General features: G+C 42.0%; 211 protein-coding genes and 1 pseudogene (2 of these 212 running past the window's edge). 181 read left to right on the top strand and 31 right to left on the bottom strand.

The features are described from left to right. The 6 genes from pstB (IGJ01_RS10070) to IGJ01_RS10045 all read left to right on the top strand — a co-directional run. Positions 1-622 carry the 3' portion of a phosphate ABC transporter ATP-binding protein PstB gene (gene pstB / locus IGJ01_RS10070; RefSeq protein WP_005225783.1) on the top strand. Its footprint begins 185 nt before the window's first position, so the window shows 622 of its 807 coding nt (coding positions 186-807); its start codon lies beyond the left edge, outside the window; it ends in the stop codon at positions 620-622. 31 nt (positions 623-653) lie between these two features. Then, complete coding sequence (pstB, locus tag IGJ01_RS10065; RefSeq protein ID WP_430601037.1) at positions 654-1,412, top strand: phosphate ABC transporter ATP-binding protein PstB; 759 nt, start codon at positions 654-656, stop codon at positions 1,410-1,412. Positions 1,413-1,423: 11 nt separating this feature from the next. Next, on the top strand, positions 1,424-2,101 hold the full coding sequence (gene phoU / locus IGJ01_RS10060; protein WP_008378477.1) for a phosphate signaling complex protein PhoU: 678 nt from the start codon (positions 1,424-1,426) through the stop codon (positions 2,099-2,101). A 525-nt stretch (positions 2,102-2,626) separates the two neighbouring features. Beyond that, the gene (gene liaX / locus IGJ01_RS10055) at positions 2,627-4,189 is read left to right on the top strand and encodes a daptomycin-sensing surface protein LiaX (RefSeq protein WP_016612240.1); all 1,563 of its coding nucleotides are present in this window, start codon (positions 2,627-2,629) and stop codon (positions 4,187-4,189) included. A 49-nt stretch (positions 4,190-4,238) separates the two neighbouring features. Beyond that, a complete protein-coding gene (locus IGJ01_RS10050) occupies positions 4,239-4,547 on the top strand; it encodes a PspC domain-containing protein (protein WP_005235384.1) in 309 nt (102 codons plus the stop codon). Further along, positions 4,547-4,906, top strand: coding sequence for a phage holin family protein (locus tag IGJ01_RS10045; RefSeq protein WP_005225788.1), 360 nt, complete (start codon positions 4,547-4,549; stop codon positions 4,904-4,906). Before IGJ01_RS10050 ends, IGJ01_RS10045 begins: the two co-directional genes overlap by 1 nt. 63 nt (positions 4,907-4,969) lie before the next feature. Here IGJ01_RS10045 and IGJ01_RS10040 read toward each other — a convergent pair whose 3' ends face one another. Continuing rightward, the gene (locus IGJ01_RS10040) at positions 4,970-6,670 is read right to left on the bottom strand and encodes a M3 family oligoendopeptidase (RefSeq protein ID WP_429961318.1); all 1,701 of its coding nucleotides are present in this window, start codon (positions 6,668-6,670) and stop codon (positions 4,970-4,972) included. A 157-nt stretch (positions 6,671-6,827) separates the two neighbouring features. Between IGJ01_RS10040 and hprK the strand changes: the two genes are divergently transcribed. The 6 genes from hprK to IGJ01_RS10010 all read left to right on the top strand — a co-directional run bounded on the left by hprK (position 6,828) and on the right by IGJ01_RS10010 (position 11,928). Continuing rightward, positions 6,828-7,763: an HPr(Ser) kinase/phosphatase gene (gene hprK / locus IGJ01_RS10035; RefSeq protein ID WP_005235388.1), complete on the top strand. Its 936-nt coding sequence runs from the start codon at positions 6,828-6,830 to the stop codon at positions 7,761-7,763. A gap of 14 nt (positions 7,764-7,777) precedes the next feature. Then, entirely contained in the window at positions 7,778-8,608 is an 831-nt protein-coding gene (gene lgt, locus IGJ01_RS10030) for a prolipoprotein diacylglyceryl transferase (protein ID WP_005235390.1), read from the top strand. 75 nt (positions 8,609-8,683) lie between these two features. Then, positions 8,684-9,712 carry an NAD(P)H-dependent glycerol-3-phosphate dehydrogenase gene (locus IGJ01_RS10025; RefSeq protein ID WP_008378474.1) on the top strand — a complete coding sequence of 343 codons (1,029 nt, stop codon included), beginning with the start codon at positions 8,684-8,686 and terminating at the stop codon, positions 9,710-9,712. A 17-nt stretch (positions 9,713-9,729) separates the two neighbouring features. Then, positions 9,730-10,647 carry a UTP--glucose-1-phosphate uridylyltransferase GalU gene (gene galU, locus IGJ01_RS10020; protein WP_008378473.1) on the top strand — a complete coding sequence of 306 codons (918 nt, stop codon included), beginning with the start codon at positions 9,730-9,732 and terminating at the stop codon, positions 10,645-10,647. 160 nt (positions 10,648-10,807) lie between these two features. After that, complete coding sequence (locus tag IGJ01_RS10015) at positions 10,808-11,233, top strand: DUF948 domain-containing protein (RefSeq protein WP_005235398.1); 426 nt, start codon at positions 10,808-10,810, stop codon at positions 11,231-11,233. Between the two features lie 14 nt (positions 11,234-11,247). Beyond that, a complete protein-coding gene (locus tag IGJ01_RS10010; RefSeq protein ID WP_430601036.1) occupies positions 11,248-11,928 on the top strand; it encodes a YtxH domain-containing protein in 681 nt (226 codons plus the stop codon). 82 nt (positions 11,929-12,010) lie between these two features. Here IGJ01_RS10010 and IGJ01_RS10005 read toward each other — a convergent pair whose 3' ends face one another. Next, positions 12,011-12,889 (bottom strand): NAD-dependent epimerase/dehydratase family protein, encoded by an 879-nt coding sequence (locus tag IGJ01_RS10005; RefSeq protein ID WP_244731891.1) that lies wholly within the window; start codon positions 12,887-12,889, stop codon positions 12,011-12,013. 53 nt (positions 12,890-12,942) lie between these two features. Further along, positions 12,943-14,043 carry a M24 family metallopeptidase gene (locus IGJ01_RS10000; protein WP_430601035.1) on the bottom strand — a complete coding sequence of 367 codons (1,101 nt, stop codon included), beginning with the start codon at positions 14,041-14,043 and terminating at the stop codon, positions 12,943-12,945. A 194-nt stretch (positions 14,044-14,237) separates the two neighbouring features. Here IGJ01_RS10000 and ccpA point away from each other — a divergent pair, with 194 nt between their 5' ends. Next, a complete protein-coding gene (ccpA, locus tag IGJ01_RS09995) occupies positions 14,238-15,236 on the top strand; it encodes a catabolite control protein A (RefSeq protein WP_008378470.1) in 999 nt (332 codons plus the stop codon). Positions 15,237-15,378: 142 nt separating this feature from the next. Here the strand turns inward: ccpA and IGJ01_RS09990 are convergent, their stop codons facing one another. Continuing rightward, entirely contained in the window at positions 15,379-17,817 is a 2,439-nt protein-coding gene (locus tag IGJ01_RS09990) for a transglycosylase domain-containing protein (RefSeq protein ID WP_016612234.1), read from the bottom strand. A gap of 262 nt (positions 17,818-18,079) precedes the next feature. Between IGJ01_RS09990 and tyrS the strand changes: the two genes are divergently transcribed. The 4 genes from tyrS (at position 18,080) to IGJ01_RS09970 (ending at position 21,737) form a co-directional block, all read left to right on the top strand. Beyond that, positions 18,080-19,342: a tyrosine--tRNA ligase gene (gene tyrS, locus IGJ01_RS09985; protein ID WP_008378466.1), complete on the top strand. Its 1,263-nt coding sequence runs from the start codon at positions 18,080-18,082 to the stop codon at positions 19,340-19,342. 70 nt (positions 19,343-19,412) lie between these two features. After that, complete coding sequence (locus tag IGJ01_RS09980; protein ID WP_016612232.1) at positions 19,413-20,324, top strand: AEC family transporter; 912 nt, start codon at positions 19,413-19,415, stop codon at positions 20,322-20,324. A gap of 88 nt (positions 20,325-20,412) precedes the next feature. Next, the gene (locus tag IGJ01_RS09975; RefSeq protein WP_430601033.1) at positions 20,413-21,306 is read left to right on the top strand and encodes a deoxyribonuclease IV; all 894 of its coding nucleotides are present in this window, start codon (positions 20,413-20,415) and stop codon (positions 21,304-21,306) included. Positions 21,307-21,350: 44 nt separating this feature from the next. Beyond that, the gene (locus IGJ01_RS09970; protein WP_008378460.1) at positions 21,351-21,737 is read left to right on the top strand and encodes a cytidine deaminase family protein; all 387 of its coding nucleotides are present in this window, start codon (positions 21,351-21,353) and stop codon (positions 21,735-21,737) included. Positions 21,738-21,877: 140 nt separating this feature from the next. On the opposite strand, the gene IGJ01_RS09965 is transcribed toward IGJ01_RS09970, so the two are convergent. Then, a complete protein-coding gene (locus IGJ01_RS09965; protein ID WP_005225804.1) occupies positions 21,878-22,495 on the bottom strand; it encodes an FMN-dependent NADH-azoreductase in 618 nt (205 codons plus the stop codon). Positions 22,496-22,657: 162 nt separating this feature from the next. Here IGJ01_RS09965 and IGJ01_RS09960 point away from each other — a divergent pair, with 162 nt between their 5' ends. The 14 genes from IGJ01_RS09960 to IGJ01_RS09895 all read left to right on the top strand — a co-directional run bounded on the left by IGJ01_RS09960 (position 22,658) and on the right by IGJ01_RS09895 (position 41,449). Continuing rightward, positions 22,658-23,353, top strand: coding sequence for a response regulator (locus IGJ01_RS09960; protein ID WP_430601031.1), 696 nt, complete (start codon positions 22,658-22,660; stop codon positions 23,351-23,353). Further along, positions 23,350-24,297: a sensor histidine kinase gene (locus IGJ01_RS09955; protein WP_315039920.1), complete on the top strand. Its 948-nt coding sequence runs from the start codon at positions 23,350-23,352 to the stop codon at positions 24,295-24,297. The genes IGJ01_RS09960 and IGJ01_RS09955 overlap by 4 nt, the downstream gene beginning before the upstream one ends. A gap of 89 nt (positions 24,298-24,386) precedes the next feature. Beyond that, complete coding sequence (locus IGJ01_RS09950) at positions 24,387-25,163, top strand: ABC transporter ATP-binding protein (RefSeq protein WP_008378452.1); 777 nt, start codon at positions 24,387-24,389, stop codon at positions 25,161-25,163. Then, positions 25,135-27,225, top strand: coding sequence for an ABC transporter permease (locus IGJ01_RS09945; RefSeq protein ID WP_430601028.1), 2,091 nt, complete (start codon positions 25,135-25,137; stop codon positions 27,223-27,225). Before IGJ01_RS09950 ends, IGJ01_RS09945 begins: the two co-directional genes overlap by 29 nt. 265 nt (positions 27,226-27,490) lie before the next feature. Continuing rightward, positions 27,491-29,113 carry an Ig-like domain-containing protein gene (locus tag IGJ01_RS09940; protein WP_430601026.1) on the top strand — a complete coding sequence of 541 codons (1,623 nt, stop codon included), beginning with the start codon at positions 27,491-27,493 and terminating at the stop codon, positions 29,111-29,113. A gap of 182 nt (positions 29,114-29,295) precedes the next feature. Continuing rightward, a complete protein-coding gene (locus IGJ01_RS09935; protein WP_008378446.1) occupies positions 29,296-30,345 on the top strand; it encodes an LPXTG cell wall anchor domain-containing protein in 1,050 nt (349 codons plus the stop codon). 298 nt (positions 30,346-30,643) lie between these two features. Further along, positions 30,644-32,167 carry a helix-turn-helix domain-containing protein gene (locus IGJ01_RS09930; protein ID WP_400450644.1) on the top strand — a complete coding sequence of 508 codons (1,524 nt, stop codon included), beginning with the start codon at positions 30,644-30,646 and terminating at the stop codon, positions 32,165-32,167. Between the two features lie 252 nt (positions 32,168-32,419). Next, positions 32,420-33,328: an ABC transporter ATP-binding protein gene (locus IGJ01_RS09925; protein WP_005235429.1), complete on the top strand. Its 909-nt coding sequence runs from the start codon at positions 32,420-32,422 to the stop codon at positions 33,326-33,328. Between the two features lie 2 nt (positions 33,329-33,330). Next, positions 33,331-34,134: an ABC transporter permease gene (locus IGJ01_RS09920; RefSeq protein ID WP_008378441.1), complete on the top strand. Its 804-nt coding sequence runs from the start codon at positions 33,331-33,333 to the stop codon at positions 34,132-34,134. A 107-nt stretch (positions 34,135-34,241) separates the two neighbouring features. Then, positions 34,242-34,460 carry a YneF family protein gene (locus tag IGJ01_RS09915; RefSeq protein ID WP_005235432.1) on the top strand — a complete coding sequence of 73 codons (219 nt, stop codon included), beginning with the start codon at positions 34,242-34,244 and terminating at the stop codon, positions 34,458-34,460. A 198-nt stretch (positions 34,461-34,658) separates the two neighbouring features. Beyond that, positions 34,659-36,407: an ABC transporter ATP-binding protein gene (locus tag IGJ01_RS09910; RefSeq protein WP_086332450.1), complete on the top strand. Its 1,749-nt coding sequence runs from the start codon at positions 34,659-34,661 to the stop codon at positions 36,405-36,407. Beyond that, complete coding sequence (locus IGJ01_RS09905; RefSeq protein ID WP_005235438.1) at positions 36,407-38,182, top strand: ABC transporter ATP-binding protein; 1,776 nt, start codon at positions 36,407-36,409, stop codon at positions 38,180-38,182. Before IGJ01_RS09910 ends, IGJ01_RS09905 begins: the two co-directional genes overlap by 1 nt. A gap of 307 nt (positions 38,183-38,489) precedes the next feature. After that, entirely contained in the window at positions 38,490-39,332 is an 843-nt protein-coding gene (gene licT, locus IGJ01_RS09900) for a BglG family transcription antiterminator LicT (RefSeq protein WP_005235451.1), read from the top strand. A gap of 197 nt (positions 39,333-39,529) precedes the next feature. Beyond that, positions 39,530-41,449 carry a beta-glucoside-specific PTS transporter subunit IIABC gene (locus IGJ01_RS09895; protein WP_005235453.1) on the top strand — a complete coding sequence of 640 codons (1,920 nt, stop codon included), beginning with the start codon at positions 39,530-39,532 and terminating at the stop codon, positions 41,447-41,449. 76 nt (positions 41,450-41,525) lie between these two features. On the opposite strand, the gene IGJ01_RS09890 is transcribed toward IGJ01_RS09895, so the two are convergent. Further along, a complete protein-coding gene (locus tag IGJ01_RS09890) occupies positions 41,526-42,446 on the bottom strand; it encodes a MurR/RpiR family transcriptional regulator (protein ID WP_005235454.1) in 921 nt (306 codons plus the stop codon). Positions 42,447-42,706: 260 nt separating this feature from the next. On the opposite strand from IGJ01_RS09890, the gene IGJ01_RS09885 reads away from it, so the two are divergent. Both IGJ01_RS09885 and IGJ01_RS09880 read left to right on the top strand, forming a co-directional pair. Further along, positions 42,707-44,098 carry a 6-phospho-beta-glucosidase gene (locus IGJ01_RS09885; protein WP_008378426.1) on the top strand — a complete coding sequence of 464 codons (1,392 nt, stop codon included), beginning with the start codon at positions 42,707-42,709 and terminating at the stop codon, positions 44,096-44,098. Positions 44,099-44,118: 20 nt separating this feature from the next. After that, the gene (locus tag IGJ01_RS09880) at positions 44,119-45,552 is read left to right on the top strand and encodes a 6-phospho-beta-glucosidase (RefSeq protein WP_008378424.1); all 1,434 of its coding nucleotides are present in this window, start codon (positions 44,119-44,121) and stop codon (positions 45,550-45,552) included. Positions 45,553-45,783: 231 nt separating this feature from the next. On the opposite strand, the gene IGJ01_RS09875 is transcribed toward IGJ01_RS09880, so the two are convergent. Continuing rightward, positions 45,784-46,254 carry a glutathione peroxidase gene (locus IGJ01_RS09875; RefSeq protein WP_008378422.1) on the bottom strand — a complete coding sequence of 157 codons (471 nt, stop codon included), beginning with the start codon at positions 46,252-46,254 and terminating at the stop codon, positions 45,784-45,786. A 153-nt stretch (positions 46,255-46,407) separates the two neighbouring features. Then, a complete protein-coding gene (locus IGJ01_RS09870) occupies positions 46,408-47,793 on the bottom strand; it encodes an MATE family efflux transporter (RefSeq protein WP_008378420.1) in 1,386 nt (461 codons plus the stop codon). A gap of 185 nt (positions 47,794-47,978) precedes the next feature. Between IGJ01_RS09870 and trxB the strand changes: the two genes are divergently transcribed. The 6 genes from trxB to thrB all read left to right on the top strand — a co-directional run bounded on the left by trxB (position 47,979) and on the right by thrB (position 54,620). Then, on the top strand, positions 47,979-48,911 hold the full coding sequence (gene trxB, locus IGJ01_RS09865; RefSeq protein WP_430601020.1) for a thioredoxin-disulfide reductase: 933 nt from the start codon (positions 47,979-47,981) through the stop codon (positions 48,909-48,911). A gap of 147 nt (positions 48,912-49,058) precedes the next feature. Next, positions 49,059-50,786, top strand: a complete 1,728-nt coding sequence (locus IGJ01_RS09860) for a phospho-sugar mutase (RefSeq protein WP_005235471.1) — start codon at positions 49,059-49,061, stop codon at positions 50,784-50,786. A 246-nt stretch (positions 50,787-51,032) separates the two neighbouring features. After that, on the top strand, positions 51,033-51,326 hold the full coding sequence (locus IGJ01_RS09855; RefSeq protein WP_005235473.1) for an ArsR/SmtB family transcription factor: 294 nt from the start codon (positions 51,033-51,035) through the stop codon (positions 51,324-51,326). 116 nt (positions 51,327-51,442) lie between these two features. Then, complete coding sequence (locus IGJ01_RS09850; protein WP_430601018.1) at positions 51,443-52,693, top strand: homoserine dehydrogenase; 1,251 nt, start codon at positions 51,443-51,445, stop codon at positions 52,691-52,693. Between the two features lie 2 nt (positions 52,694-52,695). Then, on the top strand, positions 52,696-53,754 hold the full coding sequence (thrC, locus tag IGJ01_RS09845; protein ID WP_005235476.1) for a threonine synthase: 1,059 nt from the start codon (positions 52,696-52,698) through the stop codon (positions 53,752-53,754). Next, entirely contained in the window at positions 53,751-54,620 is an 870-nt protein-coding gene (thrB, locus tag IGJ01_RS09840) for a homoserine kinase (RefSeq protein ID WP_005235477.1), read from the top strand. Before thrC ends, thrB begins: the two co-directional genes overlap by 4 nt. 79 nt (positions 54,621-54,699) lie before the next feature. Here the strand turns inward: thrB and IGJ01_RS09835 are convergent, their stop codons facing one another. After that, entirely contained in the window at positions 54,700-55,587 is an 888-nt protein-coding gene (locus tag IGJ01_RS09835; protein WP_008378409.1) for a pyruvate, water dikinase regulatory protein, read from the bottom strand. 95 nt (positions 55,588-55,682) lie between these two features. On the opposite strand from IGJ01_RS09835, the gene IGJ01_RS09830 reads away from it, so the two are divergent. The 9 genes from IGJ01_RS09830 to recO all read left to right on the top strand — a co-directional run bounded on the left by IGJ01_RS09830 (position 55,683) and on the right by recO (position 62,954). Further along, positions 55,683-56,114: a Fur family transcriptional regulator gene (locus IGJ01_RS09830; protein ID WP_008378408.1), complete on the top strand. Its 432-nt coding sequence runs from the start codon at positions 55,683-55,685 to the stop codon at positions 56,112-56,114. Between the two features lie 160 nt (positions 56,115-56,274). Further along, positions 56,275-56,451: a 30S ribosomal protein S21 gene (gene rpsU / locus IGJ01_RS09825; RefSeq protein ID WP_002356740.1), complete on the top strand. Its 177-nt coding sequence runs from the start codon at positions 56,275-56,277 to the stop codon at positions 56,449-56,451. 33 nt (positions 56,452-56,484) lie between these two features. Continuing rightward, positions 56,485-56,934 carry a GatB/YqeY domain-containing protein gene (locus tag IGJ01_RS09820; protein WP_005235483.1) on the top strand — a complete coding sequence of 150 codons (450 nt, stop codon included), beginning with the start codon at positions 56,485-56,487 and terminating at the stop codon, positions 56,932-56,934. A 186-nt stretch (positions 56,935-57,120) separates the two neighbouring features. Next, positions 57,121-58,080: a PhoH family protein gene (locus tag IGJ01_RS09815; protein WP_016612213.1), complete on the top strand. Its 960-nt coding sequence runs from the start codon at positions 57,121-57,123 to the stop codon at positions 58,078-58,080. A gap of 21 nt (positions 58,081-58,101) precedes the next feature. Then, positions 58,102-60,303 carry an HD family phosphohydrolase gene (locus IGJ01_RS09810; protein WP_008378271.1) on the top strand — a complete coding sequence of 734 codons (2,202 nt, stop codon included), beginning with the start codon at positions 58,102-58,104 and terminating at the stop codon, positions 60,301-60,303. Beyond that, the gene (gene ybeY / locus IGJ01_RS09805) at positions 60,303-60,779 is read left to right on the top strand and encodes an rRNA maturation RNase YbeY (protein ID WP_430601016.1); all 477 of its coding nucleotides are present in this window, start codon (positions 60,303-60,305) and stop codon (positions 60,777-60,779) included. The genes IGJ01_RS09810 and ybeY overlap by 1 nt, the downstream gene beginning before the upstream one ends. Beyond that, a complete protein-coding gene (locus tag IGJ01_RS09800; protein ID WP_016612211.1) occupies positions 60,763-61,152 on the top strand; it encodes a diacylglycerol kinase family protein in 390 nt (129 codons plus the stop codon). The genes ybeY and IGJ01_RS09800 overlap by 17 nt, the downstream gene beginning before the upstream one ends. A 35-nt stretch (positions 61,153-61,187) precedes the next feature. Continuing rightward, positions 61,188-62,087 carry a GTPase Era gene (era, locus tag IGJ01_RS09795; RefSeq protein WP_008378264.1) on the top strand — a complete coding sequence of 300 codons (900 nt, stop codon included), beginning with the start codon at positions 61,188-61,190 and terminating at the stop codon, positions 62,085-62,087. A gap of 93 nt (positions 62,088-62,180) precedes the next feature. Continuing rightward, positions 62,181-62,954: a DNA repair protein RecO gene (gene recO, locus IGJ01_RS09790; RefSeq protein ID WP_430601015.1), complete on the top strand. Its 774-nt coding sequence runs from the start codon at positions 62,181-62,183 to the stop codon at positions 62,952-62,954. Here the strand turns inward: recO and IGJ01_RS09785 are convergent. Continuing rightward, positions 62,948-63,754, bottom strand: a complete 807-nt coding sequence (locus tag IGJ01_RS09785; protein ID WP_430601014.1) for an AraC family transcriptional regulator — start codon at positions 63,752-63,754, stop codon at positions 62,948-62,950. The two genes, recO and IGJ01_RS09785, sit on opposite strands and share 7 nt — an antisense overlap. Before the next feature lie 121 nt (positions 63,755-63,875). Here IGJ01_RS09785 and IGJ01_RS09780 point away from each other — a divergent pair, with 121 nt between their 5' ends. From IGJ01_RS09780 to glyS, 5 genes are all read left to right on the top strand, one after another. Next, positions 63,876-65,888 carry a beta-galactosidase gene (locus IGJ01_RS09780; RefSeq protein ID WP_430601013.1) on the top strand — a complete coding sequence of 671 codons (2,013 nt, stop codon included), beginning with the start codon at positions 63,876-63,878 and terminating at the stop codon, positions 65,886-65,888. Then, positions 65,888-67,645: a glycoside hydrolase family 35 protein gene (locus IGJ01_RS09775; RefSeq protein ID WP_008378257.1), complete on the top strand. Its 1,758-nt coding sequence runs from the start codon at positions 65,888-65,890 to the stop codon at positions 67,643-67,645. The genes IGJ01_RS09780 and IGJ01_RS09775 overlap by 1 nt, the downstream gene beginning before the upstream one ends. Positions 67,646-67,943: 298 nt before the next feature. After that, the gene (locus IGJ01_RS09770; RefSeq protein WP_008378255.1) at positions 67,944-68,183 is read left to right on the top strand and encodes a hypothetical protein; all 240 of its coding nucleotides are present in this window, start codon (positions 67,944-67,946) and stop codon (positions 68,181-68,183) included. Positions 68,184-68,198: 15 nt separating this feature from the next. Beyond that, entirely contained in the window at positions 68,199-69,110 is a 912-nt protein-coding gene (gene glyQ, locus IGJ01_RS09765) for a glycine--tRNA ligase subunit alpha (protein ID WP_005225852.1), read from the top strand. Position 69,111: 1 nt separating this feature from the next. Next, positions 69,112-71,184, top strand: a complete 2,073-nt coding sequence (gene glyS, locus IGJ01_RS09760) for a glycine--tRNA ligase subunit beta (RefSeq protein WP_430601012.1) — start codon at positions 69,112-69,114, stop codon at positions 71,182-71,184. A 330-nt stretch (positions 71,185-71,514) separates the two neighbouring features. Here glyS and rlmD read toward each other — a convergent pair whose 3' ends face one another. Next, on the bottom strand, positions 71,515-72,891 hold the full coding sequence (gene rlmD, locus IGJ01_RS09755) for a 23S rRNA (uracil(1939)-C(5))-methyltransferase RlmD (protein ID WP_008378249.1): 1,377 nt from the start codon (positions 72,889-72,891) through the stop codon (positions 71,515-71,517). A gap of 114 nt (positions 72,892-73,005) precedes the next feature. Between rlmD and recX the strand changes: the two genes are divergently transcribed. The 4 genes from recX (at position 73,006) to IGJ01_RS09735 (ending at position 76,695) form a co-directional block, all read left to right on the top strand. After that, complete coding sequence (recX, locus tag IGJ01_RS09750; RefSeq protein WP_430601011.1) at positions 73,006-73,800, top strand: recombination regulator RecX; 795 nt, start codon at positions 73,006-73,008, stop codon at positions 73,798-73,800. Continuing rightward, positions 73,793-74,944, top strand: coding sequence for an A/G-specific adenine glycosylase (gene mutY / locus IGJ01_RS09745; protein WP_016610228.1), 1,152 nt, complete (start codon positions 73,793-73,795; stop codon positions 74,942-74,944). Before recX ends, mutY begins: the two co-directional genes overlap by 8 nt. 93 nt (positions 74,945-75,037) lie before the next feature. Next, positions 75,038-75,571, top strand: a complete 534-nt coding sequence (gene ntdP / locus IGJ01_RS09740) for a nucleoside tri-diphosphate phosphatase (protein ID WP_005225863.1) — start codon at positions 75,038-75,040, stop codon at positions 75,569-75,571. Between the two features lie 161 nt (positions 75,572-75,732). After that, entirely contained in the window at positions 75,733-76,695 is a 963-nt protein-coding gene (locus IGJ01_RS09735; RefSeq protein WP_016612206.1) for an N-acetylmuramoyl-L-alanine amidase, read from the top strand. Between the two features lie 57 nt (positions 76,696-76,752). Here the strand turns inward: IGJ01_RS09735 and IGJ01_RS09730 are convergent, their stop codons facing one another. Then, positions 76,753-77,196: a GNAT family N-acetyltransferase gene (locus IGJ01_RS09730; protein WP_005235519.1), complete on the bottom strand. Its 444-nt coding sequence runs from the start codon at positions 77,194-77,196 to the stop codon at positions 76,753-76,755. 142 nt (positions 77,197-77,338) lie between these two features. Between IGJ01_RS09730 and IGJ01_RS09725 the strand changes: the two genes are divergently transcribed. The 8 genes from IGJ01_RS09725 (at position 77,339) to IGJ01_RS09690 (ending at position 86,619) form a co-directional block, all read left to right on the top strand. Further along, on the top strand, positions 77,339-78,454 hold the full coding sequence (locus IGJ01_RS09725; protein WP_008378242.1) for an AI-2E family transporter: 1,116 nt from the start codon (positions 77,339-77,341) through the stop codon (positions 78,452-78,454). A 112-nt stretch (positions 78,455-78,566) separates the two neighbouring features. Then, the gene (locus tag IGJ01_RS09720; protein WP_005235523.1) at positions 78,567-79,943 is read left to right on the top strand and encodes a hemolysin family protein; all 1,377 of its coding nucleotides are present in this window, start codon (positions 78,567-78,569) and stop codon (positions 79,941-79,943) included. A gap of 238 nt (positions 79,944-80,181) precedes the next feature. After that, a complete protein-coding gene (locus IGJ01_RS09715) occupies positions 80,182-81,198 on the top strand; it encodes a lipoate--protein ligase (RefSeq protein ID WP_005235525.1) in 1,017 nt (338 codons plus the stop codon). Between the two features lie 10 nt (positions 81,199-81,208). Next, positions 81,209-81,934, top strand: coding sequence for a methionine ABC transporter ATP-binding protein (locus tag IGJ01_RS09710; RefSeq protein ID WP_101699142.1), 726 nt, complete (start codon positions 81,209-81,211; stop codon positions 81,932-81,934). Next, positions 81,921-82,589: a methionine ABC transporter permease gene (locus IGJ01_RS09705; RefSeq protein WP_005235530.1), complete on the top strand. Its 669-nt coding sequence runs from the start codon at positions 81,921-81,923 to the stop codon at positions 82,587-82,589. The genes IGJ01_RS09710 and IGJ01_RS09705 overlap by 14 nt, the downstream gene beginning before the upstream one ends. A 5-nt stretch (positions 82,590-82,594) precedes the next feature. Further along, the gene (locus tag IGJ01_RS09700) at positions 82,595-83,410 is read left to right on the top strand and encodes a MetQ/NlpA family ABC transporter substrate-binding protein (protein ID WP_430601010.1); all 816 of its coding nucleotides are present in this window, start codon (positions 82,595-82,597) and stop codon (positions 83,408-83,410) included. A gap of 192 nt (positions 83,411-83,602) precedes the next feature. Next, positions 83,603-85,183 carry a peptide chain release factor 3 gene (locus tag IGJ01_RS09695; RefSeq protein WP_430601009.1) on the top strand — a complete coding sequence of 527 codons (1,581 nt, stop codon included), beginning with the start codon at positions 83,603-83,605 and terminating at the stop codon, positions 85,181-85,183. Positions 85,184-85,848: 665 nt separating this feature from the next. Beyond that, positions 85,849-86,619 carry a hypothetical protein gene (locus IGJ01_RS09690; RefSeq protein ID WP_061054249.1) on the top strand — a complete coding sequence of 257 codons (771 nt, stop codon included), beginning with the start codon at positions 85,849-85,851 and terminating at the stop codon, positions 86,617-86,619. A gap of 140 nt (positions 86,620-86,759) precedes the next feature. Here the strand turns inward: IGJ01_RS09690 and IGJ01_RS09685 are convergent, their stop codons facing one another. Both IGJ01_RS09685 and IGJ01_RS09680 read right to left on the bottom strand, forming a co-directional pair. After that, positions 86,760-87,818, bottom strand: coding sequence for a WxL protein peptidoglycan domain-containing protein (locus IGJ01_RS09685; protein WP_430601008.1), 1,059 nt, complete (start codon positions 87,816-87,818; stop codon positions 86,760-86,762). A gap of 19 nt (positions 87,819-87,837) precedes the next feature. Continuing rightward, positions 87,838-88,320: a hypothetical protein gene (locus IGJ01_RS09680; RefSeq protein WP_005235554.1), complete on the bottom strand. Its 483-nt coding sequence runs from the start codon at positions 88,318-88,320 to the stop codon at positions 87,838-87,840. Positions 88,321-89,351: 1,031 nt separating this feature from the next. Here IGJ01_RS09680 and IGJ01_RS09675 point away from each other — a divergent pair. Both IGJ01_RS09675 and IGJ01_RS09670 read left to right on the top strand, forming a co-directional pair. After that, positions 89,352-89,819 (top strand): hypothetical protein, encoded by a 468-nt coding sequence (locus IGJ01_RS09675; RefSeq protein ID WP_430601007.1) that lies wholly within the window; start codon positions 89,352-89,354, stop codon positions 89,817-89,819. A 566-nt stretch (positions 89,820-90,385) separates the two neighbouring features. Further along, positions 90,386-91,612, top strand: a complete 1,227-nt coding sequence (locus tag IGJ01_RS09670) for a helix-turn-helix domain-containing protein (protein ID WP_429961299.1) — start codon at positions 90,386-90,388, stop codon at positions 91,610-91,612. Between the two features lie 161 nt (positions 91,613-91,773). Here IGJ01_RS09670 and IGJ01_RS09665 read toward each other — a convergent pair whose 3' ends face one another. Further along, complete coding sequence (locus IGJ01_RS09665; protein WP_008378223.1) at positions 91,774-92,085, bottom strand: DUF1827 family protein; 312 nt, start codon at positions 92,083-92,085, stop codon at positions 91,774-91,776. Between the two features lie 151 nt (positions 92,086-92,236). After that, on the bottom strand, positions 92,237-94,498 hold the full coding sequence (locus tag IGJ01_RS09660) for an AAA family ATPase (protein WP_430601626.1): 2,262 nt from the start codon (positions 94,496-94,498) through the stop codon (positions 92,237-92,239). A 271-nt stretch (positions 94,499-94,769) separates the two neighbouring features. On the opposite strand from IGJ01_RS09660, the gene IGJ01_RS09655 reads away from it, so the two are divergent. The 7 genes from IGJ01_RS09655 (at position 94,770) to IGJ01_RS09625 (ending at position 100,919) form a co-directional block, all read left to right on the top strand. Beyond that, positions 94,770-94,961, top strand: coding sequence for a hypothetical protein (locus IGJ01_RS09655; protein ID WP_005235564.1), 192 nt, complete (start codon positions 94,770-94,772; stop codon positions 94,959-94,961). Between the two features lie 160 nt (positions 94,962-95,121). Then, positions 95,122-95,388, top strand: coding sequence for a phosphocarrier protein HPr (locus tag IGJ01_RS09650; RefSeq protein WP_003126335.1), 267 nt, complete (start codon positions 95,122-95,124; stop codon positions 95,386-95,388). Continuing rightward, positions 95,388-97,115, top strand: a complete 1,728-nt coding sequence (gene ptsP, locus IGJ01_RS09645) for a phosphoenolpyruvate--protein phosphotransferase (protein ID WP_008378209.1) — start codon at positions 95,388-95,390, stop codon at positions 97,113-97,115. The genes IGJ01_RS09650 and ptsP overlap by 1 nt, the downstream gene beginning before the upstream one ends. A gap of 265 nt (positions 97,116-97,380) precedes the next feature. After that, positions 97,381-98,391 carry a glycosyltransferase gene (locus tag IGJ01_RS09640; protein WP_005235568.1) on the top strand — a complete coding sequence of 337 codons (1,011 nt, stop codon included), beginning with the start codon at positions 97,381-97,383 and terminating at the stop codon, positions 98,389-98,391. Positions 98,392-98,422: 31 nt separating this feature from the next. Then, complete coding sequence (locus tag IGJ01_RS09635; protein ID WP_430601006.1) at positions 98,423-99,655, top strand: glycosyltransferase family 4 protein; 1,233 nt, start codon at positions 98,423-98,425, stop codon at positions 99,653-99,655. Between the two features lie 74 nt (positions 99,656-99,729). After that, complete coding sequence (locus IGJ01_RS09630) at positions 99,730-100,605, top strand: NAD(P)-dependent oxidoreductase (protein ID WP_430601005.1); 876 nt, start codon at positions 99,730-99,732, stop codon at positions 100,603-100,605. Between the two features lie 83 nt (positions 100,606-100,688). Next, the gene (locus tag IGJ01_RS09625) at positions 100,689-100,919 is read left to right on the top strand and encodes a YkuJ family protein (protein ID WP_005225886.1); all 231 of its coding nucleotides are present in this window, start codon (positions 100,689-100,691) and stop codon (positions 100,917-100,919) included. 68 nt (positions 100,920-100,987) lie between these two features. On the opposite strand, the gene IGJ01_RS09620 is transcribed toward IGJ01_RS09625, so the two are convergent. Then, positions 100,988-101,929: a GIY-YIG nuclease family protein gene (locus IGJ01_RS09620; protein ID WP_430601004.1), complete on the bottom strand. Its 942-nt coding sequence runs from the start codon at positions 101,927-101,929 to the stop codon at positions 100,988-100,990. Between the two features lie 320 nt (positions 101,930-102,249). Here IGJ01_RS09620 and fabT point away from each other — a divergent pair, with 320 nt between their 5' ends. From fabT to IGJ01_RS09500, 24 genes are all read left to right on the top strand, one after another. Continuing rightward, on the top strand, positions 102,250-102,690 hold the full coding sequence (gene fabT, locus IGJ01_RS09615) for a fatty acid biosynthesis transcriptional regulator FabT (protein WP_008378199.1): 441 nt from the start codon (positions 102,250-102,252) through the stop codon (positions 102,688-102,690). 9 nt (positions 102,691-102,699) lie between these two features. Next, positions 102,700-103,662: a beta-ketoacyl-ACP synthase III gene (locus tag IGJ01_RS09610; RefSeq protein WP_430601003.1), complete on the top strand. Its 963-nt coding sequence runs from the start codon at positions 102,700-102,702 to the stop codon at positions 103,660-103,662. A gap of 52 nt (positions 103,663-103,714) precedes the next feature. Next, positions 103,715-103,939 carry an acyl carrier protein gene (locus tag IGJ01_RS09605; protein ID WP_005225890.1) on the top strand — a complete coding sequence of 75 codons (225 nt, stop codon included), beginning with the start codon at positions 103,715-103,717 and terminating at the stop codon, positions 103,937-103,939. Positions 103,940-104,062: 123 nt separating this feature from the next. Beyond that, positions 104,063-104,986, top strand: coding sequence for an ACP S-malonyltransferase (gene fabD / locus IGJ01_RS09600; RefSeq protein WP_144330612.1), 924 nt, complete (start codon positions 104,063-104,065; stop codon positions 104,984-104,986). A gap of 9 nt (positions 104,987-104,995) precedes the next feature. Continuing rightward, on the top strand, positions 104,996-105,733 hold the full coding sequence (gene fabG / locus IGJ01_RS09595) for a 3-oxoacyl-[acyl-carrier-protein] reductase (protein WP_016620362.1): 738 nt from the start codon (positions 104,996-104,998) through the stop codon (positions 105,731-105,733). Between the two features lie 12 nt (positions 105,734-105,745). Further along, positions 105,746-106,984, top strand: a complete 1,239-nt coding sequence (fabF, locus tag IGJ01_RS09590) for a beta-ketoacyl-ACP synthase II (RefSeq protein WP_016610185.1) — start codon at positions 105,746-105,748, stop codon at positions 106,982-106,984. Next, entirely contained in the window at positions 106,985-107,467 is a 483-nt protein-coding gene (gene accB, locus IGJ01_RS09585; RefSeq protein WP_016612188.1) for an acetyl-CoA carboxylase biotin carboxyl carrier protein, read from the top strand. It abuts the gene before it with no gap. A gap of 4 nt (positions 107,468-107,471) precedes the next feature. Next, on the top strand, positions 107,472-107,900 hold the full coding sequence (gene fabZ / locus IGJ01_RS09580; RefSeq protein ID WP_005225895.1) for a 3-hydroxyacyl-ACP dehydratase FabZ: 429 nt from the start codon (positions 107,472-107,474) through the stop codon (positions 107,898-107,900). Between the two features lie 7 nt (positions 107,901-107,907). After that, positions 107,908-109,272 (top strand): acetyl-CoA carboxylase biotin carboxylase subunit, encoded by a 1,365-nt coding sequence (locus tag IGJ01_RS09575; RefSeq protein ID WP_005235585.1) that lies wholly within the window; start codon positions 107,908-107,910, stop codon positions 109,270-109,272. Positions 109,273-109,284: 12 nt separating this feature from the next. Further along, a complete protein-coding gene (accD, locus tag IGJ01_RS09570) occupies positions 109,285-110,154 on the top strand; it encodes an acetyl-CoA carboxylase, carboxyltransferase subunit beta (protein WP_005235586.1) in 870 nt (289 codons plus the stop codon). Next, positions 110,147-110,932 carry an acetyl-CoA carboxylase carboxyl transferase subunit alpha gene (locus IGJ01_RS09565; protein WP_430601002.1) on the top strand — a complete coding sequence of 262 codons (786 nt, stop codon included), beginning with the start codon at positions 110,147-110,149 and terminating at the stop codon, positions 110,930-110,932. Before accD ends, IGJ01_RS09565 begins: the two co-directional genes overlap by 8 nt. A gap of 190 nt (positions 110,933-111,122) precedes the next feature. Continuing rightward, entirely contained in the window at positions 111,123-111,968 is an 846-nt protein-coding gene (locus IGJ01_RS09560; RefSeq protein WP_430601001.1) for a transporter substrate-binding domain-containing protein, read from the top strand. 22 nt (positions 111,969-111,990) lie between these two features. Then, positions 111,991-112,680, top strand: coding sequence for an amino acid ABC transporter permease (locus tag IGJ01_RS09555; RefSeq protein ID WP_005225900.1), 690 nt, complete (start codon positions 111,991-111,993; stop codon positions 112,678-112,680). Between the two features lie 16 nt (positions 112,681-112,696). Continuing rightward, a complete protein-coding gene (locus IGJ01_RS09550; RefSeq protein ID WP_430601000.1) occupies positions 112,697-113,422 on the top strand; it encodes an amino acid ABC transporter ATP-binding protein in 726 nt (241 codons plus the stop codon). A 360-nt stretch (positions 113,423-113,782) separates the two neighbouring features. Further along, positions 113,783-114,307, top strand: a complete 525-nt coding sequence (locus IGJ01_RS09545) for a YqeG family HAD IIIA-type phosphatase (RefSeq protein ID WP_008378174.1) — start codon at positions 113,783-113,785, stop codon at positions 114,305-114,307. Position 114,308: 1 nt separating this feature from the next. Next, a complete protein-coding gene (yqeH, locus tag IGJ01_RS09540; protein ID WP_430600999.1) occupies positions 114,309-115,427 on the top strand; it encodes a ribosome biogenesis GTPase YqeH in 1,119 nt (372 codons plus the stop codon). A gap of 15 nt (positions 115,428-115,442) precedes the next feature. Continuing rightward, positions 115,443-115,754 carry a ribosome assembly RNA-binding protein YhbY gene (yhbY, locus tag IGJ01_RS09535; RefSeq protein WP_005225905.1) on the top strand — a complete coding sequence of 104 codons (312 nt, stop codon included), beginning with the start codon at positions 115,443-115,445 and terminating at the stop codon, positions 115,752-115,754. Positions 115,755-115,766: 12 nt separating this feature from the next. After that, on the top strand, positions 115,767-116,408 hold the full coding sequence (locus IGJ01_RS09530; RefSeq protein WP_005235597.1) for a nicotinate-nucleotide adenylyltransferase: 642 nt from the start codon (positions 115,767-115,769) through the stop codon (positions 116,406-116,408). Further along, complete coding sequence (yqeK, locus tag IGJ01_RS09525) at positions 116,398-116,997, top strand: bis(5'-nucleosyl)-tetraphosphatase (symmetrical) YqeK (protein ID WP_008378167.1); 600 nt, start codon at positions 116,398-116,400, stop codon at positions 116,995-116,997. The genes IGJ01_RS09530 and yqeK overlap by 11 nt, the downstream gene beginning before the upstream one ends. Positions 116,998-117,008: 11 nt before the next feature. Beyond that, the gene (gene rsfS / locus IGJ01_RS09520; protein WP_034878521.1) at positions 117,009-117,350 is read left to right on the top strand and encodes a ribosome silencing factor; all 342 of its coding nucleotides are present in this window, start codon (positions 117,009-117,011) and stop codon (positions 117,348-117,350) included. Continuing rightward, positions 117,350-118,078 carry a class I SAM-dependent DNA methyltransferase gene (locus IGJ01_RS09515; RefSeq protein WP_016612181.1) on the top strand — a complete coding sequence of 243 codons (729 nt, stop codon included), beginning with the start codon at positions 117,350-117,352 and terminating at the stop codon, positions 118,076-118,078. Before rsfS ends, IGJ01_RS09515 begins: the two co-directional genes overlap by 1 nt. Positions 118,079-118,105: 27 nt before the next feature. Further along, positions 118,106-119,272 (top strand): nucleotidyltransferase, encoded by a 1,167-nt coding sequence (locus IGJ01_RS09510; RefSeq protein ID WP_430600998.1) that lies wholly within the window; start codon positions 118,106-118,108, stop codon positions 119,270-119,272. A gap of 79 nt (positions 119,273-119,351) precedes the next feature. Then, a complete protein-coding gene (locus tag IGJ01_RS09505; protein ID WP_005225911.1) occupies positions 119,352-120,074 on the top strand; it encodes a YebC/PmpR family DNA-binding transcriptional regulator in 723 nt (240 codons plus the stop codon). Between the two features lie 210 nt (positions 120,075-120,284). Continuing rightward, positions 120,285-120,944: a hypothetical protein gene (locus IGJ01_RS09500; protein ID WP_008378159.1), complete on the top strand. Its 660-nt coding sequence runs from the start codon at positions 120,285-120,287 to the stop codon at positions 120,942-120,944. A gap of 62 nt (positions 120,945-121,006) precedes the next feature. Here the strand turns inward: IGJ01_RS09500 and helD are convergent, their stop codons facing one another. Next, a complete protein-coding gene (gene helD / locus IGJ01_RS09495; protein ID WP_430600997.1) occupies positions 121,007-123,289 on the bottom strand; it encodes an RNA polymerase recycling motor HelD in 2,283 nt (760 codons plus the stop codon). A 140-nt stretch (positions 123,290-123,429) separates the two neighbouring features. Between helD and IGJ01_RS09490 the strand changes: the two genes are divergently transcribed. The 12 genes from IGJ01_RS09490 (at position 123,430) to rbfA (ending at position 133,912) form a co-directional block, all read left to right on the top strand. Then, a complete protein-coding gene (locus IGJ01_RS09490; RefSeq protein ID WP_034872541.1) occupies positions 123,430-124,302 on the top strand; it encodes an aminoglycoside 6-adenylyltransferase in 873 nt (290 codons plus the stop codon). Continuing rightward, entirely contained in the window at positions 124,272-124,769 is a 498-nt protein-coding gene (locus IGJ01_RS09485) for an ASCH domain-containing protein (protein WP_005235615.1), read from the top strand. The genes IGJ01_RS09490 and IGJ01_RS09485 overlap by 31 nt, the downstream gene beginning before the upstream one ends. A gap of 88 nt (positions 124,770-124,857) precedes the next feature. Next, positions 124,858-125,034, top strand: a complete 177-nt coding sequence (locus IGJ01_RS09480; RefSeq protein WP_005225916.1) for a 2-hydroxymuconate tautomerase — start codon at positions 124,858-124,860, stop codon at positions 125,032-125,034. A gap of 310 nt (positions 125,035-125,344) precedes the next feature. Next, the gene (gene thrS / locus IGJ01_RS09475) at positions 125,345-127,285 is read left to right on the top strand and encodes a threonine--tRNA ligase (protein ID WP_430600996.1); all 1,941 of its coding nucleotides are present in this window, start codon (positions 125,345-125,347) and stop codon (positions 127,283-127,285) included. Positions 127,286-127,459: 174 nt separating this feature from the next. Beyond that, complete coding sequence (locus IGJ01_RS09470; protein WP_008378150.1) at positions 127,460-127,894, top strand: DUF4234 domain-containing protein; 435 nt, start codon at positions 127,460-127,462, stop codon at positions 127,892-127,894. Further along, on the top strand, positions 127,879-128,232 hold the full coding sequence (locus IGJ01_RS09465; RefSeq protein WP_034695542.1) for a DUF2752 domain-containing protein: 354 nt from the start codon (positions 127,879-127,881) through the stop codon (positions 128,230-128,232). The genes IGJ01_RS09470 and IGJ01_RS09465 overlap by 16 nt, the downstream gene beginning before the upstream one ends. 207 nt (positions 128,233-128,439) lie before the next feature. Continuing rightward, positions 128,440-128,913, top strand: coding sequence for a ribosome maturation factor RimP (rimP, locus tag IGJ01_RS09460; RefSeq protein ID WP_008378146.1), 474 nt, complete (start codon positions 128,440-128,442; stop codon positions 128,911-128,913). A 21-nt stretch (positions 128,914-128,934) separates the two neighbouring features. Next, positions 128,935-130,149, top strand: a complete 1,215-nt coding sequence (nusA, locus tag IGJ01_RS09455; protein WP_008378144.1) for a transcription termination factor NusA — start codon at positions 128,935-128,937, stop codon at positions 130,147-130,149. A gap of 16 nt (positions 130,150-130,165) precedes the next feature. Continuing rightward, complete coding sequence (gene rnpM, locus IGJ01_RS09450; protein ID WP_005225922.1) at positions 130,166-130,462, top strand: RNase P modulator RnpM; 297 nt, start codon at positions 130,166-130,168, stop codon at positions 130,460-130,462. After that, positions 130,455-130,757, top strand: coding sequence for a YlxQ-related RNA-binding protein (locus IGJ01_RS09445; RefSeq protein ID WP_005235626.1), 303 nt, complete (start codon positions 130,455-130,457; stop codon positions 130,755-130,757). Before rnpM ends, IGJ01_RS09445 begins: the two co-directional genes overlap by 8 nt. A 12-nt stretch (positions 130,758-130,769) precedes the next feature. Further along, complete coding sequence (gene infB / locus IGJ01_RS09440; RefSeq protein ID WP_061054241.1) at positions 130,770-133,529, top strand: translation initiation factor IF-2; 2,760 nt, start codon at positions 130,770-130,772, stop codon at positions 133,527-133,529. 32 nt (positions 133,530-133,561) lie between these two features. Beyond that, complete coding sequence (gene rbfA, locus IGJ01_RS09435; RefSeq protein ID WP_005225925.1) at positions 133,562-133,912, top strand: 30S ribosome-binding factor RbfA; 351 nt, start codon at positions 133,562-133,564, stop codon at positions 133,910-133,912. Between the two features lie 51 nt (positions 133,913-133,963). Here rbfA and IGJ01_RS09430 read toward each other — a convergent pair whose 3' ends face one another. Further along, entirely contained in the window at positions 133,964-134,542 is a 579-nt protein-coding gene (locus IGJ01_RS09430; protein ID WP_005235629.1) for a phosphatase PAP2 family protein, read from the bottom strand. A gap of 122 nt (positions 134,543-134,664) precedes the next feature. Between IGJ01_RS09430 and truB the strand changes: the two genes are divergently transcribed. The 4 genes from truB to iadA all read left to right on the top strand — a co-directional run bounded on the left by truB (position 134,665) and on the right by iadA (position 139,693). Continuing rightward, a complete protein-coding gene (gene truB, locus IGJ01_RS09425) occupies positions 134,665-135,591 on the top strand; it encodes a tRNA pseudouridine(55) synthase TruB (RefSeq protein WP_087664078.1) in 927 nt (308 codons plus the stop codon). A gap of 2 nt (positions 135,592-135,593) precedes the next feature. Further along, entirely contained in the window at positions 135,594-136,547 is a 954-nt protein-coding gene (ribF, locus tag IGJ01_RS09420) for a riboflavin biosynthesis protein RibF (protein WP_008378129.1), read from the top strand. Between the two features lie 239 nt (positions 136,548-136,786). Beyond that, complete coding sequence (gene yfcC / locus IGJ01_RS09415; RefSeq protein ID WP_430601625.1) at positions 136,787-138,478, top strand: putative basic amino acid antiporter YfcC; 1,692 nt, start codon at positions 136,787-136,789, stop codon at positions 138,476-138,478. A gap of 30 nt (positions 138,479-138,508) precedes the next feature. After that, positions 138,509-139,693, top strand: coding sequence for a beta-aspartyl-peptidase (iadA, locus tag IGJ01_RS09410; protein ID WP_016620344.1), 1,185 nt, complete (start codon positions 138,509-138,511; stop codon positions 139,691-139,693). 136 nt (positions 139,694-139,829) lie between these two features. Here the strand turns inward: iadA and IGJ01_RS09405 are convergent, their stop codons facing one another. After that, on the bottom strand, positions 139,830-140,651 hold the full coding sequence (locus IGJ01_RS09405; protein ID WP_034872694.1) for an aldo/keto reductase: 822 nt from the start codon (positions 140,649-140,651) through the stop codon (positions 139,830-139,832). A gap of 161 nt (positions 140,652-140,812) precedes the next feature. Here IGJ01_RS09405 and IGJ01_RS09400 point away from each other — a divergent pair, with 161 nt between their 5' ends. The 11 genes from IGJ01_RS09400 to IGJ01_RS09350 all read left to right on the top strand — a co-directional run bounded on the left by IGJ01_RS09400 (position 140,813) and on the right by IGJ01_RS09350 (position 153,035). Continuing rightward, the gene (locus IGJ01_RS09400) at positions 140,813-141,460 is read left to right on the top strand and encodes a hypothetical protein (protein WP_005235640.1); all 648 of its coding nucleotides are present in this window, start codon (positions 140,813-140,815) and stop codon (positions 141,458-141,460) included. 443 nt (positions 141,461-141,903) lie between these two features. Next, positions 141,904-143,094, top strand: a complete 1,191-nt coding sequence (hemW, locus tag IGJ01_RS09395) for a radical SAM family heme chaperone HemW (protein WP_087664080.1) — start codon at positions 141,904-141,906, stop codon at positions 143,092-143,094. A 182-nt stretch (positions 143,095-143,276) separates the two neighbouring features. After that, entirely contained in the window at positions 143,277-144,320 is a 1,044-nt protein-coding gene (gene hrcA / locus IGJ01_RS09390) for a heat-inducible transcriptional repressor HrcA (RefSeq protein WP_005225934.1), read from the top strand. A gap of 38 nt (positions 144,321-144,358) precedes the next feature. Beyond that, entirely contained in the window at positions 144,359-144,946 is a 588-nt protein-coding gene (gene grpE / locus IGJ01_RS09385) for a nucleotide exchange factor GrpE (protein WP_005235647.1), read from the top strand. 52 nt (positions 144,947-144,998) lie between these two features. After that, positions 144,999-146,828, top strand: a complete 1,830-nt coding sequence (gene dnaK, locus IGJ01_RS09380; protein ID WP_005235649.1) for a molecular chaperone DnaK — start codon at positions 144,999-145,001, stop codon at positions 146,826-146,828. A 126-nt stretch (positions 146,829-146,954) separates the two neighbouring features. Next, entirely contained in the window at positions 146,955-148,124 is a 1,170-nt protein-coding gene (dnaJ, locus tag IGJ01_RS09375; RefSeq protein ID WP_005235650.1) for a molecular chaperone DnaJ, read from the top strand. Positions 148,125-148,311: 187 nt separating this feature from the next. Beyond that, a complete protein-coding gene (locus tag IGJ01_RS09370) occupies positions 148,312-149,412 on the top strand; it encodes a glycerol dehydrogenase (RefSeq protein ID WP_430600995.1) in 1,101 nt (366 codons plus the stop codon). Positions 149,413-149,819: 407 nt separating this feature from the next. Continuing rightward, entirely contained in the window at positions 149,820-150,785 is a 966-nt protein-coding gene (locus IGJ01_RS09365) for a PLP-dependent cysteine synthase family protein (RefSeq protein ID WP_430600994.1), read from the top strand. Next, on the top strand, positions 150,775-151,920 hold the full coding sequence (locus IGJ01_RS09360) for a cystathionine gamma-synthase (protein WP_430600993.1): 1,146 nt from the start codon (positions 150,775-150,777) through the stop codon (positions 151,918-151,920). Before IGJ01_RS09365 ends, IGJ01_RS09360 begins: the two co-directional genes overlap by 11 nt. Before the next feature lie 2 nt (positions 151,921-151,922). Next, the gene (locus IGJ01_RS09355) at positions 151,923-152,567 is read left to right on the top strand and encodes a class I SAM-dependent methyltransferase (protein WP_218193077.1); all 645 of its coding nucleotides are present in this window, start codon (positions 151,923-151,925) and stop codon (positions 152,565-152,567) included. Positions 152,568-152,579: 12 nt separating this feature from the next. Continuing rightward, positions 152,580-153,035 carry an S-ribosylhomocysteine lyase gene (locus tag IGJ01_RS09350; protein WP_430600991.1) on the top strand — a complete coding sequence of 152 codons (456 nt, stop codon included), beginning with the start codon at positions 152,580-152,582 and terminating at the stop codon, positions 153,033-153,035. A gap of 95 nt (positions 153,036-153,130) precedes the next feature. Here the strand turns inward: IGJ01_RS09350 and IGJ01_RS09345 are convergent, their stop codons facing one another. Both IGJ01_RS09345 and IGJ01_RS09340 read right to left on the bottom strand, forming a co-directional pair. Next, complete coding sequence (locus IGJ01_RS09345) at positions 153,131-153,886, bottom strand: Tat pathway signal sequence domain protein (RefSeq protein WP_430600990.1); 756 nt, start codon at positions 153,884-153,886, stop codon at positions 153,131-153,133. Between the two features lie 105 nt (positions 153,887-153,991). Further along, positions 153,992-154,534 carry a hypothetical protein gene (locus IGJ01_RS09340; RefSeq protein ID WP_430600989.1) on the bottom strand — a complete coding sequence of 181 codons (543 nt, stop codon included), beginning with the start codon at positions 154,532-154,534 and terminating at the stop codon, positions 153,992-153,994. Positions 154,535-154,925: 391 nt separating this feature from the next. On the opposite strand from IGJ01_RS09340, the gene IGJ01_RS09335 reads away from it, so the two are divergent. Next, positions 154,926-155,165 carry a hypothetical protein gene (locus tag IGJ01_RS09335; RefSeq protein WP_008382185.1) on the top strand — a complete coding sequence of 80 codons (240 nt, stop codon included), beginning with the start codon at positions 154,926-154,928 and terminating at the stop codon, positions 155,163-155,165. 52 nt (positions 155,166-155,217) lie between these two features. On the opposite strand, the gene IGJ01_RS09330 is transcribed toward IGJ01_RS09335, so the two are convergent. Both IGJ01_RS09330 and IGJ01_RS09325 read right to left on the bottom strand, forming a co-directional pair. Beyond that, complete coding sequence (locus IGJ01_RS09330; RefSeq protein WP_005235668.1) at positions 155,218-155,955, bottom strand: amino acid ABC transporter ATP-binding protein; 738 nt, start codon at positions 155,953-155,955, stop codon at positions 155,218-155,220. A gap of 1 nt (position 155,956) precedes the next feature. Next, positions 155,957-158,110, bottom strand: coding sequence for an amino acid ABC transporter substrate-binding protein/permease (locus tag IGJ01_RS09325; RefSeq protein ID WP_196044288.1), 2,154 nt, complete (start codon positions 158,108-158,110; stop codon positions 155,957-155,959). 270 nt (positions 158,111-158,380) lie between these two features. Here IGJ01_RS09325 and uvrB point away from each other — a divergent pair, with 270 nt between their 5' ends. The 7 genes from uvrB to whiA all read left to right on the top strand — a co-directional run bounded on the left by uvrB (position 158,381) and on the right by whiA (position 168,434). Continuing rightward, positions 158,381-160,372 (top strand): excinuclease ABC subunit UvrB, encoded by a 1,992-nt coding sequence (gene uvrB, locus IGJ01_RS09320; protein WP_430600988.1) that lies wholly within the window; start codon positions 158,381-158,383, stop codon positions 160,370-160,372. A gap of 13 nt (positions 160,373-160,385) precedes the next feature. Then, a complete protein-coding gene (gene uvrA, locus IGJ01_RS09315; protein WP_430600987.1) occupies positions 160,386-163,202 on the top strand; it encodes an excinuclease ABC subunit UvrA in 2,817 nt (938 codons plus the stop codon). 308 nt (positions 163,203-163,510) lie between these two features. Further along, the gene (locus IGJ01_RS09310) at positions 163,511-164,764 is read left to right on the top strand and encodes a carboxylate--amine ligase (protein WP_035007337.1); all 1,254 of its coding nucleotides are present in this window, start codon (positions 163,511-163,513) and stop codon (positions 164,762-164,764) included. 3 nt (positions 164,765-164,767) lie between these two features. Beyond that, the gene (locus tag IGJ01_RS09305) at positions 164,768-165,478 is read left to right on the top strand and encodes an amino acid racemase (RefSeq protein WP_430600986.1); all 711 of its coding nucleotides are present in this window, start codon (positions 164,768-164,770) and stop codon (positions 165,476-165,478) included. Between the two features lie 113 nt (positions 165,479-165,591). Continuing rightward, entirely contained in the window at positions 165,592-166,482 is an 891-nt protein-coding gene (gene rapZ, locus IGJ01_RS09300; protein WP_005235675.1) for an RNase adapter RapZ, read from the top strand. Beyond that, entirely contained in the window at positions 166,479-167,480 is a 1,002-nt protein-coding gene (locus IGJ01_RS09295) for a gluconeogenesis factor YvcK family protein (protein WP_005235677.1), read from the top strand. Before rapZ ends, IGJ01_RS09295 begins: the two co-directional genes overlap by 4 nt. A gap of 18 nt (positions 167,481-167,498) precedes the next feature. Next, on the top strand, positions 167,499-168,434 hold the full coding sequence (gene whiA / locus IGJ01_RS09290; RefSeq protein WP_005235679.1) for a DNA-binding protein WhiA: 936 nt from the start codon (positions 167,499-167,501) through the stop codon (positions 168,432-168,434). An 88-nt stretch (positions 168,435-168,522) separates the two neighbouring features. Here the strand turns inward: whiA and IGJ01_RS09285 are convergent, their stop codons facing one another. Beyond that, positions 168,523-169,038 (bottom strand): DsbA family protein, encoded by a 516-nt coding sequence (locus IGJ01_RS09285; protein WP_005235682.1) that lies wholly within the window; start codon positions 169,036-169,038, stop codon positions 168,523-168,525. 227 nt (positions 169,039-169,265) lie between these two features. Between IGJ01_RS09285 and nifJ the strand changes: the two genes are divergently transcribed. From nifJ to glmM, 5 genes and pseudogenes are all read left to right on the top strand, one after another. Further along, positions 169,266-172,949: a pyruvate:ferredoxin (flavodoxin) oxidoreductase gene (nifJ, locus tag IGJ01_RS09280; protein ID WP_430600985.1), complete on the top strand. Its 3,684-nt coding sequence runs from the start codon at positions 169,266-169,268 to the stop codon at positions 172,947-172,949. Positions 172,950-173,095: 146 nt separating this feature from the next. Next, positions 173,096-173,536, top strand: a pseudogene (gene tnpA, locus IGJ01_RS09275) (IS200/IS605 family transposase); the annotation flags it as partial. 330 nt (positions 173,537-173,866) lie between these two features. Then, positions 173,867-174,748, top strand: a complete 882-nt coding sequence (gene cdaA / locus IGJ01_RS09270) for a diadenylate cyclase CdaA (protein WP_005235688.1) — start codon at positions 173,867-173,869, stop codon at positions 174,746-174,748. Then, a complete protein-coding gene (locus IGJ01_RS09265) occupies positions 174,745-175,836 on the top strand; it encodes a CdaR family protein (protein WP_315041964.1) in 1,092 nt (363 codons plus the stop codon). The genes cdaA and IGJ01_RS09265 overlap by 4 nt, the downstream gene beginning before the upstream one ends. 39 nt (positions 175,837-175,875) lie before the next feature. Next, positions 175,876-177,231: a phosphoglucosamine mutase gene (gene glmM / locus IGJ01_RS09260; RefSeq protein WP_008382200.1), complete on the top strand. Its 1,356-nt coding sequence runs from the start codon at positions 175,876-175,878 to the stop codon at positions 177,229-177,231. A gap of 289 nt (positions 177,232-177,520) precedes the next feature. Here glmM and glmS read toward each other — a convergent pair whose 3' ends face one another. Then, entirely contained in the window at positions 177,521-179,332 is a 1,812-nt protein-coding gene (gene glmS / locus IGJ01_RS09255) for a glutamine--fructose-6-phosphate transaminase (isomerizing) (RefSeq protein WP_430600984.1), read from the bottom strand. Between the two features lie 445 nt (positions 179,333-179,777). On the opposite strand from glmS, the gene IGJ01_RS09250 reads away from it, so the two are divergent. The 8 genes from IGJ01_RS09250 to IGJ01_RS09215 all read left to right on the top strand — a co-directional run bounded on the left by IGJ01_RS09250 (position 179,778) and on the right by IGJ01_RS09215 (position 187,530). Further along, a complete protein-coding gene (locus IGJ01_RS09250) occupies positions 179,778-180,068 on the top strand; it encodes a hypothetical protein (RefSeq protein WP_005235701.1) in 291 nt (96 codons plus the stop codon). Between the two features lie 32 nt (positions 180,069-180,100). After that, positions 180,101-181,132 (top strand): signal peptide peptidase SppA, encoded by a 1,032-nt coding sequence (gene sppA, locus IGJ01_RS09245; protein WP_005235703.1) that lies wholly within the window; start codon positions 180,101-180,103, stop codon positions 181,130-181,132. 2 nt (positions 181,133-181,134) lie between these two features. Next, on the top strand, positions 181,135-181,965 hold the full coding sequence (locus tag IGJ01_RS09240) for an RDD family protein (protein ID WP_194188489.1): 831 nt from the start codon (positions 181,135-181,137) through the stop codon (positions 181,963-181,965). Positions 181,966-182,002: 37 nt separating this feature from the next. Continuing rightward, positions 182,003-182,950, top strand: coding sequence for a hypothetical protein (locus IGJ01_RS09235; RefSeq protein WP_086316178.1), 948 nt, complete (start codon positions 182,003-182,005; stop codon positions 182,948-182,950). A 119-nt stretch (positions 182,951-183,069) separates the two neighbouring features. Continuing rightward, a complete protein-coding gene (gene tig / locus IGJ01_RS09230; protein ID WP_005235710.1) occupies positions 183,070-184,353 on the top strand; it encodes a trigger factor in 1,284 nt (427 codons plus the stop codon). Positions 184,354-184,578: 225 nt separating this feature from the next. Next, complete coding sequence (gene clpX, locus IGJ01_RS09225) at positions 184,579-185,823, top strand: ATP-dependent Clp protease ATP-binding subunit ClpX (RefSeq protein ID WP_005235713.1); 1,245 nt, start codon at positions 184,579-184,581, stop codon at positions 185,821-185,823. A gap of 70 nt (positions 185,824-185,893) precedes the next feature. Next, on the top strand, positions 185,894-186,478 hold the full coding sequence (yihA, locus tag IGJ01_RS09220) for a ribosome biogenesis GTP-binding protein YihA/YsxC (protein WP_400451310.1): 585 nt from the start codon (positions 185,894-185,896) through the stop codon (positions 186,476-186,478). 170 nt (positions 186,479-186,648) lie between these two features. Then, on the top strand, positions 186,649-187,530 hold the full coding sequence (locus IGJ01_RS09215) for a helix-turn-helix transcriptional regulator (protein ID WP_016620052.1): 882 nt from the start codon (positions 186,649-186,651) through the stop codon (positions 187,528-187,530). Between the two features lie 111 nt (positions 187,531-187,641). On the opposite strand, the gene IGJ01_RS09210 is transcribed toward IGJ01_RS09215, so the two are convergent. After that, on the bottom strand, positions 187,642-187,818 hold the full coding sequence (locus IGJ01_RS09210; RefSeq protein WP_005235717.1) for an SPJ_0845 family protein: 177 nt from the start codon (positions 187,816-187,818) through the stop codon (positions 187,642-187,644). 130 nt (positions 187,819-187,948) lie between these two features. Between IGJ01_RS09210 and IGJ01_RS09205 the strand changes: the two genes are divergently transcribed. Then, positions 187,949-189,280 (top strand): hypothetical protein, encoded by a 1,332-nt coding sequence (locus IGJ01_RS09205; RefSeq protein ID WP_016611865.1) that lies wholly within the window; start codon positions 187,949-187,951, stop codon positions 189,278-189,280. Positions 189,281-189,322: 42 nt separating this feature from the next. On the opposite strand, the gene IGJ01_RS09200 is transcribed toward IGJ01_RS09205, so the two are convergent. The 3 genes from IGJ01_RS09200 to IGJ01_RS09190 are packed head-to-tail and all read right to left on the bottom strand — an operon-like array spanning position 189,323 to position 192,931. Continuing rightward, positions 189,323-191,248, bottom strand: coding sequence for a PTS fructose transporter subunit IIABC (locus IGJ01_RS09200; protein WP_430600982.1), 1,926 nt, complete (start codon positions 191,246-191,248; stop codon positions 189,323-189,325). Between the two features lie 13 nt (positions 191,249-191,261). After that, positions 191,262-192,179 carry a 1-phosphofructokinase gene (pfkB, locus tag IGJ01_RS09195; protein WP_008380122.1) on the bottom strand — a complete coding sequence of 306 codons (918 nt, stop codon included), beginning with the start codon at positions 192,177-192,179 and terminating at the stop codon, positions 191,262-191,264. Next, complete coding sequence (locus tag IGJ01_RS09190) at positions 192,176-192,931, bottom strand: DeoR/GlpR family DNA-binding transcription regulator (RefSeq protein WP_420657524.1); 756 nt, start codon at positions 192,929-192,931, stop codon at positions 192,176-192,178. Before IGJ01_RS09190 ends, pfkB begins: the two co-directional genes overlap by 4 nt. Positions 192,932-193,136: 205 nt before the next feature. Between IGJ01_RS09190 and IGJ01_RS09185 the strand changes: the two genes are divergently transcribed. The 27 genes from IGJ01_RS09185 (at position 193,137) to coaE (ending at position 224,495) form a co-directional block, all read left to right on the top strand. Beyond that, complete coding sequence (locus IGJ01_RS09185; RefSeq protein WP_420657525.1) at positions 193,137-194,603, top strand: alpha-amylase; 1,467 nt, start codon at positions 193,137-193,139, stop codon at positions 194,601-194,603. 214 nt (positions 194,604-194,817) lie between these two features. After that, positions 194,818-197,061: a DNA helicase PcrA gene (pcrA, locus tag IGJ01_RS09180; protein ID WP_430600980.1), complete on the top strand. Its 2,244-nt coding sequence runs from the start codon at positions 194,818-194,820 to the stop codon at positions 197,059-197,061. A gap of 13 nt (positions 197,062-197,074) precedes the next feature. After that, the gene (ligA, locus tag IGJ01_RS09175) at positions 197,075-199,105 is read left to right on the top strand and encodes an NAD-dependent DNA ligase LigA (RefSeq protein ID WP_301389198.1); all 2,031 of its coding nucleotides are present in this window, start codon (positions 197,075-197,077) and stop codon (positions 199,103-199,105) included. A gap of 215 nt (positions 199,106-199,320) precedes the next feature. Then, positions 199,321-199,626, top strand: coding sequence for an Asp-tRNA(Asn)/Glu-tRNA(Gln) amidotransferase subunit GatC (gene gatC, locus IGJ01_RS09170; protein WP_005225977.1), 306 nt, complete (start codon positions 199,321-199,323; stop codon positions 199,624-199,626). Then, entirely contained in the window at positions 199,626-201,098 is a 1,473-nt protein-coding gene (gene gatA / locus IGJ01_RS09165) for an Asp-tRNA(Asn)/Glu-tRNA(Gln) amidotransferase subunit GatA (RefSeq protein ID WP_315041923.1), read from the top strand. The genes gatC and gatA overlap by 1 nt, the downstream gene beginning before the upstream one ends. After that, positions 201,095-202,525, top strand: a complete 1,431-nt coding sequence (gene gatB, locus IGJ01_RS09160) for an Asp-tRNA(Asn)/Glu-tRNA(Gln) amidotransferase subunit GatB (RefSeq protein ID WP_005225979.1) — start codon at positions 201,095-201,097, stop codon at positions 202,523-202,525. Before gatA ends, gatB begins: the two co-directional genes overlap by 4 nt. A gap of 10 nt (positions 202,526-202,535) precedes the next feature. Continuing rightward, positions 202,536-203,570: a diacylglycerol kinase gene (locus IGJ01_RS09155; RefSeq protein WP_430600979.1), complete on the top strand. Its 1,035-nt coding sequence runs from the start codon at positions 202,536-202,538 to the stop codon at positions 203,568-203,570. Between the two features lie 372 nt (positions 203,571-203,942). Then, positions 203,943-204,242: a YlaN family protein gene (locus IGJ01_RS09150; protein ID WP_008380108.1), complete on the top strand. Its 300-nt coding sequence runs from the start codon at positions 203,943-203,945 to the stop codon at positions 204,240-204,242. Positions 204,243-204,244: 2 nt separating this feature from the next. Then, positions 204,245-205,408: an FtsW/RodA/SpoVE family cell cycle protein gene (locus tag IGJ01_RS09145; RefSeq protein ID WP_005235746.1), complete on the top strand. Its 1,164-nt coding sequence runs from the start codon at positions 204,245-204,247 to the stop codon at positions 205,406-205,408. A gap of 22 nt (positions 205,409-205,430) precedes the next feature. Beyond that, on the top strand, positions 205,431-208,859 hold the full coding sequence (locus IGJ01_RS09140) for a pyruvate carboxylase (protein ID WP_005235747.1): 3,429 nt from the start codon (positions 205,431-205,433) through the stop codon (positions 208,857-208,859). A gap of 15 nt (positions 208,860-208,874) precedes the next feature. Continuing rightward, positions 208,875-210,005: a CAP-associated domain-containing protein gene (locus tag IGJ01_RS09135; RefSeq protein ID WP_430600978.1), complete on the top strand. Its 1,131-nt coding sequence runs from the start codon at positions 208,875-208,877 to the stop codon at positions 210,003-210,005. Then, positions 209,992-210,420: a YlbF family regulator gene (locus tag IGJ01_RS09130; RefSeq protein ID WP_430600977.1), complete on the top strand. Its 429-nt coding sequence runs from the start codon at positions 209,992-209,994 to the stop codon at positions 210,418-210,420. Before IGJ01_RS09135 ends, IGJ01_RS09130 begins: the two co-directional genes overlap by 14 nt. Then, positions 210,407-210,751: a YlbG family protein gene (locus IGJ01_RS09125; protein ID WP_005235753.1), complete on the top strand. Its 345-nt coding sequence runs from the start codon at positions 210,407-210,409 to the stop codon at positions 210,749-210,751. Before IGJ01_RS09130 ends, IGJ01_RS09125 begins: the two co-directional genes overlap by 14 nt. Before the next feature lie 100 nt (positions 210,752-210,851). Further along, positions 210,852-211,406, top strand: a complete 555-nt coding sequence (gene rsmD / locus IGJ01_RS09120; protein ID WP_430600976.1) for a 16S rRNA (guanine(966)-N(2))-methyltransferase RsmD — start codon at positions 210,852-210,854, stop codon at positions 211,404-211,406. 1 nt (position 211,407) lies between these two features. Continuing rightward, positions 211,408-211,902, top strand: a complete 495-nt coding sequence (gene coaD / locus IGJ01_RS09115; protein WP_005231326.1) for a pantetheine-phosphate adenylyltransferase — start codon at positions 211,408-211,410, stop codon at positions 211,900-211,902. Continuing rightward, a complete protein-coding gene (locus IGJ01_RS09110; RefSeq protein ID WP_005235759.1) occupies positions 211,892-212,944 on the top strand; it encodes a SepM family pheromone-processing serine protease in 1,053 nt (350 codons plus the stop codon). Before coaD ends, IGJ01_RS09110 begins: the two co-directional genes overlap by 11 nt. 93 nt (positions 212,945-213,037) lie before the next feature. Continuing rightward, positions 213,038-213,451: a DUF1149 family protein gene (locus tag IGJ01_RS09105; protein WP_008380094.1), complete on the top strand. Its 414-nt coding sequence runs from the start codon at positions 213,038-213,040 to the stop codon at positions 213,449-213,451. Positions 213,452-213,473: 22 nt separating this feature from the next. Next, a complete protein-coding gene (locus tag IGJ01_RS09100; protein WP_005235761.1) occupies positions 213,474-213,845 on the top strand; it encodes a VOC family protein in 372 nt (123 codons plus the stop codon). A gap of 164 nt (positions 213,846-214,009) precedes the next feature. After that, positions 214,010-214,744, top strand: a complete 735-nt coding sequence (locus tag IGJ01_RS09095) for a metallophosphoesterase family protein (RefSeq protein ID WP_034878541.1) — start codon at positions 214,010-214,012, stop codon at positions 214,742-214,744. Between the two features lie 135 nt (positions 214,745-214,879). Continuing rightward, positions 214,880-217,066, top strand: coding sequence for a Tex family protein (locus tag IGJ01_RS09090; protein ID WP_430600975.1), 2,187 nt, complete (start codon positions 214,880-214,882; stop codon positions 217,064-217,066). Further along, the gene (locus tag IGJ01_RS09085) at positions 217,063-217,527 is read left to right on the top strand and encodes a SprT family protein (RefSeq protein WP_008380085.1); all 465 of its coding nucleotides are present in this window, start codon (positions 217,063-217,065) and stop codon (positions 217,525-217,527) included. Before IGJ01_RS09090 ends, IGJ01_RS09085 begins: the two co-directional genes overlap by 4 nt. A gap of 114 nt (positions 217,528-217,641) precedes the next feature. After that, positions 217,642-218,976, top strand: coding sequence for a UDP-N-acetylmuramate--L-alanine ligase (gene murC, locus IGJ01_RS09080; protein WP_005235767.1), 1,335 nt, complete (start codon positions 217,642-217,644; stop codon positions 218,974-218,976). Between the two features lie 141 nt (positions 218,977-219,117). Continuing rightward, positions 219,118-219,591, top strand: a complete 474-nt coding sequence (locus IGJ01_RS09075) for a MaoC family dehydratase (protein ID WP_005235769.1) — start codon at positions 219,118-219,120, stop codon at positions 219,589-219,591. Beyond that, the gene (locus IGJ01_RS09070) at positions 219,584-220,276 is read left to right on the top strand and encodes a Bax inhibitor-1/YccA family protein (RefSeq protein WP_005235771.1); all 693 of its coding nucleotides are present in this window, start codon (positions 219,584-219,586) and stop codon (positions 220,274-220,276) included. The genes IGJ01_RS09075 and IGJ01_RS09070 overlap by 8 nt, the downstream gene beginning before the upstream one ends. A gap of 125 nt (positions 220,277-220,401) precedes the next feature. Further along, positions 220,402-223,047, top strand: a complete 2,646-nt coding sequence (gene polA / locus IGJ01_RS09065; protein ID WP_005235779.1) for a DNA polymerase I — start codon at positions 220,402-220,404, stop codon at positions 223,045-223,047. Between the two features lie 15 nt (positions 223,048-223,062). Beyond that, entirely contained in the window at positions 223,063-223,905 is an 843-nt protein-coding gene (gene mutM, locus IGJ01_RS09060; protein ID WP_008380077.1) for a DNA-formamidopyrimidine glycosylase, read from the top strand. Beyond that, positions 223,902-224,495, top strand: a complete 594-nt coding sequence (gene coaE / locus IGJ01_RS09055; protein ID WP_430600974.1) for a dephospho-CoA kinase — start codon at positions 223,902-223,904, stop codon at positions 224,493-224,495. Before mutM ends, coaE begins: the two co-directional genes overlap by 4 nt. 175 nt (positions 224,496-224,670) lie before the next feature. On the opposite strand, the gene IGJ01_RS09050 is transcribed toward coaE, so the two are convergent. Continuing rightward, positions 224,671-225,450: an ABC transporter ATP-binding protein gene (locus tag IGJ01_RS09050; protein WP_016620074.1), complete on the bottom strand. Its 780-nt coding sequence runs from the start codon at positions 225,448-225,450 to the stop codon at positions 224,671-224,673. 177 nt (positions 225,451-225,627) lie between these two features. On the opposite strand from IGJ01_RS09050, the gene IGJ01_RS09045 reads away from it, so the two are divergent. The 7 genes from IGJ01_RS09045 to IGJ01_RS09015 form a co-directional block, all read left to right on the top strand. Continuing rightward, positions 225,628-225,957, top strand: a complete 330-nt coding sequence (locus tag IGJ01_RS09045) for a hypothetical protein (RefSeq protein ID WP_008380072.1) — start codon at positions 225,628-225,630, stop codon at positions 225,955-225,957. Between the two features lie 246 nt (positions 225,958-226,203). Beyond that, positions 226,204-226,845, top strand: coding sequence for a FusB/FusC family EF-G-binding protein (locus tag IGJ01_RS09040; RefSeq protein WP_301389205.1), 642 nt, complete (start codon positions 226,204-226,206; stop codon positions 226,843-226,845). A gap of 203 nt (positions 226,846-227,048) precedes the next feature. Further along, positions 227,049-227,519: a transcriptional regulator NrdR gene (gene nrdR, locus IGJ01_RS09035; protein ID WP_005226004.1), complete on the top strand. Its 471-nt coding sequence runs from the start codon at positions 227,049-227,051 to the stop codon at positions 227,517-227,519. A gap of 13 nt (positions 227,520-227,532) precedes the next feature. Next, positions 227,533-228,909 carry a replication initiation and membrane attachment family protein gene (locus IGJ01_RS09030; protein WP_301389206.1) on the top strand — a complete coding sequence of 459 codons (1,377 nt, stop codon included), beginning with the start codon at positions 227,533-227,535 and terminating at the stop codon, positions 228,907-228,909. Next, positions 228,909-229,841 (top strand): primosomal protein DnaI, encoded by a 933-nt coding sequence (dnaI, locus tag IGJ01_RS09025; protein ID WP_008380067.1) that lies wholly within the window; start codon positions 228,909-228,911, stop codon positions 229,839-229,841. The genes IGJ01_RS09030 and dnaI overlap by 1 nt, the downstream gene beginning before the upstream one ends. A gap of 23 nt (positions 229,842-229,864) precedes the next feature. Next, positions 229,865-230,323 carry a hypothetical protein gene (locus IGJ01_RS09020; RefSeq protein WP_008380064.1) on the top strand — a complete coding sequence of 153 codons (459 nt, stop codon included), beginning with the start codon at positions 229,865-229,867 and terminating at the stop codon, positions 230,321-230,323. 95 nt (positions 230,324-230,418) lie between these two features. Further along, positions 230,419-230,686: the 5' end (the start) of a tRNA (adenine(22)-N(1))-methyltransferase gene (locus IGJ01_RS09015; RefSeq protein WP_008380063.1), read on the top strand. 428 nt of this gene lie beyond the right edge of the window; only the first 268 of its 696 coding nucleotides appear in the window; its start codon is at positions 230,419-230,421; the stop codon falls past the right edge of the window.

Here is a 230,686-nt window from a genome sequence, read left to right as displayed (position 1 = left end):
GTATCTGCGTTCCTTGAATCGAATGAATGACGGAATCGCAAATACGAGAGTCACAGGAAACATCATGTACAAAGGGGTCGACGTGAACACGAAAGAAGTCGATGTCTTCGAAATGCGTAAGCGGATCGGCATGGTTTTCCAACGACCAAACCCTTTCAGTAAATCGATCTATGACAACATCGCCTTTGCTTTGCGACGTCATGGAGAAAGAAACAAAAAGAAATTGGATGAAGCAGTCGAAACCAGCTTGAAACAAGCCGCACTTTGGGATCAAGTAAAGGACAGCTTAGACAAAAGTGCTTTGGCATTGTCCGGTGGACAGCAGCAACGTCTGTGTATCGCTCGAGCAATTGCGATGAAACCAGATATTTTGCTTCTAGATGAACCAGCTAGTGCCCTTGACCCCATCTCAACCGGGACAGTGGAAGAAACTCTTATCAACTTGAAAAACGACTATTCAATCATCATCGTGACCCACAACATGCAGCAAGCTGCTCGGATCAGCGATTATACCGCCTTTTTCTACTTAGGAAATGCGATCGAGTACGATGAGACCCGTAAGATATTTACTCGTCCAAAAATTAAAGCAACAGAAGATTACGTATCCGGTCATTTTGGCTGAGCCGATTCGATCAGTAAACGGAGGCAAAACAATGGCAGAAGAAATTATTACATCGAAAGATCTGCATTTATACTACGGAAAAAAAGAAGCATTAAAAGGAATCGACCTTTCCATCAAAAAAGGCGAGATCACTGCGATGATCGGTCCTTCAGGTTGTGGGAAATCGACCTACTTGCGTTCTCTTAATCGAATGAATGATTTGATCCCTGGTGTGACAATTACAGGAAGTGTTGTCTATAAAGGGAAAGACATTTATAGTCCGAAGCAAGACATCGTTGATTTGCGTAAAGAAATCGGGATGGTTTTTCAACAACCGAATCCATTTCCCTTTTCAATTTACGAAAATGTGATTTATGGGTTAAAATTAAAAGGAGTCACGGACAAGGCGATTCTTGATAAGACGGTAGAGGAAAGCTTGAAAGCAGCGTCTGTCTGGGAAGATGTCAAAGACAAACTTCACCAAAGTGCGCTATCTTTATCCGGTGGACAACAGCAGCGGGTATGCATCGCTCGGGTATTGGCTGTCGATCCAGAAATCATTTTGCTGGATGAACCAACCAGTGCGTTAGACCCAATTTCATCTGGGAAAATCGAGAATACCCTTTTGGCACTGAAAGAACGCTATACCATGATCATCGTGACTCACAACATGTCACAAGCTTCAAGAATCTCAGATAAAACCGCGTTCTTTTTGGACGGCAACTTGATCGAGTTCAATGACACGAAAAAAGTGTTCCTAAGTCCAAGGAAAAAAGAAACAGAAGATTATATCTCAGGAAGATTTGGTTAGGAGGAAAAGGGATGTTGCGTACACAGTTTGAAGAAGAATTATTAAATCTACACAATCAATTTTATGAGATGGGGATGCTAGTCAGCAGCGCGATCCACAAATCCGTACGAGCATATGTCAGACATGATAAAGCAATTGCTCAAGAAGTGATTGAAAATGATTTGGCGATCAACAATATGGAAGTTCGTTTGGAGAAAAAGAGCTTTGAAATGATTGCTTTGCAACAACCAGTAACCACCGATCTGCGAATGATCATTACTGTAATGAAAGCCAGCTCTGACTTGGAACGAATGGGAGACCATGCAGTATCGATCGCGAAGTCAACGATTCGGGTCAAAGGTGAAACACGGATCGCCGAAATCGAAAAAGAAATTTCTGATATGTCGGATTATGTGAAGAAAATGGTCGATAATGTTTTAGTTGCCTATGTAAAAACTGACCAAGAAGATGCCCGTATGATTGCCCAAATGGATGATCGGGTCAATGAGTATTACAAAGACATCTATTACAAAACGATCGAGAGTATGAAAGAAAATCCGGAAACCGTTGTTAGTGGAACCGATTATTTATCTGTTGCACAGTACTTAGAACGTATCGGTGACTACGTAACGAATATTTGTGAATGGATCGTGTATCTTGCTACTGGGAAAATCAGTGAATTGAATACAAACCGTACGGAAATGATTTAAGAAACCAGCTTAGGTTCTTGATCACTTATCTCTTTTAAAAGAGATGGGACAGACCGCCGAAAGAAGTTGACCTTTAAGGAGTAACTTCTCTCGGCGGTCTTTTTGATTTGGAAGAATCACCGAAATAGATGACGTGAACAAGATAGACAAATTATAAAATGGCTTCCCTAAAGATGGACAATGGAAATCGATTCTATCGTACCCGAATTTTTCAAGTTGAACCTTCTGCTCTTTTCATCCCCGACCCGCAGTGAAATGAACAATAGATCATTTACTCTAGCAGGCCTATTCCTCAAGGCTGCTATTAGCTGAAACTTTTGTTTCCAATGGTTTTTCGTGGTACTGTTAAGATAAGGAAGATCGTTTTGTGCCTAAAGTAATGAAGAAAAGTGCCGGTTCTGCTTGCCAATCTGCAGATTGAGAAAAACTTGGTACTTAAGACCTATGACACTTTTGCAAAAACAAGGCATAATAGGTTCGTAAGCTAAACTTGCAATCACACATTTGCTGAAGGAGGCAATTTCCATGAACGAAAGAGAACGTATATTGGATCTAGTAAAAAAAGGTGTGCTTTCTACAGAAGAAGCCTTAGATTTACTAGAAGGTATGGCAAAAGCCAAAGACGAAAAACAAATTAACAAAGCTGCTGCTGAGGTAACCGCGGATAAGAATGCGACAAGCCCATTTGATGATACTGAAAATGACGATGAGATGTTCACGTTTGACGGCGAAGAAAAACTTCGTCAAAACGAAGCGCAAGACAAAGAAAATCTTGAAAAGATTCTTGATGGCTTAGCAACGGAAGCCAACCAAGCATCTGCTGAGTTGGACGAAATCAATGCTGAAATTCTTGGCGTCAAAGAAGAATTAAAAGAAGCGCAAGAAACTCTGATGCAATTGAATACCAAAGAAGAATTGGATCAATTGTCAGAAGAGGAATTGGCAACACGTCATGAAACAGAAGCGACCATTACTGGCTTAGAAGAAACGTTAGATGGCTTAACCGAAGAAAAAGCAGAATTGGAAGCAAAACTAAAAAATATTCGCAAAGACCAATGGTCTCAAACGAAAGAGAAAATCTCTCAAAAATTAGATATTCCAGAAGATTGGAAAGAGCAAGCGACCGATACTATCAATCAAGTAAGTGAAAAAATGGTCGATGCCAGCACCCACTTCGGACACTTCTTGAAGAAAACGGTTCGAGCAGTAACGGATTCTGTTAACGACAACATGGAATGGAAAGATATCAACTTGAAAGTTCCCGGTGTTGCAGCGACGAAATTTGAACACACATTCAGCTATGACGAAACGGCAGCGACATTGATCGATGTGAAGTTAGCCAACGGCAATGTTTCCTTCCAATTATGGGATGAACCAGGTGTCAAAGTAGATGCCAAAATCAAACTATATGGTAAAATGGATGCGGCGGAGCCTTTCGATGCTTTTGAAGCAAGAAGCCAAATCAATGTCGATGATGAACGCATCTCCTTCCAAATTCCAAACAAACGCATTCGTGCCGATCTGGTTTTCTATTTACCAAAACGTACCTATGATCATGTAGCAGTAAAACTATTGAACGGAAATGTTACATTCAATGAATTGGATGCAAAAGATGTTTATACAAAATCAACAAATGGCAATATCGATTTCCGCAAAGTAAACGCATCGATGTTAGAGATTGAAGGCGTGAATGGAACGATCACTGTTCAAGAGGGTGAGATTTTAGATGCCATCATCGAAACAGTGAATGGCGACGTGACGTTGACAGCCACACCACAAAACACCGGTATTTCTTTAGTAAACGGCAATATCCGTGTGACCTACAAAGAAGAAACGGTCCAAAAATTAAACGCCAGCTCTGTAAATGGCAATGTTAAAGTAGCATTACCTGCAGGGATCGGTTTTGAAGGGATCGCCAAAACAAGTTTAGGTAGCATTAACAATCGCTTAAGTGAGATGGAAGTTGTACGGGAGAAAAAAGAACGCCTAAACCAACTATTGCAATTCCGTCGGGTTGCCGATAAAGTCGCACAAATCGATCTATCCACAACAACAGGAAATGTCTTTATCAAAGATACAGATAAATAAGAATAGTTGAGTATACACTCATTAAAGAAAAGAAGGAAGGTGTAGATAAATGAACAAAAAATTAACAAAATCAGCCAATAACGTCGTCATTACAGGGACTCTAGGGGGTCTGGCAGAATACTTGCGAATCGATCCAACTATCGTTCGCGTGATCTATGTCTTTCTATCTTTAGTGACTGCTGGGTTCCCTGGAATCACTTTATATATCATCATGGCGGTCTTGATTCCTTCAGGACGCAAGAGCACCTCAGGATATGGTCATGACAATCGATATTACAAACAAAACAAATACAATGAAGCAAATCGTCCCCGTAAAGAAGCGGAAAAGGTAGAGGATGAGGACTGGAGTGACTTCTAGTGTCTTATTTTCAACGGCTTATCATGAATACACTGACGTTTGTCACATTGGCGGTTCTATTACCAAATATGATCCACGTTCAAAGCATTATGACTGCAGTGATCGCCAGTTTTGTACTGTCGATCCTGAATGCTTTGATTAAACCAATTCTGATCGTCATTTCATTTCCATTGACTTTACTGACGCTTGGGTTTTTCACCTTTGTGATCAATGCGCTCATGCTGAATTTGACTTCGTATTTTGTTGGGTCAGCCAACTTCGGCTTTTCCTCGTTTGGGGCTGCTTTATTAGTGGCACTGATCATGTCAGTGATCAATATGATCGTGACCGAACACCATATCGAAAAATATTCACGTTAAAAAGACGTTTCACGTTTTCTCCTACTAGCTACGAAGCTAGTGGAGAAACGGAAACGTCTTTTTTTAGTTTAACTGTTCTTCTTTGATGGCTGACAGATACGTATCTACTGCCTGTAACGTTTCATCAAGCGCTCCTTTTTCAAAAGGTGAACGTAGATGAGCCAGAGCCAGGATCTCAAGAAATGTTTTCGTGCCGCCGACTTCGCAAATGGCCAAATAATCTTGCCAAGCGGTTTCGTCTTTTGCCACGATGAATCGATACCAAAATTGGAACGCACACACTTGTGCCAATGTGTAATCGATATAGTAGAAAGGTGATTCAAAAATATGCCCCTGTCTGAACCAATACAAGCCACGATCAAGGTCAGGATATTCTGAATAATCCCGTTCTGGGCAATACTGGCGCTCTAATTCCCGCCAACGGGCTTTGCGCTGTGCTGGTGACCACTCAGGATGCTCATAAACCTCTTGTTGGAAGTGATCCACTAAAACGCCATAAGGCAGAAATTGCAGGCTGCTAGCAAGATGCGCAAATTTGTATTTTTCTGTTTCTTCTTCGAAAAAGGCATCCATCCATGGCCAGGCGATAAACTCCATCGACATTGAATGGATCTCGCAAGATTCATAATTGGGAAAGAGAATTTCCGGTTCTTTGATCCAACGAGAGCGAAAGGCTTGAAAGGCGTGGCCAGCTTCGTGGGTCAAAACATCGACATCGCCCGAAGTACCGTTAAAGTTGGCAAAGATAAATGGCGATTGATAGTCTTGGATAAACGTACAGTAGCCGCCAGATTGTTTGCCTTTTTTGCTTAGTAGATCAAGTAGGTCATGCTCGACCATAAAATCAAAAAATTCGCCAGTTTCAGGGGATAGTTCCTGATACATCACACGGGCTTTTTCTACTAGTTCTTCAGGAGTTCCTTTAGGCTCTGCGTTACCACTAGGATAAAAAAGTGGCAAGTCGGTAAAGGTTGCCTGAGTCAATTGATTACGCTGCGCCTGTCTTTGGTACAGCTTTTGGGTAATTGGGACGACTTTTTCTAAAATTTCCCGACGATAGGTCTCGATCATTGAACGATCATAGTCCCAACGATTCATTTGGGTATCCGCAAAGGCAACATAATTTTCAAAGCCGAGCTTGTGGGCGATCTCGGTACGAACCTTGACCATCTCGTCATAAATTTGATCAAAACGGTCTTCATTTTCCGTGAAGAAAGCCGTTTGTTTTTCAAACGCTTCTTTTCGAACACCGCGATCTTTGTTTTCGGTAAATGGTCGCAGTTGTGCGAGGGTATAGGTTTCTCCTTGGAAGTCGATTTGGGCAGAAGCGACCAATTTGCTGTAATCAGAAGCCAATTGGTTTTCTTTTTGAAACAATTCGATCAAGGCCTCATCAAAAAGCTTCACACGGCTTTCGGCATATAAAAAAAGTGTTTCTGGATATTCGGCTTTTAATTCATCTAAGACAGGTGAAGCCAGGAGTGCTTGATAGAATTGAAAATCCAGAGCTTCAAAATGAGGCTGGTATTCATTCCAAAAGGTGTCTTCTGCTTCATAAAAGGCATCGTTGGTATCGATCGAATAGCGGATCGAAGCCAAGTTCATTGCGGTATCGATCGTTCCTCTTAGTTCGTTCAAAGCATCAAGGGCTTGCTTCGCCTCCGAGAAGGTATCGGCTGACTGAAGGTTTGCTAATGCTTTTTTGAATGTTTCTTGATAAACTGGAAAATCAGGGCGTTGATACTTGTATGCTGAAAATTTCATTAAAAATCCCTCCTTAGTAAAATAATAACACAAACGAAAAAGAATGAGGACTTCTATTGGCGAAGGTAGTAACTTTACTGATAGAATGATAAAATAGAACCAGAGTGTCGTTTACAAGAAGCAGCGGCAAGAATCATTGAGAAAAGAGGGAAAACCTATGGCAGAAACCGTCAAAGTCAGCGAGCTGGCGGAGGCTTTAAATTTAGAGATAGTTGAAGGAACTGAAAACAGTTTAGAAAGAGAAATCATTACCGGTGATATTTCCCGACCTGGTTTGGAATTGACGGGTTATTTTAATTACTATTCCCATGATCGTCTGCAATTATTCGGCAGCAAAGAGATCACCTTTGCGGAACGAATGATGCCAGAAGAACGCTTGATGGTGATGCGCAAAATGTGTGCCGATGATACACCGGGATTTATTGTTTCTCGCGGCTTGGAAGTACCAGCAGAAATGATTCAAGCCTGCAAAGAACATGAGATTACGATTCTACGTTCGCCCATCTCAACCTCACGTCTGCAAGGGGAGCTTTCTAGTTTCCTCGATGGACGCTTAGCCACAAGAACCAGTGTCCATGGGGTATTAGTGGATGTCTATGGCTTAGGCGTTTTGATCCAAGGCGATAGCGGAATTGGTAAAAGCGAAACAGCATTAGAGTTGATCAAACGTGGGCATCGGTTGATCGCTGACGACCGTGTGGATGTGTATAAGCAAGATGAATTGACTTTGGTGGGGGAACCGCCGAAAATCTTGCAACACTTGATCGAGATCCGGGGAATCGGGATCATCGATGTCATGAATCTTTTTGGTGCCAGTGCCGTAAGAGGGTATATGCAGGTTCAAGTAGCGGTGTATTTAGAAGCTTGGGCGAAAGACAAAAAGTATGATCGACTAGGAACCGATGATACGACGGTTGAAATTGGTGGCGTTGATGTACCACAAATCAAAATCCCCGTAAAAACTGGTCGAAATGTTGCAATCATTATCGAAGTTGCTGCCATGAATTTCCGGGCGAAAACGATGGGTTATGATGCAACGAAGACCTTTGAAAATCGATTGACGCAATTGATCGAAGAAAATTCTGGAAACTAGAGAGGATAAGATAGATGTTAGGTTTAGTAAATCGAGTCGCATTTGAACTATTTGGTTTGCCGATTTATTGGTATGCGATCATTATCGTATCAGGCGTGATCATTGCTATGTGGTTAAGCACGAGAGAGGCGGTTCGTGTCGGGCTCAAGCCAGATGATGTGACTGATTTTATGTTGATTGGATTGCCAGTATCGATCATTGGTGCACGGCTTTATTATATTCTATTTGACTTGCAATACTATATTGATGACCCAAGTCAAATTTTCAATATTCGGTCTGGTGGGATCGCTATCTATGGTGCATTGATCGCCGGGGGGATTTGGCTGTACTTTTTCTGCCAACGAAATTTTATTTCTCCCTGGACCTTTTTAGATATCGCCGCACCAAGTGTCCTATTGGCACAAGGCATCGGGCGTTGGGGCAACTTTATGAACCATGAAGCATTTGGAGCAGAAGTCAGCCGCTCCTTCTTAGAAAGTTTGTATATACCGAAATTTATTATCGATAATATGTATATCGACGAAGCGTATCGGCAGCCGACGTTTCTTTATGAATCGGTTTGGAATGTGATCGGATTTATCGTTTTGATTTTCTTGCGCAAGAAAACTGGGTTATTAAAAGAAGGCGAAGTTTTCTTGAGCTACTTAATTTGGTATGGGTTCGGACGCTTCTTTATTGAAGGAATGCGCACCGATAGTTTATACTTATTTGGGGATATCCGTGTGTCACAAGCACTTTCCGCTTTATTATTCTTTGGAGCGATTGGGCTATTGATCTGGCGTCGGAAAAACCAAACTTTAAAAGACTACAATCGCAGCTTTGGCAAAAACCAAACGATTATCTAAACAGTTATTTTATCGAAATTATGGTAAAATGATAAAGTGCATGAATTTGCGAAAAGGATAGAGGAGGTTTCCATAGTGAAACAGAAAATCGCCGTTTTAGGTCCCGGATCATGGGGGACTGCTTTGGCACAAGTCTTGTCTGAAAACGGACATGAAGTGACTATTTGGGGCAACAATCCCGCCCAAATCGATGAAATCAATACGTATCATACCAATCGGCATTATTTGCCTGATTTGAAATTACCTGAAAATATTTTAGGCTGCAAAAATCTAGAAGAGGCGATCCAAGGGGCAGATGCTGTCTTGTTTGTAGTACCAACCAAAGCGATTCGTGCCGTGGCACAAGAATTCACTAAGAAGACAACCGGTAAACCAGTCATCATCCATGCCTCAAAAGGATTAGAACAAGGCAGTCATAAACGAATCTCAGAAGTACTTGCCGAAGAGATCCCAGCCGATAAACGGCAAGAAATCGTTGTCCTGTCAGGACCATCACATGCCGAAGAAGTCGCTGTCCATGATATTACCACGATCACGGCAGCTTCAGAAAATGAATCGGCTGCTAAATATGTACAAGAGCTATTTATGAATGATTACTTTAGAATCTACACCAATAACGATGTGATCGGTGTCGAAACTGGCGCCGCGCTGAAAAACATCATCGCTATTGGTGCCGGAGCGATTGCTGGACTGGGCTTTGGGGATGATGCGAAGGCTGCGATCATGACCCGTGGGTTAGCAGAAATCAGTCGTCTCGGTGTGGCAATGGGTGCAAATCCATTAACCTTTATCGGATTGAGTGGTGTTGGCGATTTGATCGTCACGTGTACCAGTGTCCATTCGCGGAATTGGCGTGCCGGAAACCTATTAGGAAAAGGCCATAGCTTAGACGAAGTGTTAGACAATATGGGCATGATCGTTGAAGGAGTTTCAACCACCAAAGCTGCCCGCGAATTAGCAGAAGCTTTGTCAGTGGAAATGCCAATCACAGAAACGATTTATTCAGTCTTGTATGAAGGCAAAGACATCAAGCAAGCAGCGAAAGATATTATGCTGCGAGACGGCAAAGAAGAAAACGAATTTACGGTAGATCAATCATTATGATTAAAGGAGCGAGTCACATGAATGTCAAAAAAGCAGTTATCCCAGCAGCCGGTCTAGGTACCCGATTTTTACCAGCTACAAAGGCAATGGCAAAGGAAATGTTGCCGATCGTTGACAAACCAACGATCCAATTTATCGTGGAAGAAGCTTTACAATCAGGGATCGAAGATATTTTGATCGTAACAGGAAAAGCAAAGCGTCCGATCGAAGACCATTTCGATGCCAATTTAGAATTAGAGATGAATCTAAAAGAAAAAGGCAAGACAGAGCTTTTGAAATTAGTGGAAGAAACAACTGACGTAAATCTGCATTTCATTCGCCAATCTCATCCGAAAGGATTAGGCCATGCCGTATTACAGGCTCGGGCATTTGTCGGAAATGAACCGTTTGTAGTCATGCTAGGTGATGACTTGATGGAAGATCAAGTGCCATTGACGAAACAGCTGATCGATAATTATGAAAAAACGCATGCATCAACGATCGCTGTCATGGATGTTCCTCATGAAGATACATCAAAATACGGAATCATTGATCCTGGTATGGAAGTTGAAAAAGGCTTGTTCAATGTCAAAAACTTTGTTGAAAAACCAGCGCCAGAAAATGCGCCAAGTGATTTAGCAATTATTGGTCGCTACTTGCTGACCCCTGAAATTTTTGATATTTTAGCCAATCAGGAACCTGGTGCTGGCGGCGAGATCCAATTGACGGATGCCATCGACACATTAAACAAAACCCAACGCGTGTTTGCTCATCAATTTACCGGCAAACGTTACGATGTAGGAGACAAATTCGGTTTCTTAAAAACAAGTATTGAGTATGGTCTAGTGCACCCTGAAGTCAAAGACAACCTGAAAGAGTATTTGATCGAGTTAGGAAAAGAACTAGCTCCGGCTCAAAAAGAAGTCAAAGAAGCACCGAAAGAGTCAAAAAAATAACAAAAACTCCTAAACAAGGCAATTTCTGATGAAATTGCTTTGTTTTTTTATTATTTCCTGTTGAAAGCGGATAATTTTCTTAAAAATGCAGTCTTTTATTTGTAGAAAGTGCAGTGAAATGCTATTCTTAATATAAGTAAATGGGGAAAGGAGCCATTCTATGTCAGGAGGAGAACTAGCTGCATTGATTGCTGCGATCGCATTTGTCGTATTGGTCATTTTCGTCGTTCGTTTGTTGATGCAAGTCAGCAAGACAATGACCAAAGTAGACAAAACGGTCGAAGAAGCAAACACAACCATCCGTGTCATTACCAAAGATGTTGATATTCTTTCAAAAGAGGTTGAAGGTCTATTGGTAAAAACGAATGAGCTTTTACAAGATGTGAACGGAAAAGTCGCAACCATCGATCCTTTGTTCACAGCAGTTGCAGATCTAAGTACCAGTGTTTCAGAACTAAATGTTTCTGGAAAAAATTTAATTACGCGCGTGGGTAGTCTTGGCCGGACCACTGCCAAAGCAACGGTAGCTGGAAAAGTCGGTCAAACAGCCATGAAATTTTTCAAAGACAAAAATAACCAAAAATAAAAGGAGGACTTTCAATGAGTAAAAAAGGCGGATTTTTATTAGGAGCAATCATCGGAGGAACAGCGGCAGCAGCAGCAGCACTTTTGTTGGCGCCAGAATCTGGTAAAACATTAAGAAATAAATTAGCAAAACAAGCAGACGATTTATTAGATAAAGCATCTGATTATGGTGATTTAGCCAAAGAAAGAAGTACGGATCTTGTCGATATCGCTAAAGATAAAGCAGCAAAATTAAGCGAGCAAGCATCTGACTTTACCGGTTCTTTAACAGCGAAAGTCGATGACTTAAAAGAAACAGCAGCTGGTTCATCAGAAGAAACCGTTGAAGAGTTAAAGAAACAAGCAGGTGACCTATCAGAACGCTTCAAAAAATCAGCAAGCGATGTGAAAGAAACAGCGAAAGATGCCAAAGAAGATGCAGATGATACAGTCCAAGATATCGTCATTGATGCAAAATCTTCTGCAGCGGATATGAAACAAACCGTCAAAGAAGGGGCACAAGAAGCAAAACCTGTAGTTGAAGAAGCCAAAAAAGACGGTCAAGCAGCCGCAGCTGATTTGAAAAAAGAAGCTGGAAAAGCAGCGGATGATGCCAAAAAAACAGCGAAAGCAGAAACAAAAGAAGCTAAAGCTGACTTGGAAGATGCAAAAGAAGAATTAAAAGATAGATTAGAAAAAAACAATCCTGAAGCATAAGCAAGGATACAAAATTTGATTGCTTTAAAAGATAAAAACGTTCGCCAGTTAAATCGGCGAACGTTTTTTGTGACTTCAGTAGCTATTCGTTTGATGCTTGGGTGATTTCCCAATCACAAAGTTGATAGATCCAATCCCGCAGTTGACTGAATGGAAACCCAATTCCCTCAGCGAGAGCAACATTGAGCGAATAAACAGGTGTACCATTGTAAGGGCCTTGATCACCTGTTTCTGAAAAGAGAGGGGAAAGACCGGTTTTTTCCGTTACGTATTGCAGCACTTCTTCTAAAGAAATCGTGCCTTTTGACGCACCGTTGATGGGTCCTGTGAAAGAGCTGGTACCTAAAAACGCTAAAAATTGGCCAGCTTCTTGGGCATCCACAAAGCCCATTTGATGCGTTAGATTATCGACAGCCATTGGCTTTTGCTTTATCAGATGGTCGATGTAAAAGGCAAAACGTTTTGTATAATCATCTGCACCGATCACGTAAGGAAAGCGGACAAAAACGGAGGGGATCTGACTGTAGTTTTGGGTAAGAATCTCTTCAACGGTTCGTTTGCCTTCAGCATAATTGACTTCCTCAGAGCAGACAATTTTGACCGCTTCTTTGGCAGGGTCAAAATCCGCTTCTTTCAAATCGAAGTGCAGTTCATGATAGGCAGACATCGAACTAGTGACAATGTAGCGTTTGGGTGTTACATGACGCAACAGAATCTCAATATCATTTGAAGTATAAGCAATATTGTCGTAAATAACATCATAGGTTTCTTGTGTCAACGTCGTTTTGATACTTTGTTCATCCGTGCGATCAAAGACAAGTCGGTTGACTTGATCCCCAAAAGAATCAGTCGTCTTACCTCTGGTAGCGATCGTGACATCATAGCCTTGATCCACTAAAGATTGAACCAAATATTTACCGAAAAAACGCGTGCCGCCTAAAACCAACACTTTTTTACTCATAAGAACACTCCTTTTCATGTAATTCCAACATGTTGTGCCGATTCATTAGAAAATCAAGATAAAACCAGCAATTCTTTTGCAGTTTTGGTAAAAGGTATACAGCCATCTGCTGTGACATACACACAGTCTTCAATGCGGACACCGACCTGAGCTGGTAAATAAATGCCCGGTTCGATAGAGAAGCACATGCCTTCTTCGATCACTAAATCATTGCCAGTGATCAAAGAGGGGAACTCATGAACCGTGGTCCCGATGCCGTGACCTAAACGATGGTTGAAGTAGTCGCCATAGCCATAACCCGTAATCACATCACGAGCGATCTTATCTAATTCTCCTGCAGTGATCCCAGGTTTAACTGCTGCTTGAGCGGCCAATTCCGCCTCTAAGACGATGTCATAAATTTTTCTTTGTAATGCAGTCGGTTCTTTATAGGCAACCGTTCTGGTTGCATCGCTGCAATACCCTTTCCAGATGACTCCTAAATCAAATAAGACGAGTTCATTGGCAGTCACTTTGCGATCCCCAGGTACGCCATGAGGACTTGCTGCATTGGCACCAGCTAATACGGTCGTATCGAAGGACATATGGGAAACCCCACGTTTTTTCAACTCGTACTCAATTTCTGCCACGATTGCCATTTCGCTAACGCCTTCTTTGATGGCAGCAAACCCAACCTCAAAAGCAACATCTGCCCAGTTGCCAGCTTCTAGTAAGGTGTCAATCTCAGACGCGGTTTTTGTTAATTGCATTTTTTGAATCACCGGGGTCACATCTAAAGAAAAATCGGTTTTTGGCAAGAACCGTTTCAATGCTTCATAGCGCTCGACGGAAAGGTCATTTTTTTCTAATGCCAAGGAAGAAACCTCGTAACGAGAGGTCAATTCTTGGCAGATTTTCGCCCAAGGGTCTTCACTATCGAGATAGCCGATAATGTCAAAGGGCCAGCCGCTATTTTTTGCTTCTTCTACTTCCAGAGCTGGTGTGAAAAGAAAGGGATCTTTTCCAGGTGCGACGAACAAAGCAAGGACCCGTTCATGAGGTTCACTTTTAAAACCGGAAAAATAAGCGATCGTTGCTGGATTAGAAATATAGGCAACATCGGCGCCATTGGTTTTCAACCAGGCATTTAACTCATTGATTTTTTTATCATTCATTTGATAAAACCTTCTTTCAAGTATTCTTTTTCTATTTTATCATGCTTTCGAAGAGAATAGGGGAGGGGAAAGTAGGAAATTGCTAAGTTTTCATGAAAACAAAATTAAAACGGTTGCAAATCCAGAAAAAATTTGCTATCCTAACAAAGAAATGTAAATAAGATTTTCTGAAAATAGAATAAGGGAGATATATCATGGAAAAACAAACAATTACGATTTATGATGTTGCACGGGAAGCGAATGTATCGATGGCAACTGTTTCACGGGTAGTCAACGGAAATCCAAATGTAAAACCAGCAACTCGTAAGAAAGTGCTGGAAGTGATCGACCGCTTGGATTATCGTCCAAACGCAGTTGCTCGAGGGTTGGCAAGTAAAAAGACCACAACTGTTGGTGTTATCATTCCTGATGTCAGCAATATGTTCTTCTCATCACTTGCTCGTGGGATCGATGATGTAGCGACCATGTATAAATACAATATCATCTTAGCCAACTCTGATGGCGATACGATGAAAGAAGTCAACGTATTGAACAACTTGTTAGCAAAACAAGTGGACGGCGTTATCTTCATGGGTCATCGCATCACGGATGAAATTCGCGGGGAATTCTCTCGCTCAAAAACACCAGTCGTTTTAGCTGGTTCGATCGATCCTGATGAACAAGTAGGAAGTGTCAATATCGATTACACAGCAGCTGCCAAAGATGCTGTTTCATTATTGGCGAAAAACAATCAAAAAATCGCTTTTGTCAGCGGTGCTTTGATCGATCCAATCAATGGCCAAAACCGCTTGAAAGGCTATAAAGAAGCCTTGAAAGAAAACAACCTTGACTATTCTGAAGGGTTGATCTTTGAATCACCATACAGCTTTAAAGAAGGCTTAGCATTAGTTGATCGCATCATCAACAGTGGTGCAACAGCAGCTTATGTTACAGACGATGAGTTAGCGATCGGCGTCTTAGATGGTTTGTTAGACAAAGGCGTTAAAGTTCCTGAGGATTTCGAGATCATCACCAGCAACAACTCATTATTGGCTGAAGCAGCTCGTCCACGCTTATCAAGTGTGACGCAACCATTGTATGATATGGGTGCCGTTGCGATGCGTCTATTAACTAAAATGATGAACAAAGAAGATGTAGAACAAAAAACGATCGTCTTGCCTTACGGTATTTCAGAAAAAAGCTCTACGAAATAAGCAGCGATTTAATAAAAAGACTAGTGGAGCAACGCTTTGTTGTTCCACTTTTTGCTTCAACGATCGTTCGTGTGGGTAGAAAATCTATGGATTTTCTACCCACACTTTTTTTGTATAAAAAAACTGATCAGCACAAGGCTGATCAGTCATCATCATCATTTGTATTAGGTTGGTTATTTTCTTGCTCGTCCTCGTCGTCATCATTTGCAGTAGGTGTAACATTGTTGGATGCGTTATTCGATGATGTATTCGACGAACGATTTGTTGAACGGCTAGAAGATGCTTTTTTCCAATAGTCAGCATAGTTTGCATCTGAACCACCGAGTCCAAATTTGAAATCGACCGTATCTGGTCCGCCAGTTGCCCAATAAGAAGTAACGGTACTACTTGGATTCGTATAGGTTCGATTATCGACTCGCACGGTTCCTCCTGGTTGGGTACCAGTAAACTTGGAAACTTGAGCTTTTTTGACATCACTAGAAAGTTCAAACTTCTGATTTACACCAAAGACTTCTTGGTTTGTTTGATAGATACGATTGATCAAGTAAGCCATGTAATTGGCTGTCCGAGTTCCTGCTGCACTATCGGTAGCTTTATTGTCATCCCGCCCTGACCAGCTGCTGATTGTGATCGATGGGGTGGAAACGACTAGCCAAGAGTCAGACCAATTATTGGTAGACCCAGTTTTACCGACCCAATCGGCATTCCCGAGGTTCCAATCTAATCCGCTGATAACCGATTTAAAGGAACTGGTTTTTTGCTCATCGATAACACTACGCATCATGTCGGTCATGATGGAAGCTGTCGCTTCAGAAAAGACTTGGACCGGTTTGGCTTCATGCTGATAAAGCACTTCGCCTTCATTATCCTTGATTGATTCGATGATGTAGCCTTGCTGATAGACACCGTTATTGGCAAATGTTTGGAAGCCATTTGTTTGATTCAACACTGTGACATCGGTAACCCCTAATGGCGCTGATTCATATGCCCAGCTGTTATCTTCAGGATAGCCCATTTTGCTCAAATAATTTGAATAGGCATAAAAATGATCGCCTTCTTTTTCCCACAGATCTTGGAAAATATTTGTCGCTGCGATATTACTGGAAACTTCCAATGATTCGCGAATCGACATAAAAGTATTGGTTCCACGGTTTGTGGCATTGACGATCGGCTCACCGGCGTTTTCTCCTGTCCGCCATTTTGCGGCATAATCAGAAACCATTGATTCAGAGCCCATCAAGCCACTTTCGATCGCCGGTCCGTAAACCAGCATTGGTTTGATACTTGAACCTGCTTGGCGTTTAGCATCAAAGGCATGGTTGAATTGATTGTCAGCATAGTTACGACCGCCAATAAAGCCTAATACTTTCCCGGTGGCATTGTCCATCATGACATTGCCGACTTCGATGGTGGAGTCGCCCCAGTTGTCTAACATATAGCCGTATTTATCGACGGCATCTTGCATCGCATTATAAATATCTTTATCGATCGTTGATGTGACGGTATAGCCACCATTAACTAGTTTTTGCTGCGCCAATTCGAAGTATTTTTGGTAGGTTTCGTCTTTGGCATATTCTTCGTCACTGACATCATCTTCATCTGCCAGCTGTTTGGCAATAATGTCTTTTGCTTCATTTAACACTGTGTAATAAAGGAAGCTTTGATCCGTTTGTTCAATGGCTTCTTGTTTTTTGAAGTCTTGCTTCAAGTCATAATTAAGCGCCTCTTCGTATTCTTCTTTCGTAATATCGTGGTTACGATACATACTGAAGAGCACGAAGTCTTTCCGCTCTAAGCCAGCGGTCAAGTTTTCCTTGATCTCGCCCGTATTTGTATAAGGACTGTAGACGATCGGGCTTTGTGGCAGACCCGCAATAAAGGCTGCTTGCGGTAAAGACAGGTCAGCTGCGTTAACGCCAAAAATTCCTTGCGCCGCTTCTTGCACACCTGCGATATTTTGCCCTTTATTGTTCCGGCCGAAAGGGGAGATGTTTAGATACATGGTGACGATCTCATCTTTATCGAAAAATTTCTCCACTTCCATGGCTAATAAAATCTCATTGGCTTTGCGTTTGAAGGTCGTTTCACTGGAAAGGATTTGTTGTTTCACCAGCTGCTGGGTCAAAGTGGAACCCCCGCTGCCGCCAAAGCCTGTCGCTTCGGATAATAATGCCCGCACGACTGCTTTTGGTACGACGCCATTATGAATATTAAAATATTCGTCCTCTGTTGCGATGATCGCTTTTTTCAAGTAGTCTGAAATTTGATCGGAATTAACCGACGTTCGCATCAGATCTGAGCGAATCGTTGCGATTTTACTGCCATCAGCGTATGCGAGTTGAGAAGTCTCTGTGATGTCGGTCAGTTCTTTCTGCAACTCATCTTTAGAAGGAGCTGCGGTATCTTCCACAAGAAAAGCAAAGTAGCCGGCACCGATCCCCAAAGCTAAAGAACCGCCTAGCACCAGTAAAGAAATAGCCACTAAGAACAAGGCATGTAAAACCCTAAGACTGATATTGAAATAGAACCAGCCTCTATTTTTGTTTTCTGTATTCTTTTGATTTTTCGTTTTCTGGGACAAAAAGAGTCACCTCAATAAATTAGAATAGATTCCGTGTAATTATAGCAAAAAACAAGGCGCTTGGGTAGCACCCTATCTGTTATCGAAAGAAGTGTGCGAGAAAATGCCAGTTGGTATTTGTATTGAACCAGCGATAATAAGGGAAAACGAACAGATTTGCCTAAAAGTTTCTTTTTTGGTAAAGGACTTTGAGAGAAAGACTTTTCATTGCCCTCTTTTTCAGTTAAGATGAACAATGAAGCAATTATTAGGAGGAGAAAGAATGAGTACAGACTTTTTTGAAGAACTAAAGCAACGCGGATTAGTTCATCAGACCACAGACGAAGCAGCCTTGACCAAACAATTAAATGAAGAGTCTGTGAAACTATATATCGGCTTTGATCCTACCGCAGATAGCCTGCATATTGGTCATTTATTGCCTATTTTGATGTTGCGCCGTTTCCAACAAAACGGACATGTGCCGATCGCATTAGTTGGTGGCGGTACAGGAATGATCGGTGACCCATCCTTTAAAGATCAAGAACGTCAATTAAACACATTAGATACCGTTTTGGAATGGTCACAAAGTATCAAAAGCCAATTATCTCGCTTTATTGATTTTGATGACCAAGAAAATCCTGCCATCATTGCCAATAACTATGAATGGTTAGGGGAATTGAAACTGATCGATTTCTTACGGGACACGGGGAAAAACTTTACCATCAACTACATGATGAGCAAAGAAAGTGTCAAACGTCGGATCGAAACAGGAATTTCCTACACGGAATTTGCATACCAGCTTTTACAAGCCTATGACTTTTTGAACCTTTACGACAACCACGGTTGCTTGTTGCAATTAGGTGGTAGCGATCAATGGGGGAATATCACTTCTGGAATCGAATTATTGCGTCGTGAGCGTGAAGTCCAAGGGTTCGGTTTGACTATGCCATTGATCACAAAAGCAGATGGAACGAAATTTGGGAAAACAGAAGGCAATGCGGTTTGGCTAGATGCCAAGAAAACAACGCCTTACGAGTTCTACCAATTCTGGATCAATACGGATGATCGTGATGCAGTCAAATTCTTGAAATATTTCACCTTCTTATCATTAGAAGAAATCGCTGCGATCGAAGCTGAATTTAACGCTGCACCAGAATCTCGAGCAGCACAAAAAGCTTTGGCAAAAGAAGTCACTACTTTGGTTCATGGGGCAGAGGCTTATGAACAAGCCGTACGCATCTCAGCAAGTTTATTCAGCGGCAATATCAAAGAATTGAACGCTGAAGAGATCGAACAAGGCTTTAAAGGGGTTCCTAGTCATCAGGTAACAGCGGATGATTCTTTGAACATCGTTGAAGTGTTGACGACTGCTAAAATCGAACCATCAAAACGTCAAGCAAGAGAAGACGTACAAAATGGGGCCATCTACATCAATGGGGAACGCGTCCAAGACCTAACGTACGAGATCCAAGCAAGTGATCGGATCGGTGGAAAATACGTCGTGATTCGTCGTGGCAAGAAAAAATATTTCTTATTAACATTTTAATCGCAAAAAGCGAACCGACCTGTTGGTTCGCTTTTTTTCAAATTTTTGTAGAGGAAGGGTCTTTGTTGGAATGGGAAATATAGTGTTGAATGCCGCCGGTTTATTTGCCATGATCTTCTTAGGGTATTTTCTTAAACGGCTAAATGTCCTTTCAAAAGCGGATGGCTCGATCTTATCCAAAATTATTTTGAATGTGACGTTACCGGCAGCAATCATTTTGAATTTAGCTTCAATGCAAGTACAAGTCAGTGCGCTTAGTTTGATTGTGATCGCTTTGATCATTACGATCGTCCAGATCCTCTTCGCATTTTTCTTGACCAAAAAAGAATCGAACACGCTGCAACAGTTTGCTATGTACTGCGGGTCAGGATTTAATATCGGCAATTTTGCAATTCCTTTTGCCCAAAGTTTTTATCCTTTAGGGATTCCACTGATTTCGCTGTTTGATATGGGGAACAGTATCATGTTGGCAGGGGGAACGACGATTTTCATCGAGTTCTTGATTGGAAAGCGGACGACGTTTGAACCAGGAAAAATCTTTTTGAATCTCCTGCGCTCGCCAACATTTACCATTTATCTAGTGATGCTGATTATCCGCAGTGCGGATTGGAGGATTCCCGAGTCAGCCTTGGCGCTCGTTCAGCCAATCGGGATCGCAAATACGTTTCTGTCCATGTTTATGATTGGCTTATTTTTGGATTTCCGCTTACCGAAGCACACTACGCCAACGGTAATCAAAATTTTAAGCTTACGCTACGGACTGGCTTTCGTGCTGTTCGCGGCTTTCTATGTTTTACCGATCCCAGTTTTATTAAAACCAGTACTTTGTTTGTTAGTGTTTGCTCCGATCCCTTTATTTGGGGTCATTAATTCCGTGATTGCTGGGATGGAGGAAGAGGCGGTGGGATTTGTTTCTTCCATTAGCTTTTTGATAAGTATGCCGCTAATGACGGGTGTCCTGATGTTATTTGGACTCGCTTGATAAAAAAATACGGCAATGAGCAAAATAATCGCTTTACAAGGTGCTTTTATCGATAATAGAGAAGACTAGATTTAGGAGGAAAAGAAAAATGTTGATTGGTTCACACGTTTCAATGAGCGGCAAAAAAATGCTTTTAGGAGCATCAGAAGAGGCGGCTAGCTATCAAGCTACTACGTTTATGATCTATACCGGAGCTCCGCAAAACACGCGGCGCAAACCGATCGAAGAGATGCAGATCGCAGCTGGACAAGATTTTATGACGGAAAAGGGAATTTCGAATATCGTTGTCCATGCCCCTTACATCATTAATTTAGGTAATACCATCAAACCAGAAAACTTTGGCTTTGCCGTTTCGTTCTTACAAGAAGAAATCCAACGAGCCCAAGCTTTAGGTGCAACTCAAATCACGTTGCACCCCGGTGCCCATGTCGGTGCAGGACCCGAAGCTGGGATCAAGCAGATCATTAAAGGCTTGAACGAGGTCCTTGAAAAAAATCAAACCGCCCAGATCGCATTAGAAACAATGGCAGGTAAAGGCACCGAGATTGGTCGCAGCTTTGAAGAATTGGCAGCAATTATCGATGGCGTTACCTTAAATGAAAAATTATCCGTTACACTAGATACTTGTCACACGAATGATGCCGGCTACAATGTCAAAGAAGACTTTGACGGCGTCTTAAACGAGTTTGACAAAATCATCGGATTGGATCGCTTGAAGGTCATCCATGTCAATGATTCAAAAAATCCACAGGGCAGCCACAAAGACCGACATGCGAACATTGGTTTTGGCACGATCGGCTTTGAAGCCTTGAATAAGATCGTTCATCATGAGCAATTATCAGCGTTACCGAAAATTTTGGAAACACCGTATGTCGGCGAAGACAAAAAGAACAAAAAAGCCCCTTATGGCTATGAAATCGCGATGCTGCGGGAAAAGAACTTTGATCCTGAGCTATTAACAAAAATCATGGCGGGTGCTTAAACGGTTCATTTAACTATGAACCAGCTTATTTTGGAGGAAGAAAAATGGACTTTCAGTTGCTGATCGATGCCGCGAAACAAAAACTGGGATTCAGACAGCTCTCTCAATTTGCAGAAGCAGGGAGTGTCGCGGCAGCTCTGGCTACTGCAGATGGACAGATTTATACAGGGATCTGTATCGATACCAGCTGTTCCATGGGTTTTTGCGCCGAACAAGCTGCGGCTGCGCAAATGATCACCGATGGGCAGCAGCGGGTGTTACAGATGGTTGCAATCAATTCGGCAGGTGAGCCGATCCCACCTTGTGGTCGTTGCCGTGAATTCATCAGCCAGCTGGATCCCGCCAACCACAACACGCAGGTCATGATCGCAGCAGGAAAAATCATGACGCTAGAAGAGCTGTTGCCTTTTGATTGGAAAGCATCAAAATAAAAAGAGATTTAGCCCCTTAGACCGCTCTGTTCTAAGGGGCATCTTTGTTTTATCGATCCAATGGACGATCAACATGTTTAGATAAAAAAACTCCTCAACCAGCAATAGTGCTTTGTTGAGGAGTTGATCGATAGCAATGATTAGAATTTTTTCGCAGCTGCTGCTACGCGTTCTAAACCTTCAGCAATGATTTCTGCTGTTTTAGAAGGATCTGCATTGTGACCTTCGATGATTACTTCTTCTGTGATGTTCATGCCGAACATACCACCGAAAACTTTTTCCATAAAGGTTACAGCGTTTTCCATTGCGCTCATTTCGCCTGAGTAAACACCACCACGGGCATTCAGTAGAACGATTTCTTTGTCTTTCAACAATTGGTTCATTGAACCATCTTCGTTATAAGAGAAAGTAAAGCCAGCTTGGAAGATGTAGTCGATGAATGTGTGCAAGGCAGCAGGAATCGTTAAGTTCCACATTGGGAAAGCGAAAACGATGGTATCCGCTGCTGCGAATTTGTTCATCACGTCTTGACGGACAGTCATCAATTCTTGTTCTTCTTGGTTTAATTCTTGTTCTTGTGAAAGTTTGCCAAATGCTTCAAATAACGTTTGACCGATATAAGGCATTGGTTGTGCGTACACATCAAAGGTTACAACGTCCACATTGTTCGTATCAAGATTTTCAACGAACGTATCAAACATTTTTGCAGATACTCCATCAGGACGGTTATTGGCCTTAACAACTAAAATATTTTTCATTTTTTTCCACCTTTACTTTAAGTAAGTTTTAATCACAAAACGTAGTATACTATAAAATAATTTTGCTTACAATAAATAAGTGTACTTTTTTTAAAAAAGCTGGAATTTTGCAGTATTTTTCACGTAGTTTTGGTAAACTTTAGAGAAAACAGGAGGGGTTCTATGAAAATATTCGTGGTCGAAGATGACAAATCGTTAGTCAAAATGATGGAAAATCAATTATCCCGCTATGCGTATCAAACCTTTGTTCCGGAAAATTTCGCTGCGGTTTTAGCTGAATTCTTGATGATCCAACCTGATTTGGTTTTGTTAGATGTCAATCTGCCTTATTATGATGGGTTTTATTGGTGCCAAAAAATCAGGGAACATTCATTGGTTCCAATTCTCTTCATCTCCGCACGTGACGGCAATATGGACCAAGTGATGGCATTAGAATACGGTGCTGATGATTATCTGATCAAACCTTTTTCTTATGACTTGCTGCTGGCTAAAGTGAAGAGCCATATTCGCAGAGTCTATGGGGATTATGCACAGTCTGATCGGGCGAGAAGCTTGAAGGCTGGCGAATTGACCTATTATCCGGAAGCGTTGAAGATGGTCTATCGTGAAGCCAGTGAATGGCTGACTGTTCGAGAAGGAGAATTATTGACCCTGTTAATGTCGGCACACCCAGAGATGGTCAAACGGGAACGGATTTTAAATCTATTATGGGATGATGAGCGCTTCGTTGATGACAATACGCTTTCTGTCAATGTCGGCCGTTTGCGAAAAAAATTGGCGGCAATGGGCATCAATGATCCGATCCAAACGATTCGCGGCAAGGGTTACGCCTTATCGGTAGTAGGTACAGAAGAATGAGAGCATATGTAAGTGTTCATTTACCTAAACTACTCGTTACCTTCCTAGCCATTTCATTTTTCGTTTTAGTGATTTGGTTGGATGGCTATCGAAATAACCTCGTGATTGGTTATGGTCTGCTTCTATTCGGGCTATTCATTGTTCTTGTTTATTTGGCAGATTACCTTTCCAATACTGCGTTTTATCATTATATCAAGCATGGAAGAGCGACACACCGAAGCAATGGCTACCTTTCCAGGCAATGGCGCAAGCAGTTCGATGCACAAGAGCAGCATGAGCAAGAGCGGCTGACAGAATTAGATCAGCACCATCAAAATCATATTCGTTTCATGAATATCTGGGTTCATCAAATGAAAACACCTGTCTCAGTGTTGGCGCTAATGGCTGAAAGTGAAGAAGTCGATAGCTATGATCTTTTGGCTGAAACAGATCGCTTAAAAAGTGGCTTGGCGACTGCGCTGAATTTTGTGCGCTTGGAAGATTTCACGGAGGACTTCGTTATCGAGTCAGCCTCACTGTTGGAATTGTTAAAACACAGTATCGGTGACCAGAAGCGGAATTTCATTCGCAGTGAAGTCTATCCGAAGCTGATGAGTGAAGCAGATATCACGGTGACAACAGACAAAAAATGGCTAGGTATTCTGCTCTTTCAACTCATTAGCAACGCCATTAAGTACTCAACAGCAGAGAGCAAAGTCTATTTTGAAATTGATCCGTTTTCTAGAAGCTTGACGATCGCAGATGAAGGATGCGGGATTGCAGCAGCGGATCTCCCGCGGGTTTTTCGCCCCTTTTATACAGGGCAGAATGGGCGGCAAACAGGAGAGGCAACTGGGATCGGTCTTTATTTAGTTGAAACGATCAGTACGCAATTAGATATCGATGTGTCGCTTGCCTCTATGGAGAATCAAGGCACGACGGTTACCCTAACATTTCGGAGGTGAAGGCTTTCTTACAATTTTGTAAGCTTTCTATCATGAAATCGATAACTGATTGCGGTGCCGCCTGCTAAACTGGTAGCAAAGGAGTGAAGATGATGGCTTTACTAGAATTGAAAAATGTATCGAAAACCTATACAGGGGAAGTGTCTGTTGAGGTTTTACAGCAAATCGATCTCAAAGTGCCAGAAGGAGAATTTATCAGCATTATGGGTCCATCTGGCAGTGGCAAGACCACCATGCTGAATTTGGTGGCAACATTGGATAAACCGACTTCAGGTTCGGTGATCATCAAGGGCGAGCAGCCCCTAGAATTATCTAAGCAAAAACTCGCGGAGTTTCGTCGTCGGCAACTAGGTTTTGTTTTTCAAAACTACAATTTACTTTCGCCATTGAGCGTGCTTGAGAATGTGATTTTACCACTGACATTGGATCGGGTGCCGGTTCTTGAGATGAAAGAACGTTCGGAACAGCTATTACGTGAGCTTGGGATCTATGAGAAAAAAGACAAACGCATCTATCAGCTTTCCGGTGGAGAGCAGCAGAGAGTTGCGATTGCTAGAGCTTTGATCCATCAACCGGAATTGCTTTTAGCAGATGAACCGACGGGCAATCTTGATTCAAAGGCAGCACGAGATGTCATGGAAATACTAAGTCAGATGAACAAGCAACTTAAGGTCACCACCATGATGGTCACCCATGATCCTTATTCTGCCAGCTTTTCTGATCGGGTCGTTTTCATCAAAGATGGAAAGCTGTATAACGAAGTCTATCGCGGGGCTGATCAACAGCAATTTTATCAAAAAATTCTTGAAGTCCTAGCACATTTAGGAGGTCGCCGTCATGAATTTCAGACAGTTGATCATTCGTAATCTGCGGGGGAATTTTCGAACCTATGCGGCCTACTTCGTCAGTAGCGCCTTTGCGGCGATGGTGTTTTATATCTTTAGTCTTTTGCTCTTTCATCCGCAATTGGAAGAAAATTTGTCCAATAGCGGTACACTTTCAGAATTGGCGAAGGTCGGTCTATCCGTCGCACTTGTGGTGATCGCTTTACTGTCGCTGTTGTTTTTATGGTATACATTTGTGGTCTTTTTAAAACGACGCAAACGTGATCTGGCAATCTACTTGATTTTGGGGATCGAAGAAAAAGATCTGCGAAAGATTTTGTTTGTCGAAAATGCCCTTTTAGGAACCTGTGCCACAGTGACCGGTATTGGGTTAGGGATTTTATTGACGAAATTATTGCTGCTGATTGCGCAAAATGTCATGTATCTAACAGAAGGACTGAAATTTATGGTTCCTATGGAAGGTTTAGGATTGACCTTTGGGATTTATGTTTTTATTTTTCTCTTGATCTCCTTTTTCAGTACTCGGGCTTTGCAAGGAGAGCAGATCATCTCCTTGATCAAGGAAAATGAAAAACCGCGTCCTGAGCCAAAAAGTCATTGGGCATTGGCATTTTCAGGAATTGTGCTGTTGCTAGTTGGCTATGGATTGGTCTTTTATTTTAGCTACCAAACGTACTCAATGCTGCCACTTATGCTAGGGGTCTTGTTGACTGTTGCAGGCACGATTTTGTCATTCCATCAGTTCAGCGTATTTCTGTTGAAACGATTAAAGAAACGGTCGACCTTCTTACGGGGCACTCGGATGTTGACTATCAGCGAATGGATCTTTCGCATGCGAGACAATGCGGCGATGTATAGTCTGATCGCTATTAGTACCTCCGTGGCATTCGTTGGGATTTCCGTGATGTTGGCAATCGGCAGCTCTTCTTTTTCTTCGATCCAAGGAATCAGTGTAGCCTATGTGTTTCCGTGGTCTGGGCCAGAAGACCTCGATCATACCGAGGGAAAAGTAAACGAAATTAAAACTGCTATAGAAGAAAAAGGGTATGCGCCTGTAACGGATAGTGTTTCCTTACTATGGGCCTATGCGAATCTTGATGAATCTGCAGTTACGAATGATTCATTCTATACGACGAATGGCTTTTCAATTATGCGAGAAAGCGACTATCAGAAAATGATGAAACAAATTGGTGAGGAAGCTGATTCTGTTGCAGATAATCAAATAATGACACTTAGTGCTAATTATTCACGTCGAAAACAGCTTCTAGAAGTCCCTGAGAACGAACGTACAGGTATCTATCCAATCGAATTGGGATCAGAGACCGGTATAAAAAAAGATGTTACGATTGTCCACAGTCCCTCAATGCTTTCTCTGGATTACTTTGGACTGTCAGTTGTGACAGATAAAACCTTTGAGGAGTGGCAAGCCCTCTTGCAAAAATCCACCGACGATATGGAATCTGGTTTTATTTGGTTAGACTATCCAGAATGGGTTGAAACACCTGAATTGGTATCTGATTTCAATGGGAATTTAGATAAAGAAAATGCCTTGATCGATCAGCAATACGAAGAGCTCAGTCAGGAGTTTGAAGCCAAAGGTGACTATACGGATGAAGAGTGGGCAGAAGCAGCAAAAGACATTCCGATGCGTACGTCTTATACCTCGAAATACCAAGTTTTCCAAGAAAATCGTCAAGGAAATGGCATCATTTTAATGATCACGGTATTACTGGGTTCGGTTTTCTTTATTTTCTCCGCTTCAATTATCTATTTCCGTTTATTTGCAGATTTAGATAAAGATGGGGCGTACCACCGTTCCTTGCATATCTTAGGTGTGTCGCCGAAGGAGCGTCACAAAGTTCTGCGACGCCAACTGCAAGTGATGTACTTCTTGCCAACAGTCGTGGCAATGATCCATTTTGCGGTGGCAATGACCGCTTTGCGTATTTTAGTAGAATTGCCTGTATGGCAATACTATGGTGTGATCGTTAGTCTCTTTTTGATTTTCCAAATCGTTTTTTACTTTGTTTGTCAGTATCGGTACTTGCAGCAAATTGATAGGATCGCCGATCCTACAGAGTAATTTATTCTTCAAGCCAAATCTCTTTCAGTTTGTACTGATTGGGATTTGGCTTTTTATTAGCTAGTTTGTCTAAATTTCTATCCATGAAGCCTTTTAATTGTGCAAATCATTGAAAAGCAGATAAAATTAAGTAACGCTCATTTTGTCAAACAAACGAAGAGACACTGTTAGAACCCGACAACTGTCAGATGCAAAATTCATTTCGAGTACAGTGAAGGCTGCGGTCGATGGATTTAGGGAAGCACTTATTTGAGGGAGGAGACCAATGATCACACGACTTGGAAAAGCATTTGCAGTCTTACTGTTGCTGATTCCTTTATTTGCTGGTATCCGGATTGTTTATGGGGAAACCGATGTGGGTGCCAACCTGATCACAAATGTATCGATCGTTAATAGCCGCAACGAGGTCATCACAAGTATTGAAAAGGATGATTCCTTCAAAATAGATATGACCTGGAGTTTGGAGGATTTAGGAGATTTAAAAGCCGGTGACAAAGCGACTGTCACCTTGCCAGTTGAGATTGAAGGCGTCAATAATACGTATGCTTTATACGATGAAAATAACAACTTAGTGGTCAATGTTACCCAAGTTGGCAATCAGCTGACCTTTGTTTTCACGGAATTTGTCGAACAAAATACCAATGTACACGGGGACTTTTATTTTTGGACAAAGTTCAGCGATGAAGTGACAGAGAACCAAATCAACAACATCAACTTCGAAACAGTAAATGGAACGCAATCGGTGCCTATCTTTATTCAAGCAGTGGATGATACAGGGGAGGGAGCCTTACTCACCAAACAAGGACTGTATTTAGGTACGCAAGAACCCAAACGGATTATTGATTGGCGTGTGTACATCAACTCGTTTGATACAAATCAAGTGACGATCAAAGATGGAACGTTTATTGATATTTTAGGTCCCCATCAGACACTCATCAGTACGACTGCCCGAGTGGTTTACGGCCCCAGCGTTTCCAACCCAACGTATGTTGAGCAAGTACCGATCGTTTTAAATAGTGATGGCTCCTTTGAAATTCCTTTGCGGGATACGGAGGAACGGATCTACATTACCTACAAAACAGAAACGGATGGAACATTGGAACAATATACCAATCGGGGCATCCTTGATGCCGTGGTCAATGATGTGCCAAGAACAAGCAGTATTACTGGCTATACGCCACGCTATGGTGGCGGTGGTGGCGGAACCGGTGAACCAGGGGAGTCCAGCAGCACGGAACCAAGTAGTGAAAGCAGCACCAGTAGCAGCACGGAACCAAGCAGCGAAAGCAGCACCAGTAGCAGCACGGAACCAAGTAGCGAAAGCAGTACAAGTAGTAGCACGGAACCAAGTAGTGAAAGCAGCACCAGTAGCAGCACGGAACCAAGTAGCGAAAGCAGTACAAGTAGTAGCACGGAACCAAGTAGTGAAAGCAGCACCAGCAGTAGCACAGAACCAAGTAGTGAGAGCAGCACTAGTAGTACTACCGAACCAAGTAGTGAAAGTAGTACTACTAGTAGCACAGAACCAAGTAGTGAAAGCAGTACAAGTAGTAACACGGAACCAAGTAGTGAAAGCAGCACCAGCAGTAGCACAGAACCAAGTAGTGAAAGCCGCACTAGTAGTAGCACGGAACCAAGTAGCGACAGTAGCACCAGTGAATCCACCGAATCAACTAACAGGAGTAGTTCTAGTAATACTGGGGCGGTGTCACCTGAAAATTCATCCTCTGGGATCAATAAGTCATCCAAAACAAATAATTTGCATAATCAATCAGAAAAACAGCACTTTCCTCAAACGAATGAAGTGTCTAATCATTTATGGATTGCAATAGGAATGGTTTTAGCAGGATGCGCATTGAAGTTAGGTTGGAGTAAATTTATCAGGTAGATAGAAACTGAAATTTTGGAGGCAGTTTTATTACTTGGAAGAAAAATTAATAAAGACTTATTTAAAGGAAAGATGCCATTTTATGGCCACTTTCCTTTTTTTTTCGGCGCATGTTTTCTCTGAGATTTTATTATAATTTCTTTATCAAGTTATCTTGAAATATACATTTAGGAAGTGAGGAAATGAGAAAACTGGTTGGTGTATTAATCACAATACTGCTAATAGGGTTATTGATTCTTGTGTTTGGTTTCGATCATACTTCAGCAAAAGAACGTTCCAGAGGAAATCTGTCGTTTTCTGTACAAACGAACCGAGTGATTTATGACGAAGCCTTGAAAATGATCACGGTTCCGGTACGTCCGAACAAAACACTGACTTCACAAAAGGTTCGTGTCTTACTAACTTATGGTTGGGATGGGAACGGACACAGTGAAAAAGTGATCGGCGAAACAGTTTTAACGAAAGTCGATTGGTTTTCAGGTGTTGAAAACTACTTAAGGATCCATGCGGAGATGGCTATTGATGAGATAAAAAGTATGGATAAAGTTGATTTAGTTGTTATATATGATGGTGAAACAACAATAACTGAAAACCTGAAGCCCGGTCATTGGCAAGTAACCGCGCCGCCAAGCAGTAATGAGAGTACGACAGCTGAGACAAGTAAAAGCTCAAACGAAACGGTAGCAACAAGCGCTTCCTCTAGTAGTATCGAGCCGAAATTTAGCGAGTCTCAATCGACGAATCCAACGACTTCTGAGGCTGAAATTACCAGTGAAGACATCCAAAGCACACAAAGCACTATCGATATCAGTGATTCGGAAACCGTCAGCACCCAACCAGTCACTAAAAGCGAGCCAAGTCAGACAGAGAGCTGTCAAGAAAACGCAGCGACAGCCATAACGTCTACCGAGAAGGAATCTGCTTCGACAAAGCATTCAGATTCACAAAAGAAAACCAAAGGATTGCCAGCCAATCAATCCCAGAAAAGTCAGGCGAGCGTTTCATCTAGTGTCCGTACAGAAGAGCACCAAGCGACAACATCTTCTCAAGACAAAAAGGAACAACTTCAACCCACGGAGATAAGCAGTGGCAAGGAGGTCAATGCAGCCGTACTACCGAAAACCGGCAGCAAAACTACCAATCTTCGCTATCTACTCTTTGGTCTAGTAGTGGTTCTGACTGTGTTTCTTTACTGGCTGAAGCGAAAGTTATTTTATGATGAGAAGCTGTAACGAACATACCCAAAAATCATGAGAAAATTGATAACCCACGATTGGAAATTTCTTCCCCAGAATGCACAATCACGTGTTGTTTTGCCGTAATTCATAATTAGTCTGACGATCGTTTTGAGGCGTCAGACTTTTTTTATGAAAATATACAGATAACAAAAGGAAAATTTGTTAAAAGTAATTTGACAGAAAAGAGGGCACAGTGGTACGATCACCAAACATTCACAGCTTACAATTTTGTAAGGTGATAGATTCAAAGCAAAAAACAGCTTTGGCTGACCATACAAGCGAGGGAATTTTCATGTTACACGCACTTTTGGATACCACAGAAAAACAAATTTTTCAGTTTCTAAGTTATTGTTACGAAACGAACAAACCAAAATATACAATTAAAGAGCTTTCTGATGTTTTCAATAGGAGAACGAATAAAATGCAGTCGATCGTGCAACAAGTCGAATGGTTTTGTGCCCGCTATCCTCAGTTTACGCTGATTTATGATGAACAAGAAAAAGAAGTGGTGATTGCTTTTTCTCCACGATTTTTATTGAGTCAAGCATATAATGTATTGTTACAGGGAACCGTTGGGTTTATCTTACTCGATGCACTCTTTCATGGGGACTATCACTCCCTTGAACAACTCAGCCTCAAAACCTTCAGCAGTCTCCGAACGGTCCAACGAAAATTGAAAGAACTAAATCACATTTTGGCGAACTATCATTTGTCCTATAGTCTGAAGAAAGGAGATCCCTTGACAGGTGAGGAATACGCAATCCGCTATTTTTATCATTTAACCTATTGGCAGATTTTCGATGAGAAGCACTCACAGGTCGTGGCATCGATCAAGGATAAAGAAAGCGTTATGGCTTTGTTTGAAACTAATGCTTCTTATATGAGAAAAATCGATATCGATAAGTTTCTTAATCTATTCGCTATCTCCCTGCAAAGAATTCATCAAAAGCATCCAATCACTTTTTTACCAGAGGAAGTAAGTACCTTTGAACATCCACTGATTGAAAGGAATCAGTTTTTTGAGGTCTTTTTAAAGCCATTATTCAACGGCAATCACCTTTCTCTATCTGAAATCTCGGAGCCTGAATGCAGCTTCTTGTATTTTATGTTTGGCGTAATGAACACCTATCTTGAAGAGGATCTTTGCGAGGCGGAACTCTCGTGGTTGACCCAACCCAAGTATCAGCCAGAAGTATTACTTGTTGAACAACTAGCCCAGTGTTTTCGTCTGAGGTTTACCGATGCTGAAAAAAACTATTTACTAGTTAATTTCGTAATGATCCATTCTGCTTCCAACCTTTTTGGTACCCGACAAAAAAGTGATAGTTTTGGTAAACCGACCGACAAGCAAGAGCTACAAGCGGCTTTCCCAGTGCTTTATCCGACCGTGAAACGATTTTTTGAGGAAGCGACTGTTTCTTTACCTGATTTGCGTGCATTGCTGCAAAAGAATGACCGATTGATTTTCCAATACTGTATGTTATTGAGAGTTATTTTTATCAAATATGAACAGCCAGTCACTTTCTCGATCCATTCGAAATACGGAAAAACGCAAGAACTTTGGATGAAGAACCGACTATTGAATGCAACGCATCGAGCGATGGCGCATCTTTCACTTACTCAAAAACCAGATTTGGTCATCAGTGATTATCCGATTCATCAAGAATTTTCTGAGGAAGAACAGCCCTATATCTTTTATTGGAACGGTCAACCAAGCGCAAAGGAGTGGAAACAACTTAAACAAACGATCAAACAGATCAGAAGTGCCAAGAACAAGGCAGCTTTTGAAAAGCTCGTTTTTGCCCAATCGATTTGATCGTACCATGTAAATAATCAGCCGCGTGGGTTGGCTGAGCAGACAGAACTTATAATTTCGTAAGTTTCGGCAGTAAGGCGAAAGTGAAAAGCGACTTTGATAAACACAGGTGTCAAGAAGCAAAAACAGGAACATCGTCGTTCCTTTTTCGCTTCTTGACTTTTTTTTACAGAGATGGCATGGTATACATATTATCATAACGTTTTTTATTTAAAATCGTTGCAGAAAAGGTGTTAGGAAGAAGGGGTAACTTTGACAGAAGTATTAGCACTGCAAAATGTTTCCAAATTGATTGGAACCAAACGAATCATTGAGGATGTTTCCTTTGTGGTGGACCAAGGACAAGTCGTTGGTTTATTAGGGCCTAATGGGGCTGGGAAGACGACGATCATTCGGATGATTGTTGGGTTGATGAAGCACAACACAGGATCGATTGCCATTATGGGGAATTTACTGGATTCTTCTTTTAAAACCGCGATTGCCTCAGTCGGTGCGATCGTTGAAAATCCTGAGTTTTATAATTATATGACAGGCTATGAAAATTTGATGCAGTATCAGCGCATGGCGAAGAAAAAAAGTACGACAGCAGAATTAGAAGCTCTTATTCGTCAGGTACATTTAGAAGGACACATCCATCAAAAAGTCAAAACCTATTCATTAGGGATGCGTCAGCGTTTAGGTGTTGCCCAGGCATTGGTCCATCAACCAGACTTATTAGTTTTAGATGAACCGATGAATGGCCTGGATCCTAAAGGCATGCGGGAGTTTCGAGAAATGATTCTTTCTTTGAGAGAAAAAGGCGTTTCTGTCTTAGTTTCCAGTCATCAATTAAGCGATATCGAACAAATTGCCGATCATTTGATCGTGGTGCAAAAAGGAAAAGTCACTCATCAAGTAGCAATGGCAGAGTTGAAAGCAGAGAAAAATGTACTGATTATTAAAACTGATGATAATGCGGAAACAGAAGCACTGTTAAAAGCTTCCTTTGAGGTCGAGGTCTTGCAGGTTGCAGATGAATTGCAAGTCACTCTAGCAACAGATCAGCGTTCGGCAATCGCTGCAGCGATCGTGACGGCTGGGATCGGCTTGAAAGAACTACGGACAAAGCAATCTTCTCTAGAAGATACATTCTTGGCTTGGACCGAAGAAGGAGGTTTGTAAGCATGCTGACATTGATTAAAAATGAATGGATCAAATTAACCAAAAAACGTTCTACTTGGATCATGCTGCTTTTATTGGTTCTAATGACTTTTGGGTTGACCTATGTGGTTCGCTTAGGTAGTCCCGAGATTGGTGCCAATGATTTATTCGCTTCTTTGAGCGACATGACTTCCTTTTTAAACTTATTTGTGGTGATTGTGGCAGCTTCTTCAGTGGCGGAAGAGTTCAGTCGTGGAACAATCAAGTTCTTATTGATTCGGCCTTTTTCCAGAAGCCAAATCTTAGCAGCAAAAGCCATCAACACGTTTTTATTTGCGCTTTTAGGGACTGCTGTTTTACTAATCAGTAGTTTAGCAGCCGCCAATTTATTTTTAGCAGCTGAATCACCTTTTGCTGCTACTGGCTACAACGGGCTAGCGGCGATTCTCGTTGCCTTTGTTTTTGCGGGAACCAACTTGCTATTGATTGTCTTTTATATTGCATTGACCATCTTTATCTCAGCCGTCATTCGCTCTCAAAGCCTGGCGGTTGGCTTAGGCTTGGGTATGTTGTTTGGAAGCAGCATCATCAACTCGATCATGCTTTTTGCTCAAGAAAAATACCCATGGCTGAAGTGGAACCCGTTTAATTTTATGAATATCAAAGAGCAGATACCGAGTTTATTAAATAGTCCTGACATGCAGATGACTGCCTTTGATCCGGGATTGGGCTATTGGGAAATGGCGATCGGGATCCTTGTTTATAGTGTTTTAATCTACCTTTTAACAAATTGGTTATTCAATAAAAGAGATGTCGCATTAAGTTGAGGAAACGAGTGAAAGTTTTTGGATAAATCCAACTTTCACTCTTTCTTTTTGTGTTTTTTTCTAGTAAAATGATTCATTGAGAGTACAAGAGAAAGGAGAGTTTTCAAATGGTTAGTGTAGGAATCGTAATCGTGATCGCTGTTGTTGCAGCATTACTAGGCGCTGTCGGCGGCTTCTTTTTGGCGCGTAAATATATGCAAGATTATCTAAAGAAAAATCCTCCCGTTAATGAGGATATGCTTCGCTCGATGATGATGTCAATGGGTCAAAAACCTTCTGAGAAAAAGATTCGTCAGATGATGCAGCAAATGAAAAACCAAAAGTAGGTTTTTTTCTAAGAAGCGGGCTGATTTTATCAGCTCGCTTTTTATTGCGGCAAAATGCAGAAACTAAAAGAATGTCCCCAGGCTGCTTTTTCTATTTACGTTCTGTGAATAGCGGGGTAGCAATCGAATCTGAATCTAATAAATATTCGGAAAAATCGCAAAATTTAGGCAACAGGTCACAAAGAAATGGAGAGTGTTATGTCAATATTTAGGAAGTTAGGTTGGTTTTTTAAACAAGAAAAGAAACATTATTTGTTAGGCGTAGGCTCTTTAGTCCTAGTCGCCTTGGTACAGTTGGCCCCTCCCAAAGTTATCGGGATCATCATCGATGAAATTGCGGAAAAAGAGATCTCGATGCAGACGATCTTTTTTTGGGTCATGATCTTGATTGCTTCAGCTATCGCTCAATATGTGTTTCGTTTTGTCTGGCGAACGCATATCTGGGGCAGTGCCGCTCGGCTAGAAAAAACGTTACGCAGACAGTTATTTGCACATTTTACAAGGATGGATCAGTTGTTTTATCAAAAGCATCGGACAGGTGATTTGATGGCCCATGCCACCAATGACTTGAATGCCATCCAGAATGTGGCAGGGGCGGGGATCTTGACCTTTGCTGATTCCTTCATCTCTGGTGGAGCTACCATCATTGCGATGGTTCTCTTTATCGATTGGCGGTTAACGATCATTGCTCTATTGCCGCTGCCTTTCTTAGCAGTCATGGCACGGGTTCTTGGTAGCAAATTGCATGATGCGTTTCGTGACTCGCAAGAAGCATTTTCTTCCATCAACGACAAAGCCCAAGAAAGTATTACTGGGATGAAAGTCATCAAAACCTTTGGACAGGAAAAAGAGGACATCGCTGATTTTCAAACCAAAATCGACCATGCCATCATCAAAAACCGCAAAGTCAATTTTCTGGATGCCTTATTTGATCCGTTTATTACGATCATCATTGGAATCTCCTATGTGCTGACGATCATCGTTGGCGGCAATTATGTCATGGACGGTACCATCTCGATCGGTCAATTGGTATCTTTCATCAGTTATATCGGTATGTTAGTTTGGCCAATGTTTGCCATCGGACGCCTGTTCAATGTGCTGGAACGAGGCAATGCAAGTTATGATCGGGTTGCCGAATTATTGGCGGCAAAGACCCATATCATTGAAGCCAAAGATGCGGTCGATACCCCAGCCCAAGGAACGGTGAACGTTCAAATCAATGATTTTCACTATCAAGGAGATGATTTTGCCCTGCAAGACATCCACTTTACTTTGCCTGCCGGGCAAACACTTGGTGTGGTCGGGAAAACTGGTGCAGGAAAAACCTCTTTGATGAAGCTCTTGTTGCGAGAGTATGATTCATTTGATGGGGCGATCACCTTCGGGGGCATCGACAGCAAGCAATACTCTTTGAATGCTCTTTTGGGTTCGATCGGTTATGTTCCGCAAGATCATTTCTTATTTTCCATGACGATTCGAGACAATATCCGCTTCGCGCAACCACGGTCTTCTCAAGCAGAAGTTGAAGCGGCTGCTAGATTAGCAGTGATCCACGAGGATATCAGTCAGTTTCCTGAAGGGTACGAAACGATGGTGGGGGAACGTGGTGTTTCTCTTTCCGGCGGACAAAAACAGCGTTTATCCATTGCCCGTGCCTTGATCACTGACCCAGAATTATTGATTTTAGATGACGCCCTTTCAGCAGTAGATGCCAAAACGGAAGAAGCTATTTTACAACAATTACGGACATTCCGTCAGAATAAAACAACGATCATTGCTGCCCACCGCCTAAGCAGTGTCAAGCATGCAGAAGAAATTCTCGTGATCGACAATGGGAAAATCAGTGAACGTGGGACCCATGAACAATTATTGGCTGCAAATGGCTGGTATAAAAAAATGTGGGACAAGCAGCAACTAGAAGCCAAAATCGAAGGGAGTGAAGCCTAATGCAAGAATCAGAATGGAGCAAATCGATTCCCTTTAAAGAGCAAAAAAACATCATCAAACGAATGTTTCTTTTTGCCAAACCGTTTCGAAAAACCTTCTATGCAGCGATCTTTTTTGCTTTTGTGCTATCGATCATCAATATCTTGTTGCCTTTGATCATTCAAACCTTTATGGATAATTATTTGACCAATCAGACGGCGACCCAGCAAGTCATTTATTTCTTTGCTGCGTTGTATTTCTTTGGGGTGTTGGTAAAAGCCGTGATTTGGTTTTTCCAATGGTTCCTTTATTCAATGGGTTCTTTAAAAACCTATCAATATATTCGAGCAAAATTATTTGAAAAATTGCATAGTCTTGGGATGCGCTATTTCGATCAGACGCCAGCGGGTTCGATCGTTTCACGGGTCAGCAACGACACAGAAACATTGTATGAATTTTGGTATGTCTTCTTGATGGTATTGACAGGAATTTTTGCGGTGGTTTCTTCTTTTGCCGCCATGTTCCGCATCAACGTCAAAATTGCCTTACTAAACTTGATTTTTCTGCCAATCCTAATGGTAGTCATCTGGTATTATCAAAAATTCAGCTCTCGTATCTATCGTCAAATGCGGGAAAAACTGAGTCAGCTGAATACGAAATTGAATGAATCGATTTCTGGCATGCAGATCATTCAGCAATTCCGCCAAGAGGCGCGGCTGAATGAAGAATTCGAAGCGACCAACGATGATTATTTGAAAACTAGATACGCCATGATCCGCACGAATGCGCTGCTACTATCACCAATCATTAGTTTGTTGTATGCCTTAGCGATTGCCTTGTCATTGACGCTCTTTGGGTTTGATGCCTTAGAATCGCCCATTGAAGTTGGGTTGATTTTCGCCTTTACGACCTATATTCAAGGATTCTTTAATCCCATGACACAGATGATGGATTTTCTCAGCGTCTTTACTGATGGGATGGTAGCCGGCAGCCGGATTTTGAAGATTATGGATAACGAAGAATATACGCCGCAGCAAAACTCCGATGCCAGTCAAACCATCACCAAAGGAAAAATTGAATTTCGTGATGTCAGTTTTTCCTATGATGGAAAAAACAACGTATTGAATCATATTTCTTTCATCGCCTATCCAGGTGAGACCGTGGCTCTAGTCGGTCACACAGGAAGTGGCAAGAGCTCGATCATCAATGTGTTGATGCGTTTTTACGAATTTGGGGAAGGGCAAATTTTGATCGATGATCAAGATATCCGCGACTTCACGATGGAAGAGCTTCGGAAAAAAGTTGGACTCGTATTGCAAGATGCTTTCATGTTTTATGGGGACATCGCTGACAATATCCGCTTATTGAATCAGGACATTCGTGAAGAACAGATCGAAGCAGCAGCAAAATTTGTTCAAGCAGATGCCTTTATTCAAAAACTACCTGGTAAATACCACGCCAAAGTGATTGAACGGGGTGCCAGTTATTCAAGCGGGCAACGGCAATTGATTTCCTTTGCCCGAACGATGGTGACCGATCCGAAAGTGCTGGTCTTGGATGAGGCGACTGCCAATATCGATACTGAAACAGAAGGACTGATCCAAGAAGGCTTGGCAAATATGCGTCAAGGGCGAACCACGATCGCGATCGCCCATCGATTGTCTACCATTCGCGATGCTGAGTTGATTTTGGTGCTTGATAAAGGCTCGATCGTCGAACGAGGCACCCATGATGAACTTTTGGCTCAAAAAGGGTTGTATGCCGATATGTACCGTTTGCAGGCAAGTGAAGTTTAATAGCTTTGATAGTAATGCTAACCTTAAAGACTCTCGTTTTTAAGGTTTTTTTGTACGAAAAAAAGAAGGAAGGGATGAAAAATAAAAATAACGAACAACGATTGACAGCGCTTTCTACCTTTGCTATGATAAAGATAATAGAACTGGTTCTAATGGATAGTGATTGTTGATTTTTAACAAGCTAAACCTGATGAAGCTGCGGTATTTGCGCTGCTTTCATGAGGTTTTTTCTGTGTTGACTGTTGGCTAAACAATAAAGACAAGCAATGAACCATATCCGCAATGATAAAGTAAGTGGGGGTAGGACATGAAAATCAGTAAAGTGTTAAACAATAATGTTGTGATCACTACCGATCAAAGTCAAAACGAGATTATTGTTATGGGGCGGGGGATTGCCTTTAAGAAAAAAGTGGGAGATGACATTTCTTCAGAAACGGTCGATAAAGTATATCGCTTAGAAAATCAGACGATCTTATCTCAATTTCAAGAGCTGCTTGCTGACTTACCACTGGAATATCTTGAATTATCCAATGAGATCATTGAGTATGCTCGGCGAGAATTGTCATCCCCCATCAATGATTCCATCTACATCTCGCTGACAGATCATATGCACTGTGCCATTGAACGATCGAAAAAAGGAATGACGGTCAAAAATGTCTTATTGTGGGATATCAAGCGTTTTTTCCCCGATGAGTACCAAATAGGCTGCAAAACAGTAGAAAAAATCAAAGAACATTACGGGATTCAGCTGCCAGATGATGAAGCTGGCTTTATTGCTCTGCATCTGGTCAATGCGCAAACCGAAAATGGTGACCAAGGCAATATTGCTGAGCTAACCCAAACGATGCAAGACATTATTAACATTGTTAAATATTTTTTCAAAACCACCTTTGATGAAGAGTCCGTTTATTTTTATCGCTTCACTACGCATTTGAAATTTTTTGTCTCAAGAATGCAAAACCATACCCCTCATACGGATGAAACCGATGAAGATCTTTTGGCTATGGTCAAAGTGAAGTACCGAAATGCGTATCAATGCGTACAAAAAATCGCTGAACTATTAGAAAATCAGTATCAGTATCAAATGTCCAGTGACGAAAGTTTGTATTTAACGATTCATATTGCCAGACTTGTGCAAAAAAATCGTTGATTGAAATAAAGAAGAAAGGAGAAAGAGTTTTACTCAGTGCAAGATATAGAAGAAAGAATAATTTTTTGGCAATGATTTTTATTAAAACGTATTTTTAGGACCGCTAGTTAAGAAGCAGCATATCAAAGACGAAACATTTTGGATAGTGACATTCAGTTGGCTAAACCTTCAATACAAAAAAATTGGAGGAATCAAAAATGGGAAAATACCGTGAATTAGCAGAAAAAATCGTCGCAAATGTCGGTGGGAAAGAGAACATCAATAGCTTGACGCATTGTATCACACGCCTGCGTTTTAAATTAAAGGATGAAGGCGTCGCAAATGATGAAGTCTTAAAGAACATGGAAGGTGTCGTGACGGTCATGAAGAGTGGCGGTCAATACCAGGTGGTTATCGGAAACCATGTGCCAGATGTCTATGCAGAAGTGATCGATGTTGCAGGAATCAGTGGTGATGCTGAAGAAACAGCCTCAGGTGGCAACTTGTTTGATCGTTTGATCGATATTTTGAGCGGCTGCTTCCAACCCTTCTTAGGTGCTTTGTGTGCGGCTGGGATGATCAAAGGACTAAACGCACTGTTGCTTTTTATTGGTACAACAGGTTTGATCGATTATACAACAACGACTGGTACCTATGTGATGTTCAATGCGATCGGTGATTCGATCTTCATGTTTATGCCGGTGATTTTAGGGTATACGTCAGCAAAAAAATTCCGCTTAAATCCAATGGTGGGAATCGTGATCGGGTCGGCGCTTTGCTATCCGACGATTCAAGGATCAGCCTTGCAAGCGGCATTTGTTGCCGGAGCTGGCGAGGGAGCTGCTGCACCTTATAGCTTATTAGGCTTGCCAGCGTATGAAACCTTCTTAGGGATTCCGTGGGTTGGTGCGACATATACTAGTAGTGTGGTTCCAGTAATCTTTATCATCGCATTCGCTGCACAAGTTCAAAAATTGGCGAAGAAAATCATTCCGTCTGTTGTCCAAACATTTTTAGTGCCTTTCTTGGTTTTATTGATTGCATTGCCAATTGGCTTTTTGGTGATTGGACCTGTGATCAGTATGTTGACGGATCTTTTAAGCTCAGGATTTGAAGCATTGATGGACTTCTCTCCAGCGATTTATGGTTTGTTATTAGGCTTCTTCTGGCAAGTCTTGGTTATTTTCGGCTTGCATTGGTCAGTTGTGCCACTACACATTATGCAAGTGACACAGCTCGGCTACAGTCAAATTTTGGTAGCATCATTTGGTGCCAGCTTTGCCCAAACAGCGGTAGTGATGGCTATGTACTTTAAACTTAAAGACAAAAAACTAAAAGCTCTATGTCCACCAGCCATTATCTCAGGACTTTTTGGTGTAACAGAACCAGCAATTTATGGGATCACGTTACCGAAAAAAATGCCGTTTTTCTTCTCAATGATTGGTGGGGCGGTCGCAGGTGCCTTCTTAATGATCAATGGCACAACGAGCTATACCTCTGGTGGTTTAGGCGTCTTTGGAATCTTTAACTATATCACTCCAGAAGGCGATGCCAGTGGCATGTGGTTCTCGGTCATCGGGATCTTGATCGCTGCAGCGATTGGTTTTGGTTTGACGATGGCTTTCTGGAAAGATGATGCGGTGGAAGAAGAAATCGCAGAAGGACAACCAGCGATGACTGTTCGGAAAGAAGTAATCACTTCCCCTGTTGAAGGAACGATCGCACCACTAAGCAGTGCAAAAGATGAAGCCTTCGCACAAGGGATTCTAGGAAAAGGCATCTTGATCCATCCCTCAAAAGGCGAAGTTGTGGCTCCTTTTGACGGAACAGTAATGACCTTGTTCCCAACCAAACATGCCATTGGGTTGATCTCTGAGAACGGCTTAGAGCTTTTGATCCATATTGGTTTAGATACTGTTCAATTAAACGGTGAATACTTTGAAGCCCATGTGAAGCAAGGAGACACGGTGACTCGCGGACAAAAATTGATCACCTTTGATAAGGATGCATTGATCAAAGCTGGATTTAATATTGAGACCCCAGTGTTAGTCACCAACTCCGCCGATTATTTGGATATCATCGAGTCAGACAAACGTGAGGTAGGCTGTTCCGATGATTTGATCACGGCTTTAGTTTAGCCAAAAACTTTCTAACAAGTTCTACGTAAGGTTAAAAGCGATCGCCCATGTGAAGCGATCGCTTTTTGTCAGTCATTTAATTGGGAAACAGTGAGTCTTTATAATGAAGATTTTTATCGTAGGTTGGCTCAGCGATTATCGTCGATGATGTAGGGCGCTTGTCATAAGCCATGCCAATATCGATCAAATGCTGCAAGTTTTTTTCATAATGCTCCGAAAAGACGACTGCGTACAACAAATCCAGCAAGTAGCAAACGGACGTATTGATCGTAAAGTTGGCGATCTTTGAGTAGAGCCGTTCTCTTGTCGTGATATTCAAAACACAATTACTTAATTTCGCCAAGGAGTTCTCCCCGATACTCGTCATGCCAATGATGGAAACCTGCCGCTCGGCAAGGATCTTACCGATTTCTTTGACCATTTTGTTTTCACCGGTGTAAGAAATCAAGATCGCGGTCGTATCGGAGGTACAGTTAGATGCCTCGTAAGCACTCTCGCCGAAGGTGTCGCAGACGTGAATGTTTTTTCCTAAACGCCGCATCTTCAAAACAAAGTCTTGAGAAATCAAGGTATTGGCATTACTGGCGAAGATCTTGATATGGTTGGCGTTGAGCAACGATTGTTTCGCTTTTTGTAATTCATCATGATGGATCAAGGAAAGCGTATCTTCAATCGTTGTTTGTTCAAGCTTTGCCAACTTTTTGGCGATGGTCATAATGCCGTCATGGGAGGAAAAAGGGAAGTTCGCATCTACATCTGTAAAATGGCTGCTCATATAAGTTTGCTCTTCCACAAAGGCCGTTTTTAAGTCGAGCCAACCATTGAAGCCTAATTTTTTGGCAATCCGAATAAAAGTAGAAGGATGAACGTAGGTCTTTTCTGACAATTCCTTAATGGTTTGATCCGCCATCGCAGTCGGGTTGGCTAATAAATAATCGATCAACGATCGTTCCGCTGGTGCTAGTTTGATTTGGCGCATTTTTTCTTGTAACAACATGGTATATATGCTCCTTTTTACATTTTTTTATGATTATTTGTAAATGGTTTTTACAAAAATTCGTTTTTATTCAGTACCTAGCGAATCGTTTACATCCTAATTATTCCTTATTTGATGCTCTTTGTAAATCTTTTTTACAAAACATCTGCAAGAAGAAGCGAGATTTGCAAACGCTTTTTCTAAATATGCTATTTACATTGAATCAAATGTTTTTATGAATGATAATAAGAATGTAAATAAAATAGCAAAGGAGCAATACAATGACAAAAGGAATTAAAATTGCAACCATTGGTGGCGGCAGCAGCTATACCCCGGAGTTAATGGAAGGCTTTATCAAACGCTATGAAGAATTGCCGATTCGTGAAATTTGGCTAGTAGATATCGAAGCAGGAAAAGAAAAATTAGCAATCGTTGGTGCGATGGCACAACGGATGTGGGATGCGTCACCCTACGATGTAAAAATCCACATGACATTGGATCGAGAAGAAGCGCTAAAAGATGCTGATTTCGTTACGACCCAATTTCGAGTAGGGTTGCTGAATGCCCGCATTAAAGATGAACGAATTCCTGCTTATTATGGCATGATTGGTCAAGAAACCAACGGCCCTGGCGGAATGTTCAAAGCGTTCCGTACGGTTCCAATCATTCTTGAAATTGTTGAAGACATGAAACGTTTATGTCCGGATGCTTGGTTGATCAATTTTGCGAATCCAAGCGGCATGGTGACTGAAGCAATCGTGCGTTACGGAAAATGGGACAAAGTGATCGGGTTGTGTAATGTGCCAGTCATGGCAACCATGATTGAGCCAGCCTTGATCGGTAAAGAACCGGACGAATTGATCTACAAATTTGCAGGATTGAATCACTTCCATTGGCACAAAGTTGCTGATTCACACGGCAACGATGTAACGATGGATATTATTGATAAAATGTATGAAGAAGACAATGGCTTACCGAAGAATATCTTTGATATTCCATTTTACAAAGAACAGCTAGAACAAATGAAGATGATCCCTTGCGGTTATCATCGTTACTACTATCGTCAAGAAGAAATGCTGAATCATGCGATCGAAGAATACAAGACTGTTGGGACCCGTGCACAGCAAGTGAAACAAACCGAAGCCGAATTGTTTGAGTTGTACAAAGACCCTGAATTGGATCATAAACCTGAACAGCTGCAAAAACGTGGTGGTGCGTATTACTCAGATGCAGCGTGTGAAACGATTGCTTCCATTTATGCCAATAAAAATACCCAAATCGTTGTTTCAACAAAAAATGAAGGCGCCGTTCCAGATCTTCCTGCCGATTGCGTAGTTGAAGTAACAGCTTACGTTGGCGGACAAGGTGCTAGAAATGTTGCCTTTGGTGAGTTACCGACAGCTGAAAAAGGTTGGTTACAGGTAATGAAAGCAATGGAATTATTAACGATCGAAGCAGCAGTGACTGGGGATTACAATATCGCATTACAAGCCTTCACCATCAACCCATTGGTTCCATCAGGTGATACGGCAAAACGTGTCATGGACGAACTGTTTATTGCCCACAAAGATCACTTGCCTAAATTTAAGGAAACGATCGCACGTCTTGAAAAAGAAGGCGTAGAAGTACAAGATGAAGTAGCCCGCGAACTTGATCGCGAACTAGTTAAATAAAGAGAAAGTAGGAAAGAAACATGGCATTTAGAAAAGACTTTTTATGGGGCGGCGCAACAGCTGCCAATCAATGTGAAGGAGGCTACCAAGAAGGAGGACGCGGCTTGGCAAACGTTGACGTGGTACCGATCGGCAAAGATCGTTTTCCAGTCATTACTGGTCAAATGAAAATGTTCGATTTTGATGACGAACATTTCTACCCAGCAAAAGAAGCGATCGATATGTATCATCGCTACAAAGAAGACATCGCGCTATTTGGCGAAATGGGCTTTAAAACCTACCGTTTGTCGATCGCTTGGAGTCGGATTTTCCCTAAAGGGGATGAAACAGAACCAAATGAAGACGGCTTGAAGTTCTATGAAGATCTTTTCAAAGAATGCCACAAATATGGGATCGAACCATTAGTAACGATCACTCACTTTGATTGCCCAATGCATTTAGTTGAAAAATACGGAGCATGGCGTTCTCGTGAATTAGTCGGATTCTATGAAAACTTGTGTAACGTGATTTTCAACCGCTACAAAGGATTAGTAAAATACTGGTTGACCTTCAACGAAATCAACATGATTCTACATGCGCCATTTATGGGAGCGGGACTTTATTTTGAAGAAGGCGATAACGTTGAGCAAGTGAAATATCAAGCGGCTCATCACGAGTTGTTGGCATCCGCAATCGCAACGAAAATCGCTCACGAAGTTGATCCTGAAAACAAAGTAGGTTGTATGCTGGCTGCTGGCGCGTACTATCCATATACAAGCAAACCAGAAGATGTCTGGGAATCACGCAAAGCAGATCGCGAAAACTATTTCTTTATTGATGTTCAATCACGTGGGGAATATCCACAATATGCGCTGAAAGAAATGGAACGCAATGGGATCGAAATCAAAATGGAAGAAGGCGACCTTGAGCTGTTGAAAGCTCACACCGTAGACTTTATTTCTTTCTCTTACTATTCTTCACGCGTATCAACAACGGACGCTGAATTGTTAGAACAAACGGCTGGCAATATTTTTGCCTCTGTGAAAAACCCATACTTGGAAGCAAGTGAGTGGGGTTGGCAAATTGATCCACTTGGTTTGCGGATTACAATGAATGACATTTATGACCGTTACCAAAAACCATTGTTTATCGTTGAAAATGGTCTAGGCGCTGTGGATACACCAGATGCAGATGGCTATGTGGAAGATGATTACCGCATCCAATATTTGGCAGAGCATATCCAAGCAATGAAAGATGCGGTTGAACAAGATGGTGTCGACTTATTGGGTTACACGACTTGGGGTTGTATCGATTTAGTTTCAGCTGGAACAGGTGAAATGAAAAAACGCTATGGTTTCATTTATGTGGACCGTGACAATGAAGGAAACGGCACCTTGAAACGAACAAAGAAAAAATCATTTGATTGGTACAAACAAGTGATTGCTTCAAATGGTGAAGATTTATCGAATAACTAATCAAAAGAAGCTGCAGTTGATCCCGTTGAGAAATCAAAGGGGATCAACTGCAGTTTTTTTAAAGTCTTTTTGAAATCTTTGTAACGAATGGTTTCTTTAAGAAGAAATAGACATTCAGATATTTTGACAAGCGCCAATGTGATTGTTGTATAATGTTTATGTTGTAGCAATCACAAAAAGGTGACCTTAAGGATGACATGTTTTGTCCTCAAAATCGCCTTTCTCTGTTTTTTAAAGAACTTTTTCAATTTCTGGAATCATTTTTTGAGGATTTGTCTGGGGAGCGAAACGCTCAACGACTTTACCTTGGCGATCCACCAAGAATTTCGTGAAATTCCATTTAATGGCTTTTCCTAGCGTGCCAGGTGCTTCTTCTTCCAAATAGCGAAACAAGGGATCCGCGTCTTTTCCATTGATCACTGTTAACTTGTGCATCGGAAAGTCGACACCATAGGTGGTTCGGCAAGAGGCTGCGGCTTCTTCGGCTGACCCGACTTCTTGTTTGAACTGATCAGAAGGAAACCCTAAAACGACCAATCCTTGGTCTTTATAAGTTTCATAAAGACCTTGTAATTCTTTGAACTGCGGGCTCAAACCACACTTCGTAGCTGTATTGACGATCACTAGCGGTTGACCTTCGTATTTTGCTAGCGAATAAGTTTCGCCATTTTCCAATGTTGCTTGGTAGTCATAGATTGACATAGCAAACGCTCCTTTTAATGTAAATCGTAGTCGATAGCTTCTGAGACAAGTATAGAGCAAAGTCTTCAAAAAAACCAAGCAAACTTCTTGGCGCATTTTATTTTTTATGGAAAACAAAAAAGTCCAGCAGTCACCGAGACCGCTGGACTTTAATTATGCTTCTGGCAATACTTCGGGTTCTGTTTCTTGTGGATGAACGACAGATTTAGTTTTCCATACACCGGAGTGCCAACGATAAATCATTAAGACGCTGCGCAATGCTTCGTCAATGGCATAAGCGATCCAAACGCCGATCAAGCCGAATTTAAAGACGATCGCCAGTGAATAGGAAAACGGTAAGCTGATGACCCATAGAACAACTAGACTACAGATCAATGGGAACTTCACATCGCCACTTGCATTTAAGGAACCCACAAGGATCATATTGACTGCACGCGCCGTTTCTAAAACGATCTCTACCAAAAAGACACCTTTGGCAATCTCGATCACTTCCGCGTTGGTGGTAAAGATTCCCATGATTGGCTCAATAAACAAGTAAGTCAATAAACAGATCGTTACCGAGGCAATGATCCCGATCACCATCGTGCGCATGCCTCGCTGATGCGCGCGATCGTATTCTCCAGCACCGACATTGCGGCCAATCATGATTTGATTCCCTTGACTCAATGCGGAGGCAATCAAATAAACAAATTGGGTGATAGCTGTTACGTAAGATTTTGCAATCAAGACGCTGGCACCAAGTTGAGCCACGATCATCGTCACTACGACTTGCGCTCCTTGATAGGAAAGAGACTCGCCAGAAGAAGGCAATCCGTAAGTCAAAATGTTTTTCATCACACCCCAAGAGACATTCGAGAAACGGGCAGATAAAACAGAAAAATTCACATGCTTCTTCAGCAACATTGCGGCAATTATTAAACCAATCGAATTACCAAAGACGCTAGAAAATGCCAATCCGGTCACACCAAAATTCGGTAAACCAAAGGGGCTATATAAGACAAAGTAATTCCCAATGACGGCTAGGATACTAGCAAACATCGGCACCAATAACGCAGGTTTTGTGAAACTGTGGCTACGCATGACAGCAATTATGACCGCCGTGATCGATGAAAGGAACAGACTTCCCCCATACACTTGTAAGTACCCATGACCTAAAGCAACTAATTCAGCATCCAATCCCATGAAACGAAGGAGATAGGTTGAGCCGAAAAGGAACATTAAGCTGATCAAAATACCGATGAACAATGAGCCAAAGAGAGCGGTATTGATGACTTTCGGTATCTGGTCGCGTTTTTTCGCACCAATCAGTTGTGCGATAATGATCTGAGTACCCACGGTGATGAAACCGTATATAAAGACCGTTAAATTCAATAGTTGATTGGCAGCACTGACGGCCGCTACTGCTGGCTCGGAGTAATGAGAAATCATCCAAACGTTGACATTCCCAATAACGACCCGCAAAAATAGCTCAACAAAAATCGGCCAGCTGAGGAAAAGCAGTTCACGGTCTGATTTTCCTAAAAGTTTTTTCTTATTCAATTGTAAGGACTCCTTATTTTCTATATAATAGACGTATCGTGAAAATTTTACAAAAATTGAAAAGAAAGTCAATGTAATTTTCAAAAGTAAAAGCAGGAATATCTTATTATTTTTTGTAAGCAGATGAGTTGAAAGAATTTGCTTTTGAAAGTAAAGTATGGGTAGTCCAAATTGGAGGGAAATATATGTATGATGTAATTATCATCGGCGCAGGCCCTGCGGGGATGACAGCAGCGCTTTATGCGTCAAGATCGAATTTATCAGTACTAATGATTGAACGAGGCGCACCTGGCGGTCAAATGAACAATACGGCTGAAGTTGAAAACTACCCAGGATACGAATCAATCTTAGGCCCTGAATTAGCATTTAAAATGTATGAAGGTGCCATTAAATTTGGTGTTGAAAATGCCTATGGGATCGTTCAGAGCATCACGGATCAAGGTGAATTCAAAGAAGTTACCACCGAAGACAAAACTTATCAAGGGAAAACAATCATCATTGCCACAGGATGCGTACATAGAAAGTTAGGCGTCAAAGGCGAAGAAGAATTCGCGGGACGCGGTGTTTCATACTGTGCGGTTTGTGACGGTGCCTTTTTCCGTAACAAACGCTTGATTGTTGTTGGCGGAGGCGACTCGGCAGTCGAAGAAGCTATCTACTTAACACAATTTGCTTCCGAAGTAACGATCGTTCACCGTCGTGACGAATTACGAGCACAAAAAATCATTCAAGACCGCGCATTTGCCAACGAGAAAATCTCTTTTATTTGGGATTCTGTTGTTGAAGAAATCAAAGGCAATGAGATGGTCGTGACTGGCGTGCAAATCAGAAACGTAAAAACGGATGAAGTGACAGAAGAAGCTGCTGGCGGTGTCTTTATCTATGTTGGTTTAGATCCGTTGACAGAACCATTCAAAGCCAGCGGTATCACGAATGATGCTGGCTGGATTTTAACCAATGAGCAGATGGAAACTTCAATTCCTGGTGTTTACGCGGTTGGCGATGTTCGTGAAAAAGGCTTGCGTCAAATCACGACGGCAGTCGGCGATGGCAGTATTGCTGGTCAACAAGTGTTTGATTTTATTGAAACACAAAAGGATGCTCAATTAACGAAATAGTTTAATGGAATCAGCTGTTATTTTTAAAGTGTCAATCACTTTTGATAGCAGCTGTTTTTATTTTTCATTTGGTTATTCTTTGAGAAATCTGTAAGTAGTGTTATACTAATTTTAGAGCATTTTAACGGAAAAAGGAGAGGTTATTTTATGGCATGGGAACAAACATTTAATCAATGGAAAAACAGTGAACACTTAGATCCACAATTAAAAGAACAATTGACCGCATTAGAAGCAGATCCTGCGATGTTAGAAGACGCTTTTTATATGCCTTTGGAATTTGGGACTGCCGGTATGCGAGGAATTTTAGGACCTGGTATCAATCGGATGAACATTTATACGATTCGTCAAGCAACCGAAGGATTGGCTCGCTTTATGGATACACAAGATCCTGAAACAAGACGTCGTGGCGTAGCGATCGCCTATGATTCCCGTCATTTTTCACCTGAGTTCGCGATGGAAGCGGCAAAAACATTGGCAAAACACGATATTCCAGCCTTCGTCTTTGAAAGCTTACGTCCGACGCCAGAATTATCTTTTGCTGTGCGTTACTTAAAAACCTTTACTGGAATCATGATCACAGCTTCTCACAATCCAGCCGAATACAATGGCTACAAAGTATATGGGGAAGATGGTGGACAAATGCCACCAGCAGATGCGGATGCATTGACAAAATTCGTTCGGGAAATTGAAAATCCGTTAGAGATCCCTGTTTTAAGTGAAGAAGAAGCCAAAAACAGCGGCTTGATCTCTATTATTGGCGAAGAAATCGATACTGCCTATCTGAAAGAGATCAAAGAAGTCACGATCGATCAAGAATTGATCGATACGGTGGGCAAAGATTTGAAACTTGTCTATACACCACTTCACGGAACAGGGCGGATGCTTGGGGAGAAAGCGTTGAAACAAGCTGGTTTCCAACAATTCATTATTGAACCTTCTCAAGCGGTTGCTGATCCAAATTTCAGTACAGTAAAATCACCGAATCCAGAAGAGCACTCTGCCTTTGAATATGCGATTGCTTTAGGAGAAAAAGAAGGTGCTGACCTGTTGATCGCAACAGATCCAGATGCCGATCGCTTAGGAGCTGCAGTAAGAATGCCAGATGGCAACTACCAAGTGTTGACAGGTAACCAGTTAGGCGCATTGATGATCCGTTACATTTTAGAAGCCCATAAAACAGCTGGGACATTGCCAGAAAATGCAGCAGTCTTAAAATCGATCGTTTCTAGTGAATTGCCAACAGCGATCGCTAAATCCTACGATGTGGATATGATCAACGTATTGACCGGCTTTAAATTTATTGCCGAAAAAATCCAAAAATTTGAAAAAGACCATTCTCAAACCTTTATGTTTGGCTTTGAAGAAAGCTATGGCTACTTAGTAAAACCATTCGTACGGGACAAGGACGCGATCCAAGCGCTCGTTTTATTAGCAGAAGTGGCTGCTTTTTACAAACAATCAAACAAAACATTGTATGACGGTCTGCAAGATATTTTTGAAGAGTACGGTTATTATGCAGAAAAAACGATTTCTGTAACGATGAGCGGCATGGAAGGGGCAACTAAGATTGCTGCCTTGATGAAGACTTTCCGTGAAAAAGCACCTTCTGTCTTCGCAGGAACCCCTGTCGTACAAACAGAAGACTTTAAACTGTTGACTCGTGTGGGCTTAGATGGTCACCAACAAAAAATGACCACACCGCCTTCTGATGTTTTGAAATACACCTTGGAAGATGAAAGCTGGATTGCGGTTCGTCCTTCTGGGACCGAACCGAAAATCAAGTTTTATATTGGTGTAAAAGGCGAAACGGCAGAAGCAGCAGAACAAAAAATTGCTGATCTGCAAGCAGCGATTGAAGAAATCACAGGTGAATAAAGTCATCTGCTGCCTTCATAATCAAAAAATTGCAATTTGACTGAATGATCCGAGTGGTAGAAAAAGAAGCATTTGTTTCGCCAACGAACAGTTGTTGAGGGACCTAAGCTTCTAAAGGGAATTTTCTGACACTTGGATCTATTCTTGTCTTTTATCTAATTACTTCTCCTTGTTTGGCGGCCGCTGATTGACAAGCCGTCTATCAAGGGCTAAAATGCAAAAGGAAATAAGAGAGGATGTGGCGCGATGACTCCGCCTAAATTAGAGGAAATTCAGCAAGTAACGCAGATTTTTAAGATGCTTAGTGATCCGACCAGATTAAAAATTTTGTTGTCCCTTCAAGAGGGTGAACGCAATGTCACTTCAATCGCGGAACAAGTACATATGGAACAATCAGCAGTCTCTCATCAGTTGAAACTATTGAAAGATAATCGGATCGTAAAGTCGGAAAGACAAGGAAAAACCATCCTTTATAGTCTTGATGACAAACATGTTGTGGATATTTTGCAAAAAACATTCGAACATATCCATCACCGTTAAAACTAGGGCGAGAATTTCTCAAAAGTCCTAGTTTTTTCTTATTGTTTTTGGTATGCTAGTGGAAATATTAAAATTGGATGAACGGTTTTTAATAACGTTTTCAGTTAGGGGGCATTATGGGTAAGCAATTGAACATTGGATTATTAGGAATGGGTGTTGTCGGCACCGGGGTATGCCAAGTGTTGGCAGAGCAAAAAGAAGCCATCCTGGCACGCACAGGAGTCAGTGTGCAAATCACGAAAGCATTAGCTTCGCCTTATGAGGATAAGTCTGCGTTAGCAGCTCAGTATGGGTTTGCTTTGACGAATGAGGCAAATGAGTTGTTTGAAGATGAGACCATCGACGTAATTGTGGAATTGATCGGGAAGATCGATCCGGCAAAAGCGTTTATTTCAGCTGCTTTAGAAAATAAAAAGCATGTTGTGACGGCAAATAAAGATCTGATTGCCACCCATGGACCTGAACTGCTGGCAATTGCTGAAAAAGCCGGTGTTTCTCTTTATTATGAAGCCAGTGTGGGGGGAGGAATTCCGATTTTGCGCACATTGAGCACCCACTATCTACCTGATACGATCACAGGGATTTTTGGCATCGTCAATGGGACGACCAATTATATGCTGACGAAAATGACGGAAGATGGCCTGACCTATGAAGATGCGTTGTCGCAAGCTCAAGTAAAAGGTTTTGCCGAATCAGATCCTTCCAATGATGTTGACGGTATCGATGCGGCTTATAAAATGGTGATCCTGACCAAATTTGCTTTTGGGAAAACAATCGACGTTGCTGATGTTGCAACAAAAGGTATTCGCGGATTAGCTGTAGAAGATATTAAGCAGGCACAAGCTTTTGGCTATGAAGTGAAATTGATTGGCGCAGCTCAAAAGACTGATGACGGTTCCCTTACTGTATCGGTTGGGCCGGTGTTAGTGCCAAAAAACCACGCCTTGGCGACGATCCAAAATGAGTTCAATGGTATTTTTATCAAAAGCGACGGAATTGATCAGTCGATGGTTTATGGACCAGGGGCTGGATCGCGTCCGACAGCCACTAGTGTGGTTGCCGATTTGACGGTATTGGCTAAAAACAAAACATTCGGGATCGTTGAACCTTTTTTAACCTTTGAAAAAGAAACAGCATTGGCTTCGGTACAAGAAGTTCCTGTGCAACACTATGTTTCCTTTTCAAGTAAAGACCTTAATGCAGCTTCTTTCCCAGAATGGTTTGAATCAAAGCACACAGCATTTGATGAAGCAAGCCAACGAATAGCTGGAATCACGAAGCCAATCAGTGAAAAGGACCTAACAGTAGCACTCAAGGCATACGCGAATACGCAAAACGTGCAAATAATGAAAGTGATGGAGGAATAAACATGTATCAAGGATTATTGCATCAATACAAGGAATATCTCCCAGTTAATGAAAATACCCCAGCATTGTCGCTGGCTGAAGGAAATACACCTCTGATTCCATTACCAAGTCTTTCAAATGAATTAGGGATCCAATTGTATGGAAAATACGAAGGCCTGAATCCGACAGGCTCATTTAAAGACCGCGGCATGGTGATGGCGGTGGCAAAAGCGGTGGAAGAAGGCGCGAAAGCGATCGTTTGTGCCTCGACAGGAAATACTAGTGCAGCCGCAGCCGCTTATGCGACCAGAGCAGGAATCAAAGCTTATGTCGTCATTCCAGAAGGCAAGATCGCTATGGGGAAACTGGCGCAAGCGATCGTTTATGGAGCGGACATCATTTCGATTCCAGGAAACTTTGATGAAGCGTTAAAAGCAGTCCGGGATATTGCGAAAACAGAAGCTGTGGCATTAGTGAACTCTGTCAATCCTTATCGTTTAGAAGGACAAAAAACAGCTGCCTTTGAAGTATGCGAACAGCTAGGACAGGCGCCTGATGTTCTTGCAATTCCAGTTGGTAATGCTGGGAATATCTCGGCTTATTGGAAAGGATTCAAAGAATGGCATGAGAAAAAAGGCACCACGTTGCCAAGAATGCATGGGTTTGAAGCTGAAGGTGCTGCTGCGATCGTCCGTGGGGAAGTCATCGAACAGCCAGAAACGATCGCTACAGCGATTCGGATCGGCAATCCAGCCAGCTGGCAGTTGGCAGAAGCCGCTCGTGATGAATCAAATGGACACATCGATGCAGTAACCGATGAGGAAATTTTGAATGCTTACCGTAAAATTGCTGCGCAAGATGGTGTGTTTATTGAACCAGGCTCAGCTGCATCGCTGGCTGGTGTCATCCAGCACGTGAAAGCAGGGAAAATCAAACCAGGTGAGACTGTCGTTGCCGTCTTTACTGGAAATGGTCTGAAGGATCCTGATACAGCTATCAAAGCGACAGAAGTAACCATCAATAAGATGAGTGATTTAGAAGAAATGCGCCAGCATCTTCGTGAAGGAGTTGCCAAGTTATGAAGATCCGCGTTCCTGCAACCAGTGCGAATTTAGGGCCTGGTTTTGATTCCTGCGGGATTGCCCTGTCAAAGTATTTGTTCATCGAAGTTTTAAAAGAAAACGATACATGGGAGATCATCCATGAGCTAGGCTCAGAGATCCCAAACGATGAAACTAACTTACTTTTGCGTGTGGCACTAAAATTAGCACCAGACATGAAACCCCTGAAGATCCGTATGAGTTCGGATATTCCTTTGGCACGAGGCTTAGGCAGTAGTTCCTCGGTGATCGTCGCTGGTATTGAACTAGCCAACCGAATGGCACACATGAATCTGAGTGCAGCACAAAAGCTTGAGATCGCAACTGCCATTGAAGGGCATCCTGACAATGTTGGACCAGCGATCTATGGAGATTTTGCAGTTGCTGCTTATGACCATCAGCACAAGCATACGTATTTAGTAAAGCATCATTTTCCAGAGTGCGAGATCATTGCGTATATTCCTCATGAAGAACTTTTGACTGAAGAAAGTCGTCAAGTCTTGCCGCAAACACTTTCTCACGAGCAAGCAGTTGAGGCCAGTGCGATCGCCAACGTGATGATCGCAGCGGTCATCAATGGCAATCTGCCTCTTGCAGGGAAATTGATGCAGCAGGATCGCTTTCATGAAGCCTATCGGGAAAAGCTTGTGCCACACTTGTCGACCATTCGCCAGATTTGCGAAGAAGAAGGCGGCTATGGCTGTTTCTTAAGCGGCGCTGGACCAACGGTCTTAGCGATCGTCCCAGAGGAACGGGCAGAACGAATCTCAAAACTTTTACATGCCTTGGAGAGCAATGCGTATATCGAACAATTACAAATCGATCGTGAAGGGCTGCAAGTTTTTTAAAAAACTTTGAAATGATAGATATTCTAAAAAAGATGAGCAGACGGCAGTCTGTTCATCTTTTTTTATTGCGTTATCGTTATCAGTCTTTTGTCTCTGAAGTGTAATAGCTATGGTCTTCTAAGTTTAATGCATTTAAAATCATTGAGGCGGTTTCTTCGATGGAAAGGGAAGCGACATTGATCACGACACAACCTAATTTCTCATAAAGATCATTAGCAAACGTCAGCTCCGCTTTGATTTTTTCAATATCGGAATATGCAGAGTCAGGGTTCAGGCCGTAAGAACGCATCCGTTCTTTGCGGATACTGTTTAACACATTCGGATCGTTTGTTAACCCGACGATTTTTTTCGGATCGATTTCCCAGAGCTGTTTCGGGATGTGGGCTTGTGGAACCAAAGGCAAATTAGCGACTTTTAAGTTTTTGTTCGCTAAAAATAGACTCAACGGTGTTTTTGAGGTTCGAGAAACCCCTAGTAACACGACATCTGCTTCCAAGAAGCCACGAGGGTCTTTTCCGTCATCGTACATGACCGCAAATTCCATGGCTTTGATGCGTTTGAAATAATTTTCGTTCAGGTGGTGCAAAGCCCCTGGCTCTCGTGAAGGTGCTACTCCAGTGCGGCGTGCCACTTCACTGACAGGCGGTGTTAATACGTCGAAATGATAGAGATCCGCTTCTTCACAAAAATGATTCGTCAAATCCACGAGTTCTTCTTTGATCAAAGTGTGAAGAATAATGGCATTGTGTTTCTTAGCATCTGATAATGCTTTGATCAAGTGCTCTTTCGTGTGGATAAACGTGCGTCTAAAAAGGTTAAATTCGACGCTGGGGTACTGTGCCATTGTCGCTTGGGCAAGCTTCGATGCTGTTTCACCGGCAGAGTCCGACAAAACGAACATCGTCACTGCAGCACTGGTTTGCAATTTTTCTTGCAAGTCTAGTTGTTCTGGTTCATTTGGCTTCATAAGAAAAATCCTCTCTTGCTTTTTTATTGATTTCATTATACCATACTTAAGATTGATAGAATCGGAATGATTTTGATTTATCAGGAGGGTCTACGATGAAAAATCAAACGCTCATAGAGCATGCCATGACAACGTTGAAAGAAAATGGCTTTAAAAATACGAAAAAAAGAGAAGCGATCATTACCTATTTAGTGAAACGCAATCGCTATTTACCGGCAAAAGAAATTCACGAATACATGTCGGAAAAGTACCCTGGCTTGAGTTATGATACGATTTACCGGAATTTGCACGATTTTTCTGAGATCGGTATTTTAGAAGAAACAGAACTGAACGGTGAGATGAAGTTTCGCTATAACTGTTGTGCAGAATTAGAAGACCATCATCACCATCACTTTATTTGCACGGTTTGTGGCAAAACAAAAGAACTGCATATTTGCCCAATGGACTTCTTTCAAGAACAGCTTCCCGGTTGTTTGATCGAGGGTCATCGCTTCGAGATTTTGGGTCGTTGTGAAGAATGTCAATGAAAACCCAAACAAACTTGACAGTATCGAAGACTTTTTTAACAGAATGCCTTGACACTTTTTCAGGGGTTAGCTATAATTTTTAAAGGACAGTCGTGTTTTTTGGGATTTTATTTCAATAACAACTACGGTTACTTTTTAAGCTCGGAGGGAGGGAATTTACATGTCAAAAACAGTCGTTCGCAAAAACGAATCACTTGACGATGCTCTTCGTCGCTTCAAACGTTCCGTGTCAAAAGCGGGTACTTTACAGGAATCTCGTAAACGTGAATTTTACGAAAAACCTAGCGTAAAGCGTAAGAAAAAATCTGAAGCAGCTAGAAAACGCAAAAAATTCTAATTTTCTACTGTTTTGAGAATTGGAGCTGGTAGTGTGACACTACTAAGTACACTGAATGATGACATGAAGACAGCGATGAAAGCCAAAGACAAGGAAACCTTGCAGGTGATCCGCATGTTGAAAGCATCAATTCAAAATGAGCAGATCAAAAAAGGTTCTGACTTGAATGAAGAAGAAGAGTTGACCGTTTTATCTCGTGAGATGAAGCAACGTCGGGACTCTTTACATGAGTTTGAGAAAGCTGACCGAAATGATCTAGCTGAGAAAGTCAAAGTTGAAATTGCAGTTGTTGAAAAATATTTGCCAGCACAACTTGATGAAGCGGAAATCCGCCAAATCGTTGCTGGAGCGATTGAAAAGACTGGTGCTTCTTCTTCCAAAGAATTTGGAAAAGTGATGGGTGCTGTAATGCCGCAAGTCAAAGGCAAAGCAGACGGCAATCAAGTCAATGCGATCGTTAAAGAATTATTGGATCAAATGTAAGCTCACGCCGCGAGTATGGATGACATGCTCGCGGCTTTTTTTCTGATTTCAAAAACTTAAAAAAAGCATAAGGACAAAAAGGAAACTACCCTTGGACTTTATAAGTAATTTTTCTTTTTTCCATCTTATGTTATTATTAATAAGAACGCCAAAAAAGGAGCTGTAACATATTTGACAGACAAAACTATGACGATCGAGATAACACTTAGTGAGAACGATGACGTTCGTTTACTCTTAGGTGCTCACGATAAGAACATTAAAATCATTGAAGACTCGACGGGGACGGTCATTCACACTCGTGGGGAGCTGATCCAAATCGTCGGCGAAGCGGAAGCTACAGAAAAAGCACAATCCGTGATCCGAGCGTTGCAAGAGTTGATCAAACGAGGCATCAATATCAGTACTCCTGATGTGATCACAGCTTTGAACATGGTAAACAAAGGCAGTCTTGATTATTTCAAAGATATGTATGAAGAAGAAATCATCAAGGACCGTAATGGGAAACCGATTCGGGCAAAAAATGCCGGTCAAAAGAAATATATCGAAGCTGTCCGTAAACATGATGTGGTCTTTGGGGTCGGACCAGCCGGAACCGGAAAAACCTTTCTGGCCGTCGTAATGGCGATCGCTGCTTTAAAGAAAGGTCAAGTGCAAAAGATTATTTTGACACGGCCCGCGGTTGAAGCAGGAGAGAACCTTGGCTTTCTGCCAGGCGATTTGAAAGAAAAAGTCGATCCTTACTTACGCCCCGTTTATGATGCGTTGTATCAAATTTTTGGGATGGATCATACGAACCGTCTGATGGAACGAGGCGTCATTGAGATCGCACCATTGGCATATATGCGTGGACGTACGCTAGAAGATGCCTTTGTCATTTTAGATGAAGCGCAAAATACGACGATCGCTCAAATGAAAATGTTTCTGACGCGTTTAGGATTCAACTCCAAAATGATCGTCAATGGTGATACGAGTCAGATCGACTTGCCAAAAGGGACTTTAAGCGGTTTGATCCATGCGGAGCGAACGTTGCAGGAGATCCCTAAAATTGCTTTTGCTAATTTTGAAGCAGGAGATGTGGTGCGGCACCCAGTTGTGGCCGATATCATTCGAGCTTATGAAGAAGCAGATCTTAAAGACAAGCGCTGATCGTCTTTCAGGAGGAGAACTATGATCATTCAACCACTACGGAAACTTAGAGAAAGACTCGGGAAGTTTTATTTACCAGTTTTGATGTTTCTCTTCTTTCTTTTTTCGATTGGTATCATGTACACCAGTGTCAAACAGAATAATGTCGATTATAGTGAAGGCCAGGTGGCGGAAGAAAACATTCGTGCCAATAAAACGATCGAAAACACTACTGCAACGGAACAAAAACGCAAATTGGCAGCAGAAGCGGTTCCGCCAGAGTACACCTATCAGGATACTCTAGCGCAGACACAGCACGATCGCATCGACCACCTTTTTGACTTAGTTGATTCAGTCAAAAAATCAACGGATGAGGCACATGCAAAAGAAGTTGCTGAGGCGGATGAGGATGAAAATATCCCTAAACCGAGTACGGATGAATACATCGCAGCCTTAAAAAAAGAGTTTGAAAAAATGAGTGATGATGAACTTGATTTCTATCAGTCATTGACGAATAATTTTTTGTCGACATTGTTTTCATTAAGTACCGATGAATTGAATACGGTACGAACCTATGCGTTGCAGCTAGTAGACGAGCAAATGGCCAAACAGATCCGTCAAACAGAACTCAGTACTTTCCGCTCAGAGGCGGAAGACAAGATCCAATTTCTAGATGTTACTTCGGATATGGCGTCCGTTTTACGCTTCATTGTCAATCAAGGAATCGTCGTCAATGATATTCCCAATGAAAAGCGGACGGAAGAAGCGAGACAAACCGCCATGGATGCTGTTCCACCGGTAATGATCTATCAAGGGGAGATCATTGTTCGTGAAGGATCACAGATCGATGCCAACGCATTGGAAAAGCTGCAGCTTTTAGGAATGACCAATCAGACCTTCTCAGTTTTTCCATTAATCGCCTTAGTTTTAGCGACCTGCTTACAAATGCTCATGCTGTTTTATTATACAAGACAGACAAAAGATGTTGAAAAGCGAATGAACGCCGTCACTTTTTATATTTTGGCGATGGCATTCAGTATCTTGATCATGAAATTTTTCCAACTGTTCCAATCAGAATTAGTGACCTTTATCCCGCTCTTTTTCCCAGCAGCCTTTACACCGCTGATTCTAAGCATTTTCTCCAGCAGACGTTTAGGGATATTAGCCGCGATTTTCCAAGTGGTCAGTGCACTCTTCATTTACTTTGATTCCAGTGGGACCAACTTGTTGACGACTGTTTTAGTGACCTATCTCTTCTCTGGGTTGATGGGAACGATGATCAAACGAGCACGTATCGCCAGTCAAGGGAAAATCGCAGTCATGTGGGTGATCGTTTTCCCATTACTCTTAAGCATCATGTTGGTCATTTTCCAAGGAATGGATTTGGCCCGCGGCAATACGTGGACAACACTCGTCTGTGGATTGGCCGGCTCGCTTCTTAGCTATTTGCTGACGATGGGGCTGCATCCATATATCGAATTATTGGTAACGGATGAAAGTATGATCGTGTTGAATGAATTGAGTAACCCGAACCACCCGTTATTGAAGCAGTTGCTGGAAGAAGCACCAGGGACCTATCATCACAGTATGATGGTTGCTAATCTTAGCGCCAATGCCGTCGCCGAGATCGGTGGGCAAAGCTTACTGACCCGCGTGGCTTGTTATTACCATGATATTGGCAAAGTCAAACATGCCAATTTCTTCGTAGAAAATTTACCTGCTGGTGCCGAAAACCCGCATAATTTTTTGCTGCCGGAAGACAGCAAACAAATCATCTTCGGTCACGTGATCGACGGAGCGGAAATTCTCGAAGAAGCCAAAATGCCGCGGATGGTGATCGATATTTGCCGTCAACACCATGGCACAACTCTGATGCGTTATTTCTATGTAAAAGCTCAAGAGCGTAATCCCGAGGTGACGGAAGAAGATTTCCGTTATCCTGGGCCAAAACCGCAGACACGAGAAGCGGGTGTCGTGAGTATCGCTGACAGTTGTGAAGCAGCTGTTCGAGCGATGGAAAATCCGACCAATCAAAAAATTCAAGAATTTGTTGCGAATCTCATCAATGATCGGATCTTAGACGGTCAATTGGATGAAACGGGACTAACGTTGAAAGAAATCCGGATGATTGAAAAATCACTGGTCAACGGACTATGCAGTACCTTCCATTCACGGATCAAATACCCAAAAATGAAATCGGAAGCAGAGAAAATGAAAGAAGAACAAGAAAGAAGAGAGCGCTAATGGAGATTACCTTTTTAGATGAGACAAATTCAGTGGGGGAAACGAAGATCAAAGAGATCGAAGGACTTCTGCAATTTGCTGCAGGACATTTAGACCTTCCAGAGGATACGGAAATGTCCGTCACGTTTATGGACAATGCAGCCATCCAAGAAATCAATCGGGAGTATCGCGGCAAAGATATGCCGACAGATGTCATCAGTTTTGCCTTCGAAGAAGAAACGGCGGAGGAGATGCCGATTATTTTTGACGAAGTCCTTGAAGAGCTGCCGCGTGATCTAGGAGACATTATGATCTCCATTGAACGGGCAAAGGAACAAGCTGCTGAATATGGGCATACCTATGATCGGGAACTTGGTTTCTTGGCGCTGCATGGTTTCTTGCATATCAACGGCTATGATCATATGACACCAGAAGATGAAAAGGAAATGTTTGGATTGCAAAAGGAAATACTGGATGCCTATGGACTCAAAAGATAAGAATATTGGGAAAAATAAACAGTTTATCTCGTCAATCGAATTTGCTTTCACCGGTATAAAAACCGTCTTTAAAGAGGAACGTAATATGCGTAAACATGTTGGGTTAGGCATCGTTGCGATCATTGCAGGCTTTATTTTCCGATTGAATCAAATGGAATGGCTTTGGCTGCTGTTAGCCGTTTTCTTGGTCTGGATCGTGGAGATCATCAATACAGTCTTTGAGAATGTCGTTGACATGTTTACGGACTTTCATTTCCATCCAATCGGGAAAAAAATCAAAGATATGGCAGCTGGTGCTGTGCTGATGACCGCAGTTTTTGCATTAGTGGTCGCAGCGATCATCTTCTTGCCAAAATTACTGCAGCTCTTCTGATACGCACTAAAACCACAAGATAAAGGGGAACAACAATGACAACACACAAATCAGGCTTCGTTGCGATCGTCGGACGGCCAAATGTTGGGAAATCCACACTACTAAATCGAGTTGTAGGACAAAAAATCGCTATCATGAGTGACAAGGCGCAAACGACTCGTAATAAAATCCAAGGGGTCTATACGACAGATGACGCACAGCTCATCTTTATCGATACACCAGGGATCCATAAACCCAAACACCGTCTAGGCGATTTTATGGTGGAAACCGCCTATAGCGCACTTCGTGAAGTTGACGTGACACTATTTATGATCAGTGCCGATCAAAAGCGCGGCAAGGGTGATGATTTTATCATCGAACGGTTGCGTCAAAGCCAGACGCCGGTTTTCCTAGTGATCAATAAAATTGATAAAGTCCATCCGGATGCTTTATTGGCAATCATTGAAGATTACTCCTCACAAATGGACTTTGCCGAGATCGTACCGATTTCTGCAACGGAAGGCAATAATTTCGAAACGCTAATGAAACTATTGGTCGATGAAATGCCTGAAGGTCCTCAGTATTTCCCAGAAGATCAAATCACTGACCATCCGGAATACTTTATCGTTTCCGAGTTGGTACGGGAAAAAGTCTTGCTGCTGACCAGAGATGAAGTGCCTCACTCGGTAGCGGTCGTCGTTGACTCCATGAAACGAGATCATAATGATAAGGTGCATATTCAAGCGACGATCATTGTCGAACGTGACAGCCAAAAAGGCATTATCATCGGTAAAGGCGGTAAAATGCTGAAGCAGATCGGGACGAAAGCCCGTCTAGATATTGAACACTTACTAGATGACAAAGTCTTCTTGGAATTATGGGTGAAAGTTCAAAAAGATTGGCGCGACAAGCAAACCTTCTTAACGGATTACGGCTATCGTAAAGATGAGTATTAAGGAAAGGCAGATCCATCACGGTCTGCTTTAAAGAGGAAAAACTGATGCAGTTAGCGAACTGGATCATTTTTTTTCAAGAAATGAGGTGCGACGATGAATCTTGTTGAAACAAAAGGAATTTTGCTTTTTTCAAAGGACCATAAAGAAAAAGACAAGCTAGTCAAAATCTTTACGGAATCTGCCGGGAAGCAAATGTTTTATGTCAAGGGTGCTCATCGGAAAAATAATCCCTTGGCACCAGCGTTGCTCTCTTATACTGAAGCCACCTACATGGGAACCATCAAAACGGAAGGCTTGTCCTTTTTAAACAATGCCAAAGACATCCATCCTTTTCGTACGATCCAAAGTGATATTTTTATTGCTGGTTATGCGACCTACTTGTTGAATTTGGCTGATTCTGCTATCGATGATCGGGTCTATGACCCACATCTATACCAATTTTTACATGAGGCATTGCACTTAATGGATCAAGGGAACGACGCAGAGATCATCACCAATATCTTTGAGATCCAGATTTTGCATCGTTTCGGGATCACCCCGAATTGGACCCATTGTGCCATCTGCGGAAAAACCGACGGTCGGTTTGACTATTCCTCAAAGTTTAGCGGTATTTTATGCGAACAACACTGGGGGATGGACGAACGTCGCTATCATGCGGATTCTCGTGCGATCCATTTTATTCGCTTATTTTCGCAAATATCCTACGAGCAGATTGCTTCGATCAAATTAAAGCCAGAAACGAAAGCAGCGATTCGACAAGTGATCGATCTATTGTATGATGAATATGTGGGCATTCATTTAAAAAGTAAGAAGTTTATCGATCAGATGGGGCAATGGCAAGACGTCTTAAAACCGAAAAATCAATGATAGAGTTGGCGAAACTTCAATGGAGTTAAGCCGACTCTTTTTTTGAATAATGCGGTAAAGTGACTCGCATCCTGAAACCCTACAGCAAAAGCGGCTTGCTGAATGGGCAGATCCGGCTGTGCCACCAAAAGCTCTTTGGCACGGGTCATGCGATAGTTTAATAAGTATTGGGCGGTGGATTGTCCTAAAAAACGCTGGAACAACCGAGAGAGATATTGAGGCGAAACATAGACTAAACCAGCCAAGTTTTTGATCGTGATCGCCTGATCATAATTGGTTTCGATTTCTTGTATAACAGGGACCAGATATTGTTGAAACAAGGGGTGTTTTTCGGTTGGATTCCCAGAGCGCTCTTGCATGATCGCCAGCAAAAAACGATAACACTCACTAGAAGCCCGTAACGGATCCCAGCTTATTTTTTGGTCTTCTTTAATGCGTTGTTTGATCCAAGTCATATAGGAAAAAGTTTTAGACTCTTCAACTAAAAGATAAGGTTGACTTGTAAATTGTTTTAATATCTCAGCTGCCAAAGGTCCTTGAAAGGTAGCGAAGGAGGTTTTCCAATCTGATAAGGGATAGTAGCGATGAGGAGTGAAAGGGAAAATCAAGATGCCTTCACTGGGACGTAAAATAAAGGATTCTTGACCAAAGGTGACGCGACCTTCTCCTTGTTCTGTCTGCAGCCAATGAAAGTAAGGGTAGCCATCGGGACGAACAACGTCATCTTGTGGCCAATCGTTTCCGATACTTTCAAGCGACAAAGGCAACTGCTGGTTTGTTTGATAAAAATAAATAGGCATGTTCAACCTCCATGTTTCGAAAAGTTATAAAATAGTGTTTCATGTATTATACTACAACAAAATGAAAAGCCTTACAATAAGAGAGTAGAAATCATTTTATTTTAAAGGAGCGTTCACTTATATGACAAAATTTTTTGATCGAATTCTATTCGGCGGCGATTATAATCCAAATCAGTGGCCGAAAGAGATTTGGGAAGAAGACATTCGGATCTTTAAAAAAGCAAGTATCAATAGCGCGACCGTCAATGTTTTTTCATGGGCAAAGATCCAACCCTCTGAAAATTGTTATGATTTTGAGGAATTGGATCAAATCATCGAAAAATTAAGTACGGAAGGCTTCGACATCGTCTTAGCCACTTCCACAGCCGCTTTGCCAGCTTGGATGTTTAAGAAGTATCCGGAAGTCGCTCGCACCGATTATGATGGACGCCATCATAAGTTTGGGCAACGGCATAATGCCTGTCCCAATAGTTTGGTTTATCAAAAATACGCAGAACGTCTGGCAACGAAATTAGCCGAACGTTACGGCGAAAATCCACAAGTGACTTGTTGGCACATCAATAATGAATACGGCGGCGAATGTTATTGCGACAACTGTGAAAAAGCGTTTCGTGTTTGGCTAAAGGATAAATATCAAACGATCGAAGCACTGAATAAAGCCTGGAATATGGAATTTTGGGGTCATACTGTATATGAATGGGATGAAATCGTTCTGCCAAATGCGCTGTCAGAAGGAATCGGCTATGACAAGACGGCATTTGCAGGAATTTCTATTGACTACCGACGCTTCAACTCGGATAGCCTTTTAAAAAACTATATGATGGAGCGGGACGCTATTCGGAAAATCGATCCCACGACACCGATTACAACGAATTTGATGGGAACCTTTAAAGGACTGGATTATTTCAAGTGGGCGAAGGAAATGGACCTTATTTCGTGGGATAATTATCCAGCGTATAATACGCCATGGAGTTTAGTAGCCATGACACATGATCTAATGCGCGGCTTGAAACAACAGCCCTTTATGCTGATGGAACAAACACCCTCTCAACAAAACTGGCAACCCTATAACTCATTAAAAAAACCGGGACAAATGCGGGCGCAAAGCTACCAAACGATCGCTCATGGGGCGGACACGATCCAATATTTCCAATTGCGACGTTCCATCGGTGCTTGTGAGAAATTCCATGGAGCTGTTATCGAACATGTCGGTCATGAAGACACGCGAGTTTTCCGAGAAACGGCAGCTCTTGGTGCTGAATTAGCGCAGCTTTCAGACATTATTGGGACGCAAACTCAAGCACAGGTTGCCGTGATTTTCGATTGGGACAATTATTGGGCATTAGAATATACGAGTGGTCCGACCGTTGATCTGAAGTATGTAGAACAGATCCATCGCTACTATCGTTATTTTCATGAACAAAATATTGCCGTCGACTTGGTTCCCGTGGATGCTGACTTATCAAAATACAAATTAGTCGCAGCACCTGTTCTCTACATGATCAAAGAAGGAATGCAAGAGCGGCTCACTGATTTCGTCAAACAAGGTGGTTCTTTACTTACCACGTATATGAGCGGTATCGTTGATCAATCTGACAACGTTCACTTAGGGGGCTATCCTGGGCCATTGCGGGAGTTAGCTGGCATCTGGGTGGAAGAAATCGATGCATTAGCCCCAGAACAATCAAACGGCGTTTCCTTAGTCAATGAAGAACTGACAGGAACCAGTAATTTAGTCAGCGATTTGATCCATTTAGAAACCGCCGAAGCGCTAGCGCATTACACAAGCAATTTCTATGCAGGAATGCCGGCAGTGACGAAAAATATGTTTGGCGATGGCACCGTCTATTACTTTGGTGGACAGTTGGAAGATCAGCTGCAAGATCAGCTTTTCAAAACGATTGTCGAAGAAAACGATATCACCCCAGTGATCGAGGAAGCAACAAAACTAGAAGTTGCCTGTCGTGAAAATGCAGAGGCGAAATTCTTCGTTATCATCAATTTCCACGAAGAAGCACAACCGTTGCCAGCAATGTTTGTTGGAAAGACGGATCTTCTGACGGGTGAGGTTCTTTCTTCAGAAACGAAACTGGCACAGTACACCACCTATATCGTCAAAGAGGAGCGTAACTGATGCGAACTTTTGCTATTGAAGATGACTTTTATTTAGACAACAAGCCGTTTAAAGTGATCTCTGGAGCGATCCACTATTTTCGTGTCGTTCCTGAATATTGGCAAGATCGTTTAGAGAAGCTGCGCTTGATGGGCTGTAATACAGTGGAAACCTATGTTCCTTGGAATCTCCATGAAGCACAAGAAGGTGTCTATCAGTTTGAGGGGATCCTTGATTTGCGGCGATTTATCCAAACGGCACAAGAAGTAGGGCTTTATGTGATTTTGCGACCAGCACCTTATATTTGTGCGGAGTGGGAATTTGGTGGGTTGCCTTATTGGCTATTGCAAGATCCTATGATGAAGCTTCGGTTTGATTATCCACCATTTATGGAAAAAATCACTCGTTATTTCGCCCATTTGTTTCCACAAGTGCGGGATCTGCAGATCACCCAAGGCGGTCCGATTTTAATGATGCAAGTAGAAAATGAATACGGCAGCTACGCCAATGATAAAGAGTATTTGCGGAAAATGGTGGCTGCGATGCGGCAACAGGGTGTAGAAACGCCGTTAGTGACCTCTGACGGACCTTGGCACGATATGTTAGAAAACGGCAGTATCAAAGACTTGGCATTGCCAACGATCAACTGCGGCTCCAACATCAAGGAAAACTTTGAAAAACTTCGAAGATTTCACGGAGAAAAACGGCCACTGATGGTCATGGAATTTTGGATCGGCTGGTTTGATGCTTGGGGTGATGACCATCATCATACAACATCAACGGCTGATGCAGTAAAGGAACTTCAGGATTGCTTGGCAGAAGGTTCTGTCAATATTTATATGTTCCATGGCGGGACCAATTTTGGCTTTATGAACGGGTCAAACTATTACGAGCGTTTAGCGCCGGATGTCACTAGCTATGATTATGATGCCTTGTTGACAGAATGGGGAGAACCTACTGCCAAATACCAAGCCTTCAAAAAAGTGATCGCTGACTATGCGGAAATTCCTGAGTTTCCCTTGAGTATGAAACTTGAGCGAAAAGCTTATGGAACATTCTCAGTGAAAGAACGAGTCTCCTTGTTTTCGACGATCGACACGATCAGTCAACCGATCATAAGGAATTACCCTTTATCGATGGAAGCCTGCAATCAAGCGACAGGTTATATCTATTATCGCTCACTGATTGGGCCTGCTCGGAAGATTGCCGACTACCGTCTGATCAATACGATGGATCGTGCCCATACGTTTATCAACCAGGAACTTTTGCGCATCGATTACGATCGAGAAATCGGTCAATCCTATAGTTTCGATCTATCAGAATCAGAAAACGAGTTGGGGATCTTGGTGGAGAATATGGGGCGGGTCAATTATTCCGTTAAAATGAACCATCAGCACAAAGGCATTAAAGACGGTGTGATCATTAATGGCGCATTCCAAAGCAACTGGGAAATCTATCCCTTGCCGATGGATAATTTGCATGCCATTGATTTCCAAGGGAAATGGCAAAAAGGCCAACCAAGTTTCTCACGCTTTGAATGTGTTTTTGATGAATGTGCAGATACCTTTATCGAATTGCCGGGCTGGGGCAAAGGGTTTGTCCAAGTCAATGGTCATATGATCGGCCGTTTCTGGGAAAAAGGACCGCAGCAGCGCTTGTACGTCCCGGCGCCGTTTTTAAAAACTGGAATGAATGAGATCATTGTTTTTGAAAGTGATGGGAAAATCGCTGATGAGATCGTCTTTCATGATCAGGCGGATTTAGGTCCAGAAGGATAAAAGTTCAAATTAATCATTGACAAACCCTAGCTTCAACTACTATCATAAGGGTAATCGAATCCGTGCTATGACCGGAAGAAAGAAAGAAGACCATTCCATGAAGCGAACTTGGGAGAGTGAAAGCCAAGTTGGAACCTTATTTCGCAGGCGTCCGTGAGCATGATCAATGAAGCTGCCGACTTGTCGGAAGTAGGGTGGAACCGCGAATGTATCGTCCCTATATCTATACACTTTGTATAGATATAGGGACTTTTTTATGTTTCACACTAAGAATAGCCAAAAATAAAGGAGGGTTTTTATGTTATTTGATATGACGATTCCAGCAAGTGCGTTTACCGAAAAAAAGCTCAAAGTATTAGCAAGTATTCCACTGCAGGTTCGCCTTTTAAAGGATGAACAGCTTTTACATGAATTTACAACGAGTCCAGACCAAATGCTTTACGACTTATCTGATATTTTAGAAGCAGATGCCGTGGTCGAAGTGAAATTGATCCCCGGATCAGTTGTCGAGTTTTATCCTGTCGTCAATGCGTTATAAGAAAGGAAGAAAAAGATGAGTAAACTAACTGTGCAAGAGATGATTTTGACTTTGCAAAAATTCTGGTCTGAAAACGGCTGTATGCTGATGCAGGCCTATGATACAGAAAAAGGGGCTGGAACCATGAGCCCATACACATTTTTACGTGCAATCGGTCCAGAACCATGGAACGCCGCTTACGTAGAACCTTCTCGCCGTCCAGCTGATGGCCGCTACGGGGAAAACCCAAATCGTTTGTATCAGCACCACCAGTTCCAAGTCGTGATGAAGCCCTCTCCTGAAAATATCCAAGAGCTTTATTTAGAAAGCTTGCGTCTTTTAGGGATCGATCCATTAGAACATGATATTCGTTTCGTCGAAGATAACTGGGAAAACCCCTCAATGGGTTGTGCAGGTCTTGGTTGGGAAGTTTGGTTAGATGGGATGGAGATCACCCAGTTTACTTACTTCCAACAAGTTGGTGGCTTAGCGTGTAAGCCAGTGACATCAGAGATCACTTACGGCTTAGAACGTCTAGCATCTTATATTCAAGAAGTTGAAAGTGTCTACGATCTTGAATGGTCTGCAGGTGTCAAATATGGTGAGATTTTCCGCCAACCTGAGTATGAACATTCAAAATACTCCTTTGAAGTCAGTGACCAAGACTTGCTTTTAGGGAACTTCGATCGTTTTGAAAAAGAAGCAAAACGCTGTATCGATGAACGCTTAGTTCATCCAGCTTACGACTATATCTTAAAATGCAGCCATACCTTCAACCTGTTGGATGCTCGTGGCGCAGTCTCCGTCACTGAACGTGCTGGGTACCTCGCACGTATCCGTAATATGGCCCGTCAAGTAGCAAAACTATTTGTAGCAGAACGGGAAAACCTCGGTTATCCATTGCTTGATCCAGAAGTGGCGCAAAAACTGATTGAGGAGGGAAAATAAGATGGCACAAAACCTATTATTAGAAATCGGCTTAGAGGAATTACCTGCGCATGTCGTAACCCCAAGTATGAAACAATTACAAGAAAAAACGGCAGCTTTCTTAGATGCTCATGCATTACCTTATACAGCGATTGAAGCTTATTCGACACCTCGTCGTTTGGCAGTCTATGTCACTGGTCTTCCTGAAAAACAAGCCGATACACAAGAAGAGGTCAAAGGGCCAGCGAAAAAAATCGCCTTAGACGAAGCAGGCAATTGGTCGAAAGCAGCTCAAGGATTTGTTCGGGGGCAAGGCTTGACAACTGATGACATCACCTTCCGTGAATTAAAAGGTGTTGAGTATGTCTATGTAACGAAACATACCCAAGGTCAACCAACCGTTGAGGTATTGAAAGGATTGCAGGAAGTAATCACGAGTTTGACTTTCCCAGTAACGATGCACTGGGCAGACTACGATTTTGAATATATCCGACCAATTCATTGGATCGTCGCACTCTTTGGTGAGCAAGTCATTCCTTTCCAAATCCTTGATATTGTTACCGGACGCGAGTCAAAAGGTCATCGTTTCTTAGGTGAGGCAGTCACGTTTGATCATGCGGACGACTATTTGGAGAAAATGAAGCATCAGTTTGTCATTGCTGATCCTAGCGAACGTCAACAAATGATCACCGCACAAATCAATGCGATCGCTCAAGAAAACAACTGGCGGATCGATTTAGATGAAGACCTACTCGAAGAAGTGACAAATCTGGTTGAATACCCAACAGCTTTTGTAGGGGACTTTGAAGAAAAATATCTTTCTGTACCTGAAGAAGTGTTAGTTACTTCTATGAAAGAACATCAACGCTACTTCGATGTCCGCACCCTTGATGGAGAATTGCTGCCGCATTTCATCTCTGCCCGCAACGGGGATGCCGTGAAAATTGATAATGTCATCAAAGGAAACCAAAAAGTACTGACCGCCCGTCTAGAAGATGCTGAGTTTTTCTATAATGAGGACAAAAAATTGACCATCGACCATTGCGTGGAAAAGCTTAAGCAAGTCACCTTCCACGAAAAAATTGGTAGTTTGTATGAAAAAATGCAGCGTGTTGGATTAGCTGCACAAATCATCGGGAATACTGTTGGTTTAACACAAGAAGAACTGACTGATCTCCAACGGGCAGCTCAAATCTATAAATTTGATTTAGTGACAAATATGGTGGGAGAATTCCCTGAATTGCAAGGAATCATGGGGGAAAAGTATGCCTTGATACAAGGAGAAAAACCAACAGTTGCCCAAGCGATTCGTGAACACTACATGCCGATCTCAGCAGAAGGTGAACTGCCGCAATCGAAAATCGGGGCTGTTTTAGCCATTGCGGATAAATTGGACAGCTTGCTTGCGTTCTTCGCTGTCGATATGGTTCCAAGTGGTTCAAACGATCCTTACGCACTCCGCCGGCAAACGTACGGAATTATCCGCATCCTAGCTGAAAAACGCTGGTATTTCCCATTTGCTCAGTTACAAGAAGAGATTCGTGAAGCTATTAATGCCCAACCGGAAATTTTTGGTATTCAACTTGCCGCAGGTCAAGAACAAGTGACCGATTTTGTGAAAGGCCGTCTGCGTCAATTCTTACTCAGCAAAAATACGCGTCATGATGTCATTGAAGCTGTTTTAGGCGCACGCCAAGCAGATATCAGTACGCTATTTGAAACGGCTCAAATGTTAAGAGAACATTTGCAAGACACCGACTTCAAACCATCGATGGAAGCCTTGACCCGAGTAATCAATTTAGCGAAAAAAGCCGAATTGGAACAAGTAGCAATTGATCCTGCCTTGTTTGAAAACGACTCTGAAACTGCCTTGTATGAAGCGGTCTTAACAGTAGAGAACAAGTTCCCACATCAAACGATGGAAGAAAACTACCAAAGCTTAGTGGCACTGCGCCCATTGATCGAAGCTTATTTTGATCAAACAATGGTCATGGTGGAAGATGAACAGATTCGCCGCAACCGTTTTGCCTTGTTGGATAAAATCGCGAATATGAGTCTGGCAGTGGCTAGTTTAGATGCTTTGATTACAAAATAAAAAGCAGCTTGCAGTTGCACATTTCTGAATAAAAAAGCTGGAACTGAAAGAATCAGTTCTGGCTTTTTTTCTATGTTTCTCGATTTTTTTTGTACTTAGAATTGCTTTCTTGCAGTGTTAAATATTATATAATAAAAAACATTTTGACCCATTACTTTTCAAGGGATCGAACGATTCTTCGGCTTTAATGATTGGGGATTTGATGATGCTTATAATGATACAAAGATTCTCATCATACAGACCGATTCATTTTTCCATTGAAAATACGCTGAAACGATAGGTGCAATAAAATAGCCTGACAGATCACAAAATGATTTGTCAGGCGAATGTTTATTTGCGGGTCAATTTTACCACCACTTCGCAGCGTGCGGTTTGTGGAAACATATCTACTGATTGCAGATATTCTACGTGAAACACTTTGGCTAATTGGACTAAGTCTCTTGCTAAAGTGGAAACATTACAAGATATATAGACCATCTTCTTCGGTGGTTGTTTCAGCAAAGCTTGCAATAATCGTTCATCCAAGCCTGTCCTTGGCGGATCAACAATGATGCTATCAGGTTTGAAGCCTTCATTGAACCATTTTGGTAAGAGCTCCTCAGCAGTTCCCGTTTCATAATGGGTATTTTGGGCACCAATACGGTGGGCATTTTCTTGGGCATTTTCGATCGCTTGAGGAATAATGTCCATGCCGCGGACTTCTTTGGCATAAGGTGCCACACTCAACCCAATCGTCCCCACACCACAGTAAGCATCAACAACTGTTTCATTTTTGCTCAAGTCAAGGGCTTTTAACCCTTCTTGATACAAGACGCTGGTTTGCTGCGGATTCAGCTGGAAGAATGCGCGGGCGGACAAATCGAAGGTCAGTTCATTCAACCGTTCTTCGATTGCTTCTTTGCCCCAAAGATGAATCGTTTCCTCTCCCATGACGACGGACGTTTTTTTGTTTTGCACATTTTGCATGATGGAAACGACTTGCGGCAAGCGCTGATTGATCTCGCGAATCAGCGCATTTTTTTGCGGCAGTTTGACAGAATTGGTAATGAAAACAACTTGGACTTCGCCAGTGGCGATCCCGATGCGAACCATCAATGTTCGTAAAATCCCGCTATTTTTTCGTTCATCGTAAATCGGGATCTGGTATTTGTTCAACAATTGGACGATGCCGTTGATCACTTTTTGCGTATCTTGTTCTTGTACGAGGCAATCATCAATGGCGACTAAGCGATGAGACTCCATTTCGTATAAACCCGCTTCGATTCGTTTGGTTTGACTGTTGTAACGCAATTGAAATTGTGCTTTGTTGCGGTAATGCCAAGGAACATCCATGCCTAAAGTATCCCTTAGTTCAAACTGTTGGTAACCTTTTGGCTTAAATTTTTCAAGTGCTTGTTTCAATAGGTCTTTTTTGAAGTCTAATTGTTTGTCGTAGACTAAGTGCTGCAATTGGCAGCCGCCGCACCGGTCGTAAAACTTGCAGGGTGGTTGGATGCGATCGCTGCTTGGCTTGATGATTTTGGTCATCTTAGCTTCAGCAAAGCGGGGAGAGGCTTTGGTGACTTCGGCAATGACCTGTTCCCCCGGTAGAACACGGGGAACAAAGATGATCAGCTTTTTGTAATACCCGATGCCTTCTCCGTTGATCCCCAAGCGTTTGATCGTTAGTTGTAGTTTTTGTCCAAGCTGGACTTGTGTATTTGCCATGTGAACTCCTTAAATAAAATAGTCAGTTCATTTTACCACATTTTTTCAGCTTGATTAGAAGGAATTTCATCGTAGTTGTGGTAAAATAGAATGTACGTTCGCGAGGTGAAGAAGATGAATACAATTATTCGTATCAATAAAGGAAAAGGACCATTTTATGAAGTGGCGACATCAGAAGGTGAAACGCTGCGGGTCTCAGAAGATCTTTTGGTCCGTTTTCGGCTATTAAAAGGCAAGGAACTGAGTGAAGAAGAATTAAAAGAAATCAAAAAAAGTGCGGGGTTTGATTTAGGATTGCAGCAAGCCATGAACTATATCAGCTATCAGCTGCGTTCTGAAATGGAAGTCCGTACCTATTTGAAAGACAAAGAAATCGAAAAACAAGACCGAGACTTAGTCGTTAAACGTCTGAAAGAGTTGAATTTGATCGATGACAAAAACTACGGAGAAAGCTACATTCGCACCCAAGTCCGCATGAGTGATAAAGGACCCGTGGTCATCAGTCAGCAATTGAGAAAAAAAGGATTAAAAGATCCCGTGATTCAGGAAGTATTGCCTTTGTATACCGAGGAAATGCAGTTTGAAGTCGGGTATCATACGGCTGAAAAAGCGATGCGTCGTTTTCACAACAAAAGCCATAAAGAAATGATCCAAAAGATAAAAATGCATTTGATGCAAAAAGGTTTTCATCAAGGAGTCATTCAGATGATTTTGGATGAATTACCGATGGAAAAAGATGAGGACCAAGAAAATGAAGCGCTCCAAAGAGAAGGGGCCCGACTTATGCGGCGGCATCAGCGGTTACCATTGATGAAACGAAAAATGAAAATCAAGCAAGGCCTTTATCAAAAAGGGTTTGCCATCGATGATATACAACGATTCTTAGATGAGGAAGTAATGGATGAGTAAGCAATGGGAAACTTGGGATGAAGAAAAAATCAAGACGTTCCAAGAAACATTTTTAACTTGGTATCATAAAGAAAAACGCAATCTGCCTTGGCGGGCGACCAACGATCCGTATGCAATCTGGATCTCAGAGATCATGCTTCAACAAACACGAGTGGAAACAGTGATTGGCTATTTCTATCGTTTTATGGAACAATTCCCGACGATCCAAGACTTGGCGGCAGCCGAAGAACAAAAGCTTTTAAAGGTTTGGGAAGGTTTAGGTTATTACTCTCGTGCCCGTAACCTTAAGGCTGCTGCACAGCAAATCGTTGCCGAATTCGACGGAGAAATGCCCCAATCAATTGAAGAGATTCGCTCATTAAAAGGAATTGGTCCCTACACAGCTGGAGCCATTGGCAGTATTGCTTTTGGCTTGCCAGAACCGGCAATCGATGGAAATGTGATGCGGGTCGTCAGTCGGTTATTTTGTATCGAAGCAGATATTGCGAAAGCCAGCAGCCGAAGACCATTTGACGAGGCGATGAGAACAATCATTTCCCCCGATGAACCTGGTGAGTTTAATCAAGCCTTGATGGATCTTGGCTCACGAATCTGTACACCCACTACACCGAAATGTGAAGAGTGTCCCATCAGTCAGTATTGTCTTGCTTATGCGGAGAATCGACAAACAGACTTTCCAGTGAAATCGAAAAAAGCAAAGCCAAAAGATGTCTATTACATCGCAGGCGCCATCGAAGATCAAGGCTCGTTTTTACTCGTGCAGCGACCTGAAACAGGCTTATTAGCTTCTATGTGGCATTTTCCTTTGGTAGAAGTGACGAAAGAACAGTACGAGGCTCTGCAGCGAACATGGGCAAAAGAGGAGCAGCTGCAGTTGGATTTGATTGCCGAAGATGATGCGCTCGAAATTTTTCCTGATCTGCCTGTCGTTTGGCAAAAACGACATTTTGGCGAGATCACTCATATCTTTAGTCATTTGAAATGGCACGTCCTTTTATTTTACGGCAGAAAACGTGGAGAGCTCACGTTACAAGACAGCGAATGGGCAGCAAAAGAATCCTTTCAAAACTATGTTTTCCCAAAACCCCAGCAGAAATTGGTGGATCAATTAAAGAAATATCAGAAACTCGATAAAGATTTCTAGGCAAAGCTTTCTTTTATTGCTATAATATTAACGATGTCGGTGTAATGAACACCCAAACAAAACGCAAGTTTTCTTGCTGAGGGAAGGGTTGCTATGCGAGTTCCAAAAGAAGGAGAGTTTGTCAGCATTCAAAGCTACAAACATGACGGCAATTTGCATCGAACGTGGCGGGATACGATGGTCTTAAAGACCAGTGAATTCTCAGTGATAGGGGTCAACGATCATACATTAGTGACCGAATCAGATGGAAGACGCTGGGTTACCCGTGAACCAGCAATTGTATATTTTCATAAAAAATACTGGTTTAATGTTATTGCAATGATTCGAGAAAAGGGGGTTTCCTATTATTGTAATCTTGCTTCACCGTATTTACTTGATGAAGAGGCATTGAAATATATCGATTATGACCTTGATATCAAAGTATTTCCTGATGGCGAGAAACGTTTACTAGATGTGGATGAGTATGAATTGCACAGTAAGATTATGCAATATCCGCAAGACATTGATTTTATCTTAAAAGAAAATGTCAAAATTTTAGTAGATTGGATCAATAATGGCAAAGGACCCTTTTCGCAAGGGTATGTGGACATTTGGTATGATCGCTACAAGCAGTTGTCTCAAAAATAAGTAAAATGGGTCGAATCGCTCATTTTCCCTAAGAAACTTCAACCAAGTTGGTTGGAGTTTTTTTGTGTTTCTAATGGAATGCTTCAATCAGCAGGTTTTAAGTTCTGTTTAAGCTGACAGTCCCATGATAGAGAGACCAAGAAAATTAGTGGGGGAAGCACATGAAGAAAAAAGGGAAGCTTGTTATCGGGACCACCATGATTCTGCTTTTTGCAGCGGGGTTTGCTGTGTTGAGAAACGACCAATCCGCTCGTGAGGAGAGTCAAGAAAGTACTTCTCAAACTGAGCTTAACGCTCAAACTGAAGAGACCGCTCAGACTGCCAGTATGGTTCAAATTTATGTAGATCCCTCAGAATACGATGCAGCGATTGAAAGTGAGAACGATTATGTACCGATTTATCAGTCAACAAGTCAAGAGACAGTCATTGGGAAAATCCATCGGGGAAGTTGGGCAACCTTCATCAGTCAAACAGAAGACATGGTTGAAATTCAAACAGACGATGGGGTAACTGGTTATATTGAAAAACAATCAGCATCGATTCAAGAAGTCGCGCTTTCGGCAATCCCAAAAGATCTATCGAACTTCAAAGTCGTCCTTGATGCAGGTCACGGCGGCGAAGATTCTGGGGCACTGTCAACGGATCAAACGATCATGGAAAAAGACTTGACGCTAACAACGGTCCAAACGATCGGCGAAGTGTTGACAGAAGCAGGTATTCAAGTCAGTTATACACGCACTGAAGATCGTTATCTCTCACTGTCTGATATCACCGCTGCTTCGCTTTCAGAAGAACCGGATTTATTTATTAGCATTCATTACGATAATTCAGAAATACCAAACAGTAATCAAGGACTGACAACTTACTATTACTATACTGGGTCAAAAGAGATGGCAGAAACGATCACTGCCAATTTGAGTTCTTCGGTGGCATTGAGTTCCAACGGCACTCGTTTTGGTAACTATTATGTGTTGCGAGAACAATATCTTCCAGCAGTATTATTGGAGTTAGGCTATTTGAACAGTGACAATGATTTGGCAATGATTACAAGTGAAGGGTATGATCAAAGGGTGGCGCAAGCGTTGCTGACAGCGATTGAAGAGATCGTTGAAGCAGAGGAATAAAAAACGGCGACTACAAAACAGAGGAAGGATCTGTTTTGTGGTCGCTATTTTAAGGAATCACTTCTCGTTAAAGGTTTTGCTCATTTTGATATGGGGCATATCTGCGTCTAAAAAGACATCGCCTTCAGGCTGATAGCCTAACTTCAAGTAAAACTCTTTTGCGGTTATTTGTGCCCCTAAAGTGACTTTTTTGATTCCTTGTTTTTGAATGAAGGCTTCCGCACCTTCGATCAGTTGTCTGCCATAACCTGAACCTCGATGAGCAGCGGGGACCGCCATTCGCTGCAACTTCACTTCATGATCAGAGATAGGTAAGAAACGCAAGGTTGCGACTGCTTCATTATCGTCGTCATATAAGACAAAGTGGACTGCCAATGCTTCATTTTCATCTACTTCCAATGCTAATGGAACACCTTGCTCTTTCACGAATACTTGATTTCGTATTTTCAATGACGCCAAATAAATGTCACTCAGCGTATCTTTTGTTTGTGCAATATGCATAAAAAACTCACCTCAGCTAAGATTTCTCCGTTATTTTTAATAGTATACCACTTTTTTTACAAATTTTTTTTGTTTGCGGCTAAAGTCGCAAGCTTTTTTTTTCAAAATCATCTATAATGTTATAAAAAAGGGAGGGAATCTTTTGTTCGACAAATTCAAACAATCAAAACTGTTCTTTTGGTCATTGGAAGCATTGGTTTTAGTGACACTCGTGTTTGTGTTAAGTAAAGTCAATTTTCTATTTGCACCGATCGGCACGTTTTTTTCTACTTTATTTGCACCAGTATTGATTGCTGGCTTTCTGTATTACCTGCTAAATCCAATCGTCTTATTTTTGATGAAAACCACAAAAATAAAACGACTGTTTGCAGTCATATTGGTTCTGTTGTTATTAGTAGCAGCAATCATCTTGATTTTCGTCAGCGTTATTCCTAATCTAGTGAGTCAGATTACTTCATTGGCGGAAAATATTCCAACATTTGCCAAAAATATGGAAAGTTGGATCTCAAGAATCGCAGATGATCCATTTTTCAAACAAATCGATATCGCGCAGCAGTTAGAAAACCTAAATCTTTCTTATGGTTCTTTGCTGCAGCAGTTTCTTAGTGGGTTATCCACTAGCTTAGGATCGATCGTCAGTACGATTGCTTCCGCGACGATGATCATCGTTACAGTACCATTCATCCTTTTTTACATGTTGAAGGATGGAGAAAAGCTAGTTCCTAATCTGAAAACTGTCTTTCCAGAAAGAAGACGAGATCAGATTGTTGGGTTGCTAGGTGACTTAAACAAGACATTATCCAATTACATTAGTGGGCAAGCGATCGAATGTATTTTTGTCGCTACCTTCACGTTTATTGGTTACTGGATGATCGGCGTTAACTATGCCTTTCTTTTTGGGGTAATTGCAGGCGTCACAAACTTGATCCCTTATTTAGGCCCATATCTTGGTTTGATTCCGGCGGTGTTAGTGACGGTCTTTGATGAACCATTTCGCGCATTATTATGCTGTATCGTGGTTCTGGTCGTCCAACAATTAGACGGAAATGTTATTTACCCGAATGTAATCGGAAAATCATTGGCGATCCATCCGTTAACGATCATTTTGGTCTTATTAGTTGCTGGAAATCTAGCTGGCTTGCTGGGGATTTTCCTAGGTGTGCCATTTTATGCGATTTGCCGAACGATCGTCGTCTTTATTGTTCGCCTGATCAAAGACGACAAAATTAAGAAAAATCAGGAACGGTTGATCGAATAATCAATGACTGGTGTTTTTTATTGCAAAGAAAAAAACTTTGTGATAGGATTTTATCGTGGGCTAAGCCCACGATTTTTTTTAGAAAATGAAAAAATAAGGAGAGAATGCTATTATGAATGCTGACCCCGAGAGTCAGTCGCTTCTAGCGCAAATTTTATTATTGATCGTTTTGACATTGATCAACGCTTTTCTAGCGGCCTCTGAGATCGCAGTTGTCTCAGTTAACAAAAACCGTGTGGAGCAAAAAGCGGAAGAAGGAAATGTCAAATCACAAAAATTATTGAAAATCATTGATAATCCAACAAATTTCTTGTCAACGATCCAAGTTGGGATTACCTTGGTGAATATTTTATCTGGGGCATCTCTGGCAGATACCTTGTCGACCCGTTTGGCACCTTTATTAGGTGGAGGGACGGCGGCTAAAAGCTTAGCGAACATTATTGTTTTAGCGATCTTGACGTATGTGTCGATCGTTTTCGGTGAGTTGTATCCAAAACGGATCGCCATGAACAAATCAGAAGAAGTTGCCCAGTTCACTTCTGGTGTCATTCGAACGATCGGGATTATTGCAAAACCTTTCGTCTGGTTCTTATCTGCTTCGACAAGTTTATTGGCGCGCATCACTCCAATGGAATTTGACGATGAAGACACGAAGATGACCCGTGATGAAATGCGGTATATGTTGGAAACAGAAGGGGTCTTTGAAGAAGATGAATTAGAGATGCTGCAAGGGATCTTTTCATTAGACACGAAAGTCGCCCGGGAAGTCATGGTTCCTAGAACCTCAGCCTTTATGGTGGACATCAATGACTCAGTAGAAGAAATTTTGACTGAAATTTTAGCAGAAAATTATTCTCGTATTCCTGTATATAATGAAGATAAAGACAAAGTCGTAGGGATTCTACATACCAAAAATCTTTTGAAATGTGCGTACAAATACGGCTTTGATACGATGGACATCAAACAAATCCTGCAGGAACCATTGTTTGTGCCAGAAACGGTCTTTATCGATGATTTGCTTTATGAATTAAAGAAAACCCAAAACCAAATGGCGATTTTGCTTGATGAATATGGCGGCGTCGTTGGATTGGTTACACTAGAAGACTTGCTAGAAGAAATCGTCGGCGAGATCGATGATGAATCAGATGAAGTCGAAGAGCTTTATGAAAAAATCTCTGATAAAGAATATGTCATCCAAGGACGCATGTTGATCGATGATTTTAATGAAGCCTTCAACATGAGCTTGCATATGAGTGATGTGGATACGATGGCAGGATATTTGATCACTGCTTTAGGATTAATCCCCGATGAAGGAGAAAAACTATCCTTCGAAGTGGACAATGTGAAGCTGATCTCTGAAGAAATGGAAGGATCACGCGTCTTGAAGATCCGGGTGATTTTCCACGACCCGGAAGAAGGGGAAGTGGAACCAGAGGAAGAGCGGCGCTATTTCCGTAAAGATTTTGAGGAAGATGAGCCTCGCCGTTAAAGTTCCGTATAAATGAAATGAGAAAGACCAAGGCAGTTGCTTTGGTCTTTTTTGTTCGTTTTTTTACGTATTCCCCTTGATTTGTATGGAAGAAACGGTTACGATAAATTTATTGAATAATACAGTTTAAAAACAGATAAAAAAACACGTGTATCTTATCGTTAAGCAGTTTGATTGCAATTTTCCGTAAGAAAAGCGAGAATATCCATAGAAATATAATGAGAATGAGGGGCTTGAAATGAAATTTTACCGTATGCTTAGTGAAGATATCCGTTACAATTTGGCGACTGAAGAGTATTTGATGAATAACGTAGATGTTTCGGAGCCTTGTCTTCTGTTATACATACAAAAACCATGTGTTATAATCGGCAGAAATCAAAATGCGTATCAAGAGATTGATTTTGACTATCTAAGAAGCCGTAAGATCGTTTTGACTCGCAGAACGTCTGGTGGTGGAGCGGTTTATGACGATCTAGGCAATATGAGTTTTAGTTTTGTCACCAAAAAAGATGCCACGAGCTTTGGTGACTATCAAAGTGCAACACAACCTATCATGAAAGGCTTAGCGGCAATGGGAGCCAAGGATGTTGAAGTACATGGCCGTAATGATCTGTTCATTGATGGGAAAAAGTTTTCTGGCAATGCGATGTATACAAAAAAAGGCCGGACGTATTCCCATGGCACATTGATGTATGATGTGGATCTAGAAGAATTGACGAAAGTTCTACATGTTGCCCAAGAAAAAATTGCTTCTAAAGCAACGAAATCAGTTCGGAAAAGTGTGACGAATATCAAGCCCTTTTTGGCAGAGCAATACCAATCAATGGATACCAAGGAATTTCGAGATACACTGCTTTGCCGAATCTATGAAGTAGAATCGATTGATGAAATCAGTGAGCAAGAGATCGTCTTAACGGAAACCGATCGACAAGCGATCCAAACACTGTTTGAAGAACGATATGCCAATAATGAGTGGATTTTTAATGAAGCGCCTGCTTTCGAATGGCAAAAAAGAAAGCGGTTTGAGCAGGTTGGGATTGTTGAAGTCGATTTTACTGTCAACAAAGGCAAGATTGCAGCGATTCAAATTACCGGTGATTTTTTTGGACAAAAAGAGATCAGTGAACTTGAAGCGATGTTGCAAGGTATTGATTTTGAAAAAAGCACCATTAGCCGCTTGCTAGAGGGAATCGCCATCGATCAGTTTATCCATCAGATGACCGCTTCTGAATTTTTAGCATTGCTGTTTGATTAGGAGGAAAAAGATGTTAGAAGCGATCAATCTCACAAAGCGTTACGATCGAAAGGTTCTCGATGGTTTGTCTTTTTCTGTTCAGGCAGGAGAAATCGTTGGGGTCGTCGGCAAAAGCGGCTCAGGAAAATCGACGTTGTTGCGGCTTTTAAACTTGATTGAAACCCCAGACAGCGGGGAATTACTTTTTGATGGCAAAAAAATCGATACATCGAATAAAAAGCATCTGCTACGTGCACAACAAGAAATCGGCATGATTTTTCAAAATTACAATCTGTTACACAATCGAACCGTTTTCGAAAATGTCTATTTGCCCTTGAAGTTAATGGGAAAGTCAGCAGATATGGTACTTGAGATGCTTTCGTTTGTTGGCATGGAAGATAAGGCCCACATCTATCCGGCCAAGTTAAGCGGCGGAGAGAAACAACGAGTGGCTATTGCACGGGCTTTGATCCGTGAGCCAAAAATCTTGCTGTGTGACGAGCCCACTAGTGCGCTGGACGAAGATACGAAAGCCGATGTTCTTGCTTTGCTGCAAAAAGTTCAACAGACGTTTCAACCAGCTGTCGTCTTTGTCAGTCATGAGCTATCGGCCGTCCGACAAATTTGTCAACGTGTGTTTGTATTGGAGGACGCCGTCTTTGAGGCGGAGTTTGCCAATCAGCCACAACCAATCGTCCGCATTGAAAGCTCTTATGTGAACAAAGTGGAGAGGAGTCTGCTGCATGACGATCAGTGAGAGTATTTTGTATTATCTGCCTGAATTGCTGCAATCTTTGAAAGAAACAGCGATCATGATGGGCATTTCGATGCTCGCAGCCATTGTCTTAGGTCTACCGTTAGGTGTCTGGCTTTTTCTCAGTCGCAGCCGAGGGAAAAAAATCTCATTTCTTTATGAGTGTTTGAATCTCATTGTGACGATCATCCGCTCGTTTCCTTTTTTATTATTTGTTGTAGCGTTGATCCCGTTGACGCGGATGCTTTTAGGCAGCTCATTTGGACCGATTCCCGCCAGTTTTCCTTTGAGCATCGTTGCTATGAGTATTTTTGCTCGTTTGACGGAGCAAGTGCTGTTGGATGTTCCAGAAGAAGTTTCTTATTTGGCGAAATCTCTTGGTGTCAGTCAATGGCAGTATGTTTGGTCGTTTTTACTAGTGGAAGCTAGAAGCGGCTTGATTTTATCTTTAACGACGACAGCAGTCAGCATGGTTTCTTATTCGACGGTGATGGGGATCGTTGGTGGCGGCGGTATCGGCGATTTTGCGATCCGTTATGGGTACCAGCGTTATGAGTATGGCGTGATGTATTTTGCAATTATCATCATGATTCTTTTGGTCTTTATCCTGCAAGGGATTGGCAATCAAGCAGCAAGAAAACTTGATAAACGAAAATAGGAGGAATGAAAGTGAAAAAAGGATTTGTTTTAGGATTGAGTGTATTGGCATTAGGTGTATTGGGGGCTTGCGGTACAGGTTCTGATGAAGCGAGCGAAGAGAAAATCATCAAGGTCGCTTCGCAAACGACGCCAATGACCGATGTCGTAAAGGTTGCAGCTGAAGCAGTGGAAGATGGCTGGGAAATCCAATTGGTCCAAGTCAATGACAATATCCAGTACAATGAGTTGCTGAATAATGACGAGGTCGATGCTAACTTTGCGCAACATGAACCATATATGCAAATGTATAATGAAGAAAAAGATGCAAACCTAGTGGCACTAGATAAAATCTACAACGCAAAAGTCGGTTTTTATTCCAAAGAGTATACGAATATCAATGATATTCCAGAAGGAACGAAAGTCGCATTGCCAAATGATGTGTCCAATGAAGGTCGAGCATTAGCGATTTTAGCAGAAGAAGGATTGATCACCCTTAAAGAAGGCGTTGGTGTCAATGGAACACTTAAAGACGTTACCGAAAATCCGAAAAATTTTGAGTGGTTATCTGTCGATTTACTGAATCTTGCGGAAGCCTATGATGAACCAAACGTATCTTTGGTATACAATTACCCAACCTATATCGCGAAAATCGGTTTGAAACCAGCAGATGCCCTTTTCTTAGAAAAGACCATCGATGATCGCTTTGCTATCTCATTGGTTGCTCGAGAAGACAATCAAGATTCTGAAAAAATCGCTGTATTGCGCCGTGCCATGACTAGCGATAAAGTTCGTGAGTTTTTAGAAAGCGAGCATAGCGATACCTTATTGCCAGCATTTTAATTTATTTCTATCAAAATGGAAGGAGCGCCCTTTGCCTAACTCTCTAAAAGAGAGTAGTCAAAGGGGTTTCTTGTCTTTTTTTGCTTTTTTATCACCCTTATCCATGATATACTGATTTGGTCAGAAAACTAGCGACAGTCTAAAATAGACACTGTTCGCATTGTAAATACAAGAAATGGAGCAATAGAATCAATGGATAATCCAAAATTAAAACAACAAGTCGATAGTCGCCGTACCTTTGCGATTATTTCCCATCCGGATGCGGGGAAAACAACCATTACAGAACAATTATTATTATTCGGTGGCGCGATTCGCCAAGCTGGTACGGTCAAAGGGAAAAAGACTGGTAATTTCGCAAAGTCCGACTGGATGGAAATCGAAAAACAACGGGGGATCTCCGTTACCAGTTCCGTTATGCAGTTTGATTACCAAGGCAAACGGGTCAATATTTTAGATACCCCTGGGCATGAGGACTTTTCTGAAGATACCTACCGTACCTTGATGGCGGTGGATAGTGCTGTCATGGTGATCGATAGCGCAAAAGGGATCGAAGCACAAACGAAAAAACTCTTCCAGGTCGTTAAAAAACGTGGTATTCCGATTTTTACTTTTATCAATAAACTCGACCGTGATGGCCGCGAACCATTAGAATTATTAGAAGAACTAGAAGATCTTTTAGAGATCGAATCATTTCCAATGAATTGGCCGATCGGCATGGGGAAAGGCTTGGAAGGACTGTATGATATCCACAACCAACGGGTCGAATTTTACCGTCCTGACAATCACGGTGGGGAACGTTTAGTTGCCCTAGATGAAAATGGTCAATTCCCAGCAGATCATCCATTTGCCGAAGATGGGCTGTTCCAACAAGTTTTAGAAGAAGTGGAATTGCTGCAAGAAGCTGGCGACGCCTTTGATACAGAAAAAATCGCTCGGGGCGATCAAACCCCTGTATTCTTTGGTTCTGCTCTCACAAATTTTGGCGTACAGACCTTTTTAGAAACCTTCTTGACTTTTGCACCAGCACCTTACGGACATAAAACACTAGCTGGTGAGGAAGTCAGTCCTTATGAACCAGAAATGTCTGGGTTTGTATTCAAGATCCAAGCAAACATGAATCCTGCCCATCGTGACCGGATCGCCTTTGTCCGCATTTGTTCAGGAACCTTTGAACGAGGCATGGACGTTACTTTAGAACGTACTGGCAAAAAAATGAAACTCAGCAATGTGACTCAATTTATGGCTGATACCCGTGAAAATATTGAAGAAGCTGTCGCCGGAGATATTATTGGTGTCTATGACACGGGGAATTATCAAATCGGTGACACGATCTATGAAGGAAAACTAAAAGTTGCTTACGAAGAGCTGCCATCGTTTACTCCGGAACTCTTTATGAAAGTTACTGCGAAAAATGTGATGAAGCAAAAATCTTTCCATAAAGGAATCTATCAGTTGGTCCAAGAAGGGGCTATCCAGTTGTACAAGACGTATCTTAGTGATGAGTATATCATCGGTGCTGTCGGGCAACTGCAATTTGAAGTTTTCCAATATCGCATGATGAATGAGTACAATGCGGAAGTCATCATGACCCCAATGGGCCACAAGATCGCCCGTTGGATCGATCCGAAAGACTTGGATGAGCGTATGAGCTCCAGTCGTAACATTTTAGCGAGAGACCGTTTCGACCAGCCATTGTTCTTGTTTGAGAATCAATTTGCGATGCGTTGGTTCGCAGATAAGTATCCAGATGTCGAATTGAAGAGTTTGATGTAAGAGCCGTTTCCCGCGAGCCTGTCTAGGTATGCGCAACTCTGTACGTAAGGCTGATCTTTTTGAATTGAACGATCGTAGAAAGTCCTTTCTTATCAAAATGGATAAGAAGGGGCTTTTTTTTGCTGAAAACGTGCTTTTGATACAGAAAGAAGGCTGTGTGGTTGGGGCAATGGTCCAATGATCAGACAATTATCCTAATTTATAAACATTCTTTTAAAAGAAGATAAAAAGAGTTGGAAAAAGAGCGTAGTATTAAATATGACCGCAAGGAAGTGCACTTGAAATGAATAGAAAAATATCATAGGCACATTTGGTGATTCAGGAAATTTTCACTTGTTTGAAAGTAGAGGGAAAGCAGAGAATAGATTGCCAGTGATAGAGGTCATTTAATCATTTGATCGAGGGACAAGTTCTTTTTGTCAGATGCTACTAGTGAAGACTAAACTTTCTTTATCTGAGCATGATTCGGTTATAGCCCTTAAAACTTCATTTGAAGCACTTCTAACAGATGGCTTAAGTTTTCAGTTGGTGAACCATGGTTTCATAACTCCAAAATGAATTAGTCTCATTGCTAGTCTACTAGTTATCTATAGATCGATTTTGCTAAAGCGAATGATTATTTGTTAAATAAAAGTGATTTTTGAAAGAAGAAAGGGGACCATGTAGTGCTAAAAAGTTTGTTATTTATATTTTCGGCGATATTTTTCTTTCCAACAGTAGAGGCTGCGGCTGATGAGGTTTCCGAAACGTTGATTTTTGATTTGAACACGATTGACTTTAAGGACGAACACTATTATTTGTTGAAAACCACACAAGATCTTCAGCTGACCGTCGATAGCAACGGCAGTGAAGGTGCTTTTGGCGTAGAGATCACAGCTGTCGGGAAGGCATTTTCAGCAGAACTAAACAGCGTGAACGGTTCGGAAGAGAAAATCATTCAGATTGAGGATACTGATGAAGCATCAATGATTCTTAACGTAGCTGCAACATTGAACATAAAGGAATATCTTGATTCCAACTCTGAGTACTACCTATCAGTCACTTTTACAGCAATTGATGATTCAGAGACCTTTACGAAAGATATAAAAATGAATCAGACGGATGAGGAAAAAGAAGAGATATCGGATGAGAATTTAATGACTGAAGACCAAGACGATGAAAAGCAAGAAGACAATGGCATCGAAGATGATTCTGAGAGCCAAAAGGAAGAAGCAGAATCTATTTACGACGAGCAAGCAAACTTGGAAGAAGACTCGCTTGATAAGGATTCTACCAAACTAGAAGATTCAATCAGTGATGTTGAGGATGAGGCTGGTACTGAGTTTTTTTTAGGGAAGAAAAGCCAATGTGAGACAGCAACATTTTTTTCAAAAGAAATGATCATTGAAAAAAATATGTTTAGATTTATATTAGGAAAAACCGCTTATTTGATATGAGCAGTTTTTCTTGTCTCACTTCTTCTATTTCTTCCTAAAGAGGAAACCATGGAGAGAAGATACGCAACATTTCTTTAAAAAGGAATCTCTCAATAATTGATGACCAATGGAATAAGTAGAAGCAGAACAAAAGAGAGGAACTAGCCCTCTCTTTTTCTTTTTGATTTTAAAATGTAGATGACTGCAGTTGCTAGCGCTGCAATGAGAACAAAGATGATCCAGATAAGGATTTGATTATTTGTCTGAACGTTGGCAGCGTTCGTTGGACGGTTCTCTTTTTTGAAGTTATCCAAGTCCTCTTTCTCATAAGAAAAAGTAGTGGTGATCGCTTTTCTAGTTGTTTCTATTGTTAAACGGTATTCGCCTTCAATAAGCTCACTATCGTCTATTAAAGGAATCTGCATTCTTGATTTGGTTAACGGCGTTAAAAGAACGGAATCTGCTAACTCTCCAGAGGCAATTGTTTCTCCATTTGGGTTTATTAGTTCGTAGAGCGCATTGTTTAGGTTGCCTAAAATAGGATTATAGTTGAGGGCATAAAATTGTAGGTTTATCGTGTCCTGAAGAGCAACAAATGAGAAATCTTGATAAATAATATCTTGAATATCCTCATATTTGCTAAAAATTAAGTTGATAAAAATGATAGACTCGTAGGCAGACGCAATACTAATAGAATTTTCAGCTGTTTGAACACCTAATATTTGCTTAAAATTAATTCCACCCATTACAGTACCTTCAAGCTCTATGTCGTCTGGAACATTTATGGTAATGCTGACACCAACAGATTCATTAGGAGCAATTTCTATTTGATTCTCTTCGTCTATAGCTTCTGAAGCGATAGTAACATAATTTGAAAAGTCGTATTTATCATCGAGAAGGTTCTCTGTATTCGAAGTGTACAAAATAGAGGATTCTCTTGAAATAGCAGTTGAAGCAAAGGGAGTGACCACTATTGATGAATCACCAGCTCCGATGTTTTCCAATTTAATTTCAAATGTATACTTTTTATCAACATCAGAAGGAAGAGTAATAGTATTTCTTGATGTCTCATATTCGGTATCGCTAAGCGATAGTTTTAAAGTATTCGTTGTCTCATTCGCTGCTGCAATACTTATATTTATATTTGCGATTATTGTCAATATGAGGAAGAACACAGAAACTCTTAGAAAGGAGTCTCTGTGTTTTGATATTTTATCCATATGTTATCCTTTTTAAGAATTAAAGGTCTTGGCCATTGTCTAAGTCAGTAGTATCTGATGCAGTAACTGTGATAGTGGGTGTGCCATCTAGCAAAGCAGTTTGACGATTGAATGTGAAAGTTGTATCTACGCTGGTAGCTACTGATTGGGAAATAGCTTCTGCTTCAACGGCAACATCACCATTTTCGGTGATAACGATTCCTTCAGAATCAGAAGAAACTGTAATTGTAACTTTATTAACTGAACGAGTTAAGTTTGTTAATGTTCCGCCAACGTTTTCAATAGTTCCTGTCATTGTTCCGTTGACAAATAATGCTGGACTTATTTCGAACGTTTCGTTTAAATTCATATCATTAAATGCAAAACTAGATGTTCCTTCTGTTATAGTAACAGCAAATGGAACAGAGGGAACCTCTGGCATAGCAACATCTGCTGACGCAGTGATTCCTCCTACTAGTAGTAAAGATGTTGCCAATGTAGTACCCAAAATAACTTTTTTCATAATAAAACCTCACTTTAATTTTTGCAGATGATTTACTGCTTAAATAAAGTATACAATGATGATGTATTAAGTTATTATCCGTTTTTGCGCTATTTTTAATGAAAAAGTAGAAAGTATTTTATTAATCTGATTTTTTATAAAATAATTTAATCAAATTTTCTAGTAGTCAAGTGATGTTGATTATCAAGTCCACATATTTTTCTGTGTAGCAATTGTCCGTGCGGTAATGATTTATATGAAAATAATTTTGTTGCAATGTTACAATTTGGCTAATATTTTAAGTCAAGATCTTCTCAGAGTTGAAAGAATTGTCGTTCCAACTACGATTCGACCTAGCAAAGTAATTATATTGTTATTCGTAGTCTCTGAGAATTTGCTCTGAATCAGTCGCTATCAGGGGAATCAGTTCTGAAGATTCATATCTGTTATTTCTTTCGTGAACATCTGCAATTCAGTAGAATACAATCTTCTATCATTTTTAAGATACTATTTATAGAAGTAGTTTTACGAGTATGAACTATTGCATAGGTGGGGATTGAACGTATTGTTCTATTTATGCATTTCTATTGAATGGGCAATCAAAGTCATAGATTTGAAAATTATCAATTAATGTTTTTATTCAATTTGTAATCTGTACCTATAAATCTTCTACCTTAACGGGACAGAGATATTAAAGGTTGCTTCAAGCTTAAAATTATAAATCCGTACTTGTTTCATTTTAAAAATATCTCAAAAAAATTAGCTGTTTAGAATTACTATCTCATTAATACTAGATTTTAGTAGGATTCATAATATTAGGAGAATATACAATAAGACTCTTTGAAGAAACCTTAGAGTTTTTTTGTCTCTTTTATTTTTATGAAGTTGCTACTCGTTTCTAATTAACAGGTCTTTTAGTCAGTAGAAAGAAAAATGAGGAACAATGATTATTTTATTTGTAGTTTTTTTGAAAAAAAGACGATAAAAATCGGCTGGTTCTTACTATATCCTTAATAGCAGAGGATCAAAGTTCTTTTAAGGAGTGAATCAAAATGCTGCAAACCAGAATAAATTTCAGTCGAAAAAAGAATGCTACCATGTTGACTGTGCGCTTTTTCAGCAACAAGACGAATACGATTTTAGAGAGAAATTTAATTGTGGATCAAGAAGATGATCGCCAATCGGTTCTTGACTACTTAGCACAATCACTAGGGGAAATCAACATCTTGCAATACTCTTCGAAAAACGTTTTGTGTATCGCTGAACGTTCAAGGTTAGAAAAAGCAGGCGGCAGTCATCGATTGGAACATTTTTGGGGAGATGTGATCAGCTATATCGTTGAGTGCGTGGATAAATCTGGTGTTCATTATGATTTGCATGTCATTGGCAATGTTGATTCGGATGATGAAGAAATCATGCGGTCAATCAATCAAATGAGTGATGAATTGTCGATCATCAACATTTATGAATACAAAGATTGCTGGCTAAAAAGAGAAGATATTTTATTACAAGCTCTTTGAAATGAACTTGATTCCTCAAAGAAGTTTGTCCAGCTAGAAAATGATTTTACTCTCCAAGTCACTTACCAATCAATGAAAGAATACGAATTTTTTCTAAGTTTATGGAAACAGCTAATTCACAGGTTCTTTTTCATGGTTTCCAACACTTTTATGTTACAAAAAATAAGAATCGTTTCACAAGTTTTTCTCACCCGTACTGTTTTAAAGAAGAGGGGATTTTTCTGAAGTTTTTATTAAAATTGTCCGTTTAATGAAAAAAGAGGCTTGAATTTAAGTTTATTTTACTATAATTGGATACTGGGATACTTTTTAAATAAGGCGGGTAAAAAATTTTGGAGTATATAGAAAAATTGTATAGGTTTTATTTAACCAAAAAACAGGTAGATAAATTAACTGTTGTTAGAAATATCATTTTGGAGAAGCAGCTGTCTCTCGATAAAATATGTGAAACGACAAACAAATCTTTGTATCAGGTGAAAATATTGATCAATGAAATCGCCGAAGATATGAGAGAGTTTACGACTTTTGACGAGTCAATTTTTTTGCTGAAAAAGAGAACTGTTTATTTGTCACGAGAATTAAATGAAGAACAAAGCCTGCATATTTTTGTGAATCTAAAGAAAAAATATTTCTTAGAATCTCCTTATTATCGTCTATTATCCTATTTGTTAAGAAAAAGAAAGACCCGTATGGTGGACATCTCGGAAGAATTGATTTTTAGTATTTCTTATTGTTATAAATTGATCAGCTATCTTAAGAAAATGCTGGTTATCCAAAATGTTCCGATTACTATCAATAACAATACAGATTCCATTGATTTGACAGGGGCAGAGCCGTGTGTGAGGATGTACCATTATTTAGTTGAGATCATGGCTTGTAATGTATACATCAATCAGCGAACCCGTGCCAGCGTTGAATTAGCAGCTAAAGAATATGAGCCGTTAAAAACCACGAAAGTGAAGCACGACATTATGTTTTCAATCATTGAAAATGCGGTGTTGAGAGGCTATATTGTCAACGAGTTAGACGATGCTTCCATCACTATTTATGAGCAAATCAAGCAACTAGATGGGGAAAAGCAAGTGATCAAGCTGCTGCCGATCAGAAGTCAGCAAGATATTGAGAAAGAACAGATTTTTTATCATTTCTGGGTTTTTCTTTTCATACCTGAAACGATCTCGGATCAAGAAAAACTACTTTTGGGCCAAAAGCTGAGAAATCTTTTAGGAAATCCGCTGGTCGAATTTTCTGCCGATGTTGTAGCTGTCTTGTCGCAAAAGTATAATCTTTCTAAAGAGATCGAAGAATTCATTACCTATGAATTAGTGATGAATACATGGGGCTGTCTTCATCTCTTTTTGGATAGTTTTGTGTCTACTGAAGATTTGTCCTCTACGAACGAACGAGTATTAGAGGTGGAAGAGCTGATTGCAGCTGCCTTGCAGCGCCATTCGTTTGTAATAGAAAAAGAAGCCCTCTTCTTAAGGAAAATCGCTCAGATCACAGCGTCTTATTTACCTATCCAGGAAGAGGAACCGATTCGCATTGGTATTTCTCTTTTGAACCATCCAGAATATATTCCGGTCATTAAAAACAAACTGTTGAAAATTTACAATGAAAATGTGATTCACTTTAGTTCGAATTTAGGAGACTCAGATATATTGGTTTCTGATGGCGTGCTAATCCATAATGAGTCGCAGAAATTCACATTTTTTGGCAATGTTCATAGTACCAAGGATTGGCACAATCTAAATGTGATGATCCAGTCGATGATTTCTAATAAATATACTTGAAAAGAGAGCGTATGGCTCTCTTTTTTTACTTGAACATCAGGTATCGTTGATCGAAGTACTAACCAAAAGAAGGAAGAGAGAAGACAAAAAAAGATATCTATAAAAGAGGGCTGCGACAGTCACCTTTTATAGATATTTTTTAAACCCATGATCAGGCAAAGCTAACGTGATGAGGATAGCGTTTTTTTGATGGAGATTTCCACCACTTCGGGCATTTGGATCACAGAGATCGTTGCAGGATCATAAGAGCCATCAGGTAATTTTTTCAAGAAGTAATTTTTGATTTCTTCAACTTCCGTCGGGCGAATAGTTCTTTTTTTATTGATCAGCAAAATTTCATTGTGGTTCGGCGCTGAGGTAAAGATCACGGTTGTATCTCCGGCTGTGTAAACCTTTACAAGTTCCGCGTCGGTATTTTCAAGTTGATTCAATACTAGTCGAGAATGGCTGTTCGTAACATTGATTAATTTCACCAGACTCACCTCACATTCTATGTATTTATTAATAACATTATAGGGCGTTTTTTTTCAAAAGAAAAGCCAGACAACTCGGAATTACCCAATTTTTTGGCAAAACATGGTTGTCTGGCAAAGGAAACGTTTCGTTACACGTTTTGGCAGCTTGTTACTCGTTTGTTTCCGATGCTTCTTCTTCAGAAGCCGGATTGGCTTCTTCAAGAGGTGCAGGGGACTCAGCGGAGGTCACAATGATTTTATCTGCATCTTCTAATTGTGCTTTTAGTTGATGTACTTGTGGATGCTCAAGATAAAATTCTGCAATGCCGTCTTCGATTTGATCTTGGATGGTTCTACGCAATGGGCGAGCCCCCATCGTTGCACTGTAACCAAGATCCACCAATTTTTCTTGCACGTCTTGTGGAACGTCGATATGCAATTTTTGTTGGTTAAGGGTTTGATTGACTTCATGCAGCATGAGAGACACGATCGATAACAAGTTTTCCTTGCTTAAAGCTTTAAATTCGATGATGCCGTCAAAGCGGTTGAGAAACTCTGGTGTAAAGTAATTATTCAATTGATTCAAAACGGAACGAGTGATACCTTCACGCGCCGCACCGAAGCCAACGTTAGCTTCAACTTTGCCGGTTCCGGCATTACTTGTCATGATGATCAAGGTGTCCTTAAAGCTGACGGTACGTCCTTGAGCATCGGTCAAGCGACCATCATCGAGAATTTGCAAGAACATATGCAATACATCAGGATGGGCTTTTTCTACTTCATCTAATAGAATCAAGCTGTAAGGATTCCGACGAACTTTTTCAGTCAATTGACCTGCTTCTTCATAGCCAACATAGCCTGGAGGAGAACCAATCAATTTGGATACACTGTGTTTCTCCATGTATTCTGACATGTCGAAACGAATCATTGATTCTTCAGAACCAAACATTTCATAAGCTAATTGTTTTGCTAATTCGGTTTTCCCGACACCGGTTGGACCGACGAATAGGAAAGAGCCGATCGGACGGTTTTGTTTGCCTAAACCGACCCGATTTCTGCGGATCGCTTTTGCAACTTTGTCGATTGCTTCGTCTTGACCAATAACTTTAGCTTTCAAGTCATCCGCAAGATTCCTCAACTGGGTTTGTTCTTTTTCTTTTAATTCCCCAACAGGGATATTTGTCCGTTCTTCAACAATTTGTTCCATGTCTTTTTCGGTGATGACAGGCGTTTCTTCTTCGCTGATTTGACGTTCTTTCATTTTTTGAAGCTTGTTGATTTGATCGCGATAGTAAGCAGCTTTTTCAAAATCTTCTTCTCGAGAGGCAGCTTGTTTTTGTTCTTCCGCTTCTTGTAATTTCTTTTCGATCGTTTTTGGATCAACGATTTGGATCGTCAAGTTTTTCTTCGAACCTGTTTCATCTAGCAGATCGATCGCTTTATCAGGCAAGAATCGATCTTGAATGTAACGGTTAGAAAGGGTAGCGGCAGCTGCGATCGCTTCATCCGTATATTTCACATGATGGTAATCTTCATAACGCGGTTGTAGGCCTTTTAAAATACGAATGGTTTCTTCCACAGAAGGTTCATCCACACGTACTGGTTGCAAACGCCGTTCTAAAGCGGCGTCTTTTTCGATGATGCGGTATTCATTTAACGTCGTTGCTCCGACCATTTGTAGTTCTCCACGGGCAAGAGCTGGTTTTAAGATGTTTCCAGCATCCATATTTCCGTCGCCGGCTGCACCAGCGCCAACGATTTCATGGACTTCATCGATAAACAAGATCACATTTTCCGCTTGCTTGATTTCTTCGATCAATTTTTGGATGCGTTCTTCAAATTGGCCACGAATACCTGTGCCTTGAACAAGCGACGCAACGTCCAAACGAATAACTTCTTTTTCCATCAATTTTTGTGGCACATCACCATCAACGATTTTTTGGGCTAACCCTTCAACGACGGCAGTTTTCCCAACCCCAGGTTCACCAATCAATACAGGATTATTTTTGGTTCGGCGATTAAGGATCTCGATCACGCGTTTGATTTCTGAATCACGACCGACCACTGGATCGACTTCACCATCACGAGCCATTTGAGTGATATTGATGCCATATTCTCCCAGCAGACCCGCAGGTGCTTGGTTATTGCGTGGTGGTTGCCCGCCAACAAAACCGTTACCGCCAGTTTGTGTCGGTGGGGTTTGTTCATAAGGGGTATTTCCTTGCTGCATTTGACGAGACATTTGACGGAATAAATCATCAAGATTGCCAAATCCAAAAGGATCTTGCGCCATTGCAGCTGCAGCATTCCCAGATTGTGCTTTTAATTTTTGGTAACAACTTTGACAATAATCGAGTTGTTTTCTTTGACCATTGACATTGGCATATAAATGAATTGAAGCTTCATTTTTGCCGCAATTTTGACAAAGCATAGATTCACGACCTTTCATATTTGTTCCAACAACCCTATTTTACGGCGCATTTGATTGCTTGTAAAAGAAAAGGGGCTGTGGGCAAAGTAACGGTCACCTTCAAGGTAATGTGTTATTGACCTTTACTGACCATGATTCTATTATACTAACTTTTTGTCAGACTGCAAGAATTTTACCTTTAAAAATTTTCCCTTCGATTTCACTTATAGAAGCGGTCTTTTAAATAAAAAGTAATTCCTATATAATAGAAAGAAAGAGGTGAGAATAGACGTTGGAGAACAGAGATTTTGCTGCAGAAGTAGTACGTTTACGCAATGGAGAGATCCAAGAATTGATTGTCCAACAGCCGGAATTTCTGGCGTTTAGAGATGTCTGGCTCCAGTTGGAAGACCGGTCTTCTTTTGTCGGAGAAGCGGGGTTAAATGGGAAGATCATCTACCGTTATGTGCAAGAAAATAAATAGGACATTTATTTCAATCGTTTATTTAAGAGAAAACGGTTGTCTATCGAGGAAAAAAATGGTAATCTTAACAGTTGAAAGGGCGATTTTTTTCGGGTATCATTGCATGCATGGAAATTTTGCCTTCACACAAAAAAACGTATCATAAAGGAGATTGATCAATATGGAAAAGAAAGATTTTCACGTAGTTGCTGAGACAGGGATTCACGCACGTCCAGCTACATTATTGGTTCAAACAGCAAGCAAATTCAACTCTGATATCAACTTAGAGTACAAAGGTAAATCAGTAAACCTTAAATCAATCATGGGCGTAATGTCATTAGGTGTTGGCCAAGGTTCTGATGTAACTATCACTGCTGAAGGTGCTGACGAAGCAGATGCAATCGCTGCAATCGTAGAAACAATGAAAAAAGAAGGTTTGTCTGAATAATGGTTGAGATGCTAAAAGGAATTGCTGCTAGTGATGGTGTAGCCGTTGCGAAAGCCTACCTGTTAGTACAACCTGATTTATCTTTTTCAAAAGTATCAGTTGAAGATACTGCAGCAGAGGAAGCACGCTTAGATGATGCGTTAGCGAAGTCAACAGCGGAATTACAACAAATCCGCGACAAAGCAGCGCAAACTTTAGGTGAAGCAGAAGCACAAGTATTTGATGCTCATTTAATGGTTCTTTCAGATCCTGAGATGATCGGTCAAATCAAACAAAACGTGACAGATAACAAAGTCAATGCAGAAGCTGCATTGAAAGAAGTTACTGACATGTATATTGGTATGTTTGAAGCAATGGATGACAATGCTTACATGCAAGAACGGGCAGCTGACATCAAAGATGTTGCTAAACGTATCTTGGCGCATTTGTTGAATGTGACTTTGCCTAATCCTTCAATGATCAACGAAGAAGTAGTCGTTGTTGCGCATGACTTGACACCAAGTGATACCGCACAATTAGACCGCAACTTTGTTAAAGCTTTTGTAACAGATATCGGTGGACGTACTTCTCATTCCGCAATCATGGCACGTTCTCTTGAAATCCCAGCAATCGTTGGAACGATGGAGATCACTGCAAAAGTGAAAGCGGGCGACATCTTAGCTGTTAACGGCATTATCGGTGACGTTATCGTCAACCCGACAGATGACCAAGCGGCTGAATTTGTTGAAGCTGGGAAAGCCTACGCAGATCAAAAAGCAGAGTGGGAAAAATTAAAAGATGCTGAAACAGTTACGGCTGATGGTAAGCACTTTGAATTAGCTGCGAACATTGGTACACCAAAAGATTTAGAAGGTGTCCACAACAATGGTGCAGAAGCAGTCGGTTTATACCGGACTGAATTCTTGTACATGGATTCTCCTGATTTCCCAACAGAAGAAGACCAATATAAAGCGTATAAAGCAGTTCTAGAAGGAATGGCTGGAAAACCAGTGGTTGTCCGCACAATGGATATCGGTGGCGATAAAGAACTTCCTTACTTAAAATTACCTCATGAAATGAATCCTTTCTTAGGCTATCGTGCATTGCGTATCAGCTTGTCTGAACTTGGGGACGACATGTTCCGTACCCAACTTCGTGCGTTGTTACGTGCTTCTGCTCATGGTAACTTACGTATTATGTTCCCAATGGTGGCAACATTGAAAGAGTTCCGTACAGCGAAGAAAATGTATGAAGAAGAGCGTCAAAAATTGATTGACGAAGGCGTTGAGATTTCTAACGAGATCCAAGTCGGAATCATGATCGAAATTCCAGCAGCAGCTGTCTTAGCAGACAAGTTTGCGAAGGAAGTTGACTTCTTCAGTATTGGTACCAATGACTTGATCCAATACACAATGGCTGCAGACCGCATGAATGAACGCGTGTCTTACTTGTACCAACCATACAACCCATCCATCTTACGCTTGATCAAAAACGTGATCGATTCAGCGCATGCTGAAGGCAAATGGGCTGGTATGTGTGGAGAAATGGCCGGCGATCAAACTGCTGTGCCACTTCTTGTAGGTATGGGCTTAGATGAGTTCTCAATGAGTGCAACATCTGTTCTGAAAACACGTAGCTTAATGAAACGTTTGTCAACCACTGACATGCAAGAATTAGCAAAACGTGCTTTAGAAGATTGCGATACAATGGAAGAAGTTGTAGAGTTAATCGAACAGTATGTAAAATAATCATTTCTAGGCAACAAGCAATTTTTGCTTGTTGCCTTTTTTTGTTTTAAGAAGACATTTTGTTTGATTTGACTTGCAACAACTTACTACTTTTTTCAGAAAACGAACAGTTTTGTCATATCTTGGAATTAAGCTATGATTCCCTGAGTTTTTCCCGTATCATGGTTAAATGGGGAACAAAATCTAGGACCATGGTAGGAGTATCTCTGCGATCGCCTATGGTATACTAATATCAGATATAAGCATTTCCAAGGAGGAATCATCTTTGAAAGTACTTCTTTATTTTGAAGGAGAAAAATTATTAGCTAAATCAGGTATCGGTCGCGCATTGGCCCATCAGCAACGAGCGCTGACATCTGTCGGGATTCCTTTTACTCTTGATAAAAATGATGAGGATTATGACATTCTTCACATCAACACGTATGGAATCAATAGTATGCATATGGTCAATAAAGCCAAAAGACAAGGAAAAAAAGTGATTTACCATGCCCATTCTACAGAAGAGGATTTTCGGAATTCATTTATCGGTTCAAATCAGCTTTCGCCATTATATAAAAAATATTTGATCAATCTTTATTCCAGAGCCGATCAATTGATCACCCCGACCCCTTATTCGAAAGAACTTTTGGAAGGGTATGGTATCCAAGTGCCGATCGAAGCGATCTCAAACGGGATCGATCTTGACAAATATCAGCCGGATCATGAGAAAGAAAAAGCCTTTCGTGAGTATTTTCAGCTTTTACCTGATCAAAAAGTCATTATATCGGTCGGCTTGTTTTTTGAACGAAAAGGCATTCTTGATTTTGTAGAGATAGCTAGACAATTGCCTGAATATACGTTTATCTGGTTTGGTCATACACCAATGATGACGATTCCTAAGCAGATCCGCGACCTTGTCAATGAAGACCATCCAGAAAATGTGCTGTTTCCCGGCTATATCAAAGGAGACATCATCGAAGGGGCATATTCAGCGGCTGATCTGTTCTTCTTTCCTTCCTATGAAGAAACAGAAGGGATCGTGGTCCTTGAGGCGTTAGCCAGCCACCAAAATGTGCTTGTTCGGGATATTCCAGTATATAAAGGGTGGCTAAGCAATGGGCACAATGCATACATGGAGAAAACCAATCAAGGGTTTATCGAGAAAATCAAAGGAATCGTAGATGGCACGTTGCCACAGTTAAGTGAAGCGGGTTATGAAACGGCCAAGCAAAAGAGTATTGATGAAATCGGATATGAGCTAAAAGAAGTTTATACAAAAGTGATGAATACGGAATAAAGAAACTAATGTAAAGTTTGGAGGTACCGTTTTGAAAATCGGATTTTTTACAGACACCTACTTCCCCCAGGTAAGTGGTGTGGCGACATCGATCAAGACATTGAAAGAAGAGCTTGAGAAAAAAGGCCATAAAGTGTATATCTTTACTACGACTGATCCCAATGCTGATCTAGACGAAGAAGATATCATTCGCATGCCAAGTGTCCCGTTTGTGTCCTTCAAAGATCGGCGAATCGTAGTGCGCGGCATGTTGTATGCCTATTTGATCGCCAAAGAGTTAGAGTTGGAATTGATCCATACCCATACCGAGTTTGGCTCTGGGATGTTAGGGAAAATGGTGGGGCGCAAATTGCAAATTCCTGTGATCCATACCTACCATACGATGTATGAAGACTACTTGCACTACATCGCCAATGGGAAGGTCTTACGGCCGTCTCACGTGAAATATCTTTCGCGGCTATTTGCCAACCACTCGACAGGTGTTGTTTGTCCAAGTGAACGAGTCATCGATACGCTGAAGGGGTATGGTGTGGTTTCACCGATGCGGATCATCCCCACAGGGATCGAAGTCGAGAAGTTTCGTCGACCGGACATTACATCTGAAATGAAAAAAGAATTGCGGGAGAAATTAGGCATCATTGAGGATCAACCCATGCTGCTTTCCCTCAGTCGTATTTCTTATGAAAAGAATATCCAAACGATCATCGATGGAATGCCGGAAATTCTAACCAAGATTCCTGATGCGCAATTAGTGATCGTTGGGAAAGGTCCGCATAAAGAAAAATTAGAAGAAAAAGTGGTGGATATGGCGCTAACTGACCATGTTCAATTTGTCGGCGAAGTGGCGAATGATAAAGTGGCGATCTATTACCACGCTGCCGATTACTTCGTCAGTGCCTCCACTTCAGAAACACAAGGACTGACATACACGGAAGCGATGGCTGCTGGGACACCGTTAGTCGTTGAAGGCAATGATTACTTAAACACCTTGATCGATGATCCATCGTTAGGGGTCACCTTTGAGAGTGATCGGGATTTCGCAAAAGCATTTATTGATTATTATGAACAAAAGATTCCTGCTGATCCCGAAGTTCTTTCTAGGAAGATGTACGAGATCTCGGCATTACGCTTTGGTGAGTCGATGCTGTCTTTTTACCATGATATGGTTGCCTATTATGAAACCGAACGCATCGAGAAAGAAACCGAGCAGACGTTAGAAAAATTCAAAGTCAAATTAAAGGCTTTTCGCCGAACGATCGATTAAACAGAAAATTTTCGCAAGTTCATGTTTTTAGCGTATACTAAAGACATGAACTTTTTTATTTTGGAGGGATCTGCATGAAATTAGGATTTATCGGTACTGGTGTCATGGGTCAAGCGATGGTTGGTCATCTCTTAGCTGCAGGACATACAGTGAATGTTTACAATCGGACGAAAGCAAAAACAGATGAACTCGTTGCGAATGGAGCAATTTGGTGTGACACCCCAACAGAAGTTGCATCAGAAAGTGAAATCATCTTTACAATGGTTGGTTATCCATCCGACGTTGAAGAAGTTTACTATGGACCTCAAGGGATTTTTCAAACGGCTGTGACGAGCAAAACATTGGTGGATTTTACCACCAGTACACCTGATTTGGCAGAACGAATCTACCAGACAGCGAAGGAAAAAGGAGCAGCGAGTATTGATGCGCCAGTTTCTGGTGGTGATCTTGGTGCGAGAAACGCCACGCTAACGATTATGGTTGGTGGCGATGAAGAAGCTTACCAACAAGTAAAACCACTTTTTGAAGTATTAGGAAAGACGTTTCAACTTCAAGGAGGGGCAGGAAAGGGGCAGCATACGAAAATGGCCAATCAGATCATGATTGCCGGAACCATGACGGGGATGACAGAAATGCTGGTCTATGCGAACCAAGCCGGTCTTGATTTACCACGAGTGATTGACACGCTTTCTGGCGGTGGGGCAGCCAATTGGTCCATGACGAATTACAGTCCTCGTATCCTAAAAGAGGATTATTCACCAGGCTTTTTTGTCAAACATTTCATCAAAGATTTGGGGATCGCTTTGGATGAGGCTAAGAAGATGGGATTGGATTTGCCGAGCACCACTTTAGCTAAAAAATTGTATGATCAGTTGGCTGAAAAAGGCTATGAAAATGACGGAACGCAGGCGCTGATTAAACTTTGGTGGCAAGATGGAAAAAAATCTTAAAATGACAAAAAAAATACGAAAAATCAATGCAAGATAGAGGATGTTTTGATACAATATAACGGACAGAAAAAGGAGGCTTACGAATGAAAAGTTCGCAATTAGTCGCTATCATCAAACGTTTAGAAGCGATGGTCGAAGCGCAAGACAATGAAGTTCAAGTACGTCGTTTTGAAAAAGAAGGCGTCGAAAAATGTACCGTTACTTATGACAATTCGACAGAAACGTTTGAATTAACGGAAGCAGAATCAAGTCAATCTTATCAATTTGATAATGTTGATATTGTAGCCATGGAAATCTATGATTTGATCCAATAAGAATGAGTGGGACGTTCGTCGTCGCTTTCTCATTTCTATACAGCAAGCCTACTTGGGCTTGCTGTTTTTTATTTTTCTGCTGCTTTTTCTTGGCGATACAGGTGATTAAGGATGATCCCTAATGGATCGAGATCTTCCGGGGCTAAAGGAAGCGCAGCGCTTGCTGGCGGATGTGGCTGGAATGTTTCTTCGGGAGAAAGAATGTTTGTTTGGATCAACTTACCAAAGCTGACTTGATAGTATTTGAGTTGAGTCGTCTGTGATACTGGCTCCTCTAAGTCAAAGGGAATCGAAAAAATCACTTCCGGTTCTTGAATGAACTGATTGACCCTCACGATTTCTTGGTAAAAGCTTTCTGCTAAATGGATCTCTCGCTGCAGTACACTAGCTTGTTCAAACAATAAGTGATCAATCAGGTATGCCAAGCGTTTTTTAAGGAGTGAAAAACAGTATGTCTTCTTTCCTGCAAAAAAACAGCCGATCTCTCGCCACTTCTCTTCCAAGGGATACGCCTCCATTTGAGGGAGTTGTTTACGTAAGGTTAATAGCGTCAGTTCGTTGACAGTCGGCAATTGAAACGTTTCTGACAATAATTGAAACAACACAGGCAATTTTTTTGTTTGCCGAAAGGGGCCATAACTGCCAATTTGTGGTGTTTGAGTGATCGTGAAGCTATGATTCGTCAAATCAACAAAGCAATAGTTCGCTGAATGGTTCATTTGTCGGTTGTAGATAGGATGAAAAGCTTGGATCAAACGACATTCAAGTAATAGTGCATCCAATTCTGTATCTGTTTCGATCGTTTCAAAATCAACGACATTATAAACAAGTCGAAGCACCTTATTGGCATGCTGCTGGTTTTTTCGGAAGTAGGAAACGACACGCTGCTTCAATGATTTGGCTTTTCCCACATACAAGACTTCGTTGTGTTGATCTTTCATTAGATAAACGCCAGGCTTTTCAGGCAGTGCATTTGCTTTGTTTTTTAGAAACTCTTTGTTCGGATTCATCGATCTTTCCTCTCCTTCCTTCAAAGAGTAGCAGATGAGAGCGGAGAGAGCAACGTTTGCTGGCCGTTGACAAGAAAAAAATAGGAATAGAGAGGAGACAACGCAATGATAAACTTTGACATTCAAAGGAAATTTCTCTATAGCGGAAACGGATTATTTTGTCAACTCGCAGCTTTTAGAATCTTAGAAAATCAGTTCTCAAATAAAAATGTGCTTAAAAATAAAAAAAGTTCGAAAAAATTCTTGCATTTCTCAATAACTTCCGATATAGTTTGACTATCAAATGATTTGATTATCAAAGTATTCGGATGGTGAAGGTTATGGAACCCAATTTAGAAACAGTTAATGACTACTTAGTCAGCGTCTTTAATGACATCTTAGTGATTGAAGAATCTGAATTGAAAAAATCTCAATTCAAAGACCTTTCAATTACCGAAATGCATACCATCGAAGCCATCGGGATGTACAAAAAAAAGACCACGACTGAAGTTGCCAAAGAGCTTTCGATCACTGTTGGGACTTTGACCATCGCGATCAATCGTTTGGTGAAAAAAGAATATGTAGAACGGATTCGCAGTGAAGATGATCGGCGAGTCGTCAAACTAGGTTTGACGAAAAAAGGAAAACTCCTTTATCGTGTTCATCAGCATTTTCATCGTGAGATGGTGAAGGGTGTCTTGAGTCAGATGTCTCCTGAAGAGGAACAGGCACTGTTGAAAGCACTGAAAAATCTGCATGACTTTTTACAAGATTATAAGTGAGAATAATGGATGAATATGTTTGGAAAAATTACCGCGACTGCAAGTTATGTTCCAGAAAAAATCGTAACAAATGATGATCTATCAAATTTGATGGATACTTCAGATGAATGGATCCATTCTCGCACGGGAATCAAACGAAGAAGTGTCGCTGTCGGCGAAAACACTTCAGACCTTTGTATTCGCGTCGCTCAAACGCTCTTACAAGATGCTCAGCTTTCAGCAGAAAGTCTAGATTTTATCTTGGTAGCGACGATCACACCGGATTTTAATACACCGGCGGTTGCTTGCCAAGTCCAAGGGGCGATTGGGGCAGTCAATGCCTTTGCTTTTGATATCAGTGCAGCATGTGCTGGTTTCGTGTATGCATTGTCTATGGCTGAAAAACTGATTCGAACGGGCGCTAAAAAAGGATTGGTCATCGGTGGAGAAGTACTTTCAAAAGTCTTGGATTGGAACGACCGTTCGACGGCTGTTTTATTCGGAGATGGTGCCGGCGGTCTATTGTTGGAAGCATCTTCAGAGCAGCATTTGCTCAAAGAGTCTTTAAAAGCAGATGGGACGCGAGGCATGTCCTTAACATCTGGTTTTCGCACGAATGAGAATCCTTTTTCACAAAACGCTCCGGCGTATAGTGCTTGTATGCAAATGATTGGACGAGAAATCTTTGATTTTGCGACGCGTGATGTGGTCGCCTCGATCAATGATCTGACACAAGATGAAGCAATCGATTATTTTTTGCTTCACCAAGCAAATTCACGTATTTTAGACAAAGTTGCTCGCAAGCTGAAGCAGCCCCGTGAGAAATTTTTGCAAAATATGCAAGATTATGGCAATACTTCGGCAGCCTCGATTCCGTTATTGCTAGATGAAGAAATCAAACGAGGTACACTGTCCCTTGGCAGTGGTCAAAAAGTGGTGTTCTCAGGTTTTGGCGGCGGATTAACATGGGGAACTATGTTAGCCACCTTATAACTTGTTCACGAAACAAAATTACTATTGAAAAACACATTGGAGGAATATACACATGGTATTCGAAAAAATTCAAGAAATCGTAGCAGAAGAATTAGGAAAAGAAAAAGAAGAAATCAAATTGAACACAAACATCCAAGAAGATTTAGAAGCAGACAGCTTGGATCTTTTCCAAATCATTAACGAGATCGAAGATGAATTCGATGTGAAGATCGAAACAGAAGATGGTATCACAACCGTTGAAGATCTAGTTAAATATGTAGAAAAACAACAAGCATAAAACAAAGGCTAGGCAGACAGCCTAGCCTTTCCTTTTTAAGAACGTGTTTTTGCTGATTCATAGACGAACTGCAAGAAGCCATGTTCTCCAACGACAACGATCAAAGTAATGAAGGAGTACAAGATGAAGACAGCCTTTTTATTTAGCGGTCAAGGCGCACAGTACCCCAAAATGGGAGAAGAGCTCTATCACCAAGAAGCCATCGTTCGTGAGACGTTTGAACAAGCCAGCACCATTCTAGGATATGATATGGCGGAGCTATGCTTTACTGAAAACGAACGTTTAAACCAGACGGAATATACGCAGCCTGCCATCTTAACGGTAAGTACGGCTTTTTGGCGTCTTTTGGATGCGCAAGGAATCAAAGCAGATGCTGTTGCTGGCTTGAGTTTAGGCGAATATACAGCCTTAGTCGCTAGTGGTGCGCTTGATTTCCAGACAGCAGTCGCATTGGTACAAAAGCGCGGTCGGTATATGGCAAGTGCGGCGCCAGCAGGTGTTGGGAAAATGGTTGCTGTGATGAACACACCCGCTGAAACGATTGAAGAAATCTGTAAAGAAGCAAGTCAAGTCGGGATCGTGACACCAGCGAATTACAATACGCCGCAGCAGATCGTCATTGGCGGTGAAGCGCCGGCAGTGGATAAAGCGGTGGAATTGTTACAAGCTGCTGGAACCAAACGGGTGATTCCTTTAAATGTCAGCGGTCCTTTCCATACCGCTTTGTTGGAACCCGCATCGCAGCAATTAGCACAGGAATTAGCTCAAATTACCTTTGATGAGTTGCAAGTACCTGTCATCAGCAATACGACCGCGCAGCCGATGCAGCAAGACCAAATCAAGGAACTGTTGACGTTGCAAGTGAAATCACCAGTGCGTTTTTACGAAAGCATTGCGACACTGAAGGAACTTGGCATCCAACAAGTCATCGAGATCGGACCAGGAAAAGTATTGAGCGGTTTTATGAAGAAAATAGACAAAGAAATCCAGACTGCGCGTGTAGAAGATAGCCAAACGTTGGCAGATACACTAGCCCGATTCAACTAGGAGGAATTTATGGATCTGCAAAATAAAAACGTCTTTGTAACTGGTAGCTCGCGAGGGATCGGTTTTACTATCGCGGAAGCCTTTGCCAAAGAAGGAGCGAATATCGTTTTAAATGGACGAAAAGAAATTCCCCAGTCACTGATCGATCGCATCACCAGCTACGGCGTGAAATGTGTAGCGATCAATGGGGACATTTCTGATTTTGATCAAGCGGCAGCCATGCTTTCGGAAGCAGAAGCGGCAGTCGGGCCGATCCACATTTTGGTCAATAATGCCGGGATCACGAATGACAAATTATTGTTGAGAATGAAACCGGAAGATTTTGATTCCGTGATCAAAATCAATTTGACTGGTACCTTCAATATGACGCAGCACGCGTTGAAAAAAATGATGAAGTTGCGAGAAGGCCGCATCATCAATTTGACGAGTGTGGTCGGCTTGACGGGAAATATCGGGCAAGCCAACTATGCGGCAAGTAAAGCTGGCGTGATCGGTTTTACGAAATCTGCCGCTCGTGAAGGTGCCGCTCGGGGGATCACCTGCAATGCGATCGCCCCAGGATTTATCGAAACAGAGATGACTGAAGTGCTGTCGGATAAAGTCAAAGAACAATCATTGGCAACTATTCCATTACAGCGTTTTGGTTCCACACAGGATGTTGCGCAAACAGCAGTCTTTTTAGCAAAAAGCCCCTACATCACTGGTCAGGTGATCAGTGTAGACGGCGGGATGGCAATGCAAGGGTAGGAGGAAGAAAAGATGAATCGAGTAGTAGTTACAGGATACGGCGTCACTTCTCCAATCGGAAATGACCCAGAAACTTTTTTAGCAAGTTTACAAAACGGGACCAACGGCATCGGCCCGATTACAAAATTTGACGCAGAAGCAACAGGGATCTCAGTTGCCGCTGAAGTCAAAGATTTTCCGTTAGAAAAGTACTTCGTTAAAAAAGATACGAAGCGGATGGATCTTTTTTCCATTTATGGAATTTATGCGGCCTTAGAAGCGATGGAAATGGCGAAGTTAGATACAGAAACCATTGATGTGGATCGTTTTGGCGTGATGGTTGGTTCGGGGATCGGCGGCTTGCCAACGATTCAAGACCAAGTGATTCGAATGCATGACAAAGGAGCAAATCGGGTATCACCAATGTTCGTACCGATGTCGATCGTAAATATGGTTGCCGGCAACATTGCGTTACGGGTAGGTGCGAAAGGCATTTGTACGACGACTGTTTCCGCCTGTGCTTCTGGTACCCATTCAATCGGTGAAGCTTTCCGAAACATCAAGCATGGCTATGCAGATGTCATGATCGCTGGTGGTTCAGAAGCGACGATCTGTGAAATCGGTATTGCTGGTTTTGCTTCTCTGACGGCGTTAACCACTGAATCAGACCCTGACAAAGCTTCCGTTCCGTTTGATAAAAATCGTAGTGGATTTGTCATGGGTGAAGGCGCTGGCGTCTTCATTTTAGAATCATTGGCGCATGCACAAAAACGTGGGGCAACGATTTTAGGTGAAGTCGTAGGGTACGGTGCGAACTGTGATGCCTACCATATGACTGCGCCAAACCCTGATGGATCAGGTGCTGGAAAAGCAATGAAATTAGCGATGCAAGAAGCGGCGATTACCCCAGCTGAAGTTGGTTACATCAATGCCCACGGTACAAGTACGCCCGCCAATGACAGTGCAGAAGCGACATCGATCCAATACGGATTGGGCGAAGACTATAAAAAACCATATGTCAGCAGTACAAAGTCAATGACTGGTCATTTGCTTGGGGCGGCTGGTGGAATCGAAGCCATTGCTTCACTATTAGCATTACAACATCAATTTATTCCACCAACCATCAACGTGACAGAACAAGATCCTGAGATCGACTTGAACGTTGTTATCAATCAAAGCCAACCAGCAGAATTGACCTATGCCATGAGTAATTCACTTGGGTTTGGCGGTCATAATGCAGTGATCTTGCTGAAACGTTGGGAGGAAGCGTAATTGGAAACACATGAGATAAAAGAGCTGCTCAGCCAATTCGATCAATCGACGTTAACTGAGCTTCAATTAAAAAAAGAGACGTTTGAACTTTATTTTAATAAAAATACGACAAGTGGGCTACAAAATGCACAATCTACACCTGCGCCTGCTCCTGCAGCGAATGCTGCGCCAACTCCTGTTGTACCAACGCCTGCTGTCTCAGCGACACCTGACACAGTAGAAGCGGCGAAACCTGTCTTAGAGGGCAAAGAAGTTGTCTCGCCATTAGTGGGTGTCGTTTATTTGAAACCAAGTCCTGACAAAGATAACTTTAAGCAAATCGGCGATCACGTGAAAAAAGGCGATATTCTTTGTATCGTTGAAGCGATGAAAGTCATGAATGAAATCGTCAGCGACGTCGATGGCGAATTGGTTGAAGTCTTGGTTGAAAGCGAACAAATCGTTGAATTCAATCAACCATTATTCCGTGTGAAAGAAGGGTAAAGCAATGAGCGCATTAACGATTCAAGAAATCAAAGAAATCATCCCTCATCGTTATCCGATGCTTTTAGTGGATCGGGTAGAGGAGTTAGAAGAAGGCAAACGGGTCGTTGCGAAGAAAAACGTTACCATTAATGAGCCGTTTTTCCAAGGCCATTTTCCCCATGAACCAGTGATGCCTGGAGTATTGATCGTGGAAGCAATGGCGCAAGCAGGTGCTGTGGCATTATTGTCATTGGAAGACTTTCGTGGGAAAACTGCCTACTTTGGCGGTTTAGACAAAGCAAAATTCAGAAAAAAAGTAACACCAGGCGATACCTTGATCTTAGAAGTAGAAATAATCAAAGTAAAATCTGCAGCCGGCATCGGCAAAGGAATTGCCTATGTTGATGGGAAAAAAGTGGCGGAAGCAGAATTGACTTTCATGATTGGATAGGTGAGACATGTTTTCTAAAGTATTGATCGCAAACCGTGGCGAAATCGCCGTACGTATCATTCGCGCTTGTCGCGAATTAGGTATTCAAACGGTCGCCGTTTATTCAGAAGCAGATAAAGAAGCGTTGCACACAGAGCTTGCCGATGAAGCGATTTGTATCGGACCTGCCAAAGCAGCTGACTCTTATTTGAATGTACAGCAGATCCTAAGCGCTGCGATCGTCACAAAGGCTGAGGCGATCCATCCCGGCTTTGGCTTTCTTTCAGAGAATAGCCGTTTTGCTGCGATGTGCGAGGAATGCAATATCGTCTTTATTGGGCCAAAGAGTGAGACTATCGATGCAATGGGAAACAAAATCAATGCAAGACGCTTGATGATCGAAGCAGAAGTACCGGTTATTCCCGGAAGCAAAGGCGCGATTTCTGATGTGGAAGAAGCTTTAACGATCGCTGAAGAGATTGGTTACCCGGTCATGCTCAAAGCAGCAGCCGGCGGTGGCGGTAAAGGGATACGGAAAGTCGCCGATAAAGAAGCGTTACCACATCATTTTGCTTCGGCACAGCAAGAGGCGAAAGCGGCATTTGGCAACGATGAAATGTACATTGAAAAAATCATTTACCCTGCTCGACACATAGAAGTGCAAGTGTTAGGTGATTCTTTTGGTAATATTATCCACCTTGGTGAACGCGATTGCTCGCTGCAACGCAACAACCAAAAAGTGTTGGAAGAATCTCCTTCTGTGGTGATTTCTGAAAGCAAACGAGCAGAGCTAGGAGAAGCAGCGGTACGTGCCGCACAAGCGGTAGGGTATCGCAATGCCGGCACGATCGAGTTTTTAATGGCAGACACTGGGGCGTTTTATTTCATGGAAATGAACACTCGAATCCAAGTGGAACACCCCATCACTGAAATGGTGACGAACATTGATCTAGTCAAAAAACAACTCGAAGTTGCTAGTGGCGAACCGCTAGGCTTGACACAAGCAGACATCAAGATGACAGGTGCGGCAATCGAATGTCGGATCAATGCAGAAAATCCAGCCTTCAATTTTGCACCGTCACCAGGCAAGATCAACAATTTATTTCTGCCTGGTGGAGGCTTGGGTGTACGGGTAGACAGTGCCATGTATTCCGGCTATACGATCCCGCCTTATTATGATTCCATGATCGCTAAAGTGATCGTTCACGGCGAGAACCGTTTTGAAGCATTGATGAAAATGCAGCGGGCGTTAGCTGAATTAGTGACCGATGGTGTCATTACGAATGCAGAATTCCAAATGGACTTGATCAGTCACCCGAAAGTGATTGCGGGAGACTATACAACCGCCTTTTTACAAGAGGAATTTTTGCCAAATTGGACACCTGAACAATAGGAGGGAAGTTGAGTGGCTTTATTTAAGAAAAAAAACTACATTCGCATCAATCCTAATCGAGGTCAGCTGCCAACGAACGAACCAGTCGTCCCAGATAATCTTTGGGCGAAATGTCCTAGTTGCAAACGAACGCTTTATACGAAGGAGATGGGGGCAGAAAAAGTCTGTCCCCACTGCGGGTATAATTTCCGGATCAGCGCCTGGGAACGGATCGCTATCACGATTGATGAAAAAAGTTTTGAAGAATGGGACACAGATGTTACCACAAAAGATCCCCTTGATTTCCCAGGGTACCTGGATAAAGTCGCACAAATGCAAGAAAAAACTGGTTTGCATGAGGCTGTTCTAACGGGAGAAGCCAAAGTTCGAGGATTGCCGTTAGCAATCGGTGTCATGGATGCGAATTTCATCATGGGCAGTATGGGAACGGTCGTGGGGGAGAAAATCACCCGTTTGTTTGAACGTGCGATCGAAAAACAGCTACCAGTTGTTCTTTTTACCGCTTCGGGTGGGGCTCGGATGCAAGAAGGGATTTTGTCACTGATGCAAATGGCGAAGATCTCCGCGGCAGTAAAACGCCACAGTAAAGCTGGCTTGTTTTATCTAACGGTTTTAACGGACCCGACCACCGGTGGCGTTACCGCTAGTTTTGCGATGGAAGGGGATATCATCCTGGCAGAACCGCAAGCATTGATCGGTTTTGCTGGACGACGTGTGATTGAACAAACCATTCGTCAGGAACTACCTGAAGATTTTCAAAAGGCAGAGTTCCTGTTAGATCATGGCTTTGTCGATCAAATCGTTCCACGGACGAACTTGCGGGAGAAAATCTACCATTTGATTTCTTTGCATACGCGGAAAGGATGGAATCGCAATGACTAGAGCAGCCCACGAAATCGTTGAACTCGCTCGCAGCAAAGACCGCTTGACGGCACTGGATTACTTTGAAGGCATTTTTTCTGAGTTTGAAGAGTTTCATGGAGACCGTCTGTTTGGCGAAGATGAAGCCGTTGTTGGCGGGATAGCTTGTTTAGATGGCAAGCCAGTGACCGTGATCGGTATTCAAAAAGGCCGTAATCTACCTGAAAATTTACGCAGAAACTTTGGCTCACCACATCCTGAAGGCTATCGAAAAGCGTTACGCTTAATGAAGCAAGCAGAAAAATTTCAGCGACCTGTGGTCACATTGATCAATACAGCAGGGGCGTTTTGTGGTATTGGCGCGGAAGAACGGGGAGAAGGTGAAGCGATTGCCCGTAACTTGATGGAAATGTCCGATTTAACGGTGCCGATCTTGGCAATCATCATTGGTGAAGGCGGCAGCGGCGGTGCTTTAGCACTGGCTTTAGGGGATGAAGTGTGGATGATGGAACATTCGATCTATGCCATTTTATCTCCCGAAGGCTTTGCTTCGATCCTATGGAAAGAGGGTAGCCGGGCCAAAGAAGCTGCTGGTTTAATGAAGATCACTGCCCAAGAACTATTTGAATTAGGCGTTATTGAAAAAGTGATTGCTGAAACCCATGAAGAGGCCTTTTTACCGAAAGAGCAATTGATGGAACAGATGAAAGCGGCAATTTCAACGAAACTCGCTGAACTTTCTACGTTGCAAACAGAAGAATTGCTTGAGGCAAGGTATCAGCGTTTTCGCCGATTTTAACAACTAGGATATCCACTCTGATTAGAGAGAGGGTATCCTAGTATTTTTTTATTAAAAGTGTTATTGAATAAATCGTGCAAATGACGAAGTTTTTAGTTTAAAATTTAATTATTCTGTGCTACTATGTATATATTCTGAATATAAGAAGATTATATTGCATAAATATTTGTTTTGAAGAGGAGCGTTTTTAATGAAAAAATTATTTGGAGCACTTGTTGTATTGACGGGGATTTTGGTTTTAGGAGCTTGTGGGAATGGCAGCTCATCGAGTACTGGCAGTTCTAGTGCCAGCGGTTCGGCGGATAATCAATTGGAAGCCATCAAAGCAGCCGGTGTGTTGAATGTGGCAACTTCTGCTGACTTTGCCCCCTTTGAATTTCATGCCTTGATTGATGGCAAAGATACGATCGTGGGCGCAGATATCGATATGGTCAATGAGATCGCTGATCGTCTTGGTGTCGAAGTGAATATTTTGGACCTTGATTTCAATGCTGTCTTGACTGCTTTGCAACAAGGAAAAGCCGATATCGCTGTTTCAGGCATCTCAGCAACTGACGAACGTAAACAGACTTTTGATTTCACCGATAACTATTTTACACCAGAACAAAAAGTAGTTGTTAATAAAAACAATGAGTCGGCATTTGATTCAATCGAAAGCTTGTCTGGCAAAAAGGTGGGCGCTCAAAAAGGCTCGATCCAAGAAATGATCGTTCAAGACCAATTAGCGGATTCGCAATTGGTTTCCATCGCCAAAGTTCCGAATCTAGTCAATGAATTGAAACAAGGATCGATCGATGGTTTGGTGCTTGAAAGTGCGGTGGCTGAATCGTATGTTGCACAAAATGATGACCTCGTGATCACTGATGTAGCATTAGAAGCGTCTGAAGGCGATTCTTATGCAATTGCTTTACCCAAAGGGAGTACCGAACTACAAGAAGAGCTAAACAGTATTTTGAAAGAATTGATTGAAGATGGTACAATCGATGAGTATGTACAAAAGAACACAGATCTAGCCAACGAAAATGCGGCGCAATAGATAGAACGGAGTAGACACAATTATGGATTTATCCTTTTTAGCGATATATTACCCTTATTTTCTTTCTGGTGTGGTGATCACCATCGTGATCTCTATCATCACCGTGATCTTTGGAACGATTCTAGGGGTGATTTTTGCCCTAATGAAATTATCAAAAGTGACGCCTTTGCGCTGGTTTGCTAATGCGTATATTGAAGTCATCCGCGGCACACCAATGTTGGTGCAGATATTGATCGCTTTTGGTCTTTTGCAAGGCATGTTTGCCTTGCCGACAGTCTCGATCGGTGTGTTGAGTCTTGATTTTGGGCGGTTATTTCCTGGGATCATTGCGCTCTCGCTTAATTCTGGGGCATATGTTGCTGAGATCGTCCGAGGGGGAATCAATGCCGTTGATTACGGTCAAACAGAAGCGGCTGGTTCTTTAGGGCTGCGGCCTTTTCAAACGATGCGTTATGTCGTATTGCCACAAGCACTACGCAACATCTTGCCGCCACTAGGCAATGAATTTATCGTTTTGATCAAGGATTCCTCTTTGCTTTCAACGATCGGCATCTACGAGCTGATGAACAGTGCGCAGATCGTTGTCACCAGTTCTTTCCAACCATTAACGCCTTTCTATGTGGCGGCGGTCATTTATTTCATCTTGACGTTTACGACTTCGCGACTATTGAGTTTATGGGAAAAGAAACTAGGAAAAGGCTATCGTCGTTAAAAGGAGAAGACAAGCTATGATGTTAGATATTCAAGAGTTACACAAAACCTTTGGCAGCAATCAAGTGCTAAAAGGGATCACAACGACGATCGAGCAAGGAGAAGTCGTTGTGGTGATTGGACCATCTGGTTCAGGAAAAAGCACGTTCTTACGCTGTTTAAACTTACTAGAAGTACCGACAAGCGGAAAAATCTTTTTTGAAGGAACCGATATTACCGATCCAAAGAATGATTTGTATAAGATGCGGGAAAAAATGGGCATGGTTTTTCAAAATTTCAATCTTTTTCCGAATATGACGGTTTTAGAAAACATTACTTTGTCCCCGACGAAAGTCAAGAAGGTAGCAAAATCGGCGGCTGATCAGTTGGCAAAACAACTACTAAATGATGTTGGCTTACCAGACAAAGCAAAAGCCTATCCTCAAAGTCTTTCTGGTGGACAAATGCAACGAATCGCTATCGCACGTGCCTTGGCGATGGAACCAGACGTGATGCTCTTTGATGAACCGACTTCAGCGTTAGACCCAGAAATGGTTGGCGAAGTATTGTCCGTCATGCAGCGTTTGGCTCAGCAAGGAATGACGATGGTCATCGTCACTCATGAAATGGGCTTTGCGAAAGAAGTCGCGGATCGGATTTTATTTATGGATCAGGGAATCATTATGGAGGAAGGAACGCCAGAACAGCTCTTTGATCATCCGAAAAACCCGAGAACCATTGATTTTTTAAGTAAAGTATTGTAAAATGCGAGAAGCTCGCAGTTGCAAATGACAATTTTGGACTTTTTCTAAGCATCCTTTCAGTAAAAGGATGCTTTTTTGACGGAAAAAAAGACTACTTTAAAGAAGTGATGGAACAAACTGTTGTTTCGACACCTTCGTTTTTCAGTTCTTTTACAAGAAACCTGCAGAAACTAGCGCACTTGCTAGTATTCAAAAAGATTCTATTGTATAATTACAGGTTGAAGAGGTCTGATCCTTTTAGAAACTGCCTGCTTGCTTGTCAACAGCTAGTACGGTTTCTTTTTAAAGATCGACTATGTGGATCGATGACTAGTCGCCGACTTTTAACATGCGAAGAAATCAGATAGTAAAGGAGATTCTATGTTTTCAAATTATAAACCGACTTGGATGGTCGATGCGATTTATAAAATCACCCCTAGCCAACTAAAGGCACAGGGGATCAAAGGGATTTTGACCGATCTTGATAATACCTTGATTGCTTGGAATAATCCTGATGGAACCGAAGAATTAAAAAACTGGTTATTGGAAATGAAAAACGCTGGCATACCGGTGATTGTCGTTTCAAACAACAATAGTGAACGCGTGGCACGGGCTGTTGCGCCTTTTGGTTTAAAGTACGTACACCGCGCATTAAAACCTTTTTCAAGAGGGATCAAACAAGGGTATCAGCAATTAGGCTTGAAAAAAGAAGAGGTTGTCATGATCGGCGATCAGATTATGACGGATGTACGAGGTGCCAATCGTGCTGGTGTTCGCAGCATTCTAGTGAAACCAGTGATCCCAACGGATTCTTGGAAAACCCAGTTTAATCGAGCAGCAGAAAGAAAAATCATGAACTATTTATTGAAACACAACCCAGAGTTAAAATGGCGTGGAGGAATTTAATATGACAGAAGGAATCGAAGAAATTCACTGTATCGGCTGCGGGGCATTGATTCAAACAACAAATCCTAACGAATTGGGGTACACCCCGCAATCTGCATTAGAAAAAGGACTTGAATCAGGAGAAGTCTATTGTCAACGCTGCTTCCGCTTGCGTCATTACAATGAGATCCAAGATGTCGCGCTGACAGACGATGATTTCCTACGTTTGCTGAATGAAATCGGGGAAAAAGACGCCTTGATCGTTAATGTCGTCGATATTTTTGACTTTAATGGTTCATTGATCCCAGGACTGCACCGCTTTGTTGGTGATAATCCTGTTTTATTAGTGGGCAACAAGGTGGATATTTTACCGAAATCTTTGAAAAAATCGAAAATGACCCAATGGATGAAGGAACGGGCTTACGAAGTCGGTTTAAGACCCGTCGATGTATTGTTGACGAGTGCCAAGAAACCGGGTGAAACCCAAGCGTTGCTACAAGCGATCGAAACGTATCGTGAAGGTCGTGATGTGTATGTGGTTGGTGTGACGAATGTTGGAAAATCAACATTGATCAATCAAATCATCAAACAAACAGCAGGGATCAACGAGCTGATCACCACTTCGCGATTCCCTGGAACTACATTGGATAAAATTGAGATTCCATTGGACGACGGGCACTTTTTGATCGACACACCAGGAATCATTCATCGTCATCAAATGGCACACTATTTAGGTAAAAAAGATCTGAAAATCGTGGCACCAGCCAAAGAAATTAAACCGAAAGTGTATCAATTGAACCCTGAACAAACCTTGTTCTTAGGGGGACTTGCCCGTTTTGATTTCATACAAGGAGAACGAAGTTCGTTTGTTGCCTATGTAGCGAATGATGTAGCGATCCATCGGACCAAATTAAGTAAAGCCGATGAATTTTATGAGAAACATGTTGGTGGGCTGCTGCAGCCGCCACGAGCAGATGAAGTGGCGGATTTTCCTGAACTCGTCCGTTTCGAATTTTCTATCAAAGAAAAAAACGATATCGTTTTTGCTGGACTTGGCTGGATCACGATCACCAAACCATGTGTCATCGCCGGGTGGGCGCCAAAAGGTGTCGATGTGCTTAGACGCAAAGCATTAGTATAAGGAAGAAGGAAGATTATGGACTTACGAGGAAAACAAAAAAGATTTTTACGAAGTGAAGCGCACCATCTAAACCCGATTTTTCAAATCGGCAAAGGCGGCTTGAATGACGCGATGATGGCGCAAATTGAAGAAGCACTAGAAAAACGAGAATTGATCAAAGTCTCATTGCTCCAAAATACCGATGAGGTTGCTGACGAAGCAGCTGAAACGATCCGGGAGAAAGTCGGCTGTGAAGTAGTTCAGATCATCGGACGAGTGATCGTTTTATTCAAACCGTCTAGTAAAGAAAAATACCAAACGATTTCAAGCAAAGTTCGTTCAATTTAGGAGGGAGAAGGCATGCAAGGACAAACATTTGGAAAGGTACAAACGGTTTTAGAGACACAAACACAAGAACTTGTACCGAAAAAGCAAGTGGGCATTCTTGGTGGAAATTTTAATCCAGTACACTACGCACATCTGGTCATGGGTGAGCAAGTAGGGCAAGCATTAGGGCTGGATAAAGTTTATTTCATGCCTGAGTATTTACCGCCTCATGTTGATGAGAAAAAGACAATCCCCGCTGAGCATCGTTTAGCGATGTTGAAGTTGGCGGTCGCCGATAATCCGCGATTTGCTGTAGAGACCATTGAGTTGGAACGAAAAGGTAAGAGTTATACGGTTGATACGATGCGGGAATTGACAGCTAAGAATCCAGATACTAATTATTATTTTATCATTGGCGGGGATATGGTGAACTATTTACCAAAATGGCATCAAATCGATGAGCTGATGGAATTGGTAACTTTTGTGGGGGTTCGCCGCCCGGAAGTGCCGATCGATAGCCCATACCCGATTATTTGGATCGATATTCCTCTAATGGATGTCAGCTCAACAACAATTCGTAAAAAAGTGCAACAAGGTTGTTCGGTTCGCTACTTATTGCCAGATAATGTGTTACACTATATTCAAGAAAAGGGGTTGTACTTGGATGAAGAGTGAACACTACACACAAGCAGAACGGGAACTTTTGATGCAAAAGGTCCAAATGCAGATGAGTCAAAAGCGCTTTGAGCATGTGTTGGGTGTCGAAAAAACGGCCGTTGCCCTTGCGGAAAAATATGGTGCTTCACCGGTCAAAGCCAGCATCGCTGCTTTGACGCATGATTATGCGAAGGAACGCAGCGATGAAGAATTTCAATTAGTCATTCGTAGAGACGGATTTGAATTGGATCTCTTGAACTGGAACAATGCTATCTGGCATGGACTCGTCGGTGCTGATTTCGTTCAACGAGAATTAGAAATCGATGACGAAGAAATCTTACAAGCGATCCGTTTGCACACAACCGGAGCTGCCAAGATGAGCCTACTAGATAAAATCATCTATGTAGCAGATTATATCGAACCCGGGCGTACGTTTCCTGGAGTCGTTGAGGCTAGGGAAATCGCAATGATCGACTTAGATGCCGCTGTTGCTTACGAAACGAAACATACCTTGCTTCATTTGATCGAAACAGAAGCAGTTATCTACCCAAAAACGATCGAAACCTACAATTTTTGGGTAGCCAAATATAGGAGGGAATTACCATAGATAGTCAGAAAATATTAGAAATTGCTGTAAAAGCCGCCGATTCAAAACATGCCGAAGATATTATGGCATTAGATGTGCGGGAAATCTCTTTGCTAGCAGATTACTTTGTGATCTGTTCAGGAAATAGTGAACGTCAAATCAATGCGATCATTGATGAAGTCATCGATAAAGAAGAAGAAAGTCAAGTATCTGTTCGCCGTGTCGAAGGAAAAGATGGTGGAAAATGGGTCTTGATCGACTTAGGTGACGTAATCGTTCACGTATTCAGTGCCTCAGAACGTGCTTTTTACAACCTAGAAAAATTATGGTCTGATGCGCCGCTTGTGGATCTTAATGAATGGGTCGTGGCGTAATGGCTTACGAAACCTTCGCATTTGTCTATGACGAAGTAATGGATTCCAGTCTCTATAAAAAGTGGCTGGATTTTTCTTGTCGTCATTTAGGAAAAAGAAAACAGCTGTTAGAATTGGCTTGTGGAACCGGTGCGTTAGCCGTTGAATTTGCCAAGGCTGGGTTTGATGTGACTGGGTTAGATCTTTCAGAAGAGATGCTGATGATCGCTAGTCAACGGGCTGAAAAAGAAGAGGCGGCTGTGCAATTTGTTGCGGGTGACATGCTGGATCTCGTAGATATTGGCACCTATCAAGCTATTACTTGCTATTCTGACTCCCTTTGCTACATGGAAGACGAGCAGAGTGTGCAGCAAGTTTTTGATGGTGTTTACAGTTGTTTAGAAGAAGATGGCGTCTTTTTATTTGATGTGCATTCCTTATATCAAATCAATGAAGTGTTTCCTGATTATAGCTACCATTACCAGACGGATGAATTTGCCTTTCTTTGGGAAAGCTATCAAGGAGAAAAAGACCATAGCATTGAACATTTCTTGACCTTTTTTGTTGCACAAGAGAATGGGTTGTTTGAACGCTTAGATGAGCTTCATCAAGAAAGAACCTATCCTCTCGAAAGCTATTTAAGAATGTTAGAAAATGCTGGTTTTGCTAATGTTGAATGCTACGCTGATTTTATCGATACAAAACCAAATGAAAAAAGCCGTCGCTGGTTTTTTGTCTGCCATAAGTAACCGTTATGTAAAACAGGAGGGATGTCGATGAAGGCTTGCGGACTAGTCGTAGAATATAACCCTTTTCACCATGGCCACCAATACCATGTGGACAAAGCCAGGCAAGAAACCAACGCTGATGTCATTGTAGCCGTGATGAGTGGGAATTTTTTACAGCGTGGCGAACCAGCAATCATCGATAAATGGCAACGAGCCCAAGCGGCATTGCAAAATGGCGTCGATTTGGTCGTTGAACTGCCATCCGCTTGGGCCGTCCAGTCTGCTGATTTTTTTGCAGCGGGAGCGATTAGGATCTTACAAAATCTGCAATGTGATTCTTTGTGTTTTGGTACAGATGCGAAACAACCCTTTGACTATGCAAAGTTCGCTCAGTTTGAAAAAGAAAATCAGCGGATGATCGATGACGCATTTCAACGCATAGCTAGGCAAAATGCTACCTATAGTCAAAAAATGAGTATGGTCCTCAGTGAGCTTTATCCTGAGTACCATGCAGAAAAAGACCAGCCGAATCATCTGTTGGGTATGGCGTATGCACGGGAAGTGTTGTGTTATGAAAAACCAATGAGGCTTGTTCCCATTCAACGAATTGCGGCCTCTTATCATTCAGAACAATTTAAGCATCCAACGATCGCTAGTGCCACAGCCATTCGTCAAGGACTCAAACAAGGTGAAGCTGTTGTGGATTTTGTTCCTGAAGCAACACAAAAATTTCTTTCGCAAAAAACAGTCGACTGGGAAGCCTTTTGGCCGTATCTTCAATACCAGATCATTTCTGCCCCCCTCGAAAAATTAGCTGCTATTTACCAGATGGAAGAAGGACTAGAATATCGACTAAAACAATATGTGACTGCGGCGGATTCGTTTGCAGATTTTATCAAGTTGTTAAAGACAAAACGCTATACCCAAACGAGACTGCAGCGTCTTGCTTGTTATGTATTGTTCCAAGTGACAAAAGCTGAAATGAAGGAAGCCCAAGCACATCCCTTTATTCGAGTCTTAGGCTATACAAAGCAAGGGCAGCAATATTTAAAAGAAGTCAAAAAAGAGCTGACCCTGCCGCTGATCGCTAAATTCGGTAAGAAAGAAGCACAGCGCTACGGCTTGTCATTGCGGATCGACCAGATTTATCAGCAAGGGAATGCTCAAATCTCAGAACAAAATTTTCGAAGAATTCCGCTTTTTATTGATAAATAAGTGAAAATTGCTTCACAGAACGCCATTTGACAAGTATAATGAATAAGGATTTTTAAAAACAAGAAAGCGAAGTGAAATCATGGGTCGTAAATGGGCAAATATCGTAGCGAAAAAAACTGCTAAAGATGCAAACAATAGCCGAGTTTATGCAAAATTTGGAATCGAAATCTACGCAGCAGCAAAATCGGGTGATCCTGATCCTCACGCGAACCAAAAATTACGCTTTGTTATCGAACGTGCGAAAACCTACAATGTGCCAAAACACATTATTGACCGTGCGATTGAAAAAGCCAAAGGTTCTGGCGATGAACAATACTCAGAACTTCGATATGAAGGATTTGGACCAAATGGATCAATGGTGATCGTCGATACTTTGACAAACAACGTCAACCGTACCGCAGCCGATGTTCGGGCCGCTTTTGGTAAAAACGGCGGGAATATGGGTGTTTCTGGGGCAGTTGCTTATATGTTTGATAACACAGCATTATTTGGCTTTGCTGGTGACGATGCCGATGAGATCTTAGAATACTTGATGGACAAAGAGATCGATGTTCGTGATGTTGTTGAAGAAGATGGACAAATTATCGTTCACGGTGAACCAAGTGACTTCCATGCCATTCAGGAAGCCTTGAAAGAAAAAGGAATCACCGAATTTTCAATTGCTGAAATGCAAATGATTCCTCAAAATGAAGTAACCTTAACTGGCGATGATCTAGAAAAATTCGAAAAAATGATCGATGTATTAGAAGATCTTGAAGATGTTCAAAATGTCTATCACAATGTGGCAGACGCTGAAGAATAAGACATACTGGCAGCCTAGAGGTGATCTGGCTGCCAGTTTTTGGTGTTTTTTTCATCAACCTTCCGTTGTTTAGTCAAGTGAAAAAAACAAGAGAGCGAGAAGCACTTCTCTTGAAAATTCTTCAATATTCATCGTCTTTTCAGTTGGTTTCCAGACATTTTATATGTTATGATTTACTACATAAGCAAACAACTCGTTAGGGGGGCAGACATGGAAGAAAAAATCGTTTTAGAGCCATTTAATCGAATCTTAAGTGGTTTTGAAAAGCTAGCAGAAGTGTCTGTATCGATTTCTGACTGCTCGGCTCTTTGTCGGAAATATCAAAAGTATGGGGTGGAAGGGTATCGTCTAGGCGATTATCGTGGTTCTTCTTATTTGAATCGTTATTTAAATGTCGTCGTTGATCGCGCACCCTTGTTAATTTATAAAGAGCGATTCTTGATTCCTTTGGTCTTTCGCATGTCGGAATACTCTGAACGGCTCTTTATCGATGATTATCGAATGGAAGGGTTCTTCATGCTGTTGGATTGGCTTTTGGAACACCGACCAGAAAAAGCAATTATTGATTATAAGCGAACGCGTGCTTTACCTCACAGAAAAGAATTGGTGATCGATAGTTCTTATGTGCTTTTTCGATTGACGGAAATTCTCGACGGTGCTGGTTTTCCTCTTAGTCGCTTTACAACGATCGAGGAATTTAGTCAATGGAATCGTACCCATCGTTTGATCGATAATGGCAGTATCGGACGTCATACAAAATTATTTGTTCCAGAAGATCCGGAACACGTTTCTGAGCTGCAGATGATTTTAACAATCGTTGGGATGCGTTATCCAGAAACCCGCTTATTTATTGGCGAATTAAAAGGCTAAAAAACATCACAATCGGCTGGTTTCATTTGAGAATCAGTCGAAAGTGATGTTTTTTTGTTAGGTTATTCGTCAATCCGTGATGCTTCTTGAAACTGATAAGTGGCAGGATCAGCTTTCACTAGAAGCGGCAATTCTTCTTGGGTAAGGACGGTCAACTGATGCATCGCCCGTGTCGCCATTGTATAAAAAATCAATTGGTCTTGTTCAGTCGCGAAAGTGGCACCTGGTGTCCAGACAAATACTTGGTCAAACTCTAGCCCTTTTGCTAAAAAGGCCGGGAAGATCATGACATTGCGTTTCATGAAGTCTTCTTCAGAGGTGATCAGCTGCACTTGTTCCTGCATTGTTTCTGTCAGCTGGGCATATAACTGCTGGCAATCCTTTGCGGTTTTACAAATGATCGCGGTGCGCCAACGCTGATTCTCCGCTGCCTTTCGAATACTGGTTTCTAGGAAAGCCAGATTTTCAGATTCAGTTCCTTTAACAATTGTTGGTACCGCACCTTTACGAGCCGTCAATTCCACTTGATCACTGCCAACTAAAAATTGATTGGCGAAATCTGTGATTTCCTTAGTCGAACGATAGCTGGTTTTCAATTGATAACGTTTCACGCTTTCGTGGGGGAATAATTCTGCTAATGCTCCGACGATCGTTTCATTGCCATAAACTTTTTGGTTCAAATCGCCGCACAGGGTGATACCAGCCTTTGGATAAAGCTGACGCAGCAGAGCCACTTGTGCTGGTGGAAAATCCTGCATTTCATCGATAAAGATAAACCGAGCTTTTTCTTCGACGTGAACAGGATAAAGCTGTTTGATCAGTAAGAAAAACAAAACGGCGTCTTCTTGTTTGATTTGTCTTTGGCGCATTCCTTGGCGAATGTTGGCAATACTTTGCTGCCAAGCCGCAGCCTCGATGCCAGTTTCTTTGACTGCAGCAGACTCAACCGATTGTAAAAAGTGTAAGTATTGCTTGGCTTGGTTGATAAACTGAAAGTTTTTCACTCCCCGCGTCAAGGAACGGAACTTCTTACGGACGATCTGCTGTCTGAGTTTCTTCCGCAAACGGCGTTCGTTTTCTTCGCTGTATTCTTGATGAGGATCGTTGGCAAATACTTGTTGCAATTGCTCTTCGGTCGCTTCTTTGACCCAGTCTTTTTTGGCTTCATCTTTTTCCAAGCCGCCGATTTTTTTTAATAATTTTGTTTGAAGCAGTTGGGTTCTTTGGTAAATCGGCAATTCATGATTGGTTTCTTGGTACCAGCGGCGAATCTGTTCTTTTGTCAAATAGGTTTGCCCTTGGATTTTTAGATCACGGAACAAGGGGCCGATCGGTGCAATCGAACGGACATAACGGTTGATTTTTTCCACCAAGAAAAGACTACTTTTGATTTTTTCAATGGCATCATCGTCGCCGCTTAAAAAGTTCTCTTCTTGTTGGGTTTCTTTTGTTACTTCATAGCCAGTCAGAATCAATTGGATAAAGTGGTGGAAGGTTCTTGTGGGCACTTCACTTTCCCCTAATGAAGGCAGGACCATGGATATATAGTCAGAAAACAAATGATTGGGTGAAAACAGCAAGACTTGTTTTTCGTCCAGCCATTTGCGATTACGGTAAAGTAAAAAGGCGACCCGTTGCAATAAAGCAGAGGTTTTCCCACTTCCAGCAATCCCTTCGATCAGTAAAAATTTATTGGTGGTATCACGAATAATTTGGTTCTGTGCTTTTTGGATCGTTGAAACGATGTTACGCATTTGAGAAGAAGAGGCCTCATCCAAGATTTCCAATAAAAATTCGTCATTGATGATCTCCGAAGTATCGACCATCGATAAGATCTCACCATTTTGAATTTTAAACTGGCGTTTTAAGAGCAGCTCTACCGTAAAACGGTCGGTGTCTGTTTCGTAGAATGTTTCACCAAGTTCTCCTTCATAGTAAAGATTAGCGATCGGTGCGCGCCAGTCAATGACGATCGTTTCTTCCTCTTTGTCTCGTAAAGAAGCGATCCCTAAATAGAGGGTCTCGGTTTCTTGCTCTTCTTTGAAATCGATTCGAGCAAAGTAGGGATTGCCTGCCATCGTTGTTAGGGTTTTGACGCGTTTTTCTTGTGATTCTGCGGTTTGATACTTGATCAGCAGTTCTTGTTCATGCTGCTGGTACTCGATCACTGATTCATAAAAGGCTTCACTGTCGCCTCCGCGAATTTTCTTATCGGCGATTTCTTTTAATTGATCATCCATTTTAGCGGCTAATTCTTGTTTTTGCTGCGAAAGGATCGCTTGTTCTCTGTGGATCAGAGCAATGGTTTCATTGACATGTTGTTGTTCTTTTTGACGTTCGTTCACGAAGGATCCTCCTTAAAAAAATTGCGACATAAAATTATAGCATATTTTCCCTGTGAATGTCGTGGAAAAAAAGAAACTATGCTAATATTTATAAAAAGAGCTTAGGTGTTCAAAAACGAAACGAAATAGAGGTGGAAAAGGTGAGAGAAGAAGCAGAATTGCGCCAATTGATCCTGTCTGTTGGGAAACGTGTTGGGGCACGTGCCATCGGTTTATCTGGTTCACGGACCGATCCACAGGCGCCAAAAGATATTTTGCAGGATTTTGACGTGGTCTTCGTGATGGAGGATATTCAGCCTTTGGTCGATGATTCTTCATGGTTAGAAGCCTTTGGATCAATCATGATCAGGCAAACACCGGAAGCTAGCACGATTTATCCGCCGAGTTTGGGCGGGTGTTTTACGTACTTGATGCATTTTTTAGACGGAGTAAGAATCGATCTCATGCTATGTCCACTTGCACTGGTCGATCGTCTTGCTAAAGAACCAGGCTTGCAGCCGCTGCTTGATCCAGACCAATTACTAAGTTTTGCTAATCAAGCAAATCATTCGCATTACTGGATCAAGCGCCCGACCCAAGCCGCTTTTCAAGAACACTGCAACGAATTTTGGTGGGTAAGCACGTATGTCGTGAAAGGGCTGCTTCGAAAGCAACTAATTTATGCTACGGATCATTTATACACCATTTGTTGGCAAGAATTGTTATGGATAGAAGATTTGTTTGTTGCCCATGCTCAGCAATTTCAGGTGAGTACTGGGAAAAATCATAAATACCTGCAGTCGTTTCTAACGGAAAAGGAGTGGCGGGAATTGACCTCATTGCTTGATTTTTCCACGATCACTGCTTGCGGTCAGTCCCTTTTGAAGATGCAAAAACGATTTGATAAGCAAGCAAAGAAAATCAGCGAGAAATTAGGGTTGGCCTATGATTGGCAAGAAGCTGAGAATGTCCAAACATATACGAAGTATTGGAGTGAAAAAAATTGGCAGATGAGACCAGAGAACCAAAAATAAAAGACAGTCAGATTCAAGCGTTTTGGCAGCGGTTTTTAAAAGCAAATCCAAGAAATCAATCTTCTCTGACCTATGAAGATGCTTGGTCCTTTGGTGATACTTCAGAAATGGCGGATGAACTGGCAGCACTTGTTTTAGCTGGCAAAAAGACAGCGACGACCTCCGCCGCTGCGCTCTATGAAATCGAGCAAGAAGCATTGCCACAATCAGAAACGTATAGTGTCCTTTTAGATGGTTCGGATGTACCAAGAGCTGTTCTTTATTTAGAGTCAGTGTCGATCGTGCCATTTGATGAAGTGACAGCAGCGTTTGCCTTTTTAGAAGGGGAAGGAGATCGCACTTTGGCTTATTGGCGCCGTGTTCATGAAGCTTTTTTTCGACGAGCTTATGCCTCAGCGGGGTTGTCTTTTCACGATCAAATGCTATGCGTTTGTGAAAAGTTTTCTGTCGTGTATCAGGAGGAATAAAGACACGTTTTTCTTTGGAAATCATGGGAATAGCTTTTGTCTTTTTGAAAAAGGTGTATAATCAAAAGCAAACAAAGGAGGAAATCGTATGCCATTTATTCATGTCGAACTAGTTGAAGGGCGTTCGCAAGAACAACTGACGAATATGATGAAAGAAATCACTGAGGCGGTCCATAAAAATACGGGTGCCCCTAAGGAGCATATCCATGTCATCATCAATGAAATGAAGCAAGGAACCTATGCTGTGAATGGCGATTGGAAATAATTCTCTTGCTTTTTCTTGTAGGTAGTGGTTTAATTGAGCCATAATCGATCAATAAAAAAGACACCTGAGTTTGAGAGTCTTCGATAAGAGAGGGAAATCTTGGCTGAAAATTTCCTGGAAGAAAACCAAAGGATGACCACTTTTTTAGACCTCTGTCGAAACGGAGGCGGTTGAACCGTTATCTCATGAAGAGGAAAACAGACTTTTTCTGTTTTCGAACAATAGGTGGAACCACGAGTGATCGTCCTAGTATCGTAACCGATACTAGGACTTTTTTATTGATTGAAATCATTCAAAGGAGGATATTCATATGTCATTATTTATTACATTTCCTGATGGCGCAAAAAAAGAATTTGCTGTTGGGGTAACAACTAAAGAGATTGCTGAAAGTATCTCGAAAAGTCTTGCAAAAAAAGCCTTAGCTGGAAAAGTCAATGGACAACTGATCGATCTTTCACGTCCGATCGAAGAAGATGCAACGATTGAGATCGTGACACCCGATCATGAAGACGCCTTAGGTTTACTTCGTCATTCGACAGCTCATTTAATGGCTCAAGCCATGCGCAGACTCTATCCATCGATCCATTTTGGAGTAGGACCTGCAATTGATTCTGGTTTTTACTATGACACAGACAATGGGGAAAACCCAGTAACTGCGGAAGATCTACCAGCAATCGAAGCAGAAATGATGAAAATCATTAAAGAAAATCTGCCAATTGAACGACGTGTATTAACAAAAGAGGAAGCTTTGGCTCTTTTTGCTGAAGATCCATACAAAGTTGAGTTGATCACAGAATTACCAGATGACGAAACGATTACTGCCTATCAGCAAGAAGAATTTGTTGACTTATGCCGCGGCCCTCATGTCCCATCGACAGGTCGTATCCAAGTGTACAAATTGTTATCAGTAGCCGGAGCCTATTGGCGTGGAAGTTCTGATAATCAAATGATGCAAAGGGTATATGGAACAGCCTTTTTCGATAAGAAAGACTTGAAGGAATTTATTCGTTTACGAGAAGAAGCAAAAGAACGCGATCATCGTAAATTAGGGAAAGAATTAGAATTGTTTATGTTGTCCCCTGAAGTCGGCGCGGGTTTGCCTTTCTGGTTGCCAAAAGGAGCAACGATCCGTCGTACGATCGAGCGTTATATCGTGGATAAAGAAGTTAGCCTTGGGTACCAACACGTTTACACACCAATCATGGCAAACGTGGATTTATACAAAACATCAGGGCACTGGGATCATTACCACGAGGACATGTTCCCACCAATGGATATGGGGGATGGCGAAATGCTGGTTCTACGACCAATGAATTGCCCGCATCACATGATGGTTTACAAAAATGACATCCATTCGTATCGTGAACTACCAATTCGGATCGCTGAATTAGGAATGATGCACCGCTATGAAAAATCAGGGGCACTATCAGGGTTGCAACGGGTTCGGGAAATGACCTTAAATGATGGTCATACATTTGTTCGTCCTGATCAAATCAAAGAAGAATTCAAACGGACACTGGATCTTATGGTGGGCGTTTACGAAGACTTTAATATTACTGACTATCGTTTCCGTTTAAGTTATCGCGATCCACAAAACAAAGACAAATATTTTGATGACGATGCGATGTGGGAAAATGCGCAAACAATGCTAAAAGCGGCCATGGATGAATTAGAATTGGATTATTTTGAAGCTGACGGTGAAGCAGCTTTCTACGGACCTAAACTAGATGTCCAAGTGAAAACAGCTTTAGGTATGGAAGAAACCTTGTCAACGATCCAATTGGATTTCTTATTGCCTGAACGGTTTGATCTAACATATGTTGGTGAAGATGGCGAAAACAATCACCGTCCAGTGGTGATCCACCGCGGAATCGTTTCAACGATGGAACGTTTTGTGGCTTACCTGACAGAAGTCTATAAAGGGGCATTCCCGACTTGGTTGGCACCAATCCAAGCATCGATCATTCCGGTCTCAGTCGAAGCCCACAGCGACTATGCTTACGAAATCAAAGAACGCCTGCAAGCGCAAGGACTGCGAGTGGAAGTGGATGACCGCAACGAAAAAATGGGGTATAAGATCCGTGCATCACAAACCCAAAAAATTCCTTACCAAATTGTTGTTGGGGATCAAGAAGTCAATGATGCGACAGTCAATATCCGTCGCTACGGCAGCAAGGAGACCCAAGTCGAAGAATTGAATCTGTTTGTTGATGCAATGGCTGCTGAAGTGAAAAATTATAGCCGAGCATAGCTTTTGGTTCAAAGAAAACGAATGATTTTATAGTATAGGCACCTGCTTTCAGCAGGTGCTATTTACCTTTTTTAATCTATATAAAATAAAATGATTAGTTTTTTTTTGTTTTTGTGAATAAAATCGTGTATAATTAGTATGTGATAAAAAGGAATAAACTAGAAGGAGTTTGTGATGAATTATAATTACGGAGTTAGAAAGAAATCGGTTGTATCGGTCATTTTATTAACATTTATTACTTGTGGCATTTATACATTCTTTTGGATGTACCAAACAACCAAAGAGCTGGCAGAATACAGCGGGGATAATCGTCTTTCGCCAGAGACGTCGATTTTACTCACGATCCTTACTTGTGGATTGTATCAAATTTATTGGTGGTACCGAATTGCGGATATCTTTATGAGTGCACAACAGCGAGCGAATATGCCTCGTCTGAGTGACAACAAAATTCTTTTTGTCGTCTTGAGCCTGTTTGCTTTTGATTTCATCAACATGGCGATTTTACAAGGTGATATGAACCAAATGTGGGAAGCGGCTGATCAAAATGCCATGACCTCATCTAACAATACAAACGATTCGTCTGATTCAGATGATTGGGTAGATTATTGATTTGTCCGTTTAAATGGTTAACGGGGTTTCCTTGTCCAGGTTGTGGCATGACGCGCGCCTACTTGCACTTATTTCAGGGTGATCTTGAAGGTGCGCTGCATTTTCATCCCTTGTTTTGGTTAGTGCCGATCGTATTCGGAATCGTTTTATTCAAAAAAAATCCGAAAATCAGCAAACTTTACTACAGTCACAACCTGTGGGTGACATTGACACTTTTGGTACTAGTGGTTTATGGTGGTCGGCTCTGGCTTCATTTCCCACATGACGCGCCAATGGACTTTGATCCAGAGAGCATTTTCCCACAACTACTACGTCGGATTGGTCAAGTGATTCACTAACAGCCATTCACCCAAGCATTAAAAATCTTTAAGAAAATGCTTTGTTTTTTTCTGAAAGCGAAGGGAACATGCGACAGTAGTTGAATCTTTATGAAAATTGTGTTATATTTACAATGTAATGATACTTAGAGTGAGTGAGCGGTTTTTTCGCTCACTCTTTTTAATGGAATGAAGTTCGTTTCGTTGAGAAATAAAGGAGGCGATGTTGTGAGTACGGTAGTGGAAACTGTTACAGATATAGTGACCCCTATTCTGGATGCGCAAAAATTTGAATTAGTTGAAGTAGAATTCGTGAAGGAAGGGAAAAATTGGTTTCTTCGTGTGTTCATTGATAAAGAAGGCGGAATCGATATCGAGGAATGTGCCTTTGTCAGTGAACAACTTAGTGAACAATTAGACCAATGCGAACCTGATCCTATTCCACAGGCCTATTTCTTGGAAGTTTCTTCCCCTGGCGCCGAGCGTCCATTGAAGAAAGAAGCAGATTATCAACGGGCAGTCGGCGAGTACATTCATGTTTCTTTATATCAACCGATTGATGGAGAAAAACAGTTCGAAGGCTTTTTACAGTCATTCGATGAAAATCAGCTAGTTATGAAGACCCGAATCAAAACCAGAGAAAAAGAACGAACGATCGACCGGAAAAATATTGCCAAAGCTCGTTTAGCCATTCAATTTTAAACACGGAGGAATGAAAGAATCATGAGTAAAGAAATGTTGAATGCATTGGATGCATTAGAAGCAGAGAAAGGCATTTCAAAAGAGATTGTCATCGATGCCTTGGAAGCGGCATTGGTTTCAGCGTACAAACGTCATTACGGGCAAGCACAAAATGTGGAAGTAGAATTTGATCAGAAAAAAGGCAATATCCACGTCTATGCAGTCAAAGAAGTGACAGAAGAAGTCATGGACTCGCAACTAGAGGTTTCATTAAAAGAAGCGATGACAATCAACCCCGCTTATGAAATCGGCGACAAAATCCGCTTTGAAGTAACGCCTAAAGATTTTGGTCGTATTGCGGCGCAAACGGCAAAACAAGTCATTTTGCAACGGGTCCGTGAAGCGGAAAGAAACATTATCTATAACGAATTTAGTGCGTACGAAAAAGACATTTTGCAAGGAATCGTTGAACGCCAAGACAATCGTTATATCTATGTAAACTTAGGCAAAATTGAAGCCGTGCTTTCAAAACAAGACCAAATGCCAAATGAGTTTTATCAACCCCATGATCGGATCAAAGTATTCGTTTCTCGTGTTGAAAATACTTCAAAAGGACCTCAAGTATTCGTTAGCCGCAGCCATCCAGATTTGCTGCGCCGATTATTTGAACAAGAAGTGCCAGAAGTATATGATGGTACTGTAGAGATCGTAAGTATTGCTCGTGAAGCAGGGGATCGTGCCAAAGTTGCTGTTCGTTCCTTTGATGCCAACGTCGATCCAGTCGGCACTTGTGTTGGCCCTAAAGGTCAACGGGTTCAAGCGATCGTCAATGAACTAAAAGGCGAAAACATGGACATCGTGGAATGGAATGAAGATCCAGCGATCTTCATCGCCAATGCGTTGAATCCAGCAGAAGTCAGCGACGTTATTTTTGATGTTGATAATCCGAAGGCTTGTACTGTTGTCGTGCCTGATTACCAACTATCATTAGCGATCGGTAAACGCGGACAAAATGCTCGCCTAGCAGCCAAATTGACTGGCTTCAAAATCGATATCAAATCAGAAACAGACATGGAAGAATTTTATGCGAAGCTGGATGAAGGCGACTATATCGATGAGTATGATGCCAATGCTTCAGAAGCTGCTGAAGAAATCAGTACAGAAGCAACAGAATCTGCAGAAACAGTTGATGAAGCGATCCTTCCATCAGACATGACTGCGGATGATTATGAAAATGTTGAGTTTGACGAAAAATAGTTGAGGTGAGATCGTGATGAAAAAACGAAAAATTCCTTTACGAAAATCAGTGATTTCAGGCGAAATGCTACCTAAGAAAGAAATGCTTCGTATCACTCGTTCAAAAGAAGGCGTTGTTTCCATCGATCCGACAGGAAAAATGCCAGGTCGGGGAGCTTATATAGCGATCGAACCGGCTGAAGCCCAGAAAGCATGGGATAAGCGTATCTTGGATCGAGTGCTGGAAACGAAATTGACAGATGAATTTTACCAAGAACTATTGGACTATGTAACGCACCAAAAAGCGCGAAAAGAGTTATTTGCAAATGAATAAAACCAAAGCATTAAATATGTTAGGACTAGCCATGCGTGCTGGGAAATTAGTAACTGGTGAAGAAATGACTTTAAAAGAGATTCGCAATGAGAAAGCTGCTTTAGTCATTATCGCCAGTGATGCTGGTAAAAATACACAAAAGAAAATTAAGGACAAAAGTTCTTATTACGAAATTCCGCTCCTAGATGCATTTTCTGCTGATGAAATCAGTGCGGCCATTGGGAAACCAAGAATGGTCATTGGCATCTTAGATCAAGGATTTGCAAGGAAGGTGCAGGAATTAATATTAGGTTAGGAAGGTGATTGCATGGGAAAAAAAAGAATTTATGAACTTGCAAAAGAATGGAATAAGTCGAGCAAAGAGGTTGTTGAAAAAGCACAATCTTTAGGCTTTGATGTCAAAAATCATATGGGCGCGATCTCAGATGGAGAGGCGCAAAAATTGCAGCAGTCATTAGGCGGCAATCCAAATGGTAAAACATCTGCAAACTCAAATCCCGCAAATCAGAAACCAGCCAACCAGCCGGAAAAACAAGAACAAAAGAAATTTAAAACGCAAAGAAATAATCCTAACTTCCAAAACCGTCATAACAATCAAAGTCAACAGCGAACTACGCAAAGCAATAACCGTCCTGCTGGTCAAGGACAAGTAGATCGCACGAACAGTCAAGGAAGTAACAGACCAAATAACCAAGGAAGTCATAATCGAGTGAATAACCAAGAGAATCGTAACAATCAAGGGCAACAAAACCGCCCAACAAACCAAGGACAACAAAACCGTCCGAATAATCAAGGGCAACAAAATCGCCCAACAAACCAAGGACAACAAAATCGTCCGAACAATCAAGGGCAACAAAATCGTCCGAACAATCAAGGACAGCAAAACCGTCCAAACAACCAAGGACAACAAAATCGTCCGAACAATCAAGGACAGCAAAACCGTCCGAATAATCAAGGGCAACAGAATCGCCCAACAAACCAAGGACAACAAAACCGTCCGAATAATCAAGGGCAACAAAATCGCCCAACAAACCAAGGACAGCAAAACCGTCCAAATAACCAAGGGCAACAAAACCGTCCGGCCGCTCAATCTGCAGGAAATACGCAAGGGGCAGACCGTAACAATAACCGTCCGCAAGGATCGAATGATTCTCGTGGAGGAAATCAAAACCGCGGCAAGTCAAACTACGGTGGACGCAACAATAATTTCAACAATAACAATCGCAACAAATTCAATAAAAAAGGCAAAAAAGGCCGTCAGCAGACGGAAAAGAAACCGCCAGTTCCAGCACGTAAATTCCGTGAGCTACCAGAAGTATTGGAATATTCAGAAGGCATGAACGTAGCGGATATCGCGAAAAAAATCTACCGTGAACCAGCAGAGATCATCAAGAAACTCTTTATGATGGGGGTTATGGTCAATCAAAACCAACCTTTAGATAAAGATACGATTGAACTGCTTGCTACCGATTACGGAATCGAACCACAAGAAAAAGTTCAAGTGGATATCGCAGACATCGATAAATTCTTCGAAGCAGAAGAACAAATTGAAGATAATTTAGTATCACGACCACCTGTTGTGACGATCATGGGTCACGTTGACCACGGGAAAACAACATTGCTTGATACTTTACGTCATTCACGCGTAACAAGTGGTGAAGCTGGGGGAATTACGCAGCATATTGGCGCTTACCAAATCGACATCAATGGCAAACCAATTACTTTCTTAGATACTCCTGGACACGCGGCCTTCACTAGTATGCGTGCACGGGGAGCAAGTATCACCGATATCACGATTCTTGTTGTCGCAGCTGATGATGGAGTGATGCCACAAACAGTGGAAGCGATCAACCATGCGAAAGCAGCAAAAGTGCCGATCATCGTTGCAGTAAACAAAATCGATAAACCAGGTGCTAACCCACAACATGTGATGCAAGAATTAAGTGAACATGAGTTGATCCCAGAAGCTTGGGGTGGCGATACGATCTTCGTTGAAATCTCAGCGAAATTTGGGCAAAACATTGAAGAATTGCTTGAAATGATCCTCTTAGTAGCAGAAGTCGAAGATTTGAAAGCTGATCCTACCCAACGGGCGATCGGTACAGTCATTGAAGCGCGCCTTGATAAAGGAAAAGGTCCTGTAGCAACACTATTGGTTCAACAAGGGACTCTTCATGTAGGTGATCCAATTGTTGTAGGGAATACTTTCGGTCGTGTTCGCGTAATGACGAATGATTTAGGTCGTCGTGATAAAGCAGCTGGACCTGCTACACCAGTCGAAATCACAGGATTGAATGATGTGCCTCAAGCAGGTGATCGTTTCGTTACTTTTGAAGACGAGAAAACAGCTCGAGCAGCGGGTGAAGAACGTGCAAAACGTGCTTTGATGGAGCAACGCGCATCAAGCAGTCGTGTGACATTGGATAACTTGTTTGAAAGTCTAAAAGAAGGCGAACTGAAAGAAGTAAATGTCATCATCAAAGCAGACGTACAAGGTTCAGCTGAAGCATTAGCTGCTTCATTGAAGAAAATCGATGTTGAAGGTGTGCGAGTGAACATCGTCCATTCAGCCGTTGGTGCAATCAATGAAAGTGATGTAACGCTAGCAGCAGCAAGTAATGCCATCATCATCGGATTCAACGTCCGTCCAACACCGCAAGCCAAACAGCAAGCGGAAGCGGAAAAAGTCGATATTCGTTTGCATCGCATCATCTACAAAGCGATCGAAGAAATCGAAACTGCGATGAAAGGGATGCTTGATCCTGAATTCGAAGAAAAAATCACTGGTCAAATGATCGTTCGTGAAACATACAAAGTATCTAAAGTGGGCACGATCGCAGGTTGCTACGTAACGGAAGGCAGTATTCGCCGTGACAGTGGCGTCCGCGTGATCCGTGACGGCATCGTTATCTATGAAGGCAAACTTGCCAGCTTGAAACGCTTCAAAGATGATGTCAAAGAAGTGAAGCTAGGGTTTGAATGTGGCGCGATGATCGAGAAATTCAACGATCTTAAAGTTGATGACGTGATCGAAGGCTATGTCATGGAAGAAGTACCGACAAAATAACGGAATGACAACTATACAAGGAGGCTTTTTGAATGGCTAACTATCGAGATCGCCGAGTGGCACAAGAAATCTTAAAAGAAGTCAATCAAATTCTTCGTAAAAAAGTTCGTGATCCTCGCGTGCAAGATGTGACGATCACAGATGTACGAGTAACTGGAGATTTACAGCAAGCAACGATCTTTTACAGCACCCTAACGGACTTAGCTTCAGATAAGCAAAAAGCCCAAGCAGGACTGGAAAAAGCAACTGGCTTGGTTCGTCGTGAATTAGGTCAAGCGTTAACGCTCTATAAAGTTCCAGAAATCCAATTCGAATTGGATGAATCAGTACAATACGGGAATAAAATTGATGAAATGATTCGCGCATTGCACTCAGAAGAATAAAAAAAAGAGCAGCTTCCAATCGAAGCTGTTCTTTTTTATTTGAAAAGAGCATCAGGTATTCATCAGTAAAGTTACCAGTCCAGCAACACCTGTCCCCAAGAGCCAGCCTCCGATCACATCTGTTAAAAAATGGATCCCTAAGTAGACTCTGCTAAAGCCGATCATAAAGCTTAACAAAACTGCCAGCAGAGTCATCGGAAGGACTGCTGAGGGAACCAATTGTCCAAGATTCAAGGCGATCGTTCCGTACATGGCAGCGGATGTGGCAGCATGGGCACTAGGAAAGCTGTGATCTTTTTCTTCAACTAAACGATGATCGATCGGACGATCTCGTCGGACGATCCGTTTGATCAGGTAAGCAGCTGCTGATACTATGAAGATACTGACTGCTGTTTTTGGTGCAAGATCCGCCCGCGATGATGGAAAGACAAACAATAGTAAAGCGATCGCAACTGTCGGAAAGGCTTTTCCTAAATTGGTAAAAAAGTGCATCATGCGCGTCAAAGAAGGCGTACGGCTTTGGATGATCTGCAAAGCAAACGCTTCTTCCCAACGCTGCATCGTGCCGAGCTGAATCATGATCAAAAAGATGGCAAATCCAATAAATGACCCTATCGTTAAAACAACCATTTTAGGACCTCCTTATATGCTTAGTTTATCATGTAATGAGAAGGAGCGAAAAGGATTTTGTCGTGCAATGAATTTTTTTTATATGTTATAATAAGCAAGTTGAAGTGAAATGGAGGAATACGATGGACGGGATTTTACCATTATGGAAAGAGCGTGGACAAACAAGTCACGACTGCGTGTTTAAATTACGAAAAATATTAAAGACAAAAAAAATCGGACACAGCGGCACACTAGATCCTGACGTGGATGGTGTCTTGCCCATTTGTATCGGAAAAGGAACGAAGATCGTCGAATACTTGGTTGATTCTGGAAAAGTCTACACCGGGGAAATCACCTTGGGCTTCAGTACCACTACAGAAGATCGGTCGGGGGATATCGTTGAACAACAAGCACTAACTCGTCCGTTTACGAAGACAGAAATCGATCAGGCAATGAAACAGTTGACGGGGACGATTACCCAGATCCCGCCGATGTATTCGGCGGTCAAAGTCAATGGCAAACGACTTTACGAATATGCTCGCAACAATGAAACTGTCGAGCGACCACGGCGCAAAGCAGAAATTTATTCCTTCAAACGAATTTCAGAGCCGGTTTTTCATGAGGACAATACGCAAAGCTGGCGTTTTGAAGTTTCTTGTGGAAAAGGGACTTATGTTCGCACGTTAGCGGTCGACACAGGAAAATTGCTGGGTGTACCCGCGCATATGTCTGATTTGACTCGCTTAAAAAGCGGTGGTTTTTCTAAAGAACAATCTTACACGATTGCAGAGGTGCAAAAGGCAGTCGATGAACAACGTGTTTCGGAACTACTGCTACCGGTGGAATATGGGGTATCGGAGTTTGTTCAAGTGACGATCGATGCGGACCTCTGGCAGAAAGTAAAAAATGGCATGCGCTTGCCTTTCAGCGTGTTTGGATTACAAGAGCGCCCAGAGGAATTAGTGGCGATTTTTTATCGAGAACAATTGATCAGTATCTATAAAGCTCATGACAAATACCAAGATATGATGAAACCGGTAAAAGTCATCCGTACAGAAATAGGAGAATGAACATGGAAATCATTGAAATGAGACACCCTTATGATCACGAAACGATTCCTGATGAGGAGATCGTCTTAGTGTTAGGCTTTTTCGATGGCGTACATCTAGGTCATCAGAAAGTCATTGAAACAGGACGAAAGATCGCAGAAGAAAAAGGGTTAAAATTGGCATTAATGACCTTTAATCAACATCCCTCGATCGTTTTTCAAAAAGTCGATCCTGAAAAAATGCAATACCTGACCAGCTTGGCTCAAAAGGAAGCGCATATGGAAAAGCTTGGAGTAGATATTCTTTATATCATTGAGTTTACTTCTGCTTTTGCAAATCTGGCACCACAGGTGTTTGTGGATGAATACATGATCGGTCTGCATGCAAAAGTTGTTGTTGCTGGATTCGACTATACCTACGGCAAGAAAGAGATAGCCAACATGGCGCTGTTACCAACATATGCAGAAAATCGTTTTGAAGTTGTGACTGTCGCGCAAGAATCGTTTGATGAAGAAAAGGTTAGCTCCACACGCATTCGCTCTGCCCTACAAAATGGCGATATGGCACAAGTCAATCGCTTGTTAGGGTATATTTATGAATTTGAAGGAACCGTCGTTCACGGTGATGCTAGAGGACGAGAACTTGGGTTTCCAACCGCGAATATCAAAGTAAAGAGCACCGTTCGGTTGCCAAAAGAAGGCGTCTATGTGACGGAAATCAAAGTCGGTGACAAGTGGTATCCATCGATGGGATCGATTGGTCACAATGATACGTTTGGTCAGGGGCGCCAGTTAACAGTTGAAATCTATATTCTCGATTTTCACCAAGATATCTATGGTGAAACCGTGGCGATCCGCTGGCATCATTTCTTACGTGATCAAGTCGCTTTCAATGGCGCACAAGCGTTGATCGAACAATTAAAGCAAGATGAACGAGACACTGAAACTTATTTTGATGGGCTTTCAGAAGAAAACTAAGCATTCGTAGTGAAAAGAAGCGTTTCTGGCTTCTTTTCACTTTTTCTTTTTCTTTCTTTTTATAACGTAGTTTATTTGAATTCTAATGCTTTCCCCATGAGGAAAAAACGTTTTTTCGATATACTAAAAAATAGGCAAAAATGATAATTTATGCAGAATGCTGCAAAGGGAAAGGGAGAGAAAAAGTGACAATTGGAAAAAAAGCGAAAAAGGGGAAAGAAAAGAAAGATTTAACTAAAATGAAAACGCCTCATACGTATGTCATCATCTTTGGGGTCGTATTGTTGGCGTGGTTGCTGACTTTCTTAGTTCCCGCTGGAAAATTCAGTACACAAGAAATCAAGTATACCGATGCAAATGGGGAAATAAGTACCAGAACGGTCTTGATGCAAGATTCGTTTCGTTATGCCTACCCGTTAGATAACGAATACGTCTATCAACAGTTGAATCAATTGGAAGACGATCCACAAGAGTTGGAAGAATTAGATGTCGATCCTGAGGCTTTAGCAGCTGTTCTAGCTGAAGGGCCTAAAGAGTTGTCCCAGAGTCAATTAGATGAGGTGGGACTGACCGATGACACGCTTTACAGTCTTTACGGCGAAAAAATTTATGATACTTCTGAAAAACTGCACAAAACAGCCAAGGTTTGGGGAACTGATGACTTTAACGGTTTCGGCTTCTTAAATTTTGTTTTTGAAGGATTGGTTTCTGGTGATAAATACGGCTCAGCAGTTGGGATCGCAGCACTGATCCTAGTGGTCGGTGGTGCGTTTGGTATTATCATGCAAACCGGAGCGATTGATGCGGGGATCTTTGCATTTATCAGCAAAACTCGTGGATTAGAACGCTTGGCATTGCCGCTGTTGTTCTTTGCTTTTTCATTTGGGGGCGCTACCTTTGGGATGGCAGAAGAAGTCATTCCGTTTTCGATGGTCATGGTGCCTTTCGTGATCGCATTGGGGTATGATTCGATCTTGGCGGTCACCGTCACCTATGTCGCCTCCCAGATTGGAAATGCCACCTCGTGGATGAGTCCGTTTAGTGTGGCAGTAGCTCAAGGGATCGCAGGTATTCCCGTTCTTTCAGGCGCAACGTTCCGAATCATCATGTGGGTCGTGGTTACCGCACTATCCGCAGGGTACCTCATGATCTATGCCGAAAGAATTCGCAAGAATCCTGAGAAATCGCTAACGTATCAATCGGATGCGTATTTTAGAAATCATCTTGAAAAAACCTCCAGTGAGCAAAAACCATTTTTATTAGGTCATAAATTGATCTTGGTTGAAATGCTGGCGGTTTTGATCTGGATCGTATGGGGTGTGACGCAGAAAGGCTACTATATTCCCGAGATTGCTTCTCAATTCTTTGTTATGGGCTTAGGGGCAGGAATCATAGCGGTTCTTTTCAAATTAGAAAATATGGGCTTGAATGATGTGGCGAGTGCCTTTCAATCTGGTGCCTCAGAATTGGCAGGAACTGCAATCGTTGTAGGGATGGCCAAAGGGATTCTTCTGGTTCTCGGCGGTTCTGATGCCAATGTGCCGTCAGCGTTGAATACGATTTTGCACAGCATCGGCGGATTGTTAAGCAATGTTCCAGCTTTTATTGGTGCCTGGTTCATGTACATTTTCCAAAGCTTCTTCAATTTGATCGTGACTTCAAATTCAGGTCAAGCTGCATTAACCATGCCGATCATGGCGCCATTAGCCGATCTTTTAGGTGTCTCTAGACAGATCGCTGTCTTGGCTTATCAATTAGGCTCGGGCTTTATGGATGCCTTCACTCCAGTATCGGCAAGTCTGATCGGTGTCTTAGGTGTCGCAAGAATCGAATGGGTGAAATGGGCGAAATTCCAGATCAAAATGCAAGGTTTCTTATTTGTATTAGGAACGATTTTTATCTTTATTGCGGTCGCAATCGGCTTGCAATAAGAAGTAATCAGCCACAAGGAGGAAGCACTTATGAAGGTGATACGACAAGCAGAGGTTTACGCTCCTGACTATTTAGGAAAAAAAGATATTTTATTAAATGAAGACAAGATCATTGCTATTCAAGATTCGATTGAAGGAGGATTCTCAGGTGTTCCTCTTGAAGAAATCGATGGCACAGGGTTACTCGCTGTGCCCGGCTTTATTGACTGCCACTTTCATATCTTAGGAGGTGGCGGGGAAGGCGGCTTTCAAAACCGGACACCAGAAGTGAAATTGAGTCAATTGACCTCTGCAGGAGTAACGACAGTGGTTGGCTGTTTAGGTACTGACGGAGTAGGCAGAGATATGACTGCCTTGATCAGTAAGGCGCGTGGACTAGAGGCGGAAGGCATCACGACTTATCTTTATGACGGTTCGTATCGATTGCCTTTGGCGCCCGTCACGGATTCCATCATCCAAGATTTTTTGACTATCGATAAAATTATTGGTATCGGTGAAATTGCCGTTTCTGACCATCGTTCTTCACAACCAAGTTTCGAAGAATTTACCCGCGCGGTTGCGGATGCTCGTGTTGGTGGGATGCTTTCTGGAAAAGCAGGTATCGTAAACGTCCACTTAGGTGGAGGAAAGAAAAAATATGAGCTGCTTTTACGAACCATCGAAGAGACAGAGATTCCAATCAGCCAATTTTTACCGACACATGCCAATCGGACCAGCGAGCTTTTCGAAGCAAGTATTGCTTTTGCAAAAATGGGTGGAACGATTGATTTTACGGCGAGTGAAGATCCTGATTTCTGGGAAAAAGAAGACGATGAGGTTCGCTTCAGTAAAGGATTGAAACGTTTGTTAGCAGAAGGGATCGGCCTGGATCAATTTACCATGACCTCTGATGGGCAAGGCAGCCTCCCGTACTTTGATGAAAACAATCAATTCATAGGTCTGGGTGTCGGCAGTTCGCGAGCGCTGATGGTAGGCATTAAAGAAGCAGTCCAAAAAGAGCAGATTCCATTGGAGATCGCCATTCGAGCAATCACTTCCAATCCAGCGAAAGTATTGAAGCTTGATCAAAAGGGACGTCTTGCAGCAGGGATGGATGCTGATATTTGCTTGCTGAACAAAGACTCATTAGCAGTAGAAACGGTTCTAGCAAAAGGCAGAACAATGGTAGAAGAACAAGAAGTAAAAGTGTGGGGTACCTTTGAACAACTAACATAAGAAGAATTCAGTTTTAACAGACTAAGAAACGGTTGTTTTTCTAAACAGAGTTGTAGAAGAAAATAAGCAGCCCGATCCATGACCAGCATTTACTGGACTTGATCGGACTGCTTTTTTCAATTAAACGCAAGTATTCTTAAGCTTGCAACTCATCCAATTTCTTCATGTCTTCTTCAGAAATTTCAAAGTCAACTTTGGCATTGTCAGCAATGTATTCTTCATGAACGGATTTTGGCAATGGCAGAATGTCTTTTTGTAGCAAGTAACGAATTGAAAGTTGTGGAATAGATTTTCCATAGGCTTCAGCAATCGTCTTCACTGCATCGTTATCGAGTAAACGACCAGTAGCGATTGGTGAATAGCCTTCCACTAAAATTTCGTGCGCTTTGCAAAATGTCAATAGTTCTTCATTTGTGCGGCCAATATGGTAAATAAACTGGTTGACCATCGGTTTCACATCGCAATGATCAAAAATATTTTGCAAATCTTTTTGATCGAAGTTGGAAACACCAATCGATTTTACTTTTCCACTTAAGTAGGCTTCTTCTAATGCTTTCCAAACATCGATGTTTTCAAGATAAAAATCTTTGTTTTCTGGATTGTTTCCCATGATTTTCCAAGGACGAGGGGCATGGATCAAAATCAAATCGATATACCCTAAGTCAAGTTTTTTTAGAGAAGCATCAATGCTATCAACCGCTTCTTGGTAGGTCTTTAACTCAGCAGGTACTTTCGTGGTAACAAAAATTTCATCGCGGGCAACGCCTGAATCGCGCACAGCTTTCCCAACCGCTTCTTCGTTTTTGTAAGCTGCCGCTGTATCGACATGTCGATAACCATTTTGAATGGCAAATTTTGTTGCGTTGTAAGCATCTTCTGGAGAAGATTGCCAGGTTCCAAGGCCAATCTTAGGAATTGCCAGTTTGTTCTGCAAGGTAAATGTTTCTTGTAATATCACGTATCTCAACCTACTTTCATCGCTTTTTTTGTTACATCTTCCATTATAAAACGTTTTCTTGTTTGAAACAAATCAGACGCTGAAACTTTTGAGGGAAATTGACTTTCAAAAGGATCTTTGATACATTATCAGCAACCTAAACACAGAAAGATGTGGAAAAAATGGATTTTGTTAAAGAAGATTTTGCCTATTATCGGCGCTCTTTTGAATTGATGTATCGCAGTTATTTCCGTAGAAGAATGATTGCCCTTGGTGTGGCGATTTTGATTATCTTAGGTTATTTACTTTTGTTACAAGAAAGTTTGCTTTTAAATATCATTTTGCTAGTTATATTGCTAGGCATAATGGCGTGGTTGGTTTCACTTTATCAGCGAGCGAGTGAGGTCGTACTTGCTTTCGAAGAAGAAAATCAGGTGCCGCAAATTCATCAACTGACAGAATTTGAGGATCATTATGCGTTCCAAATGAATGATGGAACAACGATGCGCGTGAAGAAAAACGGCAATCGCAACTTTCCTTCCAATAATAAGCAGTACACGTTGATGGCAGGCTATAAAAAAGTTTTCTTTGTGCAACAACCCTTGATGATTTTTTATTATGACCTCTTGGAGATGAAGTATGATGAAGCGTATCGTTTGAAACGAAACCGCCAAAACGGGTTCAATCGTTGGTCGCGTTATTTCAGTTTTCGCTCCTTTAAGGGATCGATTGGCAATGTCTTTCAATTCTTGCTGGGAAATATTTTCTTCTTATTTATTGCGTATCGGTTGATCCGCTATCTGATCGATATTTTGCTGCACATTTTATAACTGTTACCAAGGTGAAGATTCTCATCGTTTTCATAGACTGGTGAAAAAGATGATAGGACTTAATTTTTTTAAAAAGGTATACTTAAGTCAGATAAGACAAGCAATTGTCTTTCATGAATAAGAGTCCTGCTCTTGTTAAGTAAGCCGTCAACAACAGCTTATCTATTGTGGCGCTAACAGTTTGGGGGAAGTGTTAGTTCTTGTAACAAACAGATTTTTTTCTGGGCGGGATAAGAACAAAAGCGGTATTTTACCGTACTTAATAAGAGTAGTGCTCTTTATTTTTTCTATGAATATTTAAAGACATCACTTCTTGGAAGTGGTGTTTTTTCTTGCTTAAAAATAGTCCAAGTGATAGGAGAATTCTAAGAACTATGCTACAATGAGTGCCGGTGCTCTCAGCGGTGGGAGCAAAAAAGAAGGTAGAGGAGAATTACTTAGGAATGCCTGAAGGTCAAACAATAAACGATCCATCTACAAAAAGCGCGCAAAATATTTCTGCGTATATACATATACCTTTCTGTGAACATATCTGCTACTACTGTGACTTCAACAAAGTGTTTTTAGAAGGGCAGCCAGTGGATGAGTACATCGAAGCGTTACTAAAAGAAATTGAGCTGACCCTCTTGCGTCAGCCTCTCAATGAGACGAAAACGATTTATATCGGCGGCGGGACGCCAACGTCGCTTTCGGCGAACCAACTGGATCGATTGCTGTCAGGTGTGCATGAATTGCTGCCAACACACACAACCAAAGAGTTTACAGTGGAAGCAAATCCTGGTGATTTGAGTGAAGAAAAAATGCTGGTTTTGAAAAATCATCAAGTCAATCGCTTGTCGATGGGGGTCCAGACCTTTGATAATCGCTTGCTTAAAAAAATTGGCCGCAAGCATACCGCTGAAGATGTTTATTCAACTATTCAGCTGCTGGAAAAACATGATTTTCAGAATGTGACGATCGATTTGATTTATGCACTTCCGGGACAAAGCATAGAAAGCTTCCGTGATACACTGACGCGAGCGATTGATCTCGGGTTGCCTCACTATGCGATGTATTCTTTGATTTTAGAAAACAAAACCATGTTTATGAACTGGGTTCGCCAAGGGAGAATGGCACTGCCTTCTCAAGAAGCTGAAACGCAGATGTTTGATGAGGCGATCGCCGCGATGACAAAAGCTGGATTGAACCAATATGAAATCAGTAATTTTGCACGACCAGGGTATGAGTCCTTACATAATCTAGTGTATTGGAACAATGAACATTATTTTGGCTTTGGGGCAGGCGCCAGCGGGTATCTTGGACAGACTCGCTACAAGAACAAAGGTCCAATCCAGCATTATTTGAAACCATTACAGGAAAATCAGTTGCCAATCCACGAAATCGAAGAATTGACAACCAGCAATCAAATGGAGGAGGAACTGTTTTTAGGCCTTCGTAAAAAGGTCGGCATTTCAAAAATACAGTTTGCAGAAAAATTCGGGAAGTCTTTTCAGGAAATCTATGGTTCAACGAGCGAACAGTTGATTCAAAAAGGCTGGTTGGCTAGTCAAGGTGACCGTGTCTTTTTAACGAAAGCTGGGATGTTTATTGGCAACGAAGTGTTTGAAGCATTTCTCTTGGATGGAGAAAAATAAGAAAGAACGAGTAAGAGAAGTAGCCATTTCGTGCTGCTTCTTTTTTTGATTTCTTTTTTAGCACTCTCTTAGAAAGAGTGCTAAAAAAGTGATGCAAATACTTGACATTCCTAGCAAATATGGTATATTTATAATCGTGTTAGCACTTAATAGGAATGAGTGCTAACGGAGGAGTGGATAAAATGTTGACACCTAGACAACAAATGATTTTACACCTCATCATCCAAAATTATACGAATACTGGTCAGCCCACGGGCTCGAAGCGATTGATGGAAGATGGGGTTGAAGCTAGCTCTGCCACCATTCGTAATGAGATGAAGGCGCTGGAAGAAGCTGGACTTCTGTTAAAGACACATTCATCTTCAGGGCGTGTGCCGTCAATAAAAGGGTATCGCTATTACGTTGATCACTTATTGAAGCCATCGGAAGTTGACCAAAACGAAATTCAAACCATTCGTCATTCTTTTGGAAAAGATTTTCATGAAATCAATGAAATCATCCAGCAGTCTGCCACGATCTTGTCCAACTTGACTAGCTATACAGCGTTGTCTCTCGGGCCAGATATGAAGGAAAGGAAATTGACCGGTTTTCGAATCGTCCCATTGAATGCACGACAGATCATCGCGATCATCGTGACGGATAAAGGGAATGTCGAAAATCAAGTCTTTACTCTTCCTGAATCGATGAGCAGCGAAGATTTGGAAAAAATGGTAAGGATCATCAACGACAAATTGATCGGTGAGCCTCTAATGACGGTCTACCATCGTTTAAGAACAGAGATTCCTATGATTCTGCATAAGTATTTTCAAACGACTGACGGAATCGTTGATCTCTTTGATACGATGCTGAGCCACATTTTTGAAGAAAAAATCTTCGTCGGCGGGCGAATGAATCTTCTGGATTTTGAACCGACGCAAGATGTTAGTCAGTTCAAATCGATGTATTCATTTATGAAAAATGCAGATCAGCTGACACAGCTGCTGGCGCCAAGAGATTCTGCGATTCAAATCAGAATCGGCTCTGAGCTTGGCAATGACTTGTTACAAAATATGAGTCTGATCCAAGCTAGCTATGAAATCGAAGGTCATGGACAAGGAACGATCGCTTTATTAGGTCCATCAAGTATGCCGTATTCACGGATGTTTGGTTTGATGGAAGTTTTTCGAGGCGAGTTAGCAAAAAAATTGGCCGATTATTATCGCGCATTAGACGCTGCCAATGAATAAGCGGCAATGAAACAAATCGTAGAAGGGATGGTTGAAACGTGACGGAAAAAGAAGAGCGTTTAGATGAAGAATTAGATAAAACTGCTGAAGAAACCGCAGAAACAACTGAATCTTCAAATGAATCAACTGAAACTGAAGCACAGACTCCTCAACCAGAGGAAGAAACAGTGGAAAAAAGCGAATTGGAACTTTTGCAAGAAAAGAATAATGAATTGGAAGATCAATTCCTGCGTGCTCGTGCAGAGATCGCAAATATCACTTCACGTAACCGCAACGAGCGGGAACTTTTACAAAAATACCGCTCGCAAGATCTTGGCAAAAAACTGTTGCCAGCAATCGACAATTTGGAACGAGCGATGGCAGCAGATGTCGATCAAGACCAAGCGGCGAATTTGAAAAAAGGCGTTGAAATGGTTCTTGAAAGTCTGCGTCAAGCCTTAAAAGAAGAGGGAATCGAAGAGATTCCTGCTGAAGGTGCAATGTTCGATCCGAACTTGCATCAAGCGGTGCAGACTGTACCTGCCTCTGATGAAACACCGGCAGACACAATCGTTACTGTCTTGCAAAAAGGGTATAAATTGCATGATCGTGTCTTGCGTGCAAGCATGGTCATCGTTGCACAATAGTTCTTTCTATCTATAAGTAGATGTTTAAATTAAAAAAGGGAGTGTATTACTTATGAGTAAAATTATCGGTATCGACTTAGGAACAACAAACTCAGCTGTTGCTGTCCTTGAAGGCGGCGAAGCAAAAATCATTACGAATCCAGAAGGAAACCGTACCACACCTTCTGTTGTCTCATTCAAAAATGGTGAGATCCAAGTAGGGGAAGTTGCAAAACGCCAAGCAGTGACAAATCCTAATACGATTTCTTCTATTAAACGCCATATGGGTGAAGCTGGATACAAAGTAGAAGTTGAAGGCAAATCGTATACACCACAAGAAGTTTCCGCAATGGTTCTTCAATACATCAAAGGATTTGCTGAAGACTATTTAGGGGAAAAAGTTGAAAAAGCAGTCATCACTGTTCCTGCATACTTCAACGATGCACAACGTCAAGCAACCAAAGATGCTGGTAAAATTGCCGGTCTTGAAGTAGAACGGATCGTCAATGAACCAACTGCCGCAGCTTTAGCTTATGGGTTAGATAAAACAGATAAAGATGAAAAAATCTTGGTCTTTGACTTAGGTGGCGGTACTTTCGACGTATCGATCCTTGAATTAGGTGATGGCGTCTTTGACGTATTATCAACTGCTGGGGACAACAACCTAGGTGGGGATGACTTTGATAACAAAATCATCGATCACATGGTAGCAGAATTCAAAAAAGAAAACGGCATTGATCTTGGAAAAGATAAAATGGCTTTGCAACGTTTGAAAGATGCTGCTGAAAAAGCGAAAAAAGACTTGTCAGGTGTAACAAGTACACAAATCAGCTTACCGTTTATCACAGCTGGCGATGCTGGTCCATTGCACTTGGAAATGACCTTGACTCGTGCGAAATTTGATGAATTAACAGCAGACTTAGTAGAACGTACAAAAATTCCAGTACGTCAAGCTTTGAAAGATGCTGGGCTATCACAATCAGAAATCGACGAAGTGATCTTAGTTGGTGGTTCAACTCGTATTCCGGCAGTAGTTGATGCTGTACGTAAAGAAACCAATAAAGAACCAAACAAATCAGTAAACCCAGATGAAGTGGTAGCGATGGGGGCTGCGATCCAAGGTGGCGTGATCACTGGGGATGTGAAAGATGTTGTCTTACTAGATGTTACACCATTATCATTAGGTATCGAAACGATGGGTGCTGTCTTCACAAAACTGATCGATCGTAACACAACGATCCCTACAAGTAAATCACAAGTCTTCTCAACTGCAGCAGACAATCAACCAGCCGTTGATATCCATGTCTTGCAAGGGGAACGTCCAATGGCTGCTGATAACAAAACATTAGGAAGATTCCAATTGACGGATATTCCACCAGCACCTCGTGGCATCCCTCAAATCGAAGTAACATTTGATATCGATAAAAATGGGATCGTTAATGTTTCTGCAAAAGATTTAGGTACACAAAAAGAACAAAAAATCACGATCAAATCATCTTCAGGTTTATCAGATGAAGAAATCGAACGCATGGTAAAAGATGCTGAAGCAAACGCTGAAGCTGACAAACAACGCAAAGAAGAAGTTGATCTACGCAATGACGTCGATGCATTGTTGTTCACTGTTGATAAAACATTGAAAGAGCTTGAAGGCAAAGTGGATGCAGACGAAGTCAAAAAAGCGGAAGAAGCTCGTGATGAGTTGAAAGCTGCGGTTGAAGCAAACAACTTAGAAGAAATGAAAACGAAACGTGATGCTTTGAATGAAATCGTACAAAACTTAACCGTTAAATTATACGAACAAGCAGCACAACAACAAGCACAAGAAAATCCAGAAGCTGCACAAGGCGGCGCAGACGATGTGGTTGACGCCGACTTTGAAGAAGTAGACGGTGACGATAAATAATCGCTGTTTGTGAAAAAGCCAAAGTCACCGCTTTGGCTTTTTCTTATGAATTTGCGAAACGTATTTTTCTAGAGCGAATTATATGCTAAAATACGAGAGACGCAAGAATAGAGTGGAGGGAAGCCAATGGCAGACAAAAGAGATTATTATGAGGTCTTAGGTCTACAAAAAGGGGCTTCGGATGACGAAATCAAAAAAGCTTATCGTAAGCTTTCAAAACAATATCATCCAGACATCAATAAAGAACCTGATGCAGAAGCAAAGTTTAAAGAGATTTCTGAGGCCTATGAAATATTAAGTGATTCCCAAAAAAGAGCTGCTTATGACCAGTATGGTCATGCTGGTACCGATCCGAACTACGGAGGCGGTTATGGCGGTGGATTCGGCGGCTTTAACAGTGGCGGATTCTCCGGTGGCGGTTTTGGTGGATTTGAAGACATTTTCGAATCGTTTTTTGGTGGTGGAGGCGGCAGAGCAGCCAATCCTAATGCACCTCGACAAGGAGCAGACTTGCAATATGCGGTTGATCTTTCCTTTGAAGAAGCGATTTTCGGAGTGGAAAAAACTGTTCAATACAATCGTGAAGAAACCTGTCATACCTGCGGCGGGAACGGGGCAAAACCAGGTACTTCACCAGAAACCTGTCATAAATGTCATGGTGCAGGTACTATCAATGTTGAACGTCAAACACCGCTTGGTCGTGTAATGAGCCGTCAAACCTGTGATGTTTGTCATGGAACTGGGAAAGAAATCAAAGAACCATGTACAACCTGTCATGGTACTGGCCATGAAAAGAAAAAACATAATGTAAAAGTCAACGTGCCTGCAGGTGTCGAAGATGGACAACAAATGCGTTTATCTGGCCAAGGGGAAGCTGGAACCAATGGTGGTCCTTATGGGGACCTATACGTTGTTTTCCGTGTGGAAGAAAGTGATATTTTTGATCGTGACGGTTCAGAGATTTATTACGAGTTGCCGTTGAACTTTGTCCAAGCAGCTTTAGGAGATGAGGTCAATGTGCCAACCGTTCACGGGAATGTGAAGTTAAAAATCCCAGCTGGGACCCAAACAGGTACGAACTTCCGCTTACGCGGTAAAGGAGCACCTCGCTTACGGGGAGGCGGCAATGGCGATCAACAAGTCAAAGTGAAGCTGATCACACCTAAGAACTTAAATGAGGAACAAAAAGAAGCATTGCGGGCTTATGCAAAAGCTAGTGGTCATGAAACCACCGAACAACAACCAGAAGGGTTTTTTGATAAAATGAAAGATGCTTTTGGTGGGAAAAAGAAATAACAAGTAAATAATCCAATTCATGCCCTTATAAAACCATCAGTTTTATAAGGGCATGAGTGTTTGTATGGCTATAAATGTGCAGTATGTGCGAGAATCGAATCTTCTTGGCCATCTTTTTTTCTTTTCCTTTGAAATCGCTTGCTTAGTGTGTCACAATAAAAGTAGACCAATTGAAGGAGGAGATACAATGGAAAGAATATTTGCGAGTCCGTCACGATACGTTCAAGGAAAAGGAGTATTGAAGGATGGTTTATCTCACATTAAAGATCTAGGAAAGAAAGTGCTGCTTTTGACCGATGAAACAGTTTGGAAAATTGCCGGGGAAGATTTATTTGAAAATCTCAAAGCGGCTGATTTAGGTCCGGTAAAAGAAATTTTTGGTGGAGAAGCTTCTGCAAATGAAATCGATCGTATCGTCTCTAAAGCCAAAAGCGAATCCATTGAAGTAATTGCTGCATTAGGTGGCGGGAAAGCCATCGATACTGGGAAAGCTGTTGCGGATGAATTAAACATACCGATTGCTGTTTTGCCAACGATCGCTTCTACTGATGCACCAACTTCGGCACTTTCTGTTATTTATACAGATGAAGGTCGCTTTGAAAAATATCGTTTTTACAACAAAAACCCTGAACTTGTCTTAGTGGATACAGCCGTTATTGCGAAAGCGCCTGCCAAATTACTTGCAGCGGGTATTGCGGATGCACTAGCAACCTATGTCGAAGCACGCGCCGTTGCCCGAAGCCATAGTAAGAATATGGTGGGTGGTATTCAACCAATTGCCGGCATGGCAATCGCTGAAAAATGCGAAGAGATTCTTTTTGAGAATGCACTGAAAGCCTATCAAGGAAATAAAAAACAAGTCGTTACCGAAGCTTTTGAACAAATCGTGGAAGCCAACACTCTGTTAAGTGGTTTAGGCTTTGAAAGTGCTGGTTTGGCAGCAGCTCATGCGATCCATAATGGCTTGACAGCCCTTGAAGGAGACGTCCATGATTTGACTCATGGGGAGAAAGTTGCTTACGGGACACTTACACAGTTGATGCTGGAAAACGCGGATCCTGATGAAATTGACCAATATATTGAGTTGTATCAGGCGTTGGAATTACCAACGACATTAGCTGAAATGCATCTTTCTGATGTTAGCGATGCAGAGCTTATGAAAGTCGGTAAACAAGCAACCATCGAAGGGGAGACGATTCACAATATGCCGTTCACGGTATCCGCAGAAGATGTTGTAGCCGCGATCAAAGTCGTGGATGCCTATGTGACTGCTTATTATCCTCTTTAATGTTATTTTATAAACGTTCATTGATCGATACTTGTTGATTAAAAAAAATATTTGACAAAAAAAAAGAGTCGTGCTATTTTGATAACAAGCAAATTAAAGGAGGGAACAAGACATGACGAACTTCAACACACAAACTACCTGTTGTTGTTGTATGGTGCAAAAAGCAGCATACCCATTTGTCATGCCTATTATTAGTTCCTTTGTCGCAGCAGATCGCTGATTTTTATTAGTGATTCGCTTCTATCCGGATAAGACGACATTTTTTTGGGGTACTGATGTAATAGTCAGTACCCCTTTTTGTTTGCTTTTTTTTACCGCTTTCATTGGCGACGGCTGATGATTGCAAGCCAAAATAGGTATATGAAGCTTACAAGTTTTGCCTAAAAAACTGAATAAGGAGTCAAACGATGATCGTTAAAAATGTAAAAGAATTGATAGGGCATACCCCGCTCTTTGAATTTGATGCCGCAGCTTTAGGCGGAAAAAAGGGAAGTAAAATCTATGCGAAACTTGAATATTTAAATCCTGGTGGCAGCATTAAGGACCGCTTAGGAAAGTACTTGATCGATGAGGCATTTCGAGAGCGTACAATCAATCATGAGACAACAGTAATTGAACCGACAGCCGGAAATACCGGGATTGGCTTAGCTATTGCCGGGATCGAGCATGGACTAAAAATGATTTTTGTTATTCCGGAGAAATTCAGCATTGAAAAGCAGCAATTGATTGAAGCATTAGGCGCAACTATCGTTCATACACCAACGGAAGCTGGCATTCAAGGGGCAATCGAAAAAGCAAAGGAATTAGCAAAAGGACAGCCGAATAGTTTTATGCCATTGCAGTTTCATAATCAGAACAATCCCGCAGCCTATCAAGCAACATTGGGGCCTGAGATCTATCAGGAATTACATGGAAAAATTGACAGCTTTGTTGCAGGCGCTGGCAGTGGTGGTACTTTTGCGGGTGTCGCGACGTACTTAAAGAAGCAAAAATCAAGCACTCGTCTTGCTGTTGTTGAGCCGGAAGGATCAATCTTGAACGGCGGTCCTGCCCATGGCCACGAGATTGAAGGGATCGGTGTTGAGTTCATTCCACAATTTTTTGACGATTTGCTTATTGATAACATTTATACGATAAGTGATGCCGAAGGCTTTGCCTTTACTCGTTACTTGGCAAGAAACTATGGTCTGCTTGTTGGAAGTTCAAGTGGAGCCGTGATGGCAGCAGCAGTAAAAGAAAGCCTCGAATTACCAACCGGAAGCTCGATCGCCACAGTCTTTCCCGATGGTGGCGACCGCTATCTATCAAAAAAGATTTATGCTGGCGAATCAGCAATCACACCATTCATAGGAGGAACAAACAATGCATTTTAATACAAAAGTAATTCACGGCGGTATCAGCGAAGACGAACTCACCGGTGCAGTCAGTGTGCCAATCTACCAAACATCTACCTATCGGCAAAATGCTCTAGGTCAGCCAAAGCAATATGAATACAGTCGTTCAGGCAACCCAACTCGTTTTGCCTTAGAAGAATTGATTGCGGATCTTGAAGAAGGCGCTCAAGGGTTTGCTTTTGCCTCTGGATTAGCAGCCACCCATGCGATCTTCACGCTTTTTCAGACAGGAGATCATGTCATTTTAGGAGATGACGTTTATGGGGGGACATTTCGTTTGCTTCATCAAGTATTAGAAAAAAGCGGGTTGACTTATTCACTTGTCAAAACCGATGATTTAGTTGCTATTGAAACAGCAATTCTTCCGGAGACCAAAGCGATTTTTCTGGAAACACCGACGAACCCGCTGTTAAAAATCACGGATATCAAATCGGTTGCGAGACTAGCTGCCCAGCACGATCTCTTGACGATCGTGGATAATACCTTTGCGACGCCATATTTTCAAAAGCCGCTACAATTAGGCGCAGATATTGTGATTCACAGTGCTACCAAGTACCTCGGTGGACACAGTGATGTAGTAGCTGGATTAGCGGTTGCCAAAGAGCCGCTAATCGCCGAAAGAATTGCCTTTTTACAAAACGCTATTGGCGGTGTATTGGGGCCTCATGATAGCTGGTTGATCCAACGAAGCATCAAAACACTTGCTTTGCGGATGAAAGCACATCAAAACAATGCGATGAAAATTGCCCACTACTTACAAGCACATCAAGCTGTTGCAAAGGTCTATTATCCAGGATTGATTGACCATGAAGGTCATGAGATCGCCAAATCACAGATGTCTGGGTATAGCGGTATGATATCTTTTGAACTAAACGATGAATCGAAAACAGCAGAATTTGTTGAATCATTAAAGATTTTTACTTTAGCAGAAAGCTTAGGTGGCGTGGAAAGCTTGGTAGAAGTGCCAGCCGTGATGACCCATGCCTCGATCCCTAAAGAAATTCGTGAGCAATCTGGGATCAAAGATGGCTTGATTCGGTTGTCGGTGGGCATCGAAGACGGTGAGGATCTGCAGGCAGATTTAGAGCAAGCGTTTGAAAAGGCAGGTAGCTAGTGATGGGGAGAGAGTTTATTCCAATTTTTTCTGACTGGGCAGCTGAGTACGATGAAACAGTTGCAGGTAAGGATGAAGAATATCGAGCGGTTTTTTTCAAATATGAACAGTTACTCGCTGAAATAGCTGAAAAAGCAGGGCAGTCTGTGGTAGAATTTGGTAGTGGAACTGGAAATCTAACACAAGCTCTGCTTGATCAAGGAAAAAACGTGCTGGCAATCGAGCCATCGCCAGAGATGCGGCGGATCGCCAAGTCAAAACCCAGTCTTTCTAAAGTGACTTTTGTAGATGGTGATATGGAGATTTTTCCTGAAATCACGGATGTAATCGATACGATCGTTTCTACCTATGTTTTTCATCATCTTACGGAGGACGAAAAACAACGGGCAATCGGCAAATATGCGGCGATGCTGCCAAAAGGCGGGAAAGTGCTTTTCGGGGATACGATGTTTCTTTCCTTAGCCCGAAAAATGGAGCTAATCGATGAAGCGCGGCAAGCTGGACACCAGCGACTAGCCGCTGATCTGCAACGGGAGTACTATCCAGTTACTGCGGATATCGAACGATATTTTCGCCAACATGGGTTTACCAGTCGTTTTAAGCAAATCAATGAGTATGTTTGGCTTGTGGAAGCACAAAAAGAGTAGGAGAGATGTACAATGAAAATGAATGTTGAAAGCTTTAATTTGGATCATACGAAAGTCAAAGCACCTTATGTACGGGTTGCCGATAAAAAACAAGGAACAAATGATACCATCATCAAATATGATGTTCGTTTGAAGCAGCCGAACCAAGCACATATGGATATGGCAAGTCTGCATTCTTTAGAACATTTGACGGCAGAGTTGATTCGTAATCATGCAGATTATATCGTGGATTGGTCACCCATGGGATGCCAAACCGGCTTCTATCTGACTGTCTTGAATCATGACGATTATGAAGAGATTTTGACAGTCCTAGAAAAAACCATGAAGGATGTTTTGCAAGCAAATGAAGTACCTGCCAGCAATGAAGTGCAATGCGGTTGGGCGGCGAACCATACCTTAGAAGGTGCGCAAAAATTAGCGCAAGAATTTCTTGATGAACGTGACAATTGGTCGACCGTTTTTGCCTAAACAAAATAGAAGTAGAAAAAAGGTGCCTGCGTTTGTATTCGCGGACGCTTTTTTTGTTAATCCCGCAAAGAGAGGGGGGATTAACTATTTTTCGTTTATGGTTCTACCGCTTGGACGGTGATGCCGACTCCATTCGGATTGTAGGTATGACTAATGTAAAACTCAAATCCTTCATGAACAAAGAAAAGTCTCCGAATGGCGCTAACGTCCCTGATGTGAGCATCTAAACCATACTGTACGATCAATGTCTCTTTGATCTCCTCAACATCAGCCTCTTTCTCGAATTGTGAGAAATCAATACCGAAAAATTCTGGGACATCAACCAATGTGATTTTCGCTAATCTTTCATCACCAGAATCATCAAATTCAAAATCAAAGCTGATTTTGGACAGTTTGTCCCGTGAACCTAAAGGCACTCTTTTTGTCTCGAGAGCGCTGCTATCAACCATCATTGATAACAAATCAATGGCTGAATCAGGTAAGCGAGTGGTTACTTTTCTTACTTCATCAACCATTGCTCCTTGATCGGGAGAAAAAACTTTTCTAGTCTCTTCTGTGACGATCACATTTTCGCGGCGCCGCTTTCGGTTGATGGCACTGCGCTCTTGGTTTACCCGATCACTACGTTTGATGAGATCGAGGCCAAGATCGCTGATGGACTCAGGGGAAGGTCTTTCTTCCAGTAAAGCAGTTAAGTAATCGATCTCTAAAAACTGCTCGTAGGCAGCTGCCGGCTGGTTTTCGCTGTAGAAGAGGGCAGCGCCAAGCAAAAAACAACTGATACCCAAAGAAAGCAAAAGGCTTCTTCTGCTATGCTCCCGGATTTTTTTTCTAAGTCGACTCAGTTTCATTTGATCCTTCAACTCCCAAGTTTTTTAGATGACTTCTGATAAAAGTGGTGATTGAATTTCATCATGCGTTTTACCAATATCAGTCACGTGAGATCGCTTAATGGATTACTCAATTTCTGATTCAGAAAACTGATCATGCCAGGCCACATTAGAAACGGTTCGGTTAATAAGAGTGACAATGATTGCTTCACCATCGGAATTGATCCAGGCATTGGATTCCACACCTACGACTGCTAGTCGCCAAGAAGGAAGGCCACCCATGGTTTCAAGAACTTGATCGCAAGACATTCCTATTTGCAGTTGATGGAGCAAGTCTTTGTTGACTGTTCGATTCCACCGTCGCGGCAGCCCGATCTGCAATTGTTCACAATACGAAAATTGAGGGGCAGCTGTTTCGGTACTGCTCTGAGCTTGTGCAACGTCATCAGAAGAAGGAGTTGTTTCTGATGCGGGTTCTGATGCATGGTTCTCAGTTCTGGAAGAAGAAGCTCTGGTTTCTGAATCAGCTGACAAAGATTGAGAAGACGACGTTGCTTCTGGTGAAAAACTGCTTTTGGTGTTGTCATCCATGATTTCGTCAATCAAGGTACAGCCAGTGAGAAAGAGGGAGAGTATCATTAGTGGGAAAAATAAAATGATGGTTTTCATAAGATAGGTTCCTCCAAAATGATTTTCTTGGCCTTCCTTTGTTATTTTAATGTTGGTTTTTTATTAGGAAAGCCCCGTCATTTGCTATAAAATAAAAAAAGAAAAATGTTTGTATACCTATTTTGGTTTGGAGGGAGTGTTGTTTAATAAGTGTAACATGTTGCTTCTGATCTGGCTACTTGATTTCAAATGTCCTTTCATGGTTTTAGTAAAATTAGTATCTGCAGCTTACGATGGTGAAAAGGAAATGTTATAATAGATTTAACTACTCAATAAAAATTTGCTATTTTAAAGGTGAACCCTGTATACTCTTACCAGATCAACAGGAACCAGCATACCGGTTGCTAAGAATTTATGTAAGGATTCATAACAAGGAGAGGAGGGAATGAAGATGAGCATCTTAAAGCAGTGGCAAGCAAAACATCAAGCAAAAAAAGAAGCGAAAAAACAAGCGTTACGTTTAAAAAATGCGCAACTTCGTGCAGCAGGGAAAGAGCCATTGAAGGGTTGGGGAAAGATGGTTGATACTGGCGTCGGAGGGGCGAACAAAGCCAACCCTATCGATACAAAAGTATTTTTAGGTGAAAATCAAAAGCGGATTTCAGAAGAAACCAAACGAAAAAATCAATAAAAAAAAAGACCTCTGCAACAGTCCGAGAAAAGAGCTGTTGCAGAGGATTTTTTTAGATATTCAATACTTTGTCTAAGAAATCTTTCGTACGATCGTGCTTAGGGTTGGAAAAGATTTGCTCAGGTGTACCGTCTTCCAAGAAATTACCGCCATCAATAAACATCACACGGTTTGCTACTTCTTTGGCAAAGCCCATCTCATGAGTAACGATTACCATGGTCATTCCTTGTTTTGCCAAATCCTTCATAACATTGAGTACATCGCCAACCATTTCTGGATCGAGGGCGGAGGTTGGTTCATCGAACAACATCACATCGGGATTCATTGCTAAGGCTCTAGCAATTGCCACCCGTTGTTTTTGTCCTCCAGACAGATTGTCCGGGTACATGTCTTTTTTATCTGCCAAACCCACCGTCTCTAATAAACGAATCGCGTTTTGTTCCGCTTCTTGCCGAGAAGCATTTTTTAGATCCATCGGAGCTAAAATAATATTTTCTAAAACCGACAAGTGAGGGAAGAGATTGAAATGCTGAAACACCATGCCGATATGTTGACGAACAGCATTGATATTGGTGTTTTTATCCATCAGATGTGCGCCGTCAACGATAATATCGCCGCTGGTTGGTTCTTCTAAGCGGTTCAAACAGCGTAAGAACGTCGATTTCCCAGATCCTGAAGGGCCGATCACACAAACGACTTCTCCTTCAGCGATTGAAACATTGATATTGTTCAATACGGTATTGTCACCGTATTTTTTTACAAGATTTTCAACTAAGATTTTTTCTTTCATGCTATTTCACCTTCTTTTCTAAAACTTTTGCAAGTTTCGTTAAAGCTGTGATCACGACTAAGTAAATAATCGCGATGATCAAGTAGACATAGGTACTTTGTGTGGTTCGTGCAACGATGATTTTCCCAGTTTGCAATAATTCTACGACTCCAATAACCGAGATGATCGTTGTATCTTTCAACGAGATAACGAATTGGTTAACGAAAGATGGAATCATGATTTTGATCGCTTGCGGTAAAATGATTTTCTGCATTGTCCGAGTGTAGGTCATCCCCAAACTACGAGAGGCTTCCATCTGACCTTTTGGCACTGCGTTGATCCCACCACGGACGATCTCAGCGATATAGGCACTGGCATTTAAGGTCAATGTAATGACCCCAGCAGCAAAGTCCGGAATCGTGATACCAATCGCATCGGAGAGGCCGAAGAAGATGAAGAAAGCCAATACCATCATAGGAATACCACGAATGATGTCAACATAGATCCCTGCAAAAACCCGCAATGCTTTGATTGGAGCAACACTAAATAGTCCAAAAATGATTCCGATCACTAATGCTAAGGCAAAAGAAATCAATGCTAGTAAAAGGGTATTCCATAATCCTTTTAACAAGACGTTATAGTTGTTGCTGATCAAACCAGTGATCGTTGATTCATCCACTCGTTTTTCTGTGGCAGATCCATCTTCAATGTATTTATTGATGATTTGATCGTACTCCCCAGTCCGTTTCATTTCTTTCAATGCTTCATTGAACATTTGGATCAGTTCAGGATTTTGGCCTTTTTTCACCGCAAAACCGTACTGACCACCAGATTCTTTTTCAATCGGTGTCACTAGTTTTTGTCCTTGGCTGATGGCATAACCAATCACTGGATAATCATCCATCATGGCATCAATTTGTCCGCCGTTAACAGCCGCATATAATTGATCGGCAGCATCATAATATTTGATCGAATAGCCATATTTCTCTTCGTTGGCGATCAAGAAGTCTGCACTTTCTGTCCCAACTTTTGCACCGACGGTTTTTCCATCTAAATCTTCATAGGATTTGATGGAATCATTGCCTTCTTTTACAGCAATCTGAATACCACTTTCAAAGTAAGAATCAGAAAAGTCATAGGATTGACGACGCTCATCAGTGATTGTCATCCCAGCGATCATCCCATCTGCTTGGTTACCATCCAACGCTTGCAAAGCTCCGGAAAAACCGATGAAATTGAATTCGATGTTGAACCCTTGCAATTCTGCCGCCCGGTTCATTAAATCAACATCGATCCCTACATACTCATTGTCTTCATTTTGGAATTCAAATGGAGCGAAGGCTGAGTCACTGGCAATTCGGTAAACATCTTTCTTTGGTTCGACTTTCACCATTTCACTAGTGCCTGCATCTGTATCAGACGTTGTGATGTAAGTATTGACGATTTCGTCGTATTTGCCGGAAGCTTTCATATTGGCTAAACCAGCGTTGAATTTTTCAAGGAGTTCTTGATTTTGGCCTTTTCTGACGGCAAATCCGTAAGAAGCGCCTTTTTCAGGTTCGCCGACAAGCTTCATTGGTTCGCCATTGTTGATAGCATAGCCAAGCACTGGATAATCATCAAAAGCGGCTGCCACAGTACCATTGCGTACAGCGCCATATAGTCCAGTAGCGTCATCATATAATTTGATGTCGTAGCCATATTGGTCTTTATTGCTTTCTAGAAAGCGGGCACTTTCGGTACCAACCTTTGCACCGACCGTTTCGCCTTCAAGATCCTCATAGCTAGTAATACTGTCATTGTCAGCAGCTACCGCCATTTGAATCCCACTATCGAAATAAGGATCTGAGAAATCAAAGGTTTCTTTACGTTCCTCTGTGATACTCATCCCAGCGATCATGCCATCTAACTGATTTGATTGCACGCCTTGAATGGAGGCGTCAAAACCTAAAGGACGTAAATCAACTGCAAAACCTTGATCTTCTGCGATTGCATTTAATAAATCTATATCGATCCCAACGTATTCATTATTTTCATTTTGGAATTCGAAAGGAGCAAATGTTAAATCTGTTCCTATCTTATACGTAGTTTCCTCCGCACTTGCTGACTTTACTGAGAGCGTAAAAATGCTGATAATCAGCGCGATTAAAGCGAAGGACATGTGTTTTCTTTTCAAGAAAATTCCCCCTTTAGATATAACGTATTTATAGATTATATGGATTTTTTCTTCAACACACAAGTCTTTCTCTTTAAAAATATGACAAAATCGTTTAAACCTCACATTAGATGTTAGAAAATCAAACATGTTAAGTTATGCTTAATCGCATGAAACTTTCATAGCAAATGATGGCGAAAGTATGTTCGCTATGATATACTTATTTATGGAAAAGCGGCAGCGAGTTTTTCTTTTTTTGTTGTCGTTTAGAATAATTGAGGGGGAATGAAGATGATCGAAAGAACAACTTCCCATGAATTTGACTTAGTATCAAAATATCAACCAGCTGGGGATCAACCAGAAGCGATCCATCAATTGGTTGACGGGGTGGTCGGTGGAAAAAAAGCACAGATTTTGTTGGGAGCCACTGGGACCGGTAAGACTTATACGATTTCTAATCTAATCAAAGAAGTCAATAAACCGACATTGATCATTGCCCATAATAAAACATTGGCTGGACAATTATATGGCGAGTTTAAGGATTTCTTTCCAAATAATGCAGTCGAGTATTTTGTCAGTTACTATGATTACTATCAACCAGAAGCGTATGTTCCTTCCAGTGATACATACATCGAAAAAGACTCCAGTGTCAACGATGAAATCGATAAGCTCCGTCACTCGGCGACAAGTTCTTTATTAGAGAGAAACGATGTGATTGTTGTAGCTTCTGTCTCTTGTATTTTCGGTTTAGGTTCGCCGATCGAGTATGCAAGACAAGTTGTTTCTTTACGAGTAGGGATGGAAAAGTCTCGGGATCAACTATTAAAAGAATTGATCGAGATCCAATTTGAACGAAACGACATCGATTTTCAACGGGGGCGTTTTCGCGTGCGCGGCGATGTTGTGGAGATTTTCCCAGCTTCTCGTGATGAGCGAGCGTTGCGCATTGAGTTTTTTGGCGATGAAATCGATCGGATTCGTGAAGTTGATGCCTTGACGGGCGAGATCATGAGTGACACCGAACATGTGTCGATCTTTCCGGCAACCCACTTTGTGACCAATGAAGACCATATGGAACATGCGATCGCTTCAATCCAAAGTGAACTCGATGAACGACTGAAAGTTTTGCGAGCAGAAAATAAGCTGCTGGAAGCACAGCGTTTAGAGCAGCGAACCAACTATGATATTGAAATGATGCGAGAAATGGGGTATACCTCAGGGATCGAAAACTACTCTCGCCACATGGATGGACGAAAAGAAGGGGAACCGCCTTATACGTTATTGGATTTCTTCCCAGATGATTTTCTATTAGTAATCGATGAATCACACGTAACGATGCCCCAAGTTCGTGGGATGTATAATGGTGACCGTGCTAGAAAACAAATGTTAGTGGATTATGGCTTCCGTTTGCCTTCTGCACTGGACAACCGTCCGTTACGCTTGGAAGAATTTGAGAAACATGTCAATCAAATCGTCTATGTGTCAGCAACACCTGGACCCTATGAATACGATCAAACCGATACCGTCGTTCAACAAATCATTCGACCAACTGGTCTGTTAGATCCGGTGATCGAAGTACGACCGATCATGGGTCAAATTGACGACCTCGTGGGAGAAATCAATGAGCGAGTCGAGCGAAATGAACGGGTCTTTGTGACGACCTTGACGAAAAAAATGTCTGAAGATTTGACGGATTACTTCAAAGAATTAGGGATCAAAGTCAAATACTTGCACAGTGACATCAAAACATTGGAACGAACAGAGATCATTCGAGACCTGCGCCTCGGTGAATTTGATGTACTGGTCGGAATCAACTTACTGCGAGAAGGGTTAGACGTGCCGGAAGTTTCTCTGGTTGCGATTCTTGATGCCGATAAGGAAGGCTTCCTGCGCAGCGAACGCTCATTAGTCCAAACCATTGGACGGGCAGCCCGAAACTCTGAAGGAAAAGTAATCATGTACGCTGATAAAATGACTGATTCGATGCAGCGAGCGATCGATGAAACGGCGCGACGCCGAAGTATCCAAGAAGCCTACAACGAAGAACATGGGATCGTACCGAAAACCATTATTAAAGAAATTCGCGATCTGATCGCGATCACAAAAGTGGCAGAAGAGACCGGTGAATACACCACGACTTCTTATGAAGAACTGAGTCGTGAGGAAAAAGCAACCTTGTTGCTGAAGCTAGAAAAAGAGATGAAAGATGCTGCGAAAGCATTGGATTTTGAAACGGCTGCTACCTTAAGAGATGCTATTCTTGAGCTAAAAGCTGCTGATTAGAAGGAGAAACACTATGGCAAATGATAAAATCGTGATCCATGGGGCACGGGCCCATAATTTAAAAAATATCGATGTGACGATTCCCAGAGACCAACTCGTTGTTGTTACTGGTCTTTCGGGTTCAGGGAAAAGCTCCTTAGCTTTTGATACGTTGTATGCCGAAGGACAACGCCGATATGTAGAAAGTCTATCGGCGTATGCCCGTCAGTTTTTAGGTCAAATGGATAAACCAGACGTAGATAGCATTGATGGACTTAGTCCAGCGATTTCTATCGATCAAAAAACCACCAGCAAGAACCCGCGATCAACAGTAGGGACGGTTACTGAAATCAATGATTATCTGCGGCTTCTTTACGCTAGAATCGGTCACCCGATTTGTCCAAATGATCACATCGAGATCACTAGTCAGTCGGTTGAGCAGATGGTGGATGAAGTTTTGGCATTACCAGAACGCACCAAGATCCAATTGTTGGCACCGATCGTTTACCAAAAGAAAGGGCAGCACAAAAAAGTCTTCGAACGTATCCAAAGAGAAGGCTATGTAAGGATGCGCGTAGACGGTGAAGTCTATGATGTTTCTGAAGCGCCTGAATTAGAAAAAAATAAAAAGCACGATATTGCCATCATCATTGACCGGATTGTTGTGAAGGAAGGCATACGTTCACGCCTGTTTGATTCTTTTGAAGCGGCATTACGGTTAGCGGACGGCTATGCGGTAGTCGATGTGATCGGCCAAAAAGAAATGCTCTTCAGTGAACATTATTCTTGTCCTTATTGCGGTTTTACGGTTGGAGAATTAGAACCACGCCTCTTTTCATTCAACGCGCCTTTTGGTGCTTGTCCAGACTGTGATGGTCTTGGCGTGAAGCTAGAAGTCGATGTCGACTTAGTGATTCCCAATCAAAGCAAAACGTTGCGTGAAGGCGCACTATTGCCATGGAATCCAATCAGTTCACAATATTATCCGCAAATGCTGGAACAAGCCTGTCAAGAATTCAATATCGATATGGACACACCATTTGAAGAATTGCCAGAAGAACACAGAGATATTATCTTGAATGGTTCGAATGGGGAGATGTTCCATTTCCATTATGAGAATGATTTTGGTGGGGTGCGTGATGTTGAGGTCGCTTTTGAAGGGATCTTACCAAATATCAAACGCCGTTATCATGAAACCAACTCTGATTTTACCCGTGATCAAATGCGTTTGTATATGACAGAGTTGACTTGTAAAACCTGTCATGGCTATCGCTTGAACCCTCAAGCGCTGTGCGTGCAAGTCAATGGGAAGCATATTGGTGAAATGAGTGAGATGGCGATCAACAATGCCTTGAACTTTGTCGAAGAATTGAAACTAACGGAACAAGAGCAAATGATTGCACGTCCGATCGTGAAAGAAGTCGATGATCGTTTAAGCTTCTTAAAAAATGTCGGATTGGACTATTTGACCTTGAGTCGTGCGTCAGGCACACTCTCTGGTGGGGAAGCGCAACGAATTCGCTTGGCAACACAAATCGGCTCCAATTTGTCTGGGGTGCTTTACATTCTTGATGAGCCATCGATCGGTCTTCACCAACGAGACAATGATCGCTTGCTAGATTCATTGCGGAAAATGCGTGATCTCGGGAATACCCTGATTGTCGTTGAGCATGACGAAGACACGATGCGGGCAGCAGACTACTTGATCGATGTCGGTCCGGGTGCAGGACATGCAGGTGGCGAGATCGTCGCTGCAGGCACTCCCGATGAAGTCGCTGCCAATGAGTCTTCTTTAACAGGTCAATACTTATCTGGAAAACGAGAAATCCCAACACCGACGGAACGCCGCAAAGGCAATGGTGAAAAGATTCGTGTGACCGGTGCCTCTGAGAATAACTTGAAAAACATTTCGGTCGATTTTCCATTAGGAAAGTTCGTCGCAGTTACAGGGGTCTCTGGCTCTGGTAAATCAACATTAGTCAATGAAATTTTGAAAAAAGCCTTGGCGCAAAAAATCAATCGGAATTCGAACAAACCTGGCCGCTTTAAAGCCATTACTGGTTATGAAGCTATTGAGAAATTGATCGATATCGATCAGAGCCCGATTGGTCGGACACCTCGAAGCAATCCGGCAACATATACCAGTGTCTTTGATGACATTCGTGATTTATTTGCTAAAACCAATGAGGCGAAAGTCCGTGGTTATAAAAAAGGCCGCTTTAGTTTTAATGTAAAAGGTGGACGCTGTGAAGCATGTAAAGGGGACGGAATCATCAAGATCGAGATGCACTTCTTACCTGATGTCTACGTACCTTGTGAGGTTTGTCATGGCAAACGTTATAACTCAGAAACGTTAGAAGTTCATTACAAAGGAAAAAACATTTCGGAAATCTTAGATATGACCGTGGAAGATGCAGTGGAATTTTTCCAACATATTCCCAAAATCCATCGAAAATTGCAAACGATCGTCGATGTCGGTTTAGGTTATGTCACTATGGGACAACCAGCGACTACTTTGTCTGGTGGGGAAGCGCAACGGATGAAGCTTGCCAGTGAACTGCACAAAAATTCCAATGGCAAGAGTTTTTATATCTTAGATGAACCGACGACTGGTCTGCATACGGATGATATTGCCCGTTTGTTGAAAGTTTTGGAACGATTTGTCGACGCTGGCAACACCGTTTTAGTGATCGAACACAACTTGGATGTCATCAAATCAGCGGACCATGTGATTGACCTAGGTCCAGAAGGTGGCGAAGGCGGTGGCACGATCATTGCAACTGGTACACCAGAAGAAATTGCTGCGGTTTCAGACAGCTACACCGGTCATTATTTGAAAAAAGTCCTTTAAGCAGATGAAAAAGCACTCACTTTTTCACTTGTCTGTCAATAGGTTTCGCTAAAGTTTAAGGAAGCGTGAAATATCTGCAAATTTCATGATAAGGGCTTGAAATCAAAATTTTATTTGATAGAATAGCAATAGGTATACGTATATTCGCATTGAATAAACTGCCTATAAGTTCTATCCGTTCAAAGTGGGAGAAAGCAATCAAAGATAGATACTTTGATTGCTTTTTTCTTTGTGGTATTATAATGCTATTGTAATTAAACGAAACGAGAGAGGTCGTTTTTCGTATTCAAAAGAGAGAGTGATTTTTGATGAGTCAGGAAAATTTTCTTCCCATATTATTAGGAAGCGATATGAATGTTTATGGTATGGCCAGAGCGTTCCACGAAGCATATGGTATTCAATCAGTTGCCTATGCAGGCGCCGAACTTGCGCCAACCCGCTTTAGTAAAATTGTAAAAATCAATCAAGTGGAAGGTTTTGACCATGATCCCGGATTCACTGAAACGTTGATCAAGTTAGGAAAAAATACTTACAACGATCCTGCGATGAAATATTTGTTGATTCCTTGCGGCGATGGTTATGCGGAACTGTTAGCGAAGCATAAAGAAGAATTGAAGCCCTATTATACCTTTATCGCTAACGATTATTCTTTACTAAAACGGTTGATCAACAAAGTAAGCTTTTACGAAGTCTGCGAGGAATATGGCTTGCCTTATCCTAAGACCTTCATTTTAACGCCTGAACTGTTGACGGAAGGAACGTTCAAAGGAGAGCTGCCTTTTGATTTTCCTGTGGCTTTGAAACCAGCAAATAGTGTCGCGTGGCTGTCAGTTGATTTTGAAGGACGCAAAAAAGCCTTTATTATTGATAATCGAACAGAATTTGAAGAAATCGTTTCTCGCATTTATCAAGCGGGTTATCAATATGAAATGATCGTCCAAGATTTTATTCCTGGCGACGACAGCAACATGCGGGTTTTAAATGCCTATGTTGATGAGAATCACGAAGTTCGTGTGATGGGCTTAGGTCATCCTTTACTAGAAGACCCAACCCCTGGCGCTGTTGGGAATTATGTCGTGATCATTCCAGATGAAAATGATCAAATCTATCAAATGATTCGTAAGTTTTTAAAAGAGATCGAGTATGTTGGATTTGCCAATTTTGACTTGAAATATGATGCGCGCGACGGGCAATATAAATTATTTGAAATCAACTTGCGTCAAGGAAGAAGCAGTTTCTTTATTACCTTAAGCGGATTGAATTTGGCAAAGTTTATCACTGAAGATTTAGTCTTCGAAAAACCTTACACAGAAACGGTTTATGGCAAAGCTGACGCGCCGGAGGCGAAATTATGGCTAGGTGTACCAAAAAACATCTTCTTGACTTACGCAAAAGAAAATCCTGCGAAAGAACGAGCAAAAAAATTATTAGCAGACAATCGCTGGGGAACGACCGTCTTTTATAAAGAAGACTTATCGCTGAAGCGTTGGATTCTATTAAAGAGAATGTTCCATCTATACAACAAACGATTCAAAACGTATTTCCATACGAAAGAAGGCTAGAAGATGGAGAATTTTTTTAGTATTTTAGGTGGCATGGGAACGTTAGCGACGGAAAGTTTTGTCCGTATTTTAAACCGACGGACACAGACCCATAAAGACCAAGATTACTTGAACTATGTTTTATTCAATCATGCCACAGTCCCAGATCGGACGGCATATATTTTAGACAACACGTTAGAAAACCCTGTTCCATATTTAATGGACGACATCGAAAAACAAAATTTGTTAAAGCCTAATTTTATTGTGTTGACTTGTAACACAGCGCATTATTTTTTTGATGAGTTGCAAGCTGCTACTGAGATCGAGATTTTGCATATGCCTCGTGAGGCAGCGAAAGTCGTTTTAGAAAAAGGCGTCACTGGAAAAGTGGCCTTTCTTGGGACAGAAGGCAGTGTCAAAGCCGGCATCTATGAGAAAGAATTGCGCCAGTTGGGACTTGATGTCTATCTCCCAGAGCCAGCGATCCAAAAAAAGGTCAATACATTGATCTATGATCGAATCAAAGAAAATGATCATCTGGATCAAGAACTTTACTTTGAGATACTGGAAGAAGTCACCGAACGCATCGGCTGTGAAAGCGTAGTACTTGGATGTACCGAGTTATCCTTGATGGATGAATTTGTGACTGACAATCCTTATCCAGTCGTGGATGCCCAATCCATTTTAGTTGATCGGACGATTGAAAAAGCATTGGCAAATCGCCAAGCAATCTAAAGCTGATAGCGACGTTAGCGGCATTTTTTGAGCTAACGTCTTTTTTTATGCCGGTGTTCCAATGATACGCCCGGCATGATATAATAGAGTTGTTTCAGAAAGGAGTTTTACCTATGACTGAAGTGGATCATTTAGAATTGGTCATTATTACTGGGATGAGCGGAGCCGGCAAAACGGTCGCGATCCAGAGTTTTGAAGATATGGGGTACTTTTGTATCGACAATATGCCCCCAAGCTTGATCCCTAAATTTTGGGAACTGATCAAAGAATCAGGAAAAGTGACAAAAATTGCCTTAGTTGTCGATCTGCGTTCAAGATCGTTTTTTGAAGAAATCCAAAGTATGCTGATCGATATTGAAAACACGAATTTTATCGACACACGGATGCTCTTTTTAGATGCATCGGACAATGAATTGGTGTCAAGATACAAGGAAACGAGAAGAGCACATCCACTAGCGATGGATGGCTTAGTTACGGAAGGCATTCGCAAAGAGCGAGCGATCTTAAACGATTTGAAGACGCGTGCCAGTATTGTTATCGACACAACGACGTTGACCCCACGGCAACTGAGAGAAAAAATCAATCAAGAATTTCGTGCTTCTCATGAGACAGGGTTTCGTATTGAAATACTTTCGTTTGGCTTCAAGTATGGCTTGCCGATCGATGCTGATATCGTGATGGATGTTCGTTTCTTACCGAATCCCCATTACATTCCAGAGTTGCGTCCTTTAACGGGTAAAGATGAACCCGTGTATGATTACGTCATGTCTTTTCCAGAAACGGAAGAATTCTATCAGCAATTTAGTACACTGTTGCAAACGATCATGCCAGGCTATGTCAAGGAAGGCAAAAGCAGCTTGACGGTGGCTATCGGCTGTACTGGGGGTCAACACCGTTCGGTTGCATTATCGGAGCGCATCGGGGCGGTTTTGGCAGAAGACTATCGCGTCAATATTACTCATCGCGACAAAGATAAGCGCAAAGAGACGGTGAATCGTTCATGAAAATGAAAACGTACCGGATCAGAAAGCCGAAGATCGTTGTGGTAGGTGGCGGAACTGGGTTACCAGTCATCCTGAAGAGCTTGCGGAATCAAGGTGTAGACATCACAGCGATCGTTACGGTCGCTGATGATGGCGGTAGCAGCGGCGAGATCCGCAATTTGGTTTCCTCTATTTCACCACCGGGGGATCTGCGCAATGTTCTGGCGGCTCTATCTGATATGCCGCAATTGTATAATGATATTTTTCAATACCGTTTTAAAGCGGAAGACAAATTTTTAGCCAATCATGCCCTTGGGAACTTGATTATTGCGGCGATTGCTGAAATGCGTAGCAGTACCTATGAAGCCATTCAAATTTTGTCGAAAATCATGCATATCGATGGACGAGTATATCCTTCCTCAGATCTGCCATTGGTGTTGCACGCTATTTTTAAAGACGGCACCGAAGCGGTAGGAGAGTCCAAAATCGCGGTTGATCGCAAAACGATCGAACGGGTCTTTGTTCGTAATCAAGAAAATAATGATGAGCCGAAAGCAGCTCGTAAAGTTGTTTCATCAATTATGGAGGCAGATATGATCGTCTTGGGTCCTGGTAGTCTCTTTACTAGTATTTTGCCCAATCTCATGATCAGCGAGATCGGTCAAGCAATGTTGGAAACACAAGCTGAAACGGTTTATATTTGTAATATCATGACCCAAAAAGGTGAAACCGAACACTTTAGTGATGCCGACCATGTGAGAGTCTTGCATAAGCATTTAGGCAAACCCTTTATTGATACGGTGTTAGTCAACACCGAGAAAGTTCCAGAAGGATATATGGACCCAGAGATTTATGATGAATATCTTGTACAAGTGAAACACGATTTCCAAGGACTGCGAGAAGAAGCCAGCCGTGTCATTTCAGCTGACTTTCTGGAGCTTAGAGATGGCGGAGTTTTTCATGACGGAGATAAAGTGATTGAAGAACTTCTACGTATCGTTTACGGGGCCAAAATCTAAGAAAGGAGGGATTTTTTTATGTCCTTTGCAGCAGAAGTAAAAAAAGAATTGACTGCATTAGAAGTTCATCGCGAACATGCCAAGGCAGAACTGGCAGCTTTGATTCGGATGAATGGGTCATTAAGTATCAACAACCAGCAATTTGTTTTAAACGTTCAAACAGAAAACGCGGCGATTGCCAGACGCATCTACTCTTTACTAAAAGATCATTACGACGTGCGCAGCGAGTTGCTGGTCCGTCGCAAAATGAAATTAAAAAAGAACAACGTCTACATCGTTCGTTTGAAGCAAGAGACAAAGCGCGTGCTTTTGGACTTAGATATCATGGACGGGCTGATGTTTCAAAGCCATGTTTCTGATGAGATCATGGGCAATACTCAAAAAATGCGTTCCTATTTACGAGGGGCTTTCATGGCATCAGGATCGATCAACAATCCAGAAACTAGCCGCTATCACTTAGAGATTTATTCCATCTACGAGGAGCATAACCAAGATATTTGCGATATGCTAAACGCATATGGTTTGAATGCCCGTGCATTAGAACGTAGAAATGGGTATATTTCTTACTTGAAAGGCGCTGAGAAAATCGCTGATTTTTTGACTCTGATCGGCGCCACCAATTCCATGTTGAAATTCGAGGACGTGCGGATCGTGCGAGACATGCGTAACTCAGTCAACCGTTTGGTGAATTGTGAAACCGCCAATATGAACAAAACGATCGATGCTGCTTCGAAGCAGATCGACAATATCGAGTTTATTCAAGATCGAGTTGGCTTGCAAGCTCTACCTGAAAAGCTGCAAGAAATCGCCGAATTACGTTTGGAACATCCCGAGGTCAGCTTGAAAGAGCTAGGAGAAATGATTCCATCAGGAGCGATCTCGAAATCAGGGATCAATCATCGCATTCGAAAAATCAACGAATTTGCCGATCATCTTCGTGAACAAGTCAGCTAGTCGAATGGAATAAAAATGAATCAAAAGAGCAGGAGCAGATTTGACGTGGATGTTCGCGTCAAATCTGCTCCTGCTCTTTTATTTGTGGTTACTCATTGATCAATGCAGTTAATTCCTCAGCAGTGATCGATTCATCAAAAATGTGCCCATCTAAGATAATCGTTGGCACAAATTGAATGTTGGCGTTTTTCGCTTCTTCCACAATTTCTCCGGCGATCGCAGGATGATTTTGTTCAGATAGCCCTAAGGTATTTTTCGCATATTCTGCCACTTCATTTAAAGATAAATGACCCCATTCGTCTTGTGTTTGATAAATTTTTGTAATCTCAGCGATCGTTGCCTGAGGATCTGTACTGGAAACAAACCGATGCATCACATTGCCTCGTTGCAATGATTCTTTTTCTTTGTCGAATAATTTGATGACACGGCGTAGTTTCCCAGCTGTGACAGCTTCACTTAAGGTCGGTAACGATTCCTCAAACCATTGCCGACAATAAGGACAACGCAAATTCATAAATTCGACGATCGGTTTAGCGGAAGGGTCTCCGATATGTATCCCTGTTACCGCATTTGTTTCTTGTGCTTTGATGATTGAAATATCCATTAAGATTCCTCCTTTTTCTTTTAGTTTACCGAAGTTTCTACTGAAAGAAAAGCCTCAGGTCTTTTGATCCGAGTCTGTGAAATGAGGAGGGAAATTAGCTAAATACTATGTATTTCGTTTCACGAAATAAAGAAAATTACCCAGCCGGTGCTTTTATATTCCTTGATTTTCAGCTATAATGAATTGTGTTTTATTGTGCAAAATGATGATTAAAGGAAGTTATATAGATGAGAAAAAGAAAAACAATGGATGGCAATACGGCAGCTGCCTATATTTCCTATGCCTTTACGGAACTTGCGGCGATCTATCCGATAACCCCTAGTTCCACCATGGCTGAATTAGTGGATCAGTGGTCTGCTCAGGGAAAGCATAATCTTTTTGGGCAGCCGGTGAAAGTGGTTGAAATGCAATCTGAAGCAGGGGCGGCGGGTGTGGTTCACGGCTCATTAAAAACCGGCGCCTTAACGACGACCTATACGGCATCTCAGGGACTTTTGTTAATGGTACCAAATATGTACAAGATTGCTGGGGAAATGCTGCCAGGCGTCTTTCATGTCGCCAGCCGAGCAGTAACAACCAATGCCTTGAATATTTTCGGAGATCATACCGACGTAATGGCCACTCGACAAACAGGCTTTGCTATGCTAGCGGAAAGCAGTGTTCAAGAAGTAATGGATTTAGCGCCAGTCGCTCATTTAGCAGCAATTGAAGCCAACATTCCATTTTTAAACTTTTTTGATGGTTTCCGAACCAGTCACGAGATTCAAAAAATCGAGGTGCTGGACTATGAAGAACTCGCACAACTGGTTAATCATGAAAAGTTGGCTGCTTTTCGTCAAAAAGCGATGAATCCGAATCACCCAACAACGAGTGGGACGAATCAAAATCCTGATATCCATTTTCAACAGCGGGAAACGATCAATCAGCACTATCAAACATTGCCTGAGATCGTTCGTTTTTACATGAAGAAAATCAATGCTTTAAGAGGAACCAACTATGATTTAGTGGATTATTATGGTGCTGCGGACGCCGAAGAAGTTATCGTTTCGATGGGGTCCTCAACGCAAACGATCCAGCAAACGGTGGATCATTTGTGCGCTTCTGGACGCAAGGTGGGAGTCTTGTCGATCCATCTGTATCGACCATTCCCATTAGAAGTCTTCTTAGAAAAAATGCCTGCTACCGTCAAAAGTATCGCTGTATTGGATCGCAGCAAAGAACCTGGTGCCAACGGAGAGTCTTTGCTTTTGGATGTGCAAAGTGCCATGTATGATGCAGCGATTCGGCCGACGATCATTGGTGGACGCTATGGTCTTGGGTCAAAAGATGTGACGCCTGATCAAATCGTTGCCGTTTATGACGAATTGATTAAGCCGAAAGCGAGCCAAAAGAAACGCTTCACCATTGGGATCACGGATGATGTGACACAATTGTCGTTGCCATCAAAAGGCACGCTAGATCTAACTGATCCATCCACCTTCCAAGCGAAATTCTGGGGATTCGGCTCTGATGGGACCGTTGGGGCGAATAAGTCAGCAATCAAAATCATCGGTGACCATACCGAAAAATATGTGCAAGGCTATTTCCACTATGATTCGAAAAAATCTGGTGGTCTAACGGTTTCCCATCTGCGATTTGGGGATACCCCCATTCGTTCTACCTATCTGATCGAACACGCGGATTTCGTTGCATGTCATACGCCTGCGTATTTGCATACGTATGATTTGCTGAAAGGACTCAAAAAAGGCGGAACCTTTTTATTAAATACGACCTGGTCACAAGAGCAAATTTTAAATAATCTACCGAAGAAGATGAAACGTTATCTTGCTGAAAACGAGATCCGCTTTTATACCATCAACGCCATGCAGTTGGCAATGGAAGTTGGCTTAGGTGGGCGGATCAATACCGCGATGGAAACAGCCTTCTTTTACTTGGCAAACATCATTCCGACCGAGGAAATCTTGCCGATTTTAAAAGAAGAGGCGCTGAAAAGTTATCGGCACAAATCGATGGCGATCGTTGAAAAGAACCAAGCAGCCATTGATCGCACCATCGAATTATTACAAGAAATCCCTGTTCCAAGCGAGTGGGCAACAATCGAAGTGCCGGAAAGGACATCCACTGCTATGACACAATTTGTGCGGGAAATTGTGGAACCCATCAACCGTCAAGAAGGCAATCAACTATCCGTCGGCACCCTCGTAAGGAACCAAATGACTGAAGGGGTGATCCCTGTCGGGACAACAGCGGTTGAGAAGCGGGGCATCGCTGTTGAAGTGCCCGAGTGGCTATCAGATCGCTGTACCATGTGCAATGAGTGTGCCTTCGTCTGTCCTCATGCGGCGATCCGCCCGTTTTTGGCAGATGAAGATGAATTAACCGAAGCACCGGAAGGCTTTATCGTCAGAGAGATGCGAGGAGCGAACGGCCAAAAATATCGAATTCAAGTTTCCGTTGAAGATTGTACAGGTTGCGGCCTTTGTGTGGAGGCATGTCCCGCCAAAGGGAAAGCCTTGACGATGCGTCCTTACGAAGAACAAAAAGAGCAAGCTTTAAATTGGGCTTTTGCGATGACTTTACGCCAAAAGGAAAATCCAGCAAAACCAGGAACTGTTTTGGGCTCCCAATTCAATAAGCCCTTATTGGAGTTCTCTGGTGCTTGTGCGGGCTGTGGAGAAACCCCTTATGTCAAACTTCTGACCCAAATGTTTGGTGATCGCATGATGATCGCCAATGCGACCGGCTGCTCTTCGATTTGGGGTGGAACCTCACCAGTATCCCCTTATACAACCAATCACTTAGGACAGGGTCCAGCTTGGTCAAACTCGCTGTTTGAAGACAATGCCGAATATGGCTATGGCATGTTCTTAGCCAACCAAACCCGACGGGAGAAATTAGCAGCCCAGTTGCAGTCATTGAAAGCCGCTGTATCAGAAGAATTGCAGGCTTTGATTGATGATTGGGACCTTCATCGAGAAGAAAGTGCTGGGACACAGCAGCGAGCAGCAAAATTGATCGCCGCCTTAGAAGCTGAGGCTTCCACGACACCTCAGCTGAACAAAATCCTGCAGGAAAAAGATTTGTTTGTTAAGCCAAGCCAATGGATGATAGGTGGCGATGGCTGGGCATATGATATTGGGTTTGGCGGTATCGATCATGTTCTCGCTTCTGGTGCAGATGTCAATATTCTTGTGTTAGATAATGAAGTTTATTCCAATACGGGGGGGCAAGTCTCCAAAGCGACACCAACTTCGGCTATTGCTAAATTCGCTGCTAGTGGCAAGTTTGTTTCCAAAAAAGATTTAGGAATGATGGCGATGACCTACGGACATGTCTACGTCGCACAAATCGCATCTGGTGCTAATCAAATGCAAACGATCAAAGCCTTTGAAGAAGCCGAGCGGTTCCCGGGACCGTCAATCATCATTGCCTATACGCCATGTATCACTCACGGTCTTGCTGGCGGAATGCGTCAATCCTTGAAAGAAGCGCAAGAAGCAGTTGCATCAGGGTATTGGAGTCTCTACCGCTATAACCCGCTGTTGGCAGAAAATGGGAAACAGCCAATGACGCTCGATTTCAAAAAGCCAGCATTTGATCAAATGCCTGCCTTTATGCAGACCCAAGTCCGATTTGCTTCCTTGCAGTCTGCCAATCCCAATGCGGCGCAAGCCTTGTTTGAAAAAACCGTTTCAGATGCGAAAACTCGTTTCTATAACTATGCCCGCTTAGCAGGTCAAGAAGAAAAAATTCGAGCAAAGCTTGAAAAAAATGTAAGTACTGATACAGAACAACCAATGGCAGTAAAAACGGAGCGTGTGCGAAGAGAAAAACAGCCGTTAAGCGAAGAACAGCTCGCTGAAAGAGCAGCACAGCGTGCAGCGCGCGCAAAACGTCGTCAGCAAGAATAATCGCTAGCTGAGGAACGACCATGGAAAAACGCTTTATCACGTTTTTTCAGGGTCGTTTGTTGTTAATGACTTTAGTCAGTTTCGTTCGCGTAGCGTACGAAACAAAAAAACCGCGCGTTTCTACGCGTGGACGAAATAGCTTTAGCGATAAAAGTTTAGCACATACCAGATGGAATTGTAAGTATCACATAGTCTTCACCCCGAAGTATCGACGAAAAGTGATTTATGGAAAGTTAAGAGTAAGTATTGGTCAGATATTAAGAAAATTGTGTGAGATGAAGGATGTTGAAATCATTGAAGCTCATGCCATGCCTGACCATATTCATATATTAGTAAGAATACCACCAAAGATTAGTATTTCTAGTTTTATGGGCTACTTAAAAGGACGAAGTGCAACCTTAATCCATGAAAAACATGCGAATTTGAAATATAAGTATGGGAATAAAAGCTTTTGGTCCAAAGGATACTACGTGAGTACGGTTGGGTTAAATCAAAAAACAATCGAAAAATATATTCGAGAACAAGAAGCAGATGATCGAATAAGAGATAGTATAAGTAAACAAGAGTATGTAGATCCATTTAAATAGTTAAAGAGAGATAGGGCTGTGAGCGGTTGGTGGTCATTTAAAAAGCCCCTTTTAAGGGGCTAGCGAGTGGTGAGCCCTTCTAGGGCTGTTAAAAAGCCACCCGTTTCACGGGTGGATATTTACTTTTCCTATGAAATGCGTGCAAGAAGCTCTTTTAGATGAAATCTTCTAAGACCTTTGACAAACAATGATTTCATGATAATGGTAAACTAAATAAAAGAGCTGTTTATTTTTTCAAAACTTTTTCATAAATTTGTTTTTTTTCAAATCTTTGAAGAGGTCCTATGTTATACTATTATCTGAAGTCTTAAGAATAAAGGAAGGCTGTTTATGTTGATAAATTTCAGGGATTTTTTTAATTTAGATTATTGGAGAGAATTGCTCTCATTTGATATATTTTCTTGGTCTTTTTTAGTAAATGTTTTAGATGTGATCGTTGTTTGGTACTTGGTTTATAAGCTTATCCAGCTTGTGCGAGGGACAAAAGCGATCCAGTTGTTCAAAGGAGTCGGACTGTTCATTGTTCTAAGGTTTTTGGCTGGTATCGTAGGATTAAAGACGCTATCTTGGTTGATGGATCAAGTCATTACTTATGGGGTGATCGCCGCAATTGTTATTTTCCAACCAGAAATTCGACGAGGGCTAGAGCATCTTGGACGCAGCTCCTTCTTCAAGACTTCTAAAAACGAAAAACGGCGGGATGAAGTTTTGGTCCAAGCATTGGACAAAGCTGTTCAATATATGGCAAAACGAAAGATCGGTGCATTGATCACGATCGAGCGGACGACTGGTTTAGAAGAATACATCGAAACTGGGATTCCCTTAGATGCGGATGTGACGGGCGAACTACTGATCAATATTTTTATTCCTAATACACCGCTGCATGATGGTGCAGTCATTTTAAGAGATGATAAGATCGCTGTTGCTAGTGCCTACTTGCCATTGTCAGAAAGTCCACTGATTCCGAAAGAATTCGGGACACGTCATAGAGCAGCTGTTGGGATATCAGAAGTCAGTGACGCATTGACCATTATCGTCTCAGAAGAAACCGGCGACGTTAGTATTACGCTAAATAATCGCATGTTGACTGAACTTTCTCGCCAAGAGTATCTCGACGTGTTGAATCGCGAATTAGTTCCGGAAGAAAAACCTGGCAAACGCAACTTGCTGCAATCTTTCTTTGAAGGGGTCAACAAAGGAGGAAGAAAATGATCAAGAAAGAGCGTCGTCAAAACGTATTTTATGGTATACTAGCGCTGTTCTTTAGTCTGGTTTTGTTTTTCATCGCCAGCGGATCAAGCCTGCAAGTCAATCTTGCGGGAACATCAAATCCTTATGAGGAAGAGATCGAAAATGTACCGATTCAGACCACCTACGACACGGATGAATACTTCATCCAAGGATTTGAAACAACAGTGGATGTGACTTTATCTAGTCGAAATCGTGTACAATTGAATGCAGAACGTAGTGAGGAAACACGGAGCTTTCGAGTCGTAGCTGATTTGACTGGGCTCGATGAAGGAACCCATGAGGTCCCTTTAGAAGTAAAAAATCTTAGTTCAAGCGTCACAGCTGAAATCGAACCAAAAACAGTCACTGTGACGATCGAGAAAAAAGTGACCCAAACGTTTACCGTTGAACCCGTCATTTCGACTGACGGAGCAACCAGTGGTTACGGCGTCGATTCAATGAGTGTCGATCCGCAGGAAGTAGAAATCACAACTGGCGATCAAACATTAGCTGAAATCGACCGAGTGGTAGCGATCGTAAATCCAGATGATATCACTGGGGATTCGATCACTGTCAATGGAACCATCGAAGCCTGGGATAGCGACAACAATCCATTAGCGATCATCGCGGATCCTGATTCGGTAGATGTTGCATTGGCGATGGAGGCTCCAAGCAAAGAAATTGAATTGTTTGTTACACAACAAGGGACAACTCCAGACGGGATCTCCCATTACATTTATCGCATGAGCAGTATCAGTGCCGTTCTGACAGGACCACAAAGTATCTTGGATGAAACCCAACAGATCGGTGTGCCGGTGGACGTTAGTGAGATCACGACAACGACGGAACGGACAGTAACCATTCCAGTGCCTGAGGGGACAACAATCAATCCAACGGTCGTGACGATCCAAATCACACCGGTTGCAGAAGCTACTACGGAGAATCAATCAAACAATGATAGCAATGAAGCAGTGAATAGTGAGAATTCTCAAGACAACTCTTCAACAGTCGACACGACGAACGAACAAACAGAGAATTCCGCAAGCAGCACGACGACAAGTAGTTCTTAGTCGTTTGACTGTAGAGAATGAATAAGAGAGGTTATTAAAATGGGAAAATATTTTGGTACTGATGGTGTTAGAGGAGAAGCTAACAAGGAATTGACGCCTGAGTTAGCATTTAAATTGGGGCGTTACGGCGGCTATGTACTAAGTCAACATGAAACCGGGGACCGTCGTCCTCGCGTATTGGTTGGGCGAGACACACGAATTTCTGGACAAATGCTAGAAAGCGCATTGATTGCTGGTTTGTTATCCGTTGGGATCGAGGTATTTCAATTAGGCGTTATTTCCACACCAGGAGTGGCATACTTGACGAAAGTACAAAAAGCAAGCGCAGGTGTGATGATCTCTGCCTCTCACAATCCTGCACAAGACAATGGGATCAAGTTCTTCGGAAATGATGGCTTTAAATTAGTCGATGAACAAGAAGCTGAAATTGAAGCATTACTTGATGCGCCGGAAGATACACTTCCTCGACCTTCTGCCGATGGCTTAGGAACGGTGGATGAGTTCCCAGAAGGGTTATTGAAATACTCTCAATTTCTACGTCAAACGATTCCTGACGATTTAGAAGGGATCACGGTTTGTGTCGATGCAGCAAATGGCGCAACAGCTACAAGCGTTAATCGTTTGTTTGCCGATCTAGAAACAGAATTCTTCACAATGGGAACTTCCCCAGATGGGTTGAACATCAATGATGGTGTTGGTTCGACTCACCCCGAAACATTAGCCGAATTCGTCGTTGAAAAAGGGGCCGATGCTGGTCTTGCATTTGATGGAGATGGCGATCGGGTCATCGCAGTTGATGAACTAGGAAATATCGTTGATGGCGATAAGATCATGTATATCTGTGCAAAATATTTAGCAGAACAAAAACGCTTGAACCAAGGAACGATCGTTACAACAGTCATGAGCAATTTAGGGTTCCACAAAGCAGTGGAAGCAATTGGTCTGAAAGATGTGATCACACAAGTCGGTGACCGTTATGTCGTAGAAGAAATGCGTAAAAACGATTATAATTTCGGTGGCGAGCAATCAGGGCATATGATTTTCTTGGATTTCAATACGACAGGTGACGGTTTACTATCAGGAATTCAACTATTGAATATCATGAAACAAACGGGCAAGAAACTGTCGGAATTAGCAGGAGAGGTAACGATCTATCCACAAAAACTTGTCAACATTCGAGTGACAGATAAAAATGGTGCGATGGATGTTCCAGCTATCCGTAAAATCGTGGAAGAGACAGAAGCAGAAATGAACGGCGAAGGCCGTATCTTGGTTCGTCCTTCAGGAACAGAACCATTGCTTCGGGTGATGGCAGAAGCACCAACCATTGAAAAAGTCGATTACTATGTTGAAAAAATCGCAGCGGTCGTTCGAGAAGAAATCGGTGCGGAATAAATGAAGAAGTAAGACGATCAAAAATATTCTTTGGTCGTCTTTTTTGTCTACTTACCAGCAAGAAGCCAACTTGCGAACTAGAGAAACTTGTCAACGAATTTGTCGACAACGCTTAAAAGGGAACACGCCGTGGGCAAGCCTTGCGAAGTATAGTTGCTTTTAAAAGTCTTTTCGGATTTGTTGGGCAGAAAACAAGAAAAAAGAACCCCTATGAACGATCGAGTCATCGAACGAGGAGTTCTTTTTATTAAACAGAAGATAACCAATTCGGTTTCAGTTTTTTTAAAAACTATTCAACGGTAACGGATTTTGCTAAGTTTCTTGGTTTATCAACATCGAATCCGCGTTGTAAAGTGGCAAAGTAAGCCAGCAGCTGTGTTGGAACGACTGCCACTAAGCTGGTTACCAATGGATGAACATTTGGCAAAATGATTTGATCAGTCGCTTTTGCTAACTCTTGACTAACGATCACAAGGGTGTGAGCCCCACGAGATTCGACTTCTTTCAAATTGCCTCGCGTATGAGAGCCAGTCACTTCTTCCGTGATCACACCGATCACTGGTGTACCTTCTTCGATCAACGCGATGGTGCCGTGTTTTAATTCACCAGCCGCAAAGCCTTCCGCTTGGATATAAGAAATTTCTTTTAATTTCAATGCCGCTTCCATTGATACATAGTAATCATTCCCACGACCAATGTAAAATGCATTACGGGTTTCGGAAAGAAAATCTTCAGCAAATTGACTGATAACAGCTTTTTCATCCACTAAAGCCTCCATTGCAGAAGCAACGATGCTTAGTTCATGGAACACGTCAAAATCCAATGCTTCAGGGACAGCTTTTTCATCACCAATGGCTTTTGCTAATAAGGTCATGACAGCGATCTGTCCGGTATATGCTTTTGTAGAGGCAACGGCGATTTCTGGACCAGCATGAAGCAATAAGGTATGGTTCGCTTCTCGAGAAAGAGTAGAACCAGCAACATTGGTAATCGTGAGACTAGGAAGACCTAACTGGTTGATCGTCACTAATACTTGACGGCTATCTGCCGTTTCACCACTTTGTGATAAGAACAAGAAGAAGGGTTTTGCTGACAACAATGGCATGTTGTAGCCAAACTCACTAGATAAGTGAACCTCAACAGGGATCTGTGTTAGCTTTTCTAAAATGGATTTTGCTGCCCAACCAGCATGATTACTGGTACCACATGCGATGATGTAGATTCGATCGCTAGCTAAAAGTTCGTTTTTTAACGCTGGATCGATTACTACTTCACCGGATTCTCCTTGATATTCTTGGATCAAGCGGCGCATCACGGTTGGTTGATCATCGATTTCTTTTAACATGTAGTAAGGGTACGTTCCTTTTTCGATGTCAGTCAGATCTAGTTGTGCTTCATAAGATTCACGGTACACAAGGTTTCCTTTTGGATCTTCGATTTCGATCGCATCGGCTGTTACGGTCGCCATTTCGCCATCTTCGATCTCAACAAAATGAGTCGTTTGATCGAGCATTGCTAAGGCATCGCTGCAAATGACATTAAATCCATCTCCCAAACCGATCAATAAGGGACTTTTATTTTTAGCAACATAAATGGTTTCTGGATCTTTTTTTTCTACTAAAGCAAAGGCATAAGAGCCGCGAATCAAGGACAAAGCTTTTTTAAAGGCCGCTTTGGTCGTGCTGTTGTCTTGCTCTTTCAACACTTCAATCAAATGAACAACGATTTCGGTATCTGTTTGACCTTCAAACTGGTGGTTGCTTAAATATTCTTGATGAAGCTCTTCAAAGTTTTCGATCACACCATTATGAACCAAAACGAGTGCTTGGTTTGCCGAAGTGTGAGGATGAGCATTCATTTCTGATGGCTTGCCATGGGTCGCCCAACGGGTATGTCCGATACCGATCGTTCCTGTTACTTCAGAAGTCACTTTTTCTTCCAAGTTTTTGATTCTTCCTTGGGCTTTCACTAAATGATCCGAAGTCCGATCAGCGACATAAAGGCCTGCTGAGTCATAGCCCCGATACTCTAAGCGTTCCAATCCGTTTAAAATAATTCGTTCTGCATTTGATTTTCCTACGATTCCTACAATTCCACACATAATGATAATCCTACTTTCAAAAAATTTAGTTTGGCATTATGTATTTCTATCTGCGCAGCAAGTCTTTGTCATCATCTTACGATGAGATTTGTTCTTGCCTGTAGAGTGCAGTCCCTAGAGTCATCCGCCGAATGTTTCGATAAACTCTTTCCTCGTCATCTGTTTCCAGATCAGGCGCTATCCATATTGGTCTATCTATCCTCCTTGTGAAATATTTTATAGAAATACAAGCAATATCATAATATTTATTCCTGTTTCTGTCAACTGTAAGTTATATGAAAATAATTGGTATAGTTATTGGTAAGGTTGATTTGAACCAGTCTAAAGGGAATCAAAATAGCTGACATAGCTTTGTCGAATAAGATTCCCAAGAAATTTCCTCATAAAGCTATGCTTTTTTTTTTAAGTTCGCTACAATAAAAAAGTAAGAAAGTGAGGGAATGAAATGCCAGAATTTGTAAATTGTATGACTTTTTCAGAGCTAAAGAAAATAGTAGCTGCGATAGAAAAAGATCCTAATGTCACAGATGAAACAAAGGTCATGTTGGATACGGGCTGGGACAGCTTGCAAGAAATTTTACCCGGATCAGTCACCGTGGAAACCGCGCAAACATTCAAAGTCCAGGATGAACTAACAAAGGAATTTTTTGGCGGCTACGTCTTAGCTGAAAAAAGCGAGAAATTTGATGCGGTTGGAGACGAAGAAGCAGTGATCGTCATCAAAAATCTATACTAAATTATGGGAAAGGTGAAAAGTTAGGTGGGAAAATGAATAAAAGAAGATGGATCGCAGCGGCGATCGCAGCAGGGTTATTTATCTGCTCGGGGGTTTTTTCAGTAATCACAAATCGTCCAGAGCAAGAGGAAACTCAAACGCTGCAAGGTTTAAATGCTTTGTTCTACGGAAGTAATGCGATCGAAGAGACAACGTTAGTTGCCGGAGATCAAGACAATCGCATTGTTCGCTTATCTTTAGAAGGAACGATCGCCAGCAGCTCCAGTGGCGGCTTATTCACAACAGAATCTTATGATCATCAGCGATTTTTAGAAGAACTACGGATGATCCAAGAAGATCCAACTATTGGGGGCATCTTGATGGAAGTCAATACCCCAGGAGGCGGCGTCTATGAAAGTGCCGAGATTGCTCGTGAATTAGCAAAAATCAAAGAGTTAGGGATTCCGATGTATGTCAGTATGAAAAACATGGCAGCCAGTGGCGGTTATTATATTTCGGCAGGTGCTGATAAAATTTTCGCAACGGATGAAACGATTACCGGTTCGATCGGAGTGATCATGTCGGGGCTCAACTATGCCGGCTTATTCGAAAAGCTAGGGATCGAAGACAATACGTATAAAAGTGGTGCACTAAAAGATGTAGGTTCAGCAACGAGAGAGCCAACAGAAGCCGATAAAGAAGTCTTGCAGACCTATGTCGACAATGCTTATGGTCGGTTCGTTAAAATTGTGGCTGAAGGACGCGGCATGACAGAAGAAGCCGTTAGAAAGATCGCTGATGGCCGCATCTATGATGGTCAGCAAGCAGTGTCTGTTGGCTTAGTGGATGAAATCGGTTTTCCTGAAGATACATTAGCAGCAATGCAAGCAGATCTAGGCTTGGAAGATGCAGAGATTTTCAGCTATGACGTTTCATCTACTGGATTTGCTTCTACTTGGTTAGGTTCAAGTTTAGCCGAACTGCAAGGACTAAAAGAATCAAATACAGAACGAGTGATCCAATTGATGGAAAGCCTAGGAACAAGCGATGCCCCTAAACCTCTTTATTACTATGGAGGTGAATAACTATGACAGAGAAAAACAAGTATTCCGCTGCCGCATCGTCAACGGATGACAATCACACAAGTACATCAATCGATCAAAGGGAACAGCGCGAAACCTCCACACCGTCAACCGGTCATACGGATGTACGAACTGAAGCGCAGGTTTCAGAAACAGCCGAACCAGTAAACGCCAGCAAAGCGATGAAGAACGCACAAGTAAACCATCCCGATGATTTTTATCAACAAGTCTTGACGTCTTTTCAAGAAGAAGAGTATAACCAAAGTGAAATCGAAGAAAGACAAAAAGCGTGGCAGCATTTTGAAGAACCTGAAAAACAGACCGAAGACAAACGGTTCTTTAATGACTTTCCTAGCTACTTTTTTGCCGGTTTTTGGATACGTCTGTTTGCTTTTTTAGTGGATCTTCTAGTGATCCGGGCAATCACGCAAATAGCGATCGGCAGTATCTATAATCTAGCGAATCTAACGGCAACTAACCAGCGGTTTGGACTTTACAACGTCTGTGCCTTAGCGATCTATCTGGGCTATTTTGTTCTGATGACGAAGCTGAATCATGGCCAAACAATTGGGAAAATGCTCTTTGGCATCCGCGTTATTTCTTTTGTAGAAGAAGAACTCAGTTGGCAAACGGTCTTGATCCGCGAACTTTGCGGGCGCTATGTGCTGCAATTCAATGTTTTCTTTTATCTCGGTTATTTACCAATCGTCTTTAATAAAAATAAGCAGCAGGCTGCGGATTATTTTGCAGAAACAAGTGTGGTAACCATCAATTTGATCAAGGCCTTTAATAAACAGGTGGATGCCAATCACGTAATGATTGGTGCACAAAACTAACTAGCAGATCAAGCAATTAGTAAAGGAGGGGTCGTGAATGGGTGAGACGATTGATTTCCCGGGACCAAATGAGCGGCTTCGTCTGGCGGCAGAAAAAGCCTACCAGTCAAAAGAGTTTTTGCAGGCTTTTCGTTTGTACAATGAACTTTATCAAAAAAACGCCAGTTTTGAGATCAATCAATGGCTCGTGGAATGCTTGCAACAGCTGAATGATTTTGCCAAAGCGTTAGATCTTGCGGAAGACTATCTAGATGATTATTTGAAACAAACTGATGGTTTTTTACAAATTGGTCATCTGCTGATCTTGGATGGTCAATACTTAAAAACTCGGCGCTGGCTTACATTAGGTCAGAAAACAAAAATTCCAAAACGCTATCAGGAACAGTTGGCTAGTGAACTAGCTAAAGTAGAAGAAGTACAACAAATTTTAGGATTGGAAGATTTTCATGGGAAACGCAAGCATTTACGCGCATTAGATGAAGCCAATCAACCGGTGAGTGCAACAGAGTGGCACGTTTTTACCCAAGCAATTACCAAATCACAATTTATCTCGCTGATGCATGACACGTTGGCTTCCATCAAAAATCCGTATTTGCTACCTAAATTAGTGGATGAGCTCGTGCGTCTTGAAGTGGACGAACCTTTTGACCTAATCGATTACCTTGGGAATATGCAGCAAATCGTTCCGAAAGAATTGAAACTTTTACAGGAGGATGACGCTGTTAAAGCGATCCATAAAGCGATCGAAGAAACGATCGCCCAAGAGGACCCGATTTTAGCGGAAAGTGTCTCAGCAGAAATCGATGATCATTTAGCGATAAGTTACCCGTTTTTACCGGCAAAAGAAGAGGCAAGCGCATGGGTGGCAAGCTACATTGAAGATTATCGCGGGTTATTTGAAGAAAAAGAACAGCCAAAAGCAGACAATGAAATAGAAGAACGCAAACGACACTTGCGTAATATCCTACGTTTGAGCATTCGCTGAAAGAAAAATTCGCAACTTTCATGGTAAAATGTTTACAATTAAACAACGTTAGTGTACTATTTAAAGGTATGCATGAAGCTATTTCATATGTAAATCAATTAATATTCGGAGGGAAATAAATGACTGCAAAATGGGAAAAAACAGGCACCAATGATGGTGTTTTGACATTTACGATCGCTCAAGCGGAAATCCAAAAAGGCTTGACGACTGCATTCAATAAAGTGAAAGGCAATCTTAACGTACCTGGCTTCCGTAAAGGGAAAGTTTCACGCCAAGTATTTAACCGTATGTACGGCGAAGAAGCGTTGTATGAAGATGCATTGAACGCTGTTCTTCCAGAAGCTTATGAAGCTGCTGTAAAAGAAGCAGGGATCGATCCTGTTTCGCAACCAAAAATCGACGTTGACAGCATGGAAAAAGGTCAAGACTGGGTAATCAAAGCAGAAGTTACTGTAAAACCTGAAGTAAAACTTGGTGATTACAAAGATTTAACTGTTGAAAAACAAGACCGTGAAGTAACAGAAGAAGACGTTGATGCACGCATCAAACGCGAACAAGAAGCACAAGCTGAATTAGTTATCAAAGAAGACGAAGCAGCTGAAAATGGCGACACAGTCGTTATCGACTTTGAAGGCTTCTTAGGAGAAGAAACATTTGAAGGCGGCAAAGGTGAAAACTACTCACTTGAACTTGGCTCAAACTCATTCATCCCTGGTTTTGAAGAACAATTAGTAGGAACAAAAGCTGGCGATAGCAAAGACGTTACCGTGACTTTCCCAGAAGATTATCAAGCAGAAGATTTAGCTGGTAAAGAAGCAGTCTTCAAAGTAACGGTTCACGAAGTAAAAGCAAAAGAACTTCCTGAATTAGATGATGAATTCGCAAAAGACGTTGATGACAGCGTTGAATCATTAGCTGAATTAAAAGAAAAATATCGTGCTGAATTGACTGAAACAAAAGAAAAAGCAGCAGAAGATGCAAAAGATGAAGCTGCGATCCGTCAAGCAGTTGAAAACGCAGAAATCGTTGAATTACCACATTCAATGGTACATGATGAAGTACACCGTTCAATGGATGAGTTCTTGAACAATATGCAACGTCAAGGAATCTCACCAGAAATGTATTATCAATTAACTGGTTCAACTGAAGCAGATCTTCACACACAATTTGAAGGCGAAGCAGAAACACGCGTGAAAACAAACCTTGTCATTGAAGCAATCGCTAAAGAAGAAGGTTTGGAAGCAACAGAAGAAGATATCGAAAAAGAAATCAAAGAACTTTCTGAAGCTTACAATATGCCAGTAGATCAAATCAAACGCGTCTTAACAGAAGACATGTTGAAACATGATATTACAATGAAAAAAGCAGTTGAACTTGTAACAGGTACTGCAAAAGAAGCGTAGGCAAAACTCTAAAAACGGCGAACATCTAGTGGTGTTGGCCGTTTTTTCATGGGAGTAAATAGGGGATATTTCGGAATTACTAACAAATGATAAGAAAACGTTAGGCAAAGTAAAAATGACTTTTTCTTTCAAAAAAGTTATGATATGATTGTTTAAGACTGCAAAGTTAGTAAACCAAATTCCACTCCTTTAAATAGGTTGGAAAATTTTCAAGGGGTGAACAGTATGTACGATAATACAAACGGTAATGAAGCTGTTCGTTGTTCTTTTTGCGGAAAAACGCAAGAAGAGGTGAAAAAGATCGTTGCAGGGCCTGGGGTCTATATCTGTAATGAGTGCATTGATTTGTGCAAAGAAATCATTGATGAAGAGTTTTACGAAGAAGCAGTTCGGGAGTTTACCGAAGTGCCGAAACCGCAAGAACTATTGAATGTCCTCAATGAATATGTGATTGGACAAGATCGTGCCAAACGAACATTGGCTGTAGCGGTTTATAATCACTACAAACGCGTCAATGTAGAAACGACAGCTGAAGATGTGGAGTTACAGAAAAGCAATATTTGCTTGATCGGACCAACAGGTTCAGGTAAAACATTTTTGGCACAAACGCTAGCACGTTCACTGAATGTGCCTTTTGCAATCGCTGATGCAACCAGTTTAACAGAAGCCGGCTATGTCGGTGAAGATGTGGAAAATATTCTTTTGAAGCTTTTACAAGCTGCTGATTATAATGTAGAAATGGCTGAAAAAGGGATTATCTATATTGATGAGATCGATAAAATCGCCCGTAAGAGTGAAAATGTATCGATTACTCGTGATGTCTCCGGTGAAGGTGTTCAGCAAGCTTTGCTGAAAATCCTAGAAGGAACCACTGCTAGTGTGCCGCCTCAAGGGGGACGGAAACATCCGCATCAAGAGATGATCCAAATCGATACGACCAATATTCTCTTTATCGTTGGTGGGGCGTTTGACGGGATCGAAACAATTGTTAAAAACCGCTTAGGTGAAAAAACCATTGGGTTTGGTACAAACAACAAACGTCTTGAAGAAGGCGAGAGCGTGATGCAACAGATCATTCCTGAAGACTTGCTTAAATTCGGTTTGATCCCTGAATTTATCGGCCGTTTGCCAGTGATGGCTGCTTTAGAGAAATTGACGGTAGATGATTTAGTGCATATTTTGACTGAACCAAAAAATGCCCTTGTCAAACAATATCAAAAATTGATGGCATTAGATGACACAGAACTCGAATTTGAGCCAGAGGCTTTACGTGCGATTGCTGCGCAAGCAATTGAGCGAAACACCGGTGCTCGTGGATTACGTTCGATCATCGAAAATATCATGATGGAAGTCATGTTCAATGTTCCTTCTGATGAGTCGATTCAAAAAGTCACTATTACGGAAGAAGCTGCGAAAGGACTTGGCGAACCAAAAATCATTTACAATGAAGAGACAAAAAAAGCAGTCTAATCGAGACCAAGTCGGATAGTTTCATTGCTATCCGGCTTTCTTTTTGAAAAAAATGAAAAGGAGCGATCCAATGAAAGTACATGAAGCTGAGATCGTCATTAGTGCTGTTTCACCAGCACAATACCCAGATACACCCTTACCGGAGATTGCCTTAGCAGGGCGCTCCAATGTCGGTAAATCTTCCTTTATCAATACATTGATTAACCGTAAAAACTTAGCCCGAACCTCGTCAAAACCGGGGAAAACCCAAACATTGAATTTTTATTTGATTGAAAATACGCTGCATTTTGTCGATGTCCCTGGCTATGGCTATGCAAAAGTATCAAAAACCGAGCGAGCAAAATGGGGAAAAATGATTGAAACGTACCTCGAACAAAGAGAGCAGCTGCGAGCAGTAGTATCTTTGGTAGATTTGCGCCATGCACCTTCCCAAGAAGATGTTCAAATGTATGAATTTTTAAAGTATTATGAGATCCCTGTGATCGTTGTTGCCACCAAAGCAGACAAAATCCCTCGTGGGAAATGGAATAAGCATGAAAGTATGATCAAAAAAGTGTTGTCCTTTGATCCAGCTGATACGTTCATTCTTTTTTCTTCCATTACCAAACAAGGAAAAGAAGAAGCATGGAAAGCCATCGAAGCAGCAATCAAATAATTTTGAATAAAGAAACGAAGCGAGCAAGTCGCTCCCTTCGTTTCTTTGCTTTTTAAAAGTAAAAATTGGGGATTTAGGCTATTCTACGGAGCGTAGAGTGCCAAATTTGCCCAATTTCAGCGAAAATCTCCTTAATATTTGTTAAACTTGTAACAAGGAGGTGTGGTCGAATGCATGAAACATTAAGTAAAAAATTAAAAGAGTATCGATCAAGACATAACTTAACCCAGAAGGAATTAGCTGCGAGGTTATTTGTTTCTGATAAGGCCATTTCAAAATGGGAACGAGGAAATGGGTTGCCAGACATCGAGACATTGGTTCGTCTCGCCGATTTATTAGGCACTCCAGTGGAAGAGCTATTAAAAGAAAAGAAAGAAACCTACTATTATGAATACAAAAGTGAACGGAGGGTTCTACGGCTTCCGTTAATGCACATTTTGATTCCCAATTTATTCTTATTACTGAATCAAGTGACGAGCGTTCGAGAGTTTTTTGTTCTGATGAAAGAGGTACCAACTGCCAGCGGCTGGTTTAGTCTTGGTGTCAAATCCAAAGGGGTTATTGCTTTGGGAATTGTCAGCTTAGGTTTTTTATCGATTGGCTTATTGTCCTTCGGAATGCTGGGGATTGGGACAGTCAGCACAGGTGTTATTGCAATAGGGAACCTCTGTTTTGGCTTTTTAGTTGGGATTGGCAATCTTGCTGTCGGCTCGATTGTTGTCGGTAATCTTGGCATTGGCTGGCTCGCTTTAGCAAATGTCGCAATTGCGTGGATTGGGGTTGCCAATTACGGCGTGGGGAGTTTTATGGCTGTTTTGCCATCAAATTCAACCACAGAGGATTTTAACCAAGCCATTCAACAACTCTTAGCTTCGGAGATCCCTGACTTGATCAAGACCACTATCTTTGAACCAATGATTCATTTTACAAATTCACCGATTTTTGTGGTGATCTTCGTGATGACGATCTTAGCAGCCGTCTTCCTTATTCTCTGCTTGTTGACCATTGGCTTGGTGCGCTTACGTCAAAGCATGATGTATGAAGAGCTATAAGGAAACCATTAGATGCCAATTCTGATTGCTGCATTTAAGTAGACTCAGTGGCTCATTTTCTATTCGCATAAGTAAAAAGGCAAGGGACGGAAGCGTCCTTTGCCTTTTTTATTAGTCTGCTTTCTTACTATCTTTTGGTTGTTTTTTATTCTCATCATCAGGTTCGTTTTTTAAGAAACGTTCAATATCGTTTTGTTGCTTTTTATTGTCCTTATCGTTATCGGGAAGAAAGGCAAAATCATCAAACATTTTATCTAGCGAGTCTTCTCGTTGGAATTTTAAGCCCATAAGGTTCACCTCCAAGCGCCTTTAGTTTACCACGAACGGTCGTAGATTTCACCAAAAAAAAGCGAAATAGTGTTCAATCGTTTCTCCCTTTACTATAATTAAAGAAAGGGGATAGAAAAGAGGGATAGCGATGATCAAAACTGAAAAAATTTACGGCTTTCTACAATCGACACAAATGGAAGCATCACAGTTGCGTTTGTTGATTGAAAATTGGTTCGCTTTGGTTCGTCTTAGCTATCAGCCGACGGAATACTATTACAATCAGCAAGAAAAGAAACCTTATGATTTTGATGAGGTCAGTCAACTGCTGCATAGCGCCCCTGAAGAAATCAATACTGAATTGATTGTGACGGACGGCCAAAATGAGTCCAGTATCCATATCATTCAAGAGGCTGTTTTACAACGGCACCTGTTTACGAAAGACGTATTTTCCACACAGAAAACAGTGATTTTAAGTTACTTCGATGAAACGATGCAAAGAGATGGAATGTTTGGCTATTTGCGTTCATATGATGAGTACCTGATGCATAACGTCGAGCGAATCGAGAAAAGACAAAATTTTCAATCGATTGCTGAAATCAACGCGTTACCGAAGCGGAAAAATTTTGAACAAGAGATCGTTATTGATTGCAATCAATTTGCTGGGTACGATGTTTTTTACAATGGCTACACACTGACCTCTTGTTGGCGAATGTACTTTTCGGTATTCTATGCCCGTATTATTCCTCAGGTGATCATTACGGATGCGCAACAAGTCGAGCAGGTCCAAGTTAGAGATCAGGGAATCGTGATGGTGGAATTGTATCGCGATCCGTTTCAGTGGGATCACGAGTTGAATCTTTCATACCAGCGTTTGTTTCGCGATCAAACTGGGATCGATCAATTGACATGGGATAATGGCGTCGGTATTTTGAGGGAACCATATATTGAGTACGCCTTTGGCGACCAATTGATCCAAACCATCCAGTACCAAAATGATCGGCTGCAGCCGACGACTAAGCGTAACGCGACACATTTCGTCACTCGAAGCTTCGATTTGGTGAACGAAGAGTACCAGGAGCGACGGGTGAAAGGTTACTTGAATGCACAAGCGTATTTTCCTTGGATCGACCAAGATCGGTTGCGCATGATGGATTATATTGTATTAAAACCGGAATTGACTGTAGATGATGGGGTCGAGGCATATGCCTTTTATATTCGGAATCACCTCGAAATTGATTACTCAGAGGATCGCTTTAAAGACTACACAGCTTGCTTACAATTTTATTTACCAGAAACAGCCTTGAAGGAGCTGCCGATAGACGGATTGAAAGCAGCGATGCCGGATGTTCATTTTGGGTATTTGCACCGCACGCGCAAATATACGTGGGTCAATCTAAAAAAGAATGGCAAGAAACTTCGAGTGTATTTTATGAATACCCAAAAGCTAGTCGAACAGCAGCTCTTTACCAATCAAGAATGAAAAAGACCCGCAAGATCACGAGGATCTTGCGGGTCTTTTCAATTAGGCAGCTTGTTCAGGCGCTTTTTTCAACAAACCGAATACAACGCCAGAAACGATCGCACCGATTAAGATGAATAGCAAGAACAAAATTGGTTTAGATAATAATAGAACAACAAAGATCCCACCATGTGGTGCCATTAATTGGATATCAAAGGCACCGACAAGCGCACCAGTCAGTGCAGAACCAACGATAAAGCTTGGGATCGCCCGCAATGGATCTGCTGCTGCAAATGGGATCGCACCTTCTGTGACGAAGGATAGCCCCATGACGATGTTTGTTAAACCAGCTTCTTTTTGGTCTTTGGTGAATTTATTTTTAAACAATAACGTTGCGACAAAGATTGCCAATGGAGGAACCATTCCGCCCGCCATTACAGATGCCATCACGACGCTACCACCTTCAGCAACGGTCGTTGCCAATGTTGCAGTACCGAAAACATAAGCGGCTTTGTTGATTGGGCCACCTAGATCGGCTGCCATCATTGCTGCTAACAAAGCACCAAGTAAAGCGGCGTTGGTACCACTTAAGCCAGTCAAGAAGCTATTCAAACCGTCATTGATGGCTTTCATTGGCACGTTGATCAGTAACATCAAGAAGCCAGTGATCAATAGGCCGAAAACAGGGTAGAAGAGGATCGTTTTGATTCCTTCTAATGATTTTGGTAAACCTTTGAATAATGAACGCAAGAACTTGATGACATAACCAGCTAAGAAACCGCCAATCAATGCTCCTAAGAATCCAGCACCACCCGTATTTGCTAGGGCACCTGCTGCGAAACCGACGATCAATCCAGGTCGGTCACTGATACTTGAAGCTATGAAACCAGCTAAGACAGGTAACATAAAACCAAATGCCGCGCTACCGATTTGATTGAACCAAGAAGCGGCTTGGTTGTAGTTTCCTAATTGACTCAAGGCATCTTGAGGGACACCCATGAACTGGTCCACCATGAAGGAAATAGCGATCATGATTCCACCGGCAATAACAAATGGTAACATGTGAGAAACACCATTCATCAAATCTTTATAGATTCGTTGACCGACTGAACCATCAGCAGAAGCGTCCTCTTTATCAGAAGCTTGGCCACTACCGTGAAAAACAGGAGCAGTTCCGCTCAATGCTTCATTGATTAATTGCTCGGTCTTACGGATACCATCGCTCACAGGACGGTTTACTAAATGTTTGCCGTCAAAGCGATCCATTTCAACTTTTTTATCGGCAGCTACGATCACACCAGCAGCTCGGGCGATATCAGCTTCTGTTAAACGATTTTTGATTCCTTCTGAACCATTTGTTTCGACTTTGATGTCAACACCAAGTTCTTTGGCTTTCTTTTTCAAAGCATCTTCTGCCATGTAGGTGTGGGCGATCCCTGTCGGGCAAGCTGTAACTGCGACGATATAGGGACGTTCGCTAGCAGATGCTGCTTCTTGGTTTGCCGCTTCTTCTGCTAAAGCATCGGCTTCTTGCTGTGCCTCAGCTTCTGAGAAAAGTTGTTGTACTTGATCAGCAGTTGTCGCTGTTTTTAGTTTAGCAACGAAATCTGGATCGATCAATAAGCGAGATAGAGCTGCTAACGCTTGTAAATGAGTATCATTTGCTCCTTCTGGTGCTGCGATCATAAAGAAGAGGTACGTTGGTTGTCCATCTAACGCCTCATAGTCGACACCCGCATTACTCTTTGCGAATAAAACCGTCGCTTCTTTGACTGCACTGTTTTTGGCATGGGGCATTGCGATGCCGTCACCTAACCCTGTTGAGGTTTGGGCTTCTCGGGCAAGAATTCCTTCTTTGTAGATTTCGACATCTGAAATCCGTCCGACAGCATATAATTTTGCTACCATTTCATCAATGGCACCTTTTTTGTCTGTTGCTTGTAAGTCCATGATCATGGCATCTTTCAGCATCAACTCATTGATTTTCATTTTTTCCATCCTCCTATAGATTCACTTGTTCAATTATGACTTCCGGTAGTAATTCTTCGATAAATGACGCCTCAGCTAAATCATCTGAAAACGCAGTGGCACTGCCACAAGCGACTCCCCATTTGAATGCTTCAACCACATCTTTGGTCTTTGCATAACGCCCAATGAATCCAGCAATCATGGAATCTCCAGCGCCAACTGAATTTTTCAAAGGTCGTTTCAACACATTGGAGCGATAGATCTCATTGCCAGTAAAGAGCAGGGCACCATCACCACCTAGAGAGACGATGACATTTTTAGCGCCATCCTTTAGCATTCTTTGGCCATAAGGCAAAATATCTTCGATTGTTGAAAAAGAAGTTTCATAAAGTTCCGCTAATTCATGATTATTTGGTTTGATCAGCAAAGGCTGATCGGATAAGGCATCAAATAGTTCCGCACCAGTCGTATCAATGACAAATTCTGCACCAGCTTCTTTAACGATTTTGATCAATTCTTTATAAAAGTCGGCTGGAAGACCAGCTGGTTTACTTCCTGATAGGATGACGATGTCTTCGGCAGAAAGAGCGGCTAATTGGTGTTTCAATTCAGCGATTTCTTGCTCTTGAATGACTGGACCAAGGCCGTTGATTTCTGTTTCTTCGCCGGATTTTAATTTGATATTGATCCGGGTATCGGCAGCGACTTGCGTAAAATTGCTGTTGATTTCCTCTTTGGTCAGCCACTCTTCAATAAAACGACCAGTAAATCCGCCAACAAAACCAAGGGCAGTCGAGGAGATGCCAATTCGCTTCAAAATACGTGAGACATTGATTCCTTTGCCACCAGGTAGTTTAAAGTCTTGTTTCATTCGATTAAGGGCACCGATCTCCAAATGATCGACGTGGACGATAAAGTCGATCGATGGATTGAGTGTTACTGTGTAAATCATTGTATTACCTCCATAATGGTTGTTTTTGCTCTGAATTTCGCTAAATAGTTTTTTGGGCAATAATCGGTGATGATCGTTGCACCTTCAATAAAAGCAACTTGAGCAAAAGTTGTTTGCTGAAACTTGGAATGGTCTAGCAAGACATAGCCTTGTTGGCTATGTTCCAGAGCGATCTGCTTGATCAGCGCTTCTTCTGGATCGGGTGTGGTGAAACCAGCTTCCGAATGAGCACCGTTCATGCCCATAAAACAGCGGTTAAAGCGCAATTTACGCAACTGTTCACCGGCATTGATCCCTAACACAGCGTTCGTAGCTATCTTAATGGTTCCCCCTAAAATCATGGTGTCGATCCCGTGATCAATCAGTAGGGAAGCGTGCTTGACGGAGTTCGTGACAACTTTCAGCGCTGTGATGGTCGATAAGAAAGGAATCATTTCAAGGGTCGTTGTTCCTGCGTCTAGATAAATGACTTCACCATTTTTGATCGTTTGTGCGGCTGCGCGAGCAATTTTTTGTTTTTCTATTTGAAACTTCGCTTTTTTTTCAGACATGTTGGGTTCAAAACCTAATTGCTGGCTTTTTTTGGCCCCGCCGTGAATTCTAACTAGAAACCCTTTATCTTCCAGTTCTTGGAGATCTCTGCGGATTGTTGACTCTGAAGCATCCAGCAGTTGGATCAGTTCACTGACTTTGACGATCTCCTCTTGCTCTAATCGTGCCAAAATCGCTTGATGCCGCTCCTCTGTAAGCATTTACATCACCTCTTCACCTGCCATAGTAACATATGATTCATTCAAAATCAATCATAAACAGTGAAAAACATTCAAAATGAAAGCGTGAATAATAGAAATCGGTCACAAACGGTCATGCTAACCTTCATTTTCCTGAGATTGCTGTCCTTATATTTGACAATTTTTACTATTATTTGGCTTAATTGAATTAAGGGGGGATAAATAAATGAATAACAAAGTCATTTTACAAGGGTTCGAATGGGACCTGCCGGCAGATAGCCAACACTGGAACAAATTGAAAGAAATGAGTAAAGAAATCAAAGAGTATGGATTTACCGCAATTTGGCTGCCGCCTGCCTATAAAGGGACAGCTGGGTCCGAAGACGTTGGGTATGGTGTCTATGATTATTATGATCTAGGCGAATTCGATCAAAAGGGGTCGGTGCCAACAAAATATGGGACAAAGGATGAATACTTAGAAGCCATCAAAGCACTGCAAGAACAAGGAATAGAGGTTTATGCCGACATCGTTTTCAATCACTTGATTGGTGCCGATGAAAAAGAAGTCGTTCCAGCGGTTAAATACAATACCGAAAACCGTAATGAACCGATCAGTGATGAGGAAGAAATCGAAGCCTGGACCAAGTTCACATTCCCAGGACGTCAAGGGACGTACAATGATTACGTTTGGACGTGGCATAATTTTTCTGGTGTTGATTATGATGACCGTAACAAAGACCACGGGATTTTTAACTTCGCTGATAAGGGCTGGGAAAGCCAAGTGGATGATGAGATGGGCAATTATGACTACTTAATGGGTTGTGATCTGGACATGGAAAATCCTGAGACGGTGGAACAGCTCAATAAATGGGGGCAATGGTACCAAGAGCTGACTGGTGTTGATGGCTATCGCTTAGATGCGGTCAAACACATTGAGTTCAATTATTATGCGGACTGGATCTTGAACCGTCGGGAAGAAAAAGGCGAACCGCTATTCGTTGTGGGAGAATATTGGTCAGGGGATCTGCCAAAATTAGAAGAGTATTTAGATTCTTCAGGAAATCTGATTTATTTATTCGATGTGCCTTTGCACTATAATTTATATGAAGCATCTCACTCAAATGGCGAATATGATATGAGTCAAATTTTTGCCGGTACACTGACTGCCGCGCGCGAAGATTATGCCGTGACTTTTGTGGACAATCATGATACACAGGTTGGTCAAAGTTTACAATCTTGGATAGACGGTTGGTTTAAAGTCCATGCTTATTCATTGATCCTTTTACGAAAAGCGGGTGTACCGGTTGTTTTCTGGGGTGACTTATTCGGAATCCCAGCGCAAGAAATCGCTCCTGTTGGTGATGCTTTGATCCATATGTTAAAACTTCGAGAGAAGCTTGCATTTGGGAATCAAGTGGACTATTTTGATGATTCTAATTGTATTGGTTGGGTATTAACGGGGGATTACGAACACGAACTTTCTGGATTGGCGGTCGTGATGACCAATGCTCAAGGTGCGGAAAAAGAAATGACCATCAGCGCGATCCATGGTGGAGAGACATTCGTAGATATATTGAGAAATAATGAAGCGAAAGTTGTTTTAGATGATACCGGAAAAGGACTTTTCCCGGTAAATGATGGCCAAGTGTCAATCTATGTGAATGAAAAGCTAGTAGAGAAATACTTTAGCTGATCTCTTGCAATAGACATAATAAAAAGGCTGTAAGTTTACAGCCTTTTTATTATGTAAACAAACAATAGACTGACTTTTTTCTTTCAAAACTGATGGCATCGTGAGTACTAAAATCAAAGCGCTTTTAATTAAAAGTTTTCAAAGCGTTCGGTTTTCCCCTTTCCCGGATAATGCTATAATTGAGAAGATTGAGAAAGAAAGGATGTTTAAAAGCATGTCATCCAAAAGTGAATTACTTGAACGCATGAATCCACGGCAAAAAGAAGCCGTTATGCATACGGAAGGACCGTTGCTGCTGATGGCAGGGGCAGGAAGCGGGAAGACCCGTGTCCTAACCCACCGAATCGCCTATTTAATAGAAGAAAAAAATGTAAATCCATGGAACATTTTAGCCATCACTTTTACCAATAAAGCGGCGCGGGAAATGAAGGAACGGGTAAGCCAATTATTAGGTTCCGGTGGAGAAGACGTTTGGGTCTCGACCTTCCACTCGATGTGTGTCAGAATCTTGCGCAGAGATGTTGATCGAATCGGTTATTCGAAGAATTTTACTATCGTTGATTCTTCTGAACAAAATACCCTGATGAAACGGGTATTAAAAGAATTGAATATCGATCCCAAAAAATATGATCCTCGTTCCATTTTGGGAACGATCTCTCATGCAAAGAACGAGCTATTGACACCTGAAGCTTACCAAGCCATGGAAGGTAGTCTATTTGAGCAGATCGTGGGTCGTTGTTATGAAAAATATCAAAAAGAGCTGCGCAATAATCAATGCATGGACTTCGATGATTTAATCATGAATACGATCCGCCTCTTCCAAGACAATGAAGATGCGCTGCAATTTTACCAACGGAAATTCCACTATATCCATGTCGATGAATACCAAGATACCAACCACGCCCAATACACGCTGGTCAATTTATTGGCCGCTCGTTTTCGAAATCTTTGTGTTGTTGGGGATGCGGACCAAAGTATTTACGGTTGGCGTGGTGCCAACATGCAAAATATTTTAGACTTTGAAAAAGACTATCCGGATGCCGCGACGATTTTGTTAGAGCAAAACTATCGTTCAACGCAAACGATTTTAAATGCGGCAAACCAAGTAATCAAAAATAACCGCAACCGTCCAGATAAAAATCTGTGGACAGAAAATCGTGATGGGGAAAAGATCACTTATTATCGCGGGGATAGTGAACGAGATGAAGCGCGATTTATCGTCAGTGAAATGCAGAAACAAATTGCAGAAAAGAACCGTAAATTCGGTGATTTTGCGATTTTGTATCGGACCAACGCGCAGTCACGGATCATTGAAGAAATGCTTTTAAAAGCCAACGTTCCTTATACGATGGTCGGCGGCAGAAAGTTCTATGACCGCAAAGAAATCCGTGATATTTTGGCTTATTTATCGGCGATCGCCAATCCTCGTGATTCCATCAGCTTGGAACGAATCATCAATGTACCAAAACGTGGGATCGGTGCGACATCCGTCGAGAAACTACGAGAGTTTGCGAATCTTCATGAATGGTCATTGTTAGAAGCAGCCATGAACGTCGAGTTAGCAAATATTTCGGGGAAGGCCGGCAAAGAATTAGGAAGCTTTGGGATGATGATGGATGGCTTCGCCCAAATGGTTCCTTACCTCTCAGTAACCGAACTGACGAAAGAAATATTAGAAAAAACGGGTTATCGTCAAGAGTTAGTCAACCAGAATAATTTAGAAGCACAAGCTAGACTTGAAAACCTGGAAGAATTTTTATCGGTTACCCAAGAATTCGATAAACGATTTGAGGCGCAAAACGAAGACGATGCAGATGCACCAGATGAGAAGTTGAGTGTTTTCTTAAATGACTTAGCTTTATTGTCAGACGTCGATAGTTATGAAGAAGAAAGTAGTCAAGTGACGTTGATGACCTTGCATGCTGCAAAAGGACTGGAGTTTCCAGTGGTATTCTTGATTGGTTTGGAAGAAAATATCTTCCCGCTTTCTCGGGCTTTAATGGAAGAAAGCGAACTCGAAGAAGAACGGCGCCTTGCTTATGTGGGAATCACTCGTGCTGAGGAAGAGCTCTTTATGACCAACGCTTTTTCCAGAACATTATACGGTCGTACCCAATACAATCGTCCGTCACGGTTTATCGAGGAGATTGAACAAGATCTGCTGCAATCATTAAGCGAGCGTTCACAACCGAAAGCTGCTGCACCGTTTCAACCAAAAGTCTTTAAACCGAGCTATACACAGCCGCGTCAAACGACCGTCGCTTCTAAGCAACAGACCTCTGCAGCTGGTAATACATGGCAAGTAGGCGAGAAAGTTCAACATAAAAAATGGGGAATCGGTACGGTCGTTCGGACGACTGGCAGCGCGCAAGATATTGAATTAGATGTGGCGTTCCCACAACAAGGCGTCAAACGACTGTTGGCGGCCTTTGCGCCGATTGAAAAAGTTGAAAAATAAGGAGGATATTAGGATGGATGTCCCTTCAAAAGAAATCCAATCACGAGCAGAAGAGCTGCGTACGCAATTAAATCAGTACGCGTACGAATACTATGTAAAAGATCAACCTTCTGTTGAAGATTATCTCTATGATCAGCTGTATGCAGAACTGGTTGAAATTGAAACCAATTATCCGCAGCTAATAACCGAAGACTCGCCCACCCAACGAGTAGGCGGCATCATTTTACCTGGCTTTGAAAAAGTCACCCATGATATCCCACTTTATAGCCTGAACGATGTCTTTGACAAAGAAGGAATCGTGGCTTTTGATGCTCGTGTTCAAAAAGCATTGGGGAAAGCGGTAGATTATGTCTGCGAGTTAAAGATCGATGGATTGTCAATTTCCTTGAAATATGAAGAAGGGCGCTTTGTTCGGGGAGCGACTCGAGGAGATGGTACGGTAGGTGAAAACATTACAGAAAACCTAAAGACTGTCAAATCGATCCCACTGAAATTAAAAGAACCGATCTCGTTGGAAGTTCGTGGCGAATGCTATATGCCAAAGGCTTCGTTTTTGAAATTGAATCAACAGCGAGAAGAAGAAGGGGTGGAGGTTTTTGCCAATCCGAGAAACGCAGCTGCTGGAAGCTTACGTCAATTAGACACTCGGATCGCAGCCCAAAGAAACTTGAGTACCTTTTTATACACACTAGCTGACTTTGGTCCAATTGAAGCTAATGATCAATTTTCAGCATTGAATGAACTGGATCAATTAGGCTTTCGTACAAATCACGAACGCAGAGTGTGCCACACCATCGATGAAGTGTGGGCATATATCGAAGAGTTTCATGACAAGCGCAGTGAGCTCCCGTATGAGATTGACGGCGTAGTCATCAAAGTCAATAATTTTAAAGATCAAGATGCGTTAGGCTTTACCGTAAAAGCACCCCGATGGGCGGCGGCATATAAGTTTCCACCGGAAGAAGCGGAAACAGTGATCGAAACGATCGAATGGACCGTGGGACGAACGGGTGTTGTGACACCGACCGCTGTTATGACCCCTGTCCGGGTTGCCGGAACGACGGTCAGCCGCGCCAGTTTGCATAATGTAGATTTCATTAAAATGAAGGACATTCGCATTGGCGATTCGGTCATCATCTATAAGGCGGGGGACATTATTCCAGAGGTTGCGAAAGTCTTGGAAGAAAAACGCACGGAAACAAGTGAACCCTTTGAATCGCCTACACATTGTCCCGAATGCGGGAGTGAGCTGATCCATTTAGATGAAGAAGTTGCCTTGCGTTGTATCAATCCGAAGTGTCCGGCGCAGATCAAAGAGGGGTTAAGCCACTTTGTTTCCCGAAATGCTATGAATATTGATGGTTTAGGGCCACGTGTTTTAGAGCAAATGTTCGATAAATCCTTAGTTAAAGATGTGGCCGACTTGTACTTTTTAACAGAAGAACAATTGCTGACCCTCGATAAAATCAAAGAGAAATCAGCTAATAACCTTTTGCGTGCCATCCATCAAAGCAAAGAAAATTCAGTTGAGCGCTTGATTTTCGGGCTAGGCATCCGTCATGTTGGTGCCAAAGCGGCTCGGATTTTAGCGGAACATTTTGGTGACCTTCGAACCCTTAGCAAAGCCAAAGAAGAAGAGATCATTTCGTTGGAAACCATTGGTGCTACAATTGCGGAAAGTGTCGTTACGTATTTTGACAATCAAGAAGTTCACGACCTTTTAGATGAACTTGAAAAAGCGGGTGTTAACTTTGCTTATTTAGGGCTGAGAACGGATCAATTGGAAGAAGTGGAGTCGCCATTTAAAGAGAAAACAGTTGTTTTGACAGGAAAATTGAGTCATTTCACCCGCGAAGAAGCCAAGGAACGAATTGAAAATCTCGGTGGGAAGGTAACAGGCAGTGTGTCGAAAAAGACTGATATCGTTGTTGCCGGGGAAGAGGCTGGCAGTAAACTGACCAAAGCACAGTCCCTAGGCGTTACCGTTTGGGATGAAGCTCAAATGGTGGCTGCGATCGAAGGCAGTCATTCGGCAGATCAATAACTGTTAAGTATTGTCACAGACGAGAAGCAGTTGTTTCTTCTTGTCTAATTGAAATCATTTCTTCCCTGCAGTACGAGGAAAGAAATGATTTCTGCTTTTATTTGCAATTATATTTGATAATTTTCAAATTCTATTTCATGATTTGTTAAAAAAATGATACAATACATTGGAAAAACGTAAACGTAGATTACGGATGCGAGAAAGAGGAGGATTTTATGGCGATCAGCGAAGAACAAGTCAAACACGTTGCCAAACTAGCAAAACTTTCATTCTCAGATGATGAATTACATGAGTTTACCTCTCAGCTAGGAAAAATTATTGATATGGTAGAAACACTGGAAGAAGTGGATACTACAGGAGTACCCTTTACATCGAATGTCGCAGAAACGATCAATGTGATGCGTGAAGATGTAACGACCGGTGGCTGGGACCGTGATGAATTAATGAAAAATGTTCCAGAATCCGAAGAAGGCTTTATTAAAGTGCCTGCAATCATTGACAATGGGGAGGCGGGTGCCTAATGACTGAACTATATAATAAAAGCTTAGAAGAATTGCATAGCTTATTAGTATCAAAAGAAATCACTGCGACAGATCTAACGAGCGAAACCTTTGCTCGCATTAAAGAAACAGAGCCGAAAGTCGATGCGTTTCTTGCATTGAACGAAGAAAAAGCCCATGCGTTAGCGCAAGCTATCGATCAAAAAGGTATCACTGAAAGCAATGTGTTGGCTGGGATTCCCATTGGGATCAAAGATAACATTGTTACGAAAGATCTACGCACAACAGCGGCTTCTAAAATTTTAGGCAACTTTGACCCAATCTACGATGCAACAGTCATGGACAAAGTTTACCAAGCAGACATGATTCCAGTTGGTAAGTTAAACATGGATGAATTTGCCATGGGCGCAAGTACCGAAACGTCGTTCTTTAAGAAAACGAAAAACGCTTGGGATGAGACAAAAGTACCTGGTGGTTCATCAGGTGGCTCGGCGGCTGCCGTTGCAGCGGGACAAGTCCCATTATCATTAGGTAGCGATACAGGTGGTTCGATTCGCCAACCAGCAGCTTTCAATGGAATCGTCGGGCTGAAGCCAACATATGGACGGGTTTCTCGTTTTGGTCTGATCGCGTTTGCATCCTCGTTAGATCAAATTGGTCCGATGACCCGTGGTGTGAAAGACAATGCCATCGCATTAAATGCCATCAGTGGGTTTGATGCAAAAGATAGTACGTCAGCCGGGACAGCTGTTCCTGATTTTACAGCAGGTTTGACTGGTGATATCAAAGGCATGAAAGTTGCTTTACCAAAAGAATACTTAGGTGAAGGAATTCAAGCAGGCGTCCGGGAAGCAATCTTAAAAGCTGCAGACACTTTCCGTGCGTTAGGAGCGACCGTGGAAGAAGTCAGCTTGCCACATTCAAAATATGGGGTAGCTGTTTACTATATCATCGCATCTTCTGAAGCAAGTTCTAATTTGCAACGTTTTGACGGTATCCGTTACGGTTTCCGTTCAGAAAATGTCCGCAATTTAGAAGATGTCTATGTCAATTCGCGTAGTGAAGGATTCGGGGAAGAAGTCAAACGCCGGATCATGTTAGGTACGTTTTCACTAAGTGCTGGCTACTATGATGCCTACTTCAAAAAAGCCGGTCAAGTTCGGACGTTGATCAAACAAGATTTCGATAAGGTCTTCAGCCAATACGATTTGATCATTGGCCCAGCATCACCAACGGTAGCATTTGGTATTGGAGAAAATATCAATGATCCAATTACCATGTACTTAAATGATATTTTAACCATTCCTGTGAACTTAGCAGGACTGCCAGGGATGTCGATCCCAGCAGGTTTTTCTGAAGGACTGCCAGTCGGCTTGCAGATCATTGGGAAACATTTTGATGAAGCAACCATGTATAAAGCGGCTTATGCCTTTGAACAAGCAACTGATTTCCACACGAAAAAACCAGTGATTTTAGGAGGGGATAAGGCATGAACTTCGAAACAGTCATTGGGCTTGAAGTCCACGTAGAATTAAAAACAGAATCAAAGATTTTTTCTCCAGCACCTGCTCACTTTGGCGCTGAACCAAATAGCAACACGAATGTGATCGACTGGGGCTATCCAGGTGTTTTACCAGTAATGAACAAAGCGGCTATCGAATTTGGGATGAAAGCTGCGCTTGCGTTGAATTGTGAAATCTCAAAAGAAACGCATTTCGACCGCAAAAACTATTTCTATCCCGATAATCCGAAAGCCTATCAAATCTCTCAATTTGACCAACCAATCGGTCATGACGGGTGGATTGAAATTGAAGTCGAAGGCAAAAAGAAAAAAATTCGCATCGAGCGAGTTCATTTGGAAGAAGATGCTGGGAAAAACATGCACGGCAAAGGCGGTTATTCTTATGTGGATCTGAATCGTCAAGGAACCCCTTTGATCGAGATCGTTTCCGAAGCGGATATGCGTTCACCAGAAGAAGCATATGCGTATCTAGAAGCATTGCGCTCAATCATCTTGTTTACAGAAGTATCTGATGTGAAGATGGAAGAAGGTTCCATGCGTTGCGACGCCAATATTTCGTTGCGACCTTACGGCCAAGAACAATTCGGAACAAAAACAGAATTGAAAAACTTAAACTCTATGTCCTTCGTGAAAAAAGGTTTAGCATTTGAAGAAAAACGCCAAGCCAAAGTATTGCTTTCTGGAGGCGAGATCCAACAAGAAACTCGTCGTTTTGATGAAGCAACCAGCAAAACTTTATTGATGCGTGTCAAAGAAGGTTCTTCTGATTATCGTTACTTCCCAGAACCAGATATCCCACGATTTGTGATCGATGATGAATGGATCGAACGGGTACGTCAAAGCTTGCCAGAAATGCCGCAAAAACGTCGTGCCCGTTACATCTCTGAATTGGGCTTACCAGAATACGATGCAATGGTCTTGACTTTATCAAAAGAAATGTCCGATTTCTTTGAAAAAACCATTGATGCCGGTGCTGATCCCAAACAAGCTTCTAACTGGTTGATGGGGGAAGTTTCAGCGTATCTGAACAGTGAAAAATTGGAACTGCCAGAAACGAAATTAACCCCAGACAATTTAGCGGGAATGATTCGTTTGATCGCCGATGGCACGATCAGCTCGAAGATTGCGAAAAAAGTCTTCAAAGAATTGATCACAAACGGCGGCGACGCTGAAGAAGTCGTAAAAGCCAAAGGATTGATCCAATTATCAGATCCTGCGCAATTACTACCAATGATCAATGAAGTACTAGATAACAACCAACAATCCGTCGATGACTTTAAAAACGGAAAAGACCGCGCAGTTGGTTTCTTAGTTGGTCAAATCATGAAAGCAACCAAAGGACAAGCGAATCCAGGCGTTGTGAACAAGCTGTTGCAAGAAGAACTAGCAAAGCGATAAGAGGCAAGCGATGAAAAGAGCAAGAGTAATCTATAACCCGACATCTGGGAAAGAATTGATTCGAAAAAATTTAGCAGATATTTTAGATGTTTTGGAAACTGGCGGTTATGAGGCGAGTGCATTTGCCACCACCGCTGCGCCATTTTCCGCTCGTGATGAAGCAAGAAGAGCCGGCGAAGCTGGTTTTGATTTGGTGGTAGCTGCCGGTGGTGATGGCACGATCAATGAAGTCGTCAATGGGATCGCTCCTTTAGAAAAGCGACCAAAAATGGCGATCATTCCTGGAGGCACGACCAATGACTACGCACGAGCACTAAAAATTCCCCGTACAGATATCAAAGCAGCTGCGGAAGTGATTTTGAAGCAGCAAACGGTGAAGATGGATGTCGGAAAAACACCCAACACGTATTTTATCAACATTGCTGCTGGTGGGCACTTAACGGAATTGACCTACGATGTTCCTTCTGAATTGAAAAGTATCTTTGGCTACTTAGCTTATTTAGCAAAAGGAGCTGAATTACTGCCCCGCGTCAAACCGATCAAAATGCATCTAAAGTATGAAGACGGAGAATACATTGGCGGAGCCTCAATGTTCTTTTTAGGACTAACGAATTCAGTGGGAGGTTTTGAACAGATTGCCCCTGACGCAAAGCTTGACGATGGGAAATTTTCGTTGATCATTGTCAAAACGGCCAATATTTTTGAGATTGTCCACTTAGTTGCTTTAATGATGAATGGTGGCAAGCACATCAACGATCGTCGTCTGATTTATACGAAAACATCTTTTCTTGAAGTAGACGCGCCAGAGCAGGTCAATCGATTAATGATCAACCTTGATGGTGAATACGGCGGAGATGCTCCTATGCGCTTTGAAAATCTACACAATCATATTGAGTTTTTTGCGAATGTCGATCAAATTCCTGATGATGCGGTCGTTGGTGAGCAGAACTATCAAGAGATGAGCGAAGGTTTTATTAAAGAAGTCGAACGTCTTTCCGATGAGGACATCAATGGAGATGGCAAGATCGGCGACGAAACAAGGTAAACGATTTTTCTTTTCATGCAAAGTGAAAGAACAGGGACTTTTGGACCTGTTCTTTTTTTAAAAAATAAATTGTGGAAAAAGTAACAGGAATATTTTTAAGAAAAGTTGATAGAGCAGCTTTTCTTAAATTTTAGTAAAGGACGTTTTTTGCGTTATGTTCCACATCGGGTATTTGTTTCACGGCTATCAGCGCGATTCATGAAGATAAAGCGAATGAAAAATTGAAAAAACGAACGATCTTCGCTAAAAAACGAACTTTTTGAAAATATACTCGTTAAAGTTCGTCATTTACGTATTTCTATGCAATCTAATGATGCAAAAGCCAGAGAGAATATGCTATAATGGTGAAACGAAGAAATGGGGGGGACCGGAATGGAGCACATCGATTCTACAAAAGCGCTAGATCTGCTTAGAGATGACGCAGAACGAATCAAAAAGCTGATCCGAAACCAAGAAAATAGTTTATGTATCGCACAATGCAAAGCATTTGAAGAAGTGGTTGATACCCAAATGTATGGTCTATCACGGCAAGTGGCATTTGCGATCCGCTTGGGGATCGTCGATAATCAAACAGGACAACAATTGATGGCGGATCTCGAAAAAGATTTGAACCAATTGTACAGCGAGGTCTATGAAGACCAGCGGACACCTGAAATCGGCAAGGAGGCATAAACTTGCCAGAAAAAGTAAAGAAAAGACATTTATTAGATTATAGTATTTTACTGCCTTATATAGTGATGTGTGTTACGGGTTTGATGATGGTCTACAGCTCCACATCCTATGTTGCGATGACCGCCACACAACCGACCACAGCTGCTTCTTACGTCATCAATCAAGCAATATTCTGGTTGTTGAGTCTAGTAGCAATCACTGTCATGTATAAAATGAAAACGGATGTTTTTCGGAACAAAAAATTTGTCCAGATCGCCATGATCGTCATTTTGTTTTTATTGATCGCTGCCTTCTTTTTCCCAAGAAGAAACGGGGCACATGGTTGGTTAACAATTGCGGGCTTTTCCATTCAACCAGCTGAGTACTTGAAATTTATTGTCATCTGGTTTTTATCTGTGACTCTTTCCTATCGTCAAAAAGGTATCCAACAAGAGTTTTGGAAAACGGTTTGGCGTCCAATCGGAATCGTCTTCGTCTACACCGGGATCATGGCCTTTTATCCCGACTTCGGGAATGCTGTGATCGTCATGCTACTGGCTTTTGTCGTTTTATTATCTAGTGGTCTGAATTACCTGTATACCCTGATATTAGGTGTGGCAGGAATCGTAGGCAGTACATTGATCGTCTTCTTGGTAAATTTAACTGGTGGAAAGCTTTTACCTGATTATGTCTATAGTCGCTTCTCATCATTTTTAAACCCATTTGCGGATGAATACAATACAGGTCATCAAATGGTCAATGGGTATTATGCAATGTTCAACGGTGGGCTTTTCGGACGCGGGCTTGGAAATAGTATCCAAAAACGTGGCTTCTTAAACGAAGCGCACACCGATTATATATTTTCGATCGTTATGGAAGAATTAGGCTTGATCCCATCGATCATTATCTTAGGTGTTTTGTTCTATATGGTGGGACGGATCTTTCTTGTCGGTATCCGTTCAAGAGATCCCTTTAATTCCATGATGTGTATCGGCATAGGGACATTATTTATGTCTCAGATTTTCATCAACTTAGGGGGGATCACTGGTTTGATCCCATTGACGGGAATCACTTTTCCGTTTTTAAGTCAGGGTGGGTCAAGTTTGCTGATGCTGTCGATTTGTATTGGTTTTGTATTAAATATCAGTGCCGAAGAAAAGAGGAAACAATATTATTTGAATTATTGATCAATTGAATGGAGTGGATTAGATGAAGAAAATTCTTGTTGCCAATCGTGGAGAAATCGCGATTCGTGTCTTCCGCGCATGTGCGGAGTTAGGAATCAAAACAGTCGGTATTTATGCTGCGGAGGATGAATACTCCGTCCATCGTTTTAAAGCAGACGAAGCGTATTTAGTGGGGAAAGGCAAACGGCCGATTGATGCGTATTTAGACATTGAAGATATTATTCGCACAGCGAAAAAAGCCGGGGCTGAAGGGATTCATCCAGGGTATGGTTTTTTATCAGAAAACCTGGGCTTTGCTCAGCGCTGTGAAGAAGAAGGTTTGATTTTCATCGGACCATCCACTCACCACTTAGATATTTTTGGCGACAAGATCAAAGCAAAAGCAGCAGCGATCGAGGCGGGGATTCAATCCATTCCCGGATCTGACGGTCCAGTGGCATCGATTGACGACGTTTTAGCATTCGCTGACGAACATGACTATCCAATCATGATCAAAGCAGCTCTTGGCGGCGGTGGTCGAGGCATGCGTGTCGCTCATGATGAAAAAGAAGCACGTGATGGCTACGAACGTGCCAAAAGTGAAGCGAAAGCGGCATTTGGTAGTGACGAAGTTTACGTTGAAAAATATATTAGTAATCCAAAACATATTGAAGTCCAAATTCTAGGGGATACGCACGGAAATGTCGTCCATCTATTTGAACGTGACTGCTCTGTTCAGCGCCGTCACCAAAAAGTAGTCGAAGTGGCACCTTGTGTGTCAATGACGACTGAACAACGGGAAAAAATTTGTCAAGCTGCCGTTCAATTGATGAAGCATGTTGGCTATATCAATGCCGGAACAGTGGAATTTTTAGTTGAAGGCGATAAATTTTACTTTATCGAAGTAAACCCTCGGGTCCAAGTGGAACATACAATCACTGAAATGATCACCAATTTAGATATCGTGACGACACAAATACTAATTGCACAAGGCAAGGATCTGCATAAAGAAATTGGGATTCCTGAACAAAAAGATATTCGCTTCGAAGGGGTTGCGATTCAATGTCGCGTGACAACGGAAGATCCAGCGAATAATTTTATGCCAGATACTGGTAAGATTGATACCTACCGTTCTCCAGGTGGATTTGGGGTTCGTTTGGATGTCGGAAATGCTTACGCAGGTGCGGTGGTAACCCCGTATTTCGACTCACTGCTTGTAAAAGTCTGTACACATGCGGCAACCTTTGATCAAGCGATTCAGAAAATGATGCGCTGTTTGAAAGAATTTCGTGTACGTGGGGTAAAAACAAACATTCTCTTCATGCGAAATGTCGTTTCTCATCCAGCCTTTCGTTCGGGTGAAGCCAAAACCACCTTTATCGACAATACGCCGGAACTATTCAATTTCCCTCGGATTCGTGATCGTGGAAACAAAACCATGAAGTATATCGGGGAAATTACCATCAATGGATTTCCGGGGATCGAAAAACAAAAGAAACCATTTTATAATGAGCCACGGATGCCACAACACATCCAAGCAACGCCTGATTTTGTCAGCGCCAAAAATATTTTAGATACGAAAGGTGCCGAGGGTGTCGTTGAATGGATCGGTCAACAAAACAATGTCTTACTGACGGATACAACCTTCCGAGATGCCCATCAAAGTTTGTTGGCAACTCGTGTAAGAACCCATGACTTTAAGAAAATTGCCGCGATGACGGAAGCTGGCCTGCCACAATTGTTCTCAAGTGAAATGTGGGGTGGAGCAACGTTCGACGTTGCCTACCGTTTCTTAACAGAAGATCCATGGGAAAGATTGCGGATGTTCCGGAAAAAAATGCCGAATACCTTGTTGCAAATGTTGTTTAGAGGCTCCAATGCTGTGGGATATTCCAATTATCCAGACAATGTATTGGAAGAATTCATCAAAGAATCTGCAGCGCAAGGAATTGATGTGTTCCGAATCTTTGATAGTTTAAACTGGGTTCCACAAATGGAGAAAAGTATTCAAGCCGTTCGCGATACAGGAAAAATTGCAGAAGCAACGATTTGTTATACCGGGGATATCAATGATCCGACCCGTCAAAAATATTCAGTACAATACTACAAAGATATGGCGAAAGAATTGCAAAACCTTGGTGCCCATATCATTGCTATCAAGGATATGGCTGGATTATTAAAACCGCAAGCGGCTTATCGTTTGATCAGTGAGCTAAAGGATACGATCGATGTGCCGATTCATCTGCATACCCATGATACGAGTGGAAATGGGATCATTACTTACTCAGCAGCTACTAAAGCCGGTGTTGACATCGTGGATGTCGCTATGTCAGCGGTCAGTGGCGCAACGAGTCAACCAAGTATGAGTAGTTTGTATTATGCACTATTGAACGGCGAACGCTGCCCAGAAATCAATGTAGACAACATCCAACAGTTGAACCACTACTGGGAAGATGTCCGCATGTACTATCATTCCTTTGAAAATGGCTTGAACGCACCTCAAACGGAAGTGTACAAGCATGAAATGCCGGGGGGACAATATACCAATCTCCAGCAGCAAGCCAAAGCCGTTGGTTTAGGCGAAAAATGGGATGAAATCAAAGAAATGTATCATGAAGTCAATATGATGTTTGGAGACATCGTGAAAGTGACGCCTTCTTCGAAAGTCGTTGGGGACATGGCACTCTTTATGGTTCAAAATGGCTTGTCTGAGAAAGATGTTTTTGAAAAAGGCGATACATTAAGCTTCCCTGAGTCAGTAATCACATTCTTCCAAGGTGAGTTAGGTCAGCCAGTTGGTGGCTTCCCGAAAGAATTACAGCGCATTATCTTGAAAGGACGCCCAGCCTTTACCGAACGTCCTGGAACATTCGCGAAGCCAGTTGATTTTGCTGATGTGAAGCAAGAACTAGCGGAGAAAATCGGCTATGAACCAAAACATGAAGAAGTCTTGAGCTACTTGATGTATCCGCAAGTCTTCCTTGATTATCGAAAAGCTTATGAACAGTTTGCAGATGTGAAAGTTCTTGATACTCCAACTTTCTTTAACGGCATGCGCTTAGGTGAAACGATCAATGTTGAATTAGAAAAAGGCAAAATCTTGATCATTCGTCTAGATGAGATCGGTGAGCCAGATATTGAAGGCAACCGAACACTCTTCTTTAACTTGAACGGACAACGCCGAGAAATCGTCGTTAAGGACAACTCAATCATCAGCTCTGTTCAAACGAAACGTAAAGCAGAGCCAACGAACAAAGAACAGATCGGTGCTTCGATGAGTGGCTCAGTTTTAGAAGTATTAGTCAAAAAAGGCGACCGGGTGGCACGTGGACAAACCTTGATGGTCACGGAAGCGATGAAAATGGAAACTTCGGTTGAAGCCCGCTTCTCAGGCGTAGTTGAACATGTGTATGTAACCGATGGGGAACCAATTCAGTCAGGAGATCTTTTGATTGAAGTCAAAGAGAAGTAAGGAGTCGATCCACAGATGAAGCGAAGAGGATTATTGTTTTGCGGCTTATTTGTCCTAGCCCTAATAATCGTGTATTTGCAGCCAGTTTTCATGCAAAACGCTTCAGATTCAAGAGTGACGATCGAAAACCCAATCAAAGCACCAACAAGCATGAATTACGAACCAATCGCAGCTCAAGGATTAGCTGAATTGATCGGGGAACCTGTTTCGGATTTCGAAGAAGTCTATGGTCTTCCAGTTCAAACATATCGATCAGGTTACGAGTTTGAAATTCGGGTCTACAATCAATTAGACGATCAACAGTATGTTGAGATCAATACCGATGGTGAAAGTGTGCAAGCAATCAAAGTAATCGGCGCCGGGGGCTCTTCCCTGGCACCTTTTACGATGGGCATGACCTTGACTGACTTGACGGAGTTGACCATGATCTATCCTAACTTTACCTTGACACAAAATGATCGTGCGATCAGTTTCGAATTGATGGAAGAAGATATGAACTACCGTCCATTAGTGGCTTTTGACAACGGGACATTTGCTGTTTTGTTCTTTGATCAGGAGACTGCCCAACTGCAAGCCGTCACTTACTTGGATCAGACCACATTACTTAAACTGGCACCTTATCCCTTGACGGAAGGGCAGCGACCGCTGTTTCAAGTTTCGCAAACAATTGACCAAGCCCAAGCCAACCTTGAAAAAGAGACCTTGGCGTTTGTTATCATCGATAAAATTCGCCAGCAAATCGGCTTAGACAGCTTCTCACAAGATACCCAAACACATCAAGAAGCAGCTGGACTTTTATTTAATTTGACGAATAACCTATCAGACTATTTGACTTCTCAACGAATCCATTCTTATCAACGAGCACTTTCTTCGGAAAAGACAAGTAATTTTGTCTTATCGAATGACGAATGGCGAGAGTTGTTAGCGGAAAAGGAATTGGAAGCATCTGCTTCAATCTTCGAAGCGCCTGTTTATGATCCAACTTTTACGATTTTGTCATGGTTCAGTAACCCAAGATTTACTGAGCGCCTTACCCATGAACAATCAGAAAAGATAGGAATTGCTTTTTCTGAAGCAAATATGGTAGTCTTAGTGCAAGAAGATGTGGAAGGGACCGAGGATAGTACGTCAGATGATTTACGATGAAGCCTTTTTTGAGATTGAAGATCAAATTGAAGCACTTGTGAAGGCAATCAGAGCAAGTGAAACGTGTAAAACCTATCAAAAAGCGAAACAGGTCATGCATCAAGACCCTGATGTTCAGACATTGATGCGATCGTTTTTAGAAAAAAAACTAGATTTTGAAAGAATTGAAGCTTTCGGTGAGTATGCGCCTGATTTCAAAGAAAAAAAACGGGCGTTGCGCACAGCCAAGCGGCAGTTGGATCTTAATGAACAAGTAAGTGAGTATCGCTGGAGTGAAACACAACTGCAGCGTTTGCTGGATGAACTGACTGTGGCGATCTCTACTTGTTTTTCTCCCTCTGTCAAAGTGGACGCTGGGAGTCCCTTTTTTCAATCAAAATCAAGTTGTGGAGGAAATTGTCATGCACGAGGATAAAGAGCCTTTTACGATGCAAAAGCGTCGAGGATTGATCGTATGGGTTTACAGCCTACGTCAACTAAAGAATTTGCGCCGTTTTGGTTTTGTTCATTATGTGTCACGCAAGATGAAATACGTGGTCATGTATTTGAACGAAGAAGAATACGAAAGCAAAAAAACAAAAATCGAGCAGTTTCACTTTGTTCGACAAGTTGAAGCTTCCTATCGACCAGATGTCGAAATGGATTTTGCTGAAAAAATTGGTACGTCAGCAGCCTATCCAGTGAAAGATGAAGGGTTTGATATCGAAGAAAAAAATACGATGATTCGATTGGCAGAAAACGTGTAATAAAAAAGTGGGGGTGCCTTGAGTCACCGCCATTTTTTTATTGCTATTTATAGAAACAGTGCTATATTTGTATTTACGAAGATCTTGGAGGGAAAAAAGCATGCGTGTAGTAGCCGGAGAATATGGTGGCCGCAGATTAAAAAGTCTCGCTGGAGACAACACTCGCCCCACGACAGACAAAGTAAAAGGGGCGATTTTTAACATGTTAGGGCAATATTTAGATGGAGGTGTTGTACTGGATTTATTCAGCGGAAGCGGGGGCTTAGCTATCGAAGCGGTCTCTCGGGGAGCTGATCATGCGGTTTGTGTCGACCGTAGTTTTCCAGCAACCAAAGTGATCCGCGAAAATATTGCTATAACCAAAGAACCCGAAAAGTTCACGGTGCTAAAAATGGATGCGAATCAAGCTTTACGGCAGTTTGCAGCTGAGGGACAAAGTTTTGACTATCTCTTTTTAGATCCACCTTACGCAAAGCAAGAGATTGTGCAACAAGTGGAATCAATGATGATAGACGGATTGATCCGCCCCTTTGCTTACGTAGTTTGCGAAACAGACAAGTCCATCGTCTTACCAGAACAAATCGGCTCGTTGCATTTGGTCCGTGCCCAAACCTATGGCATATCGGCAGTGACGATCTATAGAAATGAGGGATAACGTGAAAAAGATTGCTTTATTTCCAGGGAGTTTTGACCCATTGACATCCGGTCATGTTGATCTGATCGAGCGAGGAGCCACGCTTTTCGATGAATTGATCGTCGGCGTTTTTACAAACACCAATAAAAAAAGTTTTTTTACTAGTGAAGAAAAAGTTCATTTGATCGAAGAAGCCCTCGCCCATATTCCTAACGTCAAAATTCTGGCACAAGAAACAGAGCTAACAGTCACGATTGCGAAAAAATTAGGTGCCCAGTTTCTGCTTAGAGGCATTCGCAGTGTGAAAGACTATGAATATGAGCGGGACATTATGGAAATGAACCATCACCTAGAACCCTCATTAGAGACCGTCTTTCTTTTAGCAGACGCAAAACATAGTTTCATCAGTTCCAGTTTGTTGAAAGAGATCTTAACCTTTAACGGCGATGTTGCCGAATATTTACCTCAAAATATCTACGATGCTATAGTAAAGAAGCGTGATACCAATGAATCTTAAATCAACGATCAAATATGTTCTCTTGTTTGTTTTAGCGCTGATCATCGCCGCTTGTGCCTTTTTGCCGATTCCCTATTATATCGAGCAACCAGGAGCAACGATCGATTTAAAAGAGCTGATTACCGTCAATCAAAAAGAAGACACATCAGCCGGCTCCTTTTCTTTGACCAGTGTTGGAATTCGACAAGCTACCGTGTTCACAGCGATTGGAACGAAATTCAATGAATTCCAAGACTTGATCAGTGAGGAAGAACTTTTAGGCGGTGCGACAGATGAGGAGTACAACCGCATTCAACGCTACTATATGGAATCCTCGCAAAATAGTGCGATTGAGCAAGCATTAAAGCTGGCAGACTTACCTTATGAAATGACCTATAAAGGGGTCTATGTCATGGGGATCGATCCAAATTCCAGCTTTGCTGGGAAAATATCCGTTGGAGATACCGTCACCGCAGTCAATGGTAAAGAATTTAAAAGCAGTCAAGATTTTATAGACTACGTCCAAAGTCAAACCATTGGTGATGAAATCACCGTGACTTACTTGCAAGATGGCGAAGAAAAAGAAGCAACGGGCAAACTAATTGAACTGGAGAGCAATCAAAAAGCCGGTATTGGCATCTCCCTCGTCGATCATACAGAGATCACTTCTGATGAAGAGATCGTGATCGATTCTGGCAATATCGGAGGACCTTCCGCTGGTTTGATGTTCACCCTTGAAATCTATGAACAGTTGACCGGAGATAACCTACGTAAAGGTCACAACATAGCTGGGACAGGAACGATTTCAGCTGACGGAACCGTTGGTCGAATCGGTGGGATCGATAAAAAAGTAGCGAGTGCCAGTGAAAGTGGTGCAGAAATCTTCTTTGCCCCAGATGATGAAATCACTGACGAAGAGCGTGAAATAGATCCTTCCATCAAAACAAATTATGAAGAGGCAGTAGCAGCAGCGAAAAAGTTAGACACGGATATGAAAATCGTTCCGATCGCCAATGTCCAAGATGCCTTGGATTATCTAGCAACACTAAAAGAAGCAAATTAAAACGGCACTCGCCGTTTTTTTTTATTGTCTAAAGAATACAGTAGGCTCAAAGAAAAGGTTATGCTATACTTTTAGATAAGGAGTGTGAATCTAGTGGAATTAAAAAGACAACAACCGATCGTTGAAGCATATCATTTCGATATGAAACCGAAAGACAAAGAAATGGAAACCAAATTGAATGTCGGCTTTGCGCCGTTAAAAGTCAAAGATGAAGAATATATGGAAAAAAACAGTATTATTGGCGCCCGGCTAGAATTTCAATTAGTGTTCCCTGATTATGTTTTGTCAGGACGTGTCGGACAGGTCAATCATATTTTGAATCGTAAAGTCAATTCTGGAGAAGATCTAACAAAAGCTGAAACTGATCGTTTGGTTGAGCCATTGTTTGATATCGTCAAACGCCTGACGTATGAGGTGACAGAAATCGTGACCGACAAACCAGGACTCCAACTGAACTTCAATACCAACTCGAACCCCACACAAGAATCGACCGAAGAAGAAAAATAAGTTGAAATAGGAGGGATTTCCATTGTTTTCCAACCAAATGCAAGTGATGCTCTACGTTGATGATGTGACGAAAGCTGTCGAATTTTGGCAAGAATTAGGCTTTGTGATCATTGAACAGCAAACGATCGATGGAACATCCGTCGTCGAAATCGCTCCTTCAAAAGAGGCAGAGGTTCATTTTGTCTTATATGACCGTGAGTTCATCGAAACGCACTCACCTGAAGTCGCATTAAATTCCCCATCGATCATGTTTTTTGCTGAGGATATTACAGCTCTCTATAAAAAACTTTTAGAGATGGAAGCAGAAGTCGGCGAATTGATTCAGATGGAAGAACAGCTGGTTTTCAATTTTGCCGATCCGGATGGCAATTATTTTGCTGTTTCAGGAAAATAGGTTTTACCGATCGTAATCAATCATTCGTCTTTATGAACCCGACTCTATGCTGTCGAACCGTTCAAGACGAATGATTGTTTTTTGATTTTAATGCAAGACATTTTGCAGCCAAAGGGCTAAAATTGATAATAAGAGACTCAATTGCCTTTAAGGAGGGAATGACTATGCAAAACTATCTTTATGCAATCAGTGATATTCATGGAATGGCCGATCTTTTTAAAAGTCTTCTTGCGGAATATGATCCGAAAATCCATCAGTTGCTTTTGATTGGTGATCTAAATGACCGAGGACCAAAGTCCAAAGAGTGTTTAATGCTCGGAAAGAAATTAGTTGAAGAACATCAAGCGATTTATTTACGTGGCAATCACGAAGAGTATTTTCTGCAATTTCTAAATGCCCCAGAGGATTGGTTCGCCGCCTACGTACGCAATGGCGGCAAAGAAACGATTGAAAGTCTTTTACATTCAGGAGCTACTGAAGAGTATTCGCCAACGGAAATTGCCTTGATGATCCGAAGTAGATATGGAGACTTAATAGAGTTTTTGATGGAGCGGCCGCTTTATTACGAATGGGGGAAGTATCTTTTTGTCCATGCGGGCGTGGATTTAAGTAAAAAAGATTGGCGGAAGACCGCCGACCACGATTTTATCTGGATTCGCGAGCCATTTCATAAAGGAAAAAACCGTACAGGAAAAACGATCGTTTTTGGTCATACCATCACGCCAATGCTGCATGGAGATATGCAGACGACGGATCTTTGGCAACAAGACGACAAAATCGGCATCGATGGCGGGGCAGTATTTGGTGGATCGGTGCATGGCGTGATTTTTGATGACAAAGGGGTCCTTCAGGATATCGAATATCAAAATTTAGCAGGACCTTGGCAACCAGACTTTTAAAAGTCTTTTCTAAAAAGAGAAAAGCAGCCATTACAAGAGCCCCGAAGCAATGTTCCTTTCGTGCCTTCTTGTTTCCTCAATGGCTGACTTTTTTATGTTAAAATAGCAAAAGCAACAAAGGAAAGGTGAGAACGAATGGCAGAAATGAATCAAGAGGTACTTGATTTAGTGAAACAAGAACTAACCTCTTTTACCCAAAAACAAATCAGTACGGTGTTACAATTATTGCAAGAAGGAAATACCGTTCCGTTTATTGCCCGCTACCGTAAAGAAATGACGAATGGACTTGACGAAGTTCAGATTCGAGAAATCGAAGAGCGGTATCAGTACTTAGAAAACCTAGAGAAACGCAAGCAAGAAGTTTTGCGCTTGATAGAAGAACAAGAAAAGCTAACGCCTGAACTATCACAGGCGATTTTAGCTGCGACAAAAATGCAGGCCGTCGAAGACCTGTATCGTCCTTATAAACAAAAACGACGCACCAAAGCGACGATCGCCAAAGAAAATGGCTTGGAACCATTTGCTCAGTGGCTGTTAAGCTTCTCAAAAATAGGTGACGTACAAGAAAAAGCGACCGAATTTATGAGTGATGCTGTCCCTACTGTAGAAGATGTCTTGGCTGGCGCCCATGAGATCATTGCAGAAGGCGTTGGTGATACTGCAGAATTTCGAAGTTGGATTCGGAGCTATTATTCTAACAAAGGACTGTATAAGAGCACGGTCAAAAATGCTGAAAAAGATGAAAAAGGCATTTATGAAATGTATTACGATTTCCAACATCCTATCAATAAGATGGTTTCCCACCGGGTTTTAGCCACCAATCGTGGAGAAAAAGAAGACATTTTGAAGGTAACGCTTGTGGCAGATGAAGAAAAAATCATGGAGTACCTACGTCGGAAATTGATCACAAATAGTGATTCACCCGCAGCCAGTTTTGTCCAAACTGCTGCTGCTGACGCCTTGAAACGTTTTATCTTACCAGCGATCGAACGAGAGATCCGCAATGAGTTGACAGAAAAAGCCGACGAACAAGCAATTGCGATTTTTGGAGAAAATCTTCGCAATCTGCTGCTGCAGCCTCCGTTGAAGGGGAAAGTCGTTTTAGGGTTTGATCCAGCGTATCGAACGGGCTGTAAATTGGCCGTCGTTGATGAGACAGGAAAAGTATTAGCGATCGAAGTGATCTATCCCCATAAACCGGCGCCGATGAATAAACGAGAAGCGGCTGGACCAGCGTTTCGTCGCTTATTGCAAACCTATAAAGTTGAAATGGTCGCAATCGGTAATGGGACGGCGAGTCGAGAGTCAGAGCAATTCGTCGCTGAACAATTAAAATTGATCGATCAAGAGGTATATTATGTGATCGTGAATGAGGCAGGCGCTTCTGTTTATTCGGCCAGTCCGATCGCCCGGCATGAATTCCCTGATCTGCAAGTGGAAGAACGAAGTGCCATCAGTATTGGTCGCCGTCTCCAAGATCCCTTGGCAGAATTAGTTAAAATCGATCCACAATCGGTGGGCGTCGGGCAATACCAACATGACGTTTCGCAAAAGCGCTTAGCCGAACAATTGGATTTTGTCGTGGAAACGGTCGTCAACCAAGTAGGCGTTGATGTCAATACCGCAAGTGCGGCACTTTTACAGCACGTGGCGGGCTTAAATAAAACGACTGCCCAAAATATCGTGACCTATCGAGAAGAAAACGGGGTATTTACGCAGCGCAATCAACTGAAAAAAGTCCCTCGCTTAGGGCCAAAGGCCTATGAACAGGCGATCGGTTTTATGCGGATTCCTGGCGGAAAAGTCATTTTGGACAATACCGGGATTCATCCAGAAAGTTATGACACTGCCAAAGAAATTTTGGCGCTCGCGGATATTTCTCTAGCGGAGCTTGGGAAAGAACAATCGGAAGAAAATAAAGTGAAGTTGGCGCAAATGCGTCCAGCAGAACTTTCTGCTAAATTGTCTGTCGGGAAAGAAACCATCACAGATATCTTAAAAGCGTTAATGCAGCCAGGACGTGATATGCGGGATGAAATGCCAGCCCCATTATTGCGCAAAGATGTGTTGAGTATGGAGGATCTAAAACCGGGAATGGAATTGAAAGGAACTGTTCGAAATGTGATCGACTTTGGTGCTTTCGTCGATATCGGTGTCAAACAAGATGGACTGGTTCATTTGTCGAAGCTGAGCCGTTCGTTTGTAAAACATCCGAAAGACGTTGTTTCCGTTGGTGATGTCGTAACCGTTTGGATCGAGCAAGTAGATGTCAAAAAAGGCCGTATCAGTTTAACCATGATCGATCCAGGAAATGCTAAATGACCCAACAAGAATTGCAGCGTTTGGTGGAAGAGCTTTCGCTGTCTGTTTTCAATAAACCATTTACGCATCGAGCGGTATTTAATTCTCGCTTAAAAACAACCGGTGGCCGTTACCATCTAAGTGATCACCACTTGGATTTCAATCCAGTGATGCTCACAGAACACGGGATGGAGGTTTTTATCGGCATTATCAAGCATGAATTATGTCACTATCATTTGCATTTAGCAGGTCTTGGTCATCGTCACCAAGATCCTGCTTTTAAAGCATTGCTGGCAAAAACGGGAGGCCTGCGGTATGCACCTCCTGCCAAAAGGACAGCGAAACATCGCTATCGATGTCAAAATTGCGGCTGCGAGATTCGGCGGCAGCGGCGTGTGGATATCAAAAAATATGTTTGTGGAAAATGTCGTGGACGTTTGCTAGAAATAGGAAATGATGAGAAAAGTCAAGTCGAAAAATAAAACTCGTTGCTATTTTTTTCATTTTGTATGATAATGTAGGTCGTGTGACAACCTGATATTTGTCAATACACGCGTTTTTTTACGACGCGGATTTGAGAAAAGAGGATTATAATAATGGAAAATCAAAACAAAATACATCATTTTGTTGGAATCAAAGGTTCCGGTATGAGTTCATTGGCTTTGATTCTGCACGAAAAAGGCTACCAAGTACAAGGCTCTGATGTGGAAGAATATTTCTTCACTCAACGTGATCTAGAAAAAGCAGCAATCAAATTGTTGCCTTTCGATAAAGCAAACATTCAACCAGAAATGGTCATTATCCAAGGGAATGCTTTCCCTGACACCCACGAAGAAATCATACGGGCCAAAGAACTTGGTTTAGAAGTCACTCGTTATCATGACTTTATTGGCCAATTCATTCAGCCCTATACGAGTATTGCTGTGACTGGTTCTCACGGAAAAACCAGTACGACAGGATTGCTTTCTCATGTTTTAAGCGGCATCCGGCCAACAAGTTTCTTGATTGGCGATGGTACCGGTCATGGAGAGCCCGATGCGGAATTCTTCTCGTTTGAAGCTTGTGAATACCGCCGTCATTTCTTAGCTTATTCACCGGACTATGCAATTATGACCAACATCGATTTTGATCATCCGGACTATTTCCACTCGATTGACGATGTCTTCTCAGCCTTTCAATCGATGGCAAGTCAAGTAAAAAAAGGCATTTTTGCTTTTGGTGATGACGAGTACCTGCGTAAACTTGAAGCAGATGTCCCGATCTACTATTACGGCGTCAACGATAACGACGATGTTCAAGCAAAAAACATTGAACGCACCACCCAAGGTTCAGAGTTCGACGTCTTTATCCATGGTGAAAACATTGGCCATTTTGTCTTGCCAGCGTTTGGTCAACACAACATCAACAACGCACTCAGTGTGATCGCTGTGGCTTACAAAGAAGGATTGGACATGAAAGAAGTTGCCGCTGAGATGCTCTCATTCCCTGGAGTGAAACGTCGCTTCAGCGAAAAAATCGTAGCGGATATGACGATCGTAGACGATTACGCCCATCATCCTGCAGAAATCAAAGCAACGATTGATGGCGCTCGTCAAAAATATCCGGATAAAGAGATTATTGCTGTCTTCCAACCTCATACCTTTACCCGTACGATCGCTTTAATGGATGAATTTGCGGAAGCGTTAGATCTTGCAGACCATGTGTATCTATGTGATATTTTTGGATCTGCTCGTGAATCCCGAGGGGATGTTAAAATTGAAGATCTGGGCAATAAAATTCAAAGAGGCGGAACTGTGATCAAAGAAGAGAACGTTTCTCCGCTACTAGATCATCAAAATGCTGTCGTGATTTTTATGGGAGCAGGCGATGTGCAAAAATTTGAAACAGCCTATGAAAAACTACTAAGCAATACAACTCGTAACGTATTGTAATCAAAGACTCTTGTGGCGTGTTTGCTGCAAGAGTTTTTTACATCTGAAGTTTTTGCAAAAGCAGCACCGCGAACTTGCACTTTTGTCGGCATCTGATAGAATATACTCAGATGAAACTATTCTTTTTGGAGGAATTAAATTTTGAATATAGGAAAACCGCGAAAAATAGGGAAAAGTATTGAAGATATCGAGGAAGGCGATTCGTTATCCTTAACAGAATCGATCGAAGACAATCAACTGTTGTTATATTTAGGACTTACTAATGATGCAAACCCTTTGTATATTCAACATGACTACACGCAAAATACTGAGTATCAGCGTCCCATCGTACCATCCATCATGTTGATGGGGATCATCACCAGTGCCGTATCGAAACATTTGCCTGGTCCTGGCTCTCATGTAGTCAATTTTTCGGTGAACTTTATTGAACCTGTATATCATTATGAAACATTGACCTTTGAATTCGAAGTGATCAAAGTGGATAAAATGAAAGACGTGGTAACTATTTCGGTTGAAGCGATCAACACAGAAGATCATCGTATTTTAGATGCTGTGGTCATGGTCCAGCCGCCAAAAGCAGTAGCAGTAAATGAGGAGGAACAACAAGATGAATAATTTAAACAATGAAACCGTCCAAGCCCAAGGCTTAAATCGCTTTTATTCAAAAGTGTATTTATTCTTCGGCGTTGGGCTTGCGATCAGTGCGATTTCAGCCTATATTTTTGGGGAAGTCTTCAAAGCGCAAACCCTGCAATTTATCGACAATTTTCCGCTAGGATTTACCGGTCTTTGGATCTTACAGATCATTCTAGTTATTGTATTAGGGGTGAAGGCGCAGAAAAATCCGTCCTTGACCGTTGCTGGCTTTTTAGTCTATTCGCTCTTGAATGGATTGACCTTGTCTGTGACATTGATGATCTATGACTTTGGATCGATCGTGGGAGCATTTGTTTCAGCAGCCGTCACTTTTGGTGTCATGTCAGCATTTGGGATCATGACCAAACGTGATCTAAGTGTGGTTGGTCGTATCGGCTATGGTCTGTTGATCGGGATCATCATCTCAACGCTCTTGAATGTATTTATTTTACGCAGTCAACCGGTTGACTTTTTCTTATCGATCGTGACCGTCTTTGTCTTTATGGGAATCACCGCTTATGACAATCAGCAAATCCGCAATGTATACTTCGCAACGAATGGTGGCGCAAATACAGGAGTGGCCGTTTTCATGGCATTACAACTGTATTTAGACTTCATCAACTTATTCCTAGCGTTATTGCGAATCTTTGGCAAAAACAACTAAAAAAAGTGCGAGGAAACTCGCCTTTTTTTTTGTATAAAATGAGAGAGAAAACAAAGCAATTCATCGCTTTTGTGCCCGTTCTTTGATAGAATAAAGAAGAACTTTTTGAGAAAAGGAGTAATCAAATGCCAAAAAATAAATTACTACTCGTTGATGGGAATAGTGTGGCTTTTCGCGCGTTTTTTGCGTTGCATAATTCATTAGAACGGTTTAAAAATGCCAATGGGCTGCACACAAATGCCATCTATGCGTTTCATACTATGTTTGAAAATGTGATGGCAAAAGAACAGCCAACACATGTTTTAGTGGCTTTTGATGCTGGAAAAACCACCTTCAGGACAGCGATGTATGAAGATTATAAAGGTGGACGTTCAAAAACCCCTGGGGAATTTAAAGAACAAATGCCTTACATTCGCGAATTGATCAACGCGTTAGGTGTTCAATACTACGAATTAGATAACTATGAAGCCGATGATATCATTGGCACATTGGCAAATAAAGTCGATAAAGAGCTATTTGATGTCGTCGTTTTATCTGGCGATCGCGATTTGACCCAGCTGGCAACGGAGCACGTGAAAGTTGACATTACGGTCAAAGGCGTTAGCGAAATTGAAAGTTATACGCCCGCTCATGTGGCTGAAAAATATGACGGCCTAACGCCCTTACAAATCATCGACATGAAAGGACTAGCTGGCGATGCTTCCGATAATATTCCCGGCGTCACCAAAATTGGTGAGAAGACAGCCATTAAGCTTTTAAAGGAATATGGCTCCGTTGAGGGAATCTATGAACACATCGATGAAATGAAAAAAAGCAAGATGAAAGAAAACTTGATCAATGACCGTGAGATCGCCTTTCTTTCAAAACAATTAGCAACCATCGATGTGGATGCGCCCATTGAGGTCGATGTCGACAAACTGAAATATGAAGGCAAAGATTTAGAGAAATTGGTGCCATTCTACCAAGAAATGAACTTTAATAGCTTCTTAGATAAGCTGCAGATTACAGCTGAACCAGTTGAGATGGAAGACATTTTGTTTTCGGTCGTTGAAGAAGTAACGGAAGATATGTTCCAGGGAGACACAGCATTGTATGTCGAGATGATGGGGGATAACTATCATTTGGAAGACATTGTCGGTGTTGCTTGGGGCAATCAAGAAAAAATTTATGTCAGCAATCGTGAAGAATTGTTTGAAAGTCCAGCCTTTACCGATTGGTTAAAAGACGAGAAACGTAAAAAATTCGTCTATGATGCCAAACGCACGTACGTGGCGTTAAACCGGTACACGACAGCACCAAAGGGAATCGCTTTTGATGTTTTATTGGCAGCTTATCTTTTAGACACGAATGATACGAATAATGACATCGCAGGTGTTGCCGCTCACTATGGCTATGATGCGATCCAATCGGATGAAGCGATTTATGGAAAAGGAGCGAAAAAAGGGCTGCCGGCGGATGAGGAAGACTTCTTTGCTCATTTAGCCCGTAAAGTAGCGGCGATTACAAACCTAACACCAAAACTTACGGAAGAATTGGCAGCGAAAAATCAAACAGCGCTCTTTGAAGAAATGGAACTGCCTTTATCAATGATTTTAGCTGAGATGGAGATTACCGGCATCAAAGTTGATGCGTCTCGCTTGCATCAGATGAAGGGCGAATTTGCACAACGGTTGCATGAAATTGAAGAAAAAATCTACGCCGAAGCTGGAGAAACCTTCAACTTAAACTCGCCGAAACAACTGGGTGTGATTTTATTTGAAAAAATGGGCTTACCAGTTATCAAAAAAACCAAAACTGGCTATTCGACCGCAGTCGATGTGTTAGAACAACTAAAAGAGCAAGCACCAATCGTTGAAGACATTTTGACTTATCGTCAAATCGCTAAGATCCAATCAACCTATGTAGAAGGCTTATTAAAAGTGATCCAAGGAGATGGCAAAGTCCATACGCGATATGTACAAACCTTGACCCAAACTGGTCGTTTAAGTTCTGTCGATCCAAACTTACAAAACATTCCGATTCGTTTAGAAGAAGGTCGAAAGATCCGCGAAGCCTTTGTGCCACGAGAAACTGATTGGGTTATCTATTCCTCGGACTACTCTCAAATCGAACTACGGGTGTTGGCACATATTTCAGATGATACCCATTTGAAAGAAGCCTTTATCGAAGGTCAGGATATCCACTCAAGTACAGCGATGCGAGTCTTTGGTATCGAAAAAGCAGAAGATGTGACACCAAATATGCGTCGTCAAGCCAAAGCGGTCAACTTCGGTATCGTTTATGGTATTTCTGATTATGGATTATCACAGAATCTAGGAATCACCAGAAAAGCCGCCCAACAATACATCGATACGTATTTTGAAAAATATCCTGGTGTGAAAACGTATATGGAGGATGTGGTTCGTGAGGCGAAGGACAAAGGGTACGTTGAAACCTTGTATCATCGCCGTCGTTACCTACCTGATATCAATTCGCGCAATTTCAATATTCGGACTTTTGCTGAAAGAACCGCCATCAATACACCGATTCAAGGCAGTGCGGCGGATATCTTAAAGATTGCCATGATCGATTTGGCGAAACGTTTGAAAGAAGAAAAATTAGCAGCAACGATGCTGCTGCAAGTACACGATGAACTAGTCTTTGAAGTACCTGAATCTGAATTGCCTCGTCTTGACGCTTTGGTGAAAGAAGTGATGGAGCAAGCCGTTGCATTGCATGTCCCTTTACTGACAGACAGCAATTGGGGCAAAACATGGTACGATGCAAAATAAATGAGGTGAACAGAGGTGCCGGAATTACCAGAAGTTGAAACGGTCCGCAAAGGACTTGAAAAACTTGTTTTAAATAAAACGATCGAATCGGTTGAGATCCTTTGGCCGCGAATCATCGAAAGTCCTGAAGTACCGATCTTTTCGACACTTTTGAAAGGGCAACGTTTTGAAAAATTTGAACGACGTGGAAAATTTTTGATTTTTAAATTGACAGATTATGATCTGATCTCTCATCTACGAATGGAAGGCAAGTACGAGTATTTTGAGTCAGACCCGATTGTCGATAAACATACACATGTCATTTTCCATTTTACAGATGGCAGTCAGTTAAATTACCATGATGTAAGAAAATTTGGTCGTATGACCTTAGTGGATAAAGACCAAAGCGCAGCCTATAAAGGGATCATGCAATTAGGTCCTGAACCTAAGCCTGAATTGTTTTTATTAGAAGCATTTGAACAAGGATTGAAGCGTTCGAAAAAAGCCATCAAACCGTTATTGCTTGACCAAAAGCTCGTTACTGGTTTGGGCAATATTTATGTAGATGAGGCGCTGTGGCAAGCAAAAATCCATCCAGAGCAACCAGCGGATTCATTAATGCCAACTGAAGTAGATGTGCTGCATGAAGCAATCATCGATGTCTTAGAGCGAGCTGTTGAAGCAGGCGGAACTACCATTCGAACCTATCTCAATGCACTAGGAGAAGCCGGGAAATTCCAAATGTCATTAAATGTCTATGGCCAGACAGGCAATCCTTGTGGCCGATGTGGCACACCAATCGTCAAGATCAAAGTTGCCCAACGGGGGACGCATTTTTGTCCTCAGTGTCAAAAACTGCATGTGAGGTCCAACAAATGAGTTTTGTTTTAGGCGTCACCGGGGGAATCGCCACTGGAAAAAGTACTGCAGTCGCGCATTTTCGATCACTGGGTTTACCGATTATTGATGCCGATATCATCGCAAGAGAAGTCGTTGAACCGAATACGGAGGGCTTGCAGGCGGTGACGCAAGCCTTTGGTCCGCAGATTTTGACCGATGATGGGCACCTAGATCGACAAACCCTCGGTGCTTTGATTTTTAACGATCCAGAAAAACGCCGCTTGCTGAATCAGACGTTATCTCCTTTTATTCGACAAGAGATTTTGTCTCAGATCGAAGAAAAAAAACAGGAAGTGCCATTGTTGATCGTTGACATTCCTTTGCTTTATGAAGCCGACTATGACCAATACATGGATCAAACCGCAGTCGTTTATGTGCCAGAAGCCATTCAAAAAGAGCGGTTGATGGCACGTAATCAGTTGAATGAGCAAGAAGCGCAACAACGAATCGACAGTCAGCTGTCAATTGAGAAAAAGAAACACCGGGCCGATATTGTCTTTGATAATCAAGGAACGATCGCCCAACTCAATCAGCAGATCGATGATTGGCTCGCATCTATAAATAAATAGGTAAGGCAGCAGGTTCCCTTTCACTAAAGGGAACCTGCTATTTTATCTTTCAATAGCAAACCTAGCCCTATCATTTCCAAAAAACAACTGGCGCTGAAACATGTCGGAAACTGTTTGGTTTGGAAAGTAAGACGATCGTTTATGAATGGTTAAATATCAAAGTACCAGCCCTGATTTATTTTGGGGTCACGATCACGCGATTGCTGGAAAAGGGGTGAAGAACGATCGGCTGATCATAAAAAGAGGTGAGAACCTCCTCAGTAAAAATCGTCTCTCGTTGACCAGCGGCGTGGACTTTGCCGTTTTTTAACATCAGCAAATGAGTGAAAATCGGTAGTAGCTCTTCTGTATGATGGGTAACGTAAAGAAGAGTCGGCGTATTCGGCAGTTGTGAAAAAGCCTCCAGACGGGTTAGCAGTTCTTCTCGCGCAAATAGATCAAGGCCCGTACAAGGTTCGTCCAAAATCAGGATCTCTGGTTGTGCCATCATGGCCCGTGCGATCATGACAAATTGTTTTTCCCCTTGAGAAAGGACGTGATAGGAACGATTGATCAAATGCGACAAACCTAAGTCAGTCAAAAGCGCTTTTGCTTGGATCAGCTGCTCTTCTTCATAGGACTCATAAAGACCAATACTGGAATAAAGCCCCGAAAGAACGATCTCTTCGGCAAGATCGCGACCATAAAACTTGCTTTGCAGCGCTGAACTGACCCAACCAATGCGCCGTTGAAGATCGGGCACAGACGTTTTTCCGTAACGCTCACCTAAGACCGTTCGTTGACCAGAAGAAGGCCATAAACTTCCCGTGATCATTTGGAGTAATAAACTTTTGCCAGCACCATTCAGACCTAAAATCACCCAATGCTCATTTTTTTTCACTTGCCAATTGATCGCTTTTAATAAATAGTTCTTGTCGCGAACGAATGAAACCTGTTGGAAATCGAGGATTGTCATCTATTGTCGAACCTTAAACAGGTTCTTCACCTCCAGTTGTAAGAATATTCAGAAAATAATCGCTCATATTATAGCATAAAGAAAAACATTTTGCTGACTGTTTGGTATCGCATTCATATCTTTTGTCAGAATTCAGAATGCTTGTTATGATGAAACTATACAGGAGGGATGATAACTATGGGTACTTTTAAAGACGAAAAAGATGTGATCGTTGGCAAGGCTAAAGAAAAAATCGGTGAGTGGACCAATAATGAAGAACTTGCCCATTCTGGGAAAGAACAAGCACACGAAGGTCAGATCAAGAAAGAGCACGATCAAAAAAGAGTCAATGAATTAGAAGATCAAAATGACGAGCGCGATGCCCGCAATGATCGAACTACCCCAGAAAATGTCAGCAGTGAAGAATTGTTGCGAGCTGAAAATCCTGATGCCAATAAAATTTCTTCTGCCGATCGTCGAGATGCAGACCAGCTGAAGCATTATACTGGAATTGAAGATAAATTATAACTGAACACGGATGCCTTCGTCTTCTAGACGAGGCATTTTTTTGTTAACCAGAGTGGATGAAGAGTCAAGAGACTACTGCTCAGTTGACAATTGCTCAACATCTCATTATAATCCATTAAGATCGCATAGAGAGAAGCAAAGAAATTGGGAGGTGGTCATCAAATGCTTATTTATGCATTGTGTACGACTGTCAAGAAAGTAGAACAGCCGCAATAGGAAACGGAAAATTAGAAAGAAGGCTTTTTTATGATCGAACCTTACCAATTTCATTCAATTAAACATCAAGTATACCAATTAGTTCGAACCTATCAATCGGTGAATGATCCTCGAACGATCAAAACGGTTGAAACGATGACCAAAGACGCCATAGAACATTTTTTTCCTGAAGAAGAAACAGCACCACGTGAAATTTTAACTGCTTTCTTTCAACAGGGGATGACGATCAGTCGCAGCAATGAGCTGTTAACAGAACTCAAAGAGTACGTCCGACCCTTTCAGGTGCCGACAACAAAACAAATTGAAAAAATGTTTCGGAAAGTAAAAAAACTGAAAATACCTGATTTTGCTTCCGTTGATTTAAAAGAGACCACTTATCTTGCTTGGGATGATATCGGTAGTCAAAGCAAGTTTATGATCATAGCCACTGAGCAGGGATTTACAGGACTTCACGGTCATGTGTCAACCGAGGTCAAAAAAGGGATCTGTCCCTTGTGCCAGCATGAAGGAAATGTGTCGATGTTTCTTTCTTTGACCAAGAGCAACGGCGATGGAACATATACGAAACGCGGGAATTATATTTGCCGTGATAGCCAAAGGTGCAATCAGCAGTTGGAACAGCCAGCAAATTTGCATGATTTTGTTTCTTTGCTGCAAATGAAAGATAAATAACGAAATGAAACGGCAGAAATCTTTCTGCCGTTTTTTCTCATTGAAAAAAACAACAGTTATAGCATTATTTAAATTTTGTATTAAATGAACAGAATAAACCACTTTGGCTATTGTACCAATGGATTTCATGTTATAATTAATCATAGAAACCGATGACTTTACGTGAAAACGTAAGCGCATAAGAGAGAAAATGAGGTGGAACTATGCAATGTCCAAAATGTCATCATAACAATTCGAGGGTAGTTGATAGTCGACAAGCCGATGATGGACGTGTGATTCGCCGTCGTCGTGAGTGCGAAAATTGCGGCTATCGCTTTACAACATTTGAACGTATTGAAGAGGCACCGTTGCTTGTGATCAAGAAAAATGGTGCCCGTGAAGAATTCAACCGAGAAAAAATTTTACGGGGCTTGATTCGTTCTGCTGAAAAACGACCAGTGACAATGGATCAGATGGAAACAATCGTCGATCATGTGGAAAGTCGTGTCCGTGCTCTTGGTGAAAATGAAATATCTACGACACAAATTGGTGAGTATGTGATGGAAGATCTAGTTGATTTAGACGAGATCGCTTATATCCGTTTTGCCAGTGTATACCGCCAGTTTAAAGACATGTCAGTTTTCTTAAAAGAACTACAAGACATCGTCGAAAAAGCGAAAGAACCACAAGAATAGAGGGGGACAACAAGTGGGCAATAGTTTACCGAATCAATCGTACAAAGTGTTCAAAAGCCGTCCACTTACAACGGAAGGGAAAGACGCCCTCATTTATTTGTATCAACCAATTATTGAAAGTGATGCTTTAGCGTTGTATTTGACACTAGCAAGCGATGTCCAAGCCCAAAGCATTTCTGGCGAGGAGTCGATGACGACCGTGCATCTAGATATCTTGAATGCCATGAATGTCGGAATGCCTCGCTTCATAAAAGCCAAGCAAAACCTAGAAGGTATCGGCTTGCTGAAATCATATGAAAAAGCAGATTTGCAAAACGGATCCTCCTATCTGTATTGGTTGCAAGAACCGGTCCATCCAGCAGCGTTTTTTCAAGATGAATTGTATGCCTATCTGTTGTTGGAAAGAGTCGGAGAGCGTAAATTTAATCAGCTGGTCAAGCTGTATCAGCCAAAGCAGTGTTCCTTGACCGATTATCAGGAAGTGACTCAATCCTTCTCAGCCGCCTATGGGTTAAATACCGCACGTTTTGCTTCCCATGAAGAAACGTTACAGGCAGTCAGTGATTCTTTTCAAGAAACCAATGCGAACTTGGTGCTTGACGAAAAGCAGTTGGATTGGGACTTTCTTTTATATGAAGCGCAGCGTCGGTATATCCGTGCCGCTAATTTCACGCCAAGTTTTCGACAAAAGTTAGTTCTATATTATTCCTTATATGGCTATGATGTGTTGGAATTGTTGGATTTGATGGCGGACAATGTTTCTTTGACAACAGGCGAGGTCGACCAGAAAAAGCTGGAACAAGCCATCATGAAGAAATCACGACAAACATTCACGAAAACATCAAAAAGAGAAGATCCCCAAGCGGAAAGTCAGTTGCGCCGCTTCAATACCTTAAAACAGAATGGTTTTTCAGAAAATGATGTATTATTGATTCAAGAAAGTGAGAACAATGCACCGATCGCTTTTCTAAAGGCGATCAAAGCGGAGAAAAACAGTTTCATGACGGATTCAGAACAATGGCTGATCAAGAGCCTTGTCGAACGGTCACCATTGCCTAATAGTGTGATCAATGTTCTGGTTCATTATGTCTTGGTGGTCCAAAACAATGCCGCTTTGTCAGGGAATTATGTGAACAATATCGCCGCCCAATGGTCAGAATTAAAAATCGGCACGGCAGAAGATGCCATCAAACATGTTCGGAGCCTTGTTCGAAGTGCCAAGGAAAAACGCAGCCGACCACAAACTAGTGGCAAAAAAATCATTCGCGAAGAAAAGCTGCCTTCTTGGGCTGAAAAACCAGTGGAAGAGACAGCCTTAACACCAGAGCGACAAGCAGAATTAGATAAAAAACTGCAAAACTACTTGCATAAGAAAGCTGGTGACAAGTAATGGAAGATGTAGGGAAAAACTTAGGAAAACTATTGGATAAACGCAATTACCGTGATCAGTTTTCAGCAATGATGGCAGAGGTTTTACAAGATCCTGATGTCAAAGCGTTTATTGCCGAAAATGAAGAGGTATTGACCGAAGCAGATATTCAAAAAAGCTATGCGAAACTGTATGAGTTCGTCCAAGAAAAGCGGAAATTCCGCATCAATGATCCATCCATGATCGCACCGGGCTATGAGCCGCGCTTAGCATTAAATTTTCATTTTATTGACGTCACCTATGTACCAACGAAAGAACTACTGGCATATCAAAAACAAGAAGAAATTCGCAGTCGCATCAAAGCGATGGATATGCCTAAAGATATTCAAGAAGCGAGCTTTGCAGATTATCAGCAAACGCCTGGACGCATGGAGGCTATCGCAGCCGCCGTTGATTTTATTAGTGAGTTGACAGCGAATCCGCAAGAATTTCATAAAGGACTTTACTTTGTGGGAAGTTTTGGGATCGGAAAAACCTATCTGCTTGGCGCGATCGCCAGAGATTTAGCGGAGGCAGGCTACACGACGACATTGGTTCACTTCCCGACATTTGCAGTAGAGATGAAGCAAGCAATCGGCAAAGATCAGGTGGGGGATAAGCTGAACGCAGTGAAAAAAGCCCCAATCTTAATGATGGACGATATCGGTGCTGATGCGATGAGCAGCTGGATTCGCGACGAAGTCTTCGGTGTCATATTGCAATACCGCATGCAAGAACAACTGCCGACCTTCTTTACTTCGAATTTTACTATGCATGAGTTGGAACAGCATCTTTCGGTGACGCAACGAGGTGAATCCGAACCATTAAAAGCCAAGCGCATTATGGAACGTATCCGTTATTTGACACAAGAAATTCAAATGACTGGTAAAAACCGACGAAATGATGGCCAATAACTGACTATTACTGGAGGAAGAAGATGATGACAAAACAGGTAATAATAGGATTATCCTTTGCAGCAATGCTGCTTTTAACAGCTTGCGGCAATCAGGGAAACAGCGCTGCAAATGGGGAGACTGGAACTTCTGAAACTAGCGAGCAGACCAGTTCCGTATCAAATAGTACATCAGAAACGGAAACAGCCGCAATTTTTACTGGTGTTATCCAAGAAGATGCGATAGCAGGATCGGATGATACCTTTTCACTCTTTTTGAAAGAGGTGGCGGCAGTGGAAGATGACGATCAAGTCGTCCAAAGTTTTCAAAATGATGGGGTCATCCTACATGTCCCAGTCGAGGCTTATTCAGGAGATCTGGAGGAATTGACGGAAGGTGCTACCGTCCAGGTGACGTTGCAAGGCATACCGATCATGACGATGTCGATCCCACCGCAAATTCCCGGTAACTCGATTCAAAAGGTTGAATTAGTGAACGATTAATGCAATGTGCGCCTTGGCAATGGCACCACAGTCAAGACGCACATTTTTTTCTATTTATGGAAAGCGTGTTATACTACAAAAGAAGGAGTGACAATATGAACGAACATGCATTATCGGATCGTTTGGCTTGCGTGGGCGAACAAATTCCCGACCAAGCACGTTTCGCCGACATCGGTTCCGACCATGCTTACTTGCCTGTAGCATTGATGCTGCAGAACAAAATCTCTTATGCTGTAGCTGGAGAAGTTGTTCAAGGACCTTATGATTCTGCCAGCAAACAAGTGCGTAAGAACGGGTTAGCTGATAAAATCGTGGTTCGCTTGGCAGATGGACTGGACGCGATTCAACCTGAAGACAACATCG

This window comes from Enterococcus sp. AZ089 (assembly GCF_050547225.1).
Taxonomy (GTDB): Bacteria; Bacillota; Bacilli; order Lactobacillales; family Enterococcaceae; genus Enterococcus_D; species Enterococcus_D entomosocium.
This window is presented reverse-complemented; position numbering and strand designations above follow the sequence as displayed.

Coding starts and splice junctions, on each gene's coding strand:
- IGJ01_RS10050 (WP_005235384.1), top strand. CDS start 4,239: ATGAACAAAAAATTAACAAAATCAGCCAATAACGTCGTCATTACAGGG.
- IGJ01_RS09480 (WP_005225916.1), top strand. CDS start 124,858: ATGCCATTTATTCATGTCGAACTAGTTGAAGGGCGTTCGCAAGAACAA.
- IGJ01_RS09785 (WP_430601014.1), bottom strand. CDS start 63,754: ATGCCTATTTATTTTTATCAAACAAACCAGCAGTTGCCTTTGTCGCTT.
- mutY (WP_016610228.1), top strand. CDS start 73,793: ATGAGTAAGCAATGGGAAACTTGGGATGAAGAAAAAATCAAGACGTTC.
- IGJ01_RS09350 (WP_430600991.1), top strand. CDS start 152,580: ATGAAAATGAATGTTGAAAGCTTTAATTTGGATCATACGAAAGTCAAA.
- IGJ01_RS09715 (WP_005235525.1), top strand. CDS start 80,182: ATGAAATTTTACCGTATGCTTAGTGAAGATATCCGTTACAATTTGGCG.
- IGJ01_RS09880 (WP_008378424.1), top strand. CDS start 44,119: ATGGCATTTAGAAAAGACTTTTTATGGGGCGGCGCAACAGCTGCCAAT.
- IGJ01_RS09815 (WP_016612213.1), top strand. CDS start 57,121: ATGACGATCGAGATAACACTTAGTGAGAACGATGACGTTCGTTTACTC.
- rsmD (WP_430600976.1), top strand. CDS start 210,852: ATGCGTGTAGTAGCCGGAGAATATGGTGGCCGCAGATTAAAAAGTCTC.
- gatA (WP_315041923.1), top strand. CDS start 199,626: ATGACTGAACTATATAATAAAAGCTTAGAAGAATTGCATAGCTTATTA.
- IGJ01_RS09860 (WP_005235471.1), top strand. CDS start 49,059: ATGGCATGGGAACAAACATTTAATCAATGGAAAAACAGTGAACACTTA.
- IGJ01_RS09780 (WP_430601013.1), top strand. CDS start 63,876: ATGACAAAATTTTTTGATCGAATTCTATTCGGCGGCGATTATAATCCA.
- IGJ01_RS09155 (WP_430600979.1), top strand. CDS start 202,536: ATGAAAAGAGCAAGAGTAATCTATAACCCGACATCTGGGAAAGAATTG.
- IGJ01_RS09705 (WP_005235530.1), top strand. CDS start 81,921: ATGACGATCAGTGAGAGTATTTTGTATTATCTGCCTGAATTGCTGCAA.
- IGJ01_RS09185 (WP_420657525.1), top strand. CDS start 193,137: ATGAATAACAAAGTCATTTTACAAGGGTTCGAATGGGACCTGCCGGCA.
- IGJ01_RS09970 (WP_008378460.1), top strand. CDS start 21,351: ATGGACTTTCAGTTGCTGATCGATGCCGCGAAACAAAAACTGGGATTC.
- uvrA (WP_430600987.1), top strand. CDS start 160,386: ATGGCAAATGATAAAATCGTGATCCATGGGGCACGGGCCCATAATTTA.
- whiA (WP_005235679.1), top strand. CDS start 167,499: ATGTCCTTTGCAGCAGAAGTAAAAAAAGAATTGACTGCATTAGAAGTT.
- IGJ01_RS09855 (WP_005235473.1), top strand. CDS start 51,033: ATGACTCCGCCTAAATTAGAGGAAATTCAGCAAGTAACGCAGATTTTT.
- tyrS (WP_008378466.1), top strand. CDS start 18,080: ATGAGTACAGACTTTTTTGAAGAACTAAAGCAACGCGGATTAGTTCAT.
- IGJ01_RS09775 (WP_008378257.1), top strand. CDS start 65,888: ATGCGAACTTTTGCTATTGAAGATGACTTTTATTTAGACAACAAGCCG.
- IGJ01_RS09125 (WP_005235753.1), top strand. CDS start 210,407: ATGCACGAGGATAAAGAGCCTTTTACGATGCAAAAGCGTCGAGGATTG.
- rnpM (WP_005225922.1), top strand. CDS start 130,166: ATGAAAAAACGAAAAATTCCTTTACGAAAATCAGTGATTTCAGGCGAA.
- IGJ01_RS09050 (WP_016620074.1), bottom strand. CDS start 225,450: ATGACAATCCTCGATTTCCAACAGGTTTCATTCGTTCGCGACAAGAAC.
- IGJ01_RS09975 (WP_430601033.1), top strand. CDS start 20,413: ATGTTGATTGGTTCACACGTTTCAATGAGCGGCAAAAAAATGCTTTTA.
- thrC (WP_005235476.1), top strand. CDS start 52,696: ATGTATCAAGGATTATTGCATCAATACAAGGAATATCTCCCAGTTAAT.
- IGJ01_RS09885 (WP_008378426.1), top strand. CDS start 42,707: ATGACAAAAGGAATTAAAATTGCAACCATTGGTGGCGGCAGCAGCTAT.
- polA (WP_005235779.1), top strand. CDS start 220,402: ATGCCAAAAAATAAATTACTACTCGTTGATGGGAATAGTGTGGCTTTT.
- IGJ01_RS09215 (WP_016620052.1), top strand. CDS start 186,649: ATGCATGAAACATTAAGTAAAAAATTAAAAGAGTATCGATCAAGACAT.
- IGJ01_RS09335 (WP_008382185.1), top strand. CDS start 154,926: ATGAGCATCTTAAAGCAGTGGCAAGCAAAACATCAAGCAAAAAAAGAA.
- IGJ01_RS09560 (WP_430601001.1), top strand. CDS start 111,123: ATGAAAAAATTATTTGGAGCACTTGTTGTATTGACGGGGATTTTGGTT.
- IGJ01_RS09960 (WP_430601031.1), top strand. CDS start 22,658: ATGAAAATATTCGTGGTCGAAGATGACAAATCGTTAGTCAAAATGATG.
- IGJ01_RS09085 (WP_008380085.1), top strand. CDS start 217,063: ATGACCCAACAAGAATTGCAGCGTTTGGTGGAAGAGCTTTCGCTGTCT.
- hrcA (WP_005225934.1), top strand. CDS start 143,277: ATGTTGACACCTAGACAACAAATGATTTTACACCTCATCATCCAAAAT.
- glyQ (WP_005225852.1), top strand. CDS start 68,199: ATGAGTAAACTAACTGTGCAAGAGATGATTTTGACTTTGCAAAAATTC.
- IGJ01_RS09685 (WP_430601008.1), bottom strand. CDS start 87,818: ATGGATAAAATATCAAAACACAGAGACTCCTTTCTAAGAGTTTCTGTG.
- IGJ01_RS09045 (WP_008380072.1), top strand. CDS start 225,628: ATGGGTACTTTTAAAGACGAAAAAGATGTGATCGTTGGCAAGGCTAAA.
- IGJ01_RS09370 (WP_430600995.1), top strand. CDS start 148,312: ATGGAAAGAATATTTGCGAGTCCGTCACGATACGTTCAAGGAAAAGGA.
- pcrA (WP_430600980.1), top strand. CDS start 194,818: ATGTCATCCAAAAGTGAATTACTTGAACGCATGAATCCACGGCAAAAA.
- IGJ01_RS09660 (WP_430601626.1), bottom strand. CDS start 94,498: ATGCTTTGTCAAAATTGCGGCAAAAATGAAGCTTCAATTCATTTATAT.
- IGJ01_RS09930 (WP_400450644.1), top strand. CDS start 30,644: ATGTTACACGCACTTTTGGATACCACAGAAAAACAAATTTTTCAGTTT.
- IGJ01_RS09210 (WP_005235717.1), bottom strand. CDS start 187,818: ATGGGCTTAAAATTCCAACGAGAAGACTCGCTAGATAAAATGTTTGAT.
- IGJ01_RS09265 (WP_315041964.1), top strand. CDS start 174,745: ATGATCAAGAAAGAGCGTCGTCAAAACGTATTTTATGGTATACTAGCG.
- IGJ01_RS09400 (WP_005235640.1), top strand. CDS start 140,813: ATGGATTTTGTTAAAGAAGATTTTGCCTATTATCGGCGCTCTTTTGAA.
- IGJ01_RS09445 (WP_005235626.1), top strand. CDS start 130,455: ATGAATAAAACCAAAGCATTAAATATGTTAGGACTAGCCATGCGTGCT.
- ptsP (WP_008378209.1), top strand. CDS start 95,388: ATGGTTGAGATGCTAAAAGGAATTGCTGCTAGTGATGGTGTAGCCGTT.
- nifJ (WP_430600985.1), top strand. CDS start 169,266: ATGAGAAAAAGAAAAACAATGGATGGCAATACGGCAGCTGCCTATATT.
- yhbY (WP_005225905.1), top strand. CDS start 115,443: ATGGACTTACGAGGAAAACAAAAAAGATTTTTACGAAGTGAAGCGCAC.
- recO (WP_430601015.1), top strand. CDS start 62,181: ATGAATCTTGTTGAAACAAAAGGAATTTTGCTTTTTTCAAAGGACCAT.
- IGJ01_RS09295 (WP_005235677.1), top strand. CDS start 166,479: ATGAAAATGAAAACGTACCGGATCAGAAAGCCGAAGATCGTTGTGGTA.
- IGJ01_RS09955 (WP_315039920.1), top strand. CDS start 23,350: ATGAGAGCATATGTAAGTGTTCATTTACCTAAACTACTCGTTACCTTC.
- fabZ (WP_005225895.1), top strand. CDS start 107,472: ATGAGCGCATTAACGATTCAAGAAATCAAAGAAATCATCCCTCATCGT.
- gatB (WP_005225979.1), top strand. CDS start 201,095: ATGAACTTCGAAACAGTCATTGGGCTTGAAGTCCACGTAGAATTAAAA.
- IGJ01_RS09720 (WP_005235523.1), top strand. CDS start 78,567: ATGAATGCTGACCCCGAGAGTCAGTCGCTTCTAGCGCAAATTTTATTA.
- dnaK (WP_005235649.1), top strand. CDS start 144,999: ATGAGTAAAATTATCGGTATCGACTTAGGAACAACAAACTCAGCTGTT.
- IGJ01_RS09305 (WP_430600986.1), top strand. CDS start 164,768: ATGGAGAATTTTTTTAGTATTTTAGGTGGCATGGGAACGTTAGCGACG.
- IGJ01_RS10010 (WP_430601036.1), top strand. CDS start 11,248: ATGAGTAAAAAAGGCGGATTTTTATTAGGAGCAATCATCGGAGGAACA.
- IGJ01_RS09430 (WP_005235629.1), bottom strand. CDS start 134,542: ATGGTTGTTTTAACGATAGGGTCATTTATTGGATTTGCCATCTTTTTG.
- IGJ01_RS09835 (WP_008378409.1), bottom strand. CDS start 55,587: ATGAAGCCAAATGAACCAGAACAACTAGACTTGCAAGAAAAATTGCAA.
- iadA (WP_016620344.1), top strand. CDS start 138,509: ATGAAGGTGATACGACAAGCAGAGGTTTACGCTCCTGACTATTTAGGA.
- pstB (WP_430601037.1), top strand. CDS start 654: ATGGCAGAAGAAATTATTACATCGAAAGATCTGCATTTATACTACGGA.
- IGJ01_RS09470 (WP_008378150.1), top strand. CDS start 127,460: ATGAATTATAATTACGGAGTTAGAAAGAAATCGGTTGTATCGGTCATT.
- glmS (WP_430600984.1), bottom strand. CDS start 179,332: ATGTGTGGAATTGTAGGAATCGTAGGAAAATCAAATGCAGAACGAATT.
- IGJ01_RS09355 (WP_218193077.1), top strand. CDS start 151,923: ATGGGGAGAGAGTTTATTCCAATTTTTTCTGACTGGGCAGCTGAGTAC.
- fabD (WP_144330612.1), top strand. CDS start 104,063: ATGAAGACAGCCTTTTTATTTAGCGGTCAAGGCGCACAGTACCCCAAA.
- thrB (WP_005235477.1), top strand. CDS start 53,751: ATGAAGATCCGCGTTCCTGCAACCAGTGCGAATTTAGGGCCTGGTTTT.
- IGJ01_RS09565 (WP_430601002.1), top strand. CDS start 110,147: ATGACTAGAGCAGCCCACGAAATCGTTGAACTCGCTCGCAGCAAAGAC.
- IGJ01_RS09810 (WP_008378271.1), top strand. CDS start 58,102: ATGATCATTCAACCACTACGGAAACTTAGAGAAAGACTCGGGAAGTTT.
- IGJ01_RS09620 (WP_430601004.1), bottom strand. CDS start 101,929: ATGAATCCGAACAAAGAGTTTCTAAAAAACAAAGCAAATGCACTGCCT.
- ntdP (WP_005225863.1), top strand. CDS start 75,038: ATGCGAGTTCCAAAAGAAGGAGAGTTTGTCAGCATTCAAAGCTACAAA.
- IGJ01_RS09710 (WP_101699142.1), top strand. CDS start 81,209: ATGTTAGAAGCGATCAATCTCACAAAGCGTTACGATCGAAAGGTTCTC.
- yqeH (WP_430600999.1), top strand. CDS start 114,309: ATGACAGAAGGAATCGAAGAAATTCACTGTATCGGCTGCGGGGCATTG.
- truB (WP_087664078.1), top strand. CDS start 134,665: ATGGACGGGATTTTACCATTATGGAAAGAGCGTGGACAAACAAGTCAC.
- rpsU (WP_002356740.1), top strand. CDS start 56,275: ATGTCAAAAACAGTCGTTCGCAAAAACGAATCACTTGACGATGCTCTT.
- IGJ01_RS09770 (WP_008378255.1), top strand. CDS start 67,944: ATGTTATTTGATATGACGATTCCAGCAAGTGCGTTTACCGAAAAAAAG.
- yfcC (WP_430601625.1), top strand. CDS start 136,787: ATGAAAACGCCTCATACGTATGTCATCATCTTTGGGGTCGTATTGTTG.
- IGJ01_RS09345 (WP_430600990.1), bottom strand. CDS start 153,886: ATGAAACTGAGTCGACTTAGAAAAAAAATCCGGGAGCATAGCAGAAGA.
- fabF (WP_016610185.1), top strand. CDS start 105,746: ATGAATCGAGTAGTAGTTACAGGATACGGCGTCACTTCTCCAATCGGA.
- IGJ01_RS09905 (WP_005235438.1), top strand. CDS start 36,407: ATGCAAGAATCAGAATGGAGCAAATCGATTCCCTTTAAAGAGCAAAAA.
- IGJ01_RS09240 (WP_194188489.1), top strand. CDS start 181,135: ATGACAGAGAAAAACAAGTATTCCGCTGCCGCATCGTCAACGGATGAC.
- liaX (WP_016612240.1), top strand. CDS start 2,627: ATGAACGAAAGAGAACGTATATTGGATCTAGTAAAAAAAGGTGTGCTT.
- IGJ01_RS09360 (WP_430600993.1), top strand. CDS start 150,775: ATGCATTTTAATACAAAAGTAATTCACGGCGGTATCAGCGAAGACGAA.
- coaE (WP_430600974.1), top strand. CDS start 223,902: ATGAGTTTTGTTTTAGGCGTCACCGGGGGAATCGCCACTGGAAAAAGT.
- IGJ01_RS09920 (WP_008378441.1), top strand. CDS start 33,331: ATGCTGACATTGATTAAAAATGAATGGATCAAATTAACCAAAAAACGT.
- IGJ01_RS09515 (WP_016612181.1), top strand. CDS start 117,350: ATGGCTTACGAAACCTTCGCATTTGTCTATGACGAAGTAATGGATTCC.
- IGJ01_RS09140 (WP_005235747.1), top strand. CDS start 205,431: ATGAAGAAAATTCTTGTTGCCAATCGTGGAGAAATCGCGATTCGTGTC.
- IGJ01_RS09915 (WP_005235432.1), top strand. CDS start 34,242: ATGGTTAGTGTAGGAATCGTAATCGTGATCGCTGTTGTTGCAGCATTA.
- glyS (WP_430601012.1), top strand. CDS start 69,112: ATGGCACAAAACCTATTATTAGAAATCGGCTTAGAGGAATTACCTGCG.
- IGJ01_RS09945 (WP_430601028.1), top strand. CDS start 25,135: ATGAATTTCAGACAGTTGATCATTCGTAATCTGCGGGGGAATTTTCGA.
- IGJ01_RS09910 (WP_086332450.1), top strand. CDS start 34,659: ATGTCAATATTTAGGAAGTTAGGTTGGTTTTTTAAACAAGAAAAGAAA.
- IGJ01_RS09965 (WP_005225804.1), bottom strand. CDS start 22,495: ATGAAAAATATTTTAGTTGTTAAGGCCAATAACCGTCCTGATGGAGTA.
- dnaJ (WP_005235650.1), top strand. CDS start 146,955: ATGGCAGACAAAAGAGATTATTATGAGGTCTTAGGTCTACAAAAAGGG.
- IGJ01_RS09205 (WP_016611865.1), top strand. CDS start 187,949: ATGATCAAAACTGAAAAAATTTACGGCTTTCTACAATCGACACAAATG.
- ybeY (WP_430601016.1), top strand. CDS start 60,303: ATGGAGATTACCTTTTTAGATGAGACAAATTCAGTGGGGGAAACGAAG.
- IGJ01_RS09330 (WP_005235668.1), bottom strand. CDS start 155,955: ATGAAAGAAAAAATCTTAGTTGAAAATCTTGTAAAAAAATACGGTGAC.
- nrdR (WP_005226004.1), top strand. CDS start 227,049: ATGCAATGTCCAAAATGTCATCATAACAATTCGAGGGTAGTTGATAGT.
- IGJ01_RS09340 (WP_430600989.1), bottom strand. CDS start 154,534: ATGAAAACCATCATTTTATTTTTCCCACTAATGATACTCTCCCTCTTT.
- infB (WP_061054241.1), top strand. CDS start 130,770: ATGGGAAAAAAAAGAATTTATGAACTTGCAAAAGAATGGAATAAGTCG.
- IGJ01_RS09090 (WP_430600975.1), top strand. CDS start 214,880: ATGGCAGAAATGAATCAAGAGGTACTTGATTTAGTGAAACAAGAACTA.
- IGJ01_RS09935 (WP_008378446.1), top strand. CDS start 29,296: ATGAGAAAACTGGTTGGTGTATTAATCACAATACTGCTAATAGGGTTA.
- IGJ01_RS09510 (WP_430600998.1), top strand. CDS start 118,106: ATGAAGGCTTGCGGACTAGTCGTAGAATATAACCCTTTTCACCATGGC.
- IGJ01_RS09505 (WP_005225911.1), top strand. CDS start 119,352: ATGGGTCGTAAATGGGCAAATATCGTAGCGAAAAAAACTGCTAAAGAT.
- ribF (WP_008378129.1), top strand. CDS start 135,594: ATGGAAATCATTGAAATGAGACACCCTTATGATCACGAAACGATTCCT.
- IGJ01_RS09020 (WP_008380064.1), top strand. CDS start 229,865: ATGATGACAAAACAGGTAATAATAGGATTATCCTTTGCAGCAATGCTG.
- IGJ01_RS09630 (WP_430601005.1), top strand. CDS start 99,730: ATGAAATTAGGATTTATCGGTACTGGTGTCATGGGTCAAGCGATGGTT.
- clpX (WP_005235713.1), top strand. CDS start 184,579: ATGTACGATAATACAAACGGTAATGAAGCTGTTCGTTGTTCTTTTTGC.
- IGJ01_RS09235 (WP_086316178.1), top strand. CDS start 182,003: ATGGGTGAGACGATTGATTTCCCGGGACCAAATGAGCGGCTTCGTCTG.
- gatC (WP_005225977.1), top strand. CDS start 199,321: ATGGCGATCAGCGAAGAACAAGTCAAACACGTTGCCAAACTAGCAAAA.
- IGJ01_RS09130 (WP_430600977.1), top strand. CDS start 209,992: ATGATTTACGATGAAGCCTTTTTTGAGATTGAAGATCAAATTGAAGCA.
- IGJ01_RS09555 (WP_005225900.1), top strand. CDS start 111,991: ATGGATTTATCCTTTTTAGCGATATATTACCCTTATTTTCTTTCTGGT.
- IGJ01_RS09680 (WP_005235554.1), bottom strand. CDS start 88,320: ATGAAAAAAGTTATTTTGGGTACTACATTGGCAACATCTTTACTACTA.
- IGJ01_RS09610 (WP_430601003.1), top strand. CDS start 102,700: ATGAATATGTTTGGAAAAATTACCGCGACTGCAAGTTATGTTCCAGAA.
- uvrB (WP_430600988.1), top strand. CDS start 158,381: ATGATCGAAAGAACAACTTCCCATGAATTTGACTTAGTATCAAAATAT.
- fabT (WP_008378199.1), top strand. CDS start 102,250: ATGGAACCCAATTTAGAAACAGTTAATGACTACTTAGTCAGCGTCTTT.
- era (WP_008378264.1), top strand. CDS start 61,188: ATGACAACACACAAATCAGGCTTCGTTGCGATCGTCGGACGGCCAAAT.
- IGJ01_RS09110 (WP_005235759.1), top strand. CDS start 211,892: ATGAATCTTAAATCAACGATCAAATATGTTCTCTTGTTTGTTTTAGCG.
- rapZ (WP_005235675.1), top strand. CDS start 165,592: ATGACTGAAGTGGATCATTTAGAATTGGTCATTATTACTGGGATGAGC.
- IGJ01_RS09530 (WP_005235597.1), top strand. CDS start 115,767: ATGCAAGGACAAACATTTGGAAAGGTACAAACGGTTTTAGAGACACAA.
- recX (WP_430601011.1), top strand. CDS start 73,006: ATGAATACAATTATTCGTATCAATAAAGGAAAAGGACCATTTTATGAA.
- IGJ01_RS09285 (WP_005235682.1), bottom strand. CDS start 169,038: ATGGATATTTCAATCATCAAAGCACAAGAAACAAATGCGGTAACAGGG.
- IGJ01_RS09040 (WP_301389205.1), top strand. CDS start 226,204: ATGATCGAACCTTACCAATTTCATTCAATTAAACATCAAGTATACCAA.
- ligA (WP_301389198.1), top strand. CDS start 197,075: ATGGATGTCCCTTCAAAAGAAATCCAATCACGAGCAGAAGAGCTGCGT.
- rbfA (WP_005225925.1), top strand. CDS start 133,562: ATGGCTAACTATCGAGATCGCCGAGTGGCACAAGAAATCTTAAAAGAA.
- IGJ01_RS09605 (WP_005225890.1), top strand. CDS start 103,715: ATGGTATTCGAAAAAATTCAAGAAATCGTAGCAGAAGAATTAGGAAAA.
- IGJ01_RS09310 (WP_035007337.1), top strand. CDS start 163,511: ATGAGTCAGGAAAATTTTCTTCCCATATTATTAGGAAGCGATATGAAT.
- yqeK (WP_008378167.1), top strand. CDS start 116,398: ATGAAGAGTGAACACTACACACAAGCAGAACGGGAACTTTTGATGCAA.
- IGJ01_RS09875 (WP_008378422.1), bottom strand. CDS start 46,254: ATGTCAATCTATGACTACCAAGCAACATTGGAAAATGGCGAAACTTAT.
- IGJ01_RS10015 (WP_005235398.1), top strand. CDS start 10,808: ATGTCAGGAGGAGAACTAGCTGCATTGATTGCTGCGATCGCATTTGTC.
- IGJ01_RS09365 (WP_430600994.1), top strand. CDS start 149,820: ATGATCGTTAAAAATGTAAAAGAATTGATAGGGCATACCCCGCTCTTT.
- thrS (WP_430600996.1), top strand. CDS start 125,345: ATGTCATTATTTATTACATTTCCTGATGGCGCAAAAAAAGAATTTGCT.
- nusA (WP_008378144.1), top strand. CDS start 128,935: ATGAGTAAAGAAATGTTGAATGCATTGGATGCATTAGAAGCAGAGAAA.
- IGJ01_RS09200 (WP_430600982.1), bottom strand. CDS start 191,248: ATGAAAATCAATGAGTTGATGCTGAAAGATGCCATGATCATGGACTTA.
- cdaA (WP_005235688.1), top strand. CDS start 173,867: ATGTTGATAAATTTCAGGGATTTTTTTAATTTAGATTATTGGAGAGAA.
- fabG (WP_016620362.1), top strand. CDS start 104,996: ATGGATCTGCAAAATAAAAACGTCTTTGTAACTGGTAGCTCGCGAGGG.
- IGJ01_RS09830 (WP_008378408.1), top strand. CDS start 55,683: ATGAAAAATCAAACGCTCATAGAGCATGCCATGACAACGTTGAAAGAA.
- IGJ01_RS09625 (WP_005225886.1), top strand. CDS start 100,689: ATGAAAAGTTCGCAATTAGTCGCTATCATCAAACGTTTAGAAGCGATG.
- murC (WP_005235767.1), top strand. CDS start 217,642: ATGGAAAATCAAAACAAAATACATCATTTTGTTGGAATCAAAGGTTCC.
- IGJ01_RS09700 (WP_430601010.1), top strand. CDS start 82,595: ATGAAAGTGAAAAAAGGATTTGTTTTAGGATTGAGTGTATTGGCATTA.
- IGJ01_RS09730 (WP_005235519.1), bottom strand. CDS start 77,196: ATGCATATTGCACAAACAAAAGATACGCTGAGTGACATTTATTTGGCG.
- IGJ01_RS09250 (WP_005235701.1), top strand. CDS start 179,778: ATGCCAGAATTTGTAAATTGTATGACTTTTTCAGAGCTAAAGAAAATA.
- IGJ01_RS09135 (WP_430600978.1), top strand. CDS start 208,875: ATGAAGCGAAGAGGATTATTGTTTTGCGGCTTATTTGTCCTAGCCCTA.
- IGJ01_RS09950 (WP_008378452.1), top strand. CDS start 24,387: ATGATGGCTTTACTAGAATTGAAAAATGTATCGAAAACCTATACAGGG.
- glmM (WP_008382200.1), top strand. CDS start 175,876: ATGGGAAAATATTTTGGTACTGATGGTGTTAGAGGAGAAGCTAACAAG.
- IGJ01_RS09850 (WP_430601018.1), top strand. CDS start 51,443: ATGGGTAAGCAATTGAACATTGGATTATTAGGAATGGGTGTTGTCGGC.
- IGJ01_RS09800 (WP_016612211.1), top strand. CDS start 60,763: ATGGACTCAAAAGATAAGAATATTGGGAAAAATAAACAGTTTATCTCG.
- phoU (WP_008378477.1), top strand. CDS start 1,424: ATGTTGCGTACACAGTTTGAAGAAGAATTATTAAATCTACACAATCAA.
- hprK (WP_005235388.1), top strand. CDS start 6,828: ATGGCAGAAACCGTCAAAGTCAGCGAGCTGGCGGAGGCTTTAAATTTA.
- IGJ01_RS09550 (WP_430601000.1), top strand. CDS start 112,697: ATGATGTTAGATATTCAAGAGTTACACAAAACCTTTGGCAGCAATCAA.
- IGJ01_RS09190 (WP_420657524.1), bottom strand. CDS start 192,931: ATGCTTACAGAGGAGCGGCATCAAGCGATTTTGGCACGATTAGAGCAA.
- IGJ01_RS10005 (WP_244731891.1), bottom strand. CDS start 12,889: ATGAGTAAAAAAGTGTTGGTTTTAGGCGGCACGCGTTTTTTCGGTAAA.
- IGJ01_RS09650 (WP_003126335.1), top strand. CDS start 95,122: ATGGAAAAGAAAGATTTTCACGTAGTTGCTGAGACAGGGATTCACGCA.
- ccpA (WP_008378470.1), top strand. CDS start 14,238: ATGGAAAAACAAACAATTACGATTTATGATGTTGCACGGGAAGCGAAT.
- IGJ01_RS09695 (WP_430601009.1), top strand. CDS start 83,603: ATGGATAATCCAAAATTAAAACAACAAGTCGATAGTCGCCGTACCTTT.
- IGJ01_RS09095 (WP_034878541.1), top strand. CDS start 214,010: ATGCAAAACTATCTTTATGCAATCAGTGATATTCATGGAATGGCCGAT.
- IGJ01_RS09545 (WP_008378174.1), top strand. CDS start 113,783: ATGTTTTCAAATTATAAACCGACTTGGATGGTCGATGCGATTTATAAA.
- trxB (WP_430601020.1), top strand. CDS start 47,979: ATGTATGATGTAATTATCATCGGCGCAGGCCCTGCGGGGATGACAGCA.
- IGJ01_RS09675 (WP_430601007.1), top strand. CDS start 89,352: ATGCTGCAAACCAGAATAAATTTCAGTCGAAAAAAGAATGCTACCATG.
- IGJ01_RS09735 (WP_016612206.1), top strand. CDS start 75,733: ATGAAGAAAAAAGGGAAGCTTGTTATCGGGACCACCATGATTCTGCTT.
- licT (WP_005235451.1), top strand. CDS start 38,490: ATGAAAATCAGTAAAGTGTTAAACAATAATGTTGTGATCACTACCGAT.
- IGJ01_RS09890 (WP_005235454.1), bottom strand. CDS start 42,446: ATGTTGTTACAAGAAAAAATGCGCCAAATCAAACTAGCACCAGCGGAA.
- IGJ01_RS09895 (WP_005235453.1), top strand. CDS start 39,530: ATGGGAAAATACCGTGAATTAGCAGAAAAAATCGTCGCAAATGTCGGT.
- lgt (WP_005235390.1), top strand. CDS start 7,778: ATGTTAGGTTTAGTAAATCGAGTCGCATTTGAACTATTTGGTTTGCCG.
- IGJ01_RS09980 (WP_016612232.1), top strand. CDS start 19,413: ATGGGAAATATAGTGTTGAATGCCGCCGGTTTATTTGCCATGATCTTC.
- dnaI (WP_008380067.1), top strand. CDS start 228,909: ATGGAAGATGTAGGGAAAAACTTAGGAAAACTATTGGATAAACGCAAT.
- hemW (WP_087664080.1), top strand. CDS start 141,904: ATGCCTGAAGGTCAAACAATAAACGATCCATCTACAAAAAGCGCGCAA.
- IGJ01_RS09500 (WP_008378159.1), top strand. CDS start 120,285: ATGGAAGAAAAAATCGTTTTAGAGCCATTTAATCGAATCTTAAGTGGT.
- IGJ01_RS09940 (WP_430601026.1), top strand. CDS start 27,491: ATGATCACACGACTTGGAAAAGCATTTGCAGTCTTACTGTTGCTGATT.
- IGJ01_RS10000 (WP_430601035.1), bottom strand. CDS start 14,043: ATGAATGATAAAAAAATCAATGAGTTAAATGCCTGGTTGAAAACCAAT.
- IGJ01_RS10040 (WP_429961318.1), bottom strand. CDS start 6,670: ATGAAATTTTCAGCATACAAGTATCAACGCCCTGATTTTCCAGTTTAT.
- rlmD (WP_008378249.1), bottom strand. CDS start 72,891: ATGGCAAATACACAAGTCCAGCTTGGACAAAAACTACAACTAACGATC.
- IGJ01_RS09070 (WP_005235771.1), top strand. CDS start 219,584: ATGAATAATTTAAACAATGAAACCGTCCAAGCCCAAGGCTTAAATCGC.
- yihA (WP_400451310.1), top strand. CDS start 185,894: ATGAAAGTACATGAAGCTGAGATCGTCATTAGTGCTGTTTCACCAGCA.
- IGJ01_RS09575 (WP_005235585.1), top strand. CDS start 107,908: ATGTTTTCTAAAGTATTGATCGCAAACCGTGGCGAAATCGCCGTACGT.
- sppA (WP_005235703.1), top strand. CDS start 180,101: ATGAATAAAAGAAGATGGATCGCAGCGGCGATCGCAGCAGGGTTATTT.
- IGJ01_RS09150 (WP_008380108.1), top strand. CDS start 203,943: ATGGAGCACATCGATTCTACAAAAGCGCTAGATCTGCTTAGAGATGAC.
- tig (WP_005235710.1), top strand. CDS start 183,070: ATGACTGCAAAATGGGAAAAAACAGGCACCAATGATGGTGTTTTGACA.
- pfkB (WP_008380122.1), bottom strand. CDS start 192,179: ATGATTTACACAGTAACACTCAATCCATCGATCGACTTTATCGTCCAC.
- galU (WP_008378473.1), top strand. CDS start 9,730: ATGAATGTCAAAAAAGCAGTTATCCCAGCAGCCGGTCTAGGTACCCGA.